Annotated in this window: 169 protein-coding genes and 1 pseudogene (2 of these 170 cut by a window edge); 79 read left to right on the top strand and 91 right to left on the bottom strand. The window is 51.2% G+C overall.

Going from position 1 to position 230,686, the window contains the following annotated elements; translation table 11 throughout:
- On the bottom strand, nucleotides 1-2,533 hold the 5' portion of the coding sequence (gene mgtA / locus CLV60_RS08450) for a magnesium-translocating P-type ATPase (RefSeq protein WP_106594913.1). It extends 11 nt beyond the left edge of the window; the window shows 2,533 of its 2,544 coding nt (coding positions 1-2,533); the start codon lies at nucleotides 2,531-2,533; the stop codon falls past the left edge of the window.
- A gap of 4 nt (nucleotides 2,534-2,537) precedes the next feature.
- Nucleotides 2,538-3,563 (bottom strand): alcohol dehydrogenase AdhP, encoded by a 1,026-nt coding sequence (adhP, locus tag CLV60_RS08445; RefSeq protein WP_106594912.1) that lies wholly within the window; start codon nucleotides 3,561-3,563, stop codon nucleotides 2,538-2,540.
- 232 nt (nucleotides 3,564-3,795) lie between these two features.
- Between adhP and CLV60_RS08440 the strand changes: the two genes are divergently transcribed.
- Both CLV60_RS08440 and CLV60_RS08435 read left to right on the top strand, forming a co-directional pair.
- Complete coding sequence (locus tag CLV60_RS08440; protein WP_106594911.1) at nucleotides 3,796-4,632, top strand: universal stress protein; 837 nt, start codon at nucleotides 3,796-3,798, stop codon at nucleotides 4,630-4,632.
- A complete protein-coding gene (locus tag CLV60_RS08435) occupies nucleotides 4,625-5,464 on the top strand; it encodes a CPBP family intramembrane glutamic endopeptidase (RefSeq protein ID WP_106594910.1) in 840 nt (279 codons plus the stop codon). Before CLV60_RS08440 ends, CLV60_RS08435 begins: the two co-directional genes overlap by 8 nt.
- Nucleotides 5,465-5,913: 449 nt before the next feature.
- Here the strand turns inward: CLV60_RS08435 and CLV60_RS08425 are convergent, their stop codons facing one another.
- The 12 genes from CLV60_RS08425 to CLV60_RS08370 form a co-directional block, all read right to left on the bottom strand.
- Nucleotides 5,914-6,417: a DinB family protein gene (locus tag CLV60_RS08425; RefSeq protein ID WP_106594909.1), complete on the bottom strand. Its 504-nt coding sequence runs from the start codon at nucleotides 6,415-6,417 to the stop codon at nucleotides 5,914-5,916.
- Between the two features lie 38 nt (nucleotides 6,418-6,455).
- The gene (locus tag CLV60_RS08420; protein WP_106594908.1) at nucleotides 6,456-6,794 is read right to left on the bottom strand and encodes a hypothetical protein; all 339 of its coding nucleotides are present in this window, start codon (nucleotides 6,792-6,794) and stop codon (nucleotides 6,456-6,458) included.
- A 588-nt stretch (nucleotides 6,795-7,382) separates the two neighbouring features.
- Nucleotides 7,383-7,580 (bottom strand): SDR family oxidoreductase, encoded by a 198-nt coding sequence (locus tag CLV60_RS34615; protein WP_229210873.1) that lies wholly within the window; start codon nucleotides 7,578-7,580, stop codon nucleotides 7,383-7,385.
- Between the two features lie 307 nt (nucleotides 7,581-7,887).
- Nucleotides 7,888-10,905, bottom strand: a complete 3,018-nt coding sequence (locus tag CLV60_RS08410; RefSeq protein WP_170118745.1) for a DUF6923 family protein — start codon at nucleotides 10,903-10,905, stop codon at nucleotides 7,888-7,890.
- A 779-nt stretch (nucleotides 10,906-11,684) separates the two neighbouring features.
- Nucleotides 11,685-13,940 carry a zinc metalloprotease gene (locus CLV60_RS08405; protein ID WP_106594906.1) on the bottom strand — a complete coding sequence of 752 codons (2,256 nt, stop codon included), beginning with the start codon at nucleotides 13,938-13,940 and terminating at the stop codon, nucleotides 11,685-11,687.
- A gap of 50 nt (nucleotides 13,941-13,990) precedes the next feature.
- Nucleotides 13,991-14,272 carry a hypothetical protein gene (locus CLV60_RS08400; RefSeq protein WP_106594905.1) on the bottom strand — a complete coding sequence of 94 codons (282 nt, stop codon included), beginning with the start codon at nucleotides 14,270-14,272 and terminating at the stop codon, nucleotides 13,991-13,993.
- Nucleotides 14,273-14,283: 11 nt separating this feature from the next.
- Nucleotides 14,284-14,706, bottom strand: a complete 423-nt coding sequence (locus CLV60_RS08395) for a hypothetical protein (protein WP_106594904.1) — start codon at nucleotides 14,704-14,706, stop codon at nucleotides 14,284-14,286.
- A gap of 172 nt (nucleotides 14,707-14,878) precedes the next feature.
- The gene (locus CLV60_RS08390) at nucleotides 14,879-15,538 is read right to left on the bottom strand and encodes a hypothetical protein (RefSeq protein WP_106594903.1); all 660 of its coding nucleotides are present in this window, start codon (nucleotides 15,536-15,538) and stop codon (nucleotides 14,879-14,881) included.
- Between the two features lie 11 nt (nucleotides 15,539-15,549).
- A complete protein-coding gene (locus CLV60_RS08385) occupies nucleotides 15,550-16,095 on the bottom strand; it encodes a hypothetical protein (protein ID WP_106594902.1) in 546 nt (181 codons plus the stop codon).
- Between the two features lie 3 nt (nucleotides 16,096-16,098).
- A complete protein-coding gene (locus CLV60_RS08380) occupies nucleotides 16,099-17,322 on the bottom strand; it encodes a hypothetical protein (RefSeq protein ID WP_146151538.1) in 1,224 nt (407 codons plus the stop codon).
- Nucleotides 17,323-17,351: 29 nt separating this feature from the next.
- Nucleotides 17,352-17,987 (bottom strand): response regulator, encoded by a 636-nt coding sequence (locus tag CLV60_RS08375; RefSeq protein ID WP_170118744.1) that lies wholly within the window; start codon nucleotides 17,985-17,987, stop codon nucleotides 17,352-17,354.
- Nucleotides 17,988-18,051: 64 nt separating this feature from the next.
- Complete coding sequence (locus CLV60_RS08370) at nucleotides 18,052-19,098, bottom strand: ATP-binding protein (protein WP_106594899.1); 1,047 nt, start codon at nucleotides 19,096-19,098, stop codon at nucleotides 18,052-18,054.
- 428 nt (nucleotides 19,099-19,526) lie between these two features.
- Here CLV60_RS08370 and CLV60_RS08365 point away from each other — a divergent pair, with 428 nt between their 5' ends.
- The 5 genes from CLV60_RS08365 to CLV60_RS08345 all read left to right on the top strand — a co-directional run bounded on the left by CLV60_RS08365 (nucleotide 19,527) and on the right by CLV60_RS08345 (nucleotide 33,362).
- Nucleotides 19,527-23,522 (top strand): ATP-binding protein, encoded by a 3,996-nt coding sequence (locus tag CLV60_RS08365; protein WP_106594898.1) that lies wholly within the window; start codon nucleotides 19,527-19,529, stop codon nucleotides 23,520-23,522.
- Nucleotides 23,523-23,704: 182 nt separating this feature from the next.
- Complete coding sequence (locus tag CLV60_RS08360; protein WP_106594897.1) at nucleotides 23,705-29,593, top strand: BspA family leucine-rich repeat surface protein; 5,889 nt, start codon at nucleotides 23,705-23,707, stop codon at nucleotides 29,591-29,593.
- Between the two features lie 285 nt (nucleotides 29,594-29,878).
- Complete coding sequence (locus CLV60_RS08355) at nucleotides 29,879-30,607, top strand: LytR/AlgR family response regulator transcription factor (RefSeq protein WP_106594896.1); 729 nt, start codon at nucleotides 29,879-29,881, stop codon at nucleotides 30,605-30,607.
- 43 nt (nucleotides 30,608-30,650) lie between these two features.
- The gene (locus CLV60_RS08350; protein ID WP_106594895.1) at nucleotides 30,651-32,735 is read left to right on the top strand and encodes a tetratricopeptide repeat-containing sensor histidine kinase; all 2,085 of its coding nucleotides are present in this window, start codon (nucleotides 30,651-30,653) and stop codon (nucleotides 32,733-32,735) included.
- Nucleotides 32,736-32,897: 162 nt separating this feature from the next.
- A complete protein-coding gene (locus tag CLV60_RS08345; protein ID WP_106594894.1) occupies nucleotides 32,898-33,362 on the top strand; it encodes a hypothetical protein in 465 nt (154 codons plus the stop codon).
- A 79-nt stretch (nucleotides 33,363-33,441) separates the two neighbouring features.
- Here the strand turns inward: CLV60_RS08345 and CLV60_RS08340 are convergent, their stop codons facing one another.
- The 8 genes from CLV60_RS08340 to CLV60_RS08305 form a co-directional block, all read right to left on the bottom strand.
- Complete coding sequence (locus CLV60_RS08340) at nucleotides 33,442-33,873, bottom strand: hypothetical protein (protein WP_106594980.1); 432 nt, start codon at nucleotides 33,871-33,873, stop codon at nucleotides 33,442-33,444.
- A 13-nt stretch (nucleotides 33,874-33,886) separates the two neighbouring features.
- Nucleotides 33,887-36,496: a fibronectin type III domain-containing protein gene (locus CLV60_RS08335; protein ID WP_106594893.1), complete on the bottom strand. Its 2,610-nt coding sequence runs from the start codon at nucleotides 36,494-36,496 to the stop codon at nucleotides 33,887-33,889.
- A 27-nt stretch (nucleotides 36,497-36,523) separates the two neighbouring features.
- The gene (locus CLV60_RS08330; protein WP_146151536.1) at nucleotides 36,524-38,530 is read right to left on the bottom strand and encodes a fibronectin type III domain-containing protein; all 2,007 of its coding nucleotides are present in this window, start codon (nucleotides 38,528-38,530) and stop codon (nucleotides 36,524-36,526) included.
- Between the two features lie 11 nt (nucleotides 38,531-38,541).
- Nucleotides 38,542-46,086 carry a hypothetical protein gene (locus tag CLV60_RS08325; RefSeq protein ID WP_146151535.1) on the bottom strand — a complete coding sequence of 2,515 codons (7,545 nt, stop codon included), beginning with the start codon at nucleotides 46,084-46,086 and terminating at the stop codon, nucleotides 38,542-38,544.
- 9 nt (nucleotides 46,087-46,095) lie between these two features.
- Entirely contained in the window at nucleotides 46,096-47,793 is a 1,698-nt protein-coding gene (locus CLV60_RS08320; protein WP_229210872.1) for a hypothetical protein, read from the bottom strand.
- A 205-nt stretch (nucleotides 47,794-47,998) separates the two neighbouring features.
- Complete coding sequence (locus CLV60_RS08315) at nucleotides 47,999-49,222, bottom strand: RNA polymerase sigma factor (protein WP_106594889.1); 1,224 nt, start codon at nucleotides 49,220-49,222, stop codon at nucleotides 47,999-48,001.
- 6 nt (nucleotides 49,223-49,228) lie between these two features.
- Nucleotides 49,229-49,585, bottom strand: a complete 357-nt coding sequence (locus CLV60_RS08310) for a YciI family protein (RefSeq protein ID WP_106594888.1) — start codon at nucleotides 49,583-49,585, stop codon at nucleotides 49,229-49,231.
- 11 nt (nucleotides 49,586-49,596) lie between these two features.
- A complete protein-coding gene (locus tag CLV60_RS08305; protein ID WP_106594887.1) occupies nucleotides 49,597-50,160 on the bottom strand; it encodes a dihydrofolate reductase family protein in 564 nt (187 codons plus the stop codon).
- 289 nt (nucleotides 50,161-50,449) lie between these two features.
- On the opposite strand from CLV60_RS08305, the gene CLV60_RS08300 reads away from it, so the two are divergent.
- From CLV60_RS08300 to CLV60_RS08290, 3 genes are all read left to right on the top strand, one after another.
- Nucleotides 50,450-51,037: a Crp/Fnr family transcriptional regulator gene (locus CLV60_RS08300; protein ID WP_106594886.1), complete on the top strand. Its 588-nt coding sequence runs from the start codon at nucleotides 50,450-50,452 to the stop codon at nucleotides 51,035-51,037.
- Nucleotides 51,038-51,132: 95 nt separating this feature from the next.
- Complete coding sequence (locus CLV60_RS08295) at nucleotides 51,133-51,795, top strand: NADPH-dependent F420 reductase (RefSeq protein WP_106594885.1); 663 nt, start codon at nucleotides 51,133-51,135, stop codon at nucleotides 51,793-51,795.
- Between the two features lie 23 nt (nucleotides 51,796-51,818).
- Entirely contained in the window at nucleotides 51,819-52,502 is a 684-nt protein-coding gene (locus CLV60_RS08290) for a hypothetical protein (RefSeq protein ID WP_229210871.1), read from the top strand.
- 76 nt (nucleotides 52,503-52,578) lie between these two features.
- Here the strand turns inward: CLV60_RS08290 and CLV60_RS08285 are convergent, their stop codons facing one another.
- From CLV60_RS08285 to CLV60_RS08235, 11 genes and pseudogenes are all read right to left on the bottom strand, one after another.
- A complete protein-coding gene (locus tag CLV60_RS08285; protein WP_106594884.1) occupies nucleotides 52,579-54,834 on the bottom strand; it encodes a xanthine dehydrogenase family protein molybdopterin-binding subunit in 2,256 nt (751 codons plus the stop codon).
- 101 nt (nucleotides 54,835-54,935) lie between these two features.
- On the bottom strand, nucleotides 54,936-55,310 hold the full coding sequence (locus tag CLV60_RS08280) for a hypothetical protein (protein ID WP_106594883.1): 375 nt from the start codon (nucleotides 55,308-55,310) through the stop codon (nucleotides 54,936-54,938).
- 85 nt (nucleotides 55,311-55,395) lie between these two features.
- Nucleotides 55,396-56,037 carry a hypothetical protein gene (locus CLV60_RS08275; protein WP_106594882.1) on the bottom strand — a complete coding sequence of 214 codons (642 nt, stop codon included), beginning with the start codon at nucleotides 56,035-56,037 and terminating at the stop codon, nucleotides 55,396-55,398.
- A 24-nt stretch (nucleotides 56,038-56,061) separates the two neighbouring features.
- Nucleotides 56,062-56,541 carry a (2Fe-2S)-binding protein gene (locus tag CLV60_RS08270; RefSeq protein WP_106594881.1) on the bottom strand — a complete coding sequence of 160 codons (480 nt, stop codon included), beginning with the start codon at nucleotides 56,539-56,541 and terminating at the stop codon, nucleotides 56,062-56,064.
- A 47-nt stretch (nucleotides 56,542-56,588) separates the two neighbouring features.
- Nucleotides 56,589-57,047 (bottom strand): putative quinol monooxygenase, encoded by a 459-nt coding sequence (locus CLV60_RS08265; protein ID WP_229210870.1) that lies wholly within the window; start codon nucleotides 57,045-57,047, stop codon nucleotides 56,589-56,591.
- Nucleotides 57,048-57,058: 11 nt separating this feature from the next.
- Nucleotides 57,059-57,775 carry a carboxymuconolactone decarboxylase family protein gene (locus CLV60_RS08260; RefSeq protein WP_106594879.1) on the bottom strand — a complete coding sequence of 239 codons (717 nt, stop codon included), beginning with the start codon at nucleotides 57,773-57,775 and terminating at the stop codon, nucleotides 57,059-57,061.
- 51 nt (nucleotides 57,776-57,826) lie between these two features.
- Nucleotides 57,827-58,312 carry a nuclear transport factor 2 family protein gene (locus CLV60_RS08255; protein ID WP_211302218.1) on the bottom strand — a complete coding sequence of 162 codons (486 nt, stop codon included), beginning with the start codon at nucleotides 58,310-58,312 and terminating at the stop codon, nucleotides 57,827-57,829.
- 39 nt (nucleotides 58,313-58,351) lie between these two features.
- Nucleotides 58,352-59,169 (bottom strand): annotated as a pseudogene (locus tag CLV60_RS08250) (aldo/keto reductase).
- 304 nt (nucleotides 59,170-59,473) lie between these two features.
- Nucleotides 59,474-61,405 carry a PQQ-dependent sugar dehydrogenase gene (locus CLV60_RS08245; protein WP_106594878.1) on the bottom strand — a complete coding sequence of 644 codons (1,932 nt, stop codon included), beginning with the start codon at nucleotides 61,403-61,405 and terminating at the stop codon, nucleotides 59,474-59,476.
- Between the two features lie 139 nt (nucleotides 61,406-61,544).
- Nucleotides 61,545-62,564: a PDDEXK nuclease domain-containing protein gene (locus CLV60_RS08240; RefSeq protein WP_211302217.1), complete on the bottom strand. Its 1,020-nt coding sequence runs from the start codon at nucleotides 62,562-62,564 to the stop codon at nucleotides 61,545-61,547.
- Nucleotides 62,561-62,983: a helix-turn-helix domain-containing protein gene (locus CLV60_RS08235; protein ID WP_106594877.1), complete on the bottom strand. Its 423-nt coding sequence runs from the start codon at nucleotides 62,981-62,983 to the stop codon at nucleotides 62,561-62,563. The genes CLV60_RS08240 and CLV60_RS08235 overlap by 4 nt, the downstream gene beginning before the upstream one ends.
- 192 nt (nucleotides 62,984-63,175) lie before the next feature.
- Here CLV60_RS08235 and CLV60_RS08230 point away from each other — a divergent pair, with 192 nt between their 5' ends.
- Both CLV60_RS08230 and CLV60_RS08225 read left to right on the top strand, forming a co-directional pair.
- Entirely contained in the window at nucleotides 63,176-64,081 is a 906-nt protein-coding gene (locus tag CLV60_RS08230) for a helix-turn-helix domain-containing protein (protein ID WP_106594876.1), read from the top strand.
- Between the two features lie 77 nt (nucleotides 64,082-64,158).
- The gene (locus CLV60_RS08225; protein ID WP_106594875.1) at nucleotides 64,159-64,647 is read left to right on the top strand and encodes a cupin domain-containing protein; all 489 of its coding nucleotides are present in this window, start codon (nucleotides 64,159-64,161) and stop codon (nucleotides 64,645-64,647) included.
- Nucleotides 64,648-64,831: 184 nt separating this feature from the next.
- Here CLV60_RS08225 and CLV60_RS08220 read toward each other — a convergent pair whose 3' ends face one another.
- Complete coding sequence (locus CLV60_RS08220; RefSeq protein ID WP_106594874.1) at nucleotides 64,832-65,227, bottom strand: (R)-mandelonitrile lyase; 396 nt, start codon at nucleotides 65,225-65,227, stop codon at nucleotides 64,832-64,834.
- A 133-nt stretch (nucleotides 65,228-65,360) separates the two neighbouring features.
- Entirely contained in the window at nucleotides 65,361-66,191 is an 831-nt protein-coding gene (locus CLV60_RS08215; RefSeq protein WP_211302216.1) for an SDR family NAD(P)-dependent oxidoreductase, read from the bottom strand.
- 125 nt (nucleotides 66,192-66,316) lie between these two features.
- Between CLV60_RS08215 and CLV60_RS08210 the strand changes: the two genes are divergently transcribed.
- Nucleotides 66,317-67,210, top strand: coding sequence for a helix-turn-helix domain-containing protein (locus tag CLV60_RS08210; RefSeq protein ID WP_106594873.1), 894 nt, complete (start codon nucleotides 66,317-66,319; stop codon nucleotides 67,208-67,210).
- 108 nt (nucleotides 67,211-67,318) lie between these two features.
- On the opposite strand, the gene CLV60_RS08205 is transcribed toward CLV60_RS08210, so the two are convergent.
- On the bottom strand, nucleotides 67,319-67,543 hold the full coding sequence (locus CLV60_RS08205) for an ABC transporter permease (protein WP_106594872.1): 225 nt from the start codon (nucleotides 67,541-67,543) through the stop codon (nucleotides 67,319-67,321).
- A 339-nt stretch (nucleotides 67,544-67,882) separates the two neighbouring features.
- On the opposite strand from CLV60_RS08205, the gene CLV60_RS08200 reads away from it, so the two are divergent.
- Nucleotides 67,883-68,317, top strand: coding sequence for a VOC family protein (locus tag CLV60_RS08200; RefSeq protein ID WP_106594975.1), 435 nt, complete (start codon nucleotides 67,883-67,885; stop codon nucleotides 68,315-68,317).
- 63 nt (nucleotides 68,318-68,380) lie between these two features.
- Here CLV60_RS08200 and CLV60_RS08195 read toward each other — a convergent pair whose 3' ends face one another.
- Nucleotides 68,381-71,812 carry a DUF8696 domain-containing protein gene (locus CLV60_RS08195; protein WP_170118743.1) on the bottom strand — a complete coding sequence of 1,144 codons (3,432 nt, stop codon included), beginning with the start codon at nucleotides 71,810-71,812 and terminating at the stop codon, nucleotides 68,381-68,383.
- Between the two features lie 234 nt (nucleotides 71,813-72,046).
- On the bottom strand, nucleotides 72,047-74,320 hold the full coding sequence (locus CLV60_RS08190; RefSeq protein WP_106594870.1) for a GH92 family glycosyl hydrolase: 2,274 nt from the start codon (nucleotides 74,318-74,320) through the stop codon (nucleotides 72,047-72,049).
- Nucleotides 74,321-74,490: 170 nt separating this feature from the next.
- Here CLV60_RS08190 and CLV60_RS08185 point away from each other — a divergent pair, with 170 nt between their 5' ends.
- The gene (locus CLV60_RS08185; protein ID WP_106594869.1) at nucleotides 74,491-74,973 is read left to right on the top strand and encodes a hypothetical protein; all 483 of its coding nucleotides are present in this window, start codon (nucleotides 74,491-74,493) and stop codon (nucleotides 74,971-74,973) included.
- A 21-nt stretch (nucleotides 74,974-74,994) separates the two neighbouring features.
- Here CLV60_RS08185 and CLV60_RS08180 read toward each other — a convergent pair whose 3' ends face one another.
- On the bottom strand, nucleotides 74,995-76,488 hold the full coding sequence (locus tag CLV60_RS08180; protein ID WP_106594868.1) for an MFS transporter: 1,494 nt from the start codon (nucleotides 76,486-76,488) through the stop codon (nucleotides 74,995-74,997).
- Complete coding sequence (locus tag CLV60_RS08175; protein WP_106594974.1) at nucleotides 76,455-77,495, bottom strand: bifunctional transcriptional activator/DNA repair enzyme AdaA; 1,041 nt, start codon at nucleotides 77,493-77,495, stop codon at nucleotides 76,455-76,457. The genes CLV60_RS08180 and CLV60_RS08175 overlap by 34 nt, the downstream gene beginning before the upstream one ends.
- 211 nt (nucleotides 77,496-77,706) lie before the next feature.
- Here CLV60_RS08175 and CLV60_RS08170 point away from each other — a divergent pair, with 211 nt between their 5' ends.
- Nucleotides 77,707-78,162, top strand: a complete 456-nt coding sequence (locus CLV60_RS08170) for a hypothetical protein (RefSeq protein WP_146151534.1) — start codon at nucleotides 77,707-77,709, stop codon at nucleotides 78,160-78,162.
- 182 nt (nucleotides 78,163-78,344) lie between these two features.
- Here CLV60_RS08170 and CLV60_RS08165 read toward each other — a convergent pair whose 3' ends face one another.
- Together CLV60_RS08165 and CLV60_RS08160 are read right to left on the bottom strand one after the other, a co-directional pair.
- Nucleotides 78,345-79,436, bottom strand: coding sequence for an endo-1,4-beta-xylanase (locus tag CLV60_RS08165; protein ID WP_106594866.1), 1,092 nt, complete (start codon nucleotides 79,434-79,436; stop codon nucleotides 78,345-78,347).
- An 18-nt stretch (nucleotides 79,437-79,454) separates the two neighbouring features.
- The gene (locus CLV60_RS08160) at nucleotides 79,455-81,353 is read right to left on the bottom strand and encodes an alpha/beta hydrolase-fold protein (RefSeq protein ID WP_374755641.1); all 1,899 of its coding nucleotides are present in this window, start codon (nucleotides 81,351-81,353) and stop codon (nucleotides 79,455-79,457) included.
- Nucleotides 81,354-81,692: 339 nt separating this feature from the next.
- On the opposite strand from CLV60_RS08160, the gene CLV60_RS08155 reads away from it, so the two are divergent.
- From CLV60_RS08155 to CLV60_RS08140, 4 genes are all read left to right on the top strand, one after another.
- Entirely contained in the window at nucleotides 81,693-85,799 is a 4,107-nt protein-coding gene (locus tag CLV60_RS08155) for a hybrid sensor histidine kinase/response regulator transcription factor (protein WP_106594864.1), read from the top strand.
- Between the two features lie 143 nt (nucleotides 85,800-85,942).
- On the top strand, nucleotides 85,943-89,083 hold the full coding sequence (locus CLV60_RS08150; protein WP_106594863.1) for a SusC/RagA family TonB-linked outer membrane protein: 3,141 nt from the start codon (nucleotides 85,943-85,945) through the stop codon (nucleotides 89,081-89,083).
- A gap of 22 nt (nucleotides 89,084-89,105) precedes the next feature.
- Nucleotides 89,106-90,647, top strand: coding sequence for a RagB/SusD family nutrient uptake outer membrane protein (locus CLV60_RS08145; protein WP_106594862.1), 1,542 nt, complete (start codon nucleotides 89,106-89,108; stop codon nucleotides 90,645-90,647).
- 13 nt (nucleotides 90,648-90,660) lie between these two features.
- Entirely contained in the window at nucleotides 90,661-94,086 is a 3,426-nt protein-coding gene (locus CLV60_RS08140; protein ID WP_170118742.1) for a VCBS repeat-containing protein, read from the top strand.
- Here CLV60_RS08140 and CLV60_RS08135 read toward each other — a convergent pair.
- The 5 genes from CLV60_RS08135 to CLV60_RS08115 all read right to left on the bottom strand — a co-directional run bounded on the left by CLV60_RS08135 (nucleotide 94,008) and on the right by CLV60_RS08115 (nucleotide 100,376).
- Complete coding sequence (locus tag CLV60_RS08135) at nucleotides 94,008-94,739, bottom strand: response regulator (RefSeq protein WP_106594860.1); 732 nt, start codon at nucleotides 94,737-94,739, stop codon at nucleotides 94,008-94,010. The genes CLV60_RS08140 and CLV60_RS08135 overlap by 79 nt on opposite strands.
- A 127-nt stretch (nucleotides 94,740-94,866) precedes the next feature.
- Nucleotides 94,867-95,517: a response regulator transcription factor gene (locus CLV60_RS08130; protein WP_106594859.1), complete on the bottom strand. Its 651-nt coding sequence runs from the start codon at nucleotides 95,515-95,517 to the stop codon at nucleotides 94,867-94,869.
- Nucleotides 95,518-95,576: 59 nt separating this feature from the next.
- Nucleotides 95,577-96,905 (bottom strand): T9SS type A sorting domain-containing protein, encoded by a 1,329-nt coding sequence (locus CLV60_RS08125; RefSeq protein ID WP_106594858.1) that lies wholly within the window; start codon nucleotides 96,903-96,905, stop codon nucleotides 95,577-95,579.
- Nucleotides 96,906-96,940: 35 nt separating this feature from the next.
- Complete coding sequence (locus CLV60_RS08120; protein WP_106594857.1) at nucleotides 96,941-97,663, bottom strand: hypothetical protein; 723 nt, start codon at nucleotides 97,661-97,663, stop codon at nucleotides 96,941-96,943.
- Between the two features lie 355 nt (nucleotides 97,664-98,018).
- Complete coding sequence (locus tag CLV60_RS08115) at nucleotides 98,019-100,376, bottom strand: sensor histidine kinase (protein WP_170118741.1); 2,358 nt, start codon at nucleotides 100,374-100,376, stop codon at nucleotides 98,019-98,021.
- Between the two features lie 219 nt (nucleotides 100,377-100,595).
- Between CLV60_RS08115 and CLV60_RS08110 the strand changes: the two genes are divergently transcribed.
- From CLV60_RS08110 to CLV60_RS08100, 3 genes are all read left to right on the top strand, one after another.
- Complete coding sequence (locus tag CLV60_RS08110; RefSeq protein ID WP_146151533.1) at nucleotides 100,596-100,997, top strand: hypothetical protein; 402 nt, start codon at nucleotides 100,596-100,598, stop codon at nucleotides 100,995-100,997.
- 141 nt (nucleotides 100,998-101,138) lie between these two features.
- On the top strand, nucleotides 101,139-101,927 hold the full coding sequence (locus CLV60_RS08105) for a FixH family protein (protein WP_106594854.1): 789 nt from the start codon (nucleotides 101,139-101,141) through the stop codon (nucleotides 101,925-101,927).
- Nucleotides 101,928-101,967: 40 nt separating this feature from the next.
- Nucleotides 101,968-103,959 carry a TonB-dependent receptor gene (locus tag CLV60_RS08100; protein ID WP_170118740.1) on the top strand — a complete coding sequence of 664 codons (1,992 nt, stop codon included), beginning with the start codon at nucleotides 101,968-101,970 and terminating at the stop codon, nucleotides 103,957-103,959.
- A gap of 74 nt (nucleotides 103,960-104,033) precedes the next feature.
- Here the strand turns inward: CLV60_RS08100 and CLV60_RS08095 are convergent, their stop codons facing one another.
- Nucleotides 104,034-105,221, bottom strand: coding sequence for a chromate transporter (locus CLV60_RS08095; protein WP_106594973.1), 1,188 nt, complete (start codon nucleotides 105,219-105,221; stop codon nucleotides 104,034-104,036).
- A 156-nt stretch (nucleotides 105,222-105,377) separates the two neighbouring features.
- On the opposite strand from CLV60_RS08095, the gene CLV60_RS08090 reads away from it, so the two are divergent.
- The 3 genes from CLV60_RS08090 to CLV60_RS08080 all read left to right on the top strand — a co-directional run bounded on the left by CLV60_RS08090 (nucleotide 105,378) and on the right by CLV60_RS08080 (nucleotide 108,785).
- Nucleotides 105,378-106,835 carry a flippase gene (locus CLV60_RS08090; RefSeq protein ID WP_229210869.1) on the top strand — a complete coding sequence of 486 codons (1,458 nt, stop codon included), beginning with the start codon at nucleotides 105,378-105,380 and terminating at the stop codon, nucleotides 106,833-106,835.
- 291 nt (nucleotides 106,836-107,126) lie between these two features.
- The gene (locus CLV60_RS08085) at nucleotides 107,127-107,786 is read left to right on the top strand and encodes an FkbM family methyltransferase (protein ID WP_106594971.1); all 660 of its coding nucleotides are present in this window, start codon (nucleotides 107,127-107,129) and stop codon (nucleotides 107,784-107,786) included.
- Between the two features lie 63 nt (nucleotides 107,787-107,849).
- Nucleotides 107,850-108,785, top strand: coding sequence for a nucleotide-diphospho-sugar transferase (locus CLV60_RS08080; RefSeq protein WP_106594852.1), 936 nt, complete (start codon nucleotides 107,850-107,852; stop codon nucleotides 108,783-108,785).
- Between the two features lie 160 nt (nucleotides 108,786-108,945).
- On the opposite strand, the gene CLV60_RS08075 is transcribed toward CLV60_RS08080, so the two are convergent.
- Complete coding sequence (locus tag CLV60_RS08075) at nucleotides 108,946-109,323, bottom strand: RidA family protein (protein WP_106594851.1); 378 nt, start codon at nucleotides 109,321-109,323, stop codon at nucleotides 108,946-108,948.
- 243 nt (nucleotides 109,324-109,566) lie between these two features.
- On the opposite strand from CLV60_RS08075, the gene CLV60_RS08070 reads away from it, so the two are divergent.
- The 9 genes from CLV60_RS08070 to CLV60_RS08035 all read left to right on the top strand — a co-directional run bounded on the left by CLV60_RS08070 (nucleotide 109,567) and on the right by CLV60_RS08035 (nucleotide 118,125).
- Nucleotides 109,567-110,244 (top strand): hypothetical protein, encoded by a 678-nt coding sequence (locus tag CLV60_RS08070; RefSeq protein WP_106594850.1) that lies wholly within the window; start codon nucleotides 109,567-109,569, stop codon nucleotides 110,242-110,244.
- 129 nt (nucleotides 110,245-110,373) lie between these two features.
- Nucleotides 110,374-110,754 (top strand): helix-turn-helix domain-containing protein, encoded by a 381-nt coding sequence (locus CLV60_RS08065; protein ID WP_106594849.1) that lies wholly within the window; start codon nucleotides 110,374-110,376, stop codon nucleotides 110,752-110,754.
- A gap of 76 nt (nucleotides 110,755-110,830) precedes the next feature.
- The gene (locus CLV60_RS08060) at nucleotides 110,831-111,589 is read left to right on the top strand and encodes an SDR family oxidoreductase (protein ID WP_106594848.1); all 759 of its coding nucleotides are present in this window, start codon (nucleotides 110,831-110,833) and stop codon (nucleotides 111,587-111,589) included.
- A 199-nt stretch (nucleotides 111,590-111,788) separates the two neighbouring features.
- A complete protein-coding gene (locus tag CLV60_RS08055; protein WP_211302215.1) occupies nucleotides 111,789-113,807 on the top strand; it encodes a PVC-type heme-binding CxxCH protein in 2,019 nt (672 codons plus the stop codon).
- 44 nt (nucleotides 113,808-113,851) lie between these two features.
- Complete coding sequence (locus tag CLV60_RS34480; RefSeq protein WP_211302214.1) at nucleotides 113,852-114,784, top strand: c-type cytochrome; 933 nt, start codon at nucleotides 113,852-113,854, stop codon at nucleotides 114,782-114,784.
- A gap of 30 nt (nucleotides 114,785-114,814) precedes the next feature.
- Nucleotides 114,815-116,047: a polysaccharide deacetylase family protein gene (locus CLV60_RS08050; protein WP_106594847.1), complete on the top strand. Its 1,233-nt coding sequence runs from the start codon at nucleotides 114,815-114,817 to the stop codon at nucleotides 116,045-116,047.
- A gap of 174 nt (nucleotides 116,048-116,221) precedes the next feature.
- Nucleotides 116,222-117,187, top strand: a complete 966-nt coding sequence (locus CLV60_RS08045; protein WP_106594846.1) for a hypothetical protein — start codon at nucleotides 116,222-116,224, stop codon at nucleotides 117,185-117,187.
- A 51-nt stretch (nucleotides 117,188-117,238) separates the two neighbouring features.
- Complete coding sequence (locus tag CLV60_RS08040) at nucleotides 117,239-117,583, top strand: hypothetical protein (RefSeq protein ID WP_106594845.1); 345 nt, start codon at nucleotides 117,239-117,241, stop codon at nucleotides 117,581-117,583.
- 155 nt (nucleotides 117,584-117,738) lie between these two features.
- Nucleotides 117,739-118,125: a GreA/GreB family elongation factor gene (locus CLV60_RS08035; RefSeq protein ID WP_106594844.1), complete on the top strand. Its 387-nt coding sequence runs from the start codon at nucleotides 117,739-117,741 to the stop codon at nucleotides 118,123-118,125.
- Nucleotides 118,126-118,165: 40 nt separating this feature from the next.
- On the opposite strand, the gene CLV60_RS08030 is transcribed toward CLV60_RS08035, so the two are convergent.
- Complete coding sequence (locus CLV60_RS08030) at nucleotides 118,166-118,828, bottom strand: hypothetical protein (protein ID WP_146151532.1); 663 nt, start codon at nucleotides 118,826-118,828, stop codon at nucleotides 118,166-118,168.
- Between the two features lie 189 nt (nucleotides 118,829-119,017).
- Here CLV60_RS08030 and CLV60_RS08025 point away from each other — a divergent pair, with 189 nt between their 5' ends.
- The 3 genes from CLV60_RS08025 to CLV60_RS08015 are packed head-to-tail and all read left to right on the top strand — an operon-like array spanning nucleotide 119,018 to nucleotide 122,924.
- Nucleotides 119,018-119,410, top strand: a complete 393-nt coding sequence (locus CLV60_RS08025; protein ID WP_146151531.1) for a hypothetical protein — start codon at nucleotides 119,018-119,020, stop codon at nucleotides 119,408-119,410.
- Between the two features lie 59 nt (nucleotides 119,411-119,469).
- Entirely contained in the window at nucleotides 119,470-120,288 is an 819-nt protein-coding gene (locus CLV60_RS08020) for a GLPGLI family protein (protein WP_106594841.1), read from the top strand.
- Complete coding sequence (locus tag CLV60_RS08015) at nucleotides 120,285-122,924, top strand: carboxypeptidase-like regulatory domain-containing protein (RefSeq protein ID WP_170118739.1); 2,640 nt, start codon at nucleotides 120,285-120,287, stop codon at nucleotides 122,922-122,924. The genes CLV60_RS08020 and CLV60_RS08015 overlap by 4 nt, the downstream gene beginning before the upstream one ends.
- A 329-nt stretch (nucleotides 122,925-123,253) precedes the next feature.
- On the opposite strand, the gene CLV60_RS08005 is transcribed toward CLV60_RS08015, so the two are convergent.
- The 4 genes from CLV60_RS08005 to CLV60_RS07990 all read right to left on the bottom strand — a co-directional run bounded on the left by CLV60_RS08005 (nucleotide 123,254) and on the right by CLV60_RS07990 (nucleotide 130,678).
- Complete coding sequence (locus CLV60_RS08005; RefSeq protein WP_170118738.1) at nucleotides 123,254-124,465, bottom strand: MFS transporter; 1,212 nt, start codon at nucleotides 124,463-124,465, stop codon at nucleotides 123,254-123,256.
- A 28-nt stretch (nucleotides 124,466-124,493) separates the two neighbouring features.
- Entirely contained in the window at nucleotides 124,494-125,168 is a 675-nt protein-coding gene (locus CLV60_RS08000) for a FadR/GntR family transcriptional regulator (RefSeq protein ID WP_211302213.1), read from the bottom strand.
- 152 nt (nucleotides 125,169-125,320) lie between these two features.
- Nucleotides 125,321-129,379, bottom strand: a complete 4,059-nt coding sequence (locus tag CLV60_RS07995; protein WP_170118737.1) for a polysaccharide lyase family 8 super-sandwich domain-containing protein — start codon at nucleotides 129,377-129,379, stop codon at nucleotides 125,321-125,323.
- Nucleotides 129,380-129,664: 285 nt separating this feature from the next.
- Nucleotides 129,665-130,678, bottom strand: a complete 1,014-nt coding sequence (locus CLV60_RS07990) for a LacI family DNA-binding transcriptional regulator (RefSeq protein WP_106594837.1) — start codon at nucleotides 130,676-130,678, stop codon at nucleotides 129,665-129,667.
- A 128-nt stretch (nucleotides 130,679-130,806) separates the two neighbouring features.
- Here CLV60_RS07990 and CLV60_RS07985 point away from each other — a divergent pair, with 128 nt between their 5' ends.
- The 4 genes from CLV60_RS07985 to CLV60_RS07970 all read left to right on the top strand — a co-directional run bounded on the left by CLV60_RS07985 (nucleotide 130,807) and on the right by CLV60_RS07970 (nucleotide 138,201).
- On the top strand, nucleotides 130,807-131,400 hold the full coding sequence (locus tag CLV60_RS07985) for an RNA polymerase sigma factor (protein ID WP_106594836.1): 594 nt from the start codon (nucleotides 130,807-130,809) through the stop codon (nucleotides 131,398-131,400).
- A 109-nt stretch (nucleotides 131,401-131,509) separates the two neighbouring features.
- A complete protein-coding gene (locus tag CLV60_RS07980; RefSeq protein ID WP_106594835.1) occupies nucleotides 131,510-132,553 on the top strand; it encodes a FecR family protein in 1,044 nt (347 codons plus the stop codon).
- A gap of 356 nt (nucleotides 132,554-132,909) precedes the next feature.
- Entirely contained in the window at nucleotides 132,910-136,431 is a 3,522-nt protein-coding gene (locus CLV60_RS07975; protein WP_170118736.1) for a SusC/RagA family TonB-linked outer membrane protein, read from the top strand.
- A 12-nt stretch (nucleotides 136,432-136,443) separates the two neighbouring features.
- On the top strand, nucleotides 136,444-138,201 hold the full coding sequence (locus CLV60_RS07970) for a RagB/SusD family nutrient uptake outer membrane protein (RefSeq protein ID WP_106594833.1): 1,758 nt from the start codon (nucleotides 136,444-136,446) through the stop codon (nucleotides 138,199-138,201).
- 56 nt (nucleotides 138,202-138,257) lie between these two features.
- Here the strand turns inward: CLV60_RS07970 and CLV60_RS07965 are convergent, their stop codons facing one another.
- Nucleotides 138,258-139,961: an LA_2272 family surface repeat-containing protein gene (locus CLV60_RS07965; protein ID WP_106594832.1), complete on the bottom strand. Its 1,704-nt coding sequence runs from the start codon at nucleotides 139,959-139,961 to the stop codon at nucleotides 138,258-138,260.
- Nucleotides 139,962-140,044: 83 nt separating this feature from the next.
- Nucleotides 140,045-141,082 (bottom strand): nucleoside hydrolase, encoded by a 1,038-nt coding sequence (locus CLV60_RS07960; protein ID WP_229210868.1) that lies wholly within the window; start codon nucleotides 141,080-141,082, stop codon nucleotides 140,045-140,047.
- A gap of 237 nt (nucleotides 141,083-141,319) precedes the next feature.
- On the opposite strand from CLV60_RS07960, the gene CLV60_RS07955 reads away from it, so the two are divergent.
- Nucleotides 141,320-142,030, top strand: a complete 711-nt coding sequence (locus tag CLV60_RS07955) for a putative quinol monooxygenase (protein WP_170118735.1) — start codon at nucleotides 141,320-141,322, stop codon at nucleotides 142,028-142,030.
- Between the two features lie 40 nt (nucleotides 142,031-142,070).
- A complete protein-coding gene (locus tag CLV60_RS07950; protein ID WP_106594830.1) occupies nucleotides 142,071-142,883 on the top strand; it encodes a DJ-1/PfpI/YhbO family deglycase/protease in 813 nt (270 codons plus the stop codon).
- Nucleotides 142,884-142,954: 71 nt separating this feature from the next.
- On the opposite strand, the gene CLV60_RS07945 is transcribed toward CLV60_RS07950, so the two are convergent.
- Together CLV60_RS07945 and CLV60_RS07940 are read right to left on the bottom strand one after the other, a co-directional pair.
- Complete coding sequence (locus tag CLV60_RS07945; protein WP_106594829.1) at nucleotides 142,955-143,176, bottom strand: 2TM domain-containing protein; 222 nt, start codon at nucleotides 143,174-143,176, stop codon at nucleotides 142,955-142,957.
- A 100-nt stretch (nucleotides 143,177-143,276) separates the two neighbouring features.
- Nucleotides 143,277-144,242, bottom strand: a complete 966-nt coding sequence (locus CLV60_RS07940; RefSeq protein ID WP_106594967.1) for a sigma-54 interaction domain-containing protein — start codon at nucleotides 144,240-144,242, stop codon at nucleotides 143,277-143,279.
- Between the two features lie 49 nt (nucleotides 144,243-144,291).
- Between CLV60_RS07940 and CLV60_RS07935 the strand changes: the two genes are divergently transcribed.
- Nucleotides 144,292-145,710, top strand: a complete 1,419-nt coding sequence (locus CLV60_RS07935; protein WP_310589287.1) for a sigma-54-dependent transcriptional regulator — start codon at nucleotides 144,292-144,294, stop codon at nucleotides 145,708-145,710.
- A gap of 6 nt (nucleotides 145,711-145,716) precedes the next feature.
- Here the strand turns inward: CLV60_RS07935 and CLV60_RS07930 are convergent, their stop codons facing one another.
- Nucleotides 145,717-148,263 carry a tetratricopeptide repeat-containing sensor histidine kinase gene (locus CLV60_RS07930; protein ID WP_106594827.1) on the bottom strand — a complete coding sequence of 849 codons (2,547 nt, stop codon included), beginning with the start codon at nucleotides 148,261-148,263 and terminating at the stop codon, nucleotides 145,717-145,719.
- Nucleotides 148,264-148,529: 266 nt separating this feature from the next.
- Here CLV60_RS07930 and CLV60_RS07925 point away from each other — a divergent pair, with 266 nt between their 5' ends.
- From CLV60_RS07925 to CLV60_RS07905, 5 genes are all read left to right on the top strand, one after another.
- The gene (locus CLV60_RS07925) at nucleotides 148,530-149,105 is read left to right on the top strand and encodes a Crp/Fnr family transcriptional regulator (protein WP_106594826.1); all 576 of its coding nucleotides are present in this window, start codon (nucleotides 148,530-148,532) and stop codon (nucleotides 149,103-149,105) included.
- 189 nt (nucleotides 149,106-149,294) lie between these two features.
- Nucleotides 149,295-149,933, top strand: a complete 639-nt coding sequence (locus CLV60_RS07920; protein WP_106594825.1) for an NAD(P)H-binding protein — start codon at nucleotides 149,295-149,297, stop codon at nucleotides 149,931-149,933.
- 20 nt (nucleotides 149,934-149,953) lie between these two features.
- Nucleotides 149,954-150,517, top strand: a complete 564-nt coding sequence (locus tag CLV60_RS07915) for a cupin domain-containing protein (protein WP_106594824.1) — start codon at nucleotides 149,954-149,956, stop codon at nucleotides 150,515-150,517.
- A 23-nt stretch (nucleotides 150,518-150,540) separates the two neighbouring features.
- Nucleotides 150,541-151,110, top strand: coding sequence for a carboxymuconolactone decarboxylase family protein (locus CLV60_RS07910; RefSeq protein WP_106594823.1), 570 nt, complete (start codon nucleotides 150,541-150,543; stop codon nucleotides 151,108-151,110).
- Nucleotides 151,111-151,152: 42 nt separating this feature from the next.
- A complete protein-coding gene (locus CLV60_RS07905) occupies nucleotides 151,153-151,962 on the top strand; it encodes an alpha/beta fold hydrolase (RefSeq protein WP_170118734.1) in 810 nt (269 codons plus the stop codon).
- Nucleotides 151,963-151,977: 15 nt separating this feature from the next.
- Here CLV60_RS07905 and CLV60_RS07900 read toward each other — a convergent pair whose 3' ends face one another.
- The 6 genes from CLV60_RS07900 to CLV60_RS07875 all read right to left on the bottom strand — a co-directional run bounded on the left by CLV60_RS07900 (nucleotide 151,978) and on the right by CLV60_RS07875 (nucleotide 161,427).
- Nucleotides 151,978-153,246, bottom strand: coding sequence for a polysaccharide pyruvyl transferase family protein (locus tag CLV60_RS07900; RefSeq protein ID WP_106594822.1), 1,269 nt, complete (start codon nucleotides 153,244-153,246; stop codon nucleotides 151,978-151,980).
- 33 nt (nucleotides 153,247-153,279) lie between these two features.
- A complete protein-coding gene (locus tag CLV60_RS07895) occupies nucleotides 153,280-154,542 on the bottom strand; it encodes a polysaccharide pyruvyl transferase family protein (protein WP_106594821.1) in 1,263 nt (420 codons plus the stop codon).
- Nucleotides 154,543-154,592: 50 nt separating this feature from the next.
- Nucleotides 154,593-156,293 (bottom strand): RagB/SusD family nutrient uptake outer membrane protein, encoded by a 1,701-nt coding sequence (locus CLV60_RS07890; RefSeq protein ID WP_106594820.1) that lies wholly within the window; start codon nucleotides 156,291-156,293, stop codon nucleotides 154,593-154,595.
- A 12-nt stretch (nucleotides 156,294-156,305) separates the two neighbouring features.
- Nucleotides 156,306-159,626 (bottom strand): TonB-dependent receptor, encoded by a 3,321-nt coding sequence (locus CLV60_RS07885; RefSeq protein ID WP_106594819.1) that lies wholly within the window; start codon nucleotides 159,624-159,626, stop codon nucleotides 156,306-156,308.
- Between the two features lie 62 nt (nucleotides 159,627-159,688).
- On the bottom strand, nucleotides 159,689-160,786 hold the full coding sequence (locus CLV60_RS07880) for a FecR family protein (protein WP_106594818.1): 1,098 nt from the start codon (nucleotides 160,784-160,786) through the stop codon (nucleotides 159,689-159,691).
- A 59-nt stretch (nucleotides 160,787-160,845) separates the two neighbouring features.
- Nucleotides 160,846-161,427, bottom strand: a complete 582-nt coding sequence (locus tag CLV60_RS07875; RefSeq protein ID WP_106594817.1) for an RNA polymerase sigma factor — start codon at nucleotides 161,425-161,427, stop codon at nucleotides 160,846-160,848.
- Between the two features lie 242 nt (nucleotides 161,428-161,669).
- Between CLV60_RS07875 and CLV60_RS07870 the strand changes: the two genes are divergently transcribed.
- Nucleotides 161,670-162,257, top strand: a complete 588-nt coding sequence (locus tag CLV60_RS07870) for a Crp/Fnr family transcriptional regulator (RefSeq protein ID WP_106594816.1) — start codon at nucleotides 161,670-161,672, stop codon at nucleotides 162,255-162,257.
- Nucleotides 162,258-162,278: 21 nt separating this feature from the next.
- Here CLV60_RS07870 and CLV60_RS07865 read toward each other — a convergent pair whose 3' ends face one another.
- The gene (locus CLV60_RS07865) at nucleotides 162,279-162,863 is read right to left on the bottom strand and encodes a hypothetical protein (RefSeq protein WP_229210867.1); all 585 of its coding nucleotides are present in this window, start codon (nucleotides 162,861-162,863) and stop codon (nucleotides 162,279-162,281) included.
- Nucleotides 162,864-162,951: 88 nt separating this feature from the next.
- Entirely contained in the window at nucleotides 162,952-163,620 is a 669-nt protein-coding gene (locus CLV60_RS07860; protein WP_106594815.1) for a hypothetical protein, read from the bottom strand.
- Nucleotides 163,621-163,889: 269 nt separating this feature from the next.
- Here CLV60_RS07860 and CLV60_RS07855 point away from each other — a divergent pair, with 269 nt between their 5' ends.
- The 3 genes from CLV60_RS07855 to CLV60_RS07845 all read left to right on the top strand — a co-directional run bounded on the left by CLV60_RS07855 (nucleotide 163,890) and on the right by CLV60_RS07845 (nucleotide 166,818).
- A complete protein-coding gene (locus tag CLV60_RS07855; RefSeq protein ID WP_106594814.1) occupies nucleotides 163,890-164,936 on the top strand; it encodes a sensor histidine kinase in 1,047 nt (348 codons plus the stop codon).
- Nucleotides 164,936-165,667 carry a LytR/AlgR family response regulator transcription factor gene (locus tag CLV60_RS07850; RefSeq protein ID WP_106594813.1) on the top strand — a complete coding sequence of 244 codons (732 nt, stop codon included), beginning with the start codon at nucleotides 164,936-164,938 and terminating at the stop codon, nucleotides 165,665-165,667. Before CLV60_RS07855 ends, CLV60_RS07850 begins: the two co-directional genes overlap by 1 nt.
- Before the next feature lie 164 nt (nucleotides 165,668-165,831).
- On the top strand, nucleotides 165,832-166,818 hold the full coding sequence (locus CLV60_RS07845) for an aldo/keto reductase (protein ID WP_106594964.1): 987 nt from the start codon (nucleotides 165,832-165,834) through the stop codon (nucleotides 166,816-166,818).
- 64 nt (nucleotides 166,819-166,882) lie between these two features.
- On the opposite strand, the gene CLV60_RS07840 is transcribed toward CLV60_RS07845, so the two are convergent.
- Together CLV60_RS07840 and CLV60_RS07835 are read right to left on the bottom strand one after the other, a co-directional pair.
- Nucleotides 166,883-169,135 (bottom strand): xanthine dehydrogenase family protein molybdopterin-binding subunit, encoded by a 2,253-nt coding sequence (locus CLV60_RS07840; RefSeq protein ID WP_106594812.1) that lies wholly within the window; start codon nucleotides 169,133-169,135, stop codon nucleotides 166,883-166,885.
- A 32-nt stretch (nucleotides 169,136-169,167) separates the two neighbouring features.
- On the bottom strand, nucleotides 169,168-169,623 hold the full coding sequence (locus CLV60_RS07835; protein ID WP_106594963.1) for a (2Fe-2S)-binding protein: 456 nt from the start codon (nucleotides 169,621-169,623) through the stop codon (nucleotides 169,168-169,170).
- 292 nt (nucleotides 169,624-169,915) lie between these two features.
- Here CLV60_RS07835 and CLV60_RS07830 point away from each other — a divergent pair, with 292 nt between their 5' ends.
- Nucleotides 169,916-170,389, top strand: coding sequence for a hypothetical protein (locus CLV60_RS07830; protein WP_146151530.1), 474 nt, complete (start codon nucleotides 169,916-169,918; stop codon nucleotides 170,387-170,389).
- A gap of 5 nt (nucleotides 170,390-170,394) precedes the next feature.
- On the opposite strand, the gene CLV60_RS07825 is transcribed toward CLV60_RS07830, so the two are convergent.
- The 7 genes from CLV60_RS07825 to CLV60_RS07795 form a co-directional block, all read right to left on the bottom strand.
- On the bottom strand, nucleotides 170,395-171,351 hold the full coding sequence (locus CLV60_RS07825) for a ketopantoate reductase family protein (protein WP_229210866.1): 957 nt from the start codon (nucleotides 171,349-171,351) through the stop codon (nucleotides 170,395-170,397).
- 34 nt (nucleotides 171,352-171,385) lie between these two features.
- Entirely contained in the window at nucleotides 171,386-172,276 is an 891-nt protein-coding gene (locus CLV60_RS07820; RefSeq protein ID WP_146151529.1) for an EamA family transporter, read from the bottom strand.
- 99 nt (nucleotides 172,277-172,375) lie between these two features.
- A complete protein-coding gene (locus CLV60_RS07815; protein WP_106594809.1) occupies nucleotides 172,376-173,791 on the bottom strand; it encodes an aminotransferase-like domain-containing protein in 1,416 nt (471 codons plus the stop codon).
- A gap of 78 nt (nucleotides 173,792-173,869) precedes the next feature.
- On the bottom strand, nucleotides 173,870-174,169 hold the full coding sequence (locus tag CLV60_RS07810) for a hypothetical protein (RefSeq protein ID WP_170118733.1): 300 nt from the start codon (nucleotides 174,167-174,169) through the stop codon (nucleotides 173,870-173,872).
- Between the two features lie 183 nt (nucleotides 174,170-174,352).
- Entirely contained in the window at nucleotides 174,353-175,495 is a 1,143-nt protein-coding gene (locus tag CLV60_RS07805) for an efflux RND transporter periplasmic adaptor subunit (RefSeq protein ID WP_106594807.1), read from the bottom strand.
- Between the two features lie 2 nt (nucleotides 175,496-175,497).
- Entirely contained in the window at nucleotides 175,498-178,683 is a 3,186-nt protein-coding gene (locus CLV60_RS07800; RefSeq protein ID WP_106594806.1) for an efflux RND transporter permease subunit, read from the bottom strand.
- A 12-nt stretch (nucleotides 178,684-178,695) separates the two neighbouring features.
- Nucleotides 178,696-180,072 (bottom strand): TolC family protein, encoded by a 1,377-nt coding sequence (locus tag CLV60_RS07795; RefSeq protein WP_106594805.1) that lies wholly within the window; start codon nucleotides 180,070-180,072, stop codon nucleotides 178,696-178,698.
- A gap of 158 nt (nucleotides 180,073-180,230) precedes the next feature.
- On the opposite strand from CLV60_RS07795, the gene CLV60_RS07790 reads away from it, so the two are divergent.
- Both CLV60_RS07790 and CLV60_RS07785 read left to right on the top strand, forming a co-directional pair.
- Entirely contained in the window at nucleotides 180,231-180,908 is a 678-nt protein-coding gene (locus CLV60_RS07790) for a response regulator transcription factor (RefSeq protein ID WP_106594804.1), read from the top strand.
- Nucleotides 180,905-182,275, top strand: coding sequence for a sensor histidine kinase (locus CLV60_RS07785; protein ID WP_106594803.1), 1,371 nt, complete (start codon nucleotides 180,905-180,907; stop codon nucleotides 182,273-182,275). Before CLV60_RS07790 ends, CLV60_RS07785 begins: the two co-directional genes overlap by 4 nt.
- A 31-nt stretch (nucleotides 182,276-182,306) precedes the next feature.
- Here CLV60_RS07785 and CLV60_RS07780 read toward each other — a convergent pair whose 3' ends face one another.
- Nucleotides 182,307-182,540, bottom strand: a complete 234-nt coding sequence (locus tag CLV60_RS07780; protein WP_106594802.1) for a hypothetical protein — start codon at nucleotides 182,538-182,540, stop codon at nucleotides 182,307-182,309.
- Nucleotides 182,541-182,702: 162 nt separating this feature from the next.
- Here CLV60_RS07780 and CLV60_RS34970 point away from each other — a divergent pair, with 162 nt between their 5' ends.
- Nucleotides 182,703-182,924 (top strand): Kazal-type serine protease inhibitor domain-containing protein, encoded by a 222-nt coding sequence (locus CLV60_RS34970; RefSeq protein WP_106594801.1) that lies wholly within the window; start codon nucleotides 182,703-182,705, stop codon nucleotides 182,922-182,924.
- A gap of 6 nt (nucleotides 182,925-182,930) precedes the next feature.
- Entirely contained in the window at nucleotides 182,931-185,159 is a 2,229-nt protein-coding gene (locus tag CLV60_RS07770) for a hypothetical protein (protein WP_106594800.1), read from the top strand.
- Nucleotides 185,160-185,262: 103 nt separating this feature from the next.
- On the opposite strand, the gene CLV60_RS07765 is transcribed toward CLV60_RS07770, so the two are convergent.
- The 3 genes from CLV60_RS07765 to CLV60_RS07755 all read right to left on the bottom strand — a co-directional run bounded on the left by CLV60_RS07765 (nucleotide 185,263) and on the right by CLV60_RS07755 (nucleotide 189,023).
- Entirely contained in the window at nucleotides 185,263-186,963 is a 1,701-nt protein-coding gene (locus CLV60_RS07765) for an MAC/perforin domain-containing protein (protein WP_106594799.1), read from the bottom strand.
- Nucleotides 186,964-187,341: 378 nt separating this feature from the next.
- Nucleotides 187,342-188,163, bottom strand: coding sequence for a universal stress protein (locus CLV60_RS07760; protein ID WP_106594798.1), 822 nt, complete (start codon nucleotides 188,161-188,163; stop codon nucleotides 187,342-187,344).
- A 32-nt stretch (nucleotides 188,164-188,195) separates the two neighbouring features.
- A complete protein-coding gene (locus CLV60_RS07755; protein ID WP_170118732.1) occupies nucleotides 188,196-189,023 on the bottom strand; it encodes a hypothetical protein in 828 nt (275 codons plus the stop codon).
- 275 nt (nucleotides 189,024-189,298) lie between these two features.
- Between CLV60_RS07755 and CLV60_RS07750 the strand changes: the two genes are divergently transcribed.
- Complete coding sequence (locus tag CLV60_RS07750) at nucleotides 189,299-190,177, top strand: helix-turn-helix domain-containing protein (RefSeq protein ID WP_106594797.1); 879 nt, start codon at nucleotides 189,299-189,301, stop codon at nucleotides 190,175-190,177.
- Between the two features lie 145 nt (nucleotides 190,178-190,322).
- Complete coding sequence (locus CLV60_RS07745; RefSeq protein ID WP_106594796.1) at nucleotides 190,323-190,898, top strand: DapH/DapD/GlmU-related protein; 576 nt, start codon at nucleotides 190,323-190,325, stop codon at nucleotides 190,896-190,898.
- On the opposite strand, the gene CLV60_RS07740 is transcribed toward CLV60_RS07745, so the two are convergent.
- The 6 genes from CLV60_RS07740 to CLV60_RS07715 all read right to left on the bottom strand — a co-directional run bounded on the left by CLV60_RS07740 (nucleotide 190,895) and on the right by CLV60_RS07715 (nucleotide 203,076).
- Nucleotides 190,895-195,142 (bottom strand): T9SS type A sorting domain-containing protein, encoded by a 4,248-nt coding sequence (locus tag CLV60_RS07740; RefSeq protein WP_106594795.1) that lies wholly within the window; start codon nucleotides 195,140-195,142, stop codon nucleotides 190,895-190,897. The genes CLV60_RS07745 and CLV60_RS07740 overlap by 4 nt on opposite strands.
- A gap of 47 nt (nucleotides 195,143-195,189) precedes the next feature.
- Nucleotides 195,190-199,446 (bottom strand): T9SS type A sorting domain-containing protein, encoded by a 4,257-nt coding sequence (locus tag CLV60_RS07735; RefSeq protein ID WP_106594794.1) that lies wholly within the window; start codon nucleotides 199,444-199,446, stop codon nucleotides 195,190-195,192.
- A gap of 97 nt (nucleotides 199,447-199,543) precedes the next feature.
- The gene (locus tag CLV60_RS07730) at nucleotides 199,544-200,320 is read right to left on the bottom strand and encodes an ABC transporter permease (protein WP_106594793.1); all 777 of its coding nucleotides are present in this window, start codon (nucleotides 200,318-200,320) and stop codon (nucleotides 199,544-199,546) included.
- A gap of 3 nt (nucleotides 200,321-200,323) precedes the next feature.
- Nucleotides 200,324-201,235 (bottom strand): ABC transporter ATP-binding protein, encoded by a 912-nt coding sequence (locus CLV60_RS07725; RefSeq protein ID WP_106594792.1) that lies wholly within the window; start codon nucleotides 201,233-201,235, stop codon nucleotides 200,324-200,326.
- A gap of 127 nt (nucleotides 201,236-201,362) precedes the next feature.
- Nucleotides 201,363-202,040 (bottom strand): LytR/AlgR family response regulator transcription factor, encoded by a 678-nt coding sequence (locus tag CLV60_RS07720; protein ID WP_106594791.1) that lies wholly within the window; start codon nucleotides 202,038-202,040, stop codon nucleotides 201,363-201,365.
- Nucleotides 202,033-203,076: a sensor histidine kinase gene (locus CLV60_RS07715; protein ID WP_106594790.1), complete on the bottom strand. Its 1,044-nt coding sequence runs from the start codon at nucleotides 203,074-203,076 to the stop codon at nucleotides 202,033-202,035. Before CLV60_RS07715 ends, CLV60_RS07720 begins: the two co-directional genes overlap by 8 nt.
- A 219-nt stretch (nucleotides 203,077-203,295) precedes the next feature.
- On the opposite strand from CLV60_RS07715, the gene CLV60_RS07710 reads away from it, so the two are divergent.
- From CLV60_RS07710 to CLV60_RS07680, 7 genes are all read left to right on the top strand, one after another.
- The gene (locus CLV60_RS07710) at nucleotides 203,296-203,964 is read left to right on the top strand and encodes a response regulator transcription factor (protein WP_106594789.1); all 669 of its coding nucleotides are present in this window, start codon (nucleotides 203,296-203,298) and stop codon (nucleotides 203,962-203,964) included.
- A gap of 11 nt (nucleotides 203,965-203,975) precedes the next feature.
- Entirely contained in the window at nucleotides 203,976-205,367 is a 1,392-nt protein-coding gene (locus tag CLV60_RS07705; protein WP_170118731.1) for a sensor histidine kinase, read from the top strand.
- A gap of 84 nt (nucleotides 205,368-205,451) precedes the next feature.
- Nucleotides 205,452-205,892 (top strand): Rieske 2Fe-2S domain-containing protein, encoded by a 441-nt coding sequence (locus CLV60_RS07700; protein WP_106594787.1) that lies wholly within the window; start codon nucleotides 205,452-205,454, stop codon nucleotides 205,890-205,892.
- Between the two features lie 3 nt (nucleotides 205,893-205,895).
- The gene (locus tag CLV60_RS07695; protein WP_106594786.1) at nucleotides 205,896-206,816 is read left to right on the top strand and encodes a DUF5777 family beta-barrel protein; all 921 of its coding nucleotides are present in this window, start codon (nucleotides 205,896-205,898) and stop codon (nucleotides 206,814-206,816) included.
- Nucleotides 206,806-207,369, top strand: a complete 564-nt coding sequence (locus CLV60_RS07690) for a YceI family protein (RefSeq protein ID WP_229210865.1) — start codon at nucleotides 206,806-206,808, stop codon at nucleotides 207,367-207,369. The genes CLV60_RS07695 and CLV60_RS07690 overlap by 11 nt, the downstream gene beginning before the upstream one ends.
- Before the next feature lie 7 nt (nucleotides 207,370-207,376).
- Nucleotides 207,377-211,720, top strand: coding sequence for a CusA/CzcA family heavy metal efflux RND transporter (locus CLV60_RS07685; RefSeq protein ID WP_106594785.1), 4,344 nt, complete (start codon nucleotides 207,377-207,379; stop codon nucleotides 211,718-211,720).
- A gap of 4 nt (nucleotides 211,721-211,724) precedes the next feature.
- Nucleotides 211,725-212,858, top strand: coding sequence for an efflux RND transporter periplasmic adaptor subunit (locus CLV60_RS07680; protein WP_106594784.1), 1,134 nt, complete (start codon nucleotides 211,725-211,727; stop codon nucleotides 212,856-212,858).
- Between the two features lie 101 nt (nucleotides 212,859-212,959).
- On the opposite strand, the gene CLV60_RS07675 is transcribed toward CLV60_RS07680, so the two are convergent.
- Both CLV60_RS07675 and CLV60_RS07670 read right to left on the bottom strand, forming a co-directional pair.
- Nucleotides 212,960-214,561 carry a Na+/H+ antiporter gene (locus CLV60_RS07675; protein ID WP_106594783.1) on the bottom strand — a complete coding sequence of 534 codons (1,602 nt, stop codon included), beginning with the start codon at nucleotides 214,559-214,561 and terminating at the stop codon, nucleotides 212,960-212,962.
- 100 nt (nucleotides 214,562-214,661) lie between these two features.
- Nucleotides 214,662-215,651, bottom strand: coding sequence for a helix-turn-helix transcriptional regulator (locus tag CLV60_RS07670; protein ID WP_106594782.1), 990 nt, complete (start codon nucleotides 215,649-215,651; stop codon nucleotides 214,662-214,664).
- 200 nt (nucleotides 215,652-215,851) lie between these two features.
- On the opposite strand from CLV60_RS07670, the gene CLV60_RS07665 reads away from it, so the two are divergent.
- Nucleotides 215,852-216,604, top strand: coding sequence for a tetratricopeptide repeat protein (locus CLV60_RS07665; protein WP_106594781.1), 753 nt, complete (start codon nucleotides 215,852-215,854; stop codon nucleotides 216,602-216,604).
- A gap of 72 nt (nucleotides 216,605-216,676) precedes the next feature.
- On the opposite strand, the gene CLV60_RS07660 is transcribed toward CLV60_RS07665, so the two are convergent.
- Nucleotides 216,677-217,324: a DUF5683 domain-containing protein gene (locus tag CLV60_RS07660; RefSeq protein WP_106594780.1), complete on the bottom strand. Its 648-nt coding sequence runs from the start codon at nucleotides 217,322-217,324 to the stop codon at nucleotides 216,677-216,679.
- Between the two features lie 157 nt (nucleotides 217,325-217,481).
- On the opposite strand from CLV60_RS07660, the gene CLV60_RS07655 reads away from it, so the two are divergent.
- From CLV60_RS07655 to CLV60_RS07610, 10 genes are all read left to right on the top strand, one after another.
- Nucleotides 217,482-218,405: a DUF6454 family protein gene (locus tag CLV60_RS07655; RefSeq protein WP_106594779.1), complete on the top strand. Its 924-nt coding sequence runs from the start codon at nucleotides 217,482-217,484 to the stop codon at nucleotides 218,403-218,405.
- A 139-nt stretch (nucleotides 218,406-218,544) separates the two neighbouring features.
- The gene (locus CLV60_RS07650; protein ID WP_106594778.1) at nucleotides 218,545-218,925 is read left to right on the top strand and encodes a MauE/DoxX family redox-associated membrane protein; all 381 of its coding nucleotides are present in this window, start codon (nucleotides 218,545-218,547) and stop codon (nucleotides 218,923-218,925) included.
- A gap of 48 nt (nucleotides 218,926-218,973) precedes the next feature.
- The gene (locus CLV60_RS07645; RefSeq protein ID WP_106594777.1) at nucleotides 218,974-219,294 is read left to right on the top strand and encodes an ArsR/SmtB family transcription factor; all 321 of its coding nucleotides are present in this window, start codon (nucleotides 218,974-218,976) and stop codon (nucleotides 219,292-219,294) included.
- Nucleotides 219,291-219,800, top strand: a complete 510-nt coding sequence (locus CLV60_RS07640) for an SRPBCC family protein (RefSeq protein ID WP_106594776.1) — start codon at nucleotides 219,291-219,293, stop codon at nucleotides 219,798-219,800. Before CLV60_RS07645 ends, CLV60_RS07640 begins: the two co-directional genes overlap by 4 nt.
- A gap of 93 nt (nucleotides 219,801-219,893) precedes the next feature.
- The gene (locus CLV60_RS07635; RefSeq protein ID WP_106594775.1) at nucleotides 219,894-220,460 is read left to right on the top strand and encodes a dihydrofolate reductase family protein; all 567 of its coding nucleotides are present in this window, start codon (nucleotides 219,894-219,896) and stop codon (nucleotides 220,458-220,460) included.
- A gap of 29 nt (nucleotides 220,461-220,489) precedes the next feature.
- Nucleotides 220,490-221,674: a serine hydrolase domain-containing protein gene (locus CLV60_RS07630; RefSeq protein WP_106594774.1), complete on the top strand. Its 1,185-nt coding sequence runs from the start codon at nucleotides 220,490-220,492 to the stop codon at nucleotides 221,672-221,674.
- A gap of 165 nt (nucleotides 221,675-221,839) precedes the next feature.
- On the top strand, nucleotides 221,840-222,403 hold the full coding sequence (locus tag CLV60_RS07625; RefSeq protein ID WP_106594773.1) for a sigma-70 family RNA polymerase sigma factor: 564 nt from the start codon (nucleotides 221,840-221,842) through the stop codon (nucleotides 222,401-222,403).
- A gap of 271 nt (nucleotides 222,404-222,674) precedes the next feature.
- A complete protein-coding gene (locus CLV60_RS07620; RefSeq protein WP_170118730.1) occupies nucleotides 222,675-223,646 on the top strand; it encodes a FecR domain-containing protein in 972 nt (323 codons plus the stop codon).
- 209 nt (nucleotides 223,647-223,855) lie between these two features.
- The gene (locus CLV60_RS07615) at nucleotides 223,856-227,371 is read left to right on the top strand and encodes a SusC/RagA family TonB-linked outer membrane protein (protein ID WP_211302212.1); all 3,516 of its coding nucleotides are present in this window, start codon (nucleotides 223,856-223,858) and stop codon (nucleotides 227,369-227,371) included.
- 33 nt (nucleotides 227,372-227,404) lie between these two features.
- Nucleotides 227,405-229,171, top strand: coding sequence for a RagB/SusD family nutrient uptake outer membrane protein (locus CLV60_RS07610; RefSeq protein ID WP_229210864.1), 1,767 nt, complete (start codon nucleotides 227,405-227,407; stop codon nucleotides 229,169-229,171).
- A 117-nt stretch (nucleotides 229,172-229,288) separates the two neighbouring features.
- Here CLV60_RS07610 and CLV60_RS07605 read toward each other — a convergent pair whose 3' ends face one another.
- The gene (locus tag CLV60_RS07605) at nucleotides 229,289-230,659 is read right to left on the bottom strand and encodes a RagB/SusD family nutrient uptake outer membrane protein (RefSeq protein WP_106594769.1); all 1,371 of its coding nucleotides are present in this window, start codon (nucleotides 230,657-230,659) and stop codon (nucleotides 229,289-229,291) included.
- 15 nt (nucleotides 230,660-230,674) lie between these two features.
- On the bottom strand, nucleotides 230,675-230,686 hold the final stretch of the coding sequence (locus CLV60_RS07600) for a SusC/RagA family TonB-linked outer membrane protein (protein ID WP_106594768.1). Its footprint extends 3,093 nt past the window's final position; 12 of the gene's 3,105 nt are visible here — the last part of the coding sequence; its start codon lies beyond the right edge, outside the window — the gene reads right to left on this strand; its stop codon occupies nucleotides 230,675-230,677.

The following is a 230,686-nucleotide window of genomic DNA, read 5'->3' as shown; positions in this document are numbered from 1 at the left end:
CAGCCCTTGTGCCGCCTTGAAAGAACCGCACTTTCAGCATATCGGCGGTAACCACATACAACACAAGAATCCCTGCGATCCATACCGATTCTCTCTGAGAGATTTCGGTAAAACCCAGTTCGCTTGCCAGCGGGGACACCGGAAGCAAAATCGTAGCAAGCAGCGCGGCGAGGGTAAGCCAGAGCAAAGCCTTGGCTGGCCTGCTGCTCAGAAATGGCTGGCGTGTCCTGACCACCAGCAGAATCAGCAGCTCGGTGATCACCGATTCGATAAACCAGCCAGTACGAAAAGCAGCTCCCGAAAGGTGAAGTTTAAAATACAGCACGTAAAAGGTCAGAAAGTCAAAAAATGAACTGTGAAGCCCAAAGACCACCATGAAGCGCCGGATCAGGCTCATGCTCCATTTCCCCGATCGTCTTGTCTGCTGCGGATCGACCTGGTCGGAGGCGATGGCAAGCGCCGGAAGGTCGGTAATAAAGTTGGTAAGCAGTATCTGTTTGGGCAGCATCGGAAGAAATGGTAATAGCAGCGAAGCGCCCGCCACACTGAACATATTCCCGAAAGTAGCGCCGGTCGTAATGAAAATATATTTCATCGAGTTAGCGAAGGACTTTCTGCCTTCCAGGATGCCATCCGCCAGCACGGAAAGGTCTTTTTCCATTAAAACGAAGTCGGCGGCTTGTTTGGCCACATCGACCGCGTTATGGGTAGAGATACCTGCATCTGCCGCATTGATCGCTGCTACATCGTTAATACCATCTCCTATGTAGGCTGTTACCGCTCCCTGTTCCCGCAGGGCTTTGACCACCCGAACCTTCTGGTGAGGTTCGATTTCCGCGTAAACAGCTATACCGGAACAGCGCTTCCCGAAAGCCTCTGGGGTGAGCATATCAAGCTCGGGACCGGTCATAATCCGGTCCCCGGAAATGCCGAGCGTTTTGGCTATGTGCATGGCTGCAAAACGGTTATCCCCTGTTATGATTTTAACTTCCACTCCCAGTTCCCTCAGTTTTTGAATCGAGGAAAGGCTCGACGACTTTAACGGATCTTCCAGCAGCAGATACCCGGCAAACGCCATTTCACTTTCATCGGCCCTTGTGATATGATCGAGCCGGGTCTGTTTGACAGCGATGCCTAAGACCCGGTAACCTTGCTCACAATAGGTCTGGTACTGACAAAGCAGTGACCGGCGGCGCGCTTCGTCCAGCGGTACATAAACCCCTTTATCAACCTCCAGACGGGAACACACTTCAAGTATACTTTCAAGCGCCCCTTTGCTGATCATCAGGTTGCCGCCGGGACCGGCCGCCAAAACAGTCAACCGCTTTCTGATAAAATCATAGGGAACTTCATTAAGCCGCCGGTAACCCTTGCTATCCAAGGTAAGATCTGACAGCGCCTCGTCGATCGGGTTGACAAAGCCCTGCTGCATGACCGCATTCAGGTAAGCATATTGGCGAAGATGCTGCCGTGAAATTCCCGTCCCGTCAACCGCATCACAAACCCGGACGCTGCCTTCTGTGATCGTTCCGGTTTTATCTGTGCAAAGCACAGTTACTTCCCCCAGATTGAAAATTGAAGAAAGCTTTTTGACGATCACCTTGCGCTCCATCATGCGCGCGGCAGCCGTGGACATGGCCACAGTCATGATAGCGGGAAGCAGCTCGGGCGCCATCCCCACAGCCAAAGCCAGCGAGAAGAGTACAGAATCAATCCACGGCTTTCCGAAATAAATATTGACTGAAAGGATCACCAGCGTCAAGACGGTGGTGATCTGCAATAGAAAGTAACCAAAACCGCGTATTCCGTGCTCAAAGGCAGTTTCGGAGCTTTCCGAAAGACTTTCCCGGAGTTTACCAAAAACAGTATCAGCGCAAGTCCGGACCACGAGTGCCCTAGAGGTCCCACTGATCACGTTGGTGCCTTGCCAAAGGCAGTTAAAGGTATTTGAAAGCGCGGCATGCTCTTTGATTTGCCCCTGCATCTTCTCTGCCGGAAAGCTCTCCCCGGTCAGGCTGCTTTCGTTTACATGTAGTTCATTGCTTTCGATGATCCGGCAATCTGCCGGGATGATATCACCGGCTTTCAGCAGGATCAAATCACCCGGAACCACATCCTGGGCGTCAACGACCTGCTCGGTGTTGCCCCGAATCACGGTGCTTTTTTGCGAGATCAGTTTTTGCAGCTTTTCAACCGCCTTGCCCGCCTTATACTCCTGCCAGAAGCTCAGAAGCCCGCTCGCCAGGATGATACAGCCGATAATAAGCGTATCGGAGACCTCGCCTAAAAAGGCCGACAAGATGACTGCGACTACCAACAGCAGCACCAGCGGACTTCTGAACTGATTGACTAACGTAGCCATCACCTTTCGGGCCCCGCTTTCAGTGTGAGGTTTGCTGGCTCGAATGTGCTGCTGTCTCAGCCCTGCCTGCTCACTGTCAAGGCCGTTCCCATCTGTTGCCAAGGCCTGATACAGCGCTTGAAGGGGCGACTCTCCAAGCTGTATTTTTGAAATTGGATCAGCAGACACCATACCGCTACATGCTCATTACAACCCGTCCTTCGATACGGCCCGCCTTCATATCGTCAAATATGCTGTTAATGTCTTCAAGCCGCGCTGTGTGAACGGTTGCTTTCACCTTTCCTTCGATGGCGAAGCCGACTGCTTCCTGCATATCCTTGCGCGTGCCCACGATAGAGCCTCGGATGGTGTGACGGTTAAGAACGGTTTGAAAGATGGACAGATCGAAACTGCCCGGAGGCAGGCCTGTCAACGCCATCGTTCCTTTTTTGCGGAGCGCAGAGATCCCCTGCTGAAAAGCCACGGGCGAAACCGCCGTAACCAGCACGCCGTGCATTCCACCGGTTTCTTTCTTCAAAAAAGTACCTGGATCGTCTTGGATAGCATTTACAGCAAGGTCTGCCCCAAGGCGCTTTGCCAGATTCAGCTTGTCCTCGCTTACATCTATGGCCGCCACATGCATACCCATTGCTTTGGCATATTGCACGGCCAGGTGTCCCAGGCCGCCGATACCGGAAATAGCCACCCACTCTCCTGCCCTGGTTTCAGTTTCCTTCAAGCCCTTGTAGACGGTCACGCCTGCGCACAAGATTGGCGCCATGCCTATCATATCTGTTTCTGCGGGCAGGTGCGCCACATAGCGCGAATCGGCCAGCACGTATTCCGCGTAACTGCCATCAACGCTGTACCCACCATTCTGTTGAGCATCGCAGAGCGTTTCCCAGCCGGTAATGCAATACTCGCAGCAACCGCATGCACTGTACAGCCAGGGGACACCTACAATATCGCCTTCTTTAACGCCGGTCACCTCAGGGCCTACTGCGGCCACATAGCCTATACCTTCATGTCCAGGGATGAGCGGCAATTGTGGTTTTACCGGCCAGTCACCGTCTGTGGCGTGCAGGTCGGTATGGCAAACGCCGCTGGCGACGACTTTGACCAAAACCTGGTTATTGCCAGGGCGGCGCACGGCAACCTCCTGAATCCTGAGCGGCTGCCCGAACTGGTGGACAACCGCCGCTTTCATCGTTTTAGGTAGCATAAATCTTTGTTTTTCAAGTGAATTACTGCCGTAAAGTTGATTAGCAAAAGCCCGGGCTATTATGACGTCTGTCAGTTTCAAAAATGACGGTTATAGCCAAAGCCGGTTGTCGCCACTACCCAATTTCGATCACAAAGCATTATGATATAAATCATAAATGTATCCGGCAGCCAGCCAGAAATTTGTAAGCGTAGAACCACGACGGTCTGCCACATATTGACTTGAAGAGCTCATGAAAAAAATCCTCGTACCCATCGATTTTTCAGAGAACGCCCAAAAAGCGCTCTCTTTTGCCATTCGTATCGCTGACAAAACAAAAGCGCGCCTGCTGATTCTTTATGTCTATCATCCCTATGTAAATGACATTGCGTTGCCGGAGTATATCGGCTCACTGGAAATTTACCGGGAGCTGGAAGACTCCTACCGCGAAAAACTCGACGAAGCCGTAGCGCTCGCCCATCGGCTTGGGGTCCATGCGGAAGGTATCTGGGAAACGGGCGGGACCCAGCCCGCGATTCTTGATCACGCCCGAAAGAATCAGGTTGATTTGATCGTGATGGGAAGGACCGGACAAGGCGGTTTTCTGGACAAATTACTGGGAAGTAACAGCGCGGCCATCGCATCAGATGCAGACTGTGCCGTGCTGGTCGTGCCGCCAATGGCTGTGGAAGCCGATTTCAAAAATATGGTTTACGCCACCCAGCTGGAATTTGATGAAAAGCCGGTGCTTGCCCAAGCGATCGGGCTCGCCCGGCAGCTGAAAGCACACATTACATTTTTAAAGATCAATTCCGACAGGCAGCTCAACATCCAGTCCGACGCCCAATACATCCAGGAAATGAAGGAGTACTTTGGCATTCCATCCGAAGATTTCATTGTCCGTGACGCCGGTAGTGTCCTTGAAGGTCTTCAAACATACTGCCATCAGGCACATGCCGATATGCTGATTCTTTGCAGGCGCGACAAGAATCTACTGCAACTGCTGCTGAATGGCCCGGGCCTTGCCCGTAAACTGGCGCTTGCGACTGATATTCCGTTGCTGGTATGTCACCTGAGAAACGATGCCTGACACAAGCCAGTACAGCCTCAGCAAAACACGCGGTCCTGCCAACGCTGGCCACCAGGCCCTGCTTGTCTATATCCTAACAACATTTGCATTTTCATGGAGTTTTTGGGCGCCACTGGCAATTGAGGCACTATTCAAGTTCAAAACCTGGCATTTTCCAGGCCAGTTTTTCTTTGCTTCATTCGGCCCTTTGGCTGGCGGCATTGCAGCAAGCTACTACCTGGGAGGCAGCTCGGCAGTTAGTTCATGGCTGAGCAGCATCTTTTGTTTTCGGTTTCGTCGCGAGCTGGTATACTTGACAGGTGCCATGTTGATGGCTTATCTGACAGTCGCAGTAATCACCACCTGGATCGTAACCGGAGAAATTTCATCCCTGTGCCATTTGGGCCAGACCCAAAAACTGCCAAGAATGCCACCCATCGCAGTTTTATGTATATGGATGCTCACATTTGGTCTGGGTGAAGAATCCGGTTGGCGGGGCTGGCTCTTCCCGACGCTACTCCGGAAAAACTCTGCCATTCGAGCGGCCGGCATCCTAACCGCAATATGGATGCTATGGCACTTACCCGCCTTTACATTCAACAAAAATTACCAGGAAATGGGTTGGGGGATAATCGGATGGGTAATCAGCCTTTTCTTCGGCGCAATTTTGCTTGGGTGGCTTTTCCAAAAGTCCGGCAGTATTGTCCCGTTGATAGTTTGGCACGGCGCATTTGATCTGATCACGGCCAGTGACTACCTGCCAGCCGAAGTGCCCATGGCCGTCAGCGCCGTTGTAGTTCTTCAAGGGATATACCTGGCCAGAAAAGCAGTCCATCGTAGTCCGTGTCCATAGTCGATAAAATATAATGCAGTGTTAACTTACCACAGCCGGACCCTCGGATCCTTTTGCAGGGCTTTGATAATAGCGAGACTGTTGCGAATTTCAGGCCGCTCAGCTTTCGGCTTAACCGATTGACAAAATGGTGGGAAACCGATTTGAAGTTTGCCGTCAAGGCTACCGGCTGGACGAGTAGATCAGCGAATGGTATAAGGTATTCATAACCAGATTGTGTTTTGATTAAAGAAATGAAAACAAATCTTACCGCTCATCTATATACGATCAGTAACTCTCATATTGGAACAGCAAGGTTTCGGACAATACCGCGGGCTGATCAAGCAAGGGCTTAACAAACGTCGCACGGGATTCGGGTTGACACCGACGTAGTCGGCACCACCTTTTCGACCGTGGTCGTAGAGATCAACCGGTTTAAATTTCCGGTGCTGAAGGGTTAGAGGTGCTTGTCACGGCTCGGTATCGAGTTTCATTTCCCGCGCTACCAATGGCTGCGCAGCGGCATATTTAAGAATCACAGCCATTTGACCACCGTGATGGGCGGTATGCGATATAATCCTGCCAAGCGATTCAGCCAGTGTCTTTCGACCAAATTCCCTGGTAACGATCTCCCGCTGCCAATCCTGGTCGGTCTGCTTAGAAATCACCGATTCTAGCGCCACAGCTGACTGGCTCACAAAAGACAGCAACTCAGCCAGATCGGTCCATTCCCCGGTATCGTGCTGGGCAATCAGGGTTTTGGCTTTTACCTGAACATGCTCACCGAAGACGTTCTTGACAAAAAGCATTTCAACTTCGCCGATATGCCTGATCAGAAAACCCACACTATTTTGTGTGCCTGGCAGCTTTTTTGTTAGATCCTCTTCTGTCAGTGCCGGCAGCTGATCAGAAAATCGTGTGCGGGCCTGACGCCACAATGCCAATAAGGTCTGAGTTGTTGTAAAGAAAGCCATCAGCTATTTTGAATAAGTGTTTGATGTAAACTTGAAGATCAATCCCGAAACATTACTGGCGCCTCTTTGACAAATAGCAGCGCCAGTATCGCGAATACGATCACCACATTAAGTATCGTCCCAAAACGGGCCTGGTCCCAAGCCGATGAGATTAGCAACTGCGAGCTAAGGGCAGCCAGAAGTGCTACCCACGCCCAGTGCTTTTCATGCAGGGCCAATAGCAAGGCGCTGAGTCCGAACAGGATCGAACAGGCCGCCCAATAAATTCCAGGGGCTCTGTCAATCGCCATCACCCGGCCGGCGACCGGGGTAAAGAAGCCCGCCAGATGAATAGCTCCATGAAGCATCAAAAGGGCAAAAAACAGATAGCGCAGCATGTCTTCATCTGATTGTTACTACGCAAAGTTGCTCGTTACCACATTGCTAAATTATGACCGTAGTCATAAGCAAACCAATTGGTTATCAACCTAATATTCTGATTGCACAAGGAACGACGAAGCGTTCTAATGCACTGCGAGCTGGGCGGTATAACTACTTAAAAGATCCAGATATTTCTTGCATAGGCCCAGCGCCTTTAGCCTGCTTTATTCCGACCATGCCGAATGAACAAACTAGCCTGGCATTCAGTCGTTACTTCATCAATTACTTTTTCTTATATCCCGCATCTTCCATGGGACGAAGTTCAATTATAACACTAACTACCGTTCTTGTAGTCGACTGATTGGCCCCAGAATAGGCTATCAAAAGGGTCAGAAAAGTAATATTTATTAATAGCAATTTTATTTATATCGAAAACCTGAGTTTTATCCGCCAGGTGATTGCAATCAAATACCCTCAATCTGGCGAATAAACCTATTTACAACTGCATTATTGAATTAAAAATGCAGATCACCTTGTCGTGTAGCCGCCATTGGCAAAAATAGTCTGACCAGTGATCCACCATCCCTCTGTTACAAGAAATTCAATTAGTGGTGTAATGTCTTCGATGTTGGTGAGTCCCCCCAAGGCGGCAGCCGACTTGTGGTAAGCCACCGCGTCAGGACTTTCTTGTCCATAAAAAACGGCGTATCCATTGGACCAGGGGCCACGGCCGTGACAGAAATCCCACGTGATCCAAATTCTTTTGATGCGGCTCTGGTAAAATGTTCTACGGGGGCTTTCATGCCTTCATAGGTAGAATATAACCCGGTATATGCGGCAAGCAACGAAGTTACCACCCCACAAATTTTCTAAGGTACTGCTAGCGCAAATACCGATGGACCAATAAGGGCCGCACACCAATGGAAGCAAAGTCAATTTTGCGACTTTACCTAGATCATCCTTCTTCAGATAACAAAAGAGGAGCGGAAAACCAGCGTTTCCCACTCCTCTTTTAGTTTTTTTGTAACCGGACTTTTTCAGTGCCCTTTCCTTTTTAAATACCCTCTTTTGCGTTGAGGATCCAATTTACGGCAAAGCAGATTTTACAAACTATTTGTTTTTAACCAGCTTTCGGGAGACTGTGGAACCGTCACGCATTTGAACATTGATCACATAGATTCCGTTGGAGAGGTACCGAATGCCAAGCTTATGCGTGGTTTGGTCTGTTCCATTGCGGTCCTGCGTCACGATCCGTCCGGACACATCCAAAATCCTGATCGTTTCCGCCCCACTTAACCCTTCGATAGTCAGCTCGTCCTGCACCGGGTTCGGATAGACCGCGATCTGCACCGCTCCGTTTTCAACAGACACCATTCTGATAGAACTGAAAGCATACGTGCCGTCCGTATCGACCATTCTCAAACGGTAGAGATTTTGACCATTTTGCGGTGAATTGTCGGTGTAAGCGTAATTCCTCAAAATACTGCTTTCTCCGTTTGACCGAACACTGCCTATCTTAACCCAAACTTTCCCATTGGTGCTGCGCTCTATTTCAAAGCGGTCCGAGTTCACTTCCTCGGTGGTAGACCAGGTCAGGTGCGCCGAATTCCCCTCTTTCCTGGCATCAAAGGATACCAGTTTGACGGGCATTGGGCAGTCGACAATGATCGTCAGTGTGGCGATCGATTCGAGCCCATTGCCGTCGGTTACCACGTAGTCAATTGAGACTGTATCGCGCAGGCCATTCAATGGTGTAAAGCTCACAGCGCCGCTGACAGGATCCACATTGTACTGGCCCTCCCCAGCGACATTCAGAGTCGTCACCCGGGCGAGCGAGCCTGGCGTGATCAGTTTTACACTAGCAGGTACCAGCGGTGCGCTTCCCGCGATGTCATTGCCGAGCACGTTGACGGTAACAACATTGCAAGTAGTCGTTCCGTCGTCGTTCACGGCCACTGGCGGATCATTGACGATTGCGCTTGGGCAGCGCGCACCATCACCCGGCGTTACGCCCGATGCCGTCGAAAACAGGGAGGCTGTAAGATTTGTAAGCGGTGCGCTGATCTTGAAAATAGCTCCGCTGCCATTGTTACCTACATACATATCGCCATCCGTATCAAAGAATGCAGTGCCAAAAGCGCCGGTGTAGGTAGATGTTTCAATGCCTGCGCCGGTTACTGAGCCCAATGTAGTTCGGTTACCCGTTGCCGGATCAAACTGATATAGCACCTTGCTTGTTCCAAATCCGTAAAGCAGGCCATTGGTCGGGTTGAACGACCAATCGTTCAAGTCGGTCGGCGTAGTGGGCAGCGTTACGGCAGTGAGGTAATTTGCGGAGCCGGGATTCAGGTCGACCTTAGTGATCTGGCTGGAATTGGAGGCATACAGATACAGAATACCATTCGGGCTGACATCTCCGGTTGCATAACCCGGCACCGGCGAGGGAAAGCCGGTCACATCATGGAATGTCACAGACCAATCACTGCCGATCCGGACGAGTTGATTGGTGCCGTAACGGAAACCCCAAATGTAGTTGTCGACGGTATTGTAGCCGATCGCGTTAATGAAAGCATTAGGGCCTTCGATCAAGGTCTGTTTGCCAAGAGTTGTAACACCGCTGGAAAGGTCGAGTGTGTAACCGTCCGAAACATTGGAACCCCCTATGTTCCGGTTACCGATTACATAGCTCAGTTCCGAGCACGGGAAAGCAGGCTGGGCAATCCAGGAACCGGTTGCCTCCCGGAACGGGCGCGTGACGTCACCTTTGCTCAGGCCGATAAACCCTTGGAAATCGTCTAAACCACTGCAAGGTTCATAGATAATGAGGTTCTTGACATTCCAGAAGCCAGGCTGATCGTATACGACCCGGAGGGTCGCTGTCGTGTTTACCTGGTTGGTAACCGAGACGGTGGCAGAAGCTGGTGATGAAGCAAACGTGATGGTTCCGTTGCCGGCATCGTAGGAAGCGCCCGTCACCGAATTGAGCGTAATGCCGGCGGGAAGTTCCAGCTTGAAAATTCTCGGATGCCCGCCATCGTCAGTAAGGTCGACTGTGAAGTTCTGAGCCGTTCCGGCTACGGCCGGCGATCCCGGGCCGGTGATTGAAAACACCGGTTCAGCGGGACTTGGCAGGCTTGGAATAGCGTCAATAGCGTCCCCGTGAAGCCCGGAATAGTGCACGGCATAGTCAGAGCCTGTCGTAGAATTGACCGCAGACTGGACGGCCATAAAATTAGCATAGGTCGTTGGCGGCGTTGGAATATTATTCATTATGTAAACCAGCCGCGCCGCTTTCAGCTGATCGACCGCATCTGCACTTCCCGACTTATCCAGATCCGGACGAACGCTGGGCGAAAATATAACCTCACCGATGTAGTTGCTGTTGGCCATGGAAGGAGCCGGCTTCCCGTAATCGATGCAAAATGATATTTCAGAAGAAACAAGATTCTTGTTCCCATCAAAATAGGCGGTAGCAATTGGTGCAGCTTCCTCCGGATATGAATCCATCGCTACGTATGAATTCGGTGTTATGAACTTTTTCCAATATGCAACCCGAAAGCCAAATGCCGAGGTAGCGACCTGATCGCCGGTAGTATAAGGGATGTAAATTTTAAAATCGCCGCCCGACGAAGCAACCGGGCTTTCGAAAGTCACCGTGATCGGGCCCGTATATGTCCGCGTCTGCAACAAGTAGCCGGAAGCATTCGCTGACGTAATGGTTTCTGCGGGAGCCCCGCTTGCCAAAGTCCCCGGATAGATTTTGATAACGGACGAAGGTGCCATATCCAGAAAGTCAAACCGAAGTACAACTTTGCCCGTTGTTCCGTCAGAAAGCTCAGGAATGATGGTGGCTGAACGCAGGGGATATATGGCGTTCATGGTCGCTTCGAGATTGAATTTTCCGGAAGTCGCCCTTCCACTTCCGGTTTTTCCGGCTGGCACGGTTTCCGGGAAAAAATTCCCTCCATCAGAGCCTTCGTCGAAAAAATACCATTGAGTTCCGCCCCCTGGATCCGGGCATGACTGCGCGTTCGCAAAAGATAATGCCTTTAATGTCAAAATAGCAGCAAGAATGAATCTACTGAATCTTCGGGTCAGAAGGTCTGTTGACGTGTAAACATTTTTCATGGAATATATTGATTTAAGTAACAATTCCTTTTGGGTTTCCGACGGGCATAGTACGCTCGTAACTACTTGATAATCTGCCAGACTGAGCCTGTTCATTGAAGCGTCGTGCATAAGGGTATCTCCGAAAAATATGCCATGGAGCGACAGTCTCGATTTGGGTCGTTAGACTACCGGTGCTACCATTCAACAGCATTTTACTTAGGGCAGGGAACGGCTTACAGGCTAACCAGAAACCGTGCCCGACGATGGTTTTACAAACGGTACCAAGATGAGAGTCTGATATATTTGATATAGTGCGGTACAGCGTAGCTAAGATTTCCTGAATCATATCGCAGCAGCTAATTCAGAATAAAGGAACCCATATTGCTAAATGATCGTGTGGCAAATGTCCTAACATAATTCGAATCTGGACGGGGAGATTTCTGTCTAATTGGTGAGGAAATTTTGTCAAACAAGGCCTATTAACGAATTTATGCCCATACGGGCTGTAAGCGTCGGCGACAGTTGCCCAAACCAAAAGAGGCTGACCGTCTGCCGCTTCATTTTGTGGACCCCCAAAAAACAAAAGTCAAACCTATGCTCGAAGATTTAAGGAGGGCTGCCCGCTTTGGAAGGCCGGAACAAGTAACTCATGCGCCGTTTACCTCGCTTCCGACGAGTCGCAGCTCCTGCCTGGCACCGAGCTCATTATCAATGGCGGCATGGCCACATTGTAATTAATTGGGCATAAAAAAACCGGCGCATGAAAGAGCATTACTCCCCATGCGCCGGTTGCTGTTTTAGAGGTTTTTTGCTTTCGCCTCTGCTTGTTCTATCACCTCGCTAAGCACCTTGCGGCTCTTCATAGTCGAGATGGAGCTGGACATTACCTTCTTCGCTTCCGCTTTTTTGCCCGAGTCGTTCAATGCATCAGCCAGTGTTTCCAGCGACTGGAAGTAGTCGATATGCCCGAAGGTATCGGCCGCTTTTTGCGGCGCGTCGAGCAGCGCCGCGGTTTGCAGGCGGGCAGCTTCTTCGACATCCGCTTTGCCTGCTACCACAGCCAGCGAGCCGTCTTTTTCTTCCAATCTTTTGTATTGCTTCAACATCGGACCGGCCACCGCTTTGGCCGCATGCAACGACGCCGGGGTGCCCGGGAGCTTTTCGGCTACTTCTTTCAAAGTGTCCATCGCCTTGTTCAGCTCCGGCGCGCCGTCGAACACCAATGCGCGGCTCACGTCTTCGGTGAAGTAATCCGGCGCGATTTTGTTCTCTTCCTTGTCGGTAGAAGGCGCCACAAACACGCGCAGCACATTGCTCATCACCACCTCGTCGAGCATATCCACGCCTGCCTGGATGTTGTAGAAGCCTGGCTCGTCGATCAGCCAGCCGGAGGTCGAAGCGCTCACCAGGTGCGTGCCGTAGATCGACTCGCCCGGTGCCAGCATACTTTTGTGTTCCTGGTGGCACCGAACGATGAGCGGCTCCCATTTTCTGACGGTACCGCTATCTTTCTGCACGAACAGCACAATGTGGCCGCCGTCTTGGAGCAAATGTTCGTCGAGGGCCATCGGTTCTGCACTGGTGTTGGTTAGTTTGAGTTCGATACTCACCGGTTCGAGGAACGAATAGGTGTTATTCTCTCTGTTTGGCCGAACTTCCAGTTTGTAGCGTCCCGTAAAGAACTCCGGCTGCGGAGCCTCGAAACCGTGGTTGCTGAACCAGTTTTCATTACCCATTTGCACAAAACGGCGCGGCGCATGGCGCATAAACTGCAATTCCTCGTTGGTAAAGCGGAAATCGAAATTAGAGAAAAACGCGCTCTGTCCACCGCTCACGTTGTACGGATAGTTCATGAAACTTCTCGCCTCGGGCTGGTTCAGCAGCGGTATCCACGGGTTATAGCCCGGGCCCGACAACGCTTTCTGCCAGCTGTGCGCGAGGTTGAATGCGTGTCCCATTTCGTGGATCGCCGTCCAGAACAGCATCCGTTGCCGCCAAGCTGCTGGGTTAGCGTCGCCGACTGGCGCGTCTTTAATGAAGCTGTTGGTGAAAATGGCGGTACCCTGGCGGTGGTTCGGGCCAATGTCGTCGAACATCACCCCGCCCAGCCCGTAACCGGTATCGTGTTGATTCGCAAACAGTACCCACAATGCCCATTGCGGTTTGTTCGCAAATCTCGACCAGTAGGTTTGCATGGCGTTGTGCATTTCGCTGTCGCTCCACGTACCGTTGGCCCCGGCACCTGTTGCGGGAATCGGTGTGCTGTTGGGGGAAATGGTCGCATTGAAACCCGCCCGTTTGTAAACACTTTCCAGCGACAGTACCTCGTTAGGTAAGCTCGCGGGACGGTTGGGGTGGCTGTGCGTAGCGTAGTCGGTTGAGGGGTTACCGGCATTATCCACTTTATCCACCTCAAATTCGACGTCGTCGAAATACTGGCTTACAAAGTCGAGGTTATAGACACGTGTCGGCGTGCCTGCACCGGTTACCGTCAGTTTGTAGTTGGAATAACCTATGCCAATCCCTCTGCTGGCTTCGAAAAGCAGTTTTTCCCCTGGTATCAATGCATTGTTCCCCTCGCGGTAAGCGATCGTCGCCTGGATTTTGCGGCGGTTGAGTCCCGTGCATTGGTCGGACGTTACATTCGCGATCAAATGCGCCGTCGAGCGGGGCAGCAGTCGGGTAACCTCTATTGATATACGTTTTTGAGGATAAAACCGGTCCACGTCCACGCGAACTGTAATGCTCGTCAGGTTCAAAATCGGGATACCCGGTCCGCCGATCGGTGGCAGCACTGTTTTTAGCTTGTACCTGCCGCTCACCGCGGAGCATATTCTCAACGGAATGCCTGGAATGTTAGGGATCGGCAGGTCGGGAATGGGGTTCAGCGGCGGAATGGGTACGCCCGGGCCGTCAGGTCCGATGCCGCCCGCTTCTGCCACGGAGTCGTCGGCATCGTCGCCGTACACATATGCCTGGTAATCGGGATGCTGCTCATCGGACAAGGCGAGGGTTGGCGCCGGAGTTTCCGGCGCATTGTTTTTCTTAGACATGGTTTTAAACTGTTTAGGATAAAAAATGGGTGCTTAAACAATGCGGGATTTTACACGTAGCCGGGCATCTGGTCGGTGGGGCTGACTGTCAGCTTTCCATCTTCGAGACTGACCTTCACGTAGGGATGGCTTACCGGTACCGGCTGTTTGATGCTCCGGTCGGGCAACGCCACCTGGACTTTCGTGCCCCGGACGGCGTCCACCTTTTTGATGGCCGCCATCCCGAGCTGAAACCGGGTATTCAGGAAAAATTCTTCAACCACCTCGCCGTCGACGAGCAGCTGCGCTTTTTCGTTTGAAAACCCTTCCTGAAAATGAATTTCGACGATCATGGGAGTCGCCGCTACCGGATGTTTGTTTTCAGCTGCTCTGCGATGCCTTTCACCGCTTCGAGGGCTGCATTACCGATCAAACCAGAACGAATGTCCTCGATGGTGGCCAACATATGGTACTTGTTGATCGCGCCACGGAGGGGATCGGGTACGGGGTCGATGAAGCCGGGGTCGAAGATGCGCCACCATGGGCCGGGCCACGGACCGGGCCATGGACCTGGCCACGGGCGCGGCCACCGCCACGGATGAGTGCCGCAATACTCATCGAAATACTTGCTCAGGATTGTCTCCTGCGACTTGGAAATGAGCGCCATACCGTGCTTAGCCAGCAATTGCGCCGACTCTTTGGAATCGCTGAACTTGGCCAGCTGAACCAGCTGGATGCCTGTAAAATAGGCCTCCTGCACGGATTCGAATTCACTTTGCTTTGCCATAATGAACTGGATTTGAATGTTGGGAACAGACAGTCACCGGTGTGATGACATTTCAAATTTCCCCCAAATCCCCATGAAGCGGTATCGACAATTTTATGGATATTACAACCCGGTTAAAACAAAAAAGCACCCTCTCGCGAGCGTGCTTCCGGGGGCAGAGAATGCGCCGGGGCTACCGCGAACGCGGCATCATGCGTATCCCTTTGTAATACAGCATAAGCAGGCCCGATTTCAGAAAATTGCCCGAAATGAGCACTACGTAAAGGAAATGGTCATTCTGGTAAGGCAAGGCCATGTCGTACAGGAAGTCGATCACGGCGATAAGCAGGTAAATACCCAGGATACCGAGCACAAACCACGCGTCCCTGACGGCGAGAATGCTGCGCCCGAGGTTTTGCCGGTAAAGAACCGTAAGCGCCCACACCGACAGCATGAACAGGTACGCGTTGTTCACATATTCGCCATAACTATTATAGCTTTCGAGCCCTTGCAGCCAAAATGCGTTGGCGATCTGGAAGAGCACAAAAAGCACCGAAGCGATGTTGACGAGCCGGGTAATGAAACCGATATCGATGATCCTCGCCAGGAACAGTCCCAGCATCACAAACTCGATAGTAATGTAGGGATAATCCAAAAACAGGTTGTTGCTCAGCAGCGGCGCGGTAATGGCCGCCACGAGCTCTATGACTGATATCGACAGGAGGAAAACAAGGAAATACCGGTACTTGCCGTTCCAGGCACCACGCCTGCGCAGCGCCTGAAACGAAAGGAACAGCCATACCGCCGTAAGCAGCCATCCCGAAAACCGGTATAAAAAGAGTTCTGACAACATCCGTAAAACCGTTATGCGCCCGGAGGAGGTGTTTTAGATCCGGTACCGCCGCCGCCGTCTTCCGGCGAATAGGCGTAACGTCCGTCATATGTTATGAAGTCCCAGAGTGGCAACTTATCTCCTTCATCGTTAACCAGGTCTTCTCCGACAATTGGGAACGTTTCGACCGTGAGGGCCATCGCGGGTCTCTCCTTTCCGATCATAAACACAACTCCGGTCGCCTTGGGATAAATCGTATTGTTGAACTCACTGCTCTGGTCGTCGTTTTCATTGGTTATGCCATCGCCGCCAATGCAAGACTTCACAACTGTAAACCGGTAGTCGCCGCATGGCTTGCCCGCTTCCGCGAGCGCGAGTTCGGCCTCCTGCGGCAAAACACTGGTACTATCCGCGTCATCTACCAGCAACACGCGCTTGCCTGTTAGCCCGGCAACTAGTTGCAACAGTTCGTCAATCGAATACCGAAGGCCGAGACTGACCCTATCAGCCTTTTGCACACTTTTCATATTAGCAAAGCGCTTTACCCTTTCGATTGCGTATTCTTCTTCGTTGTCCATGTTTTACTTTTCGTTTAGAATTTTATAGAAAGAGGGAATAACAGCTAAGAATGCTTTAAGGGAAATATGGGAAATCCCCTTGTGCGATTTCGGAAAAATATATGCAAACGACCGGAACGGATCGAATACCCGCACCCTGCCATCTTTGACAAAGAATACATATTCCTGGCCAATGTCGAAAAACTGACATATCAATGCGGTATTAGGCCATTTTTCAAAATATTTAAGCGCGGCTTGTTCTGTTTTATCCGTCTGATCGTGGTCAATAACTTTCAGCTGCTTTGCGCCCCGGGATACCGCTCTTGCAGGCGCGGCCATTTGGGCGAGATTTACTACTCCCGCATGGTTGGTGCCTGCTACCGGAAGATATCTCAGGCCATTTTCAAGCGTCGAAATGTAATATGAGTTATCAGCCGAATTTAGAAAATAAGCGGTGTATTTGTTGTTTAAACCTGCCAGATACATTTTCAGATTGCTTCCTCCCACCAGAATGCTATCGAAAAAACGCTGTCCGTTGGCAAGCAAAATGCTAACATTGATATTTGTGACATTGAAATTATAATCCAGGATTTGATGATTACCAGCAACATTGGTCACCTGTCGAAAATCGCTGGTTGTTGTCGCCAGCGAGTCAAGATATCTTTGGACCAACTGCTTGGGATCAGCATCTGAAAATTCTGTGGGCTGCGATGCATCTCCTCCATTGACCTGACTTTGAAAAATCATGCCTTTGAACCACCCGGAAGCTGCAAATTGCTTGTAATTAAGATAGTATGTACGGCCTTTCGTTGCAGGATAAGGATCTAAAATCTTTATCCATTGCAGAAGCACCGATCCTGTCAACTGCTGTTCTACGGTTTTTACTGGCACGATAAAATGAAGATTGTTCGCGAAGCCCCACGACATAAGGGTTATGGCGGAAGCGCCTATATCGCTCTGCAACTGCTCGAAAGAAGGCACAGTTCTGCCGTTGTTTGATACAGGACTTCTACCAGCCAGAACCAGCCGGTCCTTCACCAATCTCAGCGTTTTGGTATTTCCTACATATGCACCTCTGTTGTCCCGAAGCCATGTATCGTTACAAAATTCTCTTGGATTTGTCGGGACATCACCGCCGTGATCCTCCCTCAACAGACTGCATTGCTTCAACTGTCCGTCGGTAAACATATCTAATGACGCAGCCCAGCAAGATTTAGGAAGAAATTGCGCAACAAGCGTTGTACTCATATCTGATAAAAGGTTAGTGATGGAGGATTTTATACGAGCTTCATTTCCAATGCTTTCACTACCGCTTCCGGGGCGGAGTTGACGTGCAGTTTTTCGTAAATGTGGTTTACATGCGTGGCCACCGTGCTGAACGAAATACCGCAGCTGGCGGCGATCATTTTGTAGCTCTGCCCTTTTACCATACACCCCAATATCTCCCGCTCGCGGTTGGTAAGGTCCACGAAGGTTTGCTCCGATTTCACAAACTGTTGCTGAAACATGGCCAGCACCTTCCGCGCAATGCCCGGCGACATGTGCGCACCGCCCGCATACACCTCGCGGATCGCCTTCACGTACACCTCCGGGTCGGGGCATTTGACGATGTAACCCGAAGCACCCGAGCAAATCGCCTGGAATACCTTATCGTCGTCTTCGAATACGGTCTGCATCAGTACCCTGGCGCCTGGCTGGCCCTGGCGGATTTCTACCAGCGCTTCAAGGCCCGACTTCCGGGGCATTTGAATGTCCATCAGCACGACGTCGGGTTTGTGTTTTTTGACCAGGTACACCGCATCCCGGGCGTCGGGAAGGGCGTCCACCAGCCAGATATCTTCCATGCCTGAAAGGAAAAGCAAGAGGCCCTGCCGGAAATTTTTGTTGTCTTCGAATAACAAAACCTTTATCATCGCCGATCGCATTGAGTGATGTTCCAAAATTCCGGTAAATGCCGCGGAAGAAAAATCCCCAATTTTAGGGATGGCAAAGTACTTCCACACGGGTACCTTCGCCCGGACGCGAGTGTACCAGCAAGTCGAGTCCCGACTCTTCGGCCCTTTTTCGGAGGTTGAAAATCCCGTTTCCCTCGTACTCCCGGTCGGTGTCGTAGCCTTTCCCGTTGTCTTTTATTTGCAGGAAAAGCGCATCGTTCAGGCGCTGCAGCCGCACGCTCACGCCCGTAGCGGCCGAATGCTTGACCGCGTTGTTGATCGTTTCTTTGAATATCAGGTAAATGTTCTTGCGCTGCTCCATACTGAGCTGCAAGTCGGCCAGGCTGCTTTCCGACTGAAATTCGAGATGCATATCGCATGCCGCAAGCGACTGGTTAGCAAAGGAATGCATTCTATCGATCAGCTTTTGCAGGGAATCGTTGCGGGGGTTAATGGCCCACACCGTGTCCTGCATCAGTTCCACCGATTCCCGGGAATTGTTGATAATGCGGTCGAGCACCGGCAGCGTTTCCGGCGTGGCGTTTTTGCGCAGCAACTCCACAAACAATGCAATGCTGTTGAGGTTCGAGCCCACCTCGTCGTGCAGGTCGGAGGCGATCTGATTTCGGAGGTATTGTAATTTGAGTTTCTGACGAAAGTTGTAGAGGCTGAAAATGTAGATCCCGACTCCCACTACCACGGCCACATATAAGGTAAGCAGGGGAATAAACCACCAGGCATTCCAGAACGCAGCCTCTTTGCGGATGACAAACCGACTCGTTTTCAACACCTTCGAATGAGCATCCAATACCCTGAAATGCAGCTCGTAATAGCCCTTCCTGAGCGTCTCGTAACGCACCGCGGGATAAACCGCGGAGATCCACCGGTCATCGATCGGGTCCATTCTGAATGCGTAGCTCAGGCCCTGGCCCGGATGCTGGGGAAGTTCAAGGAAAAATTCGTCCACCGCCTCGGGCATATACAGCGTATCCGGGAACCCCGTGTACGGCTTGCCATTGACTCGGCATCCGCCGGCGGAAAACGGTTCGGCGCCAGCAAAAAGCAGCAATATACAGATCACGGACTGCATCGTTTCGGCGGTTTGATGATCGGCGGTTTACTCATCAAATTAAGAAGATCTGCCCAAGGTCTGAGGTTGTGGTAGGATAACTTATTTACCGGCAATTATCGTCCCCAAAACGGTTAATGACTATTTACCTTAAAGTATTTTAGGACAATAGTGATTTTCGCCTATATTTTACCAAGAGAAGATTTGTAAGTACCGAAAAAAGTCCGGCCTCAAATGCCCAGAGAGCGAACCCAAATCTGACACTTACTGGATATTTACGCCTGCGAAAAATTTTTCTGTTGATGTCGGTCGATATTACCCGCAATCGGCCGGATGTACAATTGTCGGACAATTGAATCCGGACCATAACTCCGCGCCTTCAAAGCGATACGCTTGACTATTGAAATCAACTTAGTTAGCTTAGGTATTTACAACAACTTCCCTCTATTGTGAATGAAATTATTGTAAGCAGAAAAAGAGTCGCTTACGTCCTGTATCTGTTTTTTCTTTTAGTATTTTTCCAAAGAAATGTCAGCTTTGCTCAGCAACCCAGATACACTAACGAGCAAAGATTCAGCGTAGACGACGGCCTGCCGCAGAGTTTCATTACCGGTTTCGCACAGGATAAGGACGGATTTATCTGGGTTTCCACGCTTGACGGTCTTAGCCGGTTCGACGGACGGGTATTTAAAAACTTTCGAAACAAGCCGGCGGACCCTACTACCATTGCACAGAATGTGATTTTGAAAATATTGCCTCAGGCAGATAGCACTAAACTGACCCTGGTTTACGAGGGATTGCGCTATGATAGTTTTGACACACGAACTTTCAAGTCAAAGCGGATCCGTCACCTGTCGACTTTACAAAACATTCCGAATAGCAAAGCTCAGTTTCTGCTCAACAGAGCCAATGTTTATAACGGCACAGACTGGCTTTTCCCGGTGTCTGGTGCAGCAGGTATTGGGTGGAGAAATACGGATACGGGCAAGACTTTCTTCGCGAATACCGCCAATGGCCTCTTGAAGCAGGATACAGTCAGCGTTATTTTTCAAGCTGCCGATGGTAAAGTTTTCCTTATCTCGGAAGATGGCGTACAGGTCAGTGATAAGGCCAAAAAACATTTTGAATTCATCCGGATTAACACTTTCATAAAGAGGATCAAGCCTGAAATGTCCTTTGGAAGCAACTTCAATGCGGGTTCTGTTGCATTGCTGCCGGAAAACCGATTGCTGGTTTTCAGAGATGACCGGATTGTAATCCTTGATCTGGCCAAAAAAACTTCCAAATCCATCAACATCCCACCTGTGCCATTGCTTTATGTGGATAGTCATAAAGACTTACTTTGCCAGGATTCGAAGGGGATTGTCTATTTGGTGCACCGCGGTAGGATTTTCAGGGTGAATCAAAATGATCAGCTGGAGCTCATTTGGCAAAATACAACTGCACCGGATTTTAACATTACCGCCCTTTTTGTCGATAGATCGGATGTGCTGTGGGTGAGCATCAATACGCACGGGATCACTAAAATCGATTTGCGCGCGATACCCTTTTACACGCATGCTTACCGGAGAAGTTTTGTGGCCGACGTGCTGGAGAAAGCCGGCGTTCCATTGTCGGAAATCCCCCGTGAGTGGGCGACGCCGAAAGTTAATTATCATTTTCGTCAGGCATGGGCATCTAAAAACAGGCTCTATCTCACAGCGAACCCTCAGAGAAATGGTAAAATTTTCAGCTTCGAGGGTACGACATTTACCCGGTTCAAACACCAGCAGGATTCAACGACTTATACTGCCCTTGTGGTGAAACCGGAAGGAGAAATTTGCGTGCTGGACCATTTGAATTCCAGGTGGTATACGTGGAAAAACCCCGCTTCGATACCGGACTCGTTTTCTTTGGACCGATCCGAAATGGTCAACATTGAAGTGACTGATGGCTGCTTTGTGAAAGGGCATTTCTGGCTATCGACCTATTCGACGGGGTTGCTTCAATACAAGGGCGCGCGGAGGGTTGGACATTTTATGGGAAAATTGCCTGGTTCGCAAGGATACATGCCGAAAGAGTTAACGGAGATTTGCCCGGACCCCATCGATGAAAACCTGCTATGGATAGGCTCCAGAGGGTCTGGGCTGATCCTTTGGGATATCGAGAAAGGCTTGCGAAATATCTTTACGGTTAATGACGGATTGCCCAACAACACGGTATACTGCATTTTGCCGGACAAAACAGGAAAATTGTGGTGCAGTACCAACAAAGGGATTTTCAGGTTTGACCCGAAGACAAAAGAAGTCTACTCATTTGAAAAATCGGACGGATTGCAGGGGAATGAGTTTAACAGGGCCCATAAGTTTCGCTTTTTTGATGGGAGACTCGCTTTCGGTGGTGTGAAAGGATATACGATATTTGATCCTGCCGACTTCGATCATGCTTATCGGGAAACCTCTGTGCCTATCCAGCTGACCAGTTTGCAGATCAATAACCAGCTCCATAACTCGTCACAACCGGACAATATCGTTCAGGCCCCGTTAAGCCTGATTCGCGAAATAGATCTTCCTTTCGATAAAAATAACCTGCGATTTGAATTTGCAGCCCTACTTTTCAACCAGCCGGGCAAAACAAAATATCGATTCCAGATGGTTGGAATCGATAAACAGTGGGTAGAAAATGGAACGAGCAACGTCGCCTCTTATCTGGGTTTGTCGCCTGGCTCGTATAAACTACTTGTTAATGCGACTGACAACAGGGGGATATGGAGTAAAGATTTTAAGGAAATCAGAATTGTGATTCGTCCGCCATTTTGGGCGACAGTCTGGGCTTATCTCATTTATGTATTGATGCTGGTTTTCATTGTCTGGCGCTACCTGGTTTTCAGAGAAGAGCGGATGATTACCCGGCAGAACCTGGCTTTTGAAAAGCGTGAGGCGCTCAGGCTGAAAGAAGTAGACGAACTGAAAGATCGTTTTTTTAGCAACGTGACGCATGAATTCAGGACTCCTTTGACATTGATTATCAGTCCTTTGAAAAAATTACTGTCGGATGGAGCAGTTTCTGGGACGGTGCAACAAACACTGCTGGGTATTGAGAAAAACTCCAACAAGCTACTCGATTTGATCAATGAGTTTCTTGATTTCTCAAAGCTTAACGACGGACAGATGCCGGTGAATACCTCTTCGGGGGAACTGGCCTTGTTTGTATCCAGCTGCGTTGGGTCGTTCGAAACAGTCGCTTTAGAAAAACAAATAGCACTTTCCTTTTCGGCGGGAGACGTTGATGGCTTTTATCTCTTTGATCAGGAAAAGTGGAGCAAAATTATTTTCAATCTGGTGGGCAATGCGTTGAAATTCACCTCGGAAAGAGGGGCTATTTCCGTTGGGTTGAAACATACCTCGGCTGAACATATCTTGCTCGAAGTATGGGATAATGGTCCTGGCATTGCCGAAGAAGAGCAACAGAAAGTATTTGAAAGGTTTTATCAGGTCGATGGATCAGCTATTCGCCGCCAGGGGGGGACGGGGATCGGTCTTTCTCTGGTAAAGGAACTTGTGGAATTGATGAGAGGGAATATCCGCCTGGATAGCGCACCCGGAAAATACAGCCGGTTTTTGGTCGAGCTTCCTGTGTCAAGGTCCTTTTGGCCTGAAAATGAGTCAACAGACCCGGATACGACTCCGTCACGCCCTGCGCAACCAGACGATGTGCTGCCGCAGCTCCTCGTGGTAGAGGATAACGAGGAGTTACGTGCATTCATGATGCGAAGTCTGGAAGGGTCTTATCGGGTAACTGGTGCTGCTAATGGCATTTTGGCTTGGGAAATAATCCGGACGACCCTTCCGGATATCGTCATCAGTGATGTGATGATGCCGGGCCGGGATGGTTTCGACCTCTGTAACTTGTGTAAGTCGGACCCGCTTACGGCACACATCGGGTTTATTCTGCTGACTTCCAAAGCTGCACATCAGGCGCGTCTGCGGGGATTGCAGGCCGGAGCAGATGATTATGTTACCAAGCCATTTCAAATGGATGAGCTGGCCTTGCGTATACTAAACCTTTTCCGGTTGCAGCAGTACGTTCGTATCCAATTGAAGACCCAAATATTCAGTAATCTACCGGACGATAGTTCGAAAATCACGGATCCGTTTCTTGACCGTCTGCATCAGCAAATTGAAGCCAGACTGGCTGATCCCGACCTTATGGTGGAGGATCTCTGCAAGGCGCTTTCGATTAGCAAGAGTACACTTAACCGCAAGCTGAAAGCATTACTGGATGCTTCCGCCACGGACTTGATCCGGCAATACAGACTCGAAAAGGCCTCTAAGCTGCTACGATCCGGAATGGATATTGCGTCCGTATCCTATGAAGTTGGCTTCGGAAGTCCCTCGTATTTTACACAATGCTTCCGCGAACACTATCATGTAACTCCTTCGGAATACATTTCCAACCTCTTCTGATCCAAAATTGATAGCATTTGAATCAAAAATGATAGTGCCCCAAAAGCGCTGACGATACTTTTGGGCGTAGGGCCAAACCAAATTCTCAGAGCCCCGGATTGGAGCAGATGAACGCATGTAAACATGACAAGTTCACTCAATTTGAGTTGAAACGGAGGCGCTTTACCTAAATAACCCTATACATGAGAATAATTTACATAATGCTGCTGGCCCTGGTGAGCCAGTTTACCCTGGCCCAGAGCGATTTTATTACCCGATGGGACCTCTCCACCGCAGGCTCGGGGGCAACACAGCTTAGTTTTGGCGTGGCAACAACTGGTTCGGTCAACTATACCTGGGCAGAAGTATCGCCTGGTACCGCCACAGGTTCCGGTGTTTTTAATGGCTCTACCTTTACTATCAAGGGTTTGCCCGCCGGGGCCACGATTGATCTCCGCATTTCGCCAACCAATTTTCAAAGGTTTATCATGAGTAACGGCTCGGACAGGAATCGGCTGATCGACATCCGGCAATGGGGTACGACGGGTTGGACCTCGATGCAGAATGCCTTCTATGGCTGTTCCAAGCTGCAGGTCAGTGCCACGGATGTACCGAATCTGGCTGGGGTTGATGAGATGAGTTTAATGTTTAGGGAGTGCACGGTCCTGAATGGCCCTGCGAATATAGGCACCTGGAATACGGAGAATGTAATGTCCATGTTCGGACTGTTTAATGGTGCCCGCGCATTTAATCAACCCATAGGCGATTGGAATACCCAAAACGTAATCTACATGGATGGTATGTTTCTCAATGCCCATGCTTTTAATCAGCCCATAGGCAATTGGAACACCCAAAACGTGAAAAGTATGCCGTCCATGTTTGCCGAGGCCCGTGTATTTAATCAACCCATTGGTAACTGGAATATCCAAAACGTGACCTCTCTGGTTAACACGTTTGGTAATGCGACCGCCTTTGATCAGGCGCTGGGAAACTGGACGCTAAACCCGTCCGTAAGTTTGACTTCAGTTTTCTTTGGAAGTGCCCTGAGTTGCTACAACTACAGTGAAACGCTGAAAGGATGGAGTGCGAACCCTGCCACCCCGAATGGGCGTGACCTAGGGTTTGCGATAGCCCACGGCGTAACCTACAGCCCCAGTGCAGCAGCCGCCCGCAACAACCTGATTAACAATAAAGGATGGTATTTTTGGGGAGACACCCAATCGAGTACCGAATGTTTGGGCGCCGCGTCTTATTTCAAGACCCGGTGGAACCTTTCTACGGCTGGTTCAGGAGCCACCCAACTTAGTTTTGCCGTGGCCACCTCCGGTGAGGTGAACTATATCTGGACGGAAGTGTCGCCCGGCACGGCCACAGGTTCGGGGACATTCAATGGTTCTACCGCCACGATTACAGACCTACCCGCCGGGGCCACCATAGAGCTCCAAATTTCACCAGTCAATTTCCAAAGAATAATCATTAATGACGGTGCAGATAAGGATCGCCTGGTTAACATCAGGCAATGGGGGACGACAACGTGGAGTTCAATGGCTGATGCTTTCCGAGGTTGTACCAACCTGCAGATTGGTGCCTCAGATATCCCCGATTTGAGCCTGGTTACCGATATGAGCGCCATGTTTAAGGGTTGTACTATCCTTAACGGACCAATCAATATCGGTAACTGGGACACTCAAAATGTGACTAATATGAGTTCAACGTTTGAGGGAGCTAGTGCCTTCGATAAAAATATAGGCAACTGGAATACCCGGAACGTAACTGATATGGGTAATTTGTTTAATGGAGCCACGGCTTTTGATCAACCTTTAGGAAACTGGACGCTAAATGCAGCTGTAAGCCTGGCCTCCATTTTTGAAAATAGCGGTTTGAGCTGTTATAGTTACAGCGGAACACTGAAAGGATGGAGTGGCAATGCCGCCACACCGGATGGACTTACCTTGCAAGCTGATGGCAGAAGTTACAGCACCAGCGCGGAAAATGCCCGTACTAATTTGATCGACAAAGGATGGACGATTGGCGGCGATGCGCCTTCTGGCACCGAATGCCCGCCTCCTTTGTCGGTTACACAATTTGTTACCCGCTGGAATCTCTCTACCACCGGTTCCGGAGCAACCCAGCTTAGTTTCGGTGTGGCCACATCCGGTTCGGTGAGCTATAACTGGACTGAAATATCGCCTGGCGGGGCTACGGGTTCGGGCACTTTTGATGGTTCTACTGCCACCATTACCGGCTTGCCTGCGGGAGCCACTATTGAGCTACGCATAGCACCTACCCACTTCGAAAGGTTCATAATCAATAACGGAGCAGACAAAAACCGGCTGACCGATGTTTCCCAATGGGGCGCTACCCACTGGAGTTCTATGGCCGAGGCTTTCTATGGCTGTGCCAAACTCAAAATCAGCGCAACAGACATACCCGATTTGAGTATTGTCACAGATATGGGGTCGATGTTTAATGGGTGCACAATCCTTAACAGTCCCCTTAATATCAACAGTTGGAATACGCAAAGCGTCGTGAACATGTCCGGGATGTTTCGCGGTGCCAGTACATTTAATCAGCCAATTGGTAACTGGAATACAGGAAACGTTACTTCTTTTTATAAAATGTTTGAAGGAGCCAGCGCCTTTAATCAACCTATTGCCGGCTGGGCTACCCAAAGCGTGACCAATATGGGTGAAATGTTTTTTGGAGCCGGTGGCTTTAACCAAAATATAGGCGGTTGGAATACCGGAAATGTGACCAATATGAATGGTATGTTCCGAAAAGCCAGCGCGTTCAATCAGGCGATTGGTGCCTGGAATACCTCCAACGTAGTCGATATGGCGTTCTTGTTTCGTGAGGCCATTGTTTTTAATCAATCCATTAACAATTGGAATACCCAGAAAGTAACTGCTGTGAACGGCATGTTTCAAAATGCGGTTGCTTTCAACCAACCCATTGATAGCTGGAATACTGCCAACGTGGTCAATATGAGTGAGATGTTTCGTAGTGCCACAGGTTTCAATCGCGCTATTTCCAATTGGAATACCCAAAAAGTGACGGCTATGAACGGGATGTTTCGAGACGCAGGGGCTTTCAACCAATCCGTTGCCAATTGGAATATCCAGAGGGTAACGGATATGACTTCCATGTTTCAAGGTGCCGGTAGTTTCAATCAATCGCTCGGCAATTGGACGCTGAACGCGTCGGTGACTTTAACCTCCGTTTTTACGAATAGCGGGCTGAGCTGTAATAGTTACAGCGCAACACTGATCGGTTGGGCCGCCAACACCGCCACACCGAGCGGACTTACTTTGGAGGTCAATGGCAGAAGGTACAACCCCGGCGCAGGAGGCGCACGCAATGATCTGATTACACTCAAAGGGTGGACCATAGAGGGCGATATAGCTGTGGATACAGATTGTGCAACCCCCTTGACGATTACACATTTCGTTACCCGGTGGGACCTCTCAACTGCCGGCACCGGAGATTCCCAGCTTAGTTTCGGCGTAACCACTTCAGGCCCGGTCAGTTATACCTGGACCGAAATATCGCCGGGTACTGCATCAGGATCAGGCACTTTCAATGGCTCCACCGCTACAATCACCGGCCTGCCAACCGGTGCCATCATTGAGCTTCGTATCTCGCCTACCAATTTTCAAAGGATCCGAATCAGTAACGGAGTAGACAGAAACAGGCTCGTAGATGTCAGTCAATGGGGAAGGACTGTCTGGGTTTCTATGAACAACGCCTTTGCTTTCTGCGGCAAGCTGCAAATCAGCGCTACGGATGTGCCCAATTTGAGTCTCGTGACCGACATGAGCACTATGTTCGTCGGCTGCGATGTCCTTAACGGTCCGACGAACATCAATAGTTGGAACACCCAAAAGGTAACGTCTATGGCTGGTATGTTTCGCAGTGCCATCGCTTTCAACCAACCTATCGGCAATTGGGATACGCGAAACGTGACGGATATGTCCGGTATGTTTCGTGAGGCCAGGGTATTTAATCAGCCGATCGGCAATTGGAACACCCAAAACGTGACGGATATGGGACAAATGTTTCTCAATGCCGATGTTTTTAATCAGCCGATCGGCAATTGGAATACCCAAAACGTGTCGTCTATGCTAACCATGTTCAATGGAGCCCTCGCTTTTAATCAACCTATTGGGAACTGGAACACGCAAAATGTGACGACTATGAGTTCCATGTTTGCGGATGCTCGCGCGTTCAATCAGCCTATCGGCACTTGGAATACCCAAAAGGTAACGGCTATGGTTGGTATGTTTCGCAATGCCATCGCTTTCAACCAGCCTATCGGCAATTGGAATGTCCAACTGGTAGCCAATTTGAATTCCATGTTTAACGGCGCCAGTGCTTTTGATCAATCATTGGGAAATTGGACGCTGAATGCATCCCAGGGATTAACTGCGATTTTTACTAACAGCGGCCTAAGCTGCTATACCTACAGTGAAACGCTGAAAGGATGGGGTACCAATGCTGCCACTCCTAATTTGCTGAACCTTGATGCCGATGGCAGAACGTACAGTCCCAGTGCAGCCGCAGCACGGAACGATCTGATTGCCAGTAAAGGGTGGACGATCACCGGTGACGCCCCGTCGGGAACCGAATGCCTGGCTCCCGTGTCGGCGGATCAATTTATCACCCGGTGGAACCTCTCTACGACAGGTTCGGGAGCTACTCAGCTTAGTTTCGGCGTGGTTACATCGGGTTCGGTTAGCTATGTCTGGACGGAAGTGACGCCGGGTGGGGGCAGAACAACAGCTTCGTCGTATACCCTGGCCTCGGGTGTCGGGACTTTCAATGGCGCTACTGCCAGCATTACCGATTTGCCCGCAGGAGCCACAATTGAGCTCCGCATCTTGCCAAACAATTTCCGTGGAATTGCAATCAATAATGGCGCTGATAAAAACCGGCTGACCGATATTAAACAATGGGGAACAACTGCCTGGAGTTCTTTGGCAGCTGGCTTCTATGGCTGTTCCAAGCTACAAATCAGCGCTACCGATGTGCCCAATCTACTCGGAGTTACCGATCTGAGCGCGATGTTTAAAGAATGTACGGCACTGAATAGCCCGGCCAACATAGGTAGTTGGAATACCCAGGAAGTAACGACAATGGAGGAAATGTTTAAAGGTGCTACCGCCTTCAATCAACTTATCGGTAATTGGAACGTCCAAAAGGTTGTCAATATGAATTCAATGTTCATGGATGCCGCTACTTTTAATCAGTCTCTGGGAAATTGGTCATTGAACCCTTTTGCTATTGTGACACTCACTTCTTTTTTGACAAACAGTGGGCTGGATTGTTATTATTACAGTGAAACCCTAAAAGGATGGGCGGGGAAGAATCCGATTTCTCCTGCTGTTACCCTGGATGCAGGTACCAGAAAATACAGTCCTAGCGCAAAGAATGCGCGTAATTTTCTGGTAGATGATATGGACGGCTGGGCGTGGACTATTATTGATGGTGGCGAATCTCCTACGGAATGTCGGGATCCGCTCCCGGTTTCGTTAGTCTCGTTTTCCGGGCAAAGAAACAACGAAAACCAGAACGTGTTGAAATGGGCAACGGCCGATGAAAGGAATTTCGACCGTTTTGAAATCCAACGATCCTCCAATGCGGTCCTCTTTCAGACAATCGGGGAGGTGCAGGGGCAAAGAGAGCGCTATGATCCGTCGGGCGGATCCGCTCAGAACCAGTTATTAAGCAGGTACACCTTCACAGATCCGGCACCTGTTTCTGCACATTACTACCGGCTTCGCATGGTCGACAGGGATGATTCGTTTGAGTACTCGCGTATCATCTTTATTGACAACCAGGCGGCGAAACCGCTTATCGGCCCATTTTATCCCAATCCATCAAGTGGAAAAGTATTGGTGGATGTAGATGCGCTGGAAAGTGGCCGCTGGATACTGACCGTGGTAGATGCCAGTGGTAAAGGTATTGAAACGCGTACTTACGATTTAAAAAAGGGGAAGAATACCATCAGTCTTGAGAATTTCGCGCCGGGGATCAATTTGGTACGTTTTGAGAGCGGCAAGTTTTCACAGGTAAGGAAGCTGGTCCGGGAATAGGTTTCTTACATCATGCCCGGATTTCGGCGTGGATAACATAAATCCTGACGCCGCGCTCAACCTCACACTAAAGAAAATCAAACAATATACATGGCCGTAATTAGTTTTCTGAAAATGTCTGTACATTAACAATCGGACGGAGCAGCGCGTTTGTGAATGACAGGGTTACTCCGAACGGAGCGGTAACCTGAAATCGCGGACGCGCTATGCCTTGCTGACGTTTGTGAAAGACGGAGCCTGGGCCCCTCTCCTCCAAAGTGCCGAAACGAGTTTAATTACAGCCGCATGGACCCAGACTTTTCCTCCCCTATCCGTTTCATAGCAATCGACGACGATTTACTGGATTTGCTAGCCATTTCAGAACTGACCAGAGATTTCCCCTTTTTACAGAATTGCGGAACTTACACCAACGTTCTCGAAGCTTACGAAGCCAGCAAGTATATCATACCTGACGTGGTGTTCCTGGATATTGAAATGCCCCAAATCAACGGTCTGGACCTATTCCGCAAACTCAGGAGCATAGTACCTATTGCCGTTTTCATCACCTCCCACCCCGAATTTGCACTCGAAGGTTTTGAACTCTCGGCATTGGACTACATCCTCAAACCGTTAACAGAAGAGCGTTTAGCCGTGGCGGTCAGGCGGATCAGGGAATTCCGGGAGATGATGAACAAAGCGCGCGCATACGAGGTATTGTTCGAACAGGATATACTCACATTCAAGGATGGATACACGCATATCAAACTCGCCCAGCGCGATATTGTATACCTGGAAGCGATGCAGGACTATACCAGGATCGTCACCGTAGAGAAAAGTTACATGACCTTATCCTCGCTATCCTACTTTATGGATATGCTGCCTTCCGATCGTTTCATCCGGGTACATCGTAGTTATGGAGTCGCCATCCGCCATATCAAGGAGTTCAAGCAATCGGAGGTGCTTTGCAACAATACCGTTATTCCGGTAGGCAAAACCTACCGCCCTGTCATATCCAAACTCAAGACCGATCAGTAAGACAGTTCTTCGCCTCATCTTCCCTCACCTGAACAAGAAACCTATGAAAGTTATCATTCTGTTTTTTACGCTGCTTATCTCTGTTCTGGCCCATGCCGGGGAAAATGAACACATCAAACTGCTCGAAGAAAAGAAGCTGAAATGCGAAGGTATTCTGGCTGCCTTCTCAGGAAAGCCGGAGAGCCTTGACCTGCTTATCAAAGAGGGAATAGAAGGGCTAAAAATTGCCGGTGAAAAGGATTACGAATATAGATATGCGTTCCATCAGGCCATCGGAACGGGGTACTATTACAAGCAAGACTTCAAATCCGCAAAGGAGCAGTTTGAACAGTCATATGCTGTTGCGGTAAAAGGTGCAATGACCGACAAAAGCTTGAAGCCCCTTGGTCACCTGGTTTCCGTTAATTATTACATGGGATTGACCAAAGAGGCCGATGAAGCAGCTGAGAAACTAAAGAATGCGATTGAGCCGATTTCAGATCCGAAACTGAAAGCAGATGCTTACTATAATCTGGGATTGTATAACCAACAGCAAAAGTTCTATTACGGGATCGCGCTCGATTACTTCCTGAAAAGCGTTGACCTTTACAGACCGATCGCCGACACCACAAAGATCATTAAACTCAAAGTCGACTATGCTTCCAGGTTGATGATGGTGGCAGAAATTTATCTCTTTTTAAAACAACCCCAAAAAGCACTTCAATACCTGAATCAGGCAAAGCCCACCTTAGGTTTATCGCTCATCAACGACATTAATGCTTACGGTAAATTTATCCGGTGCTATGAGCTTCTGAAAAATAAAACCGAGGCACTTGCGTATTACAAGCTTCTGCACGAAACCGCGGCGAAAACAAACGGGAACTGGTCTCAGTTGATTTCTTCCAATCTCGCGATGGCGTCACTTGCTTTGCAGGACAAACAATACAGCCTCGCCAAAATGTATCTGGATAAAGCAGATGCCCAAGCTAAAAAAGACAATAAGGAGGTTATGACATTCAGCGTCGATCTGGCCTACGGCGACTACTACAAGAGCTTGAAGGATTATAAAAATGCATTGAGGTACTATAAAATGTCCGAGCACGGTTCGGCTCTGTACAATAGAGAGCAGCACCTGGAATTGCTCAAATCGCTGACAGCCGTTGAAATGCTTGCGGGCAACCCGTCAGATGCTGCTGCTTATCATGCCAAGTATGTTTCACTCTCCGATTCTCTGACAGACAGCAAGGTTTCACTGAACCTGGCTGAAATGGAGGCGCGTTTCCAAAACAAGGAAAAGCAATTGAGAATTGACAATCAAAACACCGAGCTTTCTTATGCGAGAAACCAACGTTTGTGGTTGGGCGCCGGATTGCTGCTTATATCTCTTGTCGCTATTTTGTTGACGATCAACTATCGCAACAAAAAACGTACGGCCGATTTGCTGGATAAAAAGAATGAAGAGCTCACCAGGGTTAACGATGAACTGGAAGAGGCCAATCAAACCAAGGCAAAACTCTTTGGCATTATCAGCCACGACCTGCGTTCCCCGATCAATCAGGTATATCAATTCCTCAAATTACAGCAACGTAATCCGCAATTATTAAACGACGCCCAGCGGGCTGAGCTCAGCGATAAGATACAAAGCGCGACCGGATCACTCCTTGAAACGATGGAAGAACTGCTGCTTTGGTCGAAAAGCCAGATGAGCCAGTTCAAAACCGATATTAAACCTGTTGATTTAAAAGATGCGACCAGTCAGGCGGTGCAGCTGATTCAGCTCAATATCGAAGCTAAAAGGATCACGATCAACAATGAAATTTCCGCGCCGGTATGGGTTAAGGCAGATCCGTACTATCTGCAGACGATCATCAGGAATCTACTTCAAAACGCTGTAAAATCTTCTCCTGATGGCGGGATAATTGACATCCGGTGTGTGCACGTAGACGCCGGAGTTGTGCTGGTCATCGGCAATACCGGGAGTGAATTCACGTCTGATCAGTACGCACAGGTCCTTGCGAGCACCAATCACGGGCTCTCTGGTTTGGGATTGAAATTGGTCGACGAACTTTCACGAAAAACAGGTATTGCGGTTAGCTTCGAAAATCCTGAACGAGATTCAACGACGGTAAGTTTGACTTTTGCAAATTGACAGTTTTCCGGCCTTTGCCGAGCGATTTCTGTTGTCGGAACGTTCATCGATTTCGCACGTTCATTCATCGATTATTTTGAAAACCGGGGTATGACGGCAATTAGCTTTGGATCTGCCGAAAAGCAATTTGCGATTCAACAATTATCCTAAATTTTCGAAATCATGAAAACAGTTAACAGTATCCGCTCGATAGCCGCATTGTGCCTTTTGCTTGTGTTATCCTCCGCCTGCTCAAAAGAAGAAACTGATATTGACCAGGAAGAATCTGAAAAGACCGGGACATTCAAAATTGACGGGGTGAGCTACAAAGGCAAAACCAGTATCCTTACAATTGGCGGCATATATTCCGTTTCCTGCGAGCAGGATAATCCCTACAAGCTGATCCAGGTGCATTTTGGAAGTAAGGAAGAGGCAGAGAAAGGAGGCACATTCAATGTAAGGGATTTTGGCATTGGTGCGATAAAGGGGGAAGTCGAGGTGGGTATAGATGGCCTTACATTTGATCCGGATGGAAGTTATACGGTGACTGTAAAGGACAAGAAGATAACGATGAACAATGTAAAGCTGATCCAGACCGGGCAGGGTACAAAAAAGCCGGTAATCAACGAATGCGTGATTGAGTTTTAACCGAGAAGCCGATCTTACATTTCTCTTTCCCGAAAAAGGGGTGTTCCGCTTTTGGAACATCCCTTTTTCGGCTTCAACCTCATTCAGGTACCAGCTCATATTCATTGATACTATTGCCGGTTTTGCGGCTTTCGTTGGTGCGTTTGAGCATTAGGTTTTCACGCGTGGGAGGTGCTGTCAGATAGAACTCGATGTTCCCGGACGATTCGCTTGGCGGTGGTGAGAGGTTTTCAAGAATGAGCCGGTTATTGTCAGTGGAAAGAGACCACGTTCCCACAAGCTTACGACCGTCTACATCTCTGAAAATGACCTGATCGCCGGCCGTCAGGTCGAGCCGAAACCGGGCATAGCCGGGCTGGGTGCTAGCGGGATTCCCCTCCGTGTAAACCAATACGCCATTTTGCCTGACAGATTTGGCTTTCCATACGATATTAATATCGGCCGGCTCAACTTTTTTGGGTTGACAAGCGGCCAGAAAGGCCACAAGGACAATGCATATGTTTGTTTTCATGATCGGTTCCGGTTTAATGTACAAGCACTTTTCGTCTGATTATCTTTTGGTTACCGTCTATCACGGCAATGTAAAGTCCCGACCCTATGGTACTCAGGTCAACTTCCATATGCTGCGACAGCTTCACGTTCTTGACAACCACACCCCGCAAGTCATATAACAGCAAGCGACCAGGGCGTGGCTGGCCAAGCCTGACGTAGAGTATTTTGCCATGCACGTAGGCAAGGTCGTCGTCTGCCGCAGGTTCTGCGCCGGTTATGATCGCATTCGCAGATAATTTCACAATGTCGCTATACGGAGATGCGCCCGCGTCGTTGATAGCCTTGATCCGGTAATAGTGGTCGGTAACGTCTATTATTTCCCGGTCGTCAAAAACCCGGCCGGGGTATGCCACGCGGCCTATCTCGGTAAAGTTCTTATCGGGGCTTTCGGATCGCTCGACGATCACTGTCTTGGTATTAGGCGAAACGGCATCCCAGCTGAGCCGGATCAGATCAAAGTCGATCGCCGTTACTTTCAGGTTTTCGGGCCTGGCCGGCAGTGGTGCCTTAGGCGTAGTTACAACAGCGACGTTGGAATAACCCGAATACCCGATGGCATTCAGCGCCCTTATCCGGAAATAATAGGTTGTCTGGTCTTTCAATCCTTTATTGGAAAATGTCGTGGTGTTTCTGCCCACACTATCCACATAAACAAAATTGCTTCCGTCGGTAGATCGCTCGATCGTAAAGTTTCTTTCATTGCCAGAGTTATCGGACCAATTCAGTTTTACCGAAAAATAGTCAGTTGCCGATGCCGCAAGGTTGGACGGAGCATTGGGAATCACATCCCGGGTTGTTGCGGTGGCTATGTTGGTAGGCTCAGACGCTCCCTGTGAGTTTCTCGACCGGACGCGGTACCAATACTTTGTGGCCGGTGTCAGTCCCGTGTCCTGAAAAGCATTTGTATTAGCTGCCGCTTCGCCTGCTTTCGAAAAGCTGGTCCCGTCTGTCGATCTTTCAATATCAAAACCGGATTCATTCATTGAGTTATCCTTCCACATCAAATTGATTTGGCTGCTCGAAACTGTTGCCGCGGTCAGGTCCGTGGGTGAAATAGGCGGTACGTCAAAAGTAGTAGTCTCGGCAACATTGGAATACGGAGAATAGCCTATTGCATTTTTGGCCCGAATCCGGTGCCAATATTTCGTAAGGGTGTTCAATCCTGCGCTTTGATAGGTGGTCTGGTTGGCAGCTACGTCAGCAATTTTTGTAAAAGTTGTCCCGTCCGTGGAACGTTCCACTTCATAACCGGTTTCAAGACCAAATGTCCCTGTAATATCCGTCCACCTCAGATCAATCTGCTTGTTGGTGACCGGGGTAGCGCTCAGGTTTTGAGGGGCAGCGGGGGCAATATCCCTGGTCACAGCGCTGGCCACATTGGAATAACCCGAGCTGCCACCATTGTTTTTAGCTCTTACCCGGTACCAATATTGGGTATTAGCACTCAGCCCATTACTTGGGTAAGAAGTTGCGTTAGCCTCTGCATCCCCTATTTTTGAAAAGTTGGTACCATCTGGCGAGCGTTCAATTTCAAAACCACTTTCATTTCCCGAGTTATCCGTCCATCTCAGGTTGAGCTGACTTTCACTCGCTGTTGTTACCGAGAGATTCCCGGGCGCGGTGGGCGGACTGGCATTCGTAGTGGCATCGGCCACGTTGGTGTAGCCTGATGACCCTATGCCGTTGAATGCCCTTACGCGGTAGTAATAACGTGTAGATGCGGGCAGACCGGTGTTGTTGTATTGGGTGACGTTGGCTCCTACCGTCACTATTTGGCTAAAATTAACCCCATCCGTTCCCCGTTCGACGATAAAGCCTGTTTCGTTGCCCGAGCCGTCGATCCAATTCAACTGAATCTGAAAGGTAGGGTCGAGCGATTGTGCGATCAGGCCCGACGGCGCGGCAGGCGCGGTCTGCCGGGTAGTAGCGCAGGCTGTATTGGAATAACCTGAATTGCCCGCAGCCCCCCAAATTCCCCTGATCCGGTAGCAGTACTGCGTCGCGGGCGAAAGACCGCCGTTGTCGGTATATATACCATATTCACCGTCGGCGGTGCCAATTTGTATAAATGGGCCTTCGGAGCCGGTCGATCGCTCAATGGCAACCTTTAAACCACTATCCTTCCCGCCATAGCTGGTCCAGTTTAACCGGACACTGTTCGGTCCGATTTCAGTTGCAACAAGCCCCGAAGGCACCGGGAGGGCGTTGGTGGTAGCGCAGGCTTCCTGAGAATATTCACTGTACACACCGGCGGAATTTCTGGCCCGCGCCCTGAAACAATGGGGCGTGGAGGCAGTTAATCCGGTAGCGATATAAGTTGGGTTTGGTTGAGAGGGTTGAGAGCTAAATGATCCAACGACGCTGTATGCTCCTCCATTTACCGATTTTTCAATGAATATCGTGATGCTCGTGTTGGCGTTGAGGTCATTCATTGAAAGCGTTATGTCGCCATATGACTTTGACTCAACCACAAAGGATCTTATCGCAACCGGAGTTTGCGAAAATCCTTTCGCGGCAAACAATAGCACGGCCAGCACAAGCACTGGCATTACCCGCTTGAAACCATTGACTAGCTTCTTCATTTCACAAGAATTTTATGATCGGATTTATTATGGCCACTCTACTCCCACCGGATCGGTGGCTGCACTTTCACGTTTACCCGCATCCACAGCTACGAGGCTATAATAGTAGCCAATGCCGGGTGTCGCATATTTATCAAAAAACACAGCCTCCTTCCCTGAGACGCTGCCTATGATCTTAGCAGCGACCGTCTTTTCGGTATAGCGATAGATCACCACTTTTTCCGGCGTATCCAGGGGTGCATCCCAGGCAATCCGCACCCCCTTGTTTGTAGCCATTACGTTCAGCCCGCGCGCTGGTAACACAGCCGGGAGTTCTTTAAAATAGGCAACCTCTGTACTGTACCCGCTTGTTTTACCACTGACACTTACTGCTTTGATACGGTAACTGTACATTTCACCATTTCTGACCGTAATATCTTCATATCCATTTACAGACTTATCGCCAACGGCCTGCCTGTAAACTTCTCTGAAATCCTTGTCATCACCCGCCTTACGCTCTACTATATACGCTACAATATATGGATCAATATTTTTCATGTTTTCCCACATCAGAAATGCATGGCCTTCGTGGTACAGCATCTCGGGGTTAATCGGCGTTGCCACACGGTCGGGGTAGCGTGGCTCTGAATAAACCGCATCGCTCATTGGACCAATACGATAACTGGTGTTAATCGCCGCAACAGCCCATTTATACCCCACGCCAATGGCCAGTTTGCTGACCGCAACCTTGTAAGTCAAATCAGAACCCGTCGCCAATATCACCCCGGAATATTGTGTGAGCGAATCCGAATCGTTGGTTGCGTAATACAAATAATAGCCATGCGTATCATAATCTGCCGATTGCCAACGGAAATAGAGGGTGTCCCTGATTTCAGTAACACTCAAATTCGATGGCTTTATTAAAGCCGGACGGCTGGCTTTCAACATGCCGGAAACACGGACCGACTCCCCGGATCTGTCGTACACGCCGTTCAGCCTGACTTGATAGTAATATCCGCGTACAGGCTCCACTGCCTGATCATAATAGCTGGTATCCGAGGCAGAAGCTGTCCCGATTAATTGGTAGCCCGAGTCGAAATTATCACTCCGCCAGATTTCGATAGCCCGGAGATTTTTCGTCGAAGTCAGTTTCCACGAAATGCCAATGGCGTCATAATCCTCTTCCGACTTCGTGCGAAGGTCCATTATGGCTGGTATCTCCTCCTGTGGGCGTAAATTGGCAAGGGTTACAGTATCGGAAGCAGCACTTTCATTCCCTAGAAAATCTTTTAAATACACCACATAGCTGTACAGCATTTTTCGCCGCGCGTTGTAATCGGATATTTCCAACAACACCGAGTCTTTTTGTCCTTTCATGAAAGCCCATTCGGCCGGGCAATCGACGAAACCCGTCTGCGCGTAGGAGGCACGCATCACCCGTACGCCGGCGATATCCGGTCTTGCTCTCTTGATGTTGTACCTGATTTTGACCACGGTGCCCGTAGCTGTGTAACCCAATGATTGGACGGTGGTGGCCATCTTCGAACCGGGTACACTTACTGTGGGAGGATTGTGGTAAACTGCCGCACCTGTCGTTTTGAGCTGGCGAATTCGGTAGTCGTAACGTTTTCCCTGCTCTACTTCGGTATCCAGGTAGCCGAGCCCGAACGCTTCCAGGTATTGCGGGTTGGATGCATAAGCTCCCAGTGAATCCACGGCCGATGATGTGCGATAGCTTTCAAATACCGATGTCGTTAACGAATCGTTCGGGATGTTGTATAGCGGATTCTTACCGGCTAAAAACGTCAAACGGGCCGCGAGGTCTGCCGCACTTTGGGGTGGCTTGCTGGTCGTGCAAACGGGTTTCCAATCAGGTCTGGCGGAGCTGCCGCCTCCAACCAGAAGCCTTTCAATGACATACTGCGGCCCATGCAGCAGCTTTTCGAACTGAATAAAGACGCCATACGGGCCGGCGGTTGCACTAGCTTGCTGGGCTTTTGTTTCCAGTGCCAATAGCGCAAACAACAACCAGGCACATTTAATTAATCGTTTCATTTTCAGACACATTAAGGTGTATTTGAAGTACAGGTATTGCCCCCTGCCGTCCACTTCGGTGTGATATCGAAATTGACACTGGGTGAGCTTCCCTTGCCAACTGTGGCATTCCCCGTTACAATCAATTGCATATCTGCCCGCAAAGGTGGTAGGGCAAGTCCTGAAAACGCTTCCGTGAGGGTAGCGTTAAAGCCTGCCCCAATATTCGACGACAAAGAGAGACTGGCACCGGGAGGGCTGGTCGACGCAGTCAGCCGCGCATCCACTCCGCCATTTACATAAACCTCCCCACCAGCCCTGACTGATAAGAGTGTTCCATATGCATAGGCCTTTGCCCCAACACCCAGCCCGGCACCAAATGACAGGGCACCATTTTCATAGTTGCCATACACGTAGCCATCAGCATAAATATCAACGCCTACTTCGGCCTGGGCACCAGGTAGTCCGTAAACATGATTGAAATTGCCGATTCCTCCGGGAAGGTTCATTTCGCCGGTTGCATAAATGCCCTTAAAAGTTGAATTGAATGAGCATGGGAGGTTTTTGCGATGGCTATTGGCAAACAAAACGCTCGTCGCATCGCTAAGGTCCTGGCTATTATAATAGCCCAGCATCAAACCCGCTTTCAATGTTGTCGGTATAGGCAATGGTACATTTTCCAGAGTGCCCGAACCAACAATATAGATTCCATTTTTATCAACTCTTACCTGCCCTATTCCGCCCGAGAAAGTCATCGAGGGAGGAATATCTATCGGAGGCATTTGCAGTGTTCCGGTAAGACGGCTATTTTTAAAATCATACACAAGGCTTAGCTCTCCCAAACCGCCCGGCGCCGGAATTCCATCCAGTCCGATGTTCTGATTATCAGCTATGATTTCGCCATGCGCGGTAAATGACAGACGGTTTTTTTCTTCTTTTTTCCACATTTCAAAACCATTCGGCAATCCTGAAAATGTCATCAGCTTCCATTGCTTACCCTCCACCCTTTGATGACAGTACAGCTCCGATAACCCGGTTTTGCCTTCCAGTGTCATACTCAGCTGATTCTTGGTATAATCCGTTTTGTTGCTCACATCGTCATTAGTCGTATATATCGGATTGTCTTTGAGTTTCAGCAGATCCCTTTCAAGGTTCAGGTCCAGGTTCCGATTGTGGGTGATGTGCGTGGAATTGGCAGTATGGATCAGCAGCACATTGTCGATATGTAACTTTTCTGGCTCCTCCACGAACCCTTTCATCGCAATGATGCCATCCGCAAAATAGATCCCGTTGCTCGACCCACCGTCGGCGTCTTTCACATTGAGTGCCTCAAAATTGAGGTATCCGCTGGTCTCAAATTGATATTTCCCCGGAATCATGGTTTTAAGCTTAATCGCATTAGTCCCCTTGGGCTTGGAATAGATAAACCGCATCGAAACATCCTTAGGGGCATTGGGTATGCCGGTGGACAGCCCCGAATCAAATGCAAACCAGTCGGGCCCCGTTTCTATGGTAGTAGGGCGCACATCGATAATATTAAAATACCGGAATGACTTATTGCCGGAGCCGAAGGTCACCACATCCTGACCATTGTCCAGCAGGGAAACCGTTTGAAATTCCAGCACATCGGTTAAGCCTGGCAGCGAGCCTGCCGGTAATTTTGCTGCCGGGGAATCGCCTTCCGGCACGATGACCATCGACCAGTGCCCCTTCTTGTCGGAGCCTGTTTGCGCGTCATAACCAAAGTATGCCTTTCCGCCCAGGTTCAATTTTGCCACACCTGCCAGTTCCAGGTCCTTCGGATCGGCATCCAGCTTGAAAAAGTCGCTTCTCAGATTGAATTCCTTGATAGGAATATCGACTTTCCCGGTTTTAACAACGCCTTTGGTAGAATAGAATCCCCCTTTTTTAAAGTCGAGCTCCCAGTTCCGGATTTCGACGCTCCAATCTCCCGCCAAAGGGAATGTAAGTGGCGTTTCGCCTGATTTTTTATCGATGGTGTTGTTCTTGATAACCAGGTCGCCAATTTTTATTTTAAATTCGGAAGGAATGGCGTCTTTAACATGGCATTCAATCTCCGGAGCAAGGTGTATTTCGTCCTGAATCAACCTCGACCCGTTCAATGCGCTGGTGGCATTGAAAGCCAGGAATTTGAGCTTCATAGGTGAGCCGTCCTTCTGGGAAATGGCAAAGTTGGTCCACTTGATATTGCTTTTCTCGGAGTCGAAGGCTACCACAGCCGGTTTGCCGGTACTGAGTGTCGTATCCGACAGAAATAGCTGATTTTTACCGGGATTGAAGAGATTTTCGGAGAAGTTGAACGAATTATCAATGACCTGCGCCTGCGCCAGGATTTTCCCCTTCAATGTCCCCGGCGTTCTGATGATTTTCAGCTTACCCGCATTGGCAACGGCATCCAGCGAGGTCAGCTTGACATTATACTTAATATCCTTCACCACAATATTGGGCGTGGTATGGTATACGAGTTGATCCAAAACGCCGTCTTCCAGTTCCACCGTTTCGCTGGCCGGAATACCTTCCTTCGGCTTTTCCGGATTCGGTTTGAACGCCACATTTTCAAACCTTGCCGTCAGCTTTTCTTTCAGCGTACCGAAAGGCCCGAATCCGGGATCCGCGAGATTAACCACGCCGGTTACCTTCATGGTTTTGGGATCTATTTTTTTGATCGTAACCGGAAAGCCCCATATCGATGCAATGCTGAATTTATCGAATGTGGTGATAGTCAGTTTCAATGACTGCCCTTTGGCCTGAGGGATCACCTGGTTTGCACTAACACCGATATACGTAGGGCCCGATTCGCCCTGGTTATAGCTTGCTTCTATGGTGCAATTGGATAAGTTTTTATCCACGTCCAGCGAAAAGGAGCCGTCCTTTTTGGAAAGGGTACTGTATTTCACGGAAGCGTTTTTGCCAGCAGATACAAACACCAATGCACCTTCCAAAGGGACCTCGGCACCTTGTGCCGATTTTGTGACTACTACCCCATTGACAACTGCCGCAGGTTCCAGTAACACGGTTTTGGGTTTAGGGATTTTACTTTCCTGATTGGTTACCGACACGGTCTGCGTGACGTAACCCGGTGCCGAGATGTCTACATAAAGGTTGTCTGTCGAAACGTTTTTGAACCTGGTTTCCACAAGGCCGCTCTCGTCACTGGGGCCAAAAACGAAGCCCGGGTCATTTTTTCCAAAGAGTTTAACTTGGGCTCCACGCACGCCTTTTCCCGACGGACCTTTTTCGAAAATCTTGAACGTGATCCGGTGATCGCGTTGATAGATATCAATATCGCCGGCATTGATATTGAACCTCCCTTCTGAAAGGGTCGTGGGTTTGGGCAGTTCCGTATTAATATTCCGCTCTTCGTTGAAATAACTGATGTTTACCGGAATTACTTTGAGGATTTTAGCGGTCGACGGCGCATCGATATCAAACTTCCACATCCCGTTATTAAACTGCGTTTTGAATATATACCCGTCATCTGCCTGCACGTAAGCTTCCATGCTTTGCCCCGAGCCCAGTTCAGGAAGGGCCGTCGGCGTCACCTTGCCTTTTCCTGATAGCTGGTTGACTTTCGGCGCTGTGGCTCCAACTTCGGATATTTTACTGCCGGGAGAGGATGCTTGCACTGCACCTTTTTGAGGTTTTCCGAAATCGCCCCCCTGGCTCGCAACCGTGACAGGTACTTTGTTACCCGTGAACGACAGCACTTTATCTTGATCCGATTTCGTGTCGTAATCGATCGCCCTGCCCGTAATGTGCGTGTTAGGCTCCATCAGTACCGCCGGGTAATTGCTGTTTTGCCCAAGGAGAAGTTCTCCAATGCATACACAATCGGCGCATTCCGAACAGATTGCCGGGGTTTCTTTGATTTTAATACCGGAAGTACTTACAGCATAGAAATTATATCCCTTTGCTAGGATCTTCACTTTGGCATTCTTGCCGGGTTTGAGTGTAAAGGGGGTGATGCTTCCATTTTCGTCGGTCATTCTGTTCATGGTACCAACCGACCCGTCCTCGGGTTCATAGCTTAGCGCTACCAGGGCTCCCTTGATACCCTGTGTAGGATTTGATTTATCGACGACACGGATGCGCACAGTTGGCGGGCCTGGTTTCAAGTAACGCTGTACTACGTCTGATTTGATCCATTGATATTGGTCTGCGAAAACGACTCCGGATTTGTTTTCAATGGCAGTGCCCACACTAATCCCTCCCGAGGAAGGAGCAATTAAACTTTCGTTCAATAAGACCTTCCTGTTGATAGGCGAATCTTGAATTTCATCCCTTATCCAGTATTTGTTGGCCTCCTGACAGGACTCTATCGGAATGGGTGTCCAATCTTTATACTTGAAATACTCGGCAATTTTAATGGCGTCCTCCGGCACATCCAGGTAAAGTTCTTTGGTATAGTCGGCCCCTCCTCCGTCAAGTTTGAACCTGAATTTATAGCCCTTCCGGCAGTTAATCTTTGCTCCCCCGGCGATAGTTCTCTTTTTACCCTCAGGGCCGATTTTGTCCGAAGCTTTGATCTGATCTGCACTGAGTTTGTTTACATCGGTTTCGTACACTCCCAGCCACGATTCATTGGTGGTGATCCTTTTCAGCGAAACCAATTTGTAGTTATTTAACCCATCGTCCGACTGTTCGGTAGCAATGAAGTACAGATCGTTCTCCACCTTGGCCTTAACCATTCTCGGGAAGGTAATCGTCCCGTTTACGTCCGATTTACCGGAAGCAATCTCTCTGAATGAATTCCCATCGATTTTCCTGATCGTCTGTATCCCGGCGCCCTCGTCCACGGGCGGTCCCGTGTATACGCCCGGAACACCTATTTTCTTGTTGACTGCGCGCAGTACTGAAATCTTTATCCCCAACAAATTCTGTTTATACCCTGCCTTTTGAATGGCGGTCGTATCCGACTTGACTTGTACCAGCAGTCCATAACTCTTCACTTTGGCAATGATGGTGTTAAAATCGAAAGAGCCCTGAGGTGTCATGATCTGATCGACAGATATGCCAAAATCTGCTGCCGGGCTGGCATAATATTCGTTGTCGACGACAACACGCAGGGTGCGTTTGTAAATTCTCCCCCCTCGCTTAAACTCCCCCGAACCCGTCAGCGGAGTTCTGGCCAACTGCCCCAGAGGCATGGGCGCTTTCATTTTCACTTTGAACTCAAAAGAGCCGTCTGGGCCGGTTACCCGGGTGTCCAGGCTCTGGCTGTAATTTTTATGGAAAGCGGTAATGTCATCGTCGCCATTTCCGGGTATGCCGGATGTAACATTCTTGCTTTCCATATCCTGATACACAACCTGCAAGTGAACTTGTGTATTTCCAAGCGGCTTCGCTTCCGCACCGTCTTTGCCAGCATCGGCAAACTGGTAGGCCAGTTTCCCCTTAAAGGTCATTGTCGGCGGTTCGGTGGTTTCTATATTGAATAAGGCTTTTTCGATCCGGGCAGTTTGCGGGACTAATTTGTCTTTCGGACGTGAGAAAATCACGGCTTGCCCGTCGTCCGGTTTCTGCCCGCAACCGGGACAATACACCTTATAGTTGTCATAGGGTTTGTCGGCATACACGAGTTTTTCAAAGGTGGCCGAATAGGCATCCTCATTGGCTTTCAAAGTTGAAATTCCAATAAACTGATAACCTGCCTTCTCCACTTCTTTTTGTATTGATTGTATGGAATTCTGTTCGTTTTTAATCTGCCCCTCGACCGGAAGCCGGAACTTCTTGTAATACTCTTGTAACCCGGTGGTTTTACGATAAATGACCACATACTGGCCGTCCAGTTTTGCGTCAGGGGCCCCCGGCCAATCTTTATAGGTTTGCTTAGCAGTCAAATCCAGCGTGTAGCCCGAAGCCAGCCAGGTAATACCGTCCACCTTATACACTTTGTCTTCATGGCGCGAGATCTGGAACGTATTTTCATTCGTGGTCTGATACGACCCGGAAGTCGTAAAAGGCTGAATGAACGGGTTCACGGGGTCTATTACGCAGCGTGTGAATGTTTGGAGCGTGTCAGGGCCGTGCAGTGCCGACTTTAGTACTTTAATCGTATATCTGCCCGTCTCATCGGAGGTGCCGTATCCAACTGTCAAGAGGTAATTGCCTGGTTCCATTTTAGATAAAACCACCTTTGTATTGGGCAAAATATGGGCCTCCCCTACTTCGCCCGGGTATTTGAAAGCCAGAACACCCGTAATGGTAAGTGTATCTTTGGGACTCCCCAGGTCCTTGGCGAATAGTGAAAAGGCGACTGGTTTTGACGATAAAGGCTCATCAGGCAGCTGCGCCTGCTTGTGAACTAAGTCAGACACCCCCATCAGCTCGACAGACACTTCAAACTTCTTACCGGTGGTCATACCGGCAGGCAGGTCCTCTTGCGCTATTTGAAAGTAGGGTGTCCTGACCTGACGGACAAGTACCGGAGAATCGGACACCTTAGCCCCCAAATTTGCGATCCTGATCTGATAGTTCAGTTCGGCACGATGGTCCAAAATTGATTTGATTTGAGTCGGCACATGATAGGTCTCCTTCAACCGTGCTTCCAATTCTTGATCAAGCTTCCATTTAAACGTCAAAGGATTGTTGCTGCCCACCTGCATACTTTTTGTCCTTAACGGGCTGGCCTGATCCGGCGAAGTCATCGTGATGTATTCCAGCCCGGGAAGCGCCTTCATCATTCCATACGTGAACACCCCAACCGGACTTTTCCCATCATTCATAAAGTTGAGCTTCTGGCTCGTGGAAATGGCCTGAACCCGCCACGCATATCGTTTGCCAGATTGTAAAGGGGGATGTGAGGGGCCGTACAGAAAGGTGGTCGTACGCAAATGCTGTACCTCTATCCCGGTTCGTGGCAACACCATTGCGTCGATATACACATTGGGGTTCACCTCGGCCGGAAGTTCCACAATACGCAGGGTGTACTCAACCTGATTGGGCAATATGCCTACCGGCGCCGACCAGCTGAAAAGCTGCGTTTGCGGTGTTTTGGTAACAATCTCTTCATTGTCGAATGGGGAGATCAAAATCGGAGGTTCTACGATCCGGACCGGAATTAACCCGCTGCATCCCATTGGGAATTCTGCCGACAAAGGCCGGGTGGTAGCATTGTCGAAGGCTTGTACGCAAAGCTGGTAATTGCCTTCCGGCAGCGGCAGCCCTCTGTACAATTCATTTTTATTCATCCCCTGCACTTCAATCTGGGCCAAATCAAACAGGCCTTCCAGCTCCGCGCGGGTAAGCATTCGGCTTACGTCTGTGGCCCGTAATTCGAGTGGGCGAAGCGGACGATAATTGATGGATGTACGAATCACAACCCCGTTATCGCCTTCCAGCTTGCCCAGCAACCGAACAGACAAATCCTTACCCGACAAATTAGATATAAAGACCTGTACGCGGCTTCCGGTTCCGGGATAATCCTGAATATAAGGGCTGTACGGAGGGAGCACGTTGGTCATGATCCTGACCTGGTTTTGTGCCCGCGACGCATTTACCAGTAATCCGAAAAGTGTCGGAAAGAAAAGACAGAATATAATGTGCGCTCTTTTCATGTTGGAGAATTAAAAAGTGATCCCATACCCAAAGCTTCCACGGAATTCGTTGAATTTTTCGGATGCCTGGCCCGTATTGGAATTCAGATAATTGAGCGACAAACTGATGCTCTGCCTCTTACCTATTTGATACCCTGCATTGGCCGAAGCCGTCATTACTTTACCTGTAATGCCAAACTGCTGGTTGACCAGGTAGGAGCAATTAGCCGAAGTGCTTAGCTTCTTCTTGAAAAAGGAATAGTTCGTACCGAGCGTCGGACCGTAAAATTTCACATTTCCCGTCATCGACGAGTCCCTGGCCGGAAGGCCCGACTGGGTGTAGGAAAGCATCAGGTTTGCCCCGAACCCGGATTGATTGTGCGTCAGGAAATAGCCGATATTTACATTTTCATTATTGTTTTCCGTGCTCGAAGCCGTGTTTTCGTTTAAATCGGAAAGTTGCTGATGCGTGCCTGTTGCATTGAAAACGTGGGACATTTCCTGGCCCAGGATCGAATAGCGAAGATTTACCGTCGCCGACAAGTTGTTTTGGGCAATACGCAACGTATCTATCAACGGCCTGATACCCGCCTTTTGATTCAAACCGTAATTGGACAGGGAAATATCGACGCCAAATTCGGGCTGAGGGTTAACGGAAACCATCAGCGAGCCGACCGTACGACCCGTGCGGACGTTTTTGTTTTTGGCCAGGTTGTCATATTGAACTCCATAACTCCCCGAAATTCGTGCCTTCCCTTTCAGAAGGTTGAGTGTGGGGGCCACAGTGTAGCTCTGAATATCACTCTGGAAATAGTACGCACCTATGGTCTGAAAATTGGGATCGATGCGCTTGTACTGTAACTTTACCGCCCCCCATTTGCTTTGGTAGCCCAGTGCAGCCTGTGTTGCCTGCGTCAGTTGCGTTGAAAGCCGGGGCGTAATCATTTTGCCTAAAAACCTCGCCAGGAAGTTGCTGCCCTCTGCACTAACCTCGGATGAGCGTATGTCGCGTGTGTAAGAGCTCGCGGCCGCATCAATCTCCACAGTAATATGCTTCACAAGCAGCAAACGCGAGCTAATGCCTACCACCAGATTTTCAGCCGGAACAATGCTTTGTTCAGGTGCGGAAACCACACCGGAAACAGAATTCGTGTCATCCCTGGCGCGCAACACCAGCAAATCGATATAGTTATTGACTTTGCCGTAACCTACTTTTAAAGCGTAACCGGTTCTGTTAAACGAGGGGATAATATTAGGGTCTGCAATGCTGGATGATATCGCTTTATTAAACCTGCCGTAAACAGCGCCGATCCTGAGCAAACCCGGATTGAGCTCTACTCCGCCGCCCAAAAAAGTATGGCCAGCCAGCGTGAATGGAGAGAATGTCACATTTCGGTAGCCCGCGTGTACAGTCGCCCATTTGTAGGAAGGGCTTAATCCGAACTGGTTGAAAGGCTGGCGAAAACTGGTGCCTTGATTGCCCAAAACACCCGAAAATGGCAACGTAACCCCTCCCGGAAGAGACACCGTAATCGCGCCGCTCAGCCCGAAAGGATTCGGCTGGTTACGCCCGGCGATGCCCGTCGACCGGTATAGGCCGGCGTAGGCATTCAGGCCGCCCGATAGTTTTACTACCCTGGATTTGCCTCCGGTGCTCTGGGCAAAACCGACCAGGCAACAAAAGCATTGCATCAAAGCGATCCCGAAACATATAAAACTGGCTTTCATAGCTTACAGACAACTAAACGGAACATGAGAACCAAGTCCCTGTTTGACGCTATGAATCTAGAAGTTTCGTATGGCGGGCACCTTTGATAATCGATGAACGTGGCCAAAAAATCGCTGGACGGAAAACCTGGGTAACGTTTCCTAATATACTGCAGTCAAGCAAGAGACAGAAGGTCATCTTCACGTCATCACGACCCTGCGCGTCCTAAATTATCACGTTCATCTTCTTCCTGATTGCCTGCTTTTCCGTCTCGGTTTTCGCCAGCGTAAGGGCGTTACGAAAATGTACCTGCGCTTTTTGGTCGTCGATGCCCGTGTAAAGATCGCCCAGTAGCAATTCCCAGAAGTGATTACCTTTCAAATCCAGCTTTTCCGCCTCCCGGATGGCGGGTTCTTTACCATGCACTTTCGAAAATGCGTAAGTACGGTTTAAGGCCGCCGACGGCGTGTAATGCAGCTGCAAAAGCTGGTTGTAACACTGTAAAATATTCTCCCACTTCTCGAATGAATCGCCCTTGACTGTATGCCAGTAGGCAATCGCGGCTTCTAAATGGTACCGCGACAGGGTCTGGCCCTTGGCTGAACTGCGCAGGAAATAGCCTCCTTTGCCGATCAAATCGCTATTCCAGAGGTCGGTGTTTTGCTCTTCCATCATCACAAGCTCGCCTTGGCCGTCGAGTCGGGCATCGAAGCGGGATGCGTGAAAGCACATTAACGAAAGCAGGGCATTTACCTGTGGCTGATCGGTTTGAGGATTTTCAATGAGCATCGTGCATAACCGCATCGCTTCCAGGCATAGGTCGCGCCGCAATGCTTTGTTCCTGCTCACAGAATAGTATCCTTCGTTGAAAAGCAGGTAAATAGTGGTCAGCACCGGTTGCAGCCTTGCTTCGACCTCAGCCGGTTCAGGTGCTTCAATCCTGATGCCTGCCTGACGCAACTTTTCCTTAGCGCGCAGCAGGCGTTTGTTGACTGTATCCTTATTTATTTGAAATGCATCGGCAATCTCTTCGATCCCGAAACCGCACAAAACCCGGAGCGAAAGCGCGATTTGCGATTCGACCGGAATAGCCGGATCGCAAATCGCAAACATCATCTGCAGCTGACTATCGATGATGTTTTGTGCAGACAAATCGATATCAGCCTCATCCGAAAAGGCCGCATTATCCTGAATACCCGGCGCGATTTTCTGCTGCCAGATCATGTTGCGGTGCAGGTGATTTTTAGCCTTGTTCTTCGCCACCTGGTATAGCCAGCCTACCGGGTTTGGCGGAACACCCTGGATACCCCAGGACTGCGAAGCCGTCAGGAAAGTATCGCTGACAATGTCCTCTGCCGCTTCGATTTCATGAAAGCCGAAGCGGCGGCACAACACCGATACGATCTTGCGGTATTCGGTCCGGAAAAGGTGCGGAATGAGATCGTTCATGATAAATCAACTACCAGGATGCACTGCGCTGATCTTCCTTACTTCCACGCTGTTGCCCTCTCCTTTCAATATCGGGCAAGCGCGCGCAAGCTCGGCGGCCTCATCCAGGCTGGCAGCTTTGATGATGATAAAACCGGCAATAGATTCCTTGATCTCCACAAAAGGTCCATCTGTCACCACGTCGCCAAATGTGATCACCCTACCCTCTGTTGAAAGCCCCTTGCCGCCTGCAAACTTATTTTGCGCGGCAATCCCTCCTACCCAATCCTGGTATTGCTTCATAAAAATCTGCATTTGTTCGGGCGAGGGCTGGGCATCCTTCGTAATCAGGTCGAGGCGCATGAAAACAATGTATTCTTCCATTTTGAAACGTTTTAAGCATTGATAGGTACGTATTCGAGCAGCACCACCCCACTCCCGAAAACCCTGGAATCTACCAGCCGCAGGTCCAGTTTGGTTTTCATGCCGGAAAACAGCGGCTTTCCATCGCCTAACGCCACGGGGTCGATCATGACACCGTAGCGGTCGATCAGGCCTGCCTCGGCGAGCTGGGCAACCAAACTTCCGCTGCCTAGTACGGTCATTTGTACGTCCGGATCGGCTTTCAATCGTTTTATTTCCCCAATCAGATCACCTTTGATCAGCGTCGTATTTTCCCATTCGGCCGACTCCAATGTGGTTGAGAACACGATTTTCGGGGATTCATTCATGCCTTTGGCGACTTCCGGCATGGCTTCCAATGCGGCCGCTGACGGCCACCACGCGGCCATTTGTTCATAGGTAACCCGACCAAAAACCAGTATCGACTTTCGCCCCTCCATCTGATCGGACGCAAACCCGCTTTCCTCTCCTCCATGTCGGTGCCAGTTCACGCTGTCTGCCGCATCCTTGTAAAAACCGTTCAGGGTCAGAAAATTAAATGTACTTAAGGTTCCCATTTCTAAAAATTTTAAGTTTCAAAATCATTTTCAATACCACTACAAATAGGTTTGGGCGAATAAGACATAGTTCTTAAAAAATTCTGGAAATACGAACCCGTTATGAAGAAACGGCGGCAATGATACAGGTACAAATGCCTTGCCAAACTGCATCGCGCGCAAAAGACCTCCTGGTGATTTCAGAAGTTTCCAACAGACCTGGGTTTAGCAAGCCCCAATATCCGGAACACGAAATTCAGCTTGCATTGGCTACTTTTGCCTGTAAAAGGTTAAATCAACTTCGCACACCGTGGATCTACAACCCTTAGCAGAGCATCTGGAAAGCTACATTTCATTGACAGACGCCGAAAAACAACTTCTGCAAGGAAGGGTCACGCGCCGCTCTATCAAGCGGAGGCAATTCATTTTACAGGAAGGATTTCCCTGTCAGCATTATACGTTCATTGTGAAAGGCTGCTTCCGGATGTATGCGGTCGATGCAAAGGGTAACGAACATAATATCCAGTTCGCCGCCGAAAGCGGGTGGATTGCGGACATCGGGAGTTTCCATTCCGGAAAGAATAGCGGTTTCTTTATCGAAGCCATCGAGCATTCTGTGATCCTGCAAATCGAAAGGCGGGATTTATATTTTCTTTACACTAACATTCCCAAGCTCGATCGCATTTTCAAAGTGATTGTCGAAAACAACTATGTAGAGCTCCAAAACCGGGTACTGCAAACGATCAGTTCTACCGCGCAGGAGCGCTATCTCGCTTTTCTAGACCAATATCCAAAACTTGCATTGCGGCTTCCTAACACTCAAATCGCTTCCTATCTGGGGATTACACCCGAATTTTTGAGCAAAATCCGGAAGGAGATTGCCTCCTCACCCTCGTAGTCTTAATCTAGTTTAAGCCTACTTCTTAATCCAGCTTATTGGTCAGCGACCCGGGCCCGTCCGACCTTTGCATGGTCATTTAAACGATAAAGAACATGTCAAAAATCACAGAATCCAAAGTCGCCATCATTGGCCTGGGCAATATCGGCCGGGTATTGGCAACTAATCTGGTTAAGGGAAATCGGCCCGTCATTGTCGCGGCGCGCGACATTGCCAAAGCACAAAATCTTGCTAATGAATTAGGAAGCCTGGCCCAACCTTTGGAAATCGAGGCGGCCATTCAGCAGGCCGACATCATCATTCCAGCAATTTGGTTTGCATCCATCGGTGAATTTCTGAATACTTATGCAATGCAGTTGGGAGGAAAAATCATTATCGATCCCTCAAACCCTATTGCCCCCAATGAAAAAGGTGGGTTCGATAAAACGATTGGAGAAAATGAATCGGCGGGGGAAATTAATGCATCATTGCTTCCGAAGGACGCGAAACTGGCCAAAGCACTCGGAACGATGGGAGCCGCTTCGCTTGCGAATGCATCCGGACAAAAACCGGAACCAGCTGTACTATTCTTTGCAACGGATGACCAAAGCATTGATCCGGTCATTGAAGAACTGATTATCGACGCAGGTTTCGACCCGCTGCGCGTCGGTGGTATCGATCAATCCATTCGATTAGAGGTGTTTGGAGACCTGCACGAGTTTGGTGCTCTCGGAAAAACCATTACGCTGTCCGAAGCAAAAGAAGTCACAGTTGCTTAATCAAAAACGCTACGCCCAATAATATGATGAAGAAAACACTAGCATTAACCTTTCTGATTGGCTTGGGGCTGCACGTTTCGAGTGCCGAGGGACAGGCATTGGAGCTCACAAACGATGTGATAATACCGAATCAGGTATCTGTATCGTACGAAAACATCGAAGGCAAGGCTGCAATTAGGGTTGTCAAAGACACGACAGTCAAGGACGTAGATGAGCCGACGTTTGTAAGAATCAAAGGCATGGATGATTTCTCGAATGGAACTATCGAAGTAAAGGTGTTAGCCAGACTTTTGAAAGATGCTCCTGCATTTGCACGCGGTTTTATCGGGGTCGCATTCCGGATCGATGAGCTCAATTCGAAATATGAAAGTATCTATATCCGCCCGACAAATGGCAGGGCCGAAGATCAGGTCAGGCGCAACCATTCCATCCAATACTACGCCTATCCTGGTTACAAATTTGACCGTCTCCGAAAAGAGAGTCCGGAGCAATACGAGGCCTATTCGGATATGGGGCTGAATGAATGGATAAAAATGAAAATTGCGGTTAACGGGCAAGAGGCCAGATTATACTTGAACGATGCGACGCAGCCCTCACTGATCGTAAAGGACATGAAGCACGGCGCTGCCGCGGCGGGTGGGATCGGATTGTGGGTTGAGATAGGAACGGAAGGCTACTTTGCAGATCTTAGAATAACAAAGCATTAAAATACTCAAAAAAGACCTGGTCGGTTTGGCCAGGCCCTTTGATAAACGGCAACAGCATTTGTCTACATGAGTGACCTCAGATAGTCTTCTCCGGCTCATCCCGGAAAGGCTGATTATAATACCGCTTCCCTTTTAATTTATGCAAAGCATTGGCCACCGCTCCGAACACCGGTGGAAATGGCGGTTCGCCAAGGCCGGTGGGATCGAGGTCGTTTTCAACGAAATGCACCTCAATGCTTTTGGGCACTTCATTAATACGGATCATCCTGTAATTGCTGAAATTGTTTTTCTGTGGCACTCCGTCCTTGAATGTCAGCTCGCCGTAAAACGAGTTGCCTATGCCGTCCACTACCGCGCCTTGCACCATGTTCGTCGCAGCGTCCGGATTGATGACAATTCCGCAGTCCATCGCACTGTAAACACGTTCCACATAGGGCTGGCCATCGCGCGAGACCATGTCAACCACGTGCGCTGCGTAGGAGTTATGGCAGAAATAAGCCGCCACGCCGCGATGGAATTTCTCATTTCCCGGCTTTCCCCAATTGGATTTATCGCGCACCAGTTGCAGCACGCCTGCATAGCGGTCGGGCTCATACTCGTTGTTCTTACCGACCGGGTTTTCCTTTGCCCTTTTCAAGAGCGCTAACCGGAACTCAATCGGGTCTTTCCCAGCGGCTTCTGCTACTTCATCCAAAAACGACTGCTCGGCCGCTGCATTGAAATTAGAACGCGGCGCACGGAAAGCACCAATCGTAATATTAGACGGGATTTGCCATCCCTCTGCCAGGTAGTTGTCGACCGCTCCGGCAGGAAAGCGGTTGGCATGGATCGGGTGCTCGGGAATGCCACCGCCTTTCACATGGAATGCGATCAGGTTTTTATTTGCGTCCAGTGCGGCACGATAGGTCGCCGTGTACATGGGACGGTAAATGCCGTAGGTCATGTCGTCCTCGCGGGTGTACATGAGCTTGACAGGCGCTTTCACTTTCCGGGAAATCAATGCGGCTTCGGAGAGATAATGCGCATAAGCCCTGCGACCGAAACCGCCGCCCATGCGGGTCATTTGTATTTCGATCTTTTCGGGCGGGAGGTTCAACAGTTTCGCTAATGTCGGCTCCGCCCAGCCAGGAGCTTGCAGCGGTCCGGCGAGTAGTGCTTTTTCCTCCGTTACATGGGCGAAGAAGTTCATCGGTTCCATGCAGTTATGTGCCAAAAACGGGCCATTGTAAGTTCGCTCGATTACCTGGGCTGCATTTTTGAAAGCCGTTTCCGGATCACCATCTTTTCGCAATTGTTGGGCTGGTTTAGCTGCATAATCCTGCATTTGCTGCATTTGCGTCGTAGTACTTTCAAGTGCTCCTGGGACGACGACTTCACGCTTCTTACCATCCCTTCCGGCTACGGTATCTTTCAATTGCCCGGCAGATTCCCAGCTCACAGTCAGCTTTTTACGGGCGTTCATTACTTCCCAGGTCGTATTACCCACGATCACCAGCAATTCGTTGAACGAACGCGTATCAAAGCCGCCTTGCTCAAACCCGTCTTCGTACAGTTTCAATATAAAAACGTCTTTAATGCCAGGCATTTTCAGCGTTTCCGCCGCATCAAATGATTTTACTTTCATTCCAAATGCTGGCGGATGCTGGATCATCGCAATCAGCATACCGTCGACGGTGTAATCGAGTCCGAAAAGCGGCTTGCCCGAAGTGATTTTCTGAACCTCTACATTTTTCTTGGATTTCCTGACGACCGTAAATTCTTTCGGCGATTTCAACTTTAATTCCTTCGGCACCGGCACGCCGGCTGCTTTGCTGGCCATTTCGCCGTATTTTGCCGATTTACCGCTCGAATGCAACAACACACCGGCCTTGGTAGTCACTTCGCCGACTGGTACATTCCACGTTTGGGCTGCCGCTTCACGCAGCATTTGCCTTGCCGCCGCACCTGCTTCCCGAAGCGGTTTCCAATACATTCTTACCGAGTTGCTGCCTCCGGTAAACTGTGCGCCCAGCTTTACAGGATCGTGCGGGCCCATTTCCACTACTACATTCTTCCAGTCCGCATCCAGTTCTTCCGCGACGATCATCGGTAGCGAGGTCATTACATTTTGTCCAAATTCGGGATTGGGGCAAATCAGTTTGATCTTGTTGTCCGAGGTAATCTGGATATAGCCATTCAGCTGCGACCATTGATCGGGCAGGTTCAACGCTTCTGCCTTATGAGGCGATTTAAATGATGATAACCAGCTCACAGTGAGCATCAAACCTCCGCCGGATAACAGCGAGGCTTTCAGGAATGAGCGCCTGTCCAGCGCATTTTTATCGTTGTTCATGAAGAAGTCTTGGTTTGAAGTAGAAATAACATAGAACCATATTACGGCTGCAGCCGGCCCCTACGTAGAAAATTATAGAAATAGGCTCTGCTGAGATGGCATCAAAATCCTTGTTGCCACCACGCATCCAGCGGCACGTTTACCAATCTTACCTCTCTCAACACATGGTCGGGTGGCATTTTTCGGTCGGCAAATAGTCTTGAATAGATGAGATTAATAATATCACGCATTTCTTTTGCATCGAAAGGATATCGTCCTCCATTAAAAGCTTCCAGATTAACGTCCTTATTGGTTAGCAACCAGGCCAGTGCAAAATATAAGTGTTCCATATCTCCGTGCCTGAAAGCCTTTGCCTTTATGGTGCAAACAAGAGGTTCATAATCCCTAACATCGTCAGGAGGTAGATCATTGTCATTAAAATATCCGACCGTAAGGATATCAAGATAATAATTGACCATGGATTCGCTGATACTCATGTGTTGTATACCTTTCAATGATTATAATCATAACTGGTTGTTGCAGATTTTGTACTCTTTCCTCCCGATCAATATATAAAGTCATTCATTTTTTCGGCGCATAAGCACCTTTTTGAATCCAGGTAATCCAGGCTTTCTTGAATTCGGCGTGCGATACCGGCGGCAATTTGCGGCCTTCGCCCGGGTTCCAGCCTGCCAGCACCAACCCATCGTCGGCGTGCTCGATAAGCTTTTTCATATCCTTGTTGCCATTCTGTTTTTTATCAACAAGCTGTTTGGCTAGCTCATGAGGACTTTTACCTTGAAAAACCATGCGCATAGCAGCAGGCGGTAAATGCCAATCGTGGTTTCCGGGAGGCGTGTGCAAACCGGGCGTATTGGTATCCTGGTGGCAATTGGCACATTTCATCGCAAAAACCCCTTTCCCGTCGACGCCGCGCTTTGGTCCCATCGCGTGCAAATGACTGTCGTCTCCCTGCAACGGCACATCGCCGGCCGGGTGACAGTTCATGCAGCGCGGGCTCATCAGGGTTTTATAAACCGTTTCAAAAGCCTTGACGGATTCAACGCTATCGCGCTCGGCCAGATTTAGCCTTATTTCCTTTGCAGGCGGATTTTTCTTAAATGCAGAAGCCGCTACCGCAATCATAAATATCATTACAGACAGCAGCGTGGCAGCCTTTCGGGGCAGGAAGTATCCAGGCCCTTTGTTCAAATCTTGTTTCATACGATAAGATTAGGCGTGAATAACTTAACCCTTGACAGGCGCTTTCTGTTGCATTTCAGCTGCCTTGTGAATGGCCTCGCGGATTCGCAAATAGGTACCGCACCGGCAAATGTTCCCCGCCATCGCATCGTCGATATCCTGATCGGTCGGATTTGGTTTTTCGCGCAGCAGCACTGCCGCAGACATGATCTGGCCTGAATGACAATAGCCGCATTGCGGCACGTCCACTTCCTGCCACGCTTTCTGGACCGGATGGGAATTGTTCTCAGATAATCCTTCAATCGTCACCACTTTCTTCCCCGTGGCGCGACTGACTTTGGTGACACACGATCGCACGGCCTCACCATCCAGGTGCACAACGCATGCGCCGCATTGCGCAACGCCGCATCCATACTTGGTACCTTTCAGGCCAGCCAGATCGCGGATGGCCCACAAAAGCGGCATCTGAGGATCAGCTTCCAGTTGATAGTCCTTCTTGTTGATATTCAATGTAATTTTCGCCATGGTGAGTTTAGTTAGTCTTCTCTTAAATTACCAAAAAAGTCTTGCCACTATTCTTTCAACTTCTTAAATAACAAGGGCATAGTCACTGGATCGATCGCATTCATATCCACTAATTTCAATGACTTCACCATGCTGGCGGTGCCCGTTTTGTATTTCTGAAAATGCGACGTTTTTAAATGCTGCTCGTACGCTGCACGGTCGGCATATATTTCCAGGATTCTGACGCTTGTCGGGTTCTCTTTTGAATACATTGGGAAAATGCTGATCACGCCCGGTTCGAGCTTAACAGATGCGGCTGCTTCTTCTTTGAGAATGGCCTTATATTCTTCCAGGGCGGCCGGTTCGATTTCAATTTCGGCGATGCGGATCATCATCTGGCTTTGCTGCGCGGCAGCGGGTTGAAGACCGAAAACGACAATTCCTAAAAAAGACAAAAACGCAAACAGTAAATGCTTGCGAAATGACCGGGTTGAGTACCGAGTGTCAATGTTTATTAAAGCTTCCATGAATGCAGTGGTTATCTGTTTGTTCGTGTCGAAACCCTTTCCAAAATTTTTCGTGCTTCAACTGCCCGATCATTGCCAACTTTATCGGCAACAATGAAAAGCAGTTCCTCCAATTGCTTTTTAGAAATGCCAAGATTTAAGCAAATGCCAATGTGACCGCTCAGCTGGGAATCTACACCACCGAGTGTGGCTAATACGGAAACAGTGATCAGCTCACGCTGCTTGTAATCCAGCACACCTCGAGTGAAAATGTCGTTAAACAAATGCTCCTTCAACAGCGTATCAATCGCAGGCACGAATGTAGCGTAGCCAGATCTGGGCCCGGTTTCAACCCGCCCGGTGAGTGACTGCAACACCTCTTTCCCCGCTTCATATTTCCCAACCTCCTTCACCCGCAAGGGCGTCTCTCCCTGCTGATCGGTGATCCCTTTTGACTTCCGGTCGTCCAGCACCGCGCTCAATGTATTGATCCCGTTCAAGCTTCGCGGAAAGCCACAGTAAGCTGACAGATGGATTAGCTCTTCCTTGATTTCATTGATGGTTAACCCGTCTTCCAGCCCGGTGTTAAAGGCTATTTTAAGATTTGGTAAATCTCCTTTCGCAGTTAGTGCGGCGATTGATATAATACTCTTTTCCTTCTCACTCAGCGAGTCGTCTTTCATTATTTCAGCATTTGTCTCACTGATGACAAATGCTAGAATAATGGTCAGTATACCTTGAAGCTTCATGGGTTCTGATTTGAAATGAAAAATCCAGAATAGCTCTTCTAGTTTGCCTCATTAATGCTTGATCACATGCGTATCCCGCACGCTGCTGAAAGTCAGGGCTAGCAACTTCCAGTCATTTCCCGTTTTTTTGAACACTTCAGTCACTGTAAATTCAACTTTTGCCTCATTTCCTCTTACGGTGGATTCCAGCGTAATCCTACTCCAAACTATGGCCGTATTGTCGAAAATCTCAGCGGCTACATCATGTATATCTGCCTTCCTATACCAGATGCTTCCTGTTTTGATGATTTCAAGTTCCTCATCCTTTTTCCATGTTCCGCTCATATGAACAAACTTGGCCTTGTCATCGAAAAGCGTGGCCAGCTTATCCACATTCTTATCGGACATCCACTGCCATTTATCTTTGGAAAGGTTAATGATTTGCTGTTCCACAGTACCTGTATTTTGGGCCATCGACAAATGGGTACTAAGGGTGAATAAGCATAATCCTAAAATCGATGCTTTCAGAAATGACTTTAAAAATGTTTGGCTTTGCATAGTTGTCTTGAATTGATGTGAGTAGTTAACAGGAAAATGTTAATTAGGCAGCTTTCGCTCTCCGAGCCATTTCACCATTGCCGGGTTACGGTGGTCAAAAAAAGCGCTGGTATTGGTATCCAGGGATTTGATTGCAGCCATGTCTTCGGCAGATAACTGAAAGTCGAATACGTCCAAGTTTTCTGCCATTCTTTCTTTCCGCACGGACTTGGGGATTGCTATTACGCCTCGCTGGGTCAGCCAACGTACTACTACCTGAGCGATCGTTTTTCCATATTTGTCGCCAATTCCTTTCAGCAACTCATTTTGGAAGAGCCCGTTCTTTCCTTCGGCAAATGGTCCCCACGATTGGATCTGGACTTTGTTTTCTTCCAAAAGGCCTGCGTTTGGATCTGTTGGTGAAATGGATGTGTTTCGATCTGATTGATGGCGGGAACAATCTCGTTGTGAACGATCAGATCCATTAATCTGTCCGGATGAAAATTGCTGACACCAATCGCACGGATCTTGCCTTCCTTGTACAATTCCTGCATGGCACGCCATTCGCCGTAGACATCGCCAAATGGCTGATGGATCAAGTATAGGTCCAAATAATCCAATTGCAGTTTGCGCATTGAATTCTCAAAGGCCCTTTTGGTACCCTCGTAGCCATTACCCTGAATCCAAAGCTTAGTGGTAATAAAAAGCGCATCTCTCGACACTCCACTTTTTTTGATCGCGCTGCCAACCGCCTCTTCATTTGCATACGCTGCCGCTGTATCAATCAAGCGGTAACCAGTTTCAATTGCATCTAATACGCTCCGTTCACATTCCTGCAAATCAGGCACCTGGAAAACCCCAAACCCTAAAACTGGCATTTGAATACCATTATTCAACTTTACATATTCCATGATATTATCTTTTGTTCTGATGGCACTTTTACTATTTCTGTGCCTACTTCGGTGATCAATCTTCCGGATCACACTGCAAATTTCGGTAACTGGGAATCTTCAAATGGTATACATATCCCTGAATTGCTTACCAATATTCCTGATTTGGAAATATGCATAGACTTAGACAGACATTGTGTAGTCACAATACATTATAAAGCCACACTTTAACCTTATCCCGCACAAGACCTCCTGACGCAAGCCTGTATACGTCATTCATTACCTGTATTTGCTACTTGACACCGACGATCTTCCGGATCATACCGTCGGCCTTTGTCAACACGTACAGTTCTCCTTCGCTGTCTTCTGCCAATCGCAAGTCAATTCTACCAGCACCGGCAATGGCCCCGCGCCCGGGCAAACCCGGATTTTTGCCACCTCGTTTTTTGTAAGTCTCTTCCGCAAGTGCGCGAATCTGGGTGCCTAACTCGTGGATCGGCGCAAAGGTGAGCGGGTTGCCGTCGTCTGCCGCAAGCACGTCTTTCATGTGAGTGTACCAGATACGGCCGGTCGTAATGTCACCAAAAACGAAAGTCCCTTTTAGTAACGGAATCTTCTTGCCCCGATAAACAAAGCCATTGGCAATGGCGTCGCCACCACCTGGCGTATGTGGGTACGCAAGTACTGCATAGGTAGGCTTCACTGTTCCATTTGTTTCTACGTCTGTCACCTGAACAGCGATCTGATCATCTGCCGGTATCGGCCCCATCTTATTACCTTCTGCCATGCTCTGGGAGCCTTCTCGCAACGGGTAGCCGTAATTTGCACCCTTCTTAATAATCATGACCGTTTCCCAGCTCACCAAGCCGATATTGAATGCGAACAGTACTGGCTGCCGTGGTCTTGCCGGATCAATATACCAGGTCAGTCGGTGCGGGTTGCGCAAGCCGTAAGCCCAGATTTCTCTTCGCGCGCCAGATACCGATACAAAAGGGTTATCGTTGGGGATTCGGTACTGTCCATTCTCGCTTATCGTGCTCGTCGATTTCTGTACGCTCAGCGACGGAATGATACGAAGCACTTTGCCCTGAAATGTATCAAGCCGCTGCGCATGCATTCTGTTGGGTCCTGGCCGCTCGCCCGTACCTGCATCACCAATGCCCAGGTACATCACCCGCCAGTCCGCGTCCCCGGGCCGGGCAGCGGGATTGAATGTCAATTCATTAAGCGGGTGAAAAAGTCCGGGCACGTATAAACGAAGCACCTCTCGGGCTGTGCCTTCAAAAGTGGAATTCCCAATCTTGCGATCCGTCCATTCCACAATGACTAGTTCGCGCTCCATCTGCGGATCACCAGCAGCAGCCGGTTTGGCAAGTGCAGGTGTGATTTTATATTGTTCAAGATTTAATCCCGGAACTGAGTTTCCCTTTGGCATCGGACTTTCGCCAGCTGTGGCCACATTCTCCATGTGTAGCGTATAAAAAATGCCATTTTTTGCATAGTCAGGATCAAAAACAAAATTCATCAGCCCGGACGCGTAGCCTTTTGCGGAAGTGAGTTTAGTAAACAAACCAGCGCGGTCACCAGAACCGTCGAAGTCCAGGTAGGTGGTAAGCTTTTGGGTTTGCTTGTCAAGAATGTACAATTGACCATTCAGGTCGTTCAAGAAAGTGCGTTTCCCTCCCGGCTCATCCAGCATGATGCTGCCACGTGCCAGCACGCCCGTCACGCGATCAGCGGACATATCCCCCGTGATGGGCATTTCAAGATAATCGGCCAATTCAATTGTATGTTCAGTATTTGCCTGACTAACCGTCGTCTTTGCCGCGGTGGCTGCTGCAACTCCCTGCGGCGTGGATAGAGAGCGGACATAGGCGATGACATTTTTAATCTGGCTGTCGGACAGGCTTCCTTCGAAAGGCGGCATCATTGCCGATGGAAAGCCTTTCTTGATCGTGTTGAAAATCTCTGCGTCGGTCGAGCCATGATCCCAAGCCTCGTCGGTGAGATTAGGGGGCTGTTTCCCGCCACGCTCTGTGATAATCGAAAGTTCAATACCTGCCTTAACTGCTCCCTGGGCGACGTCTCCGTGGCAGTTTGCACAGTTGATCGTGTATAGTCGATGACCTTCTGACAATGATTGCGCAGGCGTCTGCGCCCAAGCGGATATCGTAAATGTGACTGGGATTATTACAGATGTCGCAAGGATGTTGGCGATCTTCATAGCTGTGAGTGTTCTGGTGAGTAGATTGTATTGGCTGACAAAATTCCCCAGAAATCAGCCCAGGCATTGTATACGGATTACGGAAATGCTTACCAAAATTCCTTTTCCGGAATATCTGCCCCTATATTTTAGAGGAATTTTAGCGCATTCTAAGTAGCCGCTTCTCTCGCTCAATCTCAGCAATCAACTCTTCCTCAGTCGGTAAGTAGAGCATGTATTTCGTTGCAAACAGCTGCTTACTGTCATTCAAAATACTGTATTTCACCACAGTTTCGTCTTTCTCAGTACAAAGAATAATCCCTATGGTAGGATTGTCGTCATCTTGTTTTTTCAAATCATCGAACATGCGGATGTACATATCCATTTGTCCGGTATCCTGGTGTGTTAATTTGCCGGTTTTTAAATCAAATAGCACAAAGCATTTGAGCAAGTAATTATAGAAAACGAGATCAATGTAAAAGTGACTGGTTTCTGTACTTATTCTGAATTGCCTTCCTACAAATGAAAATCCCTTTCCTAGTTCAAGCAGGAACTGTTGCAAATTTCCGATTAGAGCTTTTTCAATGTCTTGCTCCATTGCGCTTACCGGCTCTGAAATATTTAAGAATTCGAAAACATAAGGGTCTTTTATGAAATCGTTGGCCAGAGCCTTGTGGGAGTTTTGATCAAGAACAGAGACTTCGGACTCGGTTCGAGAGGAAAGTAAACGCTGATAATAATGGGAATTAATGTTACGCTCCAACGTTCGGGTACTCCACGTTTGGTTTGCGCATTCGTTCTCATAATAAGTTCGCGCCGCAGCATCTTCCACTCTCATTATGAGCCGATAATGTGTCCAACTCAATTCCCTACGCACTGCGTAAGATTTTTGCTCATCAGAAAAAGTCAAGTAGAATTTTCGGAAATTTTCAAGATTTGCTACTGAAAAGCCTTTACCAATTTCGCGACTTAAATCCTTCGAAAGCTGTTTAATAACGCCTTCTCCATACGCGGCTCGCTTCTGCCCAAATTGTTCTTCTTCAACAATTCTTTTGCCTATCTGCCAGTAGGCTTCAAGCATCGCTGTATTGACAGCTTTGTAAGCATTTTGTCTTGCAGATTGTAAAATCTTAACAACATCTTGTATTAAGGACATTGCCGGAGAGTTGGATTCGATCATCTGTGTAATAGTTTCTCCAACCGCCCCATCATCTCTTCCTTCTCCTTCAACATCCGCTCATACAATGCAATCTTCTCCTCGTGAAGGAGAATAATTTTTTCAATAGGATGAAAGTTAATGGTGCCGTGGTTGAACGAATTCTCGAAGGCAATATCCTGGAATGTATTCGCTATAATATTCACCGCTTGTTGTTCGTCAAAATTCCGAATCGCCTCAGCTGGAATTTTCAAAATCGCCGCAACCTGCTCCAAAATATCCGAGTCAATCTTTTCCTTTTGTTCAAGCAGGGAGATTTTCTGCTGGTTCCAGTCTTCACCGAGCTCAAATGCGAGGGCGTCCTGCTTGATACTCAGCATCTCCCGAAAGCGTTTCACGTTGCGGCCTTCGTGGATCTTCGGGTTGGAGGTAGTATGTGTCATGCGGAAAGGGTTTTTGGTTAAAAAGGCAATTTATGGAAATCTGCGGTGAAGTGCTCGGATATCTTAGAAATCAGCCCACGCATTGTATACGCATTACGGAAATCCTTACCAATATTACCAATCCGGCAAGCCGTTAGCTCAAAACGAGATACGCTCCGTTAACTTTGCATCCAGGCATTATCAATCAGCGACATGGAAGACATACTCAGATTCAATACCATTCAGGAATACAATGCTTTCAACAAGCATGAAACGCTGCACCCACTGGTAAGCATCGTCGATCTGTCAAAAGCCGATCCCCGGGAATTGCGCCGAATGGCGTATGAATTTTATGTGGTGTTCCTCAAAGAAATCAAGTGTGGAGACCTACGCTACGGGTTGAATTACTACGACTACGAAGAAGGCACCCTCATCTTTCTGGCCCCTGGTCAGGTGATCGGTGAAAACAAGAAGGACAATTACTATCAGCCGCAGGGCCTGGCGTTGGTTTTCCACCCGGATTTGCTTTTTGGCACCTCTCTTGGAAAACATATAGATCAGTATACGTTCTTCTCATACGGAGTCACTGAGGCACTACACCTCTCTAAACAGGAGCGCAATATTATTAGCGACTGCTTCTCTAAAATCGAGTACGAAATCACCGAGAGAATCGATAAACACAGCAAACGGCTTATCACGGCCAACATTGAATTGTTTCTCGAATACTGCGTGCGGTTCTACGACAGGCAGTTTATCACCAGGGAAACTGCGAATAAAGGAATACTAGAGAAGTTCGAAACATTGTTGAATGAGTATTTCAAGTCGGACAAGCCTCAACAGATAGGCCTACCAACCGTGGCTTATTGCGCTGATGCCCTTCATACATCCGCAAACTACTTTGGTGATCTGATCAAAAAAGAAACCGGCAAGACTGCACAAGAGTACATTCAGGTGAAAATCATCAACATGGCAAAAGAGTTGATCTCAGATCAGGATAAATCATTCAGCGAGATCGCGTATGAATTAGGTTTCAAATATCCGCAGCACTTCACGCGCCTGTTCAAACAGCGGGTCGGGCAGACACCCAATGAGTATAGGGTTCTTCAAAATCCAAACTAGTCCGATAATCAACCAAGGTTAGCTCTTCTCTTATACAATCAAATCCGGCTAAATCTATCTCAGCGCATCAAAACAGTATGAAACACCTACTTCCGATTCTGGCTTTTATATTTAGTAACGTAATAACTGGTAACTACGCAACCGCGCAGAGCAAAGGCGCATTGAACGACAAAAACGAAAGCATTTTTCCGCGAGGCCAGCGGGTACCTGCCAGTAATTTCACAGGCAATGCCTGGGTTCAACAACTGATTGAGCCCGACAGTGCATTTAACATCCCTGTGGGCAATGTTACGTTCGAGGCAGGAGCGCGTACATTCTGGCATTCGCATCCGGGCGGACAAGCTTTGCTAGCCATTGATGGTGTGGGATATTATCAGGAAAAGGGCAAGCCAATCCAGATTCTTCGCAAAGGTGATACGGTGAAATGTCCACCGAACGTACCCCATTGGCATGGCGCTTCGCCGGAAGTTGGCTTTACACAGATTGCCATCACGCCAAATACTGCCAGCGGCAGGGTGAACTGGATGCAGGCTGTGACAGATGAAGAGTACCTGAAGTTAAAATGATCCAATATTCATGCCCGTGGTTGCCGTTACCTTGTCGGCAGCAAACTTGCGTGACCCAACCGTTATGAAGAGCTGTCGTGTGGTAGAATCGGTTTGGAATTCCATAGCTTTTTCGTTGTAATGTCCCAAGCTCCCACAACTCGGATCCCAAAACCGAATCGTTTTGCTGTTATCTTGAGCTGCATTATTTTTTGTATTCTTCCTCGGTGACCTTTTCCAGCCAGGTGACCACCTGCCCATTCACTTCCTCCTGAATCGCAATGTGGCTCATGGCTTTTTCTGCCGATGCACCATGCCAATGTTTTTCGTTGGGCTCGAACCACACAACGTCGCCAGGCTTGATCTCCTCAACTTTCCCGCCTTCTCGCTGCACCCAGCCCAGACCGGAAACGACAATCAAGGTTTGCCCTGCCGGATGTGTATGCCACGCCGTCCGTGCTCCTGGCTCGAAAGTGACCAAAGCGCCGGCAGCTTTGGTTGTTTCCTGTTTTGAAAACAAAGGATCGATCCTGACGCTACCACTAAACCAGTCCTGATTTCCCTTTACAGATGCTTGTTCCCCGTTTCTAATGATTTTCATAATTCCTGCTGTTTAGTATGCCTTGAAAACTGCGCAAGTTCCGTGAAAAATTCTCATTATCAGTAAGGGAATCAATCGGATGATTAAGAATATCAAACCATGTCCTGGCGAAGCCTTTTGCATGATTTCCTTATTATTGAATACTATAACCTCCATCTACCACCAAAGTATGCCCGATTAAAAAGCTAGCTACATCGCTGCACAGCCAGAGCACTGAGCTGGCAATTTCCTCAGGACGTCCAAGCCGCTGTGCCGGAACCGTCTGAATCATAGCATCGAGTAACTCTTGCTGCCCACCTGCAATCATCGCATCCACCATGGGCGTATGGATAATGCCCGGACATACCGTGTTTACCCGGATTCCCAACGGTGCATATTCCAATGCGGCACTTTTAGTCAGACCAATTACCCCATGTTTTGCCGCATGGTAAGTACCGCGCTGCGAACCTCCCAGGATACCACCGATCGACGAACAATTCACAATCGCGCCACTGCCTTGCTTGCGCATTTGTTGTAGCTGGTATTTCATGCAGCTCCAAATGCCGCGCAGGTTGATAGCCGTCACCCGGTCGAAATCCTCCCGGGTCTGATCTGCGGCGCCGGCCAGTACGTTCTGAACTGCTGCGTTGTTAAAGGCCGCATCCAGATGTCCGAAAGTCGACACTGTTTTTTCCACCATCGCCTGTACCGCTTCATCGTCCGATACATCGCACACGACTGCCAGGGTCTTATGGCCTTCTCCTGCCAGTTGCTCCGCTGCTGCATGCACTTGCTTCTCGTTCCAATCGGCCAGTACTACCGATGCGCCCGCTTGGGCGAACGCCCGGGCAGTTGCAAATCCGATTCCCATTGCTGCGCCGGTTACCAGCGCTACTTTATCTTTCATGATCTCCATAATGTGGTTGTTTTTAATATGTTTTGTAAATAGAATGGACTGCGTGGCATATCCGATTACAAAGGTCATACACCTGTGATAACCAGTACTTATCCCATTTACAGGTTTACATACCACTTTTACAGATTGAAGGCTAACGGCTATGGCACGCATTCAATTTGACCTAGCTTTGTGACTGTAAATCAGCAAGTACGATGGAGACAATTTTGAGGATAGATACGGTTAGTGAGCACGACGCTTTTTACCACCACGAAAACCTGCACCCGCTGGTGAGCGTGATTGACTTCACGGGCAGAACGCCGGAGGTTTACGCGTCACGTATGAACTTTGGGTTCTACGCAGTGTATCTGAAAGACGTGAAATGCGGTGACATGAAATACGGCCGCCATACCTACGATTATCAGGACAGGACGTTGGTATTTGTTGCGCCCGGTCAGGTCATAAATGTAGATATCAATGAGGATTACAAACCGCAGGGTTACGCGCTGCTTTTTCATCCCGATCTGATCCGCGGGACTGCATTGGGCAAACATATCGATGATTACACCTTCTTTTCCTATGAAAGCAAAGAGGCCCTTCATTTATCTGAAAAAGAGCGGAATATCGTGTTAGATTGTTTTGAAAAAGTCCGCTATGAGCTCGAACGAGGAACGGACAAGCACAGCAAATTGCTCATTTCGAGTAATATCGAGCTGTTTCTCAATTACTGCATCCGCTTCTATGATCGGCAGTATATTACCCGGCAGGACGCTAATAAGGCTGTTTTGGACAAGTTTGAGACATTATTGAAAACCTATTTCCAATCCGACAAACCGCAACTAATCGGCCTGCCATCCGTAAGCTACATTGCCGACCAGCTGCACCTTTCTGCCAATTATTTTGGTGACCTTATTAAAAAGGAGACGGGAAAAACGCCTACGGAATACATTCACCTGAAAGTAATAGAACTGGCCAAACAAAAAATCCTCGATCCTTCCAAATCCGTCAGTGAAATCGCATTTGAGCTTGGCTTTAAATATCCCCAGCATTTCACACGGTTTTTCAAAAAAACAACCGGTTTCGCGCCAAACGACTACCGCTTTTTCTAACGCCCGAAAGATTTCTCTTCGAAAGGTTCAACAGGCAGGCTGACCTTAATATCTACCTCAAAGCGACGCATAAAAGATAATTGACGATCTCCCTCCGGGGAAGAGTGATCACTCATTTCTGAGCGATTTAACGGCGTCGAGCAGTGCGGTGGCGATGGTTTTCACGCTAATCGACACCAGCACCTGCATCCGGATCTGCTGCTGGTTCGAGCCGACAGCCTTTCTCACTCCGACCTCCCTTGCCCTGTCCAGCGCCCTGGCCGTTGTTAAGTTCACATAATTTACGAAGGCGCCCAGCAGAACCAGTATCGCCACAGCAAGCAGCAAATACACCGACCTTGGGTCGCCATTTGCCTCGGTATTTCAACTAAAATACTACTGTTTGACCTCGCTACCTTAATCGTTTTGCCCACTACGTCCAGCGTATTGAAATAGGTCCGGGCCATCGTTTCGGTCAGCACCGCCTCCCTGGGCCAGCCGAAAATCCTGCCCGCCTTACCGCGCAGCAGCGATTAGATTTGGCACTATTCGCCCTCTAAATTGTCGCATTTACACACGCTCGAATGCCGGACAAAATTTCAACTTTGTATCCAAGCCACCCGCTACCCGATCACATTGCCCACGGGCACGCCGGATAGCGTGAGCGAAAAATATAAACCTGGAAATAAAGCGATGAAAGCAATCAATCCCTGGATCAACTTCAATGGAAATGCTGAGGAAGCATTCAATTTTTACAAATCGGTGTTTGGCGGAGATTTCACCAAGATCATCCGTTTCAAAGACCTGGCGAGCGATGAATTTCCGATACCCGAAAGCGAGGCGAACAAAATAATGACCATCGTTTTACCTATTGGAAAGCATAATGTACTAATAGCTAACGACGTTCCGGAATTCATGGGACGCGTGAGTGAAAATGAGAACAGGTCCAAAATATCGATCAGTACAGATAGCCGTGAAGAAGCAGACAAGATTTTTAACGGACTATCGGCAGGCGGGAACGTCGAAGGACCTATCGGCGACAGTCCCTGGGGCACCTACGCGGGAATGTTTAGAGATAAATATGGTATTGAATGGATTGTGGAGTTTGATCCGGGTTATGAAGGATAATTTTAAACGCAATGCCGTTTCGGTTTCCGAAGCGGCATTACGTTTAAACACCTGGCGTACCAACTATTGAACAACGAGTTTATAAGAACGTCTGGTTGCCCGCTCACTCACAGTGATCGTATACACACCCGCAACCAGCATTTGAGCAGGTTGGATCGTCACCATTTGGGCACCTTTCGAATTGATATTGAAAGCAATCTTTTCTCCTCTGGCATTATAAAGAGAAATCCGGGCCAACCCCGGCTCGTCGACACCCACGCTGAAAAATTGACCTGCAAGCGGGTTAGGATAAAGCGAATATCCTTCCGACCGCAGAATCACGGTAACTATGCGTGAAACAGATCGTGTGCCGTCCACATCGTATTGGAGCAATCGGTAATAGCTGGTACCCAGATACGGCCTGGTGTCAACCACGCGATAGTAATGCAGCGCATCGGAATTACCGGCTACATCACGGATTTCGGCCACCTTTTCAAAGTGGACAAGATCTTTGCTATGCTCGATTACAAAGCGCTCATTTCCTCTTTCCTGGGCAGTCTGCCATTGTAGCTCCACGGTTTGATCGGCCAGCGGTTTCGCGGCAAAAGAAACCAGTTTCACGGGTAAAGGATTGCCGTTCAGATTGGTATGGGCAAAGAAGCCTGAGAAGCCGGCGGTGTGGAATGTAACTTCCCAAAAACCCTCGGAACCATGATGTACGATTGCCGAGGGAATGATCACTTCTGCCCCGGTGCCATTGTATCCCTGAGGACCATCACCCGGACCGGAGGCATGGAAAGCGGTGATCTGCAGATTTTCTCCATTAGGCCCAATGGCAGGGAACAGGCTGCTGCCGATTGCTGCAACAGTGGTATTATAATCGGCTATTTCATCATCTCTGAAGTATAGCGTCACTGTGCCTCCCCCAACCTTGCTTGCCGAAATATCGTAATACCGCCCCACATAAGGCTGATTGCGATGCATCATCGTAGAATCCAGCACGCCGACCGTTACTATGACATTCCCGAGGCTATCACTATCCGATTTGATGAGCGCGATAAGCTCGCAGTTGTCATTGGTGTAAGCCATGGCGGTATCCCCACCCTGTGCTCCGGTTTTGGTTGCGCTTGCGACGGCAATGGCAATTGGCCCCGAAAACCGGTAAGTTCCCAGGAGCTTGTTACAGCTTGCTGGGGTACCGGCTGACGCGATCCAGACATCCAGAGAATCGCTGGCAACAAGTCCAGCAAATGTATTGGCACTCTGCCAGGAGGCCGGCGGCAATCCAGTTCCGCCCGGACTAATTCCGTATACAAAATCCTGGCGCGTATACCTGATGCTCAGCTCGTCAAACGCGAATCGCAACGCGTCGCCGCCGGTAAAAGCAGTAAACAGATGTTTCCATTGCGATTTATCAGCCGCCGCGTAGGCAGGCGGGAGCTGGATGTGGTCGAAGATCACGTTCCCATCACAGGTAAGTGTCAACTTGCTTTCATCATCAATGACTATTCTGACCGGCTTGTCGGTCTGAAACCGCCAGGACATGTCCGGGTTGTAAGCCAGTACACCGGCAGAGGCAGGGCCCATTTGCGAATTGGCCGTATATCCATACGTGAGGTAAATCCCTCTCGCATTCCCATTGTCGGAACCGTTGTTGGCAGCATCGAACACCAGGCGAAGCTTTGAGCCCGCGCCGTTGGTAATACCGCCGCTATAAGTGGCATCGTCGCCAAAGCTCCACGCGATACCATCGCCACCGCCGGTACCGAATACGTCTATCGGCTGGTCGGCGGTAAGCAGGAAATCCAGTTCGACACTTTGGGGAGTGAGGCTACCAAGACCCGAGATTTCGACTGCACCCTTTTGTGAAGTTGCAGAAGGCGTTACCAGTGCCCGCCCATTTGATAATGAAGCCGAGCCGTAAAGTGTGACGCCTGCGGGAAGCGTAGCGAGGTTGAAGTCTTGCTGCCAGCTCTCGGAGGTGAGATCAGCTCCTTGCGGATTGGTAATGATGATTTTCCTATCGGCACCTGAGCATTCGGACAATGCCGTAACATCCGCTGAAAAACCGTAATACACTTTCACCACGCTGGTTCGGGAAAGCTGATCGCAAGTCGGATCGCGTGCCAATAACCTATATTGAAGGTTACCGCTGCTTGTCGGTGTAAAGGTCAGGCTCGTGGCACTTTGCCAGGGGACGATCACATTGCCGGTAGTATCGCTGAGCTGGTATTCCAGGCCCCCTGACGACGGCGGGTTGCTGATCGTTACCGTTACAGGTACACCGGAACCGCAGCTTATACCGGGGCTCGCCACAGCCATTGGGGTGAAGAGTGGAATGGGCGACACCTTCACAGTCGCTGTATTCTGACAGCCATTTTGATCGGTCCCGGTGACGGTATAAACTCGGGGAATTACCGGCGAAGCTTGTACCGTGGCACCGGTAACAGCGCTAAGTTCCGTTGCGGGAGCCCACTGGTAGGTACTGGCGCCGGATGCCGTAAGTGTTGCCTGTGAACCGGTACAATAAACGACGTCGGCGCTGTTTACCGTTACCTCAGGCAATGGATGTACGGCTACTTCCACCGGCCCCGAGCTGCTCATGAGAGCCCCGCAGGTCAAGTTTGCACGGTACCAGGTTGTGGCCGTCGGCGTGGCTGTATAAGAGAAAGCATTGGCGCCGTCTATATTTTGCCAGCCGGTAACCCCGTCAGCGGACGATTGCCATTGATAGGTAATCCCGGAATACTGGGCGTGGCTATCCTGCAAAGTGAGCAAACTGCTGCCGCTGCCACATAGCGAAGGATTTGCGGCAATAGTGATACCAGGCTCCGGCAAGCCCGTGCAGGGTGTTTGCAAAAAGTCCAGTTGCAGATTGCTGAATGCGGCCGCTCGCCCGCTAGCCGTAGGCGGTGAGGCGGGATTAGGATTGTTGGAGTCGGCGTAAAAGTATATCGAACGGTTTAGTGCCGACGTATTGGTTGCTTGCCAGTAAACGGTGCTGCCCGCGTAACCTGGTGTGTTTTCATCGACCGCTATCACAAGATTGTCGCTACCGTTCCATGCGTAAGGCGAGCTCAGGGTAATCTCCACCCAGCCGGGAGAAGAAGGGAAGCTTACCGTCCCGCTGAATACCTGGGTCAGATTGGCCACCGGCTCCCAATCTGTGTTGGACGCGAACTCCGTCCTGGGCGAATTCCCTATGTAGATCGTCCATCCGGCGCCGTTGTTCAGGTTGCTAACGTTCGCGCTGAGAAGAAAGAAACGGATTTTCTGGATAACGGTACCGGGCAAAGCGCCCGCTTCACTTAGCTGGGCGGCGGTGTAGATCTGCTGGGTGTACGAATATCCGTAATAGGCGTTCAGTGGGATGTAAGAGTTCGTAGAAGTGCCTGTACCAACCTGACTGGTGACTACCTGGGCCTGTACGGTCAGGGCGCAAAATACAAACGTAAAAAAGAGCGCACTCCTGGATAGTGAAATCAGATTTTGATTGATGAGGTAAAACTGTTTCATAGCAGGGTTAATATAAGGTGCTGGCATTTCTAAAAAACATCCGGATAATGCGACTGAAAAATGCACCGAATGCATCAATCGTCATATGATGAGCTACATAATTAATAATTACTGCTCTCCGCGCCTTTTAGGCCATTCAGCGCCGATTACAGTCGAGCTGAAAAGACCAGGTGCGGCTTGCTGTTCGCAAGCCGCACCCCATGCTTAAAGAATATGCCCGGCGGCCTTAGACACCTAAGGCCGGCTCTCTGCACTTATGCCATACGTCTTCCCGGGCGTAGCGCCCATGTAAAACACCAGCTTTCCGCCCTGCATTACGTCGTTGTGACGAATGTAGGTGTATGGATAAGGCTTGCCATTCAACTCGATTTTCTGGATATATTTGTTCTGCGCGCTGTTATCCTTCGACTGGATGGTAAACGTCTTGCCATTTTCCAGCCTGAGCGTAGCCGAATCGAACAAAGGGGAACCGAAGACATACTTGCCTTCCATAGGATTCACAGAGTACATTCCCAATGCGCTGAACGCGTACCAGGCGCTCATCTGACCCACATCCTCGTTACCACTGAGGCCGTTAGGAGTTGCTTTATAAAATTTCTGCATCACCTCGCGTACCAGATCGGCCGTTTTCCATGGCTCGCCCAGGTAGTTGTAGAGATAGGTAATGTGGTGGCTCGGCTCGTTGCCATGCGCATACTGGCCGATCAGGCCCGAAATGTCCGGCGCAGTTCCCTCCCGCAATTCCGAAGAAACGGTAAACAGACTGTCCAAGCGCGATTTGAACATTTTCTCACCCCCCAAAAGGCCGATCAGCCCATGGACATCCTGGGGTACCAGGAACAGGTATTGCCATGCATTACCTTCGGTATAATCGGAGGTTACCGGCACCGAATAGAACGGATCGAACGGACGACGGAACTCGCCGTTTTCAAAGCGACCGTTGAAAAAGGCGGTCTGTTTGTCGAAATAGAGTTTGTAAAGCTGGCTTCTTTTCGTGAAATAGGCTGCGTCGGCTTTCTTGCCTAATGCCGCGGCTACTTTCGCGATTCCGGCGTCGGCGATGGCGTATTCCATGGCCCAGGCCACAGATTCGTGCATTTTGTCGGCCGGAATGTAGCTGAGCTTGTTCAGGTATTGCAGGCCCATCGAATCGCGTTTGGCAGTATGCTTCATAGCCTGGTACACCTGCTCGCGTTGGCTGGCAGGGATGAGCCCCTTCCCGAATGCGTCCGCGAGGATAATAATGGCCGGACTACCTACCATGCAATCCGTCTCGCTGCCTACGAGCGGCCACACCGGCAAACGCCCCTGCTGCTGGTGAATGGCCAGCATCGATCCCGCAATGTCCTTCACCAGGCTCGGCTTGACGATCGACATAAACGGCCCCCAGCCACGGTAGATGTCCCAAAGCGACATAGTTGTCAGGTTTTTAAAAGGCGCATTTTTGTAAACCTGCTTATCGGTGCCGCGGTAGTCGTTGTTGGCGTCGTTGAAAAGCGTGGGACCCAGAAACATATGGTAAAGAGCCGTGTAAAACAGTTCCTTATCGGTACTATTCCGGGTTTCGACCTGGATCGCACCCAGCGATTGCTCCCAAACGTGGTCGGCCTGAGTACGGTAAGACTCAAAATTGCCCGACGGCGCCTCGGCAGCCATGTTCGCCAAAGCATTTGCCTCGCTCACGGGGGACAGGGCTACTTTTAGGGTCATGTCCGGATTACGCGCAGCGTCGAAAAACAATGCCGCTTTGGCATGTTTGCTTTCCACCTGCTTGCCATTTTGAAGCGTGCTGTCACTATAAAACTCGGCTTTCAGAATGGGCTGAGAGGTGCGGATGGCAAAATACAGGCGCTGATCTTTCGACCAGCCTGTGGAAAAACGGTAACCCGTGAATGTGGAGTCGTTGACCTGCCGGATATACGTCTTTACCGGGCTGTCCCAGTTCATCGCAAAGCCCAGGTCCAGCAGTATGTGAGCGTTATCCGTCTTATTATAATGGTACTGGTGAATGCCAACGCGCTCGGTGGCCGTCAGCTTGGCGTCCACATCGTATTTATCCAGATGCACCTGATAAAAGCCCGGACGGCATTGCTCCGATTGTTTTGAAAAGAGCGAGCCATAACCCGTTTCCGGCTTTTCGAACTGCATTGGGCGCAGTTGCAAACGCCCGTTCGCAGGCACGACCATCAGGTCATTCAAATCCCCTATCCCCGTACCGCTCAAATGCGTGTGCGTGAATCCGAGGATTTCACGACTGATGTAATTGTAGCCAGAGCACCAGTCCCAGCCTTTAAATTCGTCCCAACTGCGCCCGATCTGCGTCGGCCCCAGTTGTACAGCACCGAAAGGCACATTGGCACCCACAAAAACATGCCCATGCTCCTCCGAACCAATGAAGGGGTTAACATAGCTGGTTAAAGACTGGCTTTGCGCATTTGCTGAATGGCCGAATGAAAGGACCAGAAAGCCCGCCGCAACGCAATTCTTTACTATTTCCGATATATTCATAAAGTATTTAAAAAAATCACACTCTTTTTGAATGATTTTTTAAAAATACACCAAATCAGCGAATTTTGAAGTGACCTATTCCGATTTAACGCCGTTCACCCTGACAAAACATTGATTATCCATATGAATAGTTTAAATTAGGATACTTTTAGTTACAAAGTCTTCTGTTCATGCAAAGATTACTGTTACCGCTGCTGCTTCTCGTTCTCGGTGCCTGTGACAAGGGGCATTTAATTGACGACGATGCGGCCCGCTTGCGAGGCGAATATTCCGTGCAATCTTACGTCGTTAATCATGATACACTCTTTTCGGCAGGCAGAATCAATAAGATAGATGTCACTGATTTTAAAGTGAATGTGAGCAGAAAGAGTGCCGATTCGCTCAGTATTTGGTATTCATGGATCAGGAAATCGAAACCGAATGCTGTATTAATCAGACAATTACGTTTATCAGGCAAGGACGATCAATATCAGCTCGCCAGGTCATCGGCCCCGCCACTTTTTTATGAAGGCACGATTTCCCGGGGTGTTTACACTGAACATACTTCACTGGCAGGCCTGGGATTTATCTTGCTGCCTGACAACTATCCGCTGGAAGGCACCTCGGAACCAGGCGGGGGGCGTGTAGAAATCGTCGCACGTAGGGAAGAGTAGTCACCCTATTTCTAATCAACCTTACAGTATATCCAATACCACACTTTCCCTTTGCCCTGACACGCTGCTATTCTGAGTTAGCAACAACATCCCGGCAACTATTACTGCAAAGCCCAGTCCAACAAACAAACCGTTATCGAGTGCCAATTTATAGTCGGCTGATGCGCCGGTGAGCGTTTCGTAGAAAACCCCTCCAATGATACCGATTCCCAATGCGGAGGCGATTTGCTGGAATGTCGAGAAAATGCCCGACGCTATTCCCGCATCCGCGACGGGGACCCGATCCAGCACCACATTGAGAAGAAATGGCAGCACCATCCCGTTACCCAGACCATAAAGGCCAATCAGCGAGATGACCGCCAGGGCTTCTGTCTGGTAATCCAGCCAGAGAATGTGTAAAAAGAAGGAAATGATAATTATTCCCAAACCGGCCAGCAAAACATTTTTACCAAAGCGCGGAAGCAATTTCGAGGCTGCGAATGAGGATAACATGAACAGCAGCGCGTGCGGAATAAAGTACGTGCCGCAGCCCAGCGCGGAAATACCCATACCCGATTGCAGATAAACGGCCATCATAAGCAAATAAGCGGTGTGCAGCATAAAATGAAACAAAAGGGCGATCAGCCCGATTACAAATTGACGATGCCCGAATATGCGTACATCCATCAAAGGCGCTTGATTTCGCTCGATTCTTAGACTTTGGTAACGAAGGAAAAAGATTAACAGAAACGCTCCCGTTATGGCAACCAGAACACTCCAAAACGGCCAACCAGCTTCCCTGCCTGCTGTGAGCGCGTAAATCAACGCACCGAGCCCCACCACCAGCATCATAGTTCCCGCAACATCGAATTTTCCAACAGATACCTTGGAGCTCTCTCCAATCCATTTTTCGATTGCCCACATAGAAGCCAGTCCCATGGGTGCGTTAATAAGGAAAATCAATCGCCATCCTGCAATGGTAGAATCCAGTTCAACCAGGTATCCTCCCAGGATCTGCCCGATTATCGCGGCAATGCTCAAGGTCATCCCATACCAGCCGATGGCCTTCGCCCTTTCTGCGGGCTGCGGAAACAGCTCCTGGATGAGCGACAGCGACTGGGTTACCATGAAGGCTGAGCTGATTCCCTGAAAGAAACGGGCGATGTTTAATGCAAGCGGACTTTGCGCTAGCCCGCAAAAGCACGAGGTCACCGTGAAAGCAAACATGCCCCAAAAGAAAACTTTCTTTCTGCCGAGGAAATCTCCCGCCCTGGCTGCCGGAATCAGGAAGCAGGCGCTACCCAGCAAGTATCCGGCAATAATCAGTTGCACATCACTTTGGCTGGCATCCAGCTTTTGCTTAATGACCGGCAAGGCCATATTGATAATAAAAATATCGATCACATAAAGCAATGGGGCCGTGAGAATGACGCATAGCATCAGCCACCTTGAATGTAAAGTATTCATGGAATGAGTAATTTGTCGATAAGAAATAGTTGGATTTACTTGTTGGCCCTCTCCATATCGAGCAGCCATTGCTTGCGCCAGATCCCGCCGCCGTAGCCGGTCAGGTTCCCGTCTGCACCCACGACCCTGTGACAGGGTACCAGAATGGATATTTTGTTCATGCCGTTGGCATTCGCTACCGCGCGAATGGCATTCGGACTGGCGATCATGGCAGCTTGCTGCTGATAGCTTCGGGTTTCACCATAGGGTATCGATTGCAATGCCTGCCAAACCCTGCTCTGGAAGTTCGAACCGACCGAGAACACAGGGACCGAAAAATCCTTCTTCCCTCCCGCAAAATATGCCGCAAGCTCGTTTTCAAGCGTGGCGAAATGGGCATTATGCCCCTGGACAATAGTCGCATTCAGTGCTTTGGAAAGCAACCTGAACTCGGTTTCGAGCATTTTCCTGTCTGTAAACTCCAACAGGCACAACCCTTCCTGTACCGCGCACGCAAACATGGTTCCGAGCGGTGTTTCAAGCCTTGTCAGGTCTATCACGCGCTGCGACTTCCCTTTCATCGGAGAAAATCCAAAGATACTCTTAAAGGAGTCTCCGAAGCCGCTCAGGGAATCGAAGCCGGAGTCAAATGCCGCTGTTGTAACCGACTGGCCTTGCTGAATGTGTTTAAAAGCGGAATTAATGCGGTACATTCTTTGGTAGGCATGAAAAGTCATCTGGTGGTTTTTCAAAAACCAGCGTCGCACCGAATGCGGTTCCAGCCCGCGGGCCAGCAGGTCTGCATCCTTAAATTTCAGGGCCGGATCACTATTCAGCTCGTCCAGAAGTGAGCGGATCCCGCCCGGCGTCTGATTGGAATGTTCCAACGGCCTGCAAACCTTACATGGCCTGTACCCTCTTTGAAATGCTTCTTTGGCAGAAAATACAAATTCGACATTTTCAATCCTGGGTTTCCGCGCCGTACAAGTCGGCCGGCAAAAAATGCCTGTGGTTTTTACGCCAGTAAAGAAAATCCCTTCAAATTGGCTATCCTTTTCGATGATAGCCCGATACATCCTTTCCTTTGAAAGATTCATGGAACCCGTTTTTAAGTTGATGCCCAAAATTAGGCTGAGCATACAAGGCCGGCAACCGAAAAATTGACAACTATTTTCTGAACGACTTTTTTCACCATAACCTCACAAATCGAAATATCTTTACGGTGTTTGGTTGAACCAGTTCATATTGCAATCCGCTTATTGAATAGCGTTTGCCTGCATCTCCGACATTGATTTACAATTTGCTGCTATGAGTTTAAGGAATTTAAAAGGAGTTGCCTATTTGTGCGTCTTCATTTCGATCGTCTGTATTATTTCAGCGCTTTCTAAAAGTAATTCGGCAACCGTAGATCATACATTTGTAAAAACCGACGACGTCGGCGGTACCGGCGGGGATGTTCCGGCTATCCGGGCGCTAAATGGACTTGTCCAGGCCAACTTTCTCGACAGAGATTATTATGAAGCAAGTTCCATTGAAACGAGCTCAGGGCTCCGGATTTATGCAAATTACAACAAGAAGCACCAGGCACTTTTCATAGGTACTGCCGATGGCTGGTCATTTTTTTACTATGCAACGCCAGCGGAGCTCAACATGATTGCAGACCATAGCATACCTGCCCATAAGCTTCATGAATTCCTGAGGCCTTTTCCGGAAGAACGTCTTGATGAAATCCCGACCAGGTCAAGGAGTTGGTCACTATTATGACTCGGGCAACTCCTTCAATTTATTTACACAATTAAAGGGAGCATCGTAAACAAAATTGACCGAAGCATCCCCTCCGGCCAAAGTTAACTACCACATCTAAAAGAACTCCGGTACAAAACCGAAGTCCCAGGTTTCCTTATGCTCGATTCATGTTCTGAATGGCGAGGGTTTACTTACAAATATCAGAAGTCCGTCACCTGGAAATATGCCGGTTTGGGGTGATAGGTCTGATCAAATAACAACGGATAATCCTTCCGGCCCATTACCGGGAAGTTGTCCAGCCAGGTCGATTTGTCGGAAACGTTCCAGAAAGTGACGCCGGTGAGTGTTCCCTTGTGTTTTCTGAAAACGTCGAATAGCATTTTGTACTGTGCGGTTTGCCTGGCGGTCATTTCTGGTGTCAGCATGGCGCTGTCCGTCGGCTTTTTCTGCCGGCGTTCATGCTCTTTGGGATGGACGGAAACGTCCAGCTCGGTAATCTGTACTACCAAACCCAGGCCGGCAAATTGGGTAATCGATTTTTCCAGCTCCGCCGCCGTGGGCTCATACACAGACCAATGCCCTTGCAGCCCCACACCGTGCACCGGCACGTTTTTCTCTTTCAGTTTTTTCAATAGCCGGAAAATCTTCTCCCGTTTTAAAGCACTCTCCGTGTTGTAGTCGTTGTAAAACAATTGGGCGTCGGGATCGGCGGCGTGGGCAAATTCGAATGCCTTTTCAATGTAATCCTCCCCGATGATCTGGAAAAACTTCGACTCCCGGTAAATGCTCGAACTCGTGTCGGGCACCGCTTCGTTAACGACATCCCAGGCATAGATTTTTCCCTTGTAGCGGCCAACCACATTGTTAATATGCTCTTTCAGGCGATCGAGCAGCACCTCGCGGCTCACCTGCTTTCCTTCATCGTCGGTAAAAAACCACTTCGGGGTCTGGTTGTGCCAGCATAGCGTATGCCCGCGTACTTTCATGCCGTTCTTCTGCGCGAATGCTACGATCGCGTCGGCGTCCTGCCAGTTATAGCGCCCGGGCTCCGGGTGTATGGGGCCCATTTTCATGGCGTTTTCCGGCGTCACGCTGCTGAATTGCTTTACGATCAGTTCCGCCTCCGGTCCTGAAAGATTCCTCGGAGCCACGGCCACCCCGATAGGAAAGTAGTCTTTATAAGCCTCCTTCAAGGTTTTTTGTGCCAGCACTTTTTCGCTTCCCGCCAGCATTGCAAACAGGCCAATGCATGATACCAGCGCTGAGTACCGGGTTGGATTTAGGATCATCATGGTATTATTGATAAAATGTTACTTGAACAGAAGCTGGGCAAATCCAAACAGGTCATGGCGCCAAACCGGCCAGGTATGCCCGCCCGGATATTCACTGTACTGATATTTGATCCCGAGCTCGTCGTATTTGGAAAGCATGATCTTGCAATTTTTAAAGGCTATGTCCTCGGGCCCACCCATCGAAATCCAGAAGTTTTTCAGATTACCATTAATAGCCGCCGAATTGGTTTTGGCAAACTCATAATGCGGGCCCGACAATGCCGTATTATTCCCAAACCACCCCGAGCTGAACACGCCGAGGGAAGAGAACATATCTGTGTTTTTGATGCCGGCATACAGTGTCTGGATTCCTCCCATCGAAAGCCCGGCCAGGGCCCGGTTCGCTGCATTAGTTTCTACCCGGTAGGTACTTTCCACGAAGGGTATCGCCCCCAGTTTTAATTCATTCTCAAAGGCTTTCAGAAAGCCATCGCCCGCCGTACCAAGGCTACCGGGGCCGAGCGGGACGCCCGAGTTTCCGTCCATCATCACAATCAGCATCGGTTTGGCCTTGCCTTCCGAGATCAGGTTGTCCAGAATCAGGTTCGTTTTGCCCTGGGTGGCCCAGCCCCGTTGGTCTTCGCCGCCGCCATGCAGCAGATACAGCACCGGATATTTTTGGGTCGATGCGTCATAGCCCGGAGGAGTGTATACGTACATTTCACGCCAGGAATTGCTCGCTTTCGACAGGTAGCGCTGGATCTGCACGTTGCCGTGGGGCACCTCCTTCATGGCATAGTAACCACCCTTCCGGAAAGGTATTTCGATACCGCTGGCCATTCTGCCCATTCCATAAAACGTCTCGCTCGCCGGATCGGCCAATGCCACCCCATCGATAAGCAGCGAATAGTAATGGAACCCCTCTCCGACCGAATCCGTGGTTACAGACCAGAATCCGGCTGTGTCTTTCAGCATATCGTATTTTTTGCCCAAATCGACCTGCACTTTCTGGGCATTGGGCGCTTTGGTGCGGAATACCACCCGGTTGTCCGGCAGGATCTGAGGATATTTGGCCGACCGTACGTTTGTCGATGCCGGCGTACCGAGAATGGTGTATTTTGAAAGCGACGGAACGTCGACCGGTTTAAACAAAAACTGTGAAAACATATACAGACCATTTTTCCAAACCTTGAAATCATGGACGCCCGGCTCGACATAATACACGTGCGGCACATCGTGCTCAAAGAGGTAGTCGTGCGTACGCTTGCTGAAAGTGATCAGCCGGTCGTCGTCACCGCAGGAAAGCCAGAGCAATTTCAGTTTGCTTTTGGCATTCTGGGGATCAGGCATAAGCTCTTCCGGTTTTTTCGTATTGGGGGCGGAAGAGAATCCGCCTACCCAGGCGAACTTGTCCAGATTACCCAACCCAAAATTGAGCGACTGCCCCCCTCCCATCGAGAGTCCCGCAATCGCGCGATTCTCCCGGTCGGTGAGCACCGGATATTTTTTCTCGACGAACGGGATCAGGTCGGTGAGCAAATCCTTTTCGAAGGTCGAGAAAGCCGCTACCTTGTCGGGCGCCATGATGTTGCCCGTTGCCCGGTCGTCCTTCATAGCACGGCCATTCGGCATCACCACGATCATCGGTTCTATCTTCTTTTCTGCGTACAGGTTATCCAGGATGAGCTGCGGATTGCCCCCTTTCAGCCACTCCTTTTCGTCCCCGCCAATGCCATGCAGGAGGTACAGCACCGGGTATTTCTTCTTTTTTGAAAACCCGGGCGGCGTGTAAATCAGCGCTTTCCGGCTATTGCCTACTGTCCTGGATTCGTATTGAACCGTATCCATTTTTCCTACGGCCACGCCGCTGCGCACCGCGTCGTAACCCGTAGGCATTTCGATCGGCTTGTTTTGTGCAAAACAGACGGTGGCCAGCATGAGCAATCCCGCGATGAGCGGTAAAGGTTTTCGCATAGTCATAAATGTTGTACGTGTTTTTTTATTTATATTGAATATCAACCATTTAACTAACAGAAAGAAGCTATTTCAGAAAATTACGGTGTTTTATTTGTCAAATTGACAATATATTTTTCACACATAATACTTCTATATCGGCATTGCCTGCCCATCATTATTTTAATATTATATTTAATTTATTGACGAGCAAATGTAGGTAACCCTTCGGATTTGCGAAGAGCATATTTGTTAAAAGTAATGCCACAAATGTTCAACGGTGGGCCATGCGATGAGAAATAAACTACAAAACCGGACCATACCATGTCAGCGTCCCTGAAATCCTTGATGATCGTTCTGACCTCCTTGCTGCTTGCGCTGTCCTTCGCCTGCAATGCGGGCCAGAACGATTTGCAGCTGAACTTTACCGCCATCACTTCCATGGACGGACTCTCATCCAACACGGTTCACACGATTTTGAAAGACCGGTACGGCTTGCTTTGGTTCGGTACCGACGACGGCCTGAACAAATACGACGGGACCGATTTCACCATTTACCGGCACGACAGGTCAAACCCGTCGAGCGTGGCCTCCAACGACATTTCTTCACTCCACGAAGATAAAGCGGGCCGCATCTGGATCGGCACGATACAGGGCTCCCTGCATTTGTACGACCGCCGAAAGGATGCTTTTGTTCGTGTCATCGGCAGCGAAAGCGTCACGGCGATTACGAGCGATCATACAGGCCAGTTATGGGTGGCTACCACCACGGGGCTGATCCTTGTCGACCCGGTCACATTCAAGGCGACGCGGCCGAGTCAGCGCACGGGCGTGCCCGACCAACTCCGAAACGGACTCGTGCAGAGCTTTTTCGAGGATCGGCAAGGGCATATGTGGGTAGGGACAGAAACCGGCCTGTTCCGGTTCGACTTTACAACAAACCGCTTCGCACGTATCGCCTACGGGGAGAATGCGGTCACTGTCAGTGCCAACCAGGTAAAGACAATCAATGGCGACCAAACGGGCCACATCTGGGTCGGGACATTCAATGGCCTATTCAAATTCGCGCCTGACGGTACCCTGCTCCAAAGCTTTAAATACCAGGCAAACGACGCGCATTCGATCAGCAGCGATATGATTTACGCCGTGGCAGCCGAAAACCGCCAGACGCTCTGGATCTGCACGGACGGCGGCCTGAACCTCATGGATACCCAAACCGGAAAAGTAACCCGCTACGCGCCGGACGCCCGCTCGTCTTTCAGTCTGACAAACAAGTCGATACGGAGCATTCTCATCGACAAACAGGGGATTTTCTGGCTGGGCACTTATAAGGGAGGCGTCAACAAGTTCGATAAAAACCTCACCACCTTTGCACTGAAACGCTCCAATCCTTACGACCCCCACGGGCTCAGCGCCTCATTTGTAACCTCTTTTGCCGAGAAAAGCAATGGCGACCTGTTCGTGGGTACGGACGGAGGCGGCCTGAACCTTTATCACCGGAAAACAAACCTGTTTACCAAAATCCCAGTTCTGCCGCAAAACAGGCCCGGATGCTCGGGTCTGGCGATTATGTCGCTGGAGCTGTCGGCTGACAAGCTGTGGATCGGCAGCTTCCAGGACGGGCTTTTCGCATTGAATACGCAAACCGGGCAATACCGGCAATTTATACAAGGCCCGAGCCTGTCATCGCTGAACAACAACGACATTTTCGCCTTGATGACCGATAAGCAAGGCAAGCTTTGGGTCGGCACCAATGGCGGCGGTATCAATGTATTCGACCCGGTCACGCAGCAATTTGAACGCTATTTTGATGCCGGTATCCCCACAGCCAAACGTATGATTCCGCTGAATGGCTACATCAGGGATATTTTGCAGGACAAAAACGGCAATATCTGGATTGCCTCCCACGGCACGGGCGTCGCAATGTTTGACCCGGTGCGGAAAAAGTCGGTCCAGTACGACAAGCTGAACAGTACCTTGCCGGGGAACAACGTGCTTTCGCTTCACGAGGATAGCAACGGCGCTATCTGGCTCGGTACCGCCGGCGAAGGGTTGGCCCGATTCAATGCCAAAACACACAGCTTTACAGTTTTTGATCAAGGAGCAGGACTTACCAGCGGGGTCATCAACAAAATTCTCGAAGACGCTCAGGGGCGTATCTGGGTGAGTACCGATCAGGGCGTGAGCTACCTCGATCAAACCACCAAAAAGTTTACCAACTACTCGCCCCACAATGGTTTGCAGAACAATACCTTTATTCTCGGCGCCGGTATCAGAACGCAGGACAGCCTGCTGTTTTTCGGCGGCATTCAGGGATTTAATTACCTGAATACCAGCACACTCAGACAGAACACCAACCCGATACCCGTGCTATTGAAAGAGCTCCGGGTGGGCAATAAATCCATCACGCCCGCCGATTCGGCTACGCTTAGCGAGCATATTTCGGTCGCGAAATCCATACATCTGGCTTACAAGCAGAACTTTACCCTCTCCTACGCGGCGCTCAATTACTCCGACCCGTCGCAAACCGTATACCGCTACCGGCTCGACGGGTTCGACAGCGAATGGCACGATGCCGGCACTTCCCAAACTGCCGGCTATACAAACCTGTCTCCCGGCACTTACCGGTTTGAAGTACAGGCCAAAAACCACAACGGGAACTGGAACAGCCGGGGCGCTGCCGTTGAAATCGTGGTGGAGCCGCCATTCTATATGACTGTTTATGCGTACGTTTTTTACGCGCTGAGCTTTCTTGGATTAATGCTTCTGATCAGGCACAGAGGCATTCAGAGGCTTAAAAACAAGTTCAGGCAGGAACAGCTCGAACGGGAAATTGAACGCAAGAGGGAGCTCGATGAAATGAAAATCAAGTTCCTGACCAACCTCAGCCACGAGTTCAGAACGCCTATTTCCCTGATACTGGCACCGCTGGACCAGCTGCTCAACCGGGCGGCCGCTGCCGAGAACACACCGCATTTACAGGGTATCAAGCGGAATGCACGGCGGCTGCTTAACCTGGTCGATCAACTGCTTGATTTTAAGAATCTTCAAGAACATGAATCGAAGCTCGAACCCATGAAGGGTGAGATCGTTTCCTTCATTCAGGAAACTTCGGAGTCATTCCGGTATTTATCTCAAACAAAGGGCATTGACTACGTTTTCGAAAGCCAGGTAAGCAGCATGTATATGGATTTCGATGCCAACAAAATCGAACGTATTATCCTGAACCTGCTGTCCAATGCATTTAAATATACCCGCAGGGGCGGAAAGGTAACGCTATCGCTATCGCAAGCGGAAGATGCCGGGCAATGGCTGTATATTAAAGTGTCGGATACCGGTGTGGGCATCCCTGCCGAGAAGCACGCAAAAATCTTCGAACGTTTTTTCCAGCACGACGCCGCTGCTTCGATTCTTAATCAGGGAAGCGGGATCGGCCTTTCCATCGTCAGGGAATTTGTGCAAATGCACCACGGGTCGATTCACGTGGATAGCACACCAGGCAAAGGAAGCACATTTACCGTAATGCTCCCTTGCGCCATTTCGGTAGCTAATGTGGGAACAGAACCTGCCATTACGGTAAGTTCTGGTGATCAGCCGCAGCACGCCAACGTTTCCAAGACCCCGGGTGTGCCCGTGCCCGCTGTTGAACTGCCTGCCGAAATTCTGATTATCGAGGATAACGACGAGTTCCGGCATTATCTCAAAAGCAGTCTGGAATACCATTACCGGGTCATCGAAGCAGCTACCGGATCGGAGGGCTGGCAAAAAGCGCTCGCACAGCACCCGCAAATTATCATCAGCGATATTGCCATGCCCGAAATGGACGGTAACGAACTCGCCCGGAAAATTAAATCCGATAAACGTACGGCGCATATCCCGATCATTCTGTTGACCGCTTCCACCGGCGAGGAACACGAGCTACGCGGGCTGAACTCCGGCGCCAACGATTACCTTACCAAACCTTTCAACTTTGACATTTTAAATGCCAAGATCAACAACCTGCTGCTGCTCAACCGGCTATTGAAAAACGCCTATACCAAGCAAATCGACGTTAGCCGGCCCGAACCTCAGATCGTATCGGGCAATGAAAAGCTGATCAAGAACATTCTGGCCTACATTGATGAGCATATTGATAACAGTTCTCAGCTCAGCGTCGAAAAACTGAGTAAGCAGCTGGGAATGAGCCGGGGGACATTATACAGCAAACTTCTGGAAATCACCGGGCAAACGCCCATCGAATTCATCAAGGCAATCAAGCTGGAAAAGGCGGCGCTGCTGCTCGAAAAAAGCGATCTGAATATCGCCCAAATTTCCTATGCCACCGGATTTGCCACACCCAACTATTTCACCAAATCTTTCAAGGCAAAATTCGGCGTCCTGCCTTCCGAATACATACAGGCCCGTCGGAATTTTTTGTCTTTCCAAGGGTAAATATGTTAGAATGAAGGGAACAAATGTTCAATTCGGCGGTTACTGCGCCGTGGTGGTTAAGTGTGGTGTTGACATTTCATAAAATTTGCTCAACCTTTGATTGGTGCAAGTTTTTGTCATTTTAGTCCATATCTATCACGCATATGAAAGACCTTCTACTAGAATTACATTTGAAAAGACCCAGGCAATGGCTGTTAACGATATTCATAGCAATCGCCTCGGTCAACCTGGCGCTGGCAAAGGTGGCCGACAAACAGGTAACCGGCCGGGTAACGTCGGAAGATGGGGACGCGCTGCCGGGTGTCAACGTAACATTAAAGGGGTCAAGCATCGGAACAACCACCGATACGAAAGGCGATTTCACGATCAATGTGCCCTCCGAAAGCAGCATATTGGTATTCAGCTTTATCGGATTTGGTAAACAGGAAGTCGAAGTAGGAACCAAGACGCGTATTGAAGTAAAGCTCGCGACCGAAAACCAGGCACTGGAAGAAATGGTCGTGATCGGATACGGCTCCCAGAAGAAATCATCGCTGACCGGCGCGGTATCTTCCGTTTCCCCCAAAGAACTGACGGCCCTTCCGGTCGTGAGCGCAGAGCAGGCGCTGCAAGGGCGCGTGCCGGGTGTGCGGGTAGTGAACAATGGTAGTCCGGGTCAAACGCCGATCGTCCGCATTCGCGGGATCGGCTCGATCAACTACGCTTCCGGGCCGCTCTACGTAATCGACGGGATTCCTTCCGGCGACCTGAACAACCTGGACCCGAAGGATATTGAGTCCATGGAAGTCCTCAAAGATGCCAGTTCGGCGGCGATTTATGGTTCACGCGCGTCCAACGGGGTGATCATCATTACCACTAAAAAAGGATCGCAGGATGGCAAGCTGCATGTGAATGTGGACACCTATTTCGGCACGCAATCGGCCTGGAAAAAGCTGGACCTACTCAACACAGATCAGTATATTCAATATGCGACCGCATTGCTGGGGAATGCCGGTATCGCCATGCCGGGCAGGCTTTCCGACCTGAATAAACCCATTTACGACGGAGCTACGCAGACATTTGCCCAGACGCATACCGACTGGCAGGACGTGCTTTTCAGAAATGCCCCCGTGCAGCAGCACCAGGTTTCGATAAGCGGCGGTAATAGCGTGTCCCGCTTTTTTACCTCTGCGGGATATTTCGATCAGGAAGGTATTCTGGTAGGCACGAATTACAAACGCGCCAATTTCCGGATCAACTCCGATCATCAGATCACCAAATTCCTCAAAATCGGCCAGACGCTCACATTTTCGTATGACAAAAGCCGCGGAGAGCAGGGTTTTGGCGGTGGACGCACGCTTGTCATGCAGGCCATCCGCAACCTCCCCTACTGGCCCGTCACCGACCCTACCAAGGTGGGCGGATACAGCTCCCCGACAGCGGCCGACGGTAGCGACCCGGATAACCCGCTGCGGATAGCGCAAATGGACGTCTCGCGCAGCCAGCGCATTAAAGTACTTGGCTCACTGTTCGCGGAACTGAATCTGACGAGCTTTCTCAAATACCGTTTCAGCTTCGGAGCCGATGTGGTGAGCGCACTATCCAACGATCAGTTCCCGATCTACAATGACGGGTACAAATCACGCACGCAATTCGAGATCCGGAACGGCCGCACCGCTTACTACTCGCCGGTGATTACCAACCAGCTGACGTTTGATAAGACATTCGGCAAGCATATGCTGAACGTCACCGCCATCGTCGACAAACAGACATTCCGCACCAACACGCTCAACGGCTCGGGTTACCGGCCCAACAACGATATTGACCAAATGCAGGGTATTTCCAACCCGAATGCCAGCAGCTCACTCGACGAAAGCGCGCTCATTTCGTACGTCGGCCGTTTGAACTACGAATATGACGGCAAATACCTGCTCAGTGGTTCGGTTCGCCGGGATGGTTCCTCGCGGTTTGCGCCTGGCAACAAATGGGGTACTTTCCCGTCTGTGTCCCTGGGCTGGCGCGTCAGCGAGGAGGAATTTTTGAAAAACGTTCCGGAAATTTCAGAACTTAAAATCCGGGCCAGCTACGGTCAGACCGGTTTCAACGGAATCGGAAGTTATGCCTGGCAATCGCTTGTGCAAGCGGACAACTCCAATTATGTATTCGGAGGAAGCAAGCTGTTGGGGTCCTATTTCAGCGCCCTGGGCAACACCCAGCTGAAATGGGAAAGTACGGCCATGACCAACGTCGGTATCGACCTGGCTTTGTTCAACAACAGCCTCACATTTACTGCCGAGCGCTACAACCGCAACACCGACGGGCTTTTGCTGGAAGTACCGATCCCCAACTCGCTCGGCTATTCGTCCTCCCCATTGTCCAACATTGGAAAAATGAAAAACTGGGGGTATGAATTTCAATTGGGTTTCAATAAAAACGACGGCGATTTCAAGTGGAATGCTTCTGTGAATCTTGACATTACCAGAAACAAAGTAGTGAGCCTTGCGACGGAGAATGCCTCCATATTCTCGGGAAAAAATGACGACTTCGGCGGCTTCGACATCACGAAAACGGAGGCAGGGCACCCTATCCAGTCGTTCTACGGATGGAAAGTCGACGGCATTTTCCAAAGCCAGGCCGAGATTGACCAGGCCAATGCCCTTGACGGAGACGATAAGACCAAATATCAACCAGCCGCAGCACCGGGCGACATCCGGTTCAAAGACCTGAACGGCGACGGCATCATCGACGGCAACGACCGCCAGTACCTCGGTAGTTTTATTCCGAAATTCAGCTACGGCGGTAACTTCGGCGGCAGCTACAAGGGTTTTGATGTAACGCTGTATCTGCAGGGTGTTCAGGGCAACAAGATCTACAATGGCACCAAGGTGATCGAGCAGGGCATGCTGCGGTTATTCAATGCGGGAACGGATGTGCTCAATGCCTGGACCCCAACCAATACCCAAACCGACGTACCCCGCGCTGTGAGCGGCGACCCGAACAACAACAGCAAAACGAGTGACCGGTTCATTGAAAACGGCTCCTACATGCGGATCAAAAATTTCAGCATCGGTTACACGATCCCTTCCAAAGGACTTTCCGCGCTGACCCGGAATACCATTACCAAAGCCCGGGTGTATGTATCGGCAACCAACTTGCTCACATTCACCAAGTATTCGGGCCTCGACCCGGAAATCGGCGCCAACGGTTCATCCACGGCTACCGGCACACAGCTGATCAACGGAATTGACTACGGAATGTACCCGCAGCCGAGGACCTTGCAGGTAGGATTGAGTTTTGGCTTCTAACCACATTTGAAAAAGCATTGCAATGAAAAGACATATCATACTGGCGTCGACGCTTTTACTGGGCATGGTCCTCTCCTGTAATCAGGACGTGTTGGAAAAGACCAATCCGAACGGCGTTACCGTAGAGAATTACTATAAAAACGGCGCCGAACTCACAAGCGGCGTGACGAGCGTGTACTCGATGCTCAAAGCCAACAACCTCGTGGCACGCGAATGGTTCTTTCTGCACGATCTTCGCGGCGACGATATGGCCGCCGGCGGTGGCCAGCTGGAAACACCCCGCAATCAGTTGCTGCTCGGCACGCACGATAGCGGCAATTCGATTATGGGTACCGTGTGGCTGGCCTATTACCGGCTGATCCACCGCGCGAACTCGGTGGTGGACAACTCCACGGCAGTGTCCGACATTCCGGCTGCCGACAAGGCCCGCCTGCTTGCCGAAGCCCGCTTCCTGCGTGCGTATGCCTATTATGAGCTCGTGAGCATGTGGGGCGGCGTGCCCTTGTATAAAAGCTACGTATTGACCGTTGACGGCAGTCTGCCAAGGTCTACCGATGCCGAAGTATACGCCTACGTAATTGCCGAATTAAAAGAAATTCAGGAACAACTTCCGGCAACCTACAATGCCGCAAACCAGGGAAGAGCCACCAAAGGCGCCGCGCAAATGCTGCTGGCGCGGGTTTTCATGCAGCAGGGCGACTATGCCAATGCCAAAACGGAATTATTGAAAGTGTACGATTCCAACCTGTACGCATTGGTCGACAACTACAACGATAACTACCTGGAAGAAACCGAATTCAATAAGGAATCCATTTTCGAGGTCAATTTCTATCCTTCCGGCGGGGTCTACAACTGGGATGGCGACGGCAACGGCGCCACGGCCGGGACCGAAACCGTGCGCACGCAGGAGTATTCGGCCATTGGCTGGCGCAACGTGATTCCGTCAAATGGGTTGCTCAACGATTTCGAGAAAACCACCAAAGGCGATGCCAAGACCGACCCGCGTTATGAGGATTCCTTTTACTTCACGGGCGAAAAATACAACAATGGCATGTCGACCCTGACCGACGGCCAGCAGAACGGCAGTTCGTCGGTGGTGGATGGTGTTACCAAAAAGATAAGCTGGCAAAAATATTCGCTGATGTACAAAATGAACGAGTCGTTTCTGACCGGAGGAATCAATCAGCGGATTATGCGGTTTGCGGAAACCATTCTTTCCCTCGCCGAAGTGGAAAACGAGCTCGGTAACATCCCGCAGGCTGTCAAATACCTGAACATGACGCGTGCGCGGAAGAGCGTCTCCATGCCGGCCTACCCCACCGCAAAATATCCGGTTACGACCAAAGATCAGGTATTTGCCGCAGTCATGCACGAACGCCGGGTAGAGCTGAGCGGGGAGCAGATCCGCAACCGCGATATCCTGAGATGGCGTAAAAACGGAAAGCTCAAATCCGAGCCCATTGCCTATTTCCAGGCTAAAAAACATGAATTACTCCCTATCCCTCAACAGGAAGTAGATAACAATGCGAAGATTGACGCCAAAGACCAGAACCCGGGATATTGATCCTGAAAACAAGATGGCAAATGCAAAAAGGCACCGGTTCGCTACCGGTGTCTTCTGCTTGCTATCCCTATTGACTATCAATGCATTATTTTCATGCAAAAACAAAAGCGATGCGCTGTTCCGGCTGCACACGCCGGATGAAACAGGAGTCAATTTTGTAAACCGGCTAACGCCCAATGACTCCATTAATCCCTTCACATTTACCAATTTTTACAACGGCGGCGGCGTCGGGATCGGGGATGTGAACGGCGACGGGAAGCCTGATATTTTCTTCGGCGGCAACCAGGTCAGCAGCAAACTCTATTTGAGCAGGATTGATACCCTTTCCCGAAAATGGGCATTCGAAGATATTACTCAAAAGGCAGGCGTAACCACTACCCGCTGGTGCAGCGGCATTTCGATGGTCGATATCAACCAGGATGGCTTGCTCGACATTTACATCAGTGTGGCCAGTCATGTCAAAATGCCGGATTCTGAAAACCTGCTTTTTGTCAATCAAGGTAACGGGGCCGACGGCGTGCCGACGTTTAAGGAGCTCGCAGAGGCATACGGACTGAACAGCCGTGCATTCACCACCCAAACCGCTTTCTTCGACGCGGACCTGGACGGCGATCTGGACGCCTACCTGATGAATACCGCTCCGGACCTTCAAAATCCGAATTTCATCCGCAAAACCTACCACGACGGCTCCTATCCCAGCACGGGCAAATTTTTTATTAATGAAGGCTTGCAGGAAAATGGCATGCCCAAATACACCGACGTTTCCAAGGAAGCCGGAGTAAAGTACGAAGGCCTCGGCCTGGGTCTGGCTGTAAGTGATATGAACAAGGACGGTTACCCGGACATTTATTGTTCCAACGACTTCATCAGCAGCGACATGCTCTATCTCAACACCGGGTCACGGGCAAAACCGCTGTTCAGCAATGTGATCAGGGAGGCCACTGCCCACACCAGCCTGTTCGGCATGGGCGTAGACATCGCCGACATCAATAATGATACCTATCCCGACATATTCCAGCTCGATATGCTGCCGGAGGACAATTTGAGGCAGAAAAAAATGCTGGCCGGGCAGGACTACGACCGGAAGGAAATGAGCATTTCGGAGCAGTATGGCTACCAGTTGCAGTACATGCGGAATATGCTTCAATTAAACTTGGGACCTCTTGATGGAAAAAGTGTAAACGGCCGTGCAGCGCCCCGGTTCTCGGAAATCGGATTGCTGGCGGGTATTTCCAAAACGGATTGGAGCTGGGCACCGCTCATCGCCGATTATGACAACGACGGTCTGAAAGACATATTCATCACAAACGGCTACCGGCGCGATGTGACAGATCGCGATTTTATTCAGTTCAAAGAGGATTTTTCAAACTTCGGCACTAACGATTTCAAGCAACAAAATGCCCTGGAATTGATTCAGAAAGTACCCGAAGTAAAGATCTGCAATTATGCCTATAAAAACGCCGGCAACCTGGCCTTTCAGAATGCGTCAAAGGAATGGGGGCTAGATGAATTATCCTATTCAAACGGAGCCGCCTATGCCGACCTGGACGGCGACGGCGACTTGGATCTGGTGGTGAATAATATTGATTCGGAGCCACTGATATACCAAAACCAGAGCTGCGAAAAAGAGCATAGCCGCTTTCTTTCCGTATCGTTTAAAGGTGAAAAAGGAAACCTGGACGGGATCGGCTGTACCGCTACAATATGGCAGGGCAAACACGCACAGTATGCAGAAATGTATGTTGCGCGCGGCTTTATCTCCTCCGTCGGCTCCGGATTGCATTTCGGGCTGGGGAACAACGGGACGGTCGATAGCCTACTCGTAACCTGGCCGGGCGGAATGTCTCAAAAGCGCTATAAAGTTGCTGCTAACCAGCATTTGGTGCTCAGACAAAAAGACGCGCGCAATGCTCCTCTCCAAGCCCCCCAGGTCTCCCGGCCTTTCTTTAAAGATGTTACGGATGAGTTAAAGGTCGATTTCCTACACAAAAAATCGACCTACATCGACTTCAAACAAACCGCGGCATTGCACAAAATGCTCTCCAAAAGCGGATTTGCCATAGCGGCAGGCGACGTGAATCTGGACGGTCTGGACGACTTTTTCGCGGGGGCAAGTTATCAGAAAGGTAAACCCTGCATTTACATTCAACAAGCATCAGGCGCATTCATCAAACGCGAAATCGCGCAGGATTCACTCCATGAAAACATATCTGCAACGTTTTTTGATGCGGACGGAGATCGGGACCAGGATTTGATTGTGGTGAATGGAGGCAGCGAACGACCTGTGACAGATCAGGCATTTTATCAGGTGCAATTGTACTTGAACGACGGCCGCGGCAATTTCAAACCAGTACCGGCGGGCGGCTTTCCCGCTATTTCCGTTAGCGGCTCTTGCGTGGCTGCCCATGATTTTGATCAGGATGGCGACGCCGACCTGTTTATAGGAGGGCGGATGGTCCCCGGCAAATACCCGCTCCCTACGCGCAGCTACCTCCTGCGGAACGATTCGCAACACGGGAAACCGGCATTTACTGATATGACCGCATCGCATTGCCCCGAGCTGCTATCGGCCGGGATGGTATGCGCTGCATTATGGGCTGACACGGATAAGGACGGCCTGGACGACCTGGTGATCGCCGGGGAATGGATGCCGGTACGCGTATTCAAAAATCAGAAGACAAAACTCCGGGAAACGGAATCCGTCAAAAACTCCCTGTCCCCCTATTCCGGCTGGTGGAACAGCCTGGCAGCGGGCGATTTTGATCGTGACGGCGATATCGACTTCATCGCGGGCAACGAAGGGACCAACACATTTTACAGGGCATCGGACCGCGAACCAATAACGCTGATAGCAAAGGACTTTAACAACGACGGTACCTTTGACCCGCTCATGGGCTATTTCATTCAGGGAGTTTCCTACCCGAGCGTTCCGCGCGATGCATTGAACCAGCAGGTTATCCAGTTTCGCAGGAAATACCCGCATTATATCGATTATGCCAAAGCAACCTTCGACGATCTGCTGAGTGCCGAAGAGAAGAAAGGCGCTCACAGCGTACAAGCGACCTTTTTGCAAACCGCTTACATTGAGAACAAGGGTAATGGCCGCTTCGAAGTAAAGGCTTTGCCCGTCGAAGCGCAGGTAGCACCGGTATTCGGGATCGTGGTGACGGACGTGAATGCGGATCACAACCCGGATGTGATCCTGTCCGGCAACTTTTACGCGAACGAGGTCAACATGGGCAGACAGGACGCCTCGACCGGCCTTTTACTCCTCGGCGACGGCAAAGGCGCATTTTCACCTCAGAAACCGGGGAAAAGCGGGCTGCTGCTCCAAGGCGATGCCCGTTCCAGCACACTGCTTCAAGGTCCGAAAGGCCAACGGCTGCTGTTGACAGCCATGCATTCGAAAGGGGTTACCATCCATCGGCTTGCGCCATGATACAACCGGCGTTCAACCTTTACTGATCGGTTCCGAATTTCGACTTGGGTGATAACCGTGCTGACTTTCATCTTTTCGAAGATACGTGACTTATAGGTACTTACGGTATTGGGGCTGATTCTCAGCAGCGAGGCTATCTCCTTCCTCCATTTACCGTCCAGTATCAATTTCATGATCTCTTCTTCACGGGTTGAAAGGCGCGATACCTCCGATGAGACGGCAGACTCGTTTGTTTTTTGATAAATCTCTTCGAGAAACCTTTGCTGGATGACATCGCTCACATAGCGTTTGTTTTCCAGCACTGTTTCGATGGCCAGACGCATTTTGGGCCTTTCCGAAGATTTCGAGACAAAGCCCGAGGCACCGGCAGCGATGTATTCCAATGCGTATTTCTTTTCATCAAAGCCGGTGCAGACCAGAATTTTGACCTCGGGTTGTATGCGTCTGAGCTGGGGGATCATATCGGCATCGGCGCCGCCGGGTATATCGATGTCGAGGATGATCAGATCAAGCTTGTGCGACGCGCACGTTTCAAGCGCTCCTTCGAAGGATATCGCCTCGTAGATTTCCGATTCGTCTATTATTTCGTTCAACAAAATCCTGATGCCGGTACTTGTCAGGAAATGATCTTCAACAATCAATACTTTCTTCACTATCTCTGATTTTCAAGGTGACTTCAAGGCAAATGCATTTGCGATACTTAAAGCTTTCCGGTTGATCGCTTAAAAATAGGACAAAAACTGTAAACCCTCATGACACATCGCGACTGCGGGTAAGAAGTCATCCGGGAAGGCCGGACTTTGCCGTTGGCTCAATGGCACCCCGCTTTTGCCTCAATTCCTTCATAGATGCAATGCCCAGTTTTTTAAATATGATTTTGCGATAATGACTTACAGTCGAGGGCTTTACCCCGATTTGTTCCGCGATCCCGTGACGGCTCATTCCGGCAGCAAGAAGATCAGCTACATGCTCTTGTCGCTCGGTCAAAGCCGGCCAGGGAATATTCCCGATTACGGCGGAAACCATTTGCTCCTGAATTTCGTCGCTTACGAATGTTGTGCCCGCATTAATCTTACGTAAAGCACGTTCAAATTCGCTGGTGGACGATTTGCTGGAAAAAACGCCATGAACCCGCGCCTTCAATAGGGAACGGAGGAGTGTAAAGTCGGTTCTCAAATTTACCCAGATCGTTAGCTCCGGTACTGCTTCTTTAAGGCTGGCAATCATACTGATATCGGGAATGCTGAGATTTCGGATATCCACTATTGCAAGCTGAAATGTTTCCCGATGGCAAAGCTCCGAGGCTTCTATCAGGGAGGCTGTCTCGGAGAAATAGGTTGTGTGTATAGTGTCGCGTATAACAGAGCGCAGGCCTGCATTGATTAAAGGGCTGTCGGCGATCAATAAAACCTTCATCGGTGGGATGCTCATTCATTTGAAAACGCATCTCTCCACAAGCGGAAAGATGCGTTTCTAATTATTACATAGCGTTACTTACGGATCAGGACTTTCTCAGTGACGATCGAGCCCGTTACGGTTGTCAATTCAACCAGGTGTATGCCGTTTTGAAGCGCCGAGATGTTGAGCTCGGATTCGAACTTTTTGGCGGCTTTATACACCTCAACACCGTTCGCATTAATAATCCTGATCTTACCGATCGATTCCGGGGAGTTCAGGAAGAGCACATCGGTTGCCGGATTGGGGTACACAACACGTCTCGGCTCACCACCGAAACGAACAGGCTTAATCGAGCTGAACGCAAAAGTCCCGTCCTTATCGACCATCCGCAGACGATAGAGATTTGTGCCGGCTTCCGGCTTTACGTCCGTAAACTGGTACGAGACCAGTACTTTGCTTTCTCCCTGCGAAACCTGACGGCCCAGTTCAGTCCAGCTTTTACCATCCGGGCTTCGCTGGATTTCGAAGAAATCGCTGTTTGTCTCCTCTGTGGTTGCCCAGCGCAAAAGCGCAGTTTTACCTTCCGCCTGCGCGGTGAATGCAGTGAGCGTTACAGGCATAGGCGTATCCAGGGAGGCGAACGTATACGCCACATATGTGTCGGGAGCGAGGCTTCCGGTTGTGGTGATCGACCCGGCTGTCAGATCGCTCGTTCCTCCAAGAATTGAGGTTGCATCGACCTTTGATGGTATCGCTACCCATTGCGTGCCATTCCACCCTGCAATGGTCAATTTGTTCAGCTGGCTGGTCGTGAGCGCATTAATAGCACTGGCTGCATCCCAGGTAAGCGTGACAGGCGTCGCATTCGACCCGTCGATGTCCCAATACTCGATCGTGCTCACGGCGTCGAGCGCTTCTTCAAATGTGGCAGACGGAAATGGCCCGCTTGCCGGCAGCACAGGATAATTGCCGGATGGAAGCATGCTGGTAACCGCACTTGTCGGATCCACAAAATAGTATGCCCCCATCGTGCCATCGCCTTGTGCCCCAAATGGGCCGAAGTGTGCATTGTCGCCAACCGGGAAAATGAACGGTGACGTGCCAAATTTACGGACGTAGCCGTCCACATAATTTGCGTCGTCCCCGCCGGTCGAAGTCGTTGCGGAAGCGGCAAAGTTCAGGATACCGAAGGGCGCGGTGCGAATGGTGTTGATCACACCGGGCTGCGTTCCGCCTCCCCCCGTTGTAAAATCATGGTTGCCGAAAAATGTCATTTCAGCACCATTGAAGATAGTGGTATTCCCGGAACTGCCTTCTTGCCCATGGGCGACCGTTCCGCAGATTATAGCTGCAACCGTAAGAACTGCCGTGCCGGTTTTGATGCCGCATACCCCGGAAATATAATCGAATAGGTGTTTCATGGTAGAAGTCGTTTCGTTCGCATCAATTGTCCGGATTAGTTGCTCAGTTTATACAATGCCACACTGAAGTTGTACTGTCCGGTTCCTCCAACCCAGGCAGACGATGTCGTCAGATTGATTCTTACAACATCTCCGGCATTCAGCTTGTAGATTCCTGTATTGGTACTTGAAGTTCCCTCACCGCGGTTCGAGCGCCCGCAGGTCTGATCAAGCGTCGCATTGTTTGCGGTTATCGCATGACAGTAGTCAAAAACGGTACCCGGCGCGCCAGCTTGCCCGGGGCCTAATGCCGTTACTGCATAATAATACACTCCCGCTTCTTGTATTGTGATCGCACCTGTGCCCGCAGTGTAATTGACGTTGTTTTGTAATTCAGCTGCCAGGTTGGTAACAAATACATTTGAGCCTGTTACCGCTGTGATAACGGCTCCTTTGAGACGGAGGTATGGGCGGGTTGCAACTGGCGTATTAACTTCGTCAAGAGTAAGCGCTCTCACGTTTCCGGCAGCATCCACGGACATTAATTTGTCGGTAGCTGCGCCCTGAGGAGTGTTTTCAATCACCACCGTGCCATCGCTTTTGTGCACAATCACTTTCTTCGCATTGGTAGCTTCCACTTCCAGATTGGAATTTGAGCCAATTACCGTTGGGTTCGAGCCGATTTTTACCTGTGCAAATGCATGGTCGGGTGCCGCTGCGAGAAATATCGTTGCGACAGCGCCGCCGATTAACCCTTTGATCGTTCTTTTCGTTGTCATAATGCTAAACTTTTAAGTGAATTTTCTATTGAAATTGGGGCATAGCTTTCCTGTGCCTGGTGGCCAGCCTGCCAGGAAACTAAGCTTGACAAGATTTAAATTGGGGAACTGAAAGGTGCTCACAGCTCAATGCCGCACACTGGAATAGATCCCGCCATTCTGCCCGATCGATATCAGGGAGCTACTTCGACATGTCGTACACAAATGTAGGCCTGGTCTTAATGACGGGTTGTAGGGGCAGGAGGATATTTCCCCTACATGCACGTAGGGTTGCATTTACAAATAATTCGCTTTTTGTAGTGAACTATTTATACAAGAAAACCAAGCAGATGACTACATTCTGAAACTCAGTCTTTTACTCAAGATTCATACTCTGCGCGTTACGATTGAGAAAATGCAAGGTGACTTGGGTTTCCCCTCGTCGGCTTTGAATATTCAGCCGGATCATTGCAAAGGGAGCCAGCTCTTTCACGATCACGAGTCCCAAGCCGTTGAATTTTTCAGGTATGGATGTCGATCCGATCTGCTCAAACCATGCTACCTGCGCCGCTGGCAGCCCCCTGCCGGTATCGCGAATGGTTAAAGAACCCGATGTTTCATGCGCTATCCAGTGCGCAGAGATAGTCCCGTTTTCTGTAAACTTGTTAGCGTTGTCGGCCAAATTCCGGATGATAATGTCGAGCATTAGAGAATTAGTCGGTACGGTAACATCTCTCGGAACATTGTTCTGGAAAGAATTGGCGTTAATTCGCGCGGCCTTCTCAAAAAAACCAAAGCACTTGTCAATCACGTCTGCCAGAGCTACCCGCTCAATTTTCACCTCCTTGCTGTACACTTGCACCTTAATGTAAGCAAGCAGCTCGTCAAGGGATTGCCTGATCATACCAACAGCGTCTTCGACCTGTCGATTGAGCAAGCTCGCCTGGGCCAGGTCATGATTTTTAATTAATCGCCCCACTTCGCCCGTTACCAATCCGGCGGCTAAAAGCGGCGAGCGTAGATCATGCGCTAACGATGTCAGCAAACGCGATTGTAAATGAAACTGGTGGAGTAAATCGCCTTGTGATGCTTCTAGTGTCAGTAGGGTCTGCCTTAATTCGTCTGTGCGCGCCGCGACCTGCAACTCCAGCAATTGATTGCGGGTTTCGATTTTTCTAAATCGGTATCTCAAAATCCAGAACCCGAAACCCGGGATGAGGAGCCCGAAGGCGAGATACAGCCACCCGTTTTTATACCAGGGCTCGGTTATGATGATTGTTAAATGCTTGCTGGCAAGGTTGCCGCCCCCGAATCCTGTTTTTTTTCGGATAGTAAAGGTAAACGTGCCAGTAGGGAAACTGGCATAGGAAATCACCAGATCCTTATCTTTTGCATCGACTTCCTGCCAATTTGCATTACTCATTCGCTCGCCCGAATTTGTCAGCGAATAGGATATTTTTAAACTCTCAGGCTGGCCAAAATAAGCCGTCGAGAAATACAGCTTCACGTTTTCCTGCTTCGAAAACAATCGAATAGTGTCGCCGCTCACTGCCAATTTTCTGCCGTCTACCGTTATCTGATCGAAGACAATGTCATCGTTGACACCATCCTGCTGCGTCAATTGCGCCTTGAACCAGGCCAATCCTTCGGGTGCCGGTAAAGAAACAGACCCGCCGCGAAAGGCTTCGACGTCTGTTCCCATCGGTTTGATCCGTTCGAACCTTGGAAGCGTAATCTCAAACAAGCCACTTGTGCTGCTGGCCAAAAACACCTTTCCATTCAGGTGATCATGATACAGAATGTCTATGTGCTCGGAGTACAGATCAAAATATGGTATCAAAAGACGCGTGCTGAGCATCCCGTCGGGCTCCTGAATCAGCTCAAATACCGCATTGTCGATGCAAAGGAAAGCCTGGGCGGTTTTGTTGTTCCAGTAGAGCTTGACTGCTTCCTTATTCCTTGCAAAGTGCTCGTTTCGAACAATATCGCCTTGCAGGGGGAATGAAAATTTCTTGTTGTCATAAATATGGGTAAATGACCTGTCAGGGTTTAAATAATATAGCCGCCCCGCTAATGTAAAGTAGTTCAGACGTTCAGTTACAAAGTTGGGGACTTCATACTGCTTCTCCCATCCGCGATAATGGGTTACCGAAGATCGACTGCAAAGGTAAAATTCTCCATCTCCAAAATTGGTCGCGACCATCGTGGATTGATCGGGCGAAATTACTCTGCCCCATCGTTCCGGCAGTCCGTTGATAAAGTCGAAGCTCAATTTTTGGTTACGAAGCTCCGCCAGCTTTTCATCGCGAATGTGTATTTCATCTCCAACCGGTACCGCGTCCCCATTCATAATATTGGCCCGTTCATTGTTTGAAAACGATACGTAAGCAACTTCCAATCTGCTCTGATTATGGGGATTGCGTATTCCTGGCGCAATCGCTTTCACCTGATTGCTGTACGTATCCGTATTTCTTTTATCGTATACCCGAAAGTTACGCCCGTCGAAACGTGCCAAACCACCCTCGGTAGCAAGCCACATAAAACCCTTTGAATCGACTGAAAGATCCTTGATACTATTTTTGGGCAAGCCGCTTTCAGTCGTAAAATGCTGAACAGCGTATTGTGGCTGCGCAAATACAACCTCTCGGTATTGAGAAAAAAAGCATAGAAAAAGAGAAGTAAAAAAGGGCTTATTGCAGAATTTGAAAAGAACCATAATCTCGACGATCTTCAAGGTGTTAGGCATGCAACCACGTTACACCTGAATGTGTAAACTGAAATATTTCGTCGAAAATACAGAATTTAACTATCGAATTTAGTCTACAAATGGAGATTCACTGACGATGCGCCCCTCCCTCCCCTCCCATTTGCGCAGGCAAAACATCTGTGTTTAAATTCAGGCAAAAGCGCCTTTTAGCCTATATTTGCAGGAATTACTGAACACAAACCACTCTTGACAAGCCCAAAAATCAACTGGATATGCCTCTTGCTGCTGCTATTGATTGTCGTCAAAGCGGCGGTGATGCCGGCTATTTGCCTTGATTACGAGCTTCGTAAGGAATACATTACCAAGAACATTTGCGTAAACCGCAACCGGCCGCAGCTGCATTGCGACGGGAAATGTTACCTGGCCAAAAAGCTGGCCGAAAGTCAAAAACAGGAAGAACAATCTGCCGAAAACACCTATCTGGCAAGCTTAATTTACCAGGTAATGGACACTGCGAATCCCGGATTGTTTACACTGCAACCCGTGCCGCACGCGTTGCATACCGAATCTGCCGAATTCGCTTATACTTCTCCATTTATTCCGCAAGTAGCCGCAAGGCAGGTTTTTCGCCCACCTCTTTACGCCTAGTCCACGCGTGACGCTTGTACCTGCATTCAGTTGACTGCGGTATTACGGGCTGGTATCCCATTGTTTTATTTTCTTATTCCGGCAGCCGGCAATGGTTGCCTGCCATTACTATATGCGCCCCCATGCGGCGCAAAAGATTCTATGAAAAATATCCAATATCTCTTCGCTTGTCTTTTTGTATTCCTTTTCGCCTCTTGTAAGGACGATGAAAACAATGTAATCCCAACCGTGGATCATTTTCTGGTGGCCGAAGGCAAGACTGCTTCCGGTAAAAAAGTCAAGCTTTGGTCGGCAGAAAAGGATCTGCTCGTTGCTTATAACAAACTGTACGTGAGCGTACAAAACGCCGATAGCTCTTACACAGGCGACCCGGCCGTAACCTTAACACCCGTGATGGACATGGGAACCATGAAGCATTCCAGCCCGGTGGAGCAGCCGGTGTACGACGCTTCAACGAAGTTGTATCCTGCCGGAGTGGTATTTTCCATGCCGTCGGGCGACATGGGTTCCTGGACGGTGACGGCTAAGGTAGATCAGGAAGAAGTAACCTTTCCGGTCAATATCAAATCGTCTCCTGCCAACACGAAATACACAACCACATTTGTAGGTTCAGACGGTACTGCTTATACGATTACTTTGGTTGACCCTTCCGGACCAAAAATAGGCCTAAACGACCTCGTAGTGCTGGTTAACCGACGCGAGTCGATGATGTCGTTTCCGGCGGTTCAGGGTCTTACGCTCGAAGTGACTCCCGAAATGCCTTCCATGGGGCATGGCTCCCCTAACAATGTCAATCCGGCCTTCACCTCAGGCGGCCGCTACGCAGGTAAAGTCAATTTTACGATGACCGGCGACTGGCGCTTGCATTTCAAAGTGCTTAAAGGCAGTACGGTATTGGCTCAGGATGTTGCACTTGACTTACTGTTCTGATCGCTTGGCCGGCCGTTGGGGAGACTTCGGCCGGCGGGTTATGCATTGCTTTATCGGCCTTCTCTCGATTTCATCGGGAACTGTTCTTGCGCAGCACGACGCACATTCTCCTATGCAGGATTCACTGCAACTGGATGAGCTGGTGGTCAAAGGTATCCACGGAGAAAAGAAAACGAATATCCTGACACCCACAGATAAGGTTCTGGAAAGCACGCCGGGCATCACGATGATCCGGCGTGGGAATTTCGCTATGGAGCCTGCGATCCGCAGTTTGAACAACGGCCAAATCACGATGACCATCGACGGCATGCGCATCTTCGGCGCGTGCACCGATCGAATGGACCCGGTCAGCTCGTACATCGAGCCAAACAACCTCTCGGGCATTGCCATCACCGAGAATGCGGGAGAAAACCAGGTTGGCGGCAGCGTGGGCGGCGGGATCAATTTTAAACTGAAAGAGCCCGAATTCTCGAATGAGCGTACCCTGTCGGGCTCCGCAGGAAGTGGCTACGAGACCAATGGAAATGCCATGCAGGGTTTTGCAGGCGTGACCATCACCGGGCAGAACACCGCTTTACAGATCGACGGGATTTACCGCCGGAGCGGAAATTACAAAGCCGGCGGCGGCGATGCCGTATTCTTCTCCCAATATGAAAAGTGGAACGGGCATCTGGCTGGAAAAGTAAGAGTTGGTAAAAATGCGTTCATCAAAGGCGACTATTTGCAGGATGAAGGCTATAACATCGGCTATCCGGCATTGCCGATGGACGTCGCATTTGCCAAGGCCAAGATCGGTTCCGTGGCGTTTGTCTCCGAAAACCCGGAAACCAATACCCGCTGGGAAACCAAGCTGTACTACAACTTCATCGACCATGCCATGGACGACACCAAACGCCCCAAAAGCATGGTGCCCATTCATATGGATATGCCGGGCACGAGCAGAACGGCGGGCTTTTACAGCACATTCTCCCAGACGCTTCGCAAGAAGCATCATATCCAGGCTCGTGTGGATGGGTTCAACAATGAGCTGAGCGCTACCATGACAATGTACCCCGACGGCGCTTCGGAAATGTTTATGTACACATTGCCTGATCTGGGAAGATCCGGTATTGGCGCGGCTGTCAACGACCATATCTCGCTTACCGCGCTGGCCAGCGTTCGGCTGAGCGGTCGGATGGAATGGCTGCATGATTATCAGTTCTCTCAGGCGGGTAAGGAACAACTGTCCGGAATTTATCCCGGCGATTTGTCCAGGGATCGCCTGGTCGGCAATCTTGGTGCCGGCATGGACTATCAGCTCTCGGAGCGCAACAAGCTGTCCCTCGATGTATCAAGAGGAGCCCGCGCCGCTACTTTGCAGGAAGGTTACGGATTTTACATCTTCAACAGAACCGATGGTTTCGACTACATGGGCAATCCGGATCTGAAACAGGAAACTTCCGTCAACCTCAATTTGACCTATCAATATAAGTCTTCACGGTTCTCAGCCAGCATCAATCCCTTCGTGTACTTTTTCAGGAATTACATTGTCGGGGCATTGCTGCCCGACTACAGCGTGATGACCATCGGTGCGTACGGGGTCAAACGGTACGAAAACATCGGATCCGCCCGGTTGTATGGCGCCAGCCTAAATCTGGTATGGTCGCCCGTCAGCGATCTGAAACTGAGTAGCAACAATACTTACACGGAGGCAAAAGACAGGGCAGGCAACTGGCTGCCGCTGATCGCCCCGTTCAGATCCGTCAATACCATTAACTATCAGCTCAAAGCATTCTCATTCAGCGCCGAAGCTGTGCTGAACGGGGCGCAAAAGAAAACCAGCCCGGAAATATACGGCGAGCAAACCACCCCAAGTTCGGCGATCTTCAACCTTAACGCCGCCAGGACATTCACATTTGAAGAAAAAGGGCTGCTGCGGCTTTTTGCAGGAGTTGACAACCTCTTCGACAATAAGTACTTCCAGCACCTCGACGTGCAGAAAGTACCGAGACCCGGACGGAACGTTGTCGTTCGTGCCACATTTTCATTTTAGATTAACTTCCATTGAGGCATGAATGCGCGGCCTCAATGGAAGTAATTGAAGTTACGCGGTTTTCTCTAATGCTGTCACAAATAGGTTTTGAGGCAATAACCCAAAATAGCCGCAGCCAGAATGAGGTAGGGTTCCTGCAATTTTTTAATGTAAATCAAAGCTAAGACTGAGGCCAGCGCTATGCATGCAGATGTGACGTCCACAATCGACCGCGTAGCAATCACAAATACGGATCCCACCAGCGCCCCAACCACAGCCGCGGTAATGCCGTCTACAAACGCCTTAATGCCCTCGTTCTTTGAAATCTTTTTGAAGTAAGGGGCCGGAAGTACGGTAAATACAAAACAGGGAAGAAAAACGCCCAATGCGGCAACACAAGCCCCGGCAAAACCAGACACCAGAAAGCCGATAAAGCCAACCGTTATCACCACAGGCCCGGGCGTAATCATCGCAACTGCTACCGAATCCAGAAACTGCTGCTCATTAAGCCAACCCATTTCGCCCACCACACCAGCCTGCAAGAACGGGATGATCGCGAGACCGCTTCCAAAAACAAAAGCACCCGCTTCGGTAAAAAACAACCCGAGCTGCCAAAGCTTGTCGGCATCAAACTGCCAGAAGCCCGTACCGGCCAGCAGGACGACAGACAACGAGGTATTCGACTTTCTGATCCACTTCGGAGGCGCTTTAACCAGCATATAAACCAGCCCCAGGATGATGAAAAGCCAGACTTCTTCCCGCTGGGTGATGGCGGTGATCACGGCCATTAAAACAAAGAATACCCACAATAACCACTTGCTTCTGATAGCCTGCATTTCCAGTTTGCTAACCGATTTGATCGTCAGCTTGTAGCAACTGAGCGTAATAATGCCGATCACCGCCGAGCCGACGCCATAGAAAACCGACTGCATCCACGCAAGGCCGCCATAAAGCTGATAGGCCATCCCGAGCAGCACAACCATTACAAACGACGGAAGTACAAAGCTCAGCCCCGTGAGCGTGGCTCCCCACACACCGTAATGCACATACCCAAGATAGATACCCAACTGTGCAGCCAGCGGGCCGGGCGCGAGTTGCGCGAGTGCGAGGCCTTCGCGGTATTCATCTTCCGATATCCATTTGCGGTCTTCAACGAGATCGCGGTGCATGTAGCCAATGAGGGCTACCGGCCCGCCGAATCCCAATGTTCCGAGTCGGAGAAAGTATTTCGTCAGATTCATCAGGCTGTAACGGGCTGTTCCAGGGGGTATCAGGGTTTCCATGCAGGTATTTATGTATGAATATGTTACGGCCGACCACCGGACCAGTGGCCGTCCTGCAATGTTAAATAGCCCATCACTCAAAAAATAGAACGTAAATGACCCGTTTGTATCCAGTTTACTTTTTTCGCCAGAGATTTTCGAAACCTGGTCCTGAATATGGAATTTAACACCGTGAAGCACTTCATTTCCGCACACTCAGATTGTAGCCATGTGTATGACTTTTCAGCTATATTTGCCGCACGCAAGGCACCGCTGCTTCAAAAAGTGGAACGGGCTTACGGGATTCGCAACAAACTGATGTCGTATACAATCTATCTGGAGAAGTTCCGGGCAATTATTCAAAGCCCGGTGGTTAAGAACATAGTTTGGCTTTCCTTTGACAAAGCAAGCCGGCTGATCATCGGAATGGTGGTCGGGATCTGGGTTGCCAGGTACCTTGGGCCAGCACAGTGGGGAGAAATAAACTACATTGTCGCCATCATCAGCATCGTAACAGCGATTGCCAACCTGGGAATGGACGGTTTTCTGGTGAAGGAAATAACAGCTGCGCCCCATCAAAAGGAGCAAATTCTCGGTACCGCGTTTGTAAGCCGCATGGCTTTCATTCCGATAGGCCTGGCGGTAGTAGGGCTCTATTTCTACCTTTCCAATGCTCCCCGGCAATACTACCTCCTTTTTGCACTGCTGTCACCCAGTTTTTTGATTGCGCCGTTTGACGTGATCGACCTGGAATTCCAAGCCAGGCTGCAAAGCAAGCTCACAGTCATTTCCAAAAATATCGGGTACTTTATCGGGGCGGCCATCAAAGTCTACTTTCTGCTCACGGAAAAATCGCTGTTATGGTTTGCAGCCGCCATTGGCTGTGAGACGGTGTTTGCCTATATTCTGCTCATATATAACTATCAGAGACGCCAAAACCTGTTTGCCTGGTCATTCAGCCGCGAAAAAGTCCGGGAGCTGCTGGTGGCCGGCTGGCCGTTTATGGTGTCCAATCTGGCGGTGATTCTCTACATGAGGGTCGACCAATTGATGATCGGTCGCCTGGCCGGGGAGGCGCAGCTGGGCCTGTTCAGCAGCGCCACGCGGGTAACGGATATTTTCCTGTTCATTCCCGTGGCCATATCGGGCAGTTACCTTTCCACCCTGGTGCGAATCAAGCAGCAGCAAGGCGACGAAGCCTTTGTAGGTAAGATCCGCAATTTTATTGAATGGATGACTAAAATCTCAATTGCCATCGCGATCTTTGTCAGCGTTTTTTCCAAGCAGATAATTGACGTTTTGTATGGGCCAAAATTTTCAGGTGCCGAAGGTGTGTTGGTGGCTCATATCTGGGCTCTGGTGCCGGTGTTTATCGGGGTAGCAGCCGGGCAGTACCTGGTGATCGAAAACCTTCAAAGGTATAACATTTACAAAACGGGAATCGGGTTGGGGATCAACCTCCTCCTGAATGTGATTCTGATACCTGAAATGGGCGCGATCGGTGCAGCGGTAGCCACTTTAATCTCATTCTATATCTCAGCGATTTTCACAAACGCATTGTTCTCAGCGACACGACAATTATTTGGTTATCAGATTGATGGATTTAAAAGGCTTTTTTCATTCAACAACAAATAAATTAAAAATGACATTGATTTCTTACGCAGAATGATGATGCCGGGCGAGATGAAAAACTTGCCATGATCCGCACGATTTTTACTCAACTTTAATTTTCCAGACTCAATAGCAAAAATGACAAGGTGCTCTAAGAGGGCCCCGGCAAAAATGAATGTGACACCTTTACAACTAATAGGCGACAAGCTTAGTCAAAGGGTCAATACGACGCCGGTGTGGTACTCCTGAAAGCGCATGGCCGTGGTGTATGAAGTAAATTTTGAATCAGTTTTTATTTACAACCCCCTAACATTTATGCCCTTTCGTGACTATTTTCATTTTGCTTCAAAAAGGAGCTCCTATGCGCAGCATGGCGAAGACATTATCCTGATGTCTTACCTGCAACGTATATATAAGGGCGTCTTCGTGGATGTGGGAGCACATCACCCGTTCAGGTTTTCGAATACTTACTTGTTCTACCGGCAGGGCTGGCGGGGTATCAATATCGACCCCAAACCCGGAACGCAAAAGCTGTTCAACATGCTGCGCCCGGGCGATACTAACCTGGAAATGGGTATTGCCGGAGAAGAAGGAGTGCTGAAATACTACATGTTCGACGAGCCTGCGCTGAACAGTTTTTCGCAGGAGCTTTCCGACGAACGCGACCAGCAAACGGAGTACAAGATCATCGGTACCAAAGAGATTCCGGTGTACCGCCTTGAAAAGGTACTGGAAGACTACCTGCCTCAGGGTAAGAAGATTGACTTCCTGACGGTCGATGTGGAAGGACTGGATATCCAGGTATTGGAGAGCAACAATTGGGAAAAATTCAGGCCTACAATGGTGGTGGCAGAAGACCTTGACCTGAACATGACCAATTTAAATACCTCGCCCGTATGCAACCTGCTGTTTTCGAGAGATTACGAGCTTGTTGGCAAGACGCTGACGAGTCTGATTTTTAAAAGCTGTAAATAACAATGTATCGCACCCCAGCCAGCATGAAATTTACCCAGTGTGTATGTTATTATTTCAGTAGCCATGTATAAAATCAAATCGCCAGTTTTATTAAATATTTTCAACCGCCCCGACACTACGCGACGGGTATTCGAAAAGATCAGAGAAGGACAGCCAAGCAAACTTTATGTGGCTGCCGACGGCCCCAGGCCGGACCGTAAAGGTGAAGATGCGTTGTGTGAGGAAACCAGAAGCGTGATCCAGATAGATTGGGACTGCGAAGTACACCTGTTGTACAGGCCGGAGAATCTGGGATGTAAAATGGGTGTGAGCGGAGCAGTTAAATGGTTTTTCGAGCATGAGGAGGAAGGCATTGTCCTGGAAGACGATTGCCTGCCGGGAGAAGGGTTCTTCGCGTTTTGCGATACATTGCTTGAAAAATACCGGTACGATACGCGCGTTGCCCACATTGCCGGCACCCGCATGGCCAACAACAAAAAATTCGGGGAGGCTACCTATTATTTTTCCAAATACACCTACATATGGGGCTGGGCGTCATGGCGCCGGGTTTGGGAAAATTATGATGAGAATCTGCTGCTGATGGACGGTTTTGTCCAGGAAGACCTGTTCAAATATGTCTATGGCCGCAAAAAGGTAACCGACCGCCTGGCCAAAACTTTGAGTATGGTAAAGACAAATGCCATCGATACCTGGGATTTTCAGTATGCATTTATGAATTTCTGGAACAACAGTCTCTGCATATGCCCGAATGTGAACCTGATCAGCAACATCGGATTCGACTCGCGCGCGACGCACACCAAGGATAAGAACAATAAATTTGCCAATATCCCTGTGGAGACTTTCTCCGAAATCAAACATCCGAGATACTTTGTCCCGATTCTCGACGCGGACTATTACGTATTGAAATTAGAAGAAGAAGATTTGGCTATAACCCTGAAATCGAGGGTGAAGGATGTTATGAAGAAAGGGCTTTCAGGCATCCGAATCGGAAAGAGCTGAGGCCGAATCCTATTAACGAAAACCACAGAATACAGCACGATTCCTCCGCCGGAATCGAAACCGAAATTGACAGGGACTTGCAGGTTAGTAAACTTGCAAGTCCCATTTTTTCCAGGCTACACGCCGACGTCCGGAATGATCATTCGCCGGTGAGCACCGCCTAGCTCGCTTTCAGCTCTAAACTGGCGATTGTGGTTAGTTCAACCCGCGCTTGTTTGGGCAAACCTGCCACGGCTATGCAGGTACGGGTCGGATAGCGGTCGGCAAAGTAAGTTTGATACACCGCATTCAGCTCGTCGAAATACCTCATATCTGTCAGATACACCGTCACACTCACAATGTGACTGAAAGTCAGCTCATACTCTTGAAGAATCGTCTCAATATTGGTAAACACCTGCTTTACCTCATCCTCGAAGGAACTCGTCACCAACTGCCCGCCGGCAGAACCGATCTGACCCGAAATGAACAATAATCCGTTGGACACCAATGCTTTTGAAATCGGTACTGCTGGTGCAGAAGCCTTTTCTATTGTACTCATGTGATAGATTGTTATGGATATGAATGGCCGAATATACCGCAATTCCTCGTGCGAGAAGCTTCAAACGATTACAATAATGCTGCAAACCGCGCTGCCCACAGAAGTATATAATTTATTTATACATTTACCTACGTATATTACCGTAGATTACTTACATGTGTCCTGATGAAGTACCTTATTCTACTCATAACCTTGGCGCTTGCCTTTGACGGAAATGCGTGCAGTTGCTTAGAACCAAAGTTTATGGAGAAATACATCCAGTCCGACTTTGTCGCCAGAATAACTGTGACCCAAACTTTTCCCAACCAAGGCTCGGCACCTCATTATAAGTCCAACATCGTCATTCATCAGCTTTTCAAGGGTGATCCGGTCAAATCCTTATCTATTTACGGAAGCAGCGACGGAAAACGGAGGAGCTCTTGCGACGTTTTCTTTGAAATAGGGACGGAAATGCTGGTCTATGCGCGCAAAGCGGATGGTGGCCGTTATATTTTCGATTCATGCTCCGGCTATGTGATATTAACCAGTCCCAGGCGCAACAACCAGGATCGTGAACTGGAAATGCTTGACTTTTTGAAGCAGCGCAATATTATCACAACCAGCAAAATACGCTTCGGTGCCGACCTCGGCGAGCGTCTTGCGGTTTTTCGGGGCGAGACATTAAGAAAGCGTTTTGCAATTTTTGAAATTACTTTTAACGGCAATTTGACAGTGGATTCCGTTAAGACCATCACGGGATTCAATCCGGCGTTGGACGACAAACTAATCGAAATTCTTAAACAGTCGCGATGGGTAAGCGACCGCATTGGACTAGATGCAAACGGCGACAAGGTCCCGCCGGGAAGCAAGCTGCTCTTTGCATTCTACTACTACCCCGCGGAAGGAAAATACCCGAGCTTTATTGGGGAATACGACGTTTAGCCAGATTGCCGCCGAATTTTCTCGTGAGAGAAACCTGACTGAGTGAGCATGCCAATTCCATTGCGGATTTAATTCAAAAGCTCAGTACGATGGTTATTAATGTAATTTTACATTTTCAAAACTCCGGCTATGGCAGCAGAAGAAAGTACCGCAGCACGACATATGGAATTGATCGCCGCTTATTTCAAACTGATCGATTCACACCTTTCGGACCTGGCGGCAGGACGGCAAACAGAAATGATGGAGCTGAGCGACATCGCGGAGGAGCTATGTATTTCTCATAAACACCTGATTGCTGTTGTCAAGCAGGGTACCGGAAATCACCCTTGCCATTTCTATATTCAAAAGATCCTGGAAAAAGCGAATAGCATGATGGATGAAACCGATATTCCGGCTGCTGAGATCGCCCGCAAGCTAAGTTATGACCCTTCCAACTTCTCAAAATTCTACAAAAAATATGCAGGAATAACGCCGGGACAATACCGGCAAAGGGTATCGGTCGTCGACTGAAAAATCTGAAAAGTTCACCATAACCGCCCCGAACGGACGGTCTACCTTTGGCATTATTAACTAAAAATCAGAAATAATGTCAAGAAACGATCTCAAAGGCAAAGTAGTACTGATTGCGGGTGGTGGGAAGAACCTCGGAGGTTTGCTGGCCCGTGATTTTGCAAAGAAGGGTGCCTCCAAACTTGCGATTCATTACAATAGCGAAAGCTCCCGCTCCGAAGCGGAGGAAACACTTGCAGCCGTAGAGGCCGAAGGAGCGGACGGGTTCCTATTCCAGGGCGACCTTACCCGGATTAGCAACATCACCCGCTTTTTCGATGAAACGATTACGCGATTCGGCGGCATCGACATCGCCATTAATACCGTTGGCAAGGTTTTGAAAAAGCCATTCACCGAAACTACGGAGGCTGAATATGACAGCATGGCGGATATTAACTCCAAAGTGGCCTACTTCTTTATCGGGGAAGCCGGCAAAAAACTCAATGAAAACGGCAAAATATGCACGATCGTCACCTCGCTTTTGGCCGCCTATACCGGGTTGTACGCAACTTATGCCGGGCAAAAAGCTCCCGTTGAGCATTATACCCGCGCCGCTTCCAAGGAGTTTGGCACCAGGAGCATTTCTGTAACGGCCGTCGCTCCCGGCCCGATGGATACGCCGTTCTTTTACGGCCAGGAAAGCGCTGACGCGGTAGCCTATCACAAATCAGCTTCCGCGCTCGGAGGATTGACGGATATCAAGGATATCGCTCCGCTCGTAGAGTTCCTCGTTACAGACGGCTGGTGGATTACCGGCCAGACCATTTTTGCCAATGGCGGTTACACGACCCGCTAGTTACTCAATTTCAATGCGGGTCCAGCCGGGTGGATCCGCATTGCCTGATATAGGATCAATCCTATTTCAAATCCCTATTAACATATAAATTTAGTACTGAGTAGCCGAAGTTCGGCAGAACCAAGTAATATTAGTCACGCGGCGAATACCAAATACTATTGGCGCCGGCAGAGCTATATTACCCATGAACAATACCAGTATGAAACGCTTTCTGGCTGTCCTGGCGCTTTGCGGCGGGGTATGTGCATTTGCCATAGAGCGAAAAGACTTGCCTCCCCGGGAGGTAAAGCCCGAAGATGCAATCGCCACATTTGAAATCCCGGATGGATTTCAGATCGAAATGGTGGCCAGTGAGCCGGTAATCTCCGATCCGGTGGCGATGGAAATCGATGAAAACGGAGTAATGTATGTCGTCGAAATGCACGGCTATCCGCTCGATAAAAGTGGTACGGGCAAGGTGAGGACGCTGCAAGATACCGACGGCGACGGAAAAATGGATCGCTCGGTCATCTTTGCCGAAAATCTGGTGCTGCCGACCGGTATCCTGCGGTGGAAGAAGGGCGTATTGGTAACGGACCCGCCCAATGTACTCTACCTGGAAGACACCAATGGCGACGGGAAGGCAGATACCCGCGACACGCTCCTGACGGGTTTCGCGATGTCCAACCCGCAACATAACTTCAACAACCCGATCCTGGGCATCGACAACTGGATTTACCTCGGACATGAACCAGCCGTTACGACCAAAACTTTTCAAAAGGAATTCGGCGACCGCGGCGGGGAAATCCGCTATCCGCATCTCGCCGACAGCCCCCGTCTACCCGAAAATGGTTTGGGAAGAGGTGTACGTTTCCAGCCTGATACCAAGGGACTGGAAGTATTGAGCAGCTACACACAATTTGGCCATACATTCGATCAGTGGGGGCATTATCTGCTCGTAAGCAATGCTAACCCCGGTTATCACGAAGTAATTGCCAACCGCTACTTGCAGCGTAACCCCGATCTGCTGGTTTCCAAAGTAACCCAGACCCTATCGGATCATTCCTCGGAAGTGTTTCCCATTACAAAGAGCCCGCAGCATCAATTGCTCACCGACCTGGGTGTATTTACCTCCGCCTGCGGGCTGACGAGCTATCAGGGCGGTCTGTTTCCAAGTCCTTACGATAGCGTCGCATTCGTTGCGGAACCGGTCAGCAACCTGGTCCATGCCGATATTATCCGCGATAACGGGGCGAGTTTTACGGCCAGCCGTATGCAGGATAAAAAAGAGTTCCTCGCTTCCACCGACTCCTGGTTCAGGCCGGTGAATATGTACATCGGGCCGGATGGTGCATTGTACGTCGTGGACTACTACCGCCAGATTATCGAGCATCCGGAGTGGATGGCCGACGAGGTCGTGAAATCCGGGGCGCTTTATAATGGCCGGGACATGGGACGAATTTACCGCATTTCACCCAAAGGTACTCCCCGGTTGTCGTGGTCGGGCAAGCTGGATCTGAATGCATTGACGGATGCTGATCTGGTCCAAAAACTGGCAGACAAGAACATCTGGTGGCGCCGCAATGCGCAACGACTGCTGCTGGACCGCCATCATGAAACAGCTATTCCGCTGTTGAGAAGCATGGCCAATGGCAAAGACCCCAAAGGCCGGTTACACGCATTATGGGCTTTGGAGGGCCTGGGTGCGCTCCGCGCAGACGACCTGCAACGTGCGCTCAGGGACCCACAAGCGGGTGTAGCAGAAAACTCCGTCAAGATCGCTGAGCTGCACCTGACGGAGTTTCCGGAGCTAATACCTGCCCTCACTACCCTGGCGAATCACGCAAATGCAAAAGTTCGCTTTCAGGCGCTCCTGACCCTGGGCGAAATACAATCGGCTGAGGCGCTCAAAGCTCGCGAAACAATTCTGTTCAAAGACCTGCGGGACCCTTGGGTACAAACCGCCGCGCTCACTTCGGCCTATGGGAACGATGTGCTGTTTGCTGAAACTTTAAAACGCTACAAACCGGGGAACGGAGCATATGCGGCGCTGGTGCAACGGCTGAGCACGTTAACCGGCGCTCGGGGCGATGCTGCCGCTATCCGTTCGATCATCCGGAAAACAGTGGCTCCCGCGAGCACGCAGGGGTGGCAGGCGCCCGTGTTACGTGGGCTCGCCGAAAGCCTGAACAAGAAAACAGATCTTGCCCAACTCGAAGCCGAAAAACGCTGTTACTGAATGCATCATTGAAAAACCCCAATACGGAAATAAGGCAGGCGAGCATGCAGCTCCTGCGAAAAACCGGTCTCCCGGCCGGACCGGAGACCCAGGCCGCTATCAAAACGGCCCTACTGACAGCCTCCCATAATAGCGCAACGCCGGAAAAACGGGCAGAAGCCATTCAGTTTCTTTCTTTCAAAAACCCGGCGGAGTATTCCGATAAACTTAAAAAACTGGTAGTGCCGAACGAACCGCGTCAGGTACAAATCGCGGCGTTAAAAACGCTCAGCGCTATACCGGACGAGACAGTGTGCGTGTTACTGCTGGAAAGATGGGCGTCATTAACACGCGATGTACGTGAATCGGCCATAGGATTCTTCATTTCCGATCCCAGGCGGATTACCCTCCTGCTTGACGGACTGGAACAAGGCAAAATCGATCAGGCGAGTCTGGGGTGGCCGCGCAGTGTATCGCTGATGGCTCATCAGAACGAAACAATCCGCAACCGTGCGAGGCAGCTTTTGACGCAGAAAGAAAGCCAGCGCCAGGTTGTGATACAATCCTACAAGCCGGTCATGACCTTGCCGGGAAATCCGCAAGCCGGCAAGCGGGTGTTCGAGCAGCAGTGCTCGATTTGCCACCAGGTCGGCGGCGCAGGCGGTGTGGCCTTCGGACCGGACCTTGGCACGATCCGAAACAGGCGCCCCGAATCGATTATGGGAGATATCCTGGATCCCAACTTTTCCATTGCCGACGGCTATGATCTCTGGCAAATCGAACTCAGCTCCGGCGAATCGGCGCAGGGATTAATATCCAGCGAAACACCTTCCGCCCTGACGCTTTCCAACTACGGAGGCCAGAAAAGGGTGATCGCACGCAAGGATATCAAGTCATTGAAAACATTGGGCATGTCGAGCATGCCGGTCGGGCTCGAAGCATCCATCGATAAACAACAAATGGCCGACTTGCTTGCCTTTATCAAAGGCGCTAAATAAGCGACCATCCAATCCTAACATCCTACCCTTATGAAATACAAATATTCGCTTCGCAATCTGAGTTTTTCCTGCCTGGCCATCCTCGGGCTCGTCACGTCCCCGGCCCGCTCGCAAACCTTGCGGTGGCCCGAAGGGAAAAAGATGGCGATCAGCCTTACCTTCGACGATGCACGCGGCAGTCAGGCGACAGCGGGCGTGCCGCTCCTCAACGAGTACGGTGTAAAAGGGACATTTTACCTCGTCCCCTCTGCCGTTCAAAAACAGCTGGAAGGCTGGAAAAAAGCCGTAGCCAGCGGGCACGAGATGGGCAATCATTCATTGCATCATCCTTGCAGCGGTAATTTCGTGTGGTCCAGGGAAAAGGCGCTCGAAACTTACACACTCGACCAAATGCGCTTCGAACTCACAGAAACCAATCGCCAGATCCAGGCCATGCTTGGGGTAACACCTGTCTCCTACGCATATCCGTGCGGACACACGTTCGTAGGTCGCGGGCGCGGGACACGGAGCTTTGTACCACTCATCTCTGAACTATTCGGGACGGGACGCGGCTGGTTGGACGAAGCGCCCGTAGACCCTGCCTATTGCGATTTCGCGCAGCTGACGGGCATGGAAACCGACGGTAAAGACTTCGAACAAATCCTTCCGATCATCGAAGCCGCCAGAAAATCGGGACAATGGCTCGTGCTCGCAGGGCACGAGATGGCCGACTCCGGCCCCCAAACTACCCGCCTGGCAATGCTTCGCAAACTCTGTGAATATGCCAAAGATCCCAACAATGGCATCTGGATCGCTCCTGTAAGTGAAATCGCTGGTTACGTGAAGGCGGTACGCGACACTATCAATATTCCCGAGCTTGTGTACGCCGACGCAAAAGGCGTCCTTCATCTAACAGCCGAAAAAGGCAAAGGCACGGGCCCAAAAATTCAGTATATGCCCAAATGGAAAGCCTTTGGCTGGTTTGGCGCCAAGGATGCCGTCGAATGGGAGATCGACGTTCCCAAAGGCGGCGTATTTGAAGTGCGCATGGAATGGTCCGTCGATGATAAAGAAGCCGGGAAAGCGTTCGTGTTAGAGGCAGAGAAGGTCTCGCTATCCGGAAAAGTCGCCCGGAGTGGTGGTTGGGAGACTTTCCAAAGCAAGTCTGTGGGCACCCTGCGCCTTACCGGCGGCACTCAAAAAGTAAAATTCAGGCCTGGTCAGGCATTCGCAGACGGTGCGCTGCTTGATCTGCGCAAAATAGTGCTTACGCCTGCCCGATAGAGCGTGCGAATGCAGTTTGAGCAGGAGGAAAAGTTGCCTTCACATGACAGCGCGAGCCGCATAGCCGATCGAATAACCGCGTAAGTCCAAACCAATCTTTGCCTAAATATTACGGGCAAAGATTGGAAATTCAATTCCCGGCTGTAAATTTACAACTGTAAAAAAGCAATTGGAATGACTTATCTAACTGCAATGCCGCAAACGGCTACATCCTGGGAGGAGATTTGTTATCCGGTAGATTCGGTGTTGCTGTCCGACATGTTGCCCGAGTATGACATCATCGCCACCGATCGGCAGCAGCTGATCGTAGGGACACCGCCCGGGCACCGAAAAACAATCTTCGGAATACAGAGCTCCGGCTACACCATCATTCCTAACCAAATGATCAGGCAGGCCGTTGACAATCTGTTCGATCAATATGAATTGCAGATCAAGCATACCATTACCGGAGAATTCAGCATCAGCATTATCCTCCCCGAAGAACTGCCGATTGGTGGTGAGCGCCTGAAACGGAGCATTATTGTTACCAATGGCTATAACGGCAAAACGCCTTTCAGCATACAGGGACGCACGCTCACGGCCGACAACGGGCTGCCCGGCGGAAGCATGTACCGGGCAGTATGCCAGAATGGATTAATGGGCTGGGCAGATTCCTTCACGGAACTCGACCACTACCAGGATTGGCTGCGCGGAAAGTTACCCGGCGCTTTCAAAGGGCAGCAAAGAAAAAGCGGTGCTTCCGGTAGTCCGGATGCATTGCCGCAATTACGCAGACCAAAGGGTAATCGCAAGATAGATTTGGACGCACTTCAGCAGCAGCTGATCGACCTGTTAAGCTCCGTCACACAACAGGATCTTACGCTGACAGCGATGGTGTATGAGTATTTTCAAAAAAAATCGATGAGCCGCAAAGAGGAGAACCTGCTTAGCAGCTTGCCAATCCCGGTGCAGCTGGCCCGGCAGGCACGCGAGCGCCTGAGGATTGAACAGAACCTGCTGGGAGTGGCTCCCTCCTATTGGCTGATGTACAATGCGGTAAATTATGCGCTTTTTAACGCCCGCAGCAGCCTCACCCTAAACGATCGCTACAAACTCGACGAAAAGGTGTTCCATCAGTTTGCGGCACTGGCATTTAACTAAACCCTATCAACAAGCGAGGATAAGTACTGAGTACCAAACGATTTGCAATGCATGGATAAAATGGGAATTTCACCGGCACTGGAAAAAATCCAGCAACTTTTCAGCACACATGGCCAGTTTCGCCAGCAGGAAGCTGACTTGCCGCATCATCGGCCTGATATGTCCATCATCACCAACTTTATCCGTGAGAATGCCGACGTTCTTGACAAAACAGGTGCGACACAACGACAAGGTCCCGTCGGGAACCGAACGGCAAACTCGTACAAAATCGCCACCGAGCGATTTCTCAGGATATTGGCCCGGCTTACCAAAGCCAACGAGGGGCTGTCGCGGCAAGAGAGAATTTTCGTCAACCAATACTGGTCCGACCTCCAAAATACCGTTCCCGCGAAATAGCAGCCGGGACATTTAACATTCAGCATCAAACACATAACGCTATCATAGACCGCAGTTTCATCGTATCTCCCCGGAGTTGCGGTGAACTGCTAGGCTATTCCTTAACCCTTAATCTTGAAACCACTCCGTGGACAACCAACAAACCCAACCGAATCATGAGCAGCAACACCAGCCCAGTCATACTTGGAAAAAATGATTTTCGCCTTCTCAAACAGTTTGCAAGCAACTTCTCCGACAGCCCGGCCGCAATTGAAATGTCACTTGCCTACGAGCTGAACCGGGCGATAGTCGTGGAAGACGATCAGCTTCCGGCGGATAGCATCCGTCTGAACTCACAGGTAAAAGTTTTGGAATTGACCACAAACAGGGAAATGGAATTCAGCATCGTCATGCCCAATCTGGCCGATATTTCGCAACAACGAATATCTGTACTTACCCCGATGGGCGCCGCTTTGATCGGTCTCTGCAAGGGCGAAACCGTAGAGTGGAAAATGCCTGCCGGTATTCGTAAATTGAAGATCCTGGACGTGCGTTCCGCTTGAACGAAAGGCAGCTAATTCCCTAAAAACGAATTCAATAGGATCAATACATAGCATACCAGGAGTCGTATCCCTGAAATCCCGCTTGCGGAACATACACAAACAGCTGTTTCAATCTGAGCTTGTAGGTAACCTGGCCCAGTTTCGGATCATCATCGTGATAAATGAAGGTGATAAATGATTGGCCTCCGGCCTTATTCACCGCCCTGGCACTTGCCAGGCTATGATGTATTCTGGAACTGGCCGGGTCTATATAAGCGGATTTGCCGGGAAAGACCATTTTGAGCAAATCGGGCGTGTACTTGGAGGTAACAACCAACGTACCTTTTTCTTCGTCCCATGCGCAAGCCAATCCGGACGGGTACGACACCCTATTGAACAACGCGAAAGTTCTTGCAGGCCCTTCTATTTCGGTATTCAGAAACTCATCCCCGAAATACAGCATGATCGAGCCTTCTCCTTTGTAAGGAAAGGCAAGGAATACCCGCTTTTGATAAATCTTATAAATAGTATCTATTTCAAAGAGATTGGCCGAGTCCTTACCAATATGCCGATATGCCTGATCGACATACAAAACACCCAGATTGACCGAATCCCTGTTCAATCTGGCCGAAACTTCTATCGCGGGTGCCTCCTTTTTTTTACAGGATACTGCAATTAATGCGGCAACCATAGCGACAATAATAAAACAGAATAGCTTTTTCATGGCCGGTGTCTCCGATTTTCTCTCATATTCTGCCAGACACTTATTTCGATGGTCATCGTTGCGAATCCTCAAAATACCGTTAATATTAAGTAACCGTATTTTGAATTACAACGATTACAAGTGTTTTGACGTCTTTTAAAAATAGTACTCAAATCCTTCGCTATGAAATCTGTATGAACCGCTATGAATATGAAAAAACATATAATGCCCATTGCATTGGGACTGCTGGCATTGATTAGCTGCAAGAAGGACAAAACAGAACCGGTGTCGGAAATCCAATGCATTCCAGCCGTTTACCTGACGCAATACTGTCCAACCAAAACAGAAACACATCTGGTTCGGCTCCTGAGGCCGACGCCGCACGCCACCCGGATGGAAGGTGGCAGCCAAGGCGAATTCTACGTGGCAGCCGTGATAAATCTTCCGCAATCGCTAATCAAAAGGGATACGATTTTTCAACTGCAATTTCATTATGACCCTGAGGCTGAACAACAAAACAAAGCCGTCGGGTATTGCAACGCTAATATCGCCCCGGCGAAAATGGTCGTCTATGACGGTGTGAGCGAAAGTGAATGCCCCTGACATTGTAATCTATAAGTAAATTATAATATATTCATACTTAAAACATAAAAGTATCTGATATGTTACGATTTGCTTGCGTCGCATTCCTGATGTTGACCTGTGAATTTGCAATGGGCCAGGACAAAGTACCTCCCGTTGTTTCCTACGACATCGCCTGTACTTTCCAACTGACATTTTATCCCGACAGCACAAGCACAGTTTCCAAAACGGAGCCGTTTCTCCTATTCATCAACCAGGAGCAATCCCTGTTCAAGAGTCAAAACAGGTATTTGCAGGATTCGGCAATCTCGGCAAGCAGCGATGGCGCAAACCGCCAGAATCTGATTTCATTTCTGCAAAAACATCGAACAGATTTCGATTTCAACATTGTCAAACACGGCTGTAATGCGATCCGCACCACAGACCGGATCTACCATGATTATTTTTCATACGCTGAGGCCGAGGGCCACCTGCAATGGGCTTTGACGCAGGACACCACGACCGTTTCCGGCTATCCCGCCCAGCGGGCCACTACGGAGTTTGGCGGAAGAAAATGGGAAGCCTGGTTTACAGAAAGGGTACCGGTCAGTGAGGGGCCCTATAAATTTTGCGGGCTACCGGGCCTGATCATCCGCCTCACCGATTCCAAAAAACAATACGACTTTGTTTTAAATGGCTTAAAGCAGTCACGGCGCGAAATACCTGATACGACACCGCTGAAAACCGTCAAAACCGATAAACGGACTTTTTTCAGAAAACGGCAGGAATATCGGGCAAATCCCGTCGGGATAGCTGAACAATCCGGCGTGGTTTTCACATCGGGCCGAAGTGAAATCACGCAGCGAATACAGCAAAAGATCAAATCCGACAACAACCCGATCGAGTTTTCCACCCATTGAAAATTGGAATAGCCAACCAAATCATCGCAGCCCTGTTCTTCTTCATTCAGATCGGGTGCTGCCGTTCCTTTGCCCAAACGACGATTTCGGGCAAGGTCGTGGATGAGCGCGGCACGGTTATCCCTAACGCGAATGTCGCGATCATCAACAAAAACAATACGATATCCGCATTCACATTCAGTGCCAATGACGGGAGTTTTACTTTGAAAACGGCTCTCGCAGTCGACACGCTGACGATCAAGGCTACGCGCCTCGGGTTCGAACCCGGGCTCTTCCTGCTTCCCAACAAATCACAGGCTACGCAGTTAGTTTTAAAGGAAAGTGCATTAAAATTGCAAGAACTGACGGTAAAGGCACCTCCGGTTATTCTACGAAAAGACACGATCGATTACCAGGTCAGCGCTTTCAAGGCGGAAGGCGACCGGACGATTGCGGATGTGATCAAACGAATGCCCGGCATTGAAATCAAGGATAACGGCCAGATCCTTTACCAGGGTAACCCGATCGGAAAATACTACATCAACGGTCTGGATTTGCTGGAAGGCAGGTACAATCTCGCCAACGAGAACCTCCCGGCCGACGCTGTCAGAAAAGTGCAGGTGATGGAAAACGATCAGCCGATTAAAATTTTGAAATCAAAAGTGTTTTCAGAAAGCGCTTCCCTGAATATTCAACTTAAAAAGGTCACAACCACCGGAAGCGCGAAAGCCGGCATAGGATTAAGCCCGGCTTTATGGGACGCGAACCTCACTCCGATGCTGTTCAACCGAAGTTTCCAGGCGATAACGAGCTTGCAAAGCAACAATGTCGGGACGGACCTTTCCAGGCAGCTGGATGTGCTGACCCAATCGTCGCAAACAAGGATTCCGGGTCCGGTACTAAGCATTCAGTCGTTGAATACCCCCAACACCAGCCCCGACCGATGGCTCGACAACAGATCTCACCTTGCCTCATTCAACCTGATCAAAAAAACAAAGAATCAAACCGAATTGAAACTCGGACTGGGCGTACGGGACGAGATGCAGCAACAAGCCGGAAGGAACTATACGCGGCTGTTGACGCCCGGCGGGGTTGTCGAAATCGACGAAAGGATCGCAAACCGCTCGGATGCAAAGGTATTGAATGGCAATTTGGTGGTCGAAAAAAACACGGAACGCCTTTTTCTGAAAAATAACGCCAGCGGGCAGTTCGGACAAATCGATGGCACCGGTGGCCTGAGCCGGAACCTGCTTCAAACCAATCAGGATTTAACAACTAAACAAACGCAGCTGCAAAACAGCCTTGCCATCATTACGCACGCGGGCAAACAGCTCTTAAACATCCACTCACAAACGGCTTTCAACCGGCGCCCGGAAACGCTGACCATCCAGCCCGGTGTTTTCCCGTCGCTCTTCAATGCAGGGAAAGATTTCCAGTCAATCTCGCAGAATATCCGTACCACCGAGTTGGATACCAGAAACACAATCAGCATTACCCGGCAATTTTCACGGATCGCATTCACGCCATCGGCAGGATTGAACTTCCGCAATCATCAATTCGAAAGCGCGATACATACCTCCGCAGGCGATAGCATCCGTATGCACGACAATGCATTTCGGAACGATTTGAAATACACGCACCTGGCACCATTCGCACAAATAGGCAGCTATTACGAATCTTCGAAATGGCAGATAGAACTGAGTCTTCCGCTCAGAATGCATGCATTCAGCATATCGGATTTCATAAAGGACAGCCTTCAAAAACGGACACAGCTGGCCTTCGAACCTTCGTTAACGGCAAGATACCGGATCACAGAGTACACCGACTTCACCTCCGGCGCGAGCTATTCTTATGACTTCGGAAATCCATCACAGGTATACAGCGGATTCATTCTCAGGTCATACAGAAACATACAGAAGATGTACGGGGCCATTCCGGTTAACAGAATCCTCACGGGCAGGATCGGAATTAACTATAAAAACCCCCTTTCACTGATATTCTTAAATCTGGCGGGCTCTTTGATGCGGATTAATCACAACTTGCAATACCGCACCGGCATCGATTCAACGGGTGCTGCGGAACTTACTTTTATCCGGAACAACAATATCCAGCTTTCTAAGAATATTCATTTAGGCATTGGAAAATATTTTGGCGGAATCAAAACCTCCATTAAGCTGAACAGCGACGCCGGATTTACCCGGTCCGAACAGATCCTGACCGATCGCCGGGTTACCATTCGAAACGGGAATTACCGCGTCGGGCTATCAGCCTCGACACTATTTACCAGTTACCTCGGTATCGAGCTTTCCGCAATCAGTCATTTCTTGCAAAGTCGGGTCGCTAATCAGCGCAGTAAAACATCGGGCATTTCGCAACTGCAATTGGGTGTGGATGTCTATCCGGCTAATGCACATGCATTGCGGCTCGACGCGGAGCATTACGCCACACGGGGAAGCGCAAATCAAAACCAGTTTTATTTAAACCTGCGCTATCGTTACACTTTCGGGAAAAGGAAAATCGATCTCGAAATCCGGGGAATGAACCTGACAAATGCACAAAACTATGTATCGATCATAAATTCAACATTTACGACTGCGGAAAGCGGCTTCCAACTCAGGCCAAGGCAGGTCATGATGAGTGTCCGAATTCCTTTTTGATTATTGAAAGAATTCTCAATAATCATTGATTTTTCAATATTTCAATACTTATTACATTATCTTGACGCACATTTAACAAACAGGCTACCAACATGCAAAGGATTTACATTAATGCAGCTCGTGTGATAGTATTGATTGCAATAGCGGCAATTCTCCTGTTGCTTATACAATTCAAATTGCAACATTGGAAAGTAGGACCGACTTTATATGTTGTTTTAGGCATTCTGATTGTTGCAGTTATAGGAGACATTTATTGGAGCAGAATTAAAAAATGGAAATGATTTTCATTCATTAACCTGCACTAATTTTCAAGTCAATCCATTGGACAATCACCCGTTTTTCAGTTTCGGCAAGAGCCCGGTGATAATACCGATCAGCGGCAAAAACGCGCAAAGTTGAAACACATATTCGATACTCGTATGATCCGCCAGGGTACCCAGCAATGCTGAACCGAGCCCGCCCATACCGAAAGATAATCCAAAAAATAAGCCGCCAATCAACCCTACTTTGCCGGGCACCAACTCCTGGGCATAAACCACAATGGCCGAAAAGGCAGAAGAGATAATCAGGCCGATGCAAACTGCGAGAATGGTGGTCCAAAACAGATTGGCATACGGCAGCAGCATCGTGAACGGGGCAGCTCCAAGAATCGAAATCCAGATCACATACTTACGTCCGAACCGGTCCCCTATCGGCCCGCCGGCGACTGTGCCGATGGCAACGGCTGACGAGAATATAAACAATTGAATCTGAGACTCCTGAATGGTCAGGCCGAATTTATTCATCAGAAAGAAGGTATAGTAGCTCGTCATGCCCGCCAGATACACATATTTGGAGAAAATCAGGATAAGCAGGATCACAAGCGAGAAAACCACTTTATTCTGACTCAGCGAACTGTGGACAGCGGACACTGTTTTGGCCGCTCTCTGCGATGCGCTGCCTTTGTACCATTTCCCGATATGGATGGCCAGCATCACGCCCAGAATCGCGGCAACTGAAAACCACATAATGCCGTGCTGACCAAATGGAGCGACAATTAATGCTGCCAGCAACGGCCCCAGGGCGCTACCGCTATTGCCGCCCAGCTGGAAAAACGACTGCGCGAACCCCCGCTTGCCGCCGGAAGCCAAATGGGCAATGCGTGACGACTCCGGGTGAAAAATGGAAGAACCAATACCGATCAGACTCACAGCGATTAACACCAGCCCGAAGGAATCTGCCCAGGCCAGCGACAGAACCCCGATGAGCGAGAAAGCCATGCCCACAGCTATCGAGAAAGGTTTAGGATTTTTGTCGGTATAAAGCCCCACAAACGGCTGCAACAGAGAGGCCGTGATTTGATAGCACAATGTCACCAGACCTATCTGGGCGAAACTCAGGTGAAAGTCAACTTTGAGCAAGGGATAAATCGACGCAATGACTGCCTGCATCGTATCATTCAACAAATGTGCGAAACTGATCGCAAAGAGGATCGGGTACACCGTTTTGGCGGGTGGCAAAACGGATGCGGGTAATTGCTCGGCGGTCGGATTATTCATCATATCATCTGATGTTTAATATTAAAAAAATTTAGTGTCTTAAAATTTCTCTGGCAAAGCGCAATGCCTGCTCTTCGTTCCCATCTCTGATGCTCAGAAACAGCGATTTATGCAGATCATTGGTCTGAATGAACGAGCTGGTGTCGGAGTGAATTTGTAAAAACCAGCTTTTCAGTCGGGACGAAAATGCAGCATACATATCGGCCAGAATTTCATTACCCGCCGCCCTGGCGATGCTGACGTGAAAGTTGATATCCGCCTGGATGCATTCCTCGATTTTTGCCTGGTGAGCCGCCTGGATGCGCTCGTTCAGGAAACCTTCGATTTCGTCGAGTTGCTGCTGCGTGCGGTTGAGCGCGGCTTTTTGCGCGATCTTCACTTCCAGGAGCTGCCTTACCTCGTCAATGTCCTTTGCCGCAGCACGGTTCAAACGCTGGTGTAAGGTTTCATTATCCTCTACAAACTCATTGATGAATGTCCCAAGCCCTTGCTGCACACGCAGCAAACCGGAATTCGCCAGCATCCTGACGGCCTCACGAATGGAAGACCGCCCTACCCCATATTGCTTCATCAATTCGGGTTCCGTAGGCAGCCGCTGACCGGCCACGTAATGTCCCGACCGGATATAGGCCTTGATCTGGTTCGCTACCTCGTCGGCTAAGGATCTTTTAGTTATCGGCGTATTCATCATATCATCTGACGACAAAGATAGATGGGTTTCGGAAAAAATACTGCAAAGAGTCAAAAAAAACAGGAATACGCCCGCGGCTAAATGAATCGGGCCTCCAAAACGAGGCCCGATTTAACTTGTCAGAACTTACTTGAAGGCAACACTAACCAGCGCATTTAGAATACATTTCAGTGTTTGATGATCTTTTTAACGGTAGTCTGATTCCCGTTGCGGATATTTACCAGATACATTCCGGTCGGCAGCCCTTTAAGCGACACTTCTTGTCTTACGTTAGCCAAACGGAAAGTACGAACGGCCTCTCCACGTGCATTATACAACGTTACCGCTGCATTAGCCTCCAATTTCGGCACAGTAATATAGAACTTCTCGGGCGCGGGGTTAGGATAAACCGCAATACTTGAAGCCAACTTGATTTCCTCATCCGCGGACACACCCAGGCGCGCTCCGGCGCCACACGAGCCAAGACTATCCCCATGTCCCAGATGGGCCTCAACAGCCGCCGGTGCCACACAGATCGTCTTGCCGTTATGACAAATCATCACCTTATCGTTGCCATTGCCGCATCTCACGTCCAGTACACCAATGTTGACCGACGCCTTCGCCTCGCAGACACCGGCATAAGAAACTGTCGCAGTGTAGGTACCAGCCTGCGAAACCGAGATCGCCTGCGTCCGTTGTCCCGTATTCCAACTGTATGCGTAGCCTTGCGCACCGGCAGCCGTGGCGGTGGTGGTGAGTGACGCTGGCCCGTAGCCAAGGTAAATGGTATTTTTCAAATCCACCGTGGGGTTCATCGCGTACACGTCGGCGATGGTTACCTGCACGGGCGCGCATACGGCTGTCAAAGTCACCTCCACAGGGAAGCCATCCGCAAGTACGAAGTCAATAACAGTACCGGTAGAGTCAGACGATACGATGGCGGCATTCGGGTCACCGGAGAGCGTCCATTCGTAACGGAGCTTCAACCTGACGGTCTTGGGCGTCGACGGCGACGTCCCCATATCGGGGTTGCTGATCGAGAGCAGGATCTGGCTGTAACTGTTGTTCACACCGCGGTACATCACCAGGCATGGGGTATCATTGGACGCCACGATACCGCTGTCGATCGATGCATTAGCCAGCGGGAGCGCATATGCCCATGTTTTGGACGATCTATGCTCGATGATCTGCGCCGCAGGCGTATTCGCGTGAACCGTGAAGGGCCTGGTTTGCTCATCCTGCATCGCCTGGCTGAACTGTGCCATTCTTGCGGTATCCGAACCGGGAAGGCAAACAAACTGGTATGCATTGTCCACCGGTGCGGTACCGTGGTCCAGGTAGGCCAGCCGGTAATTGTTGGATCCGTTCGTGGCAATGAGAGAGTCCGACGGAAACTCCTGGTTCTGATAGGGACTCTGTTGCAGCGAATTCCGGATTTTGAGCGTCCCCGAGCCCGGTGCGATATAATATCCTGTTTTGTAATTATCCAATACCCAGTTTGGCCCCGAACCCGCAAATGCCTCCGCACTTTGGCTGGATTTAACAGCCCCATTGACAAACAAGTCATTGGCATTGTTGTTCAATCTTTGCGACAATGTGGTAACCGTCGGGTGGTTGACGTCGTTATTTTTGATTCCGCTGCCGAGACAAATGATGTAATCTTCGATGGCAAAATAGGTTTTGGTAAATTCAAAGGTTGCATTGTGGGTAGGCGGTCCGTAAGTCGTTCCAAAGCCCAGATCACCCCGCTCCTTAAACCTCATCGCGAACAAGCCGCTCTCTCCCATTGTTTTGGAAAGCACCGCTTTGCCCGCTTGCTTCAAAACCAGCGATCCGGCAAAGCTGTATGTGTTAAGTTCGTCGACGCGGCTCTTTTCGGCCCCTAAGCTATCCCATGGCAGAACGATCGTCGTCGCACCCGGATTGAAATTCCAATCCCACCCTGCCAGGTCAAACCCGTTGCCGGTTACCGTATTCCCCGGGTAAGCAATATCCAATGTGCCGTAGCTCTGGTACCTGCCGAAACGGTTTTGTTTGATGTAAATCTCCGCTCCAAACAACTCCCGGGAAAATCCCCGCGACGTAGCAACCCAGTTGTTCTTCCGGTAAACGCCCAGGTTTCCGTAGTTAAACTGAATGTACCCTTCTTCAAAAGGCGTTACCGTATTCAGATTGAACTCGCTGTTAACCCCGTACTTCCGGTTGTAGTTACCCGCCAGTATAGGGTCTGCGGTGGACAGCCCCAGTATCTTACCGCCCGAAATGGCAAGTTTGGCGAGCGTCGAAGCCGCGAGTGAGGTCGTTCTTGTCTGCGGATTCCTTCCCGTCATGGAAAGCGGTATAATCCCCGAATCGCTGCTGTAAATGGATTGTGCATAAATCGCGTCCCTGAAACGGGTGTACGAAGCCAGGTCGATCTGAAAAACAGTATTCTCCAACGATTTAATGACAGTCGCGGCGGTGCTGAATGCGTACATATAACCATCGTACGCCGACCCGTGATGGAAGCCCGAACCGTCCTTTTTCAACCCGTCGGCCTTGCCATTGGTGTGGATCACGAAACGCTCCAAAAACCTCTTGATCGTTTTCAGGTACCTGATTTTCTCATCGTTCGTATCGAACCAGTCGGCATATGCGAACAACACGTCCAGATCGAGGTAAATCACATCGGTATTGATGGCACCTTTGGTTGCAGTGGTCGCAAAATCATAATTTTCGTCGAAGATGTATTGAAACAGCGCCGTTTCCGTCGACAGCGTGTTGCCAAAGAGGGCTTTCACCTTGGGCGAGAGGTAGTCATTCAGAAAAATGGCAGGTCGGGAAAAGCGGGGAAAGTTATAAAAAGTAAGGGCGGCGTTGGTGTTATTACAGTTTTGCTTGGCGAGATACCAAACGGCGTTGGAAGCCTTATGACCGACAGCTGTATCCGACGGGTTGAATTTGAGATATCGCGCAAATGTGGCCAGAAATGCAAACTGGCCGGGAGCTGTGACGGGCGTTCCGGTAATGTCGGTACCGGTAGCCTGAATATTCAGCAAATCATATTGCGCCAATGCCGTATTTACTTCTTCGGTCGTGGGTGGTACCGAGGTATACAATTGGTTGAAGAGGCTGTTCCGGATTGTTTCCAGGTCGCTGATTTCAGTGGGAGTCGCGGCGGTGAGCGGAAGATCAAAACTGAAATCAGGCTTGCAGATGGGCAGCATATTCGTAAACTTCGAGTTCACCTTCAGATAATCGATCGCCACAATGCGAACCGGATTGAGATCGTCCTTCCGAACAAATCGTACGGCGATCTGGTCGCCTACACTGGCCTGCGTGAAGTAATAGGTCAATGAGGCTGCGAAGACCGGCGCCACGGTACCGGCGGCCACGCCCGTTACGCCCAGTGTTGCGGTTTCGGCCAATATTGCATCATCGGTCACATTGTAAACCTGCATTCGAAAATTCGTATAGGAAGTCGAATTGGCATAATACTTGATCTCGAGGTCCAGCTTTTCGTATTCCACGGGAGTTCCGCCCAGCATATACTGTATCCCTTGCACAGCGGGCGTATTGGCTGTGCCTTTAATCTGCAAAGCACCGTCGCCCAGGCCGTCGCCGTTATCCTGGTCGTTCTTGACAATGGCGGCCACCGGATTCGCATTCTCTATTCTCGACCAGTTGAAATTCTCCTCGTCGATCATCAACTGCCCCACAACGACCGGCGGCGTCATACGGGCAAACTTCGTATTGATTTTCAGGTAATCGATGCCCGCGGAACGTACCGGATTCAGGTCATCGGACCTGAGAAATCTCACGGTTATCTGATCCCCGACACTTGCCGTAGTGAATGTGTAAGACAATGTCCCTGTTCCCACAACGCCTGTGGCAGTGGTGAAATCACCCGTCTGCGCCAGGACAACATTATCGGTATTGTTATATACCTGCATCTTGAATTTCAGGTACGACGCGCCGATCTGGTAATACTTGGTTTCGAGATTCAAAACTTGCCCCAATGCCGCGGTTCCCCCCAACTGATACTGGACGCCTTGCAATGCGGGTGTAGTGGCAGCCGTCTTTAACACCATGGCGCCGTCCGCAACGCCGTCACCATTGTCCGCATCGCTCGTTACGAGTGGGGCAACCGGGTCGGCACTCTCGATCCGCGACCAATTGAAATGGGTCGAATCAATGTAAACCTGGGCAAAGCCCCCCGAACTTACTAATAGGAATAATGCAAAAAACAGTACAACTCTTCGCTTCATATTCATCTAGGTTTAAGGTTAGCAATAGCAATCGAATTTATCAGGTATGCGAAATAGGAATTGCTTTGTCAGGAAATCCTGCCAGGAGTGGAAGTATGCTAAGAAGAGGGCGATGGTATTAGAACACCTGCTAATTAAAGGATATCGCGCAGGTAATGAAAGTATTGGGAAAGCGCAAAAGCATGTTAATCACAATAAACACGCTACGCAACCGGTTGCGTAGCCTGAGCAACCGGTTGCGCAAAATAATGCCTTGTAAGGGTTGAACACCCGGGAAGGTAAATGCTACTGCCAAACTTTGAGCTGGGAATCGATGATCACACGCTCATACCCGTCCGAACCAGGTCCGCTACCCGACCGGATACTTTTTATCAAAATCTCGGCCGCCTTTTGCCCAATCGCAAAAGGATGCTGCTCGACGGAAACCAGGGGAGGCTGTTCGAGATACATATTCATCGGTAAATTGGCGAAGCTGGCAAACGAAATATCCCTGTTGATGATCACGCCCTGGTTCCGGCATACCCGCATCGCGTCGAGGGCAACATAATCGTTGAATGCCAGAACAGCGTCCGGCCGGCAGTCCAGGGTGAGCAACTGTGCCATTTTCCTGGCTGTATCCTCCGGTGTCAGGTCAACCCGCTTTATCAGGGCATTCTCGACAGCCAAGCCATTCTCCACCAGCGCCCTAATGTATCCCTCGTACCGGTCGTCACAGGCAACCAGCGTTGCCGGGCCATTCAGCAGGGCAATGCGCCTGAAACCTTGTGCACCCAGCCATTTCGTAGCCTGATATGCCCCGCTTTTGACGTCACATCCTACCTGGTGGGTCTGAATACCAGGCGGTATGCGGTCGAACAACACCACGGGAATTTGCTGGGTAATAACGTCCTGAACGTGCTGAAAACTTTGTGATTCTTTGGCGGCCGAAAGCAGAATCCCTTCCACACGGTTTGCAGTCAAAGCCGCCAAAATCTGCTTTTCCCGTTCAAAAGAGTCATGCGATTGGTACAAGGCAACGAGAAATTTCTGATCCAGCGCGATCGTCTCGATGCCGTTAAGTGCTTCGGAAAAGAAATTCTCCCTGATCTCGGGCAGCACAACGCCAATGATACCCGACTTCCCCGACCGAAAATGAAGCGCCGCTGCATTAGGGGAATATTTAAGCTGGCCGGCAAGCGCCTGAACACTCTCACGGGTTTTCAAACCAATCCGGGGGTTATTCTGAAGAGCGCGGGAAACAGTAGAAACGGAAACGCTTAGTTGACGGGCAATTTCCTTGATCGTAACTAACTCCTTCATAAACAATGTGCTTCATTAAAATTCGGAGCGACTCCCTGATTTAAATAAAAGTAGGGCCAGTCAATCTATTTGAATAAATTTTATAAAAATTGTAATAGTTTTGCCCCAAAAACCAATTTTCCCTCATCATGGCTACGCACAAATCAGAGAACGAGCGCGAGGTGCTGCGCGAGCTATCCGAGGGGAGCGAATCAGCCTTTGTGTGGATTTTCGATGCATACAGCCCCAAGGTTTACCGGCTTGCCCTGAAATTTCTGAACTCTACACACGCCGCGGAGGAAGTTGTGCAGGACGTTTTCATGGATGTATGGTTAAGACGAAATAAAATGCCCGACGTCCTGAATTTTGGGGCATATCTGCACGGAATGGCCAAAAAACAGGTTTTCGACGCCTACCGTCGCAAATCTAACTTCATCGAAATGATCCGCGAAATCGGCTACCAGGAACAAGCCGATAATGCTACGGAACGGATGGTCCAGGAAGACGAACGTGAGAGGCTGTTGCAAGAGGCGATCCGCAGTCTGCCCGACCATCAGCAGGAGATTTTCCAATTGGCAAGGGAGGAAGGCCTCACCCACGAGGCCATCGCCGAGCGGATGAACCTTTCGAGATTGGCGGTCAAAGCGCATATGAAGCGCATTCTCCGTTTTATCCGCACCCGCCTCGACCCTGTTTTAAAGGCCGAAACCCTCTTTTGGCTGCTGATCTTCACGGCAAAATAATTTTTTTTAGAAAAAATTGCCCCCTACCGCTTTTTCAGGAGACATGTGAAGTAAAGGGCCATTCCCGGTCCTGATACAGTTCTATGTTCGCAGAAAAACAAATGCCCTCATGAGCATTGACACCCATTCGAATGCCGCCAACGATTTCCCGCAATCGGGAATGGAAAGATTTGATTTCCTCATGACCAGGTATCTGGCAGGAGACGCTTCAGACCCGGAAAAAGAAGAGCTCCGGCGATTGACCGAAAACGGTTATGAGTTCCGCTTTCAGGAGTGGCTGGACGCGCATTCCGACGAGGATCCCGCAGAAACAACCTTGCCCGGAAAGGCGCGCGAGGAAATCCTGACCAATATCCTAGGTACTACACGCCCCCAGGCCAAACGCGCTACCATGTGGTGGAGCTGGGCTGCGGCTGTCCTTTTGGCCCTGGGCGGCTTCATGTGGCTGACATTACGGAGCAGCCAAACCGCCGAAATGAACATTACCCGCAACGACCAGCCGTCCCGGCAAGACGAAACACAGGTAGTGCGGGGAAAGCAATTCTTAACGCTACCGGACGGAAGCACGGTGCTTATGAACGAGGATGCAGAGCTCACTTATTCGCCGGCGTCATTCCGGAACGGGTCACGCGACGTGACCTTGCACGGAGAAGCCTATTTTGACATTGCTCACGACCCGGCGAAGCCCTTCCGGGTGAAATCGGGAACGGTTGTGACGCGGGTACTCGGGACGGCATTCAATGTGAACATGCAGGAAAACAAAGTGGTCGTCACAGTTACCCGGGGATTGGTGGAAGTCGGCAGCACGGAGCGCGTATATGCGAAAATAAAGCCGGACGAGCAGATTACCGTCAATACCCGTACGGAACAATACAATACGGCCTCGGTGAGTGCCACCGAAGAAACCGCCTGGAAAGACGCTTACCTGGTACTCGACAATATCGATCTCGAAAAAGCGGGCCAGCTCATCGGCGAACATTACGGTGTAAAACTGGCTTTTAGCCGCGCGGAAGTCAAGAAATGCCGGATTACCGCCTCATTCATGCATCATGAGAACCTGGAAACCGTCCTAACGGTACTTTCTAAAATGATTGGCGCAACGTACACCATCGACAACGGCCATGTCTCAATAGAAGGTGGCTCCTGTGATTAGTGCAATGCCGCTATGAACCCTGATTATCATTACTAAACCCTGAAAACGATGTCGTACGGAGCAGATCTTACGATTTTCCCCAGAGACGGCTGAATGCCGCCTTTGTACCTGAAAACTCATACCGCATTCAAGCAAAAGCCCTTCGGCGGGAACCGAAAGGCTTTTTAACCCGCAAGTTAGGCGTAACGAACGGGTGTCGCTTTTAATAATTGGCTATCACTAAAAACGTCTGGTAAATGTACAAAAACTTTATCATCGGGGGAAGGTATGCACTTTCCAACCATCAGCCCGGTCTCCGATTTCTTATGCGCTTAGGTTTATCCTACATAATCATCGCTATAAGCTGCATTCAGCTCATGGCCGCACGACCTTCCGAAGCTCAGCCCCTGGCCGAGATCCAGGTTACCATTCAGCTGAAAAACGAAGGTGTGCGGGATCTGTTCCGCAAAATCGAGAAGCAAACCCCGCTTCGCTTTGCCTTCATCGAGAACCAGGTCGACGCCGAAGCCCGCTTTGTCGTCGGCAAAGGCACCTACCGGGTAACGGAGCTGCTCGATAGAATGCTCGGCTCGCTGCATTTAACGTATATGAATACCGGTAGCATGGTGTACATCCTCAAAAGCTCCCAGAATGGCAAAGAGACAGGGGGGCCGACGACCATGCCGCCAAAAGATTCGCAGGACGAGCGTCCCGAAACGAAAACCCTGCCCGTGAAAGGAAAAGTGACCGACGAAAAAGGAGAAGCGCTCCCGGGCGTCAATGTCATCATCAAAGGCACGCAGCAAGGGACGACTTCCGACCGCGATGGGAATTTCAGTCTGGAAGTACCCGATGAAAATGCCATTCTGGTGTTCTCATTTGTCGGTTATGTAAGCAAGGAAATCCAGGCGGTCGGGAACAAGACATTGATCGAGGTTTCTTTGAAAGTAGACGAGCGGAGCCTGGACGAGGTGGTGGTAGTGGGATACGGTACTCAGAAAAAGGGGAACGTGATCGGCTCCGTGGCCACCATCAATGCGCAATCTGTCGAAAACAGGTCGGCTTCGACCTTATCTTCTTCGCTGGCGGGGCTGGCCGCGGGCGTCAACGTGCAGGCAACCACGGGCAGGCCGGGCGCGGACGGGTCCAGTATACGCATACGGGGTACGGGCACATTGAACAGCACCTCTCCATTGGTCGTGATCGACGGCGTGGTAGGCTCGATGGACGCCGTGAACCCAAATGACGTGGAGAGCATTTCGGTGCTCAAAGACGCAGCCACTGCGGCTATTTACGGCTCCCTTGCGTCCAATGGTGTTATCCTTATCACGACTAAAAAGGGTACCAAGGGCAAAACCTCGGTGAATTACACGGTGATGACCTCCCTCCTGCGCCCCAACAATGTGCCGGAGTTTGTGACCGATTATGCCCGCCATATGCGCCTGGTCAACGAGGGTTTTAACAACCTTGGGCAAGCGTCGGTGTATTCCAATCCCACGATTGAAAAATGGGAAACGGCGAGGGCTAACCCCGACGCATTGACCGACCAGGGCATTCCCAACAGTGTGGCTTATCCGAATACCAACTGGGGAAAGGTGCTGTTCGGGGAGCGCAGGCTTTTGCAAAACCATAACCTGACCCTCAACGGCGGCTCGGAAAATACGCAGTACCTGTTTTCGGTGGGTTATCTGAACAACCCGGGTACCATGCCCGAAACCGGCGCCGACAATGTACGGATGCGGATCAACCTGCAATCCAAAGTGGCCAAATTCCTGACCGTGGGTACACAAACTTTCGGCGACCTTCAGAATACCAGCGTGGCCGACGTGGCTACCGCCTACTCCTACCTTACCCAGACGGTGCCCGGCGTTTATCCGGTCTACCAGGGCAAATATGGCTTTCCGGCAGCTGCGGAGGAATCGGCAACGGCCAACAACGCCATCGCCTGGCTGTACGGACAAGGCGGCAACAACCGTGTGAGCCGCATCAATACGACATTGTTTGCGAAGGTCGATATTTTCAAAGGACTGGAATTTGAATCCAAAGTGCATTACAATCAGGGTTATACCGAGAACAATACGAACCCTATCCCGTACGAAAAGTGGAACTTCGCCACCAACACATTGAGTACCGCCGCGCAGCCTGCCGCGCAAATGACCACCCGGTACTCTTTGTATAAAAGCCGGAATATGATCCTGGACAATGTGCTCCGCTACAACCGGGAATTTACCCATCACGAAGTAGGCGCACTCGTGGGCTACAACCAGCAGTATTTCAACCAATACAATTTTGACGCATCCAAGCAAGGCCTGACACATCCCGACCTGACGACACTGAATTCGGGGACTACCATGACGGGCATCAACGGCGACGAGACGGACTACGGACTGAAATCGGTTTTCGGGCGGCTCAACTATTCCTTCCAAAAACGCTACCTGGCCGAGGCCGTATTCCGGTACGACGGATCGTCGCGTTTCGGCGAGTCGAGCCGGTGGGGCTTTTTCCCCGCATTTTCGGCGGGCTGGCGCATTTCGGAGGAAGCTTTTATGCAGCCGCTGACCGACATTTTCGACGATATCCGTATCCGTGCCTCCTGGGGACGTACCGGAAACAATGCCGCAGGCAACTATGATCATCTGCCTGCGTACGGAACGGTGAATTACTCTTTCAACAACACGGCAATCAAAGGCCTCGCCCAAACCAAAACCGGTAACCGGAACCTGAGATGGGAAACAACCACCACGACCAACATCGGGCTCAGTGGCTTTGCACTCCGGCGTAGATTGAATTTCGAACTGGATCTGTACAAAGGCTTTACGGATGGTATCCTTTTCGCTCCCAATGTTCCGCTGATTGTCGGCACTGCCAGTCCGGCCACGATGAACATAGCCGAGGTAACCAAACGCGGTATCGAACTGAGTGTCGGATATCAGGACCGGATCAACGACTTCCAGTACTCGATCTCGGGAAATTTTGCCTACAACACCAACCGTGTCGACACCTATAAAGGCAAGTTGCAGGAAGGATATGCGGACGTTTCGGGGAGTCGCGTTTACCAGTCCAATATCGGCACGGTGTCGACAGGCGGTACCGAACGCATCCTGGAAGGACATGCCATCAACGAACTTTACTTGTACCCGGTTTATAAAGGTTCGGGCAATTACCGGCATTCCGATGGTTCTCTGGATGTCAACGGAGGCCCGCGCGACGGGATGATCCGTACGGCAGAAGATCTGACGTGGTTACGCGGAATGGTCGATGCCGGATACCGGTTTCAGCCTGCGGACGGCATCGACCCGACCAAAATCTGGTACGGGGATTTGATTTATGCAGACACCAATGGCGACGGCATCTACGGCAACGTGTATGACCAGCAGTTTACCGGAAAACGCGCCACCCCTTCCATTAACTACGGGCTCACGCTCAACCTGTCTTACCGCGGGTTCGACCTTTCGATGATCTGGTCGGGGGCGGCAGGCATGCATTACTATTGGAACACCATTTACCTGAACCAATCGATTGTGGCACAGGGGAAATCGGTACCGACACTCGTGGCGGACAACCACTATTATTACAATGAATCCAACGCCACCGACCCCGCCAATAACCTGAACGGGCATTACCCGCGCCTCAAAGGGGTAACGGACGCACAGAACGGCCGTACGAGTGATTTCTACCTGTACAATGCCTCATTTGCAAAACTCCGCAACCTTCAACTCGGGTACACCGTCCCCAACCGGCTGACGGGCAAACTGGCCATGAGCAAACTGCGGGTTTACCTGGCCGGCGAAAACCTGCTGACGCTCACGAAGTTTCCCGGACTGGATCCTGAAATCGGGCCTAACCCCAATTACCCAACCATGCGCCAGTTCTCGCTGGGGTTGAATGTTTCATTTTAAAGAAGATAAGTGATGAAAAAATATTTTGCTATAATCATTGCGCTCTGCCTGGGCAGCTGCCAGGATAATCTGCTGGATACAGCCCCCTACTCCTCTGTTTCCAATGCAACCATGTGGACGACCGATAACCTGACCGATCTTGGCGTGGCCGGTGTTTACAATACTTTCAGGCTTGAAATGGGTCACAGCGGCCTCACGACCGTGCATGAGCTCTACCAGACCGACCGCTTTGGGTACACCGGGCAGGGGCGCTGGGATGAACCGCTGCTACGGGGCACTATTACCGCCGGCTACGCCATGTTCTCGAAAGTGTGGCAGCATATGTACGAAGGTATTCAGCGCGCCAATGACGCCCTTTTGAATATTCCGGCAAAATCACCTTCCACCGAGAAGAAGAAAGCGCGCTACCTGGCTGAATGTAAATTCCTGCGCGCCTATTTTTATTTCCGGCTCAATCAGGTGTACAAAGGCGTACCTATTTACCTCGAACCCTTTACCCCTACCGAAGCGACCAAAGCGAGGGCTACCGAGGCGGAGGTCTGGAACCAGGTAATTGCCGACCTCAACGATTGCATCAATGAACCGAATCTGCCCGACCGCTATGCCAGCGGGAATGTGGACTACGGCCATGCAACCAAAGCTGCCGCCTACGCATTGCGCGGGAAAGTCTACATGTACCTGAAACAGTGGGAAAAAGCATCAGCCGATTTTCAGAAGGTAAAAGATGCCGGGCATACGCTGTTCGGCGACTACAAGGCATTATTTACCGAAGCCAACGAACAATGCCCTGAGATGATTTTCTCCATCCAGCACCGCGGCGAGCAGGGATATGGAAACAACTTTCAGCTGTTTATCGGTTGGCCTTCGGCATTTCGCCGGGGCTGGAACTATTACATGCCCTCCCCGAATCTGGTGGACCTCCACGAAAATATCGACGGCACCCGGTTCAAATGGGACGATATCATCCCCGGCTTTTCCGGCCTTACTGCGGCAGAACGCGAGGTATTTTTCCTGAGAAACAATATCACCACCGAAGAATATGCCGCGGCGAGTGCACGGGGCGCTAAGATGAGTTTGTACCTGCCACAGGGGAATGAGGAGCGAATTAAAAAAGCCTACGAAAACAGGGACCCTCGTTTACAGGCCAATGTAGTTACGCCTTATGCCACGTTCCGCGGTGCGTTCAATTTTACCGATGTGGAAAGCCTGCAAACGATGCGGTGGCCTTTCCGGGGACAGGCCGCCACGGGCGGTGATATCCAGAGCGATACGCAGATCAACTTTTACTATTTCTACCGGAAGTTCGTGATCGAGGGCGTTTCGGGTCTGATCGACCGCAACTACGGGCCTACCGATTTCCCGATCCTGCGATACGGCGACGTGCTGCTGATGTGGGCCGAAGCACTGAACGAGTCCAGGGCCACTGCCGAGGCGGTAGAGAAAGTGAACGAAGTACGAAAAAGAGCCGGGGTGGCACTGCTGAATTCGAATGCGGCGACGGCCGTAAAGGGCCAGGAAGATTTGCGGCAAAGAATCCGCAACGAACGGAGAGTCGAACTGCCGGGTGAAGGCATTAACTATTTCGATGAACTGCGTTGGAAAACCTGGGGCGAGAAAGTGTTCTATACCGGAAACGGCAAGAAACAGATCTGGGGCGCCAATGTGAGCGATTATTCCTACAAAGGAGATTTCCTCATGACCTGGCCGATCCCTACCAGTGAGATTCAAATGAATCCAAAGCTGGTGCAAAACCCGGGATGGATTGATTAAGGGGATACAGACCCGTCCTGCATTTAAGGGCGGGTCTGTCAAAATTATTGCTTTCCCTATTCCCTGTAATGCCAACGAATACCTGCATTACCTCCTACCCAGCCAAGCCGGTTCCCACCGGCATTGAACCGGGCAAATCCCGGGCTGAGCGATGCCTGTTCACCGGCGAGCATCGATAATTTCGGACGGTTTGCCAGTGAAACTGCCGGACCCAGAAAGCATGAGAAGTGATTTCCGAAGCGAATAACCAGGCTGCTCTGGAACCTGGGGATGAAGAATGCATTGCTTTTATCGGAGGTAAAAACCTTAATCGCCGACAGCTGGGTTTCCATTTTGAGCGCCCGGTTGAGGTGGAAATCATGTCCATATCCGAAACCTGCCACAGGCCGTGTCCCGAACGCGGCGGATCCTATACCAAAGGCCAGAAAGTTGTACAAATGCCGGTTTCCTGATCGCCATTCCAGCGACGCAGGCGCGATCTCGGAGGACGACAGCGAAATGGAGCCGCTGCCCTTTCTGACAAAGTTGATCAACCCGAAACTAAACCCCGAAGAAGTGTCGGCGACATTAACCAGCCCTATTTGCACGCCCTGCAAGCGCCGCGCATAGTTGAAACCACCCAGCTGCAAGCCCCGCATACCACCCAGGCTTACATTGATCAGCGCTGTCAGCTGCACGCCGTTAGTCGTTTTCCAGGCTGTATTGTTCAAAACGCTTGCCTGGACGCCTCTCACCTCGCCCGATACCTGGTTGATCAGGCCGGTTAGCTGGGCACCGGTGAAATTGCCGGTCACCAGGTTGAATGTCGTCGACACCTGTAAATACCGGGCATTGCCCTTCGAAATATTGAACAGTCCGCCGATTTCGACGCCATCCAGGCCGCCATTATAACCGCCATAAATATTGACCGACACCTTGTTGCTCACTTTCGACGCCAGTTTCCCGTGCGTACTCAGTCCGGGCGTAAGCGCGACTTGAAACGGGGCTGTCGCAAAAAAACGGGTGATGTTCCGGCTGTGCGCCCGCAAGCGTGACGAGACAAAAAGCCGCGCCAGCCAAAAGCGCGATTCGTCGGATTTGCGGACGACAAATGTATCCAGTTCAATCGCTTTCGGTTGAATGTAAACGTCGGGTACGACGGCGAGGTCGGACATATACAGGACCGTATCCGCGTAACCCAGCTTACTGATAGTCAAAGCGATGGGCAGCGATGATTTGCTGACGCGCATCCGGAATTTCCCCTCGTCATCAGACAGGGCCGCTTCCAGATGCTTTTCGGAATAAATACTGGCATAATCAACAGGCAGCCGGCTTTCACCGTCCAGCACCCGACCGGTAATGTAACCGTACCGCTCTTCCCGCACCCGCTGGATGATCACGAACCTGCCCGCCTCTTTAAACTGAAACCTGCCTCCCAGCACCGAATGCAGCACTTTTCGCGCGGGTTGGCGGTGTGCCGAAACGCTCACAATGCTGTCGCCGGGAATCAAATCGGCACTGTAAGAGAACTGGAACCCGCCCTGCTGAGCTATCGCAGATAATGCATCTTTGACCGGAACGTTTTTTACCTGCACGGAGACCGGCTTATCCAGCCATTGCTGCCCGCTCGCGGTGAACGGCGACAAGGCGCACAATACGAAGCAAATAGCCCCCGCATTTCCGGTACCGCCGGTGATGAAGGCCCAGCAGGTTCTAATGATCGTAATGAGGGTCCTGGTCAGTTTGATATTTCCAGCCTTGGCAGATATCGGGCAATTCATATGGATGAATCAAAACCCAAAACTAGTCCACAATCTACCAGCATCCGCATATTACCGGAAAAATTACAGTCTTTTGCGCGCTGCTAATGGCCGCGCAATTCCAGTTTGGCGAAGAAATCCTCGAACATCAGATAAGTATCCAGCCGGGTATAAACGCGGATCATACGGCCCTTGTGATTGTGCAGATACTGTCCGTCGGGCGAAATCAGCGGCGCAGGCCTCGCGGCGTAATCGCTGGAAGAAGGGTCGGGCTCGAACTGGGCCTGAAGAGCCGTCAGCAATACCAGCGGGCTATCCCCCATCACGTAGGTTTCGGCGGCTTTCAGTCCGTATTGTTGCAGCCTGGAAAGGATTCCCGCGATCTGCTGGTAGAGGTACGCACCGAGTTGCCCCTGGGGTTTCACCTTCAAAAGCAGTTGCGCGTACGACATCAGGCATTGCCGGTAAGCATTTCTCGGAATTTGCCAGATTGGCACGGCCGACCGGTTGAAAACCGCCCGCGCGGCAGCCTTGTCGATATTGAGGTTGTATTCCACATGGGAGTAACCCGGCGGCGGCACAGCAAGGTCTGTGTATTCCGGCCCGCCGATCCAGATCAGCGTCAGTTTACCGGCGATCCGGGGCTCGGTAAGCAACGCCGAGGCTATTTCGGTAAGCCCCGCCCCGCATACCACATACAAAGGCGCCTTGGTGTCCGTCCGCATCGCTTCGGCAATGATGAAATCCACGGCAGCATTCTTAACGGGCGTCGAGTCGTTCGGCATGGCCGTATTGGAGCCGGCAAATACCTGCACAGCATTACCACCGCCCACGATCCCGATGAGCTCCCTGGCTTTGGCAGCCGCATTCTCCGCCTGCTTTTTTGAAGGATCGAAGCCGTCGTTCACACTCAGATGCGACCCGATGATCGCCCGGATTTCCGCAGACGGCGACATCAGCGCATGGGCCACCTGAAAAAGGCCGTCGGGGTCGCCGCTGAGGTCGTTATCAATAATGACCCTCGTGCGCGGAGTAATGGTCAGCGGCATTTGCGTCGCCTGGGCGTAAACACCGGCAGACCCCAGCAACAGGGCCAAACAAGCGGTGATTTGCAAGCTGTTAATCAGTTTATGTATCGGCATGGGTAATGAAGGATTAGTAAAAATCCGGGAGAAGGTTAAACAGGTAAAAGATAAGAAAGTCCGGTTAGAAAAAGCAATATGCGTGATTCCCATCACACTTTTTTTGTGATTCAACTCCTTCGATTGGCCTATGCGCTGCCCCTAATTTTGAAGTATCAATCACAGACGCATTTTCAGGAGGTGAGTATCCCGATGAATGCATCGTGCAAATCAGAACACATCTTAACATCACCTGATATGGGCAAAATCATCCTGACGGTCATCTGCCTGTTAGCCGGAGTAGCCGGTAATGCAGATAAGCCGGTGGTCGCGCGGCTTACCCGGTACGACGTAAAACAAGGCCACGACGCCGAATTCAGAGCAGCATTGACCGAAATCGTTTCCACCGCGATCCGATTGGAGGGAAACATGATGGCCGAAGCATACCAGGAGGAAAACAAACCCTCGGTGCTCTGGCTGATCGAACGATGGAGCAGTGCCAAGGAGCTGGAAAAATTCGCCGGAAGCCGGCAAAGCAAAGCACTGCAAGCATTGCTGCAAACCGCACTCACCGAGCCTCCGAAAGCTTACCATCTCACAGACTTGGAACCTCTGACCAAAAAACAGTGGCGGGCAGCGCCAGACAGCAAAGACCAGCCGCTGACGGTCATGCTGTTTGTAGATGCGCGCGCCGGCACACAGCAGCAGTTTAAGGACACTTACCACATTGCCATGCCGAAGTTCCGCGGCGAAGCAGGCGTAGTAACCTACCAGCTATCCGAAATCGAAGGGGACGGTACACAGTTCGTCACATACGAAAAATTCAGGAGCAGGGACGCGTTTCAATACCACCTCAACTTCCCGCCCGTCAAACCCGTGATCGAATACCTCGAATCGAATGTAAAGCAGCCGCCATTCCAAAATGGACTGCATAACCTGGTGGAAATCGCGCCGCTGACGCGGGAGTAGCCAACTTTCCCAACCAATACCTTAACCAAATGTCAACGCAATGAAAAAGAACATGCTATTACTGGGGAGCCTGGCGCTTCCGCTCGGCTTCATGCAAGCGAGCGCCCAGTCGGGCAGCGCGCACGAGCTCGAAGTGATCAACCAGCTATCGTCCAACGCGGCAGTATCTTCCATGCCCGTTTCGCAATTACTGAATGCACCGGGCAACGAAGCACTGAAAGCCTTTTTCTTCACACCGATTAAAAATAAAACGGTGTTAAAAGGCAAAAAAATGGCTGTGCTAGCCGCCGACGGCTTCGAAGAAATAGAGCTTCTGGGCCCGGTTTGGTATTTCCGGCAACTCGGCGCACAGGTAGATATCGTCGCGCCGAAGTTCAACCCGGCGCCGGCCAGATACGGCCTTAGCACGCCCGAGATGGCGAAAAACCACATAATGGCCATTCAATACCTGAATCCGGTGGGTTGGGTGAAAGTCGACCGGACCGCTGATCAAATCAAAGTCGACGAATACGACGCGATATTTATTCCGGGTGGGGCCTGGAACCCCGACAACCTGCGGTACGACAAGGACGTGCTCCGCTACATCAGGGAGTTCAACCAATCGGGCAAACTGATTGCGGCGATCTGCCACGCCCCGGTAGTACTTGCGTCGGCCGATATTTTGAAAGGACGGAAACTGACGGGATACTGGAACATTCAAACCGACCTTACCAACGCCGGCGGGATTGTGAGCGACGTGCCCGTGGTGACCGACGGGAATATCATTACCAGCCGGCATCCGATCGACGTGGCCGATTTTTCAAAGGCCGTCGAAAGCTGGCTCACAAAAGAATCCGGCGTTACCAAACGTTGAGTGGGACCAAAGTGAAAAGAGCCCGGCCTGACAATCAGGCCGGGCTCTTTGGTTACACGGGCACCCCGGCATCAGCTGGTGCGCTTGCTGAAAACAAACACGCCCAGGTAGTGAAACAACAGCCCGACAGCCCATGCCGGGGTCGACCACAACGGCCATGGATACGACGTACCGGTAAAGTACCAAACAAGCCAGATTACGGGTGTGACCAGCACGAAGGCGAGCAAATGGATTCGAAAACCCTTCCGTGCCTTCTCTTTCGCTGTCGCATCCCAGTTCGTAAGATTAGTCATACAAAAGTGGATGGGGATAGGTGAAGAATACCAAATTTACCCATCAACACACGCGGGGACCAAGGAGCTGAATCACAGAAAAAGTGTGCGCAGGATCACACTATTCGGCATATACTTTTTGGATGCCCAGCCTTTTAATAATCGAATGCAGGGTCGTGGGCGGCATTTGCAGCACTTGCGCAGCTCCGCCGGGCCCGGCCACTTTTCCGTCGCACAGTTTCAGTACCTGTAAAACATGCTCGCGGACAACTTCGTCAATCGTCTTAACCCTGTTACCCACCATAATCGAGTCCAGGATTTGATCTTCCAGCGACAGAAAAACCTGATCGATCACCGGTCCCGGGGTCATTAACACACTTCGTTCGATCAGATTTTCGAGCTCGCGCACATTGCCGTGCCAGCTGTGTGCCGTCAGTATCTTGATCACTTTCCCTGCTATACGCAGTACCTTCCGTCCGTTTCGTACGGCATGTTTTTTCAAAAAATGGGCCGCTAGCAACCGGATATCCTGTTTCCTTTCCCGCAATGGCGGAATGCTGATTGGAAACACGTTCAATCTGAAAAACAGATCGCTTCTGAACCTTCCCTGCCGCACTTCCTCGGCAAGATCCTTGCTGGTAGCGGCTATGATGCGTACATCGGTTCTGATGACTTCGTTTCCGCCTATTCTTTCGATCTCTCTTTCCTGCAAAGCCCTGAGCAGCTTGGCTTGTACAGCCAACGGCAACTCCCCTATTTCATCCAAAAACAAGGTACCGTTTTCAGCAAGCTCCCATTTACCGATACGGCGTTCTGTCGCGCCTGTAAAGCTCCCTTTTTCATGCCCGAACAATTCGCTTTCGATCAAATCGGGCGGCAGTGCCGCGCAATTCACGGTAATCATCCATTCATTCTTCCGCAACGAGTTTTGGTGAATGGCTTTCGCCACAAGGTCCTTTCCGGTGCCCGTTTCGCCCAGCACCAGCACAGTACTTGGCGTCGGTGCCACCTGCGAAACTAGTTCCCGGAGCTTGACCATGGCGGTTGTGGCGCCGATGATTTCCGGATGGTACTCAATGTGTTCCATGTTTTCGGGCTGATAATCTCCCAATTTAGAAAAGAAACTGTCGCCAATTGTGTATTTTAGTCAAACATCTCCCCCCAAGAAAAGCGACTACATGGGTTTGAAAGTGTTTATCGTTGAAGACCAGTTCATCGAAGCGAACGATCTGAAACTGATCCTCGAAAGTGCAGGGCATTCCGTTTGCGGCATCGCCAAATCCGTGGACGCGGCGCTGGACCTTCTGGCGACCGTCAGGCCCGACATTGTATTGCTGGATATATTTCTCAAAGGGCCCAAAACCGGCATTGACCTGGCACCCGTTCTCTCCCGGGCAAAAATCCCTTTCATCTATATTTCCGCCAATTCTGACCCTGCGACACTGGATGCAGCCAAAACGACCAAGCCGGACGGCTTTTTGGTTAAACCTTTCAAAAAACAGGACATCCTGGTGGCGCTCGATATCGCTATTTACAGGTACCAGTCCGCAACCGGGCAAGCGCTCCTGCACGTGCAGCCGCCCGAAACAGCGGGACAGCGAAAGCCGAAGGAGTTTAATGAAATCATCGGGTCGAGCGACAAACTGCTGCAAGCGCTCGAACTGGTAAGCCAGGTGGCTCCTTTGGACACTACCGTGCTGATATTGGGCGAAACCGGCGTGGGAAAAGAGGGCATAGCAAAGGCCATTCACCAGATTTCGAGGCGAAAACACAAGCCGCTCATCAAAGTCAACTGCGCCGCTATTCCACCCGGCCTCATTGAATCCGAACTTTTCGGGCACGAAAAAGGGGCATTCTCAGGCGCATCGGATAGGCGGATCGGCAAATTTGAGCAAGCCCAGGGCGGCAGTATATTCCTGGACGAAATCGGCGAAATGCCCCTCGAAACGCAGACCAAGCTGCTGCGCGTTATCCAGGAGAAAGAGCTCGAACGCATTGGCGGCCGCAGCACGATCAAACTCGACATTCGCATTATCGCAGCCACAAACCGCAATCTCTACAAAGAGGTCGGCGCCGGAAAATTCCGCATTGACCTGTATTACCGGATCAACGTGTTCGCCATCACCCTGCCTCCGCTGCGGGAACGGGTAGACGATATCCAGGAGTTAGCCGATTACTTTTTGAAAAAGCATGCCCGGTTATCCCAAAACCTGCCGAAAAAAATCGAACCGGGTGCCCTCGCCAAACTGCAAAAGTATCCATGGCCGGGCAATATCCGCGAGCTGGAAAATGTCATTGAAAGGCAGATCATTCTGACGCCGTCGAATGCCATATCGTGCTTTGACCTGCCGGAAGGCCCAACAGGCTTAGACGTCAACTTTCCCGACCCGATGAAAACCGACAACCAGAAACACCTGATCTTATCGGCCCTCGCGAAGAGTAACGGGAAAGTTTCCGGCAAGGGCGGCGCGGCGGAAATACTCAATATGCCTGCCCCTACATTGGTTTCCAAAATGAAGAAGCTCGGCATTAGCTGGCGATTTGTGAGCGGCTGATCAGCCTTATGATATACTGTCCGTTGCCACCGGATCGGGAGCAGAAGCAGCCTGCAATATCCGGTGGGGAAACAACACCTGCAAAGTCGTACCACATTCACTGTGTACTTGCAGACTTCCTTCCAGGTCCTCTGCCAGTCCTTTCATCAACCTGAAACCGAACGTTTCAACGGCATCGACGTCGAATGCACTGGGAAGCCCCATTCCGTCATCGGCAATGCTGAGCAAAATATCGTCTTCCGTAGCTTTTATGAACGATACCCGTACCTCTCCCTCTCTTCCACCGGGAAATGCATATTTGAGTGAATTGGTAATCGCTTCATTTAAAATCAAACCGATGGGTACGGCCTGGGAAAGATCAAGCTCAATTTTTTCAACATGGATATTGAAAATGATCCGTTTCCCGGTATTGAAGCTGCTGTTAAGATATGAAACCAGCTCGTGTATATAACTCGACATGCCGATGCTCGTCAGGTCTTCGGATTGGTAGATTCGTTGGTGCAGCATCGACATCGCCTGAATCCGGTGACGGCTCTCCACAATTGCATTGACCGCCACTTCCTCTTTGAGATAGGCCGATTGGGAATTCAACAGGCTGATCACGATCTGCAAGTTATTCTTCACACGGTGATGCACTTCCCGCAGCAGCCATTCCTTTTCAGTCACTAATTGAATCAGCGACGCATTTTTGATGCTGATTGTCTTCTGCTGCTCCATTAATTGCCGGTTCTTGCTTTGCTTGATGCGGTAACTGTTGTAGAGGAGCCCCAGCACGCAAAGCAATACGGCAAATCCGGCATAAGCATATTTTTCGGTCCTGGCTGCCAGTTCGAGCTTTTCCTTATGCAATGCTGCTTCCTTCGTTAAAAGTCTGATATCCTTCTCCTTCTGGGCAGCCTTGAAGTTGGCTTTCAGAATCGATACCTCCTTGCTTTTGGTATTGTTTTCTATCGAATCGCTCAGAAATTTGAATCGCTGGTAATTTTGAATGGCAGCCATCAGATTACCGGCCGCGGAGTCTGCCTTAAAAAGCATATGCCTGGTGTCCCTTTCAAAAGTCGGTGTCAGGCTTTCCGATGCCAGTGCCAACTTGAGATAGCGGGCGGCATGTTCAAACTTTCCCGTGTTCGCGTAAAACTGCCCGATTGTTAAAAATGCTTCCGCTCCCGCCACCGGCTCCATCTTGCCCGAGTTCGATCTTTGCGCGTATTCGACGTCTTTGTTCAACCGTATCATTTCCAGATAGTAATTTTCGGCCTCGGCATAACGCTTCATCGCGGAATAGCAATTTCCGAAAGCAAATGCCAGCAATTGTCGGTTCACCGAAGTCTGAGGGGTGTCTCTCTCCTTTATAAATTTTTGCAGGAAGTTAAGGCCTTCGTCGGGATGGCCGCTTTTGATCTGGGCATCGATCAGGAGCCGGAGCAGGTTATACGTCCAGACCCTGTGCACCGGGCTTGTAGCATAAACCAGCTTGTAATATCTGATACTCTCGGGATAGTTGCCCATGCTTCGATGGATGTTCCCGAGTGCGAGATAAATGGAACTGTACTGGCTGCTATCATTTAAGGTTTGAAGGTTTTTCAAGCCCAGAAGCGCATAATGCATGGCCTTATCATAGTTTCTTTGCTTCTCGTAAAGTCCCGAGAGCCTCTGACAAGACGCCGTCACTTCCTTATCCAATTTAGCGGTCCGCAATGTTTGTAATTCAAGCAAATACAGTTTCTCGGCCAGCTCCGGTTTATCGTGCTGCCAATGATAGTAACCTTCCATCCAAATGCAGGTTGCCACCTCCTCCATATTTCCAAGTTCCTGAAACAGCGCCTTTGCCTTGTTGATACTATAAACTTCCGTAGCATAGGTGCTGTCCGAATCGGGGATATAGCGCGCGAGTTCCTGCCACCAATGCGCCTGCTGCTCCTTGTCCCCTATTTGTTTATAGTATTTTATTACGCGGTAAAAGCAATTCTTTCCGGCTGTCATTTCACTTAATCGAAAGTGATATTTCGCCTGCGCAATACTGCTTTCCGTCATCCACTTCCTGGACCGTTGCCGGATACTTTGTTTATTGGCCAGTTCCAGATAAGGCAATGCCTTTCGAAGTTCTTCCGGGCTGGCGTCTTTGTGGTTGATGTAATACTCGCTGAGCACCAGCAACAGCCGTACATACATTTCACCATAAACATCTTTCAGCAGGGCCTTGGCCGATTCCAGGTCTCTCTTCTTCGTAAATGCATTGCAGGTAAGGTTGTAGGCGTCGGTGTAACCTTTTGTGTATTTCAGAGATTTGCTCAACGCAGCCGCCGAACGGCCGATTGTTACCGCGCTGTCCAGCGAGCCTTTCGAATCATTCCAGTAATAAATGCCGCCAATTTTGAGCAGCAGGTTGACCTTCGAAGTGTCCTCTTTTAAGACCTTCAATTGCGCCAGCCATGCCGCTCGTTTCGTAAACGGCTGCCGGTCGATTCCGATACCGTCCGCCGTCGGTTGGGCGCCGGCGATCCGGCAATAAGCCAGCACAAGGCATAGTACAAAAGCAGCTTTTCGCCTCATAGCGTAATTCGTTGATTTTGAGCAATCCTATTCATATCTCATCGGGAAGGTATTGCCAAATTACAATCTTTAAAAGGCGTTTCATACGGTGGAGGCCAACAAATTTTGCTACTAAATGAAAGTCTCAAGAAATGGCGAAATATCGTATCCAAAACTTTTATTAAAATTAATCAATATACTAATAATCAACCCATTACATTCTGGCATAAACTTCGTATAGTGACCATATTATTTTACTTCAGTTATCACCTACGCTCACAACAGATATGGACAAATTGCGAAAACACATTGAAGAAATTACGCCGGTCAGCGACATTGAATTTGAGTATATCAGAACTTTCTTCACTGTTAAAAAAGTCAGGAAACACCAGTTCCTGATACAGGCCGGCGACAAAGTATCCTGTGAATACTGGATCGCCAACGGCGCCTTCCGCGCCTTTTACGTGGACGACAGCGGCAAGGAACACATCTTGCAGTTTGCGCTCGAAAATTCCTGGCTATCCGATTACAATGCGCTCTTCCATGAGACGGAATCGAATGTGAATGTGGTTTGCATGGAACAGGCGGAGGTGCTCTGCCTTTCCCTTTTTGCCCGTGAGAAACTGGCGGCGGAGCTGCACAAGATGGAACGCTTTTTCCGTGTGAAAGTCACAACCGGATATACGGCCCAGCAGCATCGCATTATCTCACTGCTTTCCCAAAACCCAAAGCAGCGTTACGAAGAGTTTGAAAACAGGCATCCCGAAATTATCCGGAAAATACCTAAAAAGTACATCGCGGAATACCTGGGTATCAGCCGCGAAACACTTAGCCGGCTCTACCCGGCCAATCGTCGGGAATAACGATCTGAGGCAGCTGCAAGCCCGGTAAACAGCAAGTTGCCGGCGCTTCGCGCCATGAGGAATGTGACGGCGGTCACAGATTAATAGTGATTTGGTTCAACCATTTGTTTCCTGCTTCCGCTGAACTTTGCTATCAGGAAAAGTATCCCGAATGTGGGCCTGCTTGCATAACAATGATAGCTGAAAACCATGAAAGCGTTGATCATCGGAGGAACAGGTGCCACAGGAAGGGACCTTATCAATGTGCTGCTGGCCGACCCTGCTTATACACGTATAGTCAGTTTCGTTCGTCGTTCGGCAGGCATTGTGCATCCGAAACTGACCGAGCACATCATCGACTTTAATGAACTGGACAATTTCGCCGCGCACATTCATGGAGACGTATGGTTTTCCTGCCTCGGGACGACCCTAAAATCGGCCGGTTCCAGGGAGCAGCAGTGGCGTATCGATTTCGAACTGCCGTTGAAGTTCGCACACATTGCCAGGCGAAACGGCGTACTCAGGGCGGTGCTGCTCTCGTCGTATGGCGCTTCATCATCCAGCAGCGTGCATTACCTGAAAATCAAGGGACAACTGGAAGAGCAGATCGCCAGCCTGATGTTCGAGCAATACATCATTTTCAGGCCGGGCCATTTGTTACGAACCCATACGGACCGCCCTGTTGAGCGTTTCACGACCGGTCTGCTCGTTATGCTGAATGGCCTGGGGCTGATGAGAAAGTACCGCTCGCTGCCCACCGCAACGCTGGCGCAAAAGCTCGGTAAGGCTCCCAGGGTTCTTGCCGCGGGAGTTCACGTGATCGAGCTGAATGAAATCTTTTCGTTTTAGAATTTATTAAAACCAAACCCATGAGCCAAACTCTAAACACATTCCGACGCATTGTGACCGGCCATGACGCGGATGGGCATGCAGTGATCGTTTCCGATGCGCCGCCCGTTCGCTCGCAGCTTGTCGGCGGCCCCGGCGGCCCCACCTTCGTCGAGGTATGGCATACCCTCGAAACCCCTGCATTGATCCGTCGCCAACCCGACGACTCCGACGAAACCGGCCTGGTACTGCCTCCGCCAAAGAACGCCACACGCATACGGGTCATCGAATTCCCCCCGGAAGGCGAAGAAATCCGCAAACTGACGGGTGCCGACGCTGCCGCGAAGTTTAAGTCAATGGGCGACGAAGGTGCTTCGACCTCCGCCGCCGGTGCCCCACACCCGCTCATGCACCGCACGCAAACCGTCGACTACGGGATCGTGCTCGAAGGAGAGATCACACTGGTGCTCGACCGCGGCGAAACCATTATCCGCACCGGCGACATCGTGATCCAGAACGGTACGAACCACGCCTGGGCGAACCGCTCAGGTAGCCTGTGCCGGATGGCATTTGTCCTGATCGACGGCGAGTTCAACCTGTCATAACACCCGATACTATTCATAAAATAATGCGCATCCAACCATTAATTCCCGACAGCCTTAGCCCAGAACTGCGCTTCGTGCATGATGAAATCGCCAGCCTGGTTTCCGGCAGCCAGGGCCAGGTGAAAATGCTCGATGAGCAGGGTGCGCTGCTGGGCCCGTTCGCGCCTATGCTGCATTATCCGCAATTCGGCGTGCCCGCGCTGAGCTTTTTGAGGACACTCGACACGCATGCCACGCTGGACCCACGGGTTCGTGAAGTCGCCATCCTGACCGTCGGAGGCTTGTATGGCGCGAAGTTCCAGCTTTACGCCCACGAAATCATGGCCGGAGCTTTCGGATTATCCCCGGATATCATCGCATCGCTGGCGGCTGGCGGCATGCCCAATGGCCTCAATGCCCGGGAAGCCGTCGCGCATACCATCGCGAACTGCCTCGTCAAAGGCCGTATTGTTCCCGAATCCGCATACAATCATGCTGTTAGCCTGTTCGGCCGCGAAGGAGTGGCCGAGTTGTACTTTCTGGTTGGCGGGTACAGTCTGATTGCCGTAATCCTGAACGGTTTCGACATGCCTGCACCTGAAAAACAGCTGTAAACCAGATTCTTAGACCTATTTCATTCATATTCCATTCAAAAGATGAAAACCACCAGTCTGATACTCCTATCGGCAGCATTTGCCCTTTCGGCCATGGCTTCCTGCACGCAAGACGACCACGTACCCGCTGCCGCCCATACCTACGTGCTCGTGCATGGCGCGTGGCAGGCACCTTACGTATGGGACGAGGTTCGTGCCCAACTGATCAGTTCGGGCAATAAAGTGATTGTTGTGGAGCTACCTGGCCATGGCACCGACCAGACTCCCCCGCATCTGCTATCTCTGGACGTTTACCGTGACAAGGTGATCCAATCCATCAATTCAGCGAACGGCAAGGTGATACTCGTCGGCCACAGCATGGGCGGGATGGTCATCACCCATGTGGCCCAGCAGGTACCTTCCCAAATCGAAAAGCTGGTCTATATCGGGGCGTTCCTTCCGGCTAATGGCCAGTCGCTGCTGGAACTGGCTAACTCCGACCCCGATTCCAAACTTGGACCCGCATTGAGCCAATCCGCCGACAAACTCCTGCTGGATGTGAGCAAGGCTGAACTTACCAACCTGTTCATCCCGGACGGCACACAGGCCGCCAAGGATAAGGTGGTCTCCAACTATCGCGCCGAACCCGCCATTCCATTTACCAACACAGTCGCATTGACCGACGCCGGCTTCGGATCGGTGGAGAAGGTGTATATCAAAACCCTTCAGGATATCGTAATCTCCCCGGGGCTGCAAGACCGCATGATCGCAGCCGCGGGCATCAAAACCATTTTCGAAGTGAACACGAGCCACTCGCCCTTCCTTGCCCAGCCCAAGTCTGTGGGAGATTTGCTGGAAAAAGCTGCTAAATGACCCGTGTCCGGCGTATCAAATCGTCTCGCCGACAATCGTGAATACAGCATTATAGCGTTCCCTGACGTTGCTCATGGCTGTCCGGACCTTTTTCAATGCGGTATTGTAGTCGGCATTCACCTCTAACAGGCGGTCGGTGATTTGCTTAGCATTGGTTTGCTCGATTTCAAAAGTCCAGTCGGAAAGGCCCAAGTCGTAATACATCTGGCCCTTAATGGTATCCTCCGGCTGGCGCAGGTAGAAGCACGGCGTACCATTGGTAGCCGCTATGATCGGGGAATGGCATTCGAAGCTCAGCACCGCCTGCGCCCGTTTGTAAAGGGATGCGGCATCATCGGGCAGCCAGTAGCCGTGCTTTACGATGTAAGGCTTTACGTCCTCGGGCAAAGGATTGATCAGCAGTTCGTCCATGACATCCAGCTGATAGGTCATTTCAGGGCATACCACCACTTTTCCTTTGGTTTTTCGTACCCAGGCCACCATGGCTTCGCGCAGTTTGGCATGATCGGGTTCCTTCCATTTGTCATTGAGCTCGTCCACTTCGCGTATGCGTTCGGGGCTCCATCCGGCATTGTTGGGCCTGATTTTGTAGTATGGCGTCCGCCTTAACCGGGGGATGACGCAGATAAACTTCCGGTCGGCCAGCTTGTTGTCCTGGATAAATTTCGCAGCGGCTGCGTCATCGTGAATGTCCATAGCGAAGGTGGCGTCCGGCGCGAATGCGATATGTTTCCCTTCCAGGCCCGCTTCTTTCAGCTTCCCGATCGAAGCGGTTTCGCGGGTGAAAATGAAGGACGCATTTTGAATGATCCTTTTCAGATCGGGCGTAATGTCCTGGATGGTAACCCCGAAAATACCGAAGGGCTTCTGGGTTTGCTTTTGCCAGCTATCCAGGTAATCGGCCGCCACTACCGACGGCCCCGAGCCATGGAGGAAGAAATCCGCGGCCAAGAATGCCTTTTTCACCTCGTCGGATTGCGGCTCACCATCTTTACTGACCTGTCCGTGAATAATCTGCAAATCGGGATAATGCTTTTTGAGCATACCTTCGGCAAAGTCGCTTTTGCTTTTTTTCCAAAGGATCAGCTTCGCCTTCGGCAGCCGCTTTTTGAGCAATGCAATGAGCCCGGGCGTATGTGCGATATCGCCGATGTTGACGTCCTGCCAGCCCGAAACAAACAGGATGGTAGGATCGGCCTTCGCTTGCGCTATTTCGCCCAACATAATCACTCCCGCTAGCGCGGCCGCATTTTTTATAAAATCTCTTCTGTTTTTCAGATACATGATGGATCACAATTTAAACTTCCTTTTTAAAAACTAACTGAGATATCGTTTCATCAATGCCATGGTTTCCTTCTGGCGCTTATGCACGAATGCCAGAGCTTTGTCCACCTTTTGCGCAGTCGCTTTTTTGTTGGTCAGCATGTCCAGCACAGCAGGCACGAGTCGGTCGATATCGCCGGGTTGGTCGAGGTCGAACAGCCACTCGCCCAGCCCGATGTCCTTCCACATGATGCCCTTGCTGGTTTGCTCCTCGAAACGGCAAACGATAGCCGGAATGCGGTTGCCGATACACATGATGGGTGAATGCATTTCGATGCCGAACAGCCCCGCGGAACGTACATAAGTACTGATCGCCTCGTCGGTAAGCCAGTATTCCGTCCGCAGCACGGTTTTTTGCTTCACGTCGTCGGGCAGCGGGTCAAAAAGCATTTCTTTCCCGATCCGCATCTGGGTTTCGTTTTCGGGAACGATCAGGATTTTGTAGGGCGTCTGGCGGGCCACAGCGGTGATCGCCGCACGGATAGGCGCATTGTCGTGCTCCTTCATGGCCTCGTTGCGCGCATGTTTGTCGGCATTGGGTTTCTGATTTTTCCGGGGCAGCTCCCACCAGGGCGTGAAGCGAAGCTGCGGGATCACGCATACAAACTGGCCGTCTTGCAGGTTATGACTTTTCAGGAACGCACTTGCGCTCTGATCGTCTTTCAAATCCACGGCAAATGCGCCATCGGGACAAAACTCCATGATGGGCGACGCCACCCCCTTCCCGCGGGCAAATTCGAGCGAGGCCGAGTCGCGGAACAGGGCGAATTGCGCGCCGGTCATAATCGAAATATCTTCCGGCCTGTACTTCCAGCGATCGGCGGGCAGGCCGTACACACCCGGAAATGTAATGCCATAAATGCCGTACGGCTTGCCGGTTTGCTCTTTCCACAACGCCAGGTCTTTGCCCCGCACCAAAGAAGGCCCCGAGCCGTGCAGCATGAATGCACATTCCGCAAATGCCTTTTTCACATCGGCTTCCGAAGTAATGATTTCCAACTTTGGAAAACGTTTGGCCAGCATCTCATCTACGCCCTTGCCGATATCTACCGGCCACAAACGGACTTCTACATCGGGATAATATTGCTCCAACAGCGTTATAACGCCCGGCGTGTGCCCGATATCGCCAATGTTTTCGACCTGCCACGACGACCTCAGCAGAATGCTGCGCTGCGCTGCCTGGGCGAATGCGTCCAGCCCCGCCGCAAGGCCCGATAGCAATACGCTGTATTTGATAAATGACCTTCTGGACTGCATGCAATATTTAATTTTTGAGCTGATACATTGATTTAAAACAGCGCGCCACCTTACCGGTAACCGGCATTCTGCTCGAATTTGGCTCCTGTATTGGCATCGATCACCTTCTGCGGAATAGGCCAGTAACGGTTGAAATCCTGGATGGTGGAGCCTGACGACGGGCCATTCGGGACAGAGGGCACTGAATTGTACTTACGCACCCTGTCCACGAGCCTGCCCATGCGTATGAGCGTGCGCAGGCGGGGCTCCTCTACTACCAGCTCGCGCGAGCGCTCGTCGAGGATAAAGTCTTCGGTCACGTCGGCAGCGGTAATAAGTCTGGCTTTCGCGCGGGCGCGGACAGCGTTCAGGTCCGCGGCGGCCATGGCTTTATCCCCCTTCCTGAAATAGGCTTCGGCACGCAGCAGGTATGTTTCTGCCACCCGCATCCGGCTGAAATCCTTCACCGAATTGCCGCTCAGGTTGTTGTTACCCATCGGCGTCCCCTCGATTTTCCGGATGTATGGATAATATTGCCGCAGCGTATCGAGCACGAACTTGGTCTGCGTCCCGTCGGACTTGATGGTATAGAGCTGGCCGTCCGCCCCCCTCCTGGTCAGGATCGGCCTGCCGAAATACTCCTTGTCCGCCGCATTGTTGTAATAATAGGTCCTGCGGATGTTATGGACCGAATTGCGGATATCTTTCGGGTCCAGCTTCCAGATGTCGTACTTGATGTAGTTGGTCGGCGAATTGACGCCAATACCCCGTCCAAGGCTGTCGGAGGGCAAATTGGCCGTGCCGTTGGGCGACTGGATTTTATCATACTCCGGCCCCCAGTAGCGAATGCTGATATTGGCCAGCGTAGCAGTGGAGTAACCGCCGGGTGTGAAGTTCTCGAATTGCCAGGCCCACATCACCTCTTTGTTCCCGGAAGACTTGTTGATCTGCCCGTCGGCGAAAATGTCCGAAAATACATCGCCCGGCCGCGCGCTTGCTTTGCCGAACCGCTGGGTCATGAGCTGGTAATCGCCGGCTTCCTTACTGATCACTTTTGTGGCTGCTGCAATGGATTTATCAAAGTAGGAATCATCTTTCTTTTCCATACCTAATGAAATATAAACCTCACTCAGCAAGTGAAAAGCCGCCGCGCGGGGGATTCTCCCGTCAGGCACCTCCATGTCCAGCAAAGCCGAAGCCGCTTCCAGATCCTGCGCGACGAATTCCAGCACCTCCACACGTGCGTTGCGCACGAAATCGAACTTCGGCTCCACGATCCGTTCTTTCACGATAGGCACCCCACCGTACACGTTCGCCAGGAAGTTGTAGGTGTAAGCCCTGAAAAACAACGCCTGCCCTTTGATATTGGCGCGGGCGGCTTCCCCTATTTTCAGTCCGGGATCGTCTATATTGTCCAGGATCAGGTTCGCCCGGACGATCATCTGCTTAAACGCCCAATCCCAGTAAATGATCGTTGCTTCGAGGTTGGAATTCAGGAGGCTGTAATCCTTGTTGCCGCGTGAATCGTTCCGGCCCCATTGGCTTTGGTCGGTACCTACGGTCATGTATTCAAAGTTGTTGGACGCAATGCTGTGCTCCTGCCTGGCTCCTTCGTACAGCGACACCACCGCGGCATCGTAGCCTGCCTCGTTGGTGAGCAGGTTTTCGGGGCTGAAACGGTCCAGCGGCACTTCGTCCAGGTATGACTCCTCGCAGGCGGTCGTCAGTCCGAGCGCGCACAGGGTGAGCAAAAAAGTAATGTATCTTTTCATAATCGGTCAGGTTTAGAAAGAAATGTTGAGGCCTGCAATGAAGGTTTTGAGCAAAGGGCCATTGTCGCCCGGGCCCCGGCCGCCGCCGCCGAATTCCGGGTCCCAGCCCTTCCATTTGGTCCAGGTCGCCAGATTCTTGGCGCTTACGTACACTTGCAGCGAGCCTATTTTCACTGCTTTCAACAGTTTTTCGGGAATATTATAGGAAAGCGAAACATCTTGCAGGCGCGCAAAACTGCGGCTCTCATAAAAGCCGTAGCCGAGCGGATTCCGGTAGTTGATCCTCGGCCGGGTGTTGATCGGATTCGCCGAGGTCCAGTAAGGAACATCCAGGAAATTGGCCTGATCGTAAAAATTTGTCCCCGGGTTCAGCATATCCATTTTGGAATACCCACCCTGGCGGATGTTGAATGCCGCCGACAAACTCAGCCCCTTGTAGCTCCACACATTGGTTACACCCAGATTAAACTTCGGCTGCGCATTGCTGATCACCGCCCGGTCCTGCGGAGTGATCTTTCCATCCGGCACGCCGTCCGGACCGCTGATGTCTTTGAAACGAATGTCGCCCGGCTTTGCACCCGGAATCAGGCTCAGGTCGTCGCCCTCCTGGAAAATCCCGTCGAAAACGTAATCGTAATTACTCAGGAGCGGATGGCCGATAAACCAGCCGCTGGCAATATCGTCGTCTTCGCGGCCATCGTTGTTCACGTCGCGGCCGGTCAGTTTCACGATTTTATTCCGGTTAAATGAAAAGGCAATGCTGGTGTTCCAGGCAAATCCCCCGCGTTGGATATTGGTAGTTTTCAAATCGATTTCCAGACCGCGGTTTTTGGTCTGGCCCACATTCCGCAGGAACTCCTCGAACCCGTTGGTATTGGGAATAGCCTGTTTGAGCAGCAGGTCATACGTCCGGGTCCAGTAGTAGTTCACCGACGCGCTGACCCTGCTGTTGAATGCCTGCATATCGGCCCCGATATTCGTGCTTTCGGAGGTTTCCCAACCCAGGTTCGGATTAGCGAGGCTGCTGGGGCTCAATCCTACCGATGTGCTGCCGCCGTCGCCGAACACATAGTTCTTTTGCTCTACCTGGCTCAGCGAGGAATATTCAGCCACACCGCGGTTGCCGTTCCGTCCCCAGGAAGCACGTAATTTCAAAAAGTTTATTTCCTTTAAATCGCGCATAAACGCCTCCTCTGTGACATTCCAGCTCAATGCAGCGGCCGGAAACACCCCAAACTTGTTTCCCGCCCCGAAGGCTGAAAAACCGTCCCGGCGAATGCTCACCGTGGCGAGGTATTTGCCCGCAACCGAGTACCCTAGCCTGGCCATGCTCGAAAGCTGGCGGTTTTTAATGGCCCCGGCGTCGATATTAAACCCCTCGCCTATTTCCAATGCATTGTAGCCTAATGCGTCGTTGAAAATGTTCTGGCTGGAAAGCAGTGAAAACTCTTCCTTCTGTTCGTAGGCACCGTAAAGCAAAGTCACGTCGAGGCTCTGGCGGGCAGTGATCTGCTGTTTGTAGCTGACGATGTTTTCTACCGTAATATTCTGCTTTTCGCCGTGTCGCTTCGAACCCGAGCCAAGCCGGTTCAGTGGCTCGTACGAGGGGTTGTACTTGAATTCTTTGGAATCGGTGCGGGTGTAGGCGGCATTCAGCTTGTAGGAAAGGCCCTTCCAGATACGTACGTCGGCGAAACCATTGGCAAACAATGCATTGGTGATCGACTTCCGGTCATTCAGCGCGTAGCCGATCAGCGGGTTGGAAACCAGGCCGATGTCCTGCGGCAACGGGCGTGGCGACTTGCCGTCGGCCAGAAAAAGGCTGGCATAGGGGCTCAGATAAGTGGTTGCCACGAGGTCGGCGCGCACACCCGAGTCGTCCCGCGAGGTGAAGCCCGAGTTTACACCCAGTTTCAGCCAGTCGGTAGCATCCACCGACAGGTTCAGCCTGCTGGAAATCCGGCTGAAATTGTCCCCTTTCACCGGCGACTTCGCTTTGAGGTACCCGCCGGAGAAGAAATAGCTCGTCCGGTCGGTCTTGCCGGACACGCTCAGTTCGTAATTCGACATCGGCGCCGATTGTTTGATTTCTTCAAAAGGCTTAATCGACCGCCCGGCGGCCATGTTTTCCAGCTCCACCGGCTGAAACGGCACCGCTCCGCCATCGGCGATTTCGGCATCCTTGCGGGCCGCCAGGTACTGCTCCGCGTTCAGCAGTTTGGGTAAAAATGCATAATCCGAAGCGCCCGCATAGGTATTGAATGAAAACACCGGCTTGCCCGATTTGCCCCGCTTGGTCGTGATCTCGATCACCCCATTCGCGGCCAGGGAGCCATAAATGGCCGTCGAACTGGCATCTTTCAGCACGTCGATCGACTCGATATCGCTCGGATTGATGTCGGCCAGGCTGCCGCCGGCGTAGATAATGCCGTCCAGGACAATGAGCGGCGACGTACTTCCGGAAATGGAGTTGGTACCCCGGATTTTGATATCACCCGCCCGACCGGGCCGACCGTTATCGGTCACCTGTACGCCGGCCGTCGTGCCCCGTAACATCTGGGATGCATTGGTATTGGGTTGAAGCCTCGTTTGCTCCACATTCACGCTCGCGATGGCACCGGTGAGGTCACGCTTTTTGACGGTTCCATAACCTACCACCACCACTTCTTCCAGGGCCTTGGTATCGGGTTTTAAAACGACAGTCACCTGCGTACGTGAACCGATTTCCACCTCCTGCGGCAGGTACCCCACGAAAGAAAACACGAGAAAACCAGCCTCCTGCGGTATTTCCAGGCCGAATTTACCATCCACGTCCGTCACCGTTCCCGATTGCGTGCCTTTTACCACCACACTCACGCCCGGCAGCCCGGCTCCGGCATCGTCGGTCACCGTCCCCTCCACCCGGCGCTCCTGCGCTCGCACAGGCGAGGTACCGGGGCTCAGCAGAGGCGCTATGCTTCCGGATTTTTGCTCCGGTTCCGCCCGGGAAAGGATAATCTGCCTTCCCGCCACCACGTAGCGCACCTGCACGGGTTTCAGGATCAGGTCCAGCACCTCGCCCAGGCTGCGGTTGTCGGCATTTAATGTCACCCGCTGCTGAACGGGCACTACCTGCGGGCTGTACGAGAACTTGATCTCGGCCTGTTTCTCGATCAGGTGCAGCACCGATTTAAGGCTTTTTCCTTGAACGGTGATGGATATACTTCGGTTAAGTAACTCCTGTCCCACGGCACTTCGGGCCCAGGAAAGATGGATCATTCCAAGCACCAGCAACACGGGTCCTATGGTGCTCCTCATGCATTTGAATGCATAATGTGCGGCAAGGTTTTTCATAGAAAATAGTTTAGCTGTCCCGCAGCAAGGCGGGATATTTGAAATACACTAAGATTCACAAGTTACCGGCACTCGCCCCCATGAATGACTACCTGGCCGTCGAGCTTCTGGTAGTCGGCATTGATGGTCGTACAAATGACGCGGAGCTTCTCTTCAAAAGTTTCGGTTTTAAGCGAAGCGCTGAGCTCGCAATTTTTTAACTGCTCCTTGTTGTACAAAATGGAAATGCCATACGCCCCTTCCAGATCGCGGATAACCTCGCTTACCGGCACGGCATCATATTCGAACAAAGGCATTTGGCGGGCCGTACCGATCACTTTCGGCTCCGGGACGATCGATTTGCTGAACTCCTCGGCTTGCCGCGAGAACACCGCCTGCTGATTAGGCAGCAATAGCAAGCCCCTCGCCGACTTCGACTTACCCTTCTCAACAACGCCATCGTCCTTTGAAACCGACACCTGACCGGACGAGACATTCACCAATACCCTGGCCTCCGCATCGAACGCCCGCACCGTAAACTGCGTACCCAGCACACGGGTCACCACCTCATTGGCATACACCAGGAAAGGCTTCCGAACGTCACGGGTGACTTGGAAATCAGCCTCTCCGGAGAGGTAAACTTCCCTTGCCGCGGCGTGGAAAGAGGGTTGGAAGCTGATCCTGCTGCCCGGAGCGAGTTTCACCACGGAGCTGTCGGGGAGAACGATCGTCTCGACGGCATTGCTTTGGTTCACGCGCTCCGTATATGCGCCGCGCACCTCAGCCACGCGGGTGGTGTAGTAGCTTTTAGCGCCTTGCGTGCCCAGCCACGAGTAAGCAAATAACCCGCTTAAAATGAGCAACACCGCCGCTGCAACCCAACGCGAATAACCGATGCGACGCACCGGCGTGTGCTGCCGATGATTCGTTTCCCTGATCCTGGCCAGGAGGGCTTCGATCGCCTCGTCGGAAATGACGTGTTCGGCATATTGGCTAAGTCCCTGCCGGATCGATTCCAGCAAATACACTGCCCTGTTCCATTCTGCCAGGTTGGGCGGGTTGCCGGCTAGCCACGCCTCCCACAGCTGCGCCGTTTCCGGAGTAGGCTCCAACTGATGGCTGACGAAGTCGTCCGAGAGCAGAAAATCGGCTGTGACGTAATTATCCAGTGAATGGTCCAAGGTACATTGCTTTGTGCTGGTTCATACATAGATGACGGAACCGGCAAATAGTACTCAGTTTAACCCAAAAAAATATTAAAAAAGTGAATAACGGGGAGAACAATCCAGCCCCGGAGCTTCTCGATAGCCCGAAATACGAGGTTTTTGGCCGATTGGGTATTCATTTGCAGGATCTCGCCGATCTGGCTGTAATTCAGGTTTTCGATAAAACGCAGCTTGATCGCCTCCTGCTGGCGTTGCGGCAGCTTGGCGATCAGCACATTGAGCTTGTCTTGCCGCGACACGGCCATATCGAGCTCTTCCAGAATTTCGAAATCGTCGGGATCGAATATTTCCGCATCGATTTCCGACAGCGGGGTGTAGGGCCGCTCCTTCCGTTCCAGCAAATGGATAATGCGGGTTTTCAGTGCTTTGAGCAGGTAATATTTCACATGCACCGGCACCGAAAGCCGCTCGCGTTTCATCCACATTTCTGTAAAAACATCATGGATACAGTCCATCACAAAGGCGTCGGACGCAGCCACCAGACTGGATCCGTAACGGTACATATCCTTGATATAGAGACGATAAAGCTTTGTATAAGCTTCTTCATCGCCATCCTGAAACATCTTCCAGAGCTCTTGTTCGGTTAATTCGGGCAACGCGGATGGTCGGGTTAGTTAAAAGGTCGGAAGCCGGCAGGTACCAACCTGCCAGTCCGCATTAAGAGACGCCGGATCGGCCTATTTACTCTGAAAGGTAGCCGCCGCATCCGCGCGGCTTTTATTTTAACTAAAGTGAAAATCTTGTCGGACAGGTTATCCGTAATTTGTGGTGTTTTTGCCGTCACATCCATCGGGCGATGCCGAAACGAAGCTTTATTACCCAATCAACCGTTCATGTTATGTCAGATAAAAACGAGATCATCGCACGACATTTAAGGAAGTTCGAAGCATTGACGGATAAGGATATTGCCGATAGCCAGCCGTTTTGGAAGCCAAGAAAGATCCTGAAAGGCGATTTTTTTAATATGCAAAGCATGGTTTGCAACGACCTCGGCCTGGTGGTGAAAGGGATTTTCAGGATCTATTACCGTGATCCGCAGACGGACAGGGATAAGAACCTGTTCTTTTTTTCGGAAAACCAGTTTGTGGTGTCGTTCAGAAGCTTCATTTCCCGCAATCCGTGCTGGTATTTCATAGAGGCCATGGAGGATTCGGAAATTGTATTTATTTCCTACAAAGACCTGAATGGCCTCTACGAAACGAATCCCAACTGGGGAAAATTTGGAAGGCTGCTGGCAGAACTTTTCTTCTCTTACGCGCAGACCCGCGCCGAAGAGTTTATGTTTTTTTCCAACGAGGAGCGCTATCTGAGGCTATTGGAAGAGCATCCCAACATCATCGAGCGGATTCCCGCATACCATATTTCATCGTACCTTGGCATTACCAATCCTTCGCTCAGCCGTATCCGGAAACGCGTAAAAAGGTGATGGACGGCGACGTACATCCGTTTAACCGGCGACCACATCCCTGGAAGTTCTCGCGAGGCGAAACGCCGATAGCAAATAGTAAAATGCCCCGAATGCAGCATAACCAGCCAGACTGGTGATACCCATTGTGGGATCGTGCGCAAGCGCGATGAAAGAAATGCCGCCGGCCACCGACTGCCCTCCGCTGATAATCATCGGCCATTGTCCACCCAGCGATTTCCTGCGCCGCAGCCCGAGTACGAGCTGGATCGCCCCGGTCAGGATCGCCCACAGGCCGAAAACTACCAACGTTTCAGGAATACCTCTGCGCAGCGCGATGCCTACGGCGATCGTGGTGATGACGCTGATCACCGCATTCACATACTGAGGCGTCTTTGAAACGCTATTGCGGTTGGCGCGGATATCCAGGATTGTACCTAGCACATCCCACGCCGGGTAGGCGATCAGCAGGATGGCGGCAATACCGGCAGATGATTTGGCAAAAAGTACAACAAGTGTTACCCAGCTCAGCGAAAAGGCTGCACGGATAAAATAGAGGTTGCGCAATGACCTGGCAGTGGACTGGCTATTGGTAATTGCCCGGGAATGAATTGGAGCTGACATCATTTTGATTTTAAGTTTTTTGTTGCTCCAAAATTGCGCAGCTGGGTCAAGTAAAATTTTCACCTAAGTTAAAATGCAGGAAACTTTCCGGTTATCGCTTCGCAATGACGGGATCGACCGTGTAAGCACTGCCCCGTTGTTCTCTCCGGATATTGTAGACAAAGCGCTTTTCGTCGATCGTCAGAATGACCTTCGCGGTATCGCCTATCACCGGCGAAACATCGAAATACCTTCTGTACTGTTCGTGGCTCGTAAATTCCTGGTAGACAATCTTATCACGATAATCCGCGATCTCTATTTTGTATCTCAGGCTTTCGGGGTTATTGACCGCCAGCCGCACTTTCCCGGCAGAATTGATGGTAACATGGAACTGATAGGAGGCTTTAATCACCTCTCCTTCATGCATTTCCGTTGTAAGAGGCTGGGCGGCCCTAACGGGCTCGGCGGGCATTTCCTCGGTTTTCAGCCGTGTGATAACGAGTTGATGAGCCGTAATAGCAGCCAGCAGTTTGTTAAGACGCCGTTGATTTCGTTTGTTTTGCCTGATCCATTTCTCCGGAACATCCTCCTCGTAAAGCAGGACCTGATCCTTACCAAAGAACTGAACCCGCGTATTACGCGACCTGGCATCCGTCAATACCCGCCATTGCGGGCCGGATGAATCGGCGTCTGCCCTCAGATCAGCCTGAGGAGCAGATTGTGCATACGCTCCCAAAGACAGGGATTGAAGGAGCAGGGCTGAAAGAAATAAGTTTCGCATGGCGTTGTCGGTGAGCTGGTTGAACTGTGTACGGGATTCCGGAAGCGAATAAGCGCAACATTTCCATAGCAAATCGGGATTTTAGACGTACGACGTAGTCCGGCGGCTACACCACAAAAAACGGCACGGAAGTACAGCAAAAGGGCCTATCTGCACCTCAACCAGGCCCGGGATACGTTCAGGAGGCAAATCCTGTCGTTGGGCGAAAGAATGACCGCCGGAACCTTTGAATCTTTAATTTTAGGTTTCGAAGATCCAAATCCGAAATAATGATCCGCGTCTCTGCTGTCAAAATACCCAAAGAGCTATGGGCGCAATGCCTTTTCTGGCTATGCTTTTTCCTTTTTGAGTGGCTCAATACCGGGGCTTACCTGGACAATTTCCAGCAAAGCCTCTGCCAGATCAGCGTGCAGCTGCCGTTGCTGATCATCGCGGGCTACTGGCATTTGCTGGTTACCGTACGCCGCTTCCTGCTGTACGGGCGCATGACGGCATTCTGGATTTCGCTGCTTGCAGGGCTGTTTGTCTTCGGCGTACTCCGCCGCGTCGTCAGTTACAAATGGATTTACCCGCTCTACTACCCGTTCGCCCTGGAAAAGCCCTTCTGGTATGCGCCGAAAATCCTGGCCGAGGCCATGCAGCTGCATCTGGTAGTAGCGCTTTTTGTGGTGGTCGACCTGATCAGGCATGCGCTCCGCCAGCAGCAGCTGAGCGAGACCTACCGGCGCGAAAAGGTTTCGGCGGAATACCAGTTGCTGCAATCCCAGGTGCAGCCGCATTTTTTGTTCAATACCCTCAACAACCTCACGTCCGTCTCCATTCAGCAGCCCGACAAGATGCCCAACCTGTTACAGCGCCTGGCAGGGTTACTAAGCTACCAATTGCATGAGAGTCATCGCGATAAGGTGCCGTTATCAAAAGAAATTGCCTATTTAAAAGATTATATTTCGCTTGAACAGATCCGGTACGGCGACCGGCTGGACATTCAGATGAATTTCAACTACCTCGCGGGTACCACGCACGTGATGGTGCCGCCCATGCTGCTGCTGCCGTTTGTGGAGAATGCATTTAAACATGGCGCAGCGCAGACGGAAGGGCCATGCTGGATACAGATCAACCTGTCGCTCAACGACAAACGACTGATTTTTTCGGTCGAAAATTCGGTGCAGACTGACGCCCCGGTGCCATTTCGGTCGGGATTGGGGCTTACCAATCTGAAAAAGCGGCTGGAAATCCTTTTTGCCGGAAACTATGAGCTTGTAACAATGCCCGAGGAAGGGCAGTTTTTAGCAGTTTTAAAATTCAATATCAACTAATGGCGATACGATGTTTTGTGCTTGACGACGAGCCCCTGGCTACCGACCTGATGCAGGATTACATCGGCAGGCTGCCCGACCTCGAACTGGTGGGCGTTTGCAACAGCCCTACCAAAGGCTTGCAAATGCTCCAACAGCTGCAAGTCGACGTCGTTTTCCTGGATATCCAAATGCCCCGGCTCACCGGTTTCGACCTGCTTCGGCCGCTTGGATACAGGCCGAAGGTCATATTCACGACAGCGTTCCGGGAATATGCATTGGAAAGCTATGAGTTTGATGTGCTCGATTTTCTCGTCAAACCCATCTCGTTCGAACGGTTTCTGCAATCGGTGGGTAAAATCTACCGGTTTTCACCGAATCCGGCCGCGCCGCAGGAACTACCGCAGGCTGTTACCCCGGTGCGGGAATACCAGTATTTCAAAGTCGATAAGGAAATGGTGAAACTGTTTCTCGATGAAATTCTGTGGATTGAAAGCCTGAAAGATTACGTGCGGCTGCACACACGTTCCGGGCCGCTGGTATCGTATTTAAGGATCAGTTACCTGGAAGAAAAGCTTCCGCCCGACCGGTTTATCCGCATTCACAAATCATTCATTATCTCGCTCGACCACATTCAGGCAATCAGCGCAAACTATATCCGGATTAACAACCAGGAGATCCCGATCGGCCGGATTTACAAGGCCAGGCTGGACAAGCAGCTGCAAAATACCACCGATCCGGGGGCGATTTAGGTTCAGTCTCCATTCCTATACATGGCTGCGATGCCGGCTCCGCCTGCGCCCGGTAATATTGGTAAGCATACCCGTAATCTGTATAAGCACCTTCCCGAAAAATGGTTTGAAATTTGTGTCATTGAGTCGAACACTCACAGTCACATTTGAAAGCATTGATCGACATGAAAACGAGAAAATTAGGGAATAGCGGATTGGAAGTGTCTGCGCTGGGCTTTGGTTGTATGGGTTTAAATTTCTCATACGGTCACAGCATTGATAAGAACGAGTCCATCTCCTTGCTGCGGGCCGCCGTTGAGAAGGGCGTGACGTTTTTTGACACCGCGGAAGTGTACGGTCCGTATACCAACGAAGAAATTGTAGGAGAGGCATTGGCGCCCATACGCGGGCAGGTGGTGATTGCAACGAAATTTGGTTTCAATATTCAGGACGGAAAAATGGCAGGCGTGAACAGCCGTCCCGAGCAAATCCGAAAAGCGGTCGAGGGAAGCCTGAAACGGCTGGGTACCGATTACATCGACCTTTTGTACCAGCACCGTGTAGATCCAAACGTTCCCATCGAAGATGTCGCCGGGGCAGTTAAAGAATTGATTGCCGAGGGAAAAGTGAAATACTTCGGTCTGTCGGAGGCTGGCGCAAACACCATTCGAAAAGCACACGCCGTACAGCCGGTTTCAGCATTGCAAAACGAGTACTCGCTCTGGTTCCGAAAACCGGAAGAAGAGATCATTCCTTTACTGCAAGACCTGGGCATTGGCCTCGTTCCTTACAGCCCGCTTGGCAAGGGCTTTCTTACGGGCGCGTTTAATGAACAAACAGAACTGGCAGCCAACGATTTCCGCCAGAACTCGCCTCGTTTCAATGCGGAGGCCCGGAAAGCCAACCTTGCATTTGTAGATCTGCTCAAAGATTTCGCCCAAGCGAACGGCGCTTCGCCGGCGCAAATCGCTTTGGCGTGGCTGCTGGGCCAAAAGCCCTGGATTTCGCCGATCCCAGGCACCACCAAGCTGCACCGGCTGGAAGAGAATATCGGAGCCGCCTCCGTGGACCTATCACCGGAAGATGTGCGCGCCATTACCGAAGCAGCGGATAAACTGCACGTTGTCGGCGGCCGGTATGTGGAGAGTATCGAGAAAACGACCGGATTGTAATTACGTCGCCTTAAAAGAGAAACAGCCCGCAAGCTTCCTGCTTACGGGCCGTTTTGTTTCGCTGTCAAATCGCCTTGTCCAACTCGGGCTTGAATGGCTGGTTGTAGAACCGGCGCCCTTTGTTTTTGTATAACGCGTTGGCCACCGCACCGAATACCGGCGGGAATGGCGGCTCTCCCAAACCCGTCGGGTCTATGTCATTTTGTACGAAATGCACTTCGATCTTCTTCGGAGCTTCGTTATGGCGGATAAGCCGGTAGTTATCGAAATTGGTTTGCTGGGCGGCACTGTCCTTGTGGGTAAGCGCACCGTAAAATGCATTCCCTATACCGTCCACCACGGCGCCTTGTACCATATTCGTGGCTGCTTCGGGGTTTATCACGATCCCGCAGTCCATCGCGCTGAAAACACGCTCCACGTAGGGCTGGCCGTCGCGGGTAACGATATCTACGATGTGGGCGGCGTAGGAGTTGTGGCAGAAATAGGCGGCCACACCTCGGCTGTACTTTTCGCTGCCCGGCTTGCCCCACCCCGATTTGTCACGGACCAGTTCCAGAACGCCTGCGTAGCGGTCGGCATCGTAATCATTGTTTTTGCCCACAGGGTTTTCTTTGGCTTTTTTCAAGAGCTCCAATCTGAACTGGATCGGATCCTTACCCATTGCTTCGGCCACTTCGTCCAGGAAAGATTGCTCGGCAGCCGCATTGAAATTCGATCGCGGCGCACGGAAAGCGCCGATGGTCACATTGGACGGAATCTGCCAGCCTTCGGCCAGGTAGTTGTCGACCGCACCTGCCGGGAAGCGGTTCGCGTGGATCGGGTGCTCGGGGACGCCTCCGCCTTTCACATGAAACCCGATCAGTTTTTTGTTAGCATCGAGCGCCGCGCGATAAGTGGCCGTATACATGGGCCGGTAAATGCCGTAGGTCATGTCGTCTTCCCGGGTGTATATCAACTTCACCGGCGCCTTCACTTTCCTCGAAATCAAAGCTGCTTCGGAAAGGTAATGGTTATAAGCCCTGCGGCCGAAGCCACCGCCCATGCGAGTCATTTGTATTTCAATTTTCTCGGGGGGCAGGTTCAGCAGTTTGCTGATCGTCGGCTCGATCCAGCCGGGAGATTGCAGCGGCCCCACCAGGAGCGCCTTTTCGTCGGTCACATGGGCGAAGTAATTCATTGGCTCCATGCAGTTGTGCGCCAGGAACGGTGCCGTGTACGTACGCTCGATCACCTGTGCGGCATTTTTAAAAGCGCTTTCCGGATCGCCGTCTTTGCGCAGCTCCTGGGCCGGCTTTTTGGCATATTCGGCCATCTGCGCCATTTGGGTCTGCGAGCTTTCCAGGGCGCCGGGGACGGTCACGATCCGTTTTCCATCCCGTCCGGCCATGGTGTCCTTCACTTCCCCGGCGGGCTCCCATTGAGCCACCAGCTTTTTGCGGGCGTTCATCACCTCCCAGGTGCTCTTGCCCACAATCACCAGCAAGTCATTGAAAGTACGGGTATCGAAACCCGCCTGCTCAAAACCTTCTTCATACAATTTCAGGCTGAAAACATCCTTAATACCCGGCATCTTCAACGCTTCCGCAGCATCGAAGGATTTCAGTTTCATTCCAAATCCCGGCGGGTGCTGGATCATCGCGATCAGCATACCTTCCATGCGGTAATCCAAACCGAAAAGCGGCTTGCCCGTAACCACTTTCAGTCCTTCCACATTCTTTTTGGATTTGCGGACGATCGTAAAATCCTTCGGTGATTTCAGCACCAGGTCTTTCGGAACGGGCAGCGTCGCCGCCTTGGCGGCCATCTGGCCATATTTGGCCGTTTTTCCGCTGGAATGCGAGAGCACACCCGCTTTGGTAGTCACCTCTCCTACCGGCACATTCCACGTTTGCGCTGCCGCCTCGCGGAGCATTTGTCGCGCAGCCGCACCGGCCTCCCTCAGCGGTTTCCAGTACATCCGCACCGAGTTGCTTCCCCCGGAAAACTGCGGGCCCAGCTTCACATTATCGTGCGGCCCCATTTCGACCGTCACATTTTTCCAGTCGGCATCCAGCTCCTCGGCCACGATCATCGGCAGCGAGGTCATCACATTCTGGCCAAATTCGGGATTCGGACAAACGAGTTTGATCCGGTTGTCCGCCGTAATCTGAATGTAGCCGTTGAGCTCCGCCCACTGGTCCGGCAAGTTGAGCGCTTCGGCTTTGTCGGCCGATTTGAAGCTCGACAGAAAGCTCACCGTCAGCATCATTCCACCGCCCGACAGCAGGGATGCTTTCAGGAACGAGCGCCTGTCCAACGCATTTTTATCATTGTTCATGGTCAATTTCTTTTGCAGGTTCGGGTAGTGATTTACTTCTTAGCCGCAGACTTAACGGCTTCCTTGATCTTCACATAAGTGCCGCAGCGACAAATATTGCCGCTCATCTGGGCTTCGATTTCCTCGTCGGATGGGTTCGGATTGCGTTTCAGCAATGCAGCGGCGGTCATGATCTGTCCCGCCTGGCAATAGCCGCATTGGGCCACGTCGTGTTCGAGCCAGGCCTTCTGCACGGGATGTTCCGCTTTTTCCGATAATCCCTCGATGGTCGTGATGGGCGATTTTCCCACCGCCGACACCGGAAGCTGGCACGAACGGACCGCATTACCCTCCAAATGGATCGTACAAGCGCCGCATTGCGCGATGCCGCAACCATATTTGGTACCGGGAAGGTCCAGATGGTCGCGCAATACCCAGAGCATCGGCGTGGCCGGATCCACGTCCACAGTCCTGGGTTTTCCGTTAATTTTCAGATTGAATGTCGCCACAGTATTGATGTTTTCAATTGGTAAAAGCGTTCCTATGAAATGTAAATGAAGCAAAAAAGCACACATTAAACCGCTATTTTCGACAAGATGCACCAAATCCCTCCCGAACGTATCCTGAGGGAAATATATGCCGTTCGTCGAAGAATTCGGACGTTGACCGAAAAGGAGAGTAATGGATTACCCGGGATACCGGAAGCTGGCAATATCGGGAGAGTCAAATAGAATATAGAAAGACATTTGTATTCCTCAGGTAACTTAACTACATTATGTTTGAAATAGTCATGCCCGAGGAATGAAAAAGTACATGTGTTTGATGGCGCTGTTAGCTAGCGGCCTTGCCAAGGCTCAGATCATGATCAATGCGGATGGAACGCATTCGATTGTTCAGTCCACCGGTGGGGGAAACGCCGTGATCGTCAATTCGAATGGTACTCATTCTGTTCTGCAGTCCACCGGCAATGGATCCGGAATTGTTGTCAATCCGAACGGAACCCATTCCGTGGTGCAATCTACCGGCGGGGGAAATGCGGTTGTTATTAATTCCAATGGTACTCACTCCGTACTTCAAGGCACCGGCGCCGGTAATGGCATATTGGTTGACCCGAAAGGAGCGCACTCGATTTTTCAGTCTGCGGACAAAAACGATGTTCTTACTTCTGACGCAGATAACCGGCAGGCCGATGCAAATCCGGGCGATCAGCAGCGCGACGCTCCTCGTTCAGAACTGAGAACAGTGAGTCCTTATCCCTGGAAGAAGAAAAATTGAGTGAATTAAGGTACCTGCTGCATAAAAATATTCGATTTGAGCCTGATGAGCTCGCCCAGCAGCGAGGTGGCTGGTACCGTTATGTTTCCCGACCGCCGAGCCAAGCGCGCAATTTCGAGATTCATTGAATCGATTTCGGTTTCCCGCCTGTTTAAAATGTCCTGGTAGGTGGATATCTTCTGTCCGTCGGACATTTCGCTGATGCTCAAAATATTCTGAACTATTTCCTCCTCCGTCAAGCGAATCCCGTGTTCCCGCGCGACGATAAGGCATTCGCGGATTACCTGCTTTCCTACTTCCAGGACGGCTGCGTTTCGTCGGAACACTCCATTGTCCACTTCCAAAAGCGGACAAATCGAGTTGAATACACAATTGGAAATGACCTTTTTCCAAATAAAAGGCTGTATATCGGGCTCTGCCCTGAACGAGAAAGTGCTCGTATTCAGCTGGGTTACAATATTGGGCAGCATCTCTTCGGAACCGGCGATTATCCCTATGGGCGAGGCCGCCACCAACCGGAACCGCACGCTGTTTTCACCGGCCGCCTGGCTCGTCGCCATGAGCACGCAGCGGTACAAGTTCTCAAAGCCCATATCCGAAAAACAGCTCTCTACATGCAGTCCATTTTGCAGGAACACAATGGGCGAGTGCTTTGCCTTCGCGTGCAGCTTTCGAGCAACCTGCTCATTTCCAAATGATTTATTGGTTAAAACAATCAGGCCATCGAGTTTTTCGTAGCTGTTAATCGAGCTGATTTCAATGTGGGCGCTCAGCCGCTCTTCGCCCGTATCCACTTCGACAAGTTCACGGGATGTTCCTGTGTTATCCACCGAGCCGCGGAGAATGGTTACGCTTCGGCCGTTGATCGCCAATGCCACAGCCAGCGCTTTGGCAATCACGCCGTTACCGATGATATGAATTGTGTTAATCTCCGAAGCGTCAAAACCATTGCCTGTCTCCATAGCTAATCTATTTCAAATCAAAACATTACCTGATTTACCCAACCGACGTTCTGCGCGAAGCCAATGCACGGATCTGCTTTTCGAGCAGATTGAACACAAGCCCGGCCATGATGAATACACAGGCTATCAGCTTCCAGGACGACAATTCTTCACCCAGGAAAAACGCGGCACTCAAAAGTCCCACGACTGGAACCAGCAACGTAAATGGCGTAACCACGGCGGTCGGATAGGTATTGAGCAGGAATCCCCAAATGCCGTAACCCACGAACGAGGATAGGTAAACGATGTAAAGCACTGCAATGATCGTCTCGGCAGTCAACCCGCGAATGGAATGCATAATCAGCTCGGGCCCTTCAAAAATGTAAGATACCGTCAACATCACCGGAGTCGCGACCAGACTTCCCCATGCAACCAGCGCTACGGGCGACTTTGCCGCGATTTTCTTGGAGAAAATGTTGCCGGTTGCCCAGGAAAGTGCCGACAGCAAGGTTAATGCAAGCCCGATGAACGTCGTGTTTCCATCCACATGGCTGGCAACGATACCAATGCCGATGAACGAGATCAGTGCACCGAAAACCTTCCAAACGCTCGGCACGTCGCCGAAAATCAATGCGGCTAACCCGATGGAGAAAAATACCTGCACCTGAATGACCAGTGACGACAAACCTGCCGGAAGCCCGAGATACATTCCTCCGAAGAGCAGACCGAACTGGATTGCGAATGTGAAGATGCCGTAGCCCACGATCAGCTTAAATGGCGCCTTGGGCCTGGGCAGGAAAAACACCCACGGCAAGGCCGTTAACGCGAACCGCGCTGTGCATAAGAGGATTGGCGGTAATTTTTCCAAGCCAATGTGAATGGCGATGAAATTCAGGCCCCAGGCAATGACCGTAACCAGGGCGAGCAAGAGATGCTTGGGTTTCAAAATCGAACTGCTGTTAGTGTTTACTGCTTTACATGCAAAGTACCACAACAGAATGCAGTGATAATAGATATAGTTTTTTGTTTTTTTAGGGGTACAGATTTACAGGGCTTGTTTTACTATGCTGCCGAGCCGCTTGATATCATTCTCCAATGAGTCGTCCCAGGGAAGCGCGAAGTTCAGGCGCATGCAGTTGTTGAAGTTGCTGTTTTGGGAAAACATACTTCCCGGTGCGAAGCTCAGCTTCTGGCTGAGGGCCGTCTGGTAGAGCTCGGCTGTGTCCAGGCGCTTGTCCAGTTCCAGCCAAAGAAAGAACCCGCCCTGCGGCTGGGATATTTTGGTGTTTTCGGGAAAATAATCTTCGATTGCCTGCTGAAATTTGAGACAGTTGGTGTGCAGCGTATGCCGCAAAGTCCTCAAATGATGATCATAACCGCCGTGTTCCATGAAATCGGCAATAACCTCCTGGAACAAGGAAGGCAATGTGACGGTTTGCACCAGTTTCTGACGAATAATTTTATCCTTGAACTGACCGGGCGCGATCCACCCAACCCGGTAACCAGGCGCGACCGTCTTGGATACGCCCCCGCACCACATGACAATACCCGCCTCATCAAATACCTTAAACGGTTTCGGGCGTGTACCACTGAAAAACAGGTTGCCGAACAGATCGTCGTCGATCAGCGGGATGTTGTGATGCGTAAGGAGCTTCACTACCTCTTTCTTGTTCTCGTCGGGTACAAGGCTTCCCAGCGGATTATTGAAATTCGCCGTGAAGCAGCATACATCAATTTTATGGATAACCTTTTTCAATGCATCGATCTCGATGCCCGTAAGCGGGTGCGTGGGCAGCTCGATCACATGCAGGCCCATCGACTTCGCCAGTTGCAGGATGCCGAAGTACACAGGGCTTTCCGTGGCAATGGTATCCCCCGGCTGCGTCGTCGCCAGCAGGCATTGGTAAATGGCGTTGGTTGTTCCGGTGGTAGTGACAATATCGTCTTCGGTCAGGCTTCCATCGAAAATGAGCGACCACTTGGCGATATTCCTTCTCAAACTCGTACTCCCTTGTGCGGGCTCGAAATCCATTCCGCTGCCTTCGAGCTGGCGCATTGCCTTGATAATGCCTTTGTTCAGCTTGGCAATGGGCAGCAATTTGTTGTCCGGAATGCCCAGTGAAAACTGCCTGATGCTCTTATCCCTTAATATATCAAATACGCTGCTGATCAAATCCTCCGAGTTCTTCCCCTTTTCAGGTGAAATAAGCTTACTCACCGACGGAAGCGCCAACTTTCGCTGGGATGTTTTACTCACGAAGTAGCCTGATTTCGGCCGTGACTCCACCAGCGATTTACTTTCGAGTTCGGCAAAAGCCTGAATCGCCGTATTTAAACTTACCCCGTATATCTGCTGAATGGATCGAATAGAAGGAAGCTTATCCCCGATCCTCAGTGTTTCGGACAGGATTTGATCCTCGATGATCTTTGCAATTTTCCGATACAGGATTTCTCTTCGCATGTTTAGCCCGGTCTGTACCCTGCAAAGGTATCAGAATTTAAGCTGTACCTGCGAATTTCGCCCAGGAAACCGGATTACTCACGAAATCTTCAATATTTCCCTCTCTACCCTTGACAGGAATTTGGAACGTGATTTCAGCGTCTCGATGTCTTTGTGGGAAGACAGATAAAATACTCCTTCCTTACCGGGGTCATCCAGCAGGTAGAATTTGTAGCCATACCTTACCTCGCCTGGCAGCAGTTCGTTACCTCTGATGGTTGGCACGAACTGGTACAGTATAGCACCGTGCTCCTTGAAGAACTCGGGCGTGTAGGGCGTGGTCAGCTGATCGGGATTGGGCGCTTTCGCGATATAGCGCTGCTCGAACCTCGGTTTCATCGTACCACCTCCCTTCTGCAAGCTAATTCCTGCAACGATTGTCCGGCGTTTTCCTGTGACAGTTTTCTCATGACGATCAAAATTTTGCTGATGATGATATACAACAAAAATAAGATTCTGTTTTGAGAAATGCACTATGTTTGATATTATTTTTATCTATTTTTTGATACCATTAAAATCAAGTCAATATTTTACGCTTCCCTGCGCCATATCACCGGAACTGGCCGGCAGCTTCATCCCCTGCCGCAGATCATTACGGGCATTGACCACGATTTTATCTCCCTTCCGAAGGTTACCGAACACCTCGGTGAGGTTCGACGATTTCTGGCCTGTCCGCACATCCACGAACTCCGCATTACCGGCAGCGTCCACCCGGATCACGTATTGCCTTTCGGTGGAAGCCACCACGGCGGTGGCAGGTACTGTAAGCGCCCCTTCGGTTGCTTCCGGCAGGAGCGACACCTCCGCGAACATCCCCGGTTTAATGCGTCGTGAGGCATTGCTGACATCGATTTCAACCGTCTCGGACCTGAATTTCAGATTCATATTTCCCGACCGCCGGCTGATGGTACCTTTGAAATTTTCTCCGGGGATTGCGTTGATGTGGTAGCTGACGGGTTTCCCTTTTTTCAGGCCGAGGCTGTAATTTTCGGGCACATCCACCACCAGCCTGAGGCGATCCTGCTGCTGGAGGTTCAGCATCGGGCCGGTCTGTTTCAGTCCCGCTCCCACCAATGCGCCCGGGTGTACGTTACGTTCGGTAATGATGCCGTCGAACGGTGCACGAACGATCAGGTAGCTCTTAATTTGCGTCAATGCGGCCAGGTTGGCCTGTTCACCCATGGCAGAGGCACTGTCGGCCATCATTTTGGCTTGCGCGCTTTCCAGGTCGAGCGCCGAAACCGAACCCGTAATGCGGGTACTGGCTTTCAGGCGGCGGTAATGTTCCTTACTGGCCACGAGCACGGCCTGCGCTTTGAGGTAATTCGAACGCGCAGCCACCAGCTGCTGCTCGGTTTCCGGTGCTTCCAGCACCATCAGGATCTCGCCCTTGCGTACCTGCGAGCCACGGTCAACCAGCACTTTCTCCACAAAACCGTCGGCCTTGGGATAAATGCTTACTTCCTGAAAGGCCATGAATTCGCCCGGAAGCTGGATTTCCTGACCGACTTTTGCTTCCGACACCTCGCCTATCCGATAGGTAACAGCGTCCTGGGTCTTTGCCTTTTGCGCCGGCTTGCTGCCGGAAGATTCAGAAGAAGAGCAGGAAGCAAAAAGCCCCATCCCGAGCAGCCATAACAGGCCATTATATCGATTGGTTTTCATATTTAAGATAGTTCTGAGTATAGGGAGCCATTGGAGGATAATGCCGGGCTTGGTTCCGCGGGATCGGGCAGCAGCGATGGATCGCGCAATGCCGTTTTCTTTTGGAGTAATACATAAACCTGGGGAACAATGTAAAGCGCAGCCAGGGTGGAAGCCACCAGCCCGCCGATTACCGCCCTTCCCAGTGGGGCTACCTGCTCGCCGGCCTCGCCGGTACCGAGGGCCATCGGCACCATACCCGCGATCATCGCAAAGCTGGTCATCAGTACCGGCCGCAGGCGTAATGCGGCGCTCTCCATCGCTGCACGACCTGCGTCGGCGTAGTCCCAGCGCAGGCGCTCGGCGTTGGTTACGATCAGGATTGCATTGGCGACGGAGATACCGGTGGACATGATGATGCCCATGTAGGATTGCAAATTCAAGGTACTGCCCGTAAGCAGCAGTGCGCCGACCGAGCCCGCGATAACCGCCGGAATAGTGGAAAGTATTACGAGCGACAATTTAAATGACTGATAATTAGCCGCCAGCAACAGGAAAATCACCAGCACCGCAATGCCAAGGCCTGTTTGCAAACTATCTAGCGTTTCCGTCAGCAGCGACGACATCCCTTTTATCTGCGTCACCACGCCTTTCGGCGCCTCACCGAGCGAAGCAATCGCCTGCTCCACCGAACGCGTGGCCGTGCCAAGGTCCTGGTGATGGATATTGGCCGACACCGTCACAAAGCGCCGGGGCCCCGTGCGCGAATATTCACCCGGCAAAGTATCGACCGAAAATGTCGCCACATCCGCCAGCACCGGCCTCGCCTGCCCTGCAACGAGGGGTATTTCCTGCAATTGGGAAAGGTTGCGCATGGCATATTCCGGGATTTGAACCTGTACCTGATAGGTGTAAGCCGCCTTCTGGTCGAGCCATTGGTTTTTTTCGGTATAGCGGCTTGATGAAGTGGATGCGGTAATGGAGCGCGCCGCCGCTTGCAAACTCATACCCATCACGGCGAGCTTCTGGCGATCGAGTCTAATATTAATAACCGGGAATTTAAGCGGCTGCACAATTCGGACGTCCCGCAAGTGCTCCTCTTCCGAAAGCTTCTGTACCAACTTGTTGGCATACCCTTCAATATCCTTCATATCCCGGCCGGCCACCTGCACCTCGATAGGCGTGAATGCGCCGCCGCTCATGAGTTTTTCGGTCAGATCGGCCGGTTCGAAAGAAAGGGTAACGTCGGGCATTTGCTCGTGTACGAGCCCGCGAATGCGCTCTTTCAAATCCTGCATATTGGTTTTGTATTCCGCGTGGAGGCCTACTTTAATCACCGCGTCATTAGGGCCGCTGGTACTCACATACAGGTTGGACGTCGCATAGTTGGTGGGAACCACCCCCACATAGGCCGATGAAACTTCAAGATTTCCGTCGGCTGCCTCGTTGACGAGCGCCAGGAGCTTGCTTACTTCTTCTTCGGTCCGTTCCAGCCGGGTGCCGTCGGGCGTTTTCATGCGTATTACCATTTGTCCGGAATTAATCTGCGGCAGCATATCCTTCCCGATCACAACAAAGCCCCACGCGGCCAGCGCGAGTATAACAATCACGTAAACACCCACGACCCACGTGTTCGCGCGCAACAGCTTCCGGCTTTGCGACACGAACCCATGGCGTACGCGGTCAAAGAAAGTGGAGGTTTTACTTGCATCGTCGTGTGTGGTATGATTAGAAGATGAATGCTCTTTCAGCATCCAGTTGGCCAGAATAGGCACCAGGCTCTGCGCGAGCAGGTAGGAAACGGTCATGGCAAAACCGATCGAAAGTGAAAGCGGCAGGAACATCGCGCGCGGCACACCCGACATGATAAATGACGGTGCAAATACCGCGATAATGCAAAGCAGGATCAGCAAAAGCGGCAATGCCACTTCCTTACAAGCATCATAAATAGCCTGCCTGCGCGGCTTGCCCATTTCGAGGTGCTGGTGAATGTTCTCGATCGTGACCGTCGCCTGGTCAACCAACACCCCGATGGCCAGCGCCAGTCCCGACAGCGTCATGATATTGATCGTCTGCCCGGCGAGGTTCAGGCACAGCACGGCGGCGATCACCGAAACCGGAATGGTAATGATCACAATCAGCGACGAGCGCCAGTCGCCCAGGAAAAGCAATACCGCAAGCCCCGTGAGCAATGCGCCCAACCCGCCTTCGAAAAGCAGACTTTTGACCGAATTAATCACAAATACCGACTGGTCGAATTCGTAATTGACCTGGATATCATCGGGCAAAAGGCTGCGCATTTCGGGTAACTTGGCTTTCAGGGCGGTAACCACATCCCAGGTAGAAGCGTCGGCCGTTTTCACGACCGGGATGTACGATGATCGGCTGCCATTCACGAGCGCATAGCCGGCCGTCACGTCGGAACCGTCGGCGATCGTGGCGATGTCGCGCAAAAAGACCGTCATCCGACCTTGTGTACTCACGGGAATTTTTTCAAAATCGGCCACCTGCTCTTCCAGGGAATTCAGGGTGGTAATGTAAGTCGTATTGTCCACACGGATGTTTCCCGAAGGCGTCATGGCATTGTTGGCCGCCAGTGCTTCCACCACCTCGTCCGGCGAGAGATTCAGCGACCGTACTTTTTGCGGGTCGAGGTTGATCACCACCGTTCGCGCATTGGTACCGATGGGCGGCGGGGCGGTGAGGCCGGGTACAGTTGAAAATAATGGGCGGACGCGCGTCACCGCGAGCTCGTGGATCTCCTTCAACGGGCGCGTTTTACTGCTGAAAACCAGGTCGCCGATCGGCACCGAAGATGCGTCGTAGCGGACCACCTGCGGCGGCAATGCGCCGGGCGGGAAGAATTTCATTGCCCTGTTGACCTGAATAGCCACTTCGGCCGCCGCCTGCGCCATGTCGCTGCCCTCGTAGAATGCGAGTTTGACAATAGTAAGGCCCTGAACACTCCGGCTGGAAATCTCCCTGATCCCGCCGATGTACAGAAACTGGTCCTGCATCCGCGTCGCGAAAAAACCTTCCATTTGCGCTGGTGACATCCCGCCATAGGGCTCGATCACGTAAATGACCGGGGAATTGAGTTTTGGAAAAATATCGACCGGTATGCGCGTGGCGGACATGATCGAGAATACTACCAGTCCCATTACAAAGACCAGCACCGCGATCGGACGTTTTAATGATAAATTCAACATAAGTAAGTGGGTTTACGGCCGGCGGAAAAAGCTGAAAAAGTCTTCGAAATCACTCGTGGCATAAGCGCGCTGCAACCGCAGCTCCACGGCCCTGCGCTCGATATCGACGGCCTGTCTTTCCACTTTGGTAAGCAGCTGCATGGCGTCGGTGAGGCCCAGGATATTCTCGATACCATTATTATATAGGGAAAGCCGCTGCTGGTAGGCGCTCTCGGCGGAGCGGATCGTATTGGGCAGCTCCTGCAATGCGAGGCGAACCGTGGCCAGCACCGAATCCGACGCTGTGAGCGTATTTTCCAGTTTCAATCTCTCAAATTCCAGCCGTGAACCGGCTTCCCTGATCTTCCATTCCTGTACCTGGGTACGGCTTCTGACCCGGCGAAAGTCTGTCAGGTTCACCGTAGCGGCCACTCCCACCAGGAAATTGGTACGGCTGTACCCAAACCCGCGACCCAGCGGACCGTAGTTATTATCGATGTCCAGGCTCGTTCCCCTCGCCCAGCCGGAAGCCAGCAGCGAAACGCGCGGCAATGCCGTTTTCCGGATCGCCGCTATTTCCGATTGCTGGCGGCTTAAAATGGTATTCTGGTAGCTTAATATCGGGTGGCTCGTCACGACTTTCAAGTTATTAGGCTGATCTGACAGCGCCTTTTCATGAAAAGTGGTGTCGACTGTCAGCTGGCTGATGTCGCGGCCGGTGAGCATGGACAGTTGTAAAAAAGCTCGCCGCAGCCCTTCGTCGATCTCATAATAGCTCAGGCGCGCCCGCGACAGTTCCACGCTCGCGAGCGACGAGTCCAGGCCGGGGCGTATCCCATTATTAACCAGGTTATTGATAATCCTGCTTACCGTATCGGCCCGCGCAATGTTGCGCGATTCGAGTTGCAGGATCCTCCCGCGCCAGAGCACATCCAGGTACGCGCCCACGACCGCCTGCCTGAGCATAAACTGCTCCCGCTGCACGCCCGCCTGCCCTACCGCAATGTCGGCCCTGGCTAATTGATCCTCGGCTTTGTACCGCCCGAAATTATAGACCTCCCAATCGGCGGTGGCGAGTGCGATATTGCCCGAGGCGAGGTCCATGCGGTTTTCGTCCCGGCGCCCGCCGGAGGTAGGGACAATCAGACCCATTGAGAAGTAAGAACCCGAAAGGCCGTTCGCTGTACCGACGTCGACCTGGTCGTGCAGGCGCAGGTTCGGGAGGCGATTGGCTTTCAACACATTTACAGATGTTTCGAGCGCCGCCAACGCCGCCCGCTGGGCCTCGATCGTCGGATATCTGGCCAGTGCGGCATCTACTGCCTGCTCCATACTCAGCACCTGGCCATGCACATGAATGCAGGCACTGATAAGAAAAATACAGATTAACGTAAGCTTTAAGCGTATCATTTTGACTTTGATTCCCCTTCGGTTTATCGATCGTCAAAGTAAACCCGAGCCTGATTATAGGACGGTTAGAAGGTTATTAAAAGGTGATTAGAAAGACCGCATCATACGGCTTGTGACCGGAAGCTGTTTAAATTTGAGACATCAATACAGCGAATCACATGAATGTCCTAGTTGTCGAAGATGATGTTGAGCTGACCCAATTCATTCAAAAGGGGCTGGTATCAGAAGGTATTTCCGTCGCTACGGCATTCGACGGCGTCATTGGCCGGAGTATGGCGAACGAGAACCGCTACGACGTGGTGGTGCTGGACGTGAACCTGCCGGGCGTAAATGGTTTTGACCTTTGCCGTTTCATCAAACATAACTGGCCCGCCGTGCCCGTGATCATGCTCACCGCATTGGGCAGCCTGGATAACAAGGTGCTGGGCTTCGAAGCGGGTGCCGACGATTACCTCGCCAAACCCTTCGCGTTCAAGGAATTGCTTTTCCGGCTGAAAGCGCTCGCACGGCGGCATCCGGCCCGCGCGCCCCGTCCCAAGCGCTTAGAACTCCTCGACCTGGCTATCGAAACCGACTCGCACCGGGTGTGGCGCGGTGGCGAAAGAGTAGAACTTACTGCGCGCGAATACGCATTGCTCGAATACCTGATGCTCAACCAGGGCCGCGTTGTGAAACGGATCGACCTGCTGGAAAATGTCTGGGATGTGCATTTCAACACCAATACCAATGTGGTGGATGTGTATATCAATTATTTGAGAAGGAAAATCGACCATACCGGACCTAAACTGCTGCATACGGTTTTCGGCGTTGGCTACATGCTGGGGGCCGAACCATGAGCATCAAGCAGCGTATCACGATCTGGTTCGGGGCGTTGGTCGCGTCCCTGCTATTGCTTTTCTCGATATTTATTTATCAAACTTACGAATCCTACCGCCAGTCGCTGATCCGCACAAGGTTGCAGCGCAGGGCCGTGGCCGGCGAGCTGTATTTCCAGAACCGCGCCGAATTTCACCGGTTTACCTACCTTACCCTGCCCGATCAGCACGAAACGATCGTGGGCCCCGACAATAAGGTTATCTACAATTCCTCCGGCCCGGACGATTACAAGCTCACCGCCGGGCTACTGGCTCGGGCACGGGAAAAAGAGGTGTTTTTCAGCTATGCGGCACGCCCCTGGAATGCCGACAAAGAGGGTGTCGCATTGTCCTTCATGATCGGCGGCACCCGATATGTGTCCGTCGTTACGGCTTATGACCTGGGTGGCCGTCAGGCGAGCAATAGCCTGCTGTTCATCCTGGTGGTGGGAAATATTGTGCTGCTGATTATCGTCGCATTTGCCGGGTTCTGGTTTGCACGGCGCTCTATGCTGCCCTTCGACCAACTGATTAAACAAATGGACCCCGCGTCGGTCAACGACTTTTCGTTCAGGCTCCAAAGCACTTCCAAGGCCGACGAGGCCGCATACCTGGCCAATTCGTTCAACGAATTGCTGGGGCGGTTGCAAACGCTCGCCAACAGCCAGGAGCATTTCGTTGCCTACGCTTCCCACGAGATTCGTACGCCGCTGACAGTCGTGAAAGGTATCCTGGAAACCTCATTCGCGTACGACCAGGCGCTCGCGGATGTGCGTACGAGCATGGAAAAGGCATTATTCAGGCTGGAAGACGCTATTACGCTGACCAATTCGCTCTTGCAGCTCGCGGAAGTGGAAGGCCTGCAATCTGTAAAAATGCAGCAGGACGTCAACATCGTCGATACTATCCTCGACAGCATTTCCTACTTCGGCGAAAAACACCCCGATCAGCAGATCGAGCTCACATTGTCCGACATTTTCACGGAGAAAAGCCAGGTCATTCACATCATCGGCAATTCCGTTTTACTGCGAACGGTGCTCATCAATATCCTCGACAATGCGAGCAAATATTCGGAGAAAAAAACAGTCAGACTCGATGTAGACCTGGACGGCAGTGAAATGGTGATCGCTATTACCGACCAGGGAATGGGCATTCCGCCGGAACAGCTGGAAAACATTTTTATGCCTATGATGCGAGCCAGCAACGTCGGTAAAGTGCCCGGCTTCGGACTGGGATTGACGATCGCGAAAAAGATCATCGACATGCACCGGGGAACGCTGACCGTAACTTCGGAACCGAATCAGACAACGGTATTTATCAGAATTCCCGTCAGGATATCTGTTGGATAGCCTTTTGCGAGCGACGCGTCCGAGACCGCCGTTAAAGCGCCTGTAAAGTAGCGACAATCGCCGCAACAAGTCCCTTGCTGATTGTCCCGGTATCATGTTGGGTGTCAATCACCCGGTATTCGCCCTGGTCGTCCTTTTCAAAGATCAGCGTCTTGCCTTCTACTTCTATATGGAGCTGGTAGGTATAGCCAAGCGGCACGATGGTCAGTGGCAGTTCGAGGGAGGCTCCCTGATAATCGACGGGAAGCATAATCGTTTCATTCATGCACAAAAGTAGCCAGAATTATCCAAAGGGGCCTTTTATATAACCAACAGCTAATTTCAATAATCCATCGATACGACAACTTCTTGCAACCAAACGGATCATATGTGGGTCTTGTGTTACGCTACGGCATGTTGTTTTACCGGCATTTAGAGGCTTGAAACTATGAAAACTGCGCTTGGTTTGCTTTTGACCCTATCACTGATCACCTGTAAAAAATCCAATGGCCCGGACCCCGCTTGCGTCGAACGGGAGAGGGATTCATCGGGCTGCTATTTTGTTTTGGCCCCCGTTTGCGGTTGCAACGGGAAAACCTATCCCAACGACTGCGAAGCCCGTGCTTACGGAATTACCAATTACACAAAGGGCAAATGCGGCAAGAAGTGACTCAACATGCAAAAATTACTTTTAATCCTCACTGGCTGCCTGGGACTTTGCGCCGCCAAAGGCCAGTCGCCGGAGCAGATCGTTCAGGACATTAACAAGACGGCAAATGCTAAACCCAAAACGCTCGTTTATCTGCAAACCAGCAAGGGCGTTTTTCAGCGCGGCGAGGATATTTGGTTTAAGGCTTACATTATGGACGCGCAATCGCTGGCACCGGCTGCCCTCGACACTACCCTTTTTATCCAGCTCAGAAGTGCCGACAGTGCCCGCATTGTATCCGAAGAAAAAATCCTGATCGACAACGGCTTTGCGAGCGGACAGCTTTCCACCAGAAACACCATCCCCGGAACGGAGTATTTGCTGGCCGCATTTACGCCTCATTCAATCTTCAAAGACACCAGCGAATTCAAGGCATTCCGGCGGTTAAAAATCGCAGACAACGCTCCTCCGGCAGGCCAGGTCACATCAGCGGATTCCATTCATATCGATTTCTTCCCGGAGGGCGGAGACCTGGTTGCCGGCGTGCCCAACCTCGTTGCATTGAAAGCCTGGAAGGCAGCTGGCCGACAGGTACAGCTGAGCGCCACACTGTTGGAGGATGGCCAGCCCGTGATGAACGTTTCAAGCAACCGGCTGGGAACAGGGAAGTTTCAGTTCATCCCCAAACAATCAGCGATATATACACTGCGAACAAACCATTCCGCGGGACATTACAAGCTCCCCGACGCATTGCAGACAGGCGTAGTGCTCCACCTTGTGAGTCAATCGAAGACCCAATTCACATTTCTCCTGACAAAAACCCGGGAGAATTCATTAAACCAAATTTACGTCTCGGCTCAGGCAAGAGGGATCGTTTGTGCATTGTTCCAGGGCAAAATGACCGGCGACAGTCTGCGGTTCAGCCTGCCGGCCGCCAAACTGCCGCAAGGGATTGCACAAGTTACCGTTTACAACGAGCAGCTGCGGCCGCTTGCCGAACGGCTCATTTTCGCTCACGCCGGTCAAAATCTGGTCGTGCGCGCTACGCCCTCGCAAGCCGCATTCCGTCCCCGCGACAAAGTAAAGGTTCACATAAGGGTTACCGACGCGGCGGGGACGCCCGTCGTAGCCCATTTGGGGACGAGCGTCTACGACAGTTTCTACCAAAACTCCGCCGACAGGCTGAACATCGTGTCCTTCACGCATTTGCACGCGCAGATACGCGGCCCTGTCACCGATCCCGACTATTACTTCGATCCCAAAAATGAAGACCGCGAACTAGCCTTAGACCTGCTGTTGCTCACACAAGGATGGCGGCGGTATGTATGGGCAAACAACGGGACCAACGCCCCCAGCCAGTTGGTACTCTCCAACAGAATGACAGGGCACCTGGGCGGCAACCGCGACTTCCCTCCTATGCTGCTCGCTTTTGCCCCTAATGGCTCCGGCATTCAGAACCCCATTCCCGTCCGGCCGGATGGGCGCTTTACATTGAGCGTCGAGAATATGCTGCTGGGCAGGATGTACCTCAAACCCCTCGGCGATCAGCAGCAGATTGCGAAGACCAAAATATTATTGGATGAACCATTTACCCAAATCCGCGACGCATTGGCTGATAAAAGCATTGTCGGGCCTGTTTTCACTCCCCTGGCGCCCGAGGCAGCCTACCGTTCAGCGCTATCCCGCAGCATTGTACTGGATGAATTCGTCGTCACCGCCAAGGGAAAAACCTATTCCGATCCATATGTACAGGGCCTGGATAGTCTGGCCAAATTCAGCTGGAATGCGGATTTTGTAGGTGCATGCAACTGGCTCAACTGCGTTTCCTGCGGCAGCGGCAAAAAGCCCGTAGAAGGCGTTAGCTATTCGCGGTTCAGGGACGGCAGGCCTTCCCTGCACGGGCCATTCAAGTCCGAGGATGTAGTGAAGGAGCCCTACAAATATCCGGTTTATACCGAAGAAGAACTTTTAGCCAAATTCAATCTCACCCGCGCGACAGGGTATCAGGCGCAAAAGCAGTTTTATCAGCCCGACTATCAGCATGCCCCCGTGGACGCGGCAGTCGATGATCAGCGCAATACCCTGCTTTGGAACCCGGCCGTTGTTACCGATGAAAAAGGAGAAGCGACGTTGGAATTCTATTGTTCGGACATCACCGGTGCATTTATCGGCAACATCGAGGGGTTGGATGTCAACGGAAACATGGCAGCTGCAACATTTGGATTTACCGTGCAAGACGGCAACAAGGAGAAATAACTTTCCGGGTAACGTGCCGCTCACTAAAAGGTCGCTTAAAGCTGAACAATGCTTCAAGCGACCTTTAAATTGTCAATTGGCGATCAACATGCGCATCATAGCCTTAAACCAGCACGCGTGCATGCAGGGAGAGAGCGAATGCCTGCGAGCTGGCGGGTGAAACACTGCCATCGAGATCACTGTTGACCCCTTTCCAGATCCTGGGCTCAGATGGCAGACATTGCTGCACAAGGTTTCCTGCGCCGGAATTACCCGAAACCAATACGCCTCCACCGCATACAGGCCCTCGGCCCACGGCGGTAGGGCGCCCGTGCTGGCCGCGCTCCTCGGTGCCCGCCTGCTTGTCGACTTCAATGGTAAGCAAAGGATCCTTGCTTTTGATACCAATCGCGAAAGCGCGCAGTTCCACGTTGGTGGCAGCCGTTTTGTAATCCGAGCTCGCGACCGCCCAGGTTTTAGCATCTTTGAAATACGTTGCAGTCACGAATTTGTGAGCTCCTTCCAGAGTTCTGGAAAATACGCCGCCTGCCGTCAGAATCCAGCCGTCGGGCAGGGTTGCCTCGGCCCTGTCGGCGCCGATTTTCGTATTGGTGCCGCGGCCTTCCGCCACGGTAACGTCGATATAGTTTCCCGGGTCGTGAATGGCAATCGCATAGCTGGTCAGCACGTCGGTAGCGACGGCCTCATTTCTCAGGTCATGAGAGGAGGCGATCCACGCGGCCGGCGGTCTGGCATCGCGCGACTGGGGATACGAGCCCATCAGGAAGTTGTTGCTACCCTTGGTGGCACCGGCACCACCGCCGATCACTTTGAAATCGTTTCCAAACCGGACGGGAGCCGCCGTGACGGTTATATTCTGACGAGCCCGAATGCCGGTGCCGGTTGCAAAAATAACCGGATTTTGGAGGCTGAATGCCAGCATCGTGAGGTCGATGTACTTTTTGAGCATCGTGCGTGCGAGGCCGTCCACCAATGAAAATATCTCCACTGACTCAACGACCGCGAATGTCGTGTCGGTCGATACCGAATCCACCCACGCCCGGATCGTAGAACGGTCGGCGGGGTTGATCGCCGCGGCCTTGTGGGCATCCCCACCCCGTACCCGGATGGTTTGCATCACATTTTCGCTCCCCTGTTTTATCTCGTTGGAGGTGCTTATCGCTACTTCCAGTGAGGCCACTTTCTGATAGCTGACTTTCATATCGTACGATACGGATTCCCGTTTGTCGTGCGACTCGGTCTCTACCGAGTTGGATACAAACACAATTCCGCCTGTATTTACCCTGGTAATGAGGTGGGTACCCCATCTTTCGGTAAAATTGCGCGCGTCGGCAAGGGTGACGATCGCTTTCAGCTGCGTTACCATTTCGGGCCGCAGAAGCCCCAGCTGTTCAGCCGGAGACAAGGCATTAAGCGAAATCGTGCCCATATGAAGTTCGGCCGAATACGACGAGAACAAAGACGTAAACGATGAAGTCTCCACCGTTTCGCTCTCGCGGTTGGCCGAAGCGCTGAACACGCCATAGGAGCCTTCCACGCCCATCGAAAGGGAAAACTCGTGCCTGCTTTCGAAAGTGGAGGAATGCTCCTGGTAACTAGAACTGAACTTGCTGCCATCGCTCACAATCGTAAGATATTCCGAAATATCCCCTTTGGTAACGCTTCGTAGATTCCCCAGCAGATCATCGAATATCCTGGGATTTAATGCGTTGAACGATCGAAAAATGTTGTCTTGTGGTCGGGAAGCAAGGGCGGCCGCCATCAACGGCTCTTCGTCCAGCCCTTTAGCAATGAACTCTGACATGGAGATTGGGTTTAAAAATGTTTCCTACTCTGTTAAGGCTTTTCGGATTCCGCCCGCGTACTGGAAATGCAAGCTTATGGAGGGAAGCCCTTCGCACCTCCGATAGCGGCGGCGAAAAACAGCCCATAATGTCAGATTTTTGTAAAGGGAAATCCCGTTGTTCGACGGTGTCAACTTCTCGTTTCGATATTCCGCACGACACCGCAGCAAGATTTGCGGGCGCAAAGTTTACGAATTAGTTTTACACGTATATGCGTAGAATTACCTGATTTTAAACCACTGAAATACAACCACTTCTAGCCAGGAGCAATCCCAACTCCTTAGCAGCAAACCATTTTCAGGGGATAAAAAAGAAGAGCGAGGTAAGAAATGTAGAATTTATTGAGGGCCCGATGATTCCCATTGCCGCAGCGGGCAAGCAAAAACCGGTATTCTGGCGTGGTTGACTACATCGGCCGCCACACTCGGCCGGAACATCTGGGAGGGGTCGGGGTTACCCATTGTTCCGATTGCAATCATGCCCGCGCCCACCTGCGCGGCATATTTAAGTATTCCCTCAGCCACCTCACCCGCTGTAATGACCGCGTTTTCATAGTTACCGGCACCTAGTTTTCGGCTGTATTCAGCCAGCAGCTCCATGGCCGTGAGTTCATTTCCGGCTTGGTTAGTTTCCACATATAAAAAGTGAAACCGTCCGCCGAATAATTTTCGTATTGCTGCCAGACACTTGCTCAGTTCACCAGGTTCCTGCCCCAGGTCGATCGGAACCACAATATCCCGCGATTCCGCAAGGTGCTGGCGCGGCTGAATAGCGAGCACCGGAACAGGCGAAACACGAACGATTTTCTCCACATGCGATCCCACAAAAACGCCGTCCCAACCTCTGGAACCTCTTGTACCTGCAATAACCAGGTCGATACCCTGGGTTGTGAGCACTTTCAGCACGGCATTGACAAACCTGCCCTTTTCATCTAACCGTCTGATCGGGATCCCGGCCGGAAATGCAGTGAGCCATTCGGTAAGCAGCTTATCGGCATTTTCCCCGTAACCTCCCCCGCGCATAGGGTCTTGCACAGTGAGGATCAAAACCTCCACGGGCATTTTCCAATCGAACGTCGCACACGCATCCAGCGCTTGCCGGCACGCCTCAGAGTAATCGCAGGGGATCAGGATACGGAATCGGGTACTTGAATTTGTCATAATCAATGGCTACATCGGCGGGGCAGGTAAATTTACAATTTAAAGATCACGCCGAGGTTCGTGTTACCCTGGAAAAAGAAGAAATGCTGGCTCGCGTGGTCCTGCGGGAAGTTGGTCGTCAGGATGTCGGGCATGTTGATATACCCGCCTTTCATTTCGGCCTGGATGAAGAAATGTTTAAAGAACGTGACATTCAATCCCCCCACCAGGTTCATACCGTACCCGGCTATATGCCACTGGTCATTCTCGTCAAAGTTCAGCAGCGTCACATCCGTTTTGGGATAAAGAATGCCTACTCCCGCCCCTTCGAAAATATTGAGTTCGATATTTTTCACCCTCAATTTCCGCTCATCCAGCAGGTTGTGCATCCGTCGAAGCTCGATATTCAGGTAATTCAGCCCGTTGGTATGCTCGAATTTCAGGAAATCTCCGGTGAGCTTGATCGGCTCATTCTGATAAACCCGGTCGTACTCGGTGCCGGAACCCGAAATCTGGCCGGTGATATTAACGGTCTGGTCCTGTTTCATCACATATTTCATGTGATCGAAACCGAAGGAAAGACTGAACTCGGGTGTGATGAAATAGCCGATCCGGAAGTTGTACTGCGGTATCGTCATCTTGGCAGGATTAAAATACCGCGCAGTGAAACGGGTCGGACGGTCCTTGGCTACCACACTTTTTAACGTGAAGTCATATTCCTGCCCTTTGAAATGGATGTTGGACTGCGTGTAAGAGGCTCGGTTCCAGCCCCAATAAACGAAAATCTTACCTTTCTGGTTGTGAGAACTCACAGGTGAATACTGCGCATATGCGATGCTGCTGCATGCAAGCAGTACGCTTGCAATTAAAAATCTGCTCATCTGATAAAATCGGGTCTTTCAAAAATAGACAGCGCAATGGTTGGCTTTACCGCTGCCTGGCACTAAAAAAGCAACTATGTAACTGCATGAATAGTTCGCGCAAAGCACGCGTTTTTGAAAGATCTGGTGCCGTGCGAATAAAGATTTTCAAACGATTTTTTAAGAATTTCAAACCAAACGGGCCAGATGGCCATGTCGCAGATTCAGTTTGCTCAATGCTTTGCTATTTTTGTCATGACCAGACCCTATTGTCATGTAATTCTTAATGCATCGAAATGGAAAATATCAAGCACCGCCGCTTATCCGAGTTCAACAATGAGTTGAAGTTAAAAGGATTCAACGTGTTTCAGATTGAAGAAGACGGCAATGCCACACGCGTGTACAGCCGTAAGGATTTTTACAAGATCTGCCTGACTACGGGAAAAAGCAAAATACACTATTCCGACCGAAGCTTCGAAACCGACGGCACCGTGCTGTTTTTCGGAAATCCGCATATTCCTTATTCGTGGGAAACACTATCGACGAGCTATGTGGGGTACACCTGCCTGTTTTCAGAGGAATTCCTGAACGCAACCGAGCGTACGGAAAGGCTGCAACAGTCACCGCTCTTCAAAATCGGCGGCACGCCCATCCTGCACATTTCCGAGCAGCAGCGCGACTTCCTCAATACCCTATTTCAGAGAATGATAGAAGAACAGAAGGCCGACTATGCATTTAAAGACGACCTGATGCGTAACTACATTAACCTGATCATTCACGAAGCATTGAAACTGCAACCGTCTGAAAACTTCCATCAGCAGAAGAATGCGGCGGGGCGTATCACCTCCGTGTTTCTGGAACTTCTGGAAAGGCAATTCCCGATCGAAAGTGCCGACCGGCCGCTGCAATTGAAAACGGCGCAGGACTATGCAACCAACCTGAATATGCACGTCAACTACCTCAACCGCGCAGTCAAGCAGGTCACCGGCAAGCCCACCACATCCCACATTACAGAACGGATCGTGACCGAGGCGAAGGCGCTTTTGCAGCACACGAACTGGAACATTTCCGAAATTGCCTATGCGCTGGGTTTTGAATATCCTACCTATTTCAATAACTTTTTCAAACGCCTGACCGGTACAAACCCGAGATCGCTGAGAATGGAGGCAGTTTGAAATTCTTAATGATCGGTTTGATTGTCTTTACCGCCAATGTCTCCTGACGGGCTACCTTTGTCACAGATCATCAGTAAGAAAATCTATGATGAAAATGCATGTATGATATGGAGCTAGCTAAGAATTAGAATAGCATTAAAAAACAATGGAAAGCAACACCAACATTTTCGATCGCATGCGCGCCGGTGAGACAATACGCAAAGACGATCCCGGTTACGACGACTTCGGAAAGGTAGTCGCCCGAACCATACGCTTGTGCACACAAATGAACGCGCAGGCGACTGATACCGATCAGGTACGTGACCGGCTCAGCGAGATTTTCGGCACCCGGATCGACGAGTCGACCACCATTTTTCCGCCGTTCTACACCAATTTCGGGCAGTTCACGACACTCGGCAAAAACGTATTCATAAATCACGCCTGCTCGTTCCTGGATATTGGCGGCATTACCATCGAAGATGACGTGCTGATAGGCCCGCGCGTGAATATTACTTCCGAAAATCACCCGCTCGACCCGTCGGACCGCCAGGCACTGATCCCCAAACCAGTGCATATCAAACGAAACGCCTGGATTGGTGCCGGTGCAACTATTTTGCCGGGTGTTACGGTGGGAGAAAATGCGGTGGTGGCCGCCGGTGCGGTGGTAAGTCGCGATGTGCCGCCGAACACCGTGGTAGCGGGCATCCCGGCGAAGGTCGTTAAAGACCATTTGGCACACTAATACTTCACCACCCGGAACACCTGCTTCCTTCCGTTTTCTTCCACCTGCAACAAATACACGCCCGGCATCAAACTCCGGATATCCAGGTTTTCCTCCCGGCCCCGCACCTGCTTCGCCCGAATACTGGTACCCCGGCTGTCGCGCAGCACAATGCTGCGCGGCAGGGCCGTTTCAAAAGTAATTTGCAGGTAATCCCGCGCCGGATTGGGAGCGACAACCACCTGGCTGCCCACCGGCCGCGGTTCGGCGGTGACCAATGCTACCGTCACATTGGAAGGCGTACCGACTGTGCCAGAGCCGCATTGGCCATACACATTCCGCAGATTATAAACCTGCCCCGGTAATGCCTGCCGCAACACGATGGAATCGACTGCGCTGGTGGTGTAAAACGTTTGCCGGTTGCTGTTGCCCAGGACAAGGTCGTATTGCCACGGTCCGCTGCCCGAAAGCAGTACGACGGCTACCGGGTCAATACCTTCTTTGTAGGGCACGAAATCCGACGCAAAGCGCGCGATAGCTTTCTCGCCCGTCATCAATGGTGTAGGATAGGCGCCGGCGGCTGTCCCCGCGTCGGATGCCACTACGCGCAGCCGGTAGCCTTTGCCCGGTGATAAATCCGTCGGAAGCAATGCACGGAGCGGCGATGATTTGCCGGCGGTAGGAATGGCCCGAAAATTTTTCCCGGTAGTGTCCGACAGTTGGACCGTCATGATGTTGCCGGCTGTAAATGCTCCGTTTTGCGCATAGTAAACCAGGATGGAATCTCCTACGCATAGCCCCATATTCACAGACCCATAACTTGACACGCTCACAGTACGTGCAGCAGGCGGATTCACTTCCACAGTCGCACTACCCGCCGCTGTGCCCGCTCCACAGCTATTCGAAACGGATACAAGCGTGTATGTCGTAGTAGTCGCTGGACTGACGGTAAGGTAATGCTCCGAACCACCCAAAAATGAGCCTTTTGTACCATCCGACAGCTCGTAATAGACCCGTTCCGGCACGGTATTATCCGTACGGAGGATCAATGCGGTTTGCCCGCCATTGTTAATCACCGTATTACCGCTGAGCGTCACTTTCACCGGGCGTGTAATGTAAACAAAGAAATCTGTCGACAACCCTCCTTTTTTGAAAGTACAACGGAGCTGGTACAAGTCGCCGGTGAGGTTCGATGGCATTTTCAGATTGATGGAACCCTTTCTGACCTTTGTCGAATCCAGCGGGATTACCCTGGAAGTTTGCGGGTCGATCAGCTCGAATGCAATGTAGCCGTCGCCCATCTCGGTATCTCCTGACAGCTCGTAATCCACGGTAAAAGTCTTGCCGTTGCAGGCGGTGTAATTATCGGTGGTAGCCGTCAACAAAGGAGGTACCTTCACAACCACCGCTCCGGAAACCGTGCCGTAACCGCATTGGTTGTAGACGGTTTTAAGCTCAAAAGTGCCTCCCTGGGTTGGATAAACCCTCCGCTTGATGTTGTGGGTGGCAGTCTGGCTGGTATGATCCTCATAAACGGCCGTCCACGGATAGGTTCCCGCAAACTGTACATCGAGCTCGATATAACGGTTGCCGGGAACGGTGATCGGCTGCGGTAGATCGCTCGAAATGGTGGCGCTGGGCAATACACCCACGAAAAAATCGGCTGTATTGGAAATGACGCCGTCGGACGACACGATACGTATTTTATAATTCCCCTCCGCCAGTCTCGCCGGAAGTACCCCGCTAATGAGATTGGAGCGCTCACCGCTTGCGATCACGCGGTAATTCAGCTCGTCCGCACGCGAGAGCTCCATACTGAACGTCACGCCGTCACCCGGACTCCCGTTGGCAAAAGAATACGGCACACGGATCTGGTTCCCTGCACAAAACCGGTTGACTGTAAAATCGAAACTCGCGATTTTGACTTGGTATGGCAGTACTTTGATATAAGTCGACAAATTCGCCTGCCGCACGCCGCAGCTGTTGCCCATGGATTTGAGCGTGTAAACTGTGGTGGTACCCGGCGTCGAGGTAATCGGAATAATGGCCTGATAGGGCTCTCCGAACACAAGGGTATGTTCGGCATTGCCGTCGGAATAAACAGCCGATGACACCCCGCCTCCCTTGGCCGAGAAATTCACCGACCATTCGCCATTATCAGGCAGCATGGCGGGCTGCTCACGGGTACACGCCGGATTGACCACAAAGTCCGTCAAAGGCGTATCGACACCGAACTGGTAAGTTTCAGTTGTCAGGAACGGGTTCTTGGACACCACTTTGATACCCGACATATAGGTATAACCGTTCTGGCTCGCCGGAATTTTTACTTTATAACTCCCTCCCGATTTGACGGTTTTTAACGTCGTGAAATTACAGCACTCTGCATAGGCCTGGATTTGAAACTCATTATCCGCTCCAAAATTGCCGGGCGCTAAAATCTTCACTTCCAGGCTGTCGTCCGCACAAATGCGCGCCGGAAGGCGTTCGAGATACAAGCCAGGCGCAGTGTTGTTCGTGAGTGTCAGGCGCGTAGCGGGAATATTTTCAGTTTTGAAGCATGCGTTGCTGATCGACTTGATTTTAAAATCCTTCGTCTTGTCCAGATATACTTCGGGTGCCCACCAGTCATTTTTGACGACGATCTGGTTCCCGGCCTCATCCTCGATTGTAAACGGCCATTTACCGTAAAGTTTGTAGTTCAGCGTTTTGAGGCCCGGCTCATCGAATGTATAATCGCTGGTGCCCGATACGATCTGCGGCTTGCTCTGGATCAGGAAAATATAGGACGGATTGGATTTCAGCGCCGGGCTCTGCGTACTCACGTACATATTATTCAAACCATCGTAAAGCTGCTCGGCCGGCGTTCCGGATGGGAGCTCGGGAATCAGAAATTCGAGGTAATCGCCGTCACGGGTAGCTGCGAATGAAAAGGATTTGGAAGACCCGTAAACAGCATGTACCGTATAGGATGTGCCTGCGCTGAAATTGCCGTTCGCCCGGATCTTCACCCTGGCGCGGGTACCGGCACACAATATTTGCGGATTGCCCGCGGGAACCAGCGAAATGCCCTGCCCGACGGTCACGGTCATGCGCGCGGGTGCAGGAAGGCTGGTAACGCCGCATCCCGACGACATCGATTGAATGCTGTAAGCGGTGGTCTTATCCGGACTTTTATACACGTACACTTCTCCCGAATAATCTGCGGTGATGGCAGAACCATCGCCCAATTGCACCGAAAAAGGAGGCACCCCTTTGAAAATAACACCTACCCGCGTCTCGGCCCCCAAATCAATGCGGGTATCCGGTGTAAAAAAACTCACCTGCGGCTTGGGGTGGACGGTCAATACAAAGTCACCGGGCGAGCCCACAATGCCATGCTCATCGGCGATAATGATCACCTTGAAATTGGTTTTGTCCGTCAGATTCAGGTTATCCGGCACGCGGGTTACCACCCAGCCGTCTTTCAGCTCGGCGGGTGCTTCCATGGTTTTGACTGTCACATACGGGGAAGAGTCCGACGACCGGAACCTGACACGGTATTTGTTACCCGGTTTCAGCGCCGACCCGATCGTATTGAATGCAATCCTGACCTGGCTATTTTCACACACATTGAATGCATCGGCCGCGAGCGTCCGCACGGAGGTCGGGTTCGCTACGGGCTTGACCGTTCCGCTCGTACGCATGGCCCCGCAGGCGTTGGTGGCGGTACGGATCGAAAACGGCGCTGTGGTGTGGGCGCCTATCGTGTGGTAGGCCGTGAAACCCGTTTGCGAATACGGCGTTAATTCCAGCTGAGTGCCGTCGTTGAGCGTTAAATCGACTTCGGTGCTGCTGAAAGTGGTGAATTTCAAAACCAGTTCCTCTCCCAGATTGACCGTATCGGAAATAGCGGAAGCAAGTTCGATTGTACCTTTGGAATGCACTTTAAAATAAGACCAGTTGCTTTCGGTTTTGGGTGAAGACGAGATAATGCGGAATTGCAGCATCCCAAATGCCGACAACGTCGAATCCTGGTACACAACTTCCATATTCTCGCCTTTCAAAACCGCTGGCAAAGTTGCCAGAACCATCGGCTTGTCACTTTCACGTACCTGTACCGAAAACTGATTATCGGCATTGAAACTGCCGGTAATCGTAACCGGAATCCGATGCGCCTTTCCAAGACATGCCAGCTCGGTATTACTTACCGTAACAGACGGTGTTTGTGCCCTGGCAAAAAACGAAAGGTGGATCAGCACCAGCAGTCCCCGCAAAATATGCTTCATAAGTTGATGTTTTTCAATGGCTGTAAAAAAAGCAGGTTGGTATTACCCTACCGTTTGATGATTTTGTGCGCCGATTTAAAGTTTTTACCCTCAATACTCAACACGTAAATACCGGCAGGCAGCTGACTGATATTCAGCTCGTCTTCCAAAAGTGAGCTGCGCTTGACGAGCATTGGAACACCCCCCGCATTGACGAGCCGGATTGTCCTTTCGGCAGCATCCGGAAATTTGATCAGCAAACGGTTGTCTGCCGGATTGGGCGCGACGGTCACGCGTGTAACACTCGGCGAGGGCTCGCCCGTGATCACTTCCACCTGAACAACGTCCGGCTTCTCGACCGCGCCCGGGCCGCAGCGATTGGACACCTGTAATATTTTGTAATACTCGGCCAGCGGCTTCTCATAAAGGAATATCGTATCGGTAGCGGAGGTCGCATATTCGGTTTTAATGCCCAACGGGCTGCCCACCTGGTAATCCCAAGGCCCCGTGCCGGACAGCAGCACCACGAGCTTGGCCGCTCCGGAAACGTCCTGAATGATGGATTCGGAAGCAAAACGTGCGCCAGCCTTGGTGCCGGGCGACAGCGGGAATTCGTAAGCACCGCTGCCCGTTCCCGCGTCGGAAGCTACTACCCGCATGCGGTATTGTTTGCCGGGGATGAAATCGGCGGGAACGATGGCCTTCAGCGGAGAGGCATTGCCCGTAGTGGTCACCGATTTGAAATTCCGGCCTGTGGTATCGGAAAACTGCACGGTCATCTTGTTTCCTGCCGAAAAACTGCCTTTCTGCGCATAGTGAACCAGGATCGCATCGCCCAGGCAAAACGCCGAGTTGTCGGATGGCTCCCAACTTGTAACAGTTACCGTCCGCTCGCCTGGCGGATTGACTTCCACCGTAGCGCTTCCCGACTTTTTACCCTCGCCGCAGCCATTGTCCACCGATGCCAGCGTGTAAGTAGTTGTTTTGGTCGGGCTTACTTTCAGGAAAAACTCGGAATTCCCGCTGCCGCCGTAGAAAGTACCGGTCTGCCCGTCGGACAGGCGGTAATTAATCGCTTCATTGGCAGACTTGTTACTGCGGATCTGGATCTGGGCACTTTCTCCGGGGTTAGTCGTCGTGTTGCCGATAATCGATACATCGACTTTCGTCTTGATCGTCAACGCGGTGCTCGTAGAGAGCTTATAGCTCCGTACCACGCCCCGGAACCGGTAATAATCGTCGCCCGGGTTGGCAGGCATTTTCAACGCCAGCGTGCCTGCCCGTACGCGTGTAGAATCCACACCGGTGACTTTGCCGGTCCGGGTGTTCACCAGCTCGAAAACAATGTAATCCTTATCGAGTGAAGCGTCACCCTGCAACTGGTAAAAAACCCGAACCGTCGCGCCCTCACAGACTTCGTCCTGAAGTGGCAAAACGCTTAATATCGGATTCACTTTCACAGAAACTTTACCCGATACCGACCCGTAACCGCAATTGTTGTAAACCGAGATCAGCGAAAAGTCCTTTTGTGCAATCGCTGAAATGGGGCGTTGATAAGGATTGTTATCGGTGCTTTGCTTTTCGCTGTTTTCGTAGATCATCGTCCATGGCGCCGTTCCGGTAAAGTTGACCATGGCGTAAATGCCCTGTCCCGGATTGAGCACGATCGGATCTTTCTCGGTAGAGCTGATCGTTGCGGACGGCGCCGAACCGATCACCAGGTCCACCGCGTTGGAAACGCTGCCGTCAGAAGACGCAACCCGCATCTGGTATCTGCCCGGCGCAACGGACTCGGGAACCGTGATGGAAAATGTGCGGGACGTCAGCCCGGTTGCCAGATCGGTAAATTCGGAAGTTTTATCACGGGCTATTTGCAACGAAAAAGTAGCCTTCGAAGCGTCACCGTCCAGAATCACGAAGGGTACGACCAGGCTCCCATTCCGGCAGGCCGGCAATGGCGAGCCGCTCTCCCCGGCCGAGATCACAATGCGATAAGGTACCACGCGGACGTAGGTCGTCAGGTTCACCGGAAAACTCCCGCACTGATTCCGTGCCGATTTGATGGTATAGGCGCTCACAACCCCCACAGGCGGCTGCACGACTGCGTGAGAAACCGAGGAGTTCAATTCCTGTGTATGATCGCCGGTGCCGTCGGAGTAGGTGAATGCGGAAAGTCCTCCCTCGCGGTTCGAAACCCACAATGACACCTCCTGTCCTTGCAGGTACTCCACGGGTGCCTCGCGTGTACCCGGGGGATTGATGTTGAAATCCGTCGGCGTGCCTTGCATTTGCGTTTCAAACTGGTTGCTGGTGATCGCGGGGTTCGAGGAAACCACCCGGAAGTTCGGATAGCCAGACTGTCCCTGGCTCACCGGCACCTTGATTTTATGCGTGCCATCCTTGCTCACAGTGGCCAGCGTTTGAAACGTGCAGCAATCGATATAACCTTCTATTTTGAAGACGTTCCCCGTATTGAAAGTCCCCGTTTTGATGAAAGTGATTTCCAGGCTGTCCTGCTTGCAAATAACCTTATCCAAGGGCTGAACATAAATCCCCGGAGCGGCGCCCGCCGTATCGAGCGTGAGGCGGACAGTAGGAACTGTTTCGTTTTTAAAACAGGCATTACTGATTGATTTCAGCTTAAAATCCTGTGTTTTATTCATGTAAAAGTTGGGGTACCAGGCCGAATAGCCATCGATATTGTAAATTTTACCTGCTGCGTCTTCGATTTTGAAAGGCCCGTTTCCGTACAACCCATATCCGAATCCTGCTTCGGAAGGATTCTTGTAGTTCAGGACCGAATGCGGCAGTACCACCATCTCAGGCATGCTTCTGATCCCGTAATCATAGTAATAGCCCGATTTATAGGAAGGATTGCTGCTGGAAATGTAAAACGCCCCTATTTTGTCGTAACCCAGAGCCAGGTCGGTGCCTTTCGGCAATACGGGGATATCAAATTCCAGGTAATCGCCGACTTTTTTTGCAGGGAATGCATAAATCTTCTGCTCGTTCACAATGCCGTTGACCGTGAACGTGGTACCATCGCCGACCGCGATATTCGACAGCATCCGGATTTTGCCTTTCGAACCCGCGCAAAAAAAACGCTCGCCCACCGAGGGTTCCATCGCGATACCGGGCTTGACCGTCACGACCATCGTAGGTCCGGAAGTCACTGTCTGCACGCCACAGCCGTTTGCAACACTTTTAATGGCGTAAGAAGTCGTCTTTTCGGGCCGGACATCTATCTGACTGTTGGTCTGCGACGACGAGATCACCGTACCGTCCTGCAACGTCGCCGAATAGGGCGCGATACCCGAAAAGGTGATTCCGACCGGCAGCTTCTCCCCCATTTCAATGGTTTTGCTGGGGGTATTGATCACGGCTGACCCGCGCGGATAAACCACAAAATCGAAAAATGTATTGGCACCCAGGAGCGCCGGATTTTCGGTGATGATCCTGAGCATGTACTCGGCCCGCGAGGTCACGTTAAACGATGTCGGAAAGGTGGCCACCAGCACATTATCTTTCAGTTGGGCGGGCACTTCTACTGTTTTGACGTTCGAATGGTCTCCCTGAAAAACGCTGATCCGCAATCGGTACTTCGTGCTCGCCGGTAGTGCCGGGCCTGACGTGGCGAAGTTGACGCGAATTTCGCTTCCTTCACATACCGCCTGCGGTGAAACCGACAGCGTCCGCAGCGACGTCGGATTCAACGTTGCCTTCACCTGGCCGCTTACTTTCATCGGGCCGCACACATTCTCGGCGTGTGCGATGTAAAATGGAGCGGTTGTGTTGGCGCCTTTATATTGGAGGTTCACAAAATAGCCTTCCTCAAACGACGACAGCGTAAAATAGGAGCTATCGTTGAGCGTGACCGTTGCCGTGCTTTTGGTGAATGCCGTGAATTTGAGCGTCAGATCCTCCCCGGGATTGATCGTGTCCGAAGCCGCCAGGGCCAGGTTCACGCTCCCTTTGGTGTGAATATCGACATTCACCCAGTTGCTTTCGGTTTTGGGCGAATTGGTCGCAACACGCATTTGCACATACCGGGGAATCGAAAGGCTGGAATCGGAATGCACCACCTCAATTCTATCATCGACCAGGCGTGCCGGGATTTCAGAAATCACAGGCAGGTTATCGCCTTTACGGATTTGCACGGTGAACTGGTTATCCACATTGTACTTGCCGGTAACAGTCACCTGTATCTTCTGGACAGCGTTCAGACACGCCGTTCCGGGATAGGTAATCTTAATGGAAGGAGATTGGGCAAAAAGGGGAATACTGGCAATCAAACTCAACACAAACAGCACGCAAAATTTTTTCATAGAGAAGTGGAATATGGAATACCAAACATAATCAAAATGCCCGGTTGTAACCAAAAGTAATTCTACCAGTTAACTACTAAAAAATCTTTGCTGCTCCCTATCCTCTTTCTGGCCGGTGTTTCATATCGTAATAGGCAATGCTCACCGACAGCACGAGCGCGGCAATAGAACTAGTTACAATTACCACGAGTTGCTGCGGCTCTTTGTCGAAGTCAATGAAAAACATAAATGTGGAATACACGTAGGGATAATAGATGATTTTATCCCAATCCATCAGCACAATGCCGGTGATCCACAAACCCAGCCCAAGGCCAAGCGGAATAACGAAGTTCCGAAAACGCAGGCTCAGCCAGTACTGGATAACCGAAACAGCCAGACAGCCCAGGTATACCCTGCCGGATATCATCAGCAAACTGTTCCAATCGATGCTGCTTGCTGTTAACCGGTAGGCCGGGTTTACACTGTGCACCAGCAACCCCGCCAGAACGACAAACCCATCAAAGCAAAGCATGTAGAACGGTACCAGCACCTGGATCACGACCAATTTCGAAAAGAAAATATCGGCAAACGAGCGAGGCGAAGCATACACCTGCTTCCACGTATTGTTCCGAAATTCGATCTGCACGATCAGGTTGGTGATCAATATAATGTACATCGGCAGGATCACGGCGGCTACATTTTTCCAGTTGAACCGAAAGAACGTCAGCCAGGGAGTTTGTTCAAATTTGGCCAGCAGCATTTCCGGCCTTTCCAACAGGATAACAACATTGATCGCGGGAATAAACAGCGCAGCCAGGATCGTCAGCCACAGCGCGAAGCTTCTTTTCGTTTTGATAAACTCCGCCGTTGTATTTGCAAAAAATTTCGTATTCATCGGTTAAGCTGAAATGATGTCCAGAAAAAGTTTTTCGAGGTCGTTACCCGTGGCAGACAAGCGGCTCACGCCTACTCCCCCGCCTACCAGCATGTGGTTGATCAATGCCGCCTCATCGGGTTTCGTATGCCCGACATGGATGGTAGAGCCGCCGTTGACGGAAACAGAAAACCGGCCGGAGAGAATCTGCTCGGCCCTGGTCACGTTGTCCACTTCGATTTCCAGCAATGCACGCCGGTACTGGAAGTTTTGCAACTCGGCCAACGTCCCCTGAAAGAGCAACTTGCCCTTGTGTATAATGCCTACATGCGTAGCGAGCTTTTCTACCTCCGTCAGCAGATGACTCGAAACGAGCACGGTCTTTCCCTCCTGCCGGTTCAGATCGCGGATCAGTTCGCGGATCTCGATGATTCCGTTGGGGTCCAGACCGTTCGTGGGCTCGTCCATGATCAGCACTTCCGGGTCGTGCAGCAGGGCGATCGCGATCCCAAGCCGTTGTTTCATGCCCAGTGAATAGGCCCTCGTCCTTTTGTGAGCAGCATCGGAAAGGCGGGTAATGCGCAGTACTTCTCCGACTCTGCTAGCCGGGCATTCGTAGGCACGCCTGAATACTTCCAGGTTTTCCAGACCGGTCAAATGCAAGTAAAGCGAAGGTTGTTCAATAAGCGAACCGGTACGCCTCAAAATATCGATGCGGCTGCCGGGCATCTGCCTTCCCAGTAGCCGGATATTGGGATTTTCGCTGCGCAGCAGGCCCAGCAAAAGGCGCAGCGTGGTGGTCTTTCCCGCGCCGTTGGGTCCCAAAAACCCATACACGCTGCCTTGCGGTACGCGCAGGTTAATGTCATCGAGAATTTTCTCGTCCTTTCGAAACCCGTAATCCAGATGTTCGGTTTCGATAATCCATTGATTCATTTCCGTTTTTTTTGATTGTGGGTCAAAGGAATAAGGCCCTTTTCACAACCGGAAATAAAATCACCAACTGGCCTTTTTTGCCTTCGAACGCTTCGAAATAAACGACCAAAAAATGTGATCCGGAAAGTCAGCCGATGCGCCGCAGCAGGTCTTCGCGAAACATTTCTCCGACAGGGACCTTCTTGTCACCCATGTAAATGACATTTCGCTCGATTGTATTGATTTTATTCAGGGCAACGATGAACGACCGGTGCACACGCACAAAGTCTTTCACCGGCAGCTTATCCTGAAATGCGGTCAAAGTAGTGAGCGTATCGATCACCTGGGTTTGGGTATGCACGGCTACGTAATCCTTTTTGCCCTCGAGCATCAGGATATCGTCCAGATCCACCCGGATCATCCGGTGCGCCGACCTGACGAAAAGATAACCAGTCCCACCTGCCGGTCGCGGCGCCAGCCGGGACTGCGCTTTTTGTATGGCCTTCAAAAAGCGTTCAAAAGAGAACGGTTTGACCAGGTAATCGACCACCCCGGCTTCGAATCCTGCCAGCGCGAACTGGGGATAGGCCGTGGTAAGCACGACCAGCGGCGGGTTCGGGATTGCCGAAAGAAAATCCATCCCGTTCACCTCAGGCATATTAATATCGAGCAAAAGCAGGTCACACCCACACTCGTTCAACAATGGCAATGCCTCTAATGGAGATGAAAAAGTGCCGGCAAGTTCCAGAAACGGGCATTTGGAAACGTAATTTTCGATTATTTCCAATGCAAGAAACTCATCGTCGATAGCGATACATTTAATCATGGGCCAGGCTGTTGAGTTGAAGGGTCAGGTCAGCGGTGAATGTATCATGCGCCTGATCGAATGCAAGTTCGTGTGCGCCCGGGTAAAGCAGCGCGAGCCGCCGGCGTAAATTGGCAATACCAATGCCCCCGCCGCTCTCCGGACCAGCAGCCCGTATTTTGTTTTCGGTATGAATACTTAGCACAGGCCCATCCAATTGAATGGTGATCATCACGGGCGATGTGCCGTGTTTGAAAACATTCTCTATCAGAGGCAAAAGCAGCAGCGGCTGGATCAGCACCGCTTGCAAGTTCCCGGAAGTCTCCAGTTTGATCCCCTCGCCGGACTTGCTTCGCATCTCGTTCATCGCTACATACGTGCGTATGATCTCGATTTCCCTTTCCAGCGGCACCATTCCGGCATTAGTTTCATACAGCAGGTAGCGCATCATTTCGGAAATACGGAGGATCACCGCAGGCGTTTCCGGCGCCTGACGCAGGGAAAGCGCATAGAGATTGTTCAGGGAATTGAATAAAAAGTGAGGATTAATCTGTCCTTTCAACAACGCAAGTTCCGATTTCAGGTACTCATTTTCCATCTCCTTATCCTTCCGTAACTTACTGTACCAATCCACACTCAACCTGATAAAGAGCCCCAGAAGGGCAAAAACAATGTAGTTGCTGATTCTCGTCAGCAATGGTGATAAATCGCCGTCCAGTATCCGCCCGCTCATATGCCTCCCGGGCAACAGCCAATCCTCCAACAGCACCACTCCGGACGCCATCAGCACCGCCGCGAGCAGGTTCATCGCCAAAAAACGCACAAGGCTATACCTGGGCAGGCATTGGGGTACCAGGTATAAGTAATTGAGATAAAAACTACCCGCATGCATGCCGAAAGCCAGGCAGTAATGCACAAAGAAAAACGCGGGAGACATGCGTGCGTAATTCCCATAAAAAACCAGGGTTGCGTAAATGCCCCATCCCAGCAAATGCAACAATACCGGAAGTTTCCTTTCCAATATCGGCTGCCACGCTTCTTTTGTCGGCTCAATCATACGCGATAATACCCATTTCCGGCTTTACTCGAAAGAAAGACCGTCAACGCCCCTATTTCACCGGTCAACGGGTGCATTGTGCCGACCGGTCTCAGGCAGGCAACTTTCGCCGGTATCAGTGAGCACACTTTTAAGAATATCTTAAGATTCCATCGGATAAATATTCCATTGCTTCTTGCTTACTTCGTATACCCTGATTACCGTACTACGAGCAATCCTATGCGAATCCTGATCATCGAAGACGAACCCGGTATCTTAAACTTCCTCCGACAGGGGCTTGAAGAAGAGTCCTATTCGGTTGATACCGCTGCGAATGGCCTGGACGGCCTTGAAATGGCGCTCGCGGAAGCCTACGATGTGGTGCTGCTCGATTGGATGCTCCCGGGTAAAAGCGGGGTCGAAGTGTGCCGGGAAATCAGAAGAGCTGGTATCAAAACGCCCATCATATTTCTGACCGCCCGCGATACGGTGCAGGACACGGTTTTCGGCTTGCAGGCTGGCGCGAATGACTACATCAAAAAGCCATTCAGCTTTGAAGAACTTTTGGAGCGGATCAAAGTGCAATTGCGGCCGCATTCAGGCGAACAGATCGAATTCAGGCTGGGCCCCATTGTCGTAGATATCCAATCCCACCAGGTTTTCAGGGATTCACAGGAAATTAAGCTGACGCAGAAAGAGTTTGGCCTGCTGGAATTTCTCCTTCGCAACAAAGGCAAGGTATGCCGCCGCACACGCATCATCGAAAGCGTTTGGGATATTCATTTCGAATATAATACCGGTGTGATCGACGTTTACATCAATTCGCTTCGTAAAAAGCTGGGGCTCACCAAAGAGGAAGACTACATCCAGACGATCCGGGGCGTAGGTTACATTGCAAAGGAAATATGAATAACACCCGCATGACCTCCTCCTACCGAAACCGGATCGCACTTAACTTTACCCTCGGCACAGGGCTACTGATAGCTCTGATTTTTCTGCTCATCTATTACATCGTAAGCGCCACGGTTTTCAACCGTCTGGAAAAAGACCTGGGCTATGAGTTGGAAAAGCATTTTTATGAAGTGGGTGTCCAGCGCGGAGAGCCCTACTTCGCCGATAAAGCGGAATGGCTGGAACGTGAACATAGCGAACTGGAAATCAATCCGGTATTTGTGGTACTCACTAGCCTTTCGGGAAACGTTATCGATAAATCGCCCAACCTGAAAAATGATTCGCTGAAACTCCATTTCTCGACCGTGGATCGTGCCGTTTTCAAAACCACTTTACACGGACGGACGATAGAGCAAGTGCAGCTGGCCATCAAGGAAAATAACCAACCCGCCGGGTATATCGTTGTAGCGATGCCCATCGACGAGTCGGAAAGGGTGCTGTTCAATCTCAAAGTCGTGCTTTTAGTCGCCTTCCCGGCGGTGCTGGCGATCCTGTTCGTTTTCACCCGGTACACCGCCGGCAGAAGTATACAACCCGTGCTGACGGTGATAGAAACGGCCAGCAAGATATCCAACGACAACATGGGTAGCCGCATTCCGGTACCGGCTGTTCGCGATGAACTGCATTTGCTGGTCACTACCCTGAACGAGCTGATGACACGAGTCGAGCATGCGATTGAGCGGGAAAAACGGTTCACGGCCGATGCCTCGCATGAGCTCCGTACGCCGCTGGCGGTGATCAAAGGCACCCTGGAAGTATTGATACGAAAGCCGCGATCGGCGGATGAATACATCTCCAAAATCTCGTTTTGCATCGCAGAAATGGACCGCATTAACCACCTGGTTGATCAACTCCTTCTCCTAACCCGGTTCGAAAGCCAGCAGAAGGCCATGGATATGGGCGCCGTGGACCTTTCCGAACTCACCGGTAATATCCTGGTGCGGCATCAGCAGCAGATCGTCGAAAAGAAGCTCTCCGTAGACCTGGAAACAGACGGGGCACACGTCGTATATAGTGATCCGTACATGACGGACATCATGCTGGACAACATTATTTCCAATGCGGTGAAATATTCGACCGGCCCGGCAGGCATTATCATCAGGATTTCCACTTCCGGCGAAAGGACACAGTATTCAGTCACCGACCAGGGTATCGGCATCGACCCAAACGACATCACCCGCATACGTGATGCCTTCTACCGCTCTGCACCCCTGTCCCATCCCGAGGTGAAGGGAAGCGGCCTTGGCCTCTCGATCGTCAGCCGCATGTGCGAAATGCTTGGCGTGGATTTCAGCATCCATAGCCAGCTCGGCAAAGGCACCGAAGTTACGCTCTCATTTCCAATCTTAAGCCAATCTTAAGAATCCCTTGAGAATCCCTTAAGAAAGGCAGGGATACCTTTGATTCAAACAGAAAACAATCAGAGTTAATCCTGCTAATCATCTATGAACTCCACCGGACACGCTGAGAACCTGAGCCGCCATGCCTTCCTGCGCAAGCTGGGCTTTGGCGGAGCTGCACTTTCCGCAATTTATTTTGGCAGCCATCTGCAATCATGCACCAACGACCGGGTCAATCCCGCGCCCACCAATATGACCCTCGATTTGAACGACCCTGCTTATGCGGCCCTGAAATCCAATGGCGGATACGTCGTAAAGGATGGTGTCGTCATCGCCCGAAGCAATACCGGCTCCTACATTGCGGCCACCCGAACATGCAGCCACGAAGGCAGGAATGAGGTAATCTACCAAACCGACCATTTCTATTGCACGGCACACGGCGCCAAATACGACAATACCGGCAAAGGCCTCAATAGTGAAGGCAGGAAAGGAATAGCCGTTTACACGACCTCCCTTACCAACCAAATCCTTACCATAACTGCCTAAGCCATGCTCAAAACCACATCTGTCCTCCTTTTCAGTCTGATCGCCTCCGTTGCAATGGCTCAGACCGACCTGATGAAGCAGTTGGAACAAGCCGACGATTCCACGGTAAATTACGCCGCAGCGACTTTCAAAGGGACCCGCATTATCAACGGGCATTCGATCGAAACCGTTGGTAAGAATAACATGGACTTCATTATTTCGCACCGCTTCGGGGCGATCAATTCCGGGGCCGGCAACTTTTTCGGGCTGGATGAATCCCAGATCCGCCTCGCGCTGGAATATGGCCTCACCGACCGGCTGATGGTAGGTCTCGGGCGCAGCAGCTATCAAAAAACGATCGACGTTTTCGTGAAATACCGGCTGCTTCGTCAGTCGAGCGGCGTGCGCAACATGCCTGTATCGGTTACGCTTTTTGCCAGCGACGCACACAATGCGAGTACCTCCACGCCCGACCTTCCGTTTTACACCATTACCCAGCGCCAGACCTACACATTCCAGGCATTAGTCGCTCGCAAATTCAATGAAAAGCTCTCCTTGCAGCTCACCCCCACTGTAATGCACCGCAACCTGGCGGAAAAGCCATTGGATGCGAACAATGTGTATGCGTTGGGCATGGGCGGGCGCTACAAGCTTACCAAGCGGACCTCGTTCAATGCCGAGTACTGGTACACGCCCAAGACCATTGGCGGCACCACACAACGCGACCCGCAATACACCAACACGCTCTCCCTGGGCTTCGACATCGAGACCGGCGGGCACGTGTTCCAGCTTCACCTGACCAACTCGCGCGGCATGATCGAGAAGCAGTTCCTGGGCCAGACGACCGGCAAATGGAGCAACGGCGATATCTTCTATGGTTTCAATGTCGCCCGGACATTCAGTTTCGACAAGAGCAAAAAACGCAGCAACAGCAATGGATACTAAGCTTTTCAGATTGGCATTTCTGCTCATGGCCAGTCAGCTGCTGGCCATCTGTGCCAGTGCGCAGATTTACATGACCAAAGCCGGACAAACCAGCTTTTTCTCGGAAACACCCCTGGAAAACATTTCGGCTATAAACCAGCAGGTGGCGGTGCTGCTCAGCAGCGCCAGCGGAGAAATCGCAGTTCGGATGCAACACAGCGCATTTAGTTTTCCAAACAAGCTCATGCAGGAGCATTACAATGAAAACTATATGGAAACCGGGAAATATCCGGTGGCCAGCTTTGCCGGAAAGTTCAGCGAGCACATCGATTACGGCAAAGACGGCACTTACGCCGTGAGCGCAGAAGGCGTTCTGGATATCCACGGTGTGAAGCAAAAACGGGTATTAAAAGGTCAGCTGCAAATAGATCACGGACAATGCGTACTCAGTTGCGAGTTCGACGTGAGGCTTTCCGATCACAACATTCAGGTCCCTACCCTGGTGCTCGCCAAAATCGCCGAGTCCATCTCAGTCAAAAACAAGTTCGTTCTCACGCTGAAGAAAAACTCCTAGGTATTCGATGCTGAACAAAATCATCGCTTTCTCGGTAAAAAACAAACTGATAGTCGGGCTGCTGGTCCTTGCGCTGATGGGTTATGGCAGCTATGAGCTCACCCGGCTGCCGATCGACGCCGTGCCCGATATCACCAACAACCAGGTACAGGTGATCACCATTGCGCCATCGTTCGGCGCGACCGACATCGAAAGGTTGGTTACGTTTCCCATCGAGCAGGCCAATAATAATATTTCGGGACTGAAAGAGATACGCAGTTTCTCCCGATTTGGTCTTTCCCTGGTCACGATCGTTTTTGAGGATGACGTGGATGTCTACTGGGCGCGGCAACAGGTTTCCGAACGCCTTGGCAAAGTACAAGGACAAATCCCGCAGGGCATTGGTACGCCTGAGCTGGGGCCTATCAGCACCGGGCTCGGCGAAATTTACCAGTATGTGGTACGTGCCAGGGAAGGCTATGGGCACCGCTACGATGAAACCGAGCTTCGCACGATTCAGGACTGGATCGTCCGAAGGCAACTACTTGGTGTGAAGGGCGTTGCGGAGGTGAGCAGTTTCGGCGGTAAGCTCAAACAATATTCAATTGAAGTGGATCCCGCCAAACTGCTTTCCATGGGATTGAATATCAACGATATATTTACTGCGTTGCAGGAAAACAACGCCAATACCGGTGGCGCTTACATCGAAAAAGGCCCCTCGGTGCTCTACATCCGCAGCGAGGGGCTTGTAGAAAATCTCGAAGATATCGGCAGCATTGCCGTCAAAAACCTTACCGATGGACAACCGGTGTTTATTCGCGATGTTGCCGAGGTCAAGACCGGCTTCGCCACACGCTACGGGGCGATGTGCTACAACGACCAGGGTGAAGTTTCGGGAGCTGTGGTAATGATGCTCAAAGGAGCCAACAGCAGCGAGGTGATCAACGCAGTGAAACAACGCGTGGCGCAGATCCAGAAAACATTGCCTGAAGGTGTGGTGATAGAACCTTTTCTGGACCGCACCAAAATGGTAAACAACGCCATCGGGACCGTAGAAAAGAACTTGCTGGAAGGGGCATTGATCGTCGTTTTCGTGCTGGTCCTCTTTCTGGGAAATCTCAGGGCGGGCCTGCTGGTGGCCTCAGTCATTCCATTGGCCATGCTTTTTGCCGTCATCATGATGAACACCTTCGGCGTCAGCGGTAACCTGATGAGTCTTGGCGCACTGGATTTCGGCCTGATTGTCGACGGGGCCGTGATCATTGTCGAGGCGGTAATGCATCAGATCGTCCGGAGCAGCCGTTTTTCAGGCACCGAACGGCTCACGCAAAGCCAAATGGACGAGCAGGTCAACGAATCGGCCGACCGCATGATGAACAGCGCCGTATTCGGGCAGATGATTATCTTAATTGTATACCTGCCCATATTCACCCTGCAAGGTATAGAGGGGAAAATGTTTAAGCCGATGGCGCAAACCGTAGCTTTTGCGCTGCTGGGTGCCTTTATGCTTTCGGTCACTTACATTCCGATGATGAGCGCGGTGTTTTTGAGCAAAAAAGTAAACCACGGGCTTAACTGGTCGGACCGGATAATGAGCAAGGTTACGGCCGGCTACCTCACCGCGCTGAGAAAGTTGCTCCGTTTGCCCAGGCTCGTCATGCTTTCTGCATTACTGCTTTTCACTGCGGCGATATTTACGCTCACCACCCTGGGAGGGGAATTCATACCCGCGTTAGAAGAAGGGGATTTCGCGGTCGACACGCGCGTACTTACCGGCAGCAGCCTCACCACCACAATCGCCAATACGACCAAAGCGGCCCACATTCTCAAGACCCGGTTCCCCGAGGTCGAGAAGGTCGTTACCAAAATCGGCAGCGGCGAGGTCCCTACCGATCCGATGCCCATGGAAGCGAGCGATATGATGGTGATCCTGAAAGACAAAAGCGAATGGACATCGGCAAGCACCTTTCCGGAGCTTTCGGAAAAAATGGGCCGCGCATTGCAGGAGGTACCCGGCGTGACGGCCGGCTTTCAATTTCCGGTGCAAATGCGCTTCAACGAGCTCATGACGGGCGCGCGGCAGGATGTGGTTTGCAAAATATTCGGTGAAAATCTCGACACGCTGGCCTTATATGCCGCCCGGCTGGGTAAGCTGGTCAATCGTGTCGATGGCGCACGTAATTTATACGTCGAAGCAGTATCCGGCCTGCCGCAAATCGTGATCCGGTACAACCGAAACACCATTGCGCAATTTGGCCTCACCATTGGCGCGGTGAACCGCATCGTTAACACCGCCCTGGCTGGCCAAAGTACAGGGATGGTTTTTGAAGGAGAAAAACGCTTTGATCTCGTCGTCCGGCTTAGTCCGGCCCAAAAAAGGAATATCGCCCGGATCCGCGACCTGCTGGTGCCTACCCCCGGCGGAAATCAGGTCCCGCTTTCACAGCTTGCCGACATCCGCATCGTCACAGGGCCCAATCAAATCCAGCGGGAGGATGCCAAGCGCCGCATTGTGGTGGGCTTTAACGTAGCCGGGCGCGACGTACAAAGCATTGTAAACGAGCTTCAAGCCAAAGTCGGCCAAAACTTGCAGCTACCGGCCGGCTACTACGTCACCTATGGCGGAGCTTTCGAAAACCTGAATGCGGCCAAAGCACGGCTGATGGTCGCCGTACCCGTGTCGCTCGTGCTCATCTTCGTGCTGCTGTATTTTGCATTCAACTCGGTGCGCGACGGGCTGCTGATTTACTCGGCGATCCCGCTATCGGCTATCGGGGGTATTTTCCTGCTTGCCTTGCGCGGAATGCCGTTCAGTATCAGCGCCGGGATCGGCTTTATCGCGCTATTCGGTGTGGCGGTACTCAATGGTATTGTGCTCGTTGCCGAATTCAACCGTATTCTTAAAGCAGGTGAAAGCTCTATACAAAAGGCCATACTCGAAGGCGCCAGTCACCGGCTTCGCCCGGTTCTGATGACCGCATTTGTCGCTTCACTGGGCTTTCTGCCAATGGCGGTGAGCAATGGCGCCGGAGCGGAAGTACAACGGCCACTGGCTACCGTCGTAATCGGCGGCCTTCTGGTCGCAACCGCGCTCACATTGTTCGTCTTACCGGTGCTCTATATGGTATTCGAAAGCAGGTTCCACCTCAAAGCAGGCGCTGTTGTCCTGCTGATCTCCGCTTGTCTGCTCGCGCCCGATCACGCACAAGCGCAAAAGGAGGTCGGCTTGGAAACAGCAATCAACCTGGCGACGAAAGGCAATAGTCTGTTGAAAAGCGAAAAGTTACGGGCAGACTACCGGCAGGAGCTGGTAAAAACGGCCGTGAGCCTGCCGCAAACGACCGTGAATATAGAGGCAGGGCAGATCAACAGCGCCTACACCGATACGCGGTTTGCAATATCCCAATCGGTGTTTCTTCCGGTGGTTTACCGGCGGCAGCGTTCGCTTTTGGAAGAGGAATTTGAAGCTGGCGTCCTGCAAGCCTCCGCCACCGCGCTCGACCTGCGGCGCAACATCACACATCAGTTTTATACATTGCTTTACCTCAGACAAAAAGCCCGGCTTCTGGCCTCGCTCGACAGCCTTTTCAGCGCGGTCGCTGCGCGCGCCAATGAGCGCCTGGCCCGCGGCGAGAGCAACGTACTCGAAAAAACAAGCGCTGAAATGCAGCTCGGGCAGATCAGGCAGCAGCGCGGACAGTTGGCTACGGATCAAAAACTGGCGCTTATCACATTCAACCTGCTGCTAAACGGATCGGAACCGCATGAACCGCTCGACGGTCCGCTTGTCTTTTCTCTTACCGGATATACCGACACGACCAAATTATTATCGCACCCCTATATGCAGCTGGCCGGCCGGCAACAAAATATTGCCGGCGCGGCTATCGCCATTGAAAAAGCGCGGCTTTTACCCGAATTAAGCTTGGCTTACAACAACATGAGCATGCGCGGTACCGGTGCGGACAATAAAACCTACAATGGCTGGCCGCGCTTTCAGGCTGCGCAGTTGGGCGTAGGCATACCTGTTTTCGCAGGCGCACAAAAAGCACGTATCCGTGCGGCGAAGATCGCCGGAGAGGCTGCCCGGGAGCAATATCAAAGCCAGCACCAGCAGTTTACCGCCCGCTACATGGCAGCGCTTACGAATTACCGTCAGCTGCTCGAACGCGTCGGCTATTACCGGGATTCCGCCGTCCCCAATGCAGGGCTGGTTGTCCTGACGGCGACCCGCCAGCTTGAAGAAGGCAATATCAATTATCTGGAATGGAGCCAGCTGATCGCACAGGCTACTGCGATCAGAAGCGAATACCTTGATACGATCGCGAACCTGAATCAAAATGCCATTGAACTGGACTATTTCCTTAGCCAATAAACGAATGATGACTGTCAAATTTCTCATCTATAATACGCTGGGCATCCTGCTGGCCTCCTGCACGGCGAAAACGGCCGACCGGGAGCCTGCCCAAATGCCGACACAAGAAAACGTCGCGAAACTGACGCAGCAGCAAATCCGCAATGCCGGGATCGTCCTGGAATTTCCGAAAGTGACGCCCGTTTCATCCGTACTGCGTTTGAACGGCAGGATCGACGTGCCGCCGCAAAATATGGTGTCGATCAGCGCGCCGCTCGGCGGGTATCTGAAATCTACCAACCTGCTCCCAGGAATGCACGTGCAAAAAGGACAGGTATTGGCGGTGCTGGAAGACCAGCAATACATTCAGCTGCAACAGGACTACCTCGCCGGCAGTGCACGCATCAAATACCTGCAGACCGAGTATGAGCGGCAAAAGAGCCTGAATAGCTCCAAATCTGTCAGCGATAAAACCTACCAGCAAGCAGAGGCCGACTTCCGGGCCCAGCAGGTGGCCGTGAGTGCTTTGGCCGAAAAGCTCCGGCTTGCAGGTATCAATCCGCACCAGATAGGCGCCGACCGGATTTCGCGCAGCGTCAACATTTACTCACCGATCTCGGGTTATGTGTCACGGGTCAATGTGAATATCGGCAAATACCTGGCCCCCACCGAAGTACTTTTTGACCTGATCAATCCATCGGATATCCATCTGGCCCTGAAAGTATTTGAAAAAGACCTTGACAAGATCCGCAAGGGGCAGCAGGTGCTGGCTTTTACCAATTCCCGGCCGGAGCGAAAACTTGCCTGCAAAGTGATCCTGGTCGGCAAAGACCTGTCCGCCGAGCGTACCGCCGAGGTGCATTGCCATTTTCAGCAATACGAGCCCGACCTTTTGCCCGGTACATTCATGAACGCGGAGCTTGCAGTGGAATCCCGCCACGCGACCGTCCTGCCCGATGAGGCTATCGTCAGCTTTGAAGGAAAAGAGTACATATTCATCCCGGGCAAAGATGGGTTTACCATGACGGAAGTACAAACGGGCAACAGCGAAAACGGCGTGACCGAAATCCTCGCTCCTGCCGATCTCCGTCGCACACGTTGTGTCACGAAAGGTGCTTACTCACTGCTGATGTTTTTGAAAAACAAATCCGACGAGTGAACCGTCTTTATCCAAGGTATGACCGGAACCGGTGCCCCTCCGGCGGCTATTCTACCGTGTATCTGAGGTCGCCAGGCTAACGCCCTCAAATACACGTTAGCCTACACATGCGAGCGCAGCCTGGCTTCATCCAGGTCAAGCTCCCGTTCCATTTTTTTAATCGCCGACTCGGAAAATGCAGCCTCCCGATGAAGCCGCAGCAGCAGATCCCGCTTGAATTGCGTCACGGTCAGTTGGGCATCAACGACCTGGCTTAGTAAATCCGCCGTTCCCGCTGACTCCCGGTGTGTTCCATATTTTTTGTCCCTGATCCAGTTGCTTCTCAACTCATACAACTTACGGACCTGTTCGGCCACATCCGGGTTCATTTTGCTTTCAGAGAAATGATCGTGGATAAAGTCAAGTGAGCTGTTGGTCAGTAGAAGGCGCAGCCTGGTTTCCTCCTCTGCTTCTTCCTGTCCCGAGCTCTTGATCCCGAGTTTGCGTATCAGGTAAGGCAGCGATAGGCCCTGGCCGATCAACGTGACAAGTATCACTACAAACGAGACAAACAGAATCAATTTTCGATACGGAAAATGCTTTCCGTTTTCCATCACCAACGGGATGGCCATAGCGGTGGCCAGCGATACCACGCCCCGCATACCGGTCCAGGACAAGACAATAGCCACTTTCCAGTCAAAGCCGGGCTGCCGTTGCCTGTACTCGCCGGTCGACAGCATATCCGTAAAATACACCGTGGGCACGATGAACAGCAGCCTGACGACGATCACGACCACACTGACAATGAGCCCGTAGCCGATTAAGTCCGCAAAACTATATTCCACCGTGTTGTGTACGATGGTGGAGAGTTGAAACCCGATGAGCACGAAAACCGCCCCATTGAGCAGGAACTCGATCATATCCCAGACGGACGTCACGAGCGTGCGCCCCTGGTGCGAGAACATTTCCTGCGAAAGCCAGGAGGTCATGAGGCCCGTACTGACCACCGCAAGAACACCCGAAACACCGACTGCCTCCGCAACCGGATAGGAAATAAATGGCACGAGCAACGACAGCGTCCCTTCCAGCATGGCATTGCTTCGGACACGCTTCATAATGTAGGCAAATGCGTAGCCTACCGCCATACCCACCAGAATGCCTCCTGCCGCCACCAGGAGAAACTGAAAACCCGCCTTCCAGAGCACGAAAGTACTACTCATTACCGCTGCTACTGCGTACTTATAGGCGATCAACGCCGATGCATCGTTAACCAGGCTTTCGCCTTCCAGGATCGTAATCACACGTTTATCAAGGCCGGTCCCTTTCATAATGCTGGTGGCCGAGACGGCGTCCGGCGGCGAAACAATGGCGCCCAACACAAATGCGACCGGCCAGCGCATGCCGGGAATGAAATAGTGGGCGGCGGCGGCCACCGCGCAGGTCGTCAGGAAAACCAAGCCGATTGAAAGTCTTGAAATAGGCCTGATCGCCGCGCGGAAAGCCGGCCAAGAGGTATTCCAGCCGGCGCGGAAAAGAAGCGGCGGCAGGAACAGCAGGAATACCACCTCGGGGTCGAGTTCTACCAGTGGGAGGCCGGGTATAAAACCGATGACCAATCCTACCAGAACGAGCAGGATCGGGTATGGTATTCGAACTTTATCGGACAGGACAGAAACGACGGCGAGCGTCGCGACAATGAAAATAAACGGTACCAGATCAATCATAACAGCTTTCGCGGTCGGTTTACCGTGAAAGTTGACAAATTATTTGCGATCGGCAAACCTCCATACAACAATTGTGTTTGCCGTCGGCCGATACCGGTTTTCAGGAACGGAAGCTCGAAGGGGGCGATCCGTGGTGGCGTTTGAATGCCGTCGAGAAATGTTGGGAATGCTCGTAGCCCAGCATTTCGGAGATACTGTCAATGCTTTGGGAAGAGTCCACGAGGAGGTTCACGGCAAAATCCATTCTCAGCTTACGCAGGTAGGCAAATACCGTCGTTCCGTACAACTCCCTGAACCCTTTTTTGAGTTTAAATTCATTCAACAGGCAAAGCCGGCTGAGCTGCGGCAGACTGAAATCTTCCAGGAAATGTACATCCAGGAACGTTTTCAACTCGTTCAAACGTCCTGTTTCCGCAACAGTCAGCCCCGGCGCACGCGGGGTATCCGCCTGCATCTGCCCCAGATGCAGCGCGACCAGTTCCAGTACCTTCGATTGGAGCATCAGCCGTTGCATTGGCCCGGATTGTCCGCTTTGCTTGATGTCCCCAATCAGCTTTTGCATATAGGGCGTCATACCGGCATTCGATTCCACACCCGCAAAAGGCCTGTCTCTCAGCAGCGATTCCTGCACATGCTCGCTCCAACGGTCATCGCAGCCAATCAGGTCCGAGAAGTATTTTTTCCTCAAACTGATATGAAACATCTCCACCTGCTCTCCCGCCCTGACGGTATTCCGAAAGTGACCTTCGGGTGAAAAAATCAGGTTGTGCTGGTGAGGATGCATCCCCACCTCCCTGGCGATGCCGGCGAACCGGGTATTCATATGTCCTGACATCTGGAAATTGATGTTCACCGTATCGGCGCGGCTCTCTTCGACGATGCTGACATCCCGGCCAACCTGCCAGTGCAGGTTCATCACATGGACATCCGGAAACAGCCAGCTTCTGAATTTGAGGCCGCCCACTTTCCCGCCATTACCGGAACCGACCTCTTTTTTGCCCGTTACGCCGTTTTGCGGGCGCAGCAACTGCGGGTTGGGAAAGGAATCTGCGTGTACGAAATCGGCTGAATGGATGAGGGCTGCCGCCATGTATTACAAGCTACTTTGATTAAAGGCGTAAAATAAAAGCAAAACAAGAACCCGCCATATTTCGTCGACAGACAGCCATTTTCGTCGATAAACGACAGCACGTCCCAACGGGCCATGCGTTTACCAGGAAGTGATTGATATCCAGCAATATTAAGGTTATCTTAGACCTATATATTCAACAGTCAAACCCCCTCTGTTCTATGAAAACTTTATTTACCGGATTGGTGCTTCTCTTCGGAAGCATCGCCCTCGTATCAGCCCAGGATCACTACCTGCCGGTTTCCTCCACTTCCAAAACGGCCATCAAGTCGCTGCATCGCGCCTCGGAGTTGTATTCCAATATTCATTTCAAAGAAGGTAAGACAGAACTGGACAAAGCGCTGAGCGAAGACCCCAACTTTTTCATGGCCTACGTATATGCGGTGCAGTACGCGCCCAAAGCCGAGAAACCCGCGCTGATCGAGAAAGCGCTGGCCCTGGACGCGACCAACCTCAATGAAGGAGAAAAAATAATGCGAGAATTCATCATCAGGTGGAAAGACGACTCCACGGCCAAAGCCGACGAAAGTATGAAAGCATTGATAGCCGCCTATCCGAAAACGCCCCAGGCATTGGAATGGGCGTCGCTGCATTCGTTTTATACGGACAAAAACCTGGACGGCGCGCTGGAATATGCCCAGCAGCTCGAAAAAATGAGTCCGAAATATGCGCCTAACTATAATATTCTCGGTTATCTGTATTTGGAGAAAAAGGACACCGAGAAGGCGAAAGCCGCTTTTGAACGATACATCAAGCTGGCTCCCAAAGAATCCAATGCCTACGACAGTATGGCCGAGTTTTACCTCATCAACCAGGATTACGTCAAATCCGCCGAACTCTACGACAAGGCTGCCGCAATGGGCCTCACCGACGCCAAAGGGCGCGCAGACAAGGCAAGGGCTATGATTAAATAGAGGGAGATTTATGCAATGACTGCCGGGCGTTCGGTTGCCCGGCAGTCATTACCTACCCGAAAGTGTAGCCCGCTACCTGAAGTTAAAAACAACCTGCAAACCGGGACCAGGAGCCGCAAACGGCAACTTGACCGAACCGGGCGCAATGCTGATCGTCAAATCGTCCGAAACATCAAAAGTTTTGAGATGGGCCGCCACGTTGGCTTCGATGATCGTGAGTACATAAATGAGGCCGGAGGTCAGAATGGATACATTTCGGTACCTGCGCCAGATGTTTTTATTCCTTACGATCTGATCTTTCGTTAGCAGCTCCACAGTACTTTTTGTATTGAGCAGGTTTCTCACCAGGACCGGCTTACGGGTATCCTCCGTGACACCGTGAGCAGGCTTGCCGGTATTCAGGTCATAAAACGACCAATATGCTTTCAGATAATCGCGGTATTTGAGGGAATTCAAATGAACGGTAAAAATGCTTCCCCCAAGCGCCGCGTACACGATAGGAAGTTTCCAGAAATCCCCGTTGTAGCCCTGCCCCAAGCCCGGTACAAGCGCTAGTAGCGTAGCTTTTTGGGGACTTCGTTGTTTTACGTCGTGGGTACCCGGTTTGAGAGCGGTGTCGGCAGTGGTAATGTTTGTCCAGTACGTGAGGTTGGCGGAGATCGCTGGCGTCAATGCAAGGCAAAATGCGGCTATGCACAAGAATTTCTGAATGTTGGTCATGGCTGGCTGAATGTTTAAAGATCGCAAACAACCAAGCCAGCCCCGTTTCCGCAACATAAAAAATGTTAATTGCTCCGCTCCTTTCGCGGAATATTCTTTTCGGCAACCTTCTATATTTGTCCGTTAAGATCCTAACCCCGCTGAATTGTATTTGTTTATGAAATTGAAATGCTTGATTGCCCTGTTTACCGTCGTTTCGACGCTGGTTGCACATCAAACAGCCGCTCAAAACGAGCACGATGAAATAGCCCGGAAACTGCCTGGGTATACCTCTGAAAAGCAGTTTTCTTTGATTGATTCCATCGTTTTACCATTCCAAACTTTCCATACGCAAGGTCTGACGAAGGTTGGCGGGTACTATTTCCTGACCGCCGTCGACGTGAAACGCTGGCCCGAAAAGTACCCTAGTCCGGTAGACGGGTTCGACCGCGACACGGGTGACGGTGTTGGCCGGGTTTTTAAATTCGATGAAAGCGGCAAGCTGGTCGCCCAGGTGACGATCGGTGAAAAGAGCATTTACCATCCGGGCGGCATCGACTTCGACGGAAAGTATATCTGGATACCGGTTTGCGAATATCGCCCGCATGGCAACTCCATTGTTTACAGAATGGACCCGCTGACGATGAAGGTCGAAAAAATGTGGGATGTCCGCGATGCGCTCGGGGCCGTGGTGTGCGTGGGAAATGAAGAGGTCATCGGGATGAACTGGGACGCCGAGCACTTCTACAAATGGTCACGCAAAGATGATACCCGCCACGGCTGGGAGCTGATTTCAAAGGAATCCAATCATATGCTTACTTTCAAGATCCAGGACGCCAAGTACGTCGGGGACACGCTGATGCTTTGCTCCGGACTCAACCGATGGAAACATGGAGAACAGAGTTTTGCGCTCGGCGGCATCCAGCTCATGCGGACGGACAGCTACCAGACCCTCTACCAACTGCCGCTCACAATCAAAACACCCCGGGGCGCAAGTATTTGCAACAATCCCTTTTTCCCGGAAATGAAAAACGGGAAACTGAGGCTCTCGTTTGCGCCGGACGACGACCACACGGTTGTCTATATTTACGAAGGCCGCTAAACCGCAATTCAATCGTTTCAAGGCTGTTAGTAGTGGTGTGAATCACATTCATTAAAAATTTTCAGCATTTACTTGCGAAACCGATTGGTTGCGTATATATTTGCAACCAATCGGTTTCTCATCTAAACAATCAACAGCTATGAAACAGAAAATTTTGTCAGTCCTATGCCTGCTCACAGGGCTGATGTTCATCAATGCGGGCCTGGATAAATTCCTGCATTACATGCCCGTTCCGGCGGATCTGCCGGAAAAAATGGTCAAAACCGGCATGGCATTCGCTCAGATCGGCTGGCTGATGCCGCTGGTAGGCGCCGTAGAAATGGCCGGTGGGTTGTTGCTGGCCTTTCCAAGAACGAGGGCGCTCGGAGCCATTGTACTCTTGCCGGTGCTGGCAGGCGTTTTGCTGACCAACATCACCGCCGCTCCATCGGGCCTGCCCATCGTTTCGGTATTCATCGCGGTGATTGCGTGGGTGATCGCAGATAACTGGGGAAAGTATTTGCCGATCGTATCCAGGTAATGGGCCTTCGGTGAAGTTATCTTGCACAAAATTACCCGTGATAATCCCATGAGAAGAGACATTTTCCAGGCTATCGCCGACCCGACCCGCCGGGCTATCATCGTACTGATCGCCGTGCAGGCTATGACACCCAATGCCATCGCGGAACATTTCGATACTACCCGCCAGGCTGTTTCGAAGCATTTGAAAGTCCTGACCGAGTGCGAACTGGTGCAGCCGCAGCAGCAGGGCCGCGAGATTTATTACAAACTTCAGATCGATAAAATGAAAGAGATCGATCATTGGCTGGAACAGTTCCGAAAGATCTGGGAAAGCCGGTTCGATCAGCTCGACAACCTTTTGGAAACACTTAAAAAGCAACAGCAATGAAACACAACCTTCAATTCGACTTCGTAGCAGACAAAGAAAAAAACACATTGACCGTACGCCGTGAGTTCCGTGCCGGCCGCCAGCTGGTATGGGATTGTCACACCAAAAGAGAACTGCTGGACCAGTGGTTTGCCCCCAAGCCACTGACTACCAAAACCAAGTCCATGGACTTCCGCGAGGGCGGCCACTGGCATTATGCCATGGTAGAGCCAAACGGCAACGAATACTGGGGCTGGACGGATTACATCAAAATCCAGCCGATCGATTTTTACACTACCACCGACGCTTTTTCAAATGCCGAAGGCGAAATCAACGAATCGCTGCCCCGCGCCGGATGGGTGGTCACCTTCACTGACAAAGGCGAAAACGCAGTGGTCGAAACGGTTGTAACCTATAAATCTCTGGAAGACCTGGAAGCGACACTCCAGATGGGTATGGAAGAAGGCATGCTCGCAACGATGGAAAAGCTGGACGAACTGCTCGAAAAGCTCACCGGAAGAGCATAGAACAAACAACCTTATTGGCTGGATGGTTACGCTGTCCAGCCAATAGTTTTGTATATTGAAACCCCAATTCAAAACAGACGAAACACGATCAAAATGAGAAAGTTGGTTTTATTTGCACACATGTCCCTTGATGGTTTCGCCGGCGATAAGAACGGTGGTCTCGGCTTTTTGTCCTACAACGCCGAGCTGCAACAGTTCGCCGATGAACTGGTCAAAACAGTGGGCGCACCGGTGTACGGCAAAAACACTTACCACTTAATGGAAGGCTACTGGCCTACCGTCCTGAACGACCCGAATGCGAGCGGCCATGCGCTCGCGCACGCGAAATGGGTGCAGGAAATTCCCAAGATCGTTTTCTCAACGACACTACCCGGTGCCGACTGGAACAATACCACGCTGATCAAAGACAATGTGGTGGAAGAAGTGAACAAGCTGAAACAGCAGCCCGGCAAAGACCTCGTGATATTCGGCAGCCCCGGTCTTGCCAAAAGTTTGACGAAACTAGGATTAATAGATGAATACCAGCTGACCTTGCATCCCATACTATTGGGAGAAGGAATCAGCCTGTTCGACCGCGACGCGCCCATGAGCAACCTGGTATTGCAGGAATCGAAAACGCTCGGCTCGGGCGTCATTACGTTGCATTATACAAAGCGGTAAAAGCTGCCACCCAATTTCACCCGGATTGCATGATGGATCGTCGCGCATTTTTGTACGGAAGCGGACAGACCGTCCTCTCCGCCTGGTTAGCTAACTATATGAGCATGACTCCCCAAAAAGCGGAAGCAGCTACCCTGCAAGCGGTTGGCGACGGAGAGGAGCTCATAGCCGCTCTTACCAAACTGATTCCGCAGCTCATGCGCGAAGCGGCGGTTCCGGGCCTTTCGATTGCCCTGGTCCAAGACGGGAAATTGCGGTGGCAGAAAGCGTTTGGCGTGAAAGACACCACCTCGCGCGAACCCGTTGACGAGCACACGGCATTCGAGGCCGCATCGGTGAGCAAGACGGTGTTCGCCTATGCGGTTTTGAAACAATGCGAAAAAGGGGTTATCGGCCTCGATACGCCCCTTGACCGCTACGCGCCCTCGCCCCTCCCCGATGCGGACCCGCGGTTCGGCTCCATTACGGCGCGCCACGTGCTATCGCATACTACGGGCTTTCAGAATATCCGCTCGGGCGACGAGCCATTGAAAATCCACTTTCAGCCAGGCTCTCAATTCGACTATTCGGGCGAAGGATATTGGTACCTGCAATCGATAGTATCGCGGGTGGCGGGCCATGAAAACCCGAACGATTGTGGTGAGTACGAGGCAGGCGTAAAAATCTGCGCGACGGATATCGATGCGTTTCTCAAAAGTAATTTGCTAGTTCCATTCGGCATGAAAGCGAGCGGGTACGTCTGGAATGCCGACCTCGCGCGCCGCGCAGCGCACCCGCACGACGTAACCGGCAAGGCCCTGGCCAAAAGTCAGCCCAAAGCTACCGATGCGGCCCGGTACGCGGCCATGGGCGGGCTGCATACAACATCGGTCGATTATGCTAAATTTCTCATCGAAGTATTGGATCCCAAACCGGCTGATGCCTACCGGCTGAATCAAAGAAACCACGATGAAATGCTAACGCCGCAGGTTAAGCTGAAAGAGGGTGAAAAGATCGACGGTGCCGATGCCTGGGCGTTGGGCTGGGCCATACAGCAACGCAAAACCGGCGATGTCATCTTACATTCAGGCGGCCAGTCCGGCTTCCGCTCCCTCACGATGGGCTCCGTGCAGCGAAAATCAGGTTTTGTCATGCTTACCAATAGCGACAATGGTGGAAACGTACTTTTTCATCCCAAGCTGGCGACTGCATTGACGCCTTTACTGACAAAATAATTTCAACAGAATAAAATGTTGAAATTCTACAATTTAAGAACTCCAATACCCATTTTTACCCCAATTTCATAGTTTTAATTCTGCATTTTTAGAGGATCGAGCAATATTATGAATCTATAAATGCATATATTTGGTTAACAACAACTGGTTTGCTGCTAACCTGCCATGAGAACCCTGCCTCCCTCCTTAACTGACGACCAGCTCACGGCGTTGCTGAGAGAGGGTGAGGAACGGGCATTCGATGAAATTTACTCCCGGTATTGGGATAAGCTCTATTACATGGCCCACCGGATGGTTAAGTCGGCGGCTGTGGCAGAAGAAATCACCCAGGACACATTCATGCTCTTGTGGATCAAGCGGGAAACACTTGAGATACAATCGTTGCGGCCATACCTGGCGGCGATGCTTCGCTACGAAGTATACCGGTATTTGGCCAAATCCAAACAGGCCGACGAAATCGAACAATCGATCCGGCGCGAGGCTACACCATCGGTATCGATGGATCAGGAGATCGAAAACCGCCTGCTGCTCGAAATCATCACCAATCTCACCAACCGCCTGCCCGAAAAATGCAGGCTCGTTTTCCAGTACAACAAATTACACGACCGCTCCCTGCCCGACGTCTGCGAAGAGCTGAACATCTCCCCCAAAACCGCCGAAGCACATCTGACCAAGGCATTGAAGATTGTAAGGGCGAGTTTGAGTAATGTGGTGGCGCTGTTGCTGTAAGGGCCTGCGGCCCGACCGCCGACAGCCGACCGCCGACAGCCGATGGCAAACTTCGTAATTCCCAGATAAGACTATTCCTGGACCAAAAACATGGTCTATGGTCTATGGTCTATGGTCTATGGTCCATGGTCAGGCTGCCCATCGTCAGTAATCCACAATCTGATCGGCGGTCAGCGGTCGGTCGTCGGCGGTCAAAAAAACTTACCTTCCCACTAAGGGGTTTTCCCCCAATCCCCCCTCTATGTGTTCCAAAGGGTCAATCCGCTTTGCAATGACACAGGAATATATCAGATTGCTTGCCAGGAAATTCTTCGAAGGGACCGCTTCGGAAGAAGAAAAACAGCTATTGCACGAGTGGTACGACCGCCTTGCCGACGACCAGAGCCCGGAAACCGTCGCCACCCCGGTGGCCGAGAGCGCCACTGAAGTACGCGACCGGATGCACGCCAATCTGCGGAGCCGTCAGGAGCAGCACAAACCCGTGAAAAGGTTCGGATGGGTCCAAAGGCTCTCCACCTGGTCATCGGCCGCAGCGGCCATCGTCCTGATCGGATTTTGGCTCTGGACCAACGAACGCAAGCCGGTTGCAAACGACGTGAGGCTGGTGACTGCGCCGCTTGGCAAAACCGTCAGGGTCAACCTGCCCGACGGCTCGCATATCTGGCTCAATGCAGGTTCGACATTGAGTTACCCTGGTGTTTTCAAAGGGAAGACCCGTGAAGTGGTGCTGCGCGAAGGGCAGGCATTCTTCGACATCGCGCACGATAAGGCCAAGCCCTTTATCGTCCACGCCAAAACGCTGGACATCACCGTACTCGGCACTTCATTCGACGTGAAAGCCTACAAAAACGACCCGGACATCAAGGTAACGGTCAAGACGGGCAAGGTAGGTGTGCAGATGCGCGATAAACCCGGGCAACCTGCGCTTATGCTGCTGCCTGCCGAACAGGCCGTAGTACCCGAAAAAACACAGAAAATACAGGTAAACGAGATCAGCAAACCGGCCATTGCGCCCTGGAAGGACAACCGGATGGTGTTTGAGGATGAACTGCTGGTGGAAGTACTGCACGCATTGGAAAGAAAGTACAACCAGCATATCGTGGTCGAAAAGCCGGGACTTTCCACCGAAAAAATATCGGTAACCCTCGACGATCAGCCCATGAACGACGTGCTGAAAGTCCTGGGCTTCTCCAAGAATTTCAATTATTCACAACTAAACGACAGCACGATAGTAATCAGATAGGAAGAACAAAAATACGGGCTGGCTTTCCAGGAAGGCTGGCTTGGTGAATACCGGGAACACTGCGAATGTCCCCGGTATCGGTTGTCCCCTGCCAGGCAATGCTTGGAACCATGAATGGCGGGTGGACGCGGTTTAACAGCTTAACCATTAAACATCAGACAAATATGGTGAATTATTACCATAAGGGGCTCCCCTTATTCAAAAAATGTATGCGCATTTCTACGCTAATACTGGGTATTAATGTCCTGACAACCGCCTTGCTCATGGCCGGGCCTACGGAGGCCCAGCACGTGAGCATGGATATGCGGCAAACCCGGGTAAAGACAGTCCTGAGGCAGATCGAGCAACAAACCGGTCTCACATTTGCTTTCGACGAAAAGCTGGTGCGCAAAGCACCCGACATCACCATTTACGCATTGGGGCAGCCCGTTCCGGCAATCCTGAAAATGATCGAAAAGCAGACTAGCCTGGAATTCAGGCAGGTAGGCAACATGATCGGGATCACCGAAAGGCCGAAAACCGAGATCCTGCGCGAAATCGTGCCGGTAACGCAAACGGTTGCCCGCCCGGTGAAAGGCAAGGTAACAGATGAAAAAGGCGAAGCATTGCCTTCCGTGGCGATCCGTGTGAAAGGTACCAATGAAGGTACGATGACAGACGTCGACGGCAATTATACGATCGATGTCGCAGGCGATGAATCTATTCTGATATTCAGCTTTATCGGTTTTGTGGCACAGGAAGTGATGGTGGGCGCGCGTACCAGCGTGGACGTCGCCTTGAAGCCCGACGTTTCGACACTAACCGAACTCGTTGTGACGGGTTACGGTGCCCAGCGCAAAAAGGATTTGATCGGTGCGGTGTCCGTCGTGGATGTGGAGCAGTTGAAACAAACACCCGACGGGCAGGTGGCCAACCAGTTGCAGGGCCGCGCCTCGGGGGTAACGATCCTCAGTTCGGGCCAGCCGGGTGAAACGCCGCAGGTACGCATTCGCGGTTTGAATACATTCGGCAACAACTCGCCCCTGTACGTGGTCGACGGTGTGCCTACCACCTCCATTTCCGACCTGAACACCAACGACATCGCCTCGATGCAGGTACTGAAAGATGCCGGTTCCGCATCCATTTACGGATCAAGAGCCGCCAACGGGGTGATTATCATTACGACCAAAAAAGGAAAGGATAAGGTTAAAGTCAATTACAGCGCCTGGTTTGGCGTTCAGACACCCCCGGGAGGCAATGTATGGAACACCCTGACGCCCCAGGAACAGGCACAGCTCAAATTCCAGGTGCAGAAAAATTCGGGACTCACCGTGGGCGACGACCAGTACGGCTATGGAACTTCGCCCGTCCTGCCCGACTACATTCTCCCTGCCGGAGCCAAGGAGGGCGATCCCCGCACCAGCCCGGACCTGTATTATGTGAACCCGAACTACACTTCGGTGGATGATTTCAATACCTTTAACCAGATTGTCAAGGCCAACAAAACCGGTACCGACTGGTTTCACGAGATATTCAAACCCGCGCCTTCCACCAGCCACAACATTTCGCTCAGCGGCGGCAGCGACCAAGGCAACTACCTGTTTTCATTGAATTATTTCAACCAGCAGGGCGCATTGACCAATACCTACCTGAAACGCTACACGCTCCGGTCGAACAGCCAATACAACATCGGCAAGCACGTCCGTATCGGCGAGAACCTGGCCTATTCCATTTCCGACAACCCCAAATCCAGCCTGTCGGACGGCGGCTCGGCCATTGCATTCTCCTTCCGCATGCAGCCGATCGTGCCTGTGCACGACATCATGGGCAACTACGCGGGCAGCCGCGCCTCGGGTATGGGCGACGCGTTCAACCCCGTGGCCATGCGCGACCGTACCCGCTACGACAAGGGCCTGGACAATCGCCTCTTCGGTAACATTTTCGCGGAATTCGACCTGTTCAAATACTTCACCTTCCGCACCAGCATGGGTGGTGAGAACTATTCCGGCAGATGGAGCTCATTTGCATTCCCTACCTACGAAAACAAGGAGAACAGCAATACCAATACCTATTCAGAGGGCTCCTATTCGGGCTTTAACTGGACATGGACCAATTTGCTGACCTTCCACAAAACCATGGGCAAACACGACCTGACCGTAGCGGCAGGTACCGAGGCTTACAGCGGCAAATATTACGAAGTCGGCGGCAGCACGCAGGGCTATTTCTCTTTTGACCCTGACTATATGAACCTGGGCACCGGCTCCGGCACGCGCAGCAATTCAAGCAGCCGTTCCGCCGATGCATTGTACTCGCTCATCGGCCGCCTCGACTACATTTATAATGACAAATACCTTTTCGGCGCCATCCTCCGCCGCGACGGATCGTCGAAATTCATCAACGAGCGTTATGGCCTCTTCCCGGCCGTAAGCGCGGGCTGGCGTATTTCCCGCGAGGATTTCATGCGCAACCTCACGTGGATCGACGACTTGAAACTCCGGGCCAACTACGGGATCATGGGTAACCAGATCAACGTAACCTCGGGTAATGCATTCACCACGTACAGCTCCAATCGCCGCAGCTCTTACTACGACCTCGGCGGTACCAGCGGCTCGGGTGCATTGGAGGGTTTTGAAAAAAGCCAGATAGGCAACCCGAATGCAGTTTGGGAGAAAAACATCAGTACCAATGTCGGTATCGACGCTACTTTCTTCAAAGGCAGGCTGGATGTGATCGCGGATTACTATGTGAAGGAGATCAAGGACCTGCTCTTCAACCCGGCGTTGATCGGTACAGCGGGCGGCGGCTCGGTACCGTATGTGAATATCGGCCAGATGAAAAACAGGGGTATCGACCTGCAAATCGATTCCAAATTCGACCTGACTAGCGACCTGAAACTGAATGCGACACTGACTTTGACGACCTACAACAACAAAATCAAAAAGGTCACCAACAGCACCAATTATTTCGATCTTGAAGGCCGCGGTTTCGACGGCGCCTCTATTGTGCGCAACCGCGTGGGCAATTCCATCGGCCAGTTCTTCGGCTATAAGGTAATAGGCTTCTGGAACTCTCAGGAAGAGATCGCAACGGCCAATGCGGAAGCAGTAAAGCAAACCGGCGACCCGAATGCCGTGTACCAGGACGGCGCCTCGGTGGGACGGTTCCGGTATGAGAATATCAATGGCGATGGCCAGATCACCGCGGCCGACCGCCAGATGCTCGGCAACCCGAATCCCGATTTCAGTTATGGCCTGAATATCGGTCTAACATACAAGAGCTTCGATTTCAGCCTTTTCCTGTATGGCGTGCAGGGTAACCAGCTCTGGAACCAGACACTCTGGTGGAGCGACTTCAACTCATCGCGCTCGGGCGCCAAGAGCAAAACCGCGCTTTACGATTCCTGGACACCGGAAAACCACAATGCCAAAGCACCGATCCAGGAGAATTCCAGCTCGTTCAGCACCATTAATGTACCCAACTCCTATTTCGTGGAGGACGGCTCCTACCTGCGCGCGAAGAACCTGCAAATCGGGTATACATTCCCTGCCCCATTGATGAAGAAGATCCGCGCACAGCAATTCCGGGTGTACCTGCAAGCGACCAACCTGTTCACCATCACCGGTTATTCAGGACTTGACCCGGAAGTAAGCCGGAATGCGAGCGGCAACCCTACCGTGTTCGGCATCGACGAGGGCTCCTACCCGTCGTCACGCCAGTACACCGTCGGCCTGAACCTTACTTTTTAACCCATCTCCAAGCAACGCGATATGAAGAAGTTCATGAAATATATAGCCGCTCTTTGCTGGATCGGCGGTTTGACAATGTTGCAGGCCTGCCAGGACGACTTCCTGGACAAACCTGTGCAAGGTGCATTAGGCGATGACGTGCTCGCCAACGCGAAGGGCATCGACGGCCTGCTCACGGGCGCCTATGCCGCGCTCGACGGCCAGGGCGACTTCACCGGCGGCAGCGGCTGGGAATCTCCGCCCGACAACTGGGTGTACGGCGCCATTCCCGGCGGCGATGCGCACAAAGGCAGCGACGGCGGCGACCAGACGCCCATCAGCGCCATCGCCACGTTCAGTACCGGGGCTGATAACGGTTTTTTCAACAGCAAATGGAAGGCATTGTACGAAGGCGTTTCCCGATCGAACACCGTGCTGAAAGTGCTCGGGCTGGCCACCGACGTTTCGGCCGAAAACAAGGCGAATATCGAAGCTCAGGCACGTTTCCTTCGCGCACATTACTATTTCGAATTGAAGAAAATGTGGAATATGGTGCCCTGGATCGACGAAACCACCACGGATTTCAACCAGCCCAACGATAAGGACATCTGGCCGTTGATCGAAGCGGATTTCAAAGCGGCCTATGAGCAGCTACCGGCCACGCAAACGCTGGTAGGAAGGGCCAACAAATGGGCAGCGGGCGCCTATTTGGGCAAAACCTATTTGTATCAGAAAAAATATGCGGACGCTGTAAAGGTTTTTACCGACGTGATTAACAATGGCGTGACTACCAATGGTTTAAAATACGACCTCGTTTCTTTCAAGGATAACTTCGACGCCGCCACGAAAAACAATGCGGAATCGGTATTTGCGATACAAATGGTAGCCAACGACGGGACGCTCGATATTACCAATGCCAATCAGGGCGGTATGCTCAACTTCCCATACGGAACGGGCGCGCCGTTCAGCTGCTGCGGGTTTTTCCAGCCTACCCAAATGCTCGTGAATATGTACCGCACCGATGCCAGCGGGCTGCCTTACCTGACTGATTTCAACGGTCACGCCGTTAAAAACGACATGGGCCTTGCCTCGGCCACGGCATTCACGCCCGACGCCGGCAACCTCGATCCCCGCCTCGACTGGACCGTCGGCCGCCGCGGCATTCCTTACCACGACTGGGGTATTTACCCGGGCATGAACTGGGTGCGAGATCAGCCTTATGGCGGCCCCTATGCCCCTAAAAAGAACATTCACCGGCAAAAAACACAGGACCTCTACGCCGATCTCAGCTCGTGGGCGCCCGGTAACGCGATCAACGTGCTGGTGATCCGCTTTGCCGATGTGCTGCTGCTGGCAGCCGAAGCGGAAGCCAATGGCGGAAGCCTGGCCAAAGCGGAGGAGTATGTAAACAAAGTGAGAAGCCGGGCTGCGGACAAAACAGGCTGGCTGTACAAGTACACCAACGATTCCAACCCATTGGGCGGCTTCTCGGGTACGCCTGCTGCAAACTACGTGATCAAGCCCTACCCCGCCGGCACATTGGCGGCCAAAGGCAAGGACGGCGTACTCGATGCGATCTACTACGAACGCGGCATTGAGCTGGCCATGGAAGGCCACCGCTTTTTCGACCTCGTGCGTTGGAGCAAAGCTAATGCGGCCATTAACGCCTATTTCGGCTACGAGTCCAAGATCACTACCGACCTCGCCGGCGGCAAATACCTCGACGGCAAGAACAACTACTTCCCGATCCCGCAATATCAGATCGACATGAGTGTGATGAACGGGGCGCCATTGCTGAAACAAAATCCGGGATACAACTAAGAACGACCTCCCGAAAGAATGCCAAAATGCCGAGCGGTAGCAGACAAAACCTGTCACCGTTCGGCATTTTGATTGATTCACGAAAACCGCTCCTGATTTTGAGGGGCGGCTAATCTGCTAATTATAACCCTGGTTTTGAACCAGCTGCTTGTTCACATCCATTTCCCGCTGCGGAATCGGCATGATCAGCTTGGGCGAATTGTAAGCTAAAGTACCCACGTTCTGCCGTGTACGTTTGAGGTCGTGCAAGGTATGGCCCTCGAATGCGAGTTCCAGGTGCCGCTCTTTCAGCACCGACTCTATTGTGGCTGTGGTAGCCGCTTTCAGGCCTGCGCGGGTGCGGATCAGGTTCAGGTCGGCCAGCGGTGCGGCGCCGGTCTGGGTATTGAGCCGCAGGTTCGCTTCTGCGCGCGTCAGGTACATTTCCGCGAGGCGGAATTGCAGCACATTACCGAATTTGTCGAGGTGTTTCTGCGTAAATGTGTTGTTGGTAGTCACAAAAAACGCCCCTCTTTTATCACCTGTTTCGTACAGGCTCCTGTGCTTGGCCAACACACGGATATCACCGCGGCCAGCGGTTCCGGGGATTGCGGAAATGGTCGTTCCAAAGAACGTGTTCATGTCGTTGGTACCGTCCTGCTGGGTCACGATCATCGAGAAAATGTATTCCTCCGGATTAGCCCCGCCGTTGTCCAGGAACGTAAAAAAGAGCGACTCGAATGTGGAGTTAAGCGAGAATGCACCCGATGCGATCACCTCATTGGCCTCGTCGCGCGCGGCGGCGTAGTTGCCCTGCATCAGGTACACGCGCGAGAGCTGCGCCGATGCCGCATATTTGGTGGCATAAATAGTATTGCTTTCGGGCAACAGCGATTTGGCTTTGGTAAGGTCCTCCAATACCTGCGCATACACTTCCGCTACGGGGTTCCGGGGGATTTTATCGGCATCGGTAACGCCGCGTGTAGGTTTCAATACCAACGGAACGCCCGGATTGGACGCATTGTCGCCATCTCCCCAGGTTTTGGCATAAAGCCTTACCAGGTCAAAGTAAATGGACCCGCGGATAAACCTGGCCTCTCCCTCGATGCGCGCGCGCTTGTCTTCATCGACGATATCCAGCGCCGACAGCACATTGTTACAACGATTGATCGCCACGTACGAATCACGCCAGGTGGTAGTGGCAGTGGCATTGTTGGTGGTCATCTCCTTGTTGTACATTTCGAGCAGGTTCTGAAACGTGCCACCGAAGCCCAGCTCGTCGGCATTGCCAAGCAGTTCCGACGCATATTGAAACGCCCCGCCGTATACGTCCACATCCTGCAAGCCGTCGTAACACCCGATGAGCGTCACCTCGACATCGCGGGAGGTGCCCAATGCCACATTTTCGTCGATACTTTGGGTGGGCTGAACATCCAGCCTGTTGTCGCAGCCGGTGGCCATCAGCATGGCTGAAAGCAGGGCCGGCATGATATATCTGTTCTTTTTCATGATGAGAATACAATGTTAAAATCCGAC

It is taken from the genome of Dyadobacter jiangsuensis (assembly GCF_003014695.1).
In the GTDB taxonomy this organism is placed as follows: Bacteria; Bacteroidota; Bacteroidia; order Cytophagales; family Spirosomataceae; genus Dyadobacter; species Dyadobacter jiangsuensis.
Note: the sequence above shows the minus strand (reverse complement) of the source record. Positions and strands in the feature narration are given on the sequence as shown.

What these genes read in the sequence shown, in the direction of transcription:
- adhP (WP_106594912.1), bottom strand. Translation starts at nt 3,563, where the DNA reads ATGCTACCTAAAACGATGAAAGCGGCGGTTGTCCACCAGTTCGGGCAG.
- CLV60_RS08440 (WP_106594911.1), top strand. Translation starts at nt 3,796, where the DNA reads ATGAAAAAAATCCTCGTACCCATCGATTTTTCAGAGAACGCCCAAAAA.
- CLV60_RS08435 (WP_106594910.1), top strand. Translation starts at nt 4,625, where the DNA reads ATGCCTGACACAAGCCAGTACAGCCTCAGCAAAACACGCGGTCCTGCC.
- CLV60_RS08425 (WP_106594909.1), bottom strand. Translation starts at nt 6,417, where the DNA reads ATGGCTTTCTTTACAACAACTCAGACCTTATTGGCATTGTGGCGTCAG.
- CLV60_RS08420 (WP_106594908.1), bottom strand. Translation starts at nt 6,794, where the DNA reads ATGCTGCGCTATCTGTTTTTTGCCCTTTTGATGCTTCATGGAGCTATT.
- CLV60_RS34615 (WP_229210873.1), bottom strand. Translation starts at nt 7,580, where the DNA reads ATGAAAGCCCCCGTAGAACATTTTACCAGAGCCGCATCAAAAGAATTT.
- CLV60_RS08410 (WP_170118745.1), bottom strand. Translation starts at nt 10,905, where the DNA reads ATGAAAAATGTTTACACGTCAACAGACCTTCTGACCCGAAGATTCAGT.
- CLV60_RS08405 (WP_106594906.1), bottom strand. Translation starts at nt 13,940, where the DNA reads ATGTCTAAGAAAAACAATGCGCCGGAAACTCCGGCGCCAACCCTCGCC.
- CLV60_RS08400 (WP_106594905.1), bottom strand. Translation starts at nt 14,272, where the DNA reads ATGATCGTCGAAATTCATTTTCAGGAAGGGTTTTCAAACGAAAAAGCG.
- CLV60_RS08395 (WP_106594904.1), bottom strand. Translation starts at nt 14,706, where the DNA reads ATGGCAAAGCAAAGTGAATTCGAATCCGTGCAGGAGGCCTATTTTACA.
- CLV60_RS08390 (WP_106594903.1), bottom strand. Translation starts at nt 15,538, where the DNA reads ATGTTGTCAGAACTCTTTTTATACCGGTTTTCGGGATGGCTGCTTACG.
- CLV60_RS08385 (WP_106594902.1), bottom strand. Translation starts at nt 16,095, where the DNA reads ATGGACAACGAAGAAGAATACGCAATCGAAAGGGTAAAGCGCTTTGCT.
- CLV60_RS08380 (WP_146151538.1), bottom strand. Translation starts at nt 17,322, where the DNA reads ATGAGTACAACGCTTGTTGCGCAATTTCTTCCTAAATCTTGCTGGGCT.
- CLV60_RS08375 (WP_170118744.1), bottom strand. Translation starts at nt 17,987, where the DNA reads ATGATAAAGGTTTTGTTATTCGAAGACAACAAAAATTTCCGGCAGGGC.
- CLV60_RS08370 (WP_106594899.1), bottom strand. Translation starts at nt 19,098, where the DNA reads ATGCAGTCCGTGATCTGTATATTGCTGCTTTTTGCTGGCGCCGAACCG.
- CLV60_RS08360 (WP_106594897.1), top strand. Translation starts at nt 23,705, where the DNA reads ATGAGAATAATTTACATAATGCTGCTGGCCCTGGTGAGCCAGTTTACC.
- CLV60_RS08355 (WP_106594896.1), top strand. Translation starts at nt 29,879, where the DNA reads ATGGACCCAGACTTTTCCTCCCCTATCCGTTTCATAGCAATCGACGAC.
- CLV60_RS08350 (WP_106594895.1), top strand. Translation starts at nt 30,651, where the DNA reads ATGAAAGTTATCATTCTGTTTTTTACGCTGCTTATCTCTGTTCTGGCC.
- CLV60_RS08345 (WP_106594894.1), top strand. Translation starts at nt 32,898, where the DNA reads ATGAAAACAGTTAACAGTATCCGCTCGATAGCCGCATTGTGCCTTTTG.
- CLV60_RS08340 (WP_106594980.1), bottom strand. Translation starts at nt 33,873, where the DNA reads ATGAAAACAAACATATGCATTGTCCTTGTGGCCTTTCTGGCCGCTTGT.
- CLV60_RS08335 (WP_106594893.1), bottom strand. Translation starts at nt 36,496, where the DNA reads ATGAAGAAGCTAGTCAATGGTTTCAAGCGGGTAATGCCAGTGCTTGTG.
- CLV60_RS08330 (WP_146151536.1), bottom strand. Translation starts at nt 38,530, where the DNA reads ATGAAACGATTAATTAAATGTGCCTGGTTGTTGTTTGCGCTATTGGCA.
- CLV60_RS08325 (WP_146151535.1), bottom strand. Translation starts at nt 46,086, where the DNA reads ATGAAAAGAGCGCACATTATATTCTGTCTTTTCTTTCCGACACTTTTC.
- CLV60_RS08320 (WP_229210872.1), bottom strand. Translation starts at nt 47,793, where the DNA reads ATGAAAGCCAGTTTTATATGTTTCGGGATCGCTTTGATGCAATGCTTT.
- CLV60_RS08315 (WP_106594889.1), bottom strand. Translation starts at nt 49,222, where the DNA reads ATGAACGATCTCATTCCGCACCTTTTCCGGACCGAATACCGCAAGATC.
- CLV60_RS08310 (WP_106594888.1), bottom strand. Translation starts at nt 49,585, where the DNA reads ATGGAAGAATACATTGTTTTCATGCGCCTCGACCTGATTACGAAGGAT.
- CLV60_RS08305 (WP_106594887.1), bottom strand. Translation starts at nt 50,160, where the DNA reads ATGGGAACCTTAAGTACATTTAATTTTCTGACCCTGAACGGTTTTTAC.
- CLV60_RS08295 (WP_106594885.1), top strand. Translation starts at nt 51,133, where the DNA reads ATGTCAAAAATCACAGAATCCAAAGTCGCCATCATTGGCCTGGGCAAT.
- CLV60_RS08290 (WP_229210871.1), top strand. Translation starts at nt 51,819, where the DNA reads ATGATGAAGAAAACACTAGCATTAACCTTTCTGATTGGCTTGGGGCTG.
- CLV60_RS08285 (WP_106594884.1), bottom strand. Translation starts at nt 54,834, where the DNA reads ATGAACAACGATAAAAATGCGCTGGACAGGCGCTCATTCCTGAAAGCC.
- CLV60_RS08280 (WP_106594883.1), bottom strand. Translation starts at nt 55,310, where the DNA reads ATGAGTATCAGCGAATCCATGGTCAATTATTATCTTGATATCCTTACG.
- CLV60_RS08275 (WP_106594882.1), bottom strand. Translation starts at nt 56,037, where the DNA reads ATGAAACAAGATTTGAACAAAGGGCCTGGATACTTCCTGCCCCGAAAG.
- CLV60_RS08270 (WP_106594881.1), bottom strand. Translation starts at nt 56,541, where the DNA reads ATGGCGAAAATTACATTGAATATCAACAAGAAGGACTATCAACTGGAA.
- CLV60_RS08265 (WP_229210870.1), bottom strand. Translation starts at nt 57,047, where the DNA reads ATGGAAGCTTTAATAAACATTGACACTCGGTACTCAACCCGGTCATTT.
- CLV60_RS08260 (WP_106594879.1), bottom strand. Translation starts at nt 57,775, where the DNA reads ATGAAGCTTCAAGGTATACTGACCATTATTCTAGCATTTGTCATCAGT.
- CLV60_RS08255 (WP_211302218.1), bottom strand. Translation starts at nt 58,312, where the DNA reads ATGCAAAGCCAAACATTTTTAAAGTCATTTCTGAAAGCATCGATTTTA.
- CLV60_RS08245 (WP_106594878.1), bottom strand. Translation starts at nt 61,405, where the DNA reads ATGAAGATCGCCAACATCCTTGCGACATCTGTAATAATCCCAGTCACA.
- CLV60_RS08240 (WP_211302217.1), bottom strand. Translation starts at nt 62,564, where the DNA reads ATGATCGAATCCAACTCTCCGGCAATGTCCTTAATACAAGATGTTGTT.
- CLV60_RS08235 (WP_106594877.1), bottom strand. Translation starts at nt 62,983, where the DNA reads ATGACACATACTACCTCCAACCCGAAGATCCACGAAGGCCGCAACGTG.
- CLV60_RS08230 (WP_106594876.1), top strand. Translation starts at nt 63,176, where the DNA reads ATGGAAGACATACTCAGATTCAATACCATTCAGGAATACAATGCTTTC.
- CLV60_RS08225 (WP_106594875.1), top strand. Translation starts at nt 64,159, where the DNA reads ATGAAACACCTACTTCCGATTCTGGCTTTTATATTTAGTAACGTAATA.
- CLV60_RS08220 (WP_106594874.1), bottom strand. Translation starts at nt 65,227, where the DNA reads ATGAAAATCATTAGAAACGGGGAACAAGCATCTGTAAAGGGAAATCAG.
- CLV60_RS08215 (WP_211302216.1), bottom strand. Translation starts at nt 66,191, where the DNA reads ATGACCTTTGTAATCGGATATGCCACGCAGTCCATTCTATTTACAAAA.
- CLV60_RS08210 (WP_106594873.1), top strand. Translation starts at nt 66,317, where the DNA reads ATGGAGACAATTTTGAGGATAGATACGGTTAGTGAGCACGACGCTTTT.
- CLV60_RS08200 (WP_106594975.1), top strand. Translation starts at nt 67,883, where the DNA reads ATGAAAGCAATCAATCCCTGGATCAACTTCAATGGAAATGCTGAGGAA.
- CLV60_RS08195 (WP_170118743.1), bottom strand. Translation starts at nt 71,812, where the DNA reads ATGAAACAGTTTTACCTCATCAATCAAAATCTGATTTCACTATCCAGG.
- CLV60_RS08190 (WP_106594870.1), bottom strand. Translation starts at nt 74,320, where the DNA reads ATGAATATATCGGAAATAGTAAAGAATTGCGTTGCGGCGGGCTTTCTG.
- CLV60_RS08185 (WP_106594869.1), top strand. Translation starts at nt 74,491, where the DNA reads ATGCAAAGATTACTGTTACCGCTGCTGCTTCTCGTTCTCGGTGCCTGT.
- CLV60_RS08180 (WP_106594868.1), bottom strand. Translation starts at nt 76,488, where the DNA reads ATGGCTGCTCGATATGGAGAGGGCCAACAAGTAAATCCAACTATTTCT.
- CLV60_RS08175 (WP_106594974.1), bottom strand. Translation starts at nt 77,495, where the DNA reads ATGAATCTTTCAAAGGAAAGGATGTATCGGGCTATCATCGAAAAGGAT.
- CLV60_RS08170 (WP_146151534.1), top strand. Translation starts at nt 77,707, where the DNA reads ATGAGTTTAAGGAATTTAAAAGGAGTTGCCTATTTGTGCGTCTTCATT.
- CLV60_RS08165 (WP_106594866.1), bottom strand. Translation starts at nt 79,436, where the DNA reads ATGATGATCCTAAATCCAACCCGGTACTCAGCGCTGGTATCATGCATT.
- CLV60_RS08160 (WP_374755641.1), bottom strand. Translation starts at nt 81,353, where the DNA reads ATGCTGGCCACCGTCTGTTTTGCACAAAACAAGCCGATCGAAATGCCT.
- CLV60_RS08155 (WP_106594864.1), top strand. Translation starts at nt 81,693, where the DNA reads ATGTCAGCGTCCCTGAAATCCTTGATGATCGTTCTGACCTCCTTGCTG.
- CLV60_RS08150 (WP_106594863.1), top strand. Translation starts at nt 85,943, where the DNA reads ATGAAAGACCTTCTACTAGAATTACATTTGAAAAGACCCAGGCAATGG.
- CLV60_RS08145 (WP_106594862.1), top strand. Translation starts at nt 89,106, where the DNA reads ATGAAAAGACATATCATACTGGCGTCGACGCTTTTACTGGGCATGGTC.
- CLV60_RS08140 (WP_170118742.1), top strand. Translation starts at nt 90,661, where the DNA reads ATGGCAAATGCAAAAAGGCACCGGTTCGCTACCGGTGTCTTCTGCTTG.
- CLV60_RS08130 (WP_106594859.1), bottom strand. Translation starts at nt 95,517, where the DNA reads ATGAGCATCCCACCGATGAAGGTTTTATTGATCGCCGACAGCCCTTTA.
- CLV60_RS08125 (WP_106594858.1), bottom strand. Translation starts at nt 96,905, where the DNA reads ATGAAACACCTATTCGATTATATTTCCGGGGTATGCGGCATCAAAACC.
- CLV60_RS08120 (WP_106594857.1), bottom strand. Translation starts at nt 97,663, where the DNA reads ATGACAACGAAAAGAACGATCAAAGGGTTAATCGGCGGCGCTGTCGCA.
- CLV60_RS08105 (WP_106594854.1), top strand. Translation starts at nt 101,139, where the DNA reads ATGAAAAATATCCAATATCTCTTCGCTTGTCTTTTTGTATTCCTTTTC.
- CLV60_RS08100 (WP_170118740.1), top strand. Translation starts at nt 101,968, where the DNA reads ATGCATTGCTTTATCGGCCTTCTCTCGATTTCATCGGGAACTGTTCTT.
- CLV60_RS08095 (WP_106594973.1), bottom strand. Translation starts at nt 105,221, where the DNA reads ATGGAAACCCTGATACCCCCTGGAACAGCCCGTTACAGCCTGATGAAT.
- CLV60_RS08090 (WP_229210869.1), top strand. Translation starts at nt 105,378, where the DNA reads ATGGAATTTAACACCGTGAAGCACTTCATTTCCGCACACTCAGATTGT.
- CLV60_RS08085 (WP_106594971.1), top strand. Translation starts at nt 107,127, where the DNA reads ATGCCCTTTCGTGACTATTTTCATTTTGCTTCAAAAAGGAGCTCCTAT.
- CLV60_RS08080 (WP_106594852.1), top strand. Translation starts at nt 107,850, where the DNA reads ATGTATAAAATCAAATCGCCAGTTTTATTAAATATTTTCAACCGCCCC.
- CLV60_RS08075 (WP_106594851.1), bottom strand. Translation starts at nt 109,323, where the DNA reads ATGAGTACAATAGAAAAGGCTTCTGCACCAGCAGTACCGATTTCAAAA.
- CLV60_RS08070 (WP_106594850.1), top strand. Translation starts at nt 109,567, where the DNA reads ATGGAGAAATACATCCAGTCCGACTTTGTCGCCAGAATAACTGTGACC.
- CLV60_RS08065 (WP_106594849.1), top strand. Translation starts at nt 110,374, where the DNA reads ATGGCAGCAGAAGAAAGTACCGCAGCACGACATATGGAATTGATCGCC.
- CLV60_RS08060 (WP_106594848.1), top strand. Translation starts at nt 110,831, where the DNA reads ATGTCAAGAAACGATCTCAAAGGCAAAGTAGTACTGATTGCGGGTGGT.
- CLV60_RS08055 (WP_211302215.1), top strand. Translation starts at nt 111,789, where the DNA reads ATGAAACGCTTTCTGGCTGTCCTGGCGCTTTGCGGCGGGGTATGTGCA.
- CLV60_RS34480 (WP_211302214.1), top strand. Translation starts at nt 113,852, where the DNA reads ATGCAGCTCCTGCGAAAAACCGGTCTCCCGGCCGGACCGGAGACCCAG.
- CLV60_RS08050 (WP_106594847.1), top strand. Translation starts at nt 114,815, where the DNA reads ATGAAATACAAATATTCGCTTCGCAATCTGAGTTTTTCCTGCCTGGCC.
- CLV60_RS08045 (WP_106594846.1), top strand. Translation starts at nt 116,222, where the DNA reads ATGACTTATCTAACTGCAATGCCGCAAACGGCTACATCCTGGGAGGAG.
- CLV60_RS08040 (WP_106594845.1), top strand. Translation starts at nt 117,239, where the DNA reads ATGGATAAAATGGGAATTTCACCGGCACTGGAAAAAATCCAGCAACTT.
- CLV60_RS08035 (WP_106594844.1), top strand. Translation starts at nt 117,739, where the DNA reads ATGAGCAGCAACACCAGCCCAGTCATACTTGGAAAAAATGATTTTCGC.
- CLV60_RS08030 (WP_146151532.1), bottom strand. Translation starts at nt 118,828, where the DNA reads ATGAAAAAGCTATTCTGTTTTATTATTGTCGCTATGGTTGCCGCATTA.
- CLV60_RS08025 (WP_146151531.1), top strand. Translation starts at nt 119,018, where the DNA reads ATGAAAAAACATATAATGCCCATTGCATTGGGACTGCTGGCATTGATT.
- CLV60_RS08020 (WP_106594841.1), top strand. Translation starts at nt 119,470, where the DNA reads ATGTTACGATTTGCTTGCGTCGCATTCCTGATGTTGACCTGTGAATTT.
- CLV60_RS08005 (WP_170118738.1), bottom strand. Translation starts at nt 124,465, where the DNA reads ATGATGAATAATCCGACCGCCGAGCAATTACCCGCATCCGTTTTGCCA.
- CLV60_RS07995 (WP_170118737.1), bottom strand. Translation starts at nt 129,379, where the DNA reads ATGAAGCGAAGAGTTGTACTGTTTTTTGCATTATTCCTATTAGTAAGT.
- CLV60_RS07990 (WP_106594837.1), bottom strand. Translation starts at nt 130,678, where the DNA reads ATGAAGGAGTTAGTTACGATCAAGGAAATTGCCCGTCAACTAAGCGTT.
- CLV60_RS07985 (WP_106594836.1), top strand. Translation starts at nt 130,807, where the DNA reads ATGGCTACGCACAAATCAGAGAACGAGCGCGAGGTGCTGCGCGAGCTA.
- CLV60_RS07980 (WP_106594835.1), top strand. Translation starts at nt 131,510, where the DNA reads ATGAGCATTGACACCCATTCGAATGCCGCCAACGATTTCCCGCAATCG.
- CLV60_RS07975 (WP_170118736.1), top strand. Translation starts at nt 132,910, where the DNA reads ATGGCCGCACGACCTTCCGAAGCTCAGCCCCTGGCCGAGATCCAGGTT.
- CLV60_RS07970 (WP_106594833.1), top strand. Translation starts at nt 136,444, where the DNA reads ATGAAAAAATATTTTGCTATAATCATTGCGCTCTGCCTGGGCAGCTGC.
- CLV60_RS07965 (WP_106594832.1), bottom strand. Translation starts at nt 139,961, where the DNA reads ATGAATTGCCCGATATCTGCCAAGGCTGGAAATATCAAACTGACCAGG.
- CLV60_RS07960 (WP_229210868.1), bottom strand. Translation starts at nt 141,082, where the DNA reads ATGCCGATACATAAACTGATTAACAGCTTGCAAATCACCGCTTGTTTG.
- CLV60_RS07955 (WP_170118735.1), top strand. Translation starts at nt 141,320, where the DNA reads ATGGGCAAAATCATCCTGACGGTCATCTGCCTGTTAGCCGGAGTAGCC.
- CLV60_RS07950 (WP_106594830.1), top strand. Translation starts at nt 142,071, where the DNA reads ATGAAAAAGAACATGCTATTACTGGGGAGCCTGGCGCTTCCGCTCGGC.
- CLV60_RS07945 (WP_106594829.1), bottom strand. Translation starts at nt 143,176, where the DNA reads ATGACTAATCTTACGAACTGGGATGCGACAGCGAAAGAGAAGGCACGG.
- CLV60_RS07940 (WP_106594967.1), bottom strand. Translation starts at nt 144,242, where the DNA reads ATGGAACACATTGAGTACCATCCGGAAATCATCGGCGCCACAACCGCC.
- CLV60_RS07930 (WP_106594827.1), bottom strand. Translation starts at nt 148,263, where the DNA reads ATGAGGCGAAAAGCTGCTTTTGTACTATGCCTTGTGCTGGCTTATTGC.
- CLV60_RS07925 (WP_106594826.1), top strand. Translation starts at nt 148,530, where the DNA reads ATGGACAAATTGCGAAAACACATTGAAGAAATTACGCCGGTCAGCGAC.
- CLV60_RS07920 (WP_106594825.1), top strand. Translation starts at nt 149,295, where the DNA reads ATGAAAGCGTTGATCATCGGAGGAACAGGTGCCACAGGAAGGGACCTT.
- CLV60_RS07915 (WP_106594824.1), top strand. Translation starts at nt 149,954, where the DNA reads ATGAGCCAAACTCTAAACACATTCCGACGCATTGTGACCGGCCATGAC.
- CLV60_RS07910 (WP_106594823.1), top strand. Translation starts at nt 150,541, where the DNA reads ATGCGCATCCAACCATTAATTCCCGACAGCCTTAGCCCAGAACTGCGC.
- CLV60_RS07905 (WP_170118734.1), top strand. Translation starts at nt 151,153, where the DNA reads ATGAAAACCACCAGTCTGATACTCCTATCGGCAGCATTTGCCCTTTCG.
- CLV60_RS07900 (WP_106594822.1), bottom strand. Translation starts at nt 153,246, where the DNA reads ATGTATCTGAAAAACAGAAGAGATTTTATAAAAAATGCGGCCGCGCTA.
- CLV60_RS07895 (WP_106594821.1), bottom strand. Translation starts at nt 154,542, where the DNA reads ATGCAGTCCAGAAGGTCATTTATCAAATACAGCGTATTGCTATCGGGC.
- CLV60_RS07890 (WP_106594820.1), bottom strand. Translation starts at nt 156,293, where the DNA reads ATGAAAAGATACATTACTTTTTTGCTCACCCTGTGCGCGCTCGGACTG.
- CLV60_RS07885 (WP_106594819.1), bottom strand. Translation starts at nt 159,626, where the DNA reads ATGAAAAACCTTGCCGCACATTATGCATTCAAATGCATGAGGAGCACC.
- CLV60_RS07870 (WP_106594816.1), top strand. Translation starts at nt 161,670, where the DNA reads ATGTCAGATAAAAACGAGATCATCGCACGACATTTAAGGAAGTTCGAA.
- CLV60_RS07865 (WP_229210867.1), bottom strand. Translation starts at nt 162,863, where the DNA reads ATGATGTCAGCTCCAATTCATTCCCGGGCAATTACCAATAGCCAGTCC.
- CLV60_RS07860 (WP_106594815.1), bottom strand. Translation starts at nt 163,620, where the DNA reads ATGCGAAACTTATTTCTTTCAGCCCTGCTCCTTCAATCCCTGTCTTTG.
- CLV60_RS07855 (WP_106594814.1), top strand. Translation starts at nt 163,890, where the DNA reads ATGATCCGCGTCTCTGCTGTCAAAATACCCAAAGAGCTATGGGCGCAA.
- CLV60_RS07850 (WP_106594813.1), top strand. Translation starts at nt 164,936, where the DNA reads ATGGCGATACGATGTTTTGTGCTTGACGACGAGCCCCTGGCTACCGAC.
- CLV60_RS07845 (WP_106594964.1), top strand. Translation starts at nt 165,832, where the DNA reads ATGAAAACGAGAAAATTAGGGAATAGCGGATTGGAAGTGTCTGCGCTG.
- CLV60_RS07840 (WP_106594812.1), bottom strand. Translation starts at nt 169,135, where the DNA reads ATGAACAATGATAAAAATGCGTTGGACAGGCGCTCGTTCCTGAAAGCA.
- CLV60_RS07830 (WP_146151530.1), top strand. Translation starts at nt 169,916, where the DNA reads ATGAAAAAGTACATGTGTTTGATGGCGCTGTTAGCTAGCGGCCTTGCC.
- CLV60_RS07825 (WP_229210866.1), bottom strand. Translation starts at nt 171,351, where the DNA reads ATGGAGACAGGCAATGGTTTTGACGCTTCGGAGATTAACACAATTCAT.
- CLV60_RS07815 (WP_106594809.1), bottom strand. Translation starts at nt 173,791, where the DNA reads ATGCGAAGAGAAATCCTGTATCGGAAAATTGCAAAGATCATCGAGGAT.
- CLV60_RS07810 (WP_170118733.1), bottom strand. Translation starts at nt 174,169, where the DNA reads ATGAAACCGAGGTTCGAGCAGCGCTATATCGCGAAAGCGCCCAATCCC.
- CLV60_RS07805 (WP_106594807.1), bottom strand. Translation starts at nt 175,495, where the DNA reads ATGAAAACCAATCGATATAATGGCCTGTTATGGCTGCTCGGGATGGGG.
- CLV60_RS07800 (WP_106594806.1), bottom strand. Translation starts at nt 178,683, where the DNA reads ATGTTGAATTTATCATTAAAACGTCCGATCGCGGTGCTGGTCTTTGTA.
- CLV60_RS07795 (WP_106594805.1), bottom strand. Translation starts at nt 180,072, where the DNA reads ATGATACGCTTAAAGCTTACGTTAATCTGTATTTTTCTTATCAGTGCC.
- CLV60_RS07790 (WP_106594804.1), top strand. Translation starts at nt 180,231, where the DNA reads ATGAATGTCCTAGTTGTCGAAGATGATGTTGAGCTGACCCAATTCATT.
- CLV60_RS07785 (WP_106594803.1), top strand. Translation starts at nt 180,905, where the DNA reads ATGAGCATCAAGCAGCGTATCACGATCTGGTTCGGGGCGTTGGTCGCG.
- CLV60_RS07780 (WP_106594802.1), bottom strand. Translation starts at nt 182,540, where the DNA reads ATGAATGAAACGATTATGCTTCCCGTCGATTATCAGGGAGCCTCCCTC.
- CLV60_RS34970 (WP_106594801.1), top strand. Translation starts at nt 182,703, where the DNA reads ATGAAAACTGCGCTTGGTTTGCTTTTGACCCTATCACTGATCACCTGT.
- CLV60_RS07770 (WP_106594800.1), top strand. Translation starts at nt 182,931, where the DNA reads ATGCAAAAATTACTTTTAATCCTCACTGGCTGCCTGGGACTTTGCGCC.
- CLV60_RS07765 (WP_106594799.1), bottom strand. Translation starts at nt 186,963, where the DNA reads ATGTCAGAGTTCATTGCTAAAGGGCTGGACGAAGAGCCGTTGATGGCG.
- CLV60_RS07760 (WP_106594798.1), bottom strand. Translation starts at nt 188,163, where the DNA reads ATGACAAATTCAAGTACCCGATTCCGTATCCTGATCCCCTGCGATTAC.
- CLV60_RS07755 (WP_170118732.1), bottom strand. Translation starts at nt 189,023, where the DNA reads ATGAGCAGATTTTTAATTGCAAGCGTACTGCTTGCATGCAGCAGCATC.
- CLV60_RS07750 (WP_106594797.1), top strand. Translation starts at nt 189,299, where the DNA reads ATGGAAAATATCAAGCACCGCCGCTTATCCGAGTTCAACAATGAGTTG.
- CLV60_RS07745 (WP_106594796.1), top strand. Translation starts at nt 190,323, where the DNA reads ATGGAAAGCAACACCAACATTTTCGATCGCATGCGCGCCGGTGAGACA.
- CLV60_RS07740 (WP_106594795.1), bottom strand. Translation starts at nt 195,142, where the DNA reads ATGAAGCATATTTTGCGGGGACTGCTGGTGCTGATCCACCTTTCGTTT.
- CLV60_RS07735 (WP_106594794.1), bottom strand. Translation starts at nt 199,446, where the DNA reads ATGAAAAAATTTTGCGTGCTGTTTGTGTTGAGTTTGATTGCCAGTATT.
- CLV60_RS07730 (WP_106594793.1), bottom strand. Translation starts at nt 200,320, where the DNA reads ATGAATACGAAATTTTTTGCAAATACAACGGCGGAGTTTATCAAAACG.
- CLV60_RS07725 (WP_106594792.1), bottom strand. Translation starts at nt 201,235, where the DNA reads ATGAATCAATGGATTATCGAAACCGAACATCTGGATTACGGGTTTCGA.
- CLV60_RS07720 (WP_106594791.1), bottom strand. Translation starts at nt 202,040, where the DNA reads ATGATTAAATGTATCGCTATCGACGATGAGTTTCTTGCATTGGAAATA.
- CLV60_RS07715 (WP_106594790.1), bottom strand. Translation starts at nt 203,076, where the DNA reads ATGATTGAGCCGACAAAAGAAGCGTGGCAGCCGATATTGGAAAGGAAA.
- CLV60_RS07710 (WP_106594789.1), top strand. Translation starts at nt 203,296, where the DNA reads ATGCGAATCCTGATCATCGAAGACGAACCCGGTATCTTAAACTTCCTC.
- CLV60_RS07705 (WP_170118731.1), top strand. Translation starts at nt 203,976, where the DNA reads ATGACCTCCTCCTACCGAAACCGGATCGCACTTAACTTTACCCTCGGC.
- CLV60_RS07700 (WP_106594787.1), top strand. Translation starts at nt 205,452, where the DNA reads ATGAACTCCACCGGACACGCTGAGAACCTGAGCCGCCATGCCTTCCTG.
- CLV60_RS07695 (WP_106594786.1), top strand. Translation starts at nt 205,896, where the DNA reads ATGCTCAAAACCACATCTGTCCTCCTTTTCAGTCTGATCGCCTCCGTT.
- CLV60_RS07690 (WP_229210865.1), top strand. Translation starts at nt 206,806, where the DNA reads ATGGATACTAAGCTTTTCAGATTGGCATTTCTGCTCATGGCCAGTCAG.
- CLV60_RS07685 (WP_106594785.1), top strand. Translation starts at nt 207,377, where the DNA reads ATGCTGAACAAAATCATCGCTTTCTCGGTAAAAAACAAACTGATAGTC.
- CLV60_RS07680 (WP_106594784.1), top strand. Translation starts at nt 211,725, where the DNA reads ATGATGACTGTCAAATTTCTCATCTATAATACGCTGGGCATCCTGCTG.
- CLV60_RS07675 (WP_106594783.1), bottom strand. Translation starts at nt 214,561, where the DNA reads ATGATTGATCTGGTACCGTTTATTTTCATTGTCGCGACGCTCGCCGTC.
- CLV60_RS07670 (WP_106594782.1), bottom strand. Translation starts at nt 215,651, where the DNA reads ATGGCGGCAGCCCTCATCCATTCAGCCGATTTCGTACACGCAGATTCC.
- CLV60_RS07665 (WP_106594781.1), top strand. Translation starts at nt 215,852, where the DNA reads ATGAAAACTTTATTTACCGGATTGGTGCTTCTCTTCGGAAGCATCGCC.
- CLV60_RS07660 (WP_106594780.1), bottom strand. Translation starts at nt 217,324, where the DNA reads ATGACCAACATTCAGAAATTCTTGTGCATAGCCGCATTTTGCCTTGCA.
- CLV60_RS07655 (WP_106594779.1), top strand. Translation starts at nt 217,482, where the DNA reads ATGAAATTGAAATGCTTGATTGCCCTGTTTACCGTCGTTTCGACGCTG.
- CLV60_RS07650 (WP_106594778.1), top strand. Translation starts at nt 218,545, where the DNA reads ATGAAACAGAAAATTTTGTCAGTCCTATGCCTGCTCACAGGGCTGATG.
- CLV60_RS07645 (WP_106594777.1), top strand. Translation starts at nt 218,974, where the DNA reads ATGAGAAGAGACATTTTCCAGGCTATCGCCGACCCGACCCGCCGGGCT.
- CLV60_RS07640 (WP_106594776.1), top strand. Translation starts at nt 219,291, where the DNA reads ATGAAACACAACCTTCAATTCGACTTCGTAGCAGACAAAGAAAAAAAC.
- CLV60_RS07635 (WP_106594775.1), top strand. Translation starts at nt 219,894, where the DNA reads ATGAGAAAGTTGGTTTTATTTGCACACATGTCCCTTGATGGTTTCGCC.
- CLV60_RS07630 (WP_106594774.1), top strand. Translation starts at nt 220,490, where the DNA reads ATGATGGATCGTCGCGCATTTTTGTACGGAAGCGGACAGACCGTCCTC.
- CLV60_RS07625 (WP_106594773.1), top strand. Translation starts at nt 221,840, where the DNA reads ATGAGAACCCTGCCTCCCTCCTTAACTGACGACCAGCTCACGGCGTTG.
- CLV60_RS07620 (WP_170118730.1), top strand. Translation starts at nt 222,675, where the DNA reads ATGACACAGGAATATATCAGATTGCTTGCCAGGAAATTCTTCGAAGGG.
- CLV60_RS07615 (WP_211302212.1), top strand. Translation starts at nt 223,856, where the DNA reads ATGCGCATTTCTACGCTAATACTGGGTATTAATGTCCTGACAACCGCC.
- CLV60_RS07610 (WP_229210864.1), top strand. Translation starts at nt 227,405, where the DNA reads ATGAAATATATAGCCGCTCTTTGCTGGATCGGCGGTTTGACAATGTTG.
- CLV60_RS07605 (WP_106594769.1), bottom strand. Translation starts at nt 230,659, where the DNA reads ATGAAAAAGAACAGATATATCATGCCGGCCCTGCTTTCAGCCATGCTG.